General features: G+C 51.2%; 218 protein-coding genes, 1 pseudogene, 3 riboswitches and 1 other annotated feature (2 of these 223 cut by a window edge). Of the genes and pseudogenes, 36 read left to right on the top strand and 183 right to left on the bottom strand.

Going from position 1 to position 230,686, the window contains the following annotated elements; translation table 11 throughout:
- The 9 genes from der to MKZ24_RS16570 all read right to left on the bottom strand — a co-directional run.
- A protein-coding gene (der, locus tag MKZ24_RS16610) for a ribosome biogenesis GTPase Der (RefSeq protein WP_042237654.1) crosses the window boundary here: on the bottom strand, positions 1-420 show its 5' portion. The gene continues 906 nt to the left of window position 1, outside the view; only the first 420 of its 1,326 coding nucleotides appear in the window; it begins with the start codon at positions 418-420; its stop codon lies beyond the left edge, outside the window.
- Between the two features lie 173 nt (positions 421-593).
- Positions 594-1,907 (bottom strand): 30S ribosomal protein S1, encoded by a 1,314-nt coding sequence (gene rpsA / locus MKZ24_RS16605; RefSeq protein WP_081956592.1) that lies wholly within the window; start codon positions 1,905-1,907, stop codon positions 594-596.
- A 156-nt stretch (positions 1,908-2,063) separates the two neighbouring features.
- The gene (locus MKZ24_RS16600) at positions 2,064-2,651 is read right to left on the bottom strand and encodes a lysophospholipid acyltransferase family protein (protein WP_042237655.1); all 588 of its coding nucleotides are present in this window, start codon (positions 2,649-2,651) and stop codon (positions 2,064-2,066) included.
- Positions 2,648-3,358 carry a (d)CMP kinase gene (gene cmk, locus MKZ24_RS16595; protein ID WP_039301774.1) on the bottom strand — a complete coding sequence of 237 codons (711 nt, stop codon included), beginning with the start codon at positions 3,356-3,358 and terminating at the stop codon, positions 2,648-2,650. The genes MKZ24_RS16600 and cmk overlap by 4 nt, the downstream gene beginning before the upstream one ends.
- A 214-nt stretch (positions 3,359-3,572) precedes the next feature.
- Complete coding sequence (locus MKZ24_RS16590; RefSeq protein WP_197072949.1) at positions 3,573-4,226, bottom strand: flagellar brake protein; 654 nt, start codon at positions 4,224-4,226, stop codon at positions 3,573-3,575.
- 184 nt (positions 4,227-4,410) lie between these two features.
- Entirely contained in the window at positions 4,411-5,769 is a 1,359-nt protein-coding gene (ypeB, locus tag MKZ24_RS16585) for a germination protein YpeB (protein ID WP_042237658.1), read from the bottom strand.
- A gap of 400 nt (positions 5,770-6,169) precedes the next feature.
- Positions 6,170-6,865: a glutamic-type intramembrane protease PrsW gene (prsW, locus tag MKZ24_RS16580; protein WP_042237660.1), complete on the bottom strand. Its 696-nt coding sequence runs from the start codon at positions 6,863-6,865 to the stop codon at positions 6,170-6,172.
- A gap of 150 nt (positions 6,866-7,015) precedes the next feature.
- On the bottom strand, positions 7,016-7,630 hold the full coding sequence (locus MKZ24_RS16575) for a genetic competence negative regulator (protein ID WP_039301763.1): 615 nt from the start codon (positions 7,628-7,630) through the stop codon (positions 7,016-7,018).
- 285 nt (positions 7,631-7,915) lie between these two features.
- Positions 7,916-8,287 (bottom strand): hypothetical protein, encoded by a 372-nt coding sequence (locus MKZ24_RS16570; RefSeq protein WP_039301760.1) that lies wholly within the window; start codon positions 8,285-8,287, stop codon positions 7,916-7,918.
- Between the two features lie 85 nt (positions 8,288-8,372).
- Here MKZ24_RS16570 and MKZ24_RS16565 point away from each other — a divergent pair, with 85 nt between their 5' ends.
- Complete coding sequence (locus MKZ24_RS16565) at positions 8,373-9,284, top strand: polysaccharide deacetylase family protein (protein WP_340784649.1); 912 nt, start codon at positions 8,373-8,375, stop codon at positions 9,282-9,284.
- A 147-nt stretch (positions 9,285-9,431) separates the two neighbouring features.
- On the opposite strand, the gene MKZ24_RS16560 is transcribed toward MKZ24_RS16565, so the two are convergent.
- From MKZ24_RS16560 to MKZ24_RS16550, 3 genes are read right to left on the bottom strand one after another with little or no spacing between them, the layout of a single operon-like run.
- Entirely contained in the window at positions 9,432-10,262 is an 831-nt protein-coding gene (locus MKZ24_RS16560; protein ID WP_340784646.1) for a metallophosphoesterase, read from the bottom strand.
- A complete protein-coding gene (locus MKZ24_RS16555; protein ID WP_042237664.1) occupies positions 10,259-10,636 on the bottom strand; it encodes a hypothetical protein in 378 nt (125 codons plus the stop codon). The genes MKZ24_RS16560 and MKZ24_RS16555 overlap by 4 nt, the downstream gene beginning before the upstream one ends.
- Positions 10,633-11,226, bottom strand: a complete 594-nt coding sequence (locus MKZ24_RS16550; RefSeq protein ID WP_042237666.1) for a CPBP family intramembrane glutamic endopeptidase — start codon at positions 11,224-11,226, stop codon at positions 10,633-10,635. Before MKZ24_RS16550 ends, MKZ24_RS16555 begins: the two co-directional genes overlap by 4 nt.
- 65 nt (positions 11,227-11,291) lie before the next feature.
- On the opposite strand from MKZ24_RS16550, the gene MKZ24_RS16545 reads away from it, so the two are divergent.
- Together MKZ24_RS16545 and serA are read left to right on the top strand one after the other, a co-directional pair.
- Complete coding sequence (locus MKZ24_RS16545) at positions 11,292-12,197, top strand: hypothetical protein (protein ID WP_042237668.1); 906 nt, start codon at positions 11,292-11,294, stop codon at positions 12,195-12,197.
- Between the two features lie 113 nt (positions 12,198-12,310).
- Positions 12,311-12,537, top strand: a binding site (T-box leader).
- Between the two features lie 241 nt (positions 12,538-12,778).
- A complete protein-coding gene (serA, locus tag MKZ24_RS16540) occupies positions 12,779-14,371 on the top strand; it encodes a phosphoglycerate dehydrogenase (protein WP_039301745.1) in 1,593 nt (530 codons plus the stop codon).
- 38 nt (positions 14,372-14,409) lie between these two features.
- On the opposite strand, the gene MKZ24_RS16535 is transcribed toward serA, so the two are convergent.
- A complete protein-coding gene (locus tag MKZ24_RS16535; protein ID WP_197072951.1) occupies positions 14,410-14,766 on the bottom strand; it encodes a hypothetical protein in 357 nt (118 codons plus the stop codon).
- Between the two features lie 181 nt (positions 14,767-14,947).
- On the opposite strand from MKZ24_RS16535, the gene MKZ24_RS16530 reads away from it, so the two are divergent.
- The 6 genes from MKZ24_RS16530 (at position 14,948) to MKZ24_RS16505 (ending at position 21,698) form a co-directional block, all read left to right on the top strand.
- Positions 14,948-15,907 carry a helix-turn-helix transcriptional regulator gene (locus MKZ24_RS16530; RefSeq protein WP_042237671.1) on the top strand — a complete coding sequence of 320 codons (960 nt, stop codon included), beginning with the start codon at positions 14,948-14,950 and terminating at the stop codon, positions 15,905-15,907.
- A gap of 119 nt (positions 15,908-16,026) precedes the next feature.
- A complete protein-coding gene (locus MKZ24_RS16525; protein WP_042237673.1) occupies positions 16,027-17,277 on the top strand; it encodes a methyl-accepting chemotaxis protein in 1,251 nt (416 codons plus the stop codon).
- 503 nt (positions 17,278-17,780) lie between these two features.
- Positions 17,781-17,877, top strand: a riboswitch (cyclic di-GMP riboswitch).
- A gap of 118 nt (positions 17,878-17,995) precedes the next feature.
- Positions 17,996-19,639, top strand: coding sequence for a thiamine pyrophosphate-binding protein (locus MKZ24_RS16520; RefSeq protein WP_340784638.1), 1,644 nt, complete (start codon positions 17,996-17,998; stop codon positions 19,637-19,639).
- A 51-nt stretch (positions 19,640-19,690) separates the two neighbouring features.
- On the top strand, positions 19,691-20,053 hold the full coding sequence (locus tag MKZ24_RS16515) for a carboxymuconolactone decarboxylase family protein (RefSeq protein WP_042242919.1): 363 nt from the start codon (positions 19,691-19,693) through the stop codon (positions 20,051-20,053).
- A gap of 200 nt (positions 20,054-20,253) precedes the next feature.
- Complete coding sequence (locus MKZ24_RS16510) at positions 20,254-20,604, top strand: hypothetical protein (protein ID WP_042215586.1); 351 nt, start codon at positions 20,254-20,256, stop codon at positions 20,602-20,604.
- A gap of 101 nt (positions 20,605-20,705) precedes the next feature.
- The gene (locus MKZ24_RS16505; protein ID WP_042237675.1) at positions 20,706-21,698 is read left to right on the top strand and encodes a 3-oxoacyl-[acyl-carrier-protein] synthase III C-terminal domain-containing protein; all 993 of its coding nucleotides are present in this window, start codon (positions 20,706-20,708) and stop codon (positions 21,696-21,698) included.
- A 104-nt stretch (positions 21,699-21,802) separates the two neighbouring features.
- Here the strand turns inward: MKZ24_RS16505 and MKZ24_RS16500 are convergent.
- The 24 genes from MKZ24_RS16500 to MKZ24_RS16385 all read right to left on the bottom strand — a co-directional run bounded on the left by MKZ24_RS16500 (position 21,803) and on the right by MKZ24_RS16385 (position 48,203).
- A protein-coding gene (locus MKZ24_RS16500; RefSeq protein ID WP_156123488.1) for an IS3 family transposase occupies positions 21,803-23,136 on the bottom strand; the annotation gives its coding sequence in 2 pieces (ribosomal slippage) (positions 21,803-22,755 and positions 22,755-23,136; 1,335 coding nt in all).
- Between the two features lie 241 nt (positions 23,137-23,377).
- Complete coding sequence (gene glpK / locus MKZ24_RS16495) at positions 23,378-24,871, bottom strand: glycerol kinase GlpK (protein WP_042237677.1); 1,494 nt, start codon at positions 24,869-24,871, stop codon at positions 23,378-23,380.
- A 121-nt stretch (positions 24,872-24,992) separates the two neighbouring features.
- Positions 24,993-26,432, bottom strand: a complete 1,440-nt coding sequence (locus MKZ24_RS16490; RefSeq protein ID WP_042237678.1) for a HAMP domain-containing sensor histidine kinase — start codon at positions 26,430-26,432, stop codon at positions 24,993-24,995.
- Positions 26,433-27,149, bottom strand: a complete 717-nt coding sequence (locus tag MKZ24_RS16485; protein WP_039301726.1) for a response regulator transcription factor — start codon at positions 27,147-27,149, stop codon at positions 26,433-26,435. It lies immediately after the preceding gene.
- Positions 27,150-27,224: 75 nt separating this feature from the next.
- Positions 27,225-28,487, bottom strand: coding sequence for a cytochrome c biogenesis protein CcsA (ccsA, locus tag MKZ24_RS16480; protein ID WP_042237681.1), 1,263 nt, complete (start codon positions 28,485-28,487; stop codon positions 27,225-27,227).
- Positions 28,484-30,172 (bottom strand): cytochrome c biogenesis protein ResB, encoded by a 1,689-nt coding sequence (gene resB, locus MKZ24_RS16475; protein WP_042237683.1) that lies wholly within the window; start codon positions 30,170-30,172, stop codon positions 28,484-28,486. The genes ccsA and resB overlap by 4 nt, the downstream gene beginning before the upstream one ends.
- Positions 30,169-30,693: a redoxin domain-containing protein gene (locus MKZ24_RS16470; protein ID WP_340784629.1), complete on the bottom strand. Its 525-nt coding sequence runs from the start codon at positions 30,691-30,693 to the stop codon at positions 30,169-30,171. The genes resB and MKZ24_RS16470 overlap by 4 nt, the downstream gene beginning before the upstream one ends.
- A 112-nt stretch (positions 30,694-30,805) precedes the next feature.
- Positions 30,806-31,564 (bottom strand): pseudouridine synthase, encoded by a 759-nt coding sequence (locus MKZ24_RS16465; RefSeq protein WP_039301714.1) that lies wholly within the window; start codon positions 31,562-31,564, stop codon positions 30,806-30,808.
- 20 nt (positions 31,565-31,584) lie between these two features.
- Positions 31,585-31,929, bottom strand: coding sequence for a hypothetical protein (locus MKZ24_RS16460; RefSeq protein WP_042237685.1), 345 nt, complete (start codon positions 31,927-31,929; stop codon positions 31,585-31,587).
- An 812-nt stretch (positions 31,930-32,741) separates the two neighbouring features.
- Complete coding sequence (locus MKZ24_RS16455; protein WP_042237687.1) at positions 32,742-33,230, bottom strand: hypothetical protein; 489 nt, start codon at positions 33,228-33,230, stop codon at positions 32,742-32,744.
- Positions 33,231-33,279: 49 nt separating this feature from the next.
- Positions 33,280-33,915: a hypothetical protein gene (locus MKZ24_RS16450; RefSeq protein ID WP_156123241.1), complete on the bottom strand. Its 636-nt coding sequence runs from the start codon at positions 33,913-33,915 to the stop codon at positions 33,280-33,282.
- The gene (locus MKZ24_RS16445; protein WP_156123243.1) at positions 33,894-34,427 is read right to left on the bottom strand and encodes a spore maturation protein; all 534 of its coding nucleotides are present in this window, start codon (positions 34,425-34,427) and stop codon (positions 33,894-33,896) included. The genes MKZ24_RS16450 and MKZ24_RS16445 overlap by 22 nt, the downstream gene beginning before the upstream one ends.
- Before the next feature lie 7 nt (positions 34,428-34,434).
- On the bottom strand, positions 34,435-35,106 hold the full coding sequence (locus MKZ24_RS16440) for a nucleoside recognition domain-containing protein (RefSeq protein ID WP_042237690.1): 672 nt from the start codon (positions 35,104-35,106) through the stop codon (positions 34,435-34,437).
- 294 nt (positions 35,107-35,400) lie between these two features.
- Entirely contained in the window at positions 35,401-36,639 is a 1,239-nt protein-coding gene (locus MKZ24_RS16435; protein ID WP_042237692.1) for a D-alanyl-D-alanine carboxypeptidase family protein, read from the bottom strand.
- Positions 36,640-36,812: 173 nt separating this feature from the next.
- The gene (ytfJ, locus tag MKZ24_RS16430; RefSeq protein ID WP_042237694.1) at positions 36,813-37,301 is read right to left on the bottom strand and encodes a GerW family sporulation protein; all 489 of its coding nucleotides are present in this window, start codon (positions 37,299-37,301) and stop codon (positions 36,813-36,815) included.
- A gap of 82 nt (positions 37,302-37,383) precedes the next feature.
- On the bottom strand, positions 37,384-38,079 hold the full coding sequence (locus tag MKZ24_RS16425; RefSeq protein WP_340784618.1) for a DUF2953 domain-containing protein: 696 nt from the start codon (positions 38,077-38,079) through the stop codon (positions 37,384-37,386).
- 183 nt (positions 38,080-38,262) lie between these two features.
- Positions 38,263-38,865 carry an SMC-Scp complex subunit ScpB gene (scpB, locus tag MKZ24_RS16420; RefSeq protein WP_039301691.1) on the bottom strand — a complete coding sequence of 201 codons (603 nt, stop codon included), beginning with the start codon at positions 38,863-38,865 and terminating at the stop codon, positions 38,263-38,265.
- Positions 38,834-39,625, bottom strand: coding sequence for a segregation and condensation protein A (locus MKZ24_RS16415; protein WP_042138653.1), 792 nt, complete (start codon positions 39,623-39,625; stop codon positions 38,834-38,836). Before MKZ24_RS16415 ends, scpB begins: the two co-directional genes overlap by 32 nt.
- Before the next feature lie 236 nt (positions 39,626-39,861).
- Positions 39,862-40,329, bottom strand: a complete 468-nt coding sequence (ribH, locus tag MKZ24_RS16410) for a 6,7-dimethyl-8-ribityllumazine synthase (RefSeq protein WP_042237697.1) — start codon at positions 40,327-40,329, stop codon at positions 39,862-39,864.
- Between the two features lie 42 nt (positions 40,330-40,371).
- On the bottom strand, positions 40,372-41,625 hold the full coding sequence (locus MKZ24_RS16405) for a bifunctional 3,4-dihydroxy-2-butanone-4-phosphate synthase/GTP cyclohydrolase II (RefSeq protein ID WP_042237698.1): 1,254 nt from the start codon (positions 41,623-41,625) through the stop codon (positions 40,372-40,374).
- A gap of 60 nt (positions 41,626-41,685) precedes the next feature.
- On the bottom strand, positions 41,686-42,354 hold the full coding sequence (gene ribE / locus MKZ24_RS16400) for a riboflavin synthase (protein ID WP_042237700.1): 669 nt from the start codon (positions 42,352-42,354) through the stop codon (positions 41,686-41,688).
- A 189-nt stretch (positions 42,355-42,543) separates the two neighbouring features.
- Entirely contained in the window at positions 42,544-43,644 is a 1,101-nt protein-coding gene (gene ribD / locus MKZ24_RS16395; RefSeq protein WP_042237702.1) for a bifunctional diaminohydroxyphosphoribosylaminopyrimidine deaminase/5-amino-6-(5-phosphoribosylamino)uracil reductase RibD, read from the bottom strand.
- Positions 43,645-43,867: 223 nt separating this feature from the next.
- A riboswitch (FMN riboswitch) is annotated at positions 43,868-44,040 on the bottom strand.
- Between the two features lie 106 nt (positions 44,041-44,146).
- Positions 44,147-44,548: a large conductance mechanosensitive channel protein MscL gene (gene mscL / locus MKZ24_RS16390; RefSeq protein ID WP_340790181.1), complete on the bottom strand. Its 402-nt coding sequence runs from the start codon at positions 44,546-44,548 to the stop codon at positions 44,147-44,149.
- A gap of 178 nt (positions 44,549-44,726) precedes the next feature.
- Positions 44,727-48,203: a collagen binding domain-containing protein gene (locus tag MKZ24_RS16385; protein WP_340784614.1), complete on the bottom strand. Its 3,477-nt coding sequence runs from the start codon at positions 48,201-48,203 to the stop codon at positions 44,727-44,729.
- A gap of 275 nt (positions 48,204-48,478) precedes the next feature.
- Here MKZ24_RS16385 and MKZ24_RS16380 point away from each other — a divergent pair, with 275 nt between their 5' ends.
- Positions 48,479-49,240, top strand: a complete 762-nt coding sequence (locus tag MKZ24_RS16380; protein ID WP_340784611.1) for a YwaF family protein — start codon at positions 48,479-48,481, stop codon at positions 49,238-49,240.
- A gap of 67 nt (positions 49,241-49,307) precedes the next feature.
- Here the strand turns inward: MKZ24_RS16380 and MKZ24_RS16375 are convergent, their stop codons facing one another.
- From MKZ24_RS16375 to MKZ24_RS16350, 6 genes are all read right to left on the bottom strand, one after another.
- On the bottom strand, positions 49,308-49,739 hold the full coding sequence (locus tag MKZ24_RS16375; protein WP_039301672.1) for a peptidylprolyl isomerase: 432 nt from the start codon (positions 49,737-49,739) through the stop codon (positions 49,308-49,310).
- 140 nt (positions 49,740-49,879) lie between these two features.
- The gene (gene lysA / locus MKZ24_RS16370) at positions 49,880-51,214 is read right to left on the bottom strand and encodes a diaminopimelate decarboxylase (protein WP_042237706.1); all 1,335 of its coding nucleotides are present in this window, start codon (positions 51,212-51,214) and stop codon (positions 49,880-49,882) included.
- A 193-nt stretch (positions 51,215-51,407) separates the two neighbouring features.
- Positions 51,408-53,081 (bottom strand): spore germination protein, encoded by a 1,674-nt coding sequence (locus MKZ24_RS16365; RefSeq protein WP_340790180.1) that lies wholly within the window; start codon positions 53,079-53,081, stop codon positions 51,408-51,410.
- Positions 53,082-54,325: 1,244 nt separating this feature from the next.
- Complete coding sequence (locus MKZ24_RS16360) at positions 54,326-54,751, bottom strand: stage V sporulation protein AB (protein WP_042237707.1); 426 nt, start codon at positions 54,749-54,751, stop codon at positions 54,326-54,328.
- Between the two features lie 2 nt (positions 54,752-54,753).
- Entirely contained in the window at positions 54,754-55,413 is a 660-nt protein-coding gene (locus MKZ24_RS16355; protein WP_042237709.1) for a stage V sporulation protein AA, read from the bottom strand.
- A 530-nt stretch (positions 55,414-55,943) separates the two neighbouring features.
- On the bottom strand, positions 55,944-56,915 hold the full coding sequence (locus MKZ24_RS16350; RefSeq protein WP_340790179.1) for a DMT family transporter: 972 nt from the start codon (positions 56,913-56,915) through the stop codon (positions 55,944-55,946).
- A gap of 129 nt (positions 56,916-57,044) precedes the next feature.
- Positions 57,045-57,193: riboswitch (FMN riboswitch) on the bottom strand.
- Between the two features lie 227 nt (positions 57,194-57,420).
- On the opposite strand from MKZ24_RS16350, the gene MKZ24_RS16345 reads away from it, so the two are divergent.
- The gene (locus tag MKZ24_RS16345) at positions 57,421-58,599 is read left to right on the top strand and encodes a PstS family phosphate ABC transporter substrate-binding protein (RefSeq protein ID WP_340784606.1); all 1,179 of its coding nucleotides are present in this window, start codon (positions 57,421-57,423) and stop codon (positions 58,597-58,599) included.
- A 139-nt stretch (positions 58,600-58,738) separates the two neighbouring features.
- Here MKZ24_RS16345 and MKZ24_RS16340 read toward each other — a convergent pair whose 3' ends face one another.
- The 4 genes from MKZ24_RS16340 to MKZ24_RS16325 form a co-directional block, all read right to left on the bottom strand.
- Positions 58,739-60,217, bottom strand: a complete 1,479-nt coding sequence (locus tag MKZ24_RS16340; protein ID WP_340784605.1) for a carboxylesterase/lipase family protein — start codon at positions 60,215-60,217, stop codon at positions 58,739-58,741.
- A 19-nt stretch (positions 60,218-60,236) separates the two neighbouring features.
- Complete coding sequence (locus MKZ24_RS16335; protein WP_042237718.1) at positions 60,237-61,394, bottom strand: AI-2E family transporter; 1,158 nt, start codon at positions 61,392-61,394, stop codon at positions 60,237-60,239.
- Between the two features lie 279 nt (positions 61,395-61,673).
- Complete coding sequence (locus tag MKZ24_RS16330) at positions 61,674-61,898, bottom strand: hypothetical protein (protein WP_340784602.1); 225 nt, start codon at positions 61,896-61,898, stop codon at positions 61,674-61,676.
- Positions 61,899-62,011: 113 nt separating this feature from the next.
- Positions 62,012-62,371: a (2Fe-2S) ferredoxin domain-containing protein gene (locus MKZ24_RS16325; RefSeq protein WP_039301636.1), complete on the bottom strand. Its 360-nt coding sequence runs from the start codon at positions 62,369-62,371 to the stop codon at positions 62,012-62,014.
- Between the two features lie 250 nt (positions 62,372-62,621).
- Between MKZ24_RS16325 and MKZ24_RS16320 the strand changes: the two genes are divergently transcribed.
- Positions 62,622-62,843, top strand: a complete 222-nt coding sequence (locus MKZ24_RS16320; RefSeq protein WP_042237720.1) for a hypothetical protein — start codon at positions 62,622-62,624, stop codon at positions 62,841-62,843.
- A gap of 11 nt (positions 62,844-62,854) precedes the next feature.
- On the opposite strand, the gene MKZ24_RS16315 is transcribed toward MKZ24_RS16320, so the two are convergent.
- The 10 genes from MKZ24_RS16315 to MKZ24_RS16270 form a co-directional block, all read right to left on the bottom strand.
- Entirely contained in the window at positions 62,855-63,952 is a 1,098-nt protein-coding gene (locus tag MKZ24_RS16315) for a GerAB/ArcD/ProY family transporter (RefSeq protein WP_042237722.1), read from the bottom strand.
- Positions 63,953-63,987: 35 nt separating this feature from the next.
- Positions 63,988-65,193, bottom strand: a complete 1,206-nt coding sequence (locus MKZ24_RS16310; protein WP_042237724.1) for a Ger(x)C family spore germination protein — start codon at positions 65,191-65,193, stop codon at positions 63,988-63,990.
- Complete coding sequence (locus MKZ24_RS16305; RefSeq protein WP_081956593.1) at positions 65,183-66,766, bottom strand: spore germination protein; 1,584 nt, start codon at positions 66,764-66,766, stop codon at positions 65,183-65,185. Before MKZ24_RS16305 ends, MKZ24_RS16310 begins: the two co-directional genes overlap by 11 nt.
- 157 nt (positions 66,767-66,923) lie before the next feature.
- Positions 66,924-67,964 (bottom strand): NAD(P)/FAD-dependent oxidoreductase, encoded by a 1,041-nt coding sequence (locus MKZ24_RS16300; protein WP_340784594.1) that lies wholly within the window; start codon positions 67,962-67,964, stop codon positions 66,924-66,926.
- Between the two features lie 27 nt (positions 67,965-67,991).
- Complete coding sequence (locus MKZ24_RS16295) at positions 67,992-69,026, bottom strand: FecCD family ABC transporter permease (protein ID WP_340784591.1); 1,035 nt, start codon at positions 69,024-69,026, stop codon at positions 67,992-67,994.
- Between the two features lie 2 nt (positions 69,027-69,028).
- Positions 69,029-70,087, bottom strand: a complete 1,059-nt coding sequence (locus MKZ24_RS16290; RefSeq protein WP_042237729.1) for a FecCD family ABC transporter permease — start codon at positions 70,085-70,087, stop codon at positions 69,029-69,031.
- A 250-nt stretch (positions 70,088-70,337) separates the two neighbouring features.
- Complete coding sequence (locus MKZ24_RS16285; protein ID WP_042237731.1) at positions 70,338-70,649, bottom strand: hypothetical protein; 312 nt, start codon at positions 70,647-70,649, stop codon at positions 70,338-70,340.
- Positions 70,650-70,789: 140 nt separating this feature from the next.
- Positions 70,790-71,011: a hypothetical protein gene (locus MKZ24_RS16280; protein ID WP_042237732.1), complete on the bottom strand. Its 222-nt coding sequence runs from the start codon at positions 71,009-71,011 to the stop codon at positions 70,790-70,792.
- Positions 71,012-71,147: 136 nt separating this feature from the next.
- Positions 71,148-72,842: an oleate hydratase gene (locus tag MKZ24_RS16275; protein ID WP_340784588.1), complete on the bottom strand. Its 1,695-nt coding sequence runs from the start codon at positions 72,840-72,842 to the stop codon at positions 71,148-71,150.
- Positions 72,843-72,977: 135 nt separating this feature from the next.
- A complete protein-coding gene (locus MKZ24_RS16270) occupies positions 72,978-73,592 on the bottom strand; it encodes a TetR/AcrR family transcriptional regulator (RefSeq protein WP_042237736.1) in 615 nt (204 codons plus the stop codon).
- A gap of 151 nt (positions 73,593-73,743) precedes the next feature.
- Between MKZ24_RS16270 and MKZ24_RS16265 the strand changes: the two genes are divergently transcribed.
- Positions 73,744-74,679 carry an aldo/keto reductase gene (locus tag MKZ24_RS16265; RefSeq protein WP_340784584.1) on the top strand — a complete coding sequence of 312 codons (936 nt, stop codon included), beginning with the start codon at positions 73,744-73,746 and terminating at the stop codon, positions 74,677-74,679.
- 12 nt (positions 74,680-74,691) lie between these two features.
- Here MKZ24_RS16265 and MKZ24_RS16260 read toward each other — a convergent pair whose 3' ends face one another.
- Both MKZ24_RS16260 and MKZ24_RS16255 read right to left on the bottom strand, forming a co-directional pair.
- Positions 74,692-75,420 carry a metallophosphoesterase family protein gene (locus MKZ24_RS16260; protein ID WP_231637688.1) on the bottom strand — a complete coding sequence of 243 codons (729 nt, stop codon included), beginning with the start codon at positions 75,418-75,420 and terminating at the stop codon, positions 74,692-74,694.
- Positions 75,421-75,623: 203 nt separating this feature from the next.
- Positions 75,624-77,204, bottom strand: a complete 1,581-nt coding sequence (locus tag MKZ24_RS16255; RefSeq protein WP_340784579.1) for a sigma-70 family RNA polymerase sigma factor — start codon at positions 77,202-77,204, stop codon at positions 75,624-75,626.
- Positions 77,205-77,516: 312 nt separating this feature from the next.
- On the opposite strand from MKZ24_RS16255, the gene MKZ24_RS16250 reads away from it, so the two are divergent.
- Complete coding sequence (locus MKZ24_RS16250) at positions 77,517-79,688, top strand: YDG domain-containing protein (RefSeq protein WP_340784577.1); 2,172 nt, start codon at positions 77,517-77,519, stop codon at positions 79,686-79,688.
- Positions 79,689-79,778: 90 nt separating this feature from the next.
- Here MKZ24_RS16250 and MKZ24_RS16245 read toward each other — a convergent pair whose 3' ends face one another.
- The 28 genes from MKZ24_RS16245 to MKZ24_RS16110 all read right to left on the bottom strand — a co-directional run bounded on the left by MKZ24_RS16245 (position 79,779) and on the right by MKZ24_RS16110 (position 111,352).
- Positions 79,779-80,315 (bottom strand): RNA 2'-phosphotransferase, encoded by a 537-nt coding sequence (locus MKZ24_RS16245; protein WP_340784575.1) that lies wholly within the window; start codon positions 80,313-80,315, stop codon positions 79,779-79,781.
- 603 nt (positions 80,316-80,918) lie between these two features.
- Positions 80,919-81,674 (bottom strand): RNA polymerase sporulation sigma factor SigF, encoded by a 756-nt coding sequence (gene sigF, locus MKZ24_RS16240; protein WP_036727459.1) that lies wholly within the window; start codon positions 81,672-81,674, stop codon positions 80,919-80,921.
- An 11-nt stretch (positions 81,675-81,685) separates the two neighbouring features.
- The gene (gene spoIIAB / locus MKZ24_RS16235; protein ID WP_042237747.1) at positions 81,686-82,141 is read right to left on the bottom strand and encodes an anti-sigma F factor; all 456 of its coding nucleotides are present in this window, start codon (positions 82,139-82,141) and stop codon (positions 81,686-81,688) included.
- The gene (spoIIAA, locus tag MKZ24_RS16230) at positions 82,138-82,491 is read right to left on the bottom strand and encodes an anti-sigma F factor antagonist (RefSeq protein ID WP_036727462.1); all 354 of its coding nucleotides are present in this window, start codon (positions 82,489-82,491) and stop codon (positions 82,138-82,140) included. Before spoIIAA ends, spoIIAB begins: the two co-directional genes overlap by 4 nt.
- 186 nt (positions 82,492-82,677) lie before the next feature.
- On the bottom strand, positions 82,678-83,889 hold the full coding sequence (locus MKZ24_RS16225; RefSeq protein WP_442950527.1) for a D-alanyl-D-alanine carboxypeptidase family protein: 1,212 nt from the start codon (positions 83,887-83,889) through the stop codon (positions 82,678-82,680).
- Positions 83,890-84,143: 254 nt separating this feature from the next.
- Positions 84,144-86,609, bottom strand: coding sequence for a S9 family peptidase (locus tag MKZ24_RS16220; RefSeq protein WP_340784563.1), 2,466 nt, complete (start codon positions 86,607-86,609; stop codon positions 84,144-84,146).
- Positions 86,610-86,639: 30 nt separating this feature from the next.
- On the bottom strand, positions 86,640-87,866 hold the full coding sequence (locus MKZ24_RS16215; RefSeq protein ID WP_042237748.1) for a trans-sulfuration enzyme family protein: 1,227 nt from the start codon (positions 87,864-87,866) through the stop codon (positions 86,640-86,642).
- A 15-nt stretch (positions 87,867-87,881) separates the two neighbouring features.
- Positions 87,882-88,664, bottom strand: a complete 783-nt coding sequence (locus MKZ24_RS16210) for a creatininase family protein (protein WP_052416593.1) — start codon at positions 88,662-88,664, stop codon at positions 87,882-87,884.
- Positions 88,645-89,664 (bottom strand): ABC transporter ATP-binding protein, encoded by a 1,020-nt coding sequence (locus tag MKZ24_RS16205; protein ID WP_042237750.1) that lies wholly within the window; start codon positions 89,662-89,664, stop codon positions 88,645-88,647. Before MKZ24_RS16205 ends, MKZ24_RS16210 begins: the two co-directional genes overlap by 20 nt.
- Entirely contained in the window at positions 89,664-90,635 is a 972-nt protein-coding gene (locus MKZ24_RS16200) for an ABC transporter ATP-binding protein (RefSeq protein ID WP_042237752.1), read from the bottom strand. Before MKZ24_RS16200 ends, MKZ24_RS16205 begins: the two co-directional genes overlap by 1 nt.
- 13 nt (positions 90,636-90,648) lie before the next feature.
- Positions 90,649-91,578, bottom strand: a complete 930-nt coding sequence (locus tag MKZ24_RS16195) for an ABC transporter permease (protein WP_081956595.1) — start codon at positions 91,576-91,578, stop codon at positions 90,649-90,651.
- A gap of 16 nt (positions 91,579-91,594) precedes the next feature.
- On the bottom strand, positions 91,595-92,512 hold the full coding sequence (locus tag MKZ24_RS16190) for an ABC transporter permease (protein WP_042237754.1): 918 nt from the start codon (positions 92,510-92,512) through the stop codon (positions 91,595-91,597).
- Between the two features lie 91 nt (positions 92,513-92,603).
- Positions 92,604-94,184, bottom strand: a complete 1,581-nt coding sequence (locus MKZ24_RS16185; protein WP_340784552.1) for an ABC transporter substrate-binding protein — start codon at positions 94,182-94,184, stop codon at positions 92,604-92,606.
- Between the two features lie 23 nt (positions 94,185-94,207).
- Positions 94,208-95,392: a M20 metallopeptidase family protein gene (locus MKZ24_RS16180; protein WP_340784549.1), complete on the bottom strand. Its 1,185-nt coding sequence runs from the start codon at positions 95,390-95,392 to the stop codon at positions 94,208-94,210.
- Positions 95,393-95,400: 8 nt separating this feature from the next.
- Positions 95,401-96,135 (bottom strand): FadR/GntR family transcriptional regulator, encoded by a 735-nt coding sequence (locus tag MKZ24_RS16175; protein WP_340784547.1) that lies wholly within the window; start codon positions 96,133-96,135, stop codon positions 95,401-95,403.
- Between the two features lie 298 nt (positions 96,136-96,433).
- Positions 96,434-96,859, bottom strand: a complete 426-nt coding sequence (locus MKZ24_RS16170) for a hypothetical protein (protein WP_052416594.1) — start codon at positions 96,857-96,859, stop codon at positions 96,434-96,436.
- Between the two features lie 99 nt (positions 96,860-96,958).
- A complete protein-coding gene (locus tag MKZ24_RS16165) occupies positions 96,959-97,987 on the bottom strand; it encodes an acyltransferase family protein (protein ID WP_340784544.1) in 1,029 nt (342 codons plus the stop codon).
- 273 nt (positions 97,988-98,260) lie between these two features.
- Positions 98,261-99,223 carry an ABC transporter ATP-binding protein gene (locus tag MKZ24_RS16160; RefSeq protein ID WP_340784541.1) on the bottom strand — a complete coding sequence of 321 codons (963 nt, stop codon included), beginning with the start codon at positions 99,221-99,223 and terminating at the stop codon, positions 98,261-98,263.
- Positions 99,220-100,197 (bottom strand): ABC transporter ATP-binding protein, encoded by a 978-nt coding sequence (locus MKZ24_RS16155; RefSeq protein ID WP_042215690.1) that lies wholly within the window; start codon positions 100,195-100,197, stop codon positions 99,220-99,222. Before MKZ24_RS16155 ends, MKZ24_RS16160 begins: the two co-directional genes overlap by 4 nt.
- A 26-nt stretch (positions 100,198-100,223) precedes the next feature.
- A complete protein-coding gene (locus tag MKZ24_RS16150) occupies positions 100,224-101,507 on the bottom strand; it encodes a M20 family metallopeptidase (RefSeq protein ID WP_042237766.1) in 1,284 nt (427 codons plus the stop codon).
- 145 nt (positions 101,508-101,652) lie between these two features.
- Entirely contained in the window at positions 101,653-103,257 is a 1,605-nt protein-coding gene (locus MKZ24_RS16145) for an ABC transporter substrate-binding protein (protein ID WP_197072952.1), read from the bottom strand.
- A gap of 146 nt (positions 103,258-103,403) precedes the next feature.
- Positions 103,404-104,303 carry an ABC transporter permease gene (locus MKZ24_RS16140; RefSeq protein WP_340784531.1) on the bottom strand — a complete coding sequence of 300 codons (900 nt, stop codon included), beginning with the start codon at positions 104,301-104,303 and terminating at the stop codon, positions 103,404-103,406.
- Between the two features lie 30 nt (positions 104,304-104,333).
- Entirely contained in the window at positions 104,334-105,344 is a 1,011-nt protein-coding gene (locus MKZ24_RS16135; RefSeq protein ID WP_197072953.1) for an ABC transporter permease, read from the bottom strand.
- A gap of 254 nt (positions 105,345-105,598) precedes the next feature.
- Positions 105,599-107,125, bottom strand: a complete 1,527-nt coding sequence (locus MKZ24_RS16130) for a PucR family transcriptional regulator (protein WP_340790178.1) — start codon at positions 107,123-107,125, stop codon at positions 105,599-105,601.
- Positions 107,126-107,891: 766 nt separating this feature from the next.
- Positions 107,892-108,545: an aspartate/glutamate racemase family protein gene (locus MKZ24_RS16125; RefSeq protein WP_042237771.1), complete on the bottom strand. Its 654-nt coding sequence runs from the start codon at positions 108,543-108,545 to the stop codon at positions 107,892-107,894.
- Positions 108,546-108,656: 111 nt separating this feature from the next.
- Positions 108,657-109,601, bottom strand: a complete 945-nt coding sequence (locus MKZ24_RS16120; protein ID WP_340784527.1) for an aminopeptidase — start codon at positions 109,599-109,601, stop codon at positions 108,657-108,659.
- 16 nt (positions 109,602-109,617) lie between these two features.
- Positions 109,618-110,289, bottom strand: a complete 672-nt coding sequence (locus MKZ24_RS16115) for an AroM family protein (RefSeq protein WP_340784524.1) — start codon at positions 110,287-110,289, stop codon at positions 109,618-109,620.
- 112 nt (positions 110,290-110,401) lie between these two features.
- Entirely contained in the window at positions 110,402-111,352 is a 951-nt protein-coding gene (locus MKZ24_RS16110) for a DUF1177 domain-containing protein (protein WP_340784522.1), read from the bottom strand.
- Between the two features lie 294 nt (positions 111,353-111,646).
- On the opposite strand from MKZ24_RS16110, the gene MKZ24_RS16105 reads away from it, so the two are divergent.
- Entirely contained in the window at positions 111,647-112,690 is a 1,044-nt protein-coding gene (locus tag MKZ24_RS16105; RefSeq protein WP_340784520.1) for a serine hydrolase domain-containing protein, read from the top strand.
- A gap of 173 nt (positions 112,691-112,863) precedes the next feature.
- On the opposite strand, the gene MKZ24_RS16100 is transcribed toward MKZ24_RS16105, so the two are convergent.
- From MKZ24_RS16100 to fur, 7 genes are all read right to left on the bottom strand, one after another.
- On the bottom strand, positions 112,864-114,195 hold the full coding sequence (locus MKZ24_RS16100; protein ID WP_340784517.1) for a pyrimidine-nucleoside phosphorylase: 1,332 nt from the start codon (positions 114,193-114,195) through the stop codon (positions 112,864-112,866).
- Positions 114,195-115,058 carry a purine-nucleoside phosphorylase gene (locus MKZ24_RS16095; protein ID WP_042237778.1) on the bottom strand — a complete coding sequence of 288 codons (864 nt, stop codon included), beginning with the start codon at positions 115,056-115,058 and terminating at the stop codon, positions 114,195-114,197. Before MKZ24_RS16095 ends, MKZ24_RS16100 begins: the two co-directional genes overlap by 1 nt.
- 51 nt (positions 115,059-115,109) lie before the next feature.
- Complete coding sequence (locus MKZ24_RS16090; protein ID WP_042237780.1) at positions 115,110-115,934, bottom strand: purine-nucleoside phosphorylase; 825 nt, start codon at positions 115,932-115,934, stop codon at positions 115,110-115,112.
- 238 nt (positions 115,935-116,172) lie between these two features.
- The gene (gene deoB, locus MKZ24_RS16085; protein WP_340784513.1) at positions 116,173-117,351 is read right to left on the bottom strand and encodes a phosphopentomutase; all 1,179 of its coding nucleotides are present in this window, start codon (positions 117,349-117,351) and stop codon (positions 116,173-116,175) included.
- A 199-nt stretch (positions 117,352-117,550) separates the two neighbouring features.
- The gene (gene xerD, locus MKZ24_RS16080; protein WP_042237785.1) at positions 117,551-118,444 is read right to left on the bottom strand and encodes a site-specific tyrosine recombinase XerD; all 894 of its coding nucleotides are present in this window, start codon (positions 118,442-118,444) and stop codon (positions 117,551-117,553) included.
- A gap of 145 nt (positions 118,445-118,589) precedes the next feature.
- Entirely contained in the window at positions 118,590-118,823 is a 234-nt protein-coding gene (locus tag MKZ24_RS16075; protein WP_042237787.1) for a DUF4227 family protein, read from the bottom strand.
- Positions 118,824-119,024: 201 nt separating this feature from the next.
- Positions 119,025-119,492, bottom strand: a complete 468-nt coding sequence (gene fur, locus MKZ24_RS16070) for a ferric iron uptake transcriptional regulator (protein ID WP_042237788.1) — start codon at positions 119,490-119,492, stop codon at positions 119,025-119,027.
- A gap of 612 nt (positions 119,493-120,104) precedes the next feature.
- Between fur and MKZ24_RS16065 the strand changes: the two genes are divergently transcribed.
- The gene (locus MKZ24_RS16065) at positions 120,105-120,341 is read left to right on the top strand and encodes a hypothetical protein (RefSeq protein ID WP_156123251.1); all 237 of its coding nucleotides are present in this window, start codon (positions 120,105-120,107) and stop codon (positions 120,339-120,341) included.
- A 138-nt stretch (positions 120,342-120,479) separates the two neighbouring features.
- Here the strand turns inward: MKZ24_RS16065 and spoIIM are convergent, their stop codons facing one another.
- The 3 genes from spoIIM to MKZ24_RS16050 form a co-directional block, all read right to left on the bottom strand.
- Complete coding sequence (gene spoIIM, locus MKZ24_RS16060) at positions 120,480-121,115, bottom strand: stage II sporulation protein M (RefSeq protein ID WP_340784508.1); 636 nt, start codon at positions 121,113-121,115, stop codon at positions 120,480-120,482.
- Positions 121,116-121,186: 71 nt separating this feature from the next.
- Positions 121,187-122,383 carry an endonuclease Q family protein gene (locus tag MKZ24_RS16055; RefSeq protein WP_340784505.1) on the bottom strand — a complete coding sequence of 399 codons (1,197 nt, stop codon included), beginning with the start codon at positions 122,381-122,383 and terminating at the stop codon, positions 121,187-121,189.
- Positions 122,374-122,946, bottom strand: coding sequence for an NUDIX hydrolase (locus MKZ24_RS16050; protein WP_042138703.1), 573 nt, complete (start codon positions 122,944-122,946; stop codon positions 122,374-122,376). The genes MKZ24_RS16055 and MKZ24_RS16050 overlap by 10 nt, the downstream gene beginning before the upstream one ends.
- A gap of 77 nt (positions 122,947-123,023) precedes the next feature.
- Between MKZ24_RS16050 and MKZ24_RS16045 the strand changes: the two genes are divergently transcribed.
- The gene (locus MKZ24_RS16045) at positions 123,024-123,197 is read left to right on the top strand and encodes a hypothetical protein (RefSeq protein WP_160311813.1); all 174 of its coding nucleotides are present in this window, start codon (positions 123,024-123,026) and stop codon (positions 123,195-123,197) included.
- A gap of 154 nt (positions 123,198-123,351) precedes the next feature.
- Here MKZ24_RS16045 and MKZ24_RS16040 read toward each other — a convergent pair whose 3' ends face one another.
- Complete coding sequence (locus MKZ24_RS16040; RefSeq protein WP_042237795.1) at positions 123,352-124,479, bottom strand: M20/M25/M40 family metallo-hydrolase; 1,128 nt, start codon at positions 124,477-124,479, stop codon at positions 123,352-123,354.
- Positions 124,480-124,576: 97 nt separating this feature from the next.
- On the opposite strand from MKZ24_RS16040, the gene prli42 reads away from it, so the two are divergent.
- A complete protein-coding gene (gene prli42 / locus MKZ24_RS16035; RefSeq protein ID WP_099052488.1) occupies positions 124,577-124,678 on the top strand; it encodes a stressosome-associated protein Prli42 in 102 nt (33 codons plus the stop codon).
- Between the two features lie 73 nt (positions 124,679-124,751).
- Here prli42 and lipB read toward each other — a convergent pair whose 3' ends face one another.
- The 5 genes from lipB to lpdA all read right to left on the bottom strand — a co-directional run bounded on the left by lipB (position 124,752) and on the right by lpdA (position 130,940).
- A complete protein-coding gene (gene lipB / locus MKZ24_RS16030; RefSeq protein ID WP_197073128.1) occupies positions 124,752-125,453 on the bottom strand; it encodes a lipoyl(octanoyl) transferase LipB in 702 nt (233 codons plus the stop codon).
- Positions 125,454-125,526: 73 nt separating this feature from the next.
- Positions 125,527-126,957: a dihydrolipoamide acetyltransferase family protein gene (locus MKZ24_RS16025; RefSeq protein ID WP_042237801.1), complete on the bottom strand. Its 1,431-nt coding sequence runs from the start codon at positions 126,955-126,957 to the stop codon at positions 125,527-125,529.
- A gap of 270 nt (positions 126,958-127,227) precedes the next feature.
- Positions 127,228-128,214 carry an alpha-ketoacid dehydrogenase subunit beta gene (locus tag MKZ24_RS16020; protein WP_042237803.1) on the bottom strand — a complete coding sequence of 329 codons (987 nt, stop codon included), beginning with the start codon at positions 128,212-128,214 and terminating at the stop codon, positions 127,228-127,230.
- 3 nt (positions 128,215-128,217) lie between these two features.
- On the bottom strand, positions 128,218-129,249 hold the full coding sequence (locus MKZ24_RS16015) for a thiamine pyrophosphate-dependent dehydrogenase E1 component subunit alpha (RefSeq protein ID WP_042237805.1): 1,032 nt from the start codon (positions 129,247-129,249) through the stop codon (positions 128,218-128,220).
- 269 nt (positions 129,250-129,518) lie between these two features.
- Positions 129,519-130,940, bottom strand: a complete 1,422-nt coding sequence (gene lpdA, locus MKZ24_RS16010; RefSeq protein WP_340784493.1) for a dihydrolipoyl dehydrogenase — start codon at positions 130,938-130,940, stop codon at positions 129,519-129,521.
- Positions 130,941-131,107: 167 nt separating this feature from the next.
- Between lpdA and MKZ24_RS16005 the strand changes: the two genes are divergently transcribed.
- Positions 131,108-131,413: a DUF2627 domain-containing protein gene (locus MKZ24_RS16005; protein ID WP_042237807.1), complete on the top strand. Its 306-nt coding sequence runs from the start codon at positions 131,108-131,110 to the stop codon at positions 131,411-131,413.
- Between the two features lie 466 nt (positions 131,414-131,879).
- On the opposite strand, the gene MKZ24_RS16000 is transcribed toward MKZ24_RS16005, so the two are convergent.
- The 3 genes from MKZ24_RS16000 to MKZ24_RS15990 are packed head-to-tail and all read right to left on the bottom strand — an operon-like array spanning position 131,880 to position 135,738.
- The gene (locus MKZ24_RS16000; RefSeq protein ID WP_042237810.1) at positions 131,880-133,727 is read right to left on the bottom strand and encodes an ABC transporter ATP-binding protein; all 1,848 of its coding nucleotides are present in this window, start codon (positions 133,725-133,727) and stop codon (positions 131,880-131,882) included.
- Entirely contained in the window at positions 133,708-135,486 is a 1,779-nt protein-coding gene (locus MKZ24_RS15995; protein WP_042237812.1) for an ABC transporter ATP-binding protein, read from the bottom strand. Before MKZ24_RS15995 ends, MKZ24_RS16000 begins: the two co-directional genes overlap by 20 nt.
- Before the next feature lie 18 nt (positions 135,487-135,504).
- A complete protein-coding gene (locus MKZ24_RS15990; protein WP_156123253.1) occupies positions 135,505-135,738 on the bottom strand; it encodes a hypothetical protein in 234 nt (77 codons plus the stop codon).
- 156 nt (positions 135,739-135,894) lie between these two features.
- Here MKZ24_RS15990 and MKZ24_RS15985 point away from each other — a divergent pair, with 156 nt between their 5' ends.
- Entirely contained in the window at positions 135,895-136,464 is a 570-nt protein-coding gene (locus tag MKZ24_RS15985; RefSeq protein WP_039300387.1) for a thymidine kinase, read from the top strand.
- A 119-nt stretch (positions 136,465-136,583) separates the two neighbouring features.
- Here the strand turns inward: MKZ24_RS15985 and MKZ24_RS15980 are convergent, their stop codons facing one another.
- Entirely contained in the window at positions 136,584-136,838 is a 255-nt protein-coding gene (locus MKZ24_RS15980; RefSeq protein WP_042237815.1) for a hypothetical protein, read from the bottom strand.
- Between the two features lie 15 nt (positions 136,839-136,853).
- Positions 136,854-137,372 carry a DinB family protein gene (locus tag MKZ24_RS15975; RefSeq protein ID WP_340784485.1) on the bottom strand — a complete coding sequence of 173 codons (519 nt, stop codon included), beginning with the start codon at positions 137,370-137,372 and terminating at the stop codon, positions 136,854-136,856.
- 130 nt (positions 137,373-137,502) lie between these two features.
- Here MKZ24_RS15975 and MKZ24_RS15970 point away from each other — a divergent pair, with 130 nt between their 5' ends.
- From MKZ24_RS15970 to MKZ24_RS15945, 5 genes are all read left to right on the top strand, one after another.
- Positions 137,503-138,174, top strand: coding sequence for a hypothetical protein (locus tag MKZ24_RS15970; protein WP_042237819.1), 672 nt, complete (start codon positions 137,503-137,505; stop codon positions 138,172-138,174).
- Entirely contained in the window at positions 138,155-138,673 is a 519-nt protein-coding gene (locus MKZ24_RS15965; protein ID WP_197072954.1) for an accessory gene regulator ArgB-like protein, read from the top strand. The genes MKZ24_RS15970 and MKZ24_RS15965 overlap by 20 nt, the downstream gene beginning before the upstream one ends.
- A 143-nt stretch (positions 138,674-138,816) precedes the next feature.
- A complete protein-coding gene (locus MKZ24_RS15955; RefSeq protein WP_042237821.1) occupies positions 138,817-139,155 on the top strand; it encodes a LytTR family DNA-binding domain-containing protein in 339 nt (112 codons plus the stop codon).
- Positions 139,156-139,420: 265 nt separating this feature from the next.
- Entirely contained in the window at positions 139,421-139,600 is a 180-nt protein-coding gene (gene sda, locus MKZ24_RS15950) for a sporulation histidine kinase inhibitor Sda (RefSeq protein WP_042237823.1), read from the top strand.
- 191 nt (positions 139,601-139,791) lie between these two features.
- A complete protein-coding gene (locus MKZ24_RS15945) occupies positions 139,792-142,419 on the top strand; it encodes a bifunctional 2',3'-cyclic-nucleotide 2'-phosphodiesterase/3'-nucleotidase (RefSeq protein WP_042237826.1) in 2,628 nt (875 codons plus the stop codon).
- 108 nt (positions 142,420-142,527) lie between these two features.
- Here MKZ24_RS15945 and MKZ24_RS15940 read toward each other — a convergent pair whose 3' ends face one another.
- Both MKZ24_RS15940 and MKZ24_RS15935 read right to left on the bottom strand, forming a co-directional pair.
- On the bottom strand, positions 142,528-142,836 hold the full coding sequence (locus MKZ24_RS15940; RefSeq protein ID WP_039300408.1) for a hypothetical protein: 309 nt from the start codon (positions 142,834-142,836) through the stop codon (positions 142,528-142,530).
- Positions 142,837-142,955: 119 nt separating this feature from the next.
- Positions 142,956-143,615: a helix-turn-helix domain-containing protein gene (locus MKZ24_RS15935; RefSeq protein ID WP_042237829.1), complete on the bottom strand. Its 660-nt coding sequence runs from the start codon at positions 143,613-143,615 to the stop codon at positions 142,956-142,958.
- Between the two features lie 269 nt (positions 143,616-143,884).
- Here MKZ24_RS15935 and MKZ24_RS15930 point away from each other — a divergent pair, with 269 nt between their 5' ends.
- Positions 143,885-144,256 (top strand): hypothetical protein, encoded by a 372-nt coding sequence (locus MKZ24_RS15930; RefSeq protein WP_042237833.1) that lies wholly within the window; start codon positions 143,885-143,887, stop codon positions 144,254-144,256.
- 64 nt (positions 144,257-144,320) lie between these two features.
- On the opposite strand, the gene MKZ24_RS15925 is transcribed toward MKZ24_RS15930, so the two are convergent.
- The 27 genes from MKZ24_RS15925 to MKZ24_RS15795 form a co-directional block, all read right to left on the bottom strand.
- Positions 144,321-144,602, bottom strand: coding sequence for a copper amine oxidase N-terminal domain-containing protein (locus MKZ24_RS15925; RefSeq protein ID WP_081956597.1), 282 nt, complete (start codon positions 144,600-144,602; stop codon positions 144,321-144,323).
- A gap of 188 nt (positions 144,603-144,790) precedes the next feature.
- Positions 144,791-145,609 (bottom strand): sporulation transcription factor Spo0A, encoded by an 819-nt coding sequence (gene spo0A / locus MKZ24_RS15920; RefSeq protein ID WP_042237835.1) that lies wholly within the window; start codon positions 145,607-145,609, stop codon positions 144,791-144,793.
- A gap of 170 nt (positions 145,610-145,779) precedes the next feature.
- Positions 145,780-146,913 (bottom strand): SpoIVB peptidase, encoded by a 1,134-nt coding sequence (gene spoIVB, locus MKZ24_RS15915; protein ID WP_042237836.1) that lies wholly within the window; start codon positions 146,911-146,913, stop codon positions 145,780-145,782.
- Positions 146,914-147,027: 114 nt separating this feature from the next.
- Positions 147,028-148,755, bottom strand: a complete 1,728-nt coding sequence (recN, locus tag MKZ24_RS15910) for a DNA repair protein RecN (RefSeq protein WP_340784466.1) — start codon at positions 148,753-148,755, stop codon at positions 147,028-147,030.
- A 56-nt stretch (positions 148,756-148,811) separates the two neighbouring features.
- On the bottom strand, positions 148,812-149,261 hold the full coding sequence (gene ahrC / locus MKZ24_RS15905) for a transcriptional regulator AhrC/ArgR (RefSeq protein ID WP_039300423.1): 450 nt from the start codon (positions 149,259-149,261) through the stop codon (positions 148,812-148,814).
- Positions 149,262-149,289: 28 nt separating this feature from the next.
- On the bottom strand, positions 149,290-149,760 hold the full coding sequence (locus MKZ24_RS15900) for a hypothetical protein (protein ID WP_052421957.1): 471 nt from the start codon (positions 149,758-149,760) through the stop codon (positions 149,290-149,292).
- Between the two features lie 220 nt (positions 149,761-149,980).
- Positions 149,981-150,880 carry a TlyA family RNA methyltransferase gene (locus MKZ24_RS15895; RefSeq protein WP_336103061.1) on the bottom strand — a complete coding sequence of 300 codons (900 nt, stop codon included), beginning with the start codon at positions 150,878-150,880 and terminating at the stop codon, positions 149,981-149,983.
- 41 nt (positions 150,881-150,921) lie between these two features.
- A complete protein-coding gene (dxs, locus tag MKZ24_RS15890; RefSeq protein ID WP_340784453.1) occupies positions 150,922-152,835 on the bottom strand; it encodes a 1-deoxy-D-xylulose-5-phosphate synthase in 1,914 nt (637 codons plus the stop codon).
- Positions 152,836-152,929: 94 nt separating this feature from the next.
- Positions 152,930-153,877, bottom strand: a complete 948-nt coding sequence (locus tag MKZ24_RS15885) for a polyprenyl synthetase family protein (protein WP_042138730.1) — start codon at positions 153,875-153,877, stop codon at positions 152,930-152,932.
- The gene (gene xseB / locus MKZ24_RS15880; RefSeq protein WP_039300434.1) at positions 153,864-154,121 is read right to left on the bottom strand and encodes an exodeoxyribonuclease VII small subunit; all 258 of its coding nucleotides are present in this window, start codon (positions 154,119-154,121) and stop codon (positions 153,864-153,866) included. Before xseB ends, MKZ24_RS15885 begins: the two co-directional genes overlap by 14 nt.
- Complete coding sequence (gene xseA / locus MKZ24_RS15875) at positions 154,093-155,478, bottom strand: exodeoxyribonuclease VII large subunit (RefSeq protein ID WP_340784450.1); 1,386 nt, start codon at positions 155,476-155,478, stop codon at positions 154,093-154,095. Before xseA ends, xseB begins: the two co-directional genes overlap by 29 nt.
- Positions 155,479-155,487: 9 nt before the next feature.
- Positions 155,488-156,345 carry a bifunctional methylenetetrahydrofolate dehydrogenase/methenyltetrahydrofolate cyclohydrolase FolD gene (folD, locus tag MKZ24_RS15870; RefSeq protein ID WP_042237848.1) on the bottom strand — a complete coding sequence of 286 codons (858 nt, stop codon included), beginning with the start codon at positions 156,343-156,345 and terminating at the stop codon, positions 155,488-155,490.
- A 31-nt stretch (positions 156,346-156,376) separates the two neighbouring features.
- Positions 156,377-156,826 carry a transcription antitermination factor NusB gene (gene nusB / locus MKZ24_RS15865; RefSeq protein WP_039295510.1) on the bottom strand — a complete coding sequence of 150 codons (450 nt, stop codon included), beginning with the start codon at positions 156,824-156,826 and terminating at the stop codon, positions 156,377-156,379.
- Between the two features lie 143 nt (positions 156,827-156,969).
- On the bottom strand, positions 156,970-157,203 hold the full coding sequence (locus MKZ24_RS15860; RefSeq protein WP_042138734.1) for a DUF2273 domain-containing protein: 234 nt from the start codon (positions 157,201-157,203) through the stop codon (positions 156,970-156,972).
- A gap of 15 nt (positions 157,204-157,218) precedes the next feature.
- A complete protein-coding gene (gene amaP / locus MKZ24_RS15855) occupies positions 157,219-157,758 on the bottom strand; it encodes an alkaline shock response membrane anchor protein AmaP (RefSeq protein ID WP_042237850.1) in 540 nt (179 codons plus the stop codon).
- A 72-nt stretch (positions 157,759-157,830) separates the two neighbouring features.
- Positions 157,831-158,247, bottom strand: a complete 417-nt coding sequence (locus MKZ24_RS15850; RefSeq protein ID WP_039295505.1) for an Asp23/Gls24 family envelope stress response protein — start codon at positions 158,245-158,247, stop codon at positions 157,831-157,833.
- A gap of 119 nt (positions 158,248-158,366) precedes the next feature.
- A complete protein-coding gene (accC, locus tag MKZ24_RS15845) occupies positions 158,367-159,710 on the bottom strand; it encodes an acetyl-CoA carboxylase biotin carboxylase subunit (protein WP_039295502.1) in 1,344 nt (447 codons plus the stop codon).
- A 56-nt stretch (positions 159,711-159,766) separates the two neighbouring features.
- On the bottom strand, positions 159,767-160,276 hold the full coding sequence (gene accB, locus MKZ24_RS15840) for an acetyl-CoA carboxylase biotin carboxyl carrier protein (RefSeq protein WP_042237852.1): 510 nt from the start codon (positions 160,274-160,276) through the stop codon (positions 159,767-159,769).
- Positions 160,277-160,547: 271 nt separating this feature from the next.
- Positions 160,548-161,438, bottom strand: a complete 891-nt coding sequence (locus MKZ24_RS15835) for a SpoIIIAH-like family protein (RefSeq protein WP_042237853.1) — start codon at positions 161,436-161,438, stop codon at positions 160,548-160,550.
- Positions 161,439-161,516: 78 nt separating this feature from the next.
- Complete coding sequence (gene spoIIIAG, locus MKZ24_RS15830; RefSeq protein WP_039295496.1) at positions 161,517-162,155, bottom strand: stage III sporulation protein AG; 639 nt, start codon at positions 162,153-162,155, stop codon at positions 161,517-161,519.
- Positions 162,156-162,209: 54 nt separating this feature from the next.
- Entirely contained in the window at positions 162,210-163,013 is an 804-nt protein-coding gene (locus tag MKZ24_RS15825) for a stage III sporulation protein AF (RefSeq protein WP_052416601.1), read from the bottom strand.
- A 73-nt stretch (positions 163,014-163,086) separates the two neighbouring features.
- Positions 163,087-164,340, bottom strand: a complete 1,254-nt coding sequence (spoIIIAE, locus tag MKZ24_RS15820) for a stage III sporulation protein AE (protein ID WP_340784440.1) — start codon at positions 164,338-164,340, stop codon at positions 163,087-163,089.
- 46 nt (positions 164,341-164,386) lie between these two features.
- Positions 164,387-164,776 carry a stage III sporulation protein AD gene (gene spoIIIAD, locus MKZ24_RS15815; protein WP_039295491.1) on the bottom strand — a complete coding sequence of 130 codons (390 nt, stop codon included), beginning with the start codon at positions 164,774-164,776 and terminating at the stop codon, positions 164,387-164,389.
- A gap of 9 nt (positions 164,777-164,785) precedes the next feature.
- Positions 164,786-164,989, bottom strand: coding sequence for a stage III sporulation protein AC (gene spoIIIAC, locus MKZ24_RS15810; protein WP_020426549.1), 204 nt, complete (start codon positions 164,987-164,989; stop codon positions 164,786-164,788).
- Positions 164,990-165,002: 13 nt separating this feature from the next.
- Positions 165,003-165,521: a stage III sporulation protein SpoIIIAB gene (gene spoIIIAB, locus MKZ24_RS15805; RefSeq protein WP_042237859.1), complete on the bottom strand. Its 519-nt coding sequence runs from the start codon at positions 165,519-165,521 to the stop codon at positions 165,003-165,005.
- Positions 165,514-166,515, bottom strand: a complete 1,002-nt coding sequence (spoIIIAA, locus tag MKZ24_RS15800; protein WP_340784435.1) for a stage III sporulation protein AA — start codon at positions 166,513-166,515, stop codon at positions 165,514-165,516. The genes spoIIIAB and spoIIIAA overlap by 8 nt, the downstream gene beginning before the upstream one ends.
- A gap of 82 nt (positions 166,516-166,597) precedes the next feature.
- Positions 166,598-166,861, bottom strand: a complete 264-nt coding sequence (locus MKZ24_RS15795; protein WP_445323668.1) for a YqhV family protein — start codon at positions 166,859-166,861, stop codon at positions 166,598-166,600.
- A 340-nt stretch (positions 166,862-167,201) separates the two neighbouring features.
- Between MKZ24_RS15795 and MKZ24_RS15790 the strand changes: the two genes are divergently transcribed.
- On the top strand, positions 167,202-168,068 hold the full coding sequence (locus MKZ24_RS15790; protein WP_042237864.1) for a YitT family protein: 867 nt from the start codon (positions 167,202-167,204) through the stop codon (positions 168,066-168,068).
- A 441-nt stretch (positions 168,069-168,509) separates the two neighbouring features.
- Here MKZ24_RS15790 and MKZ24_RS15785 read toward each other — a convergent pair whose 3' ends face one another.
- The 4 genes from MKZ24_RS15785 to MKZ24_RS15770 all read right to left on the bottom strand — a co-directional run bounded on the left by MKZ24_RS15785 (position 168,510) and on the right by MKZ24_RS15770 (position 172,253).
- Complete coding sequence (locus MKZ24_RS15785) at positions 168,510-169,763, bottom strand: aspartate kinase (protein ID WP_340784433.1); 1,254 nt, start codon at positions 169,761-169,763, stop codon at positions 168,510-168,512.
- A 249-nt stretch (positions 169,764-170,012) separates the two neighbouring features.
- On the bottom strand, positions 170,013-170,570 hold the full coding sequence (gene efp / locus MKZ24_RS15780) for an elongation factor P (protein WP_042237868.1): 558 nt from the start codon (positions 170,568-170,570) through the stop codon (positions 170,013-170,015).
- A 45-nt stretch (positions 170,571-170,615) separates the two neighbouring features.
- Positions 170,616-171,686, bottom strand: coding sequence for a M24 family metallopeptidase (locus MKZ24_RS15775; protein ID WP_042237870.1), 1,071 nt, complete (start codon positions 171,684-171,686; stop codon positions 170,616-170,618).
- Positions 171,687-171,761: 75 nt separating this feature from the next.
- Positions 171,762-172,253 carry a YqhR family membrane protein gene (locus MKZ24_RS15770; RefSeq protein ID WP_042237871.1) on the bottom strand — a complete coding sequence of 164 codons (492 nt, stop codon included), beginning with the start codon at positions 172,251-172,253 and terminating at the stop codon, positions 171,762-171,764.
- A 207-nt stretch (positions 172,254-172,460) separates the two neighbouring features.
- On the opposite strand from MKZ24_RS15770, the gene MKZ24_RS15765 reads away from it, so the two are divergent.
- Together MKZ24_RS15765 and MKZ24_RS15760 are read left to right on the top strand one after the other, a co-directional pair.
- Positions 172,461-173,414, top strand: a complete 954-nt coding sequence (locus MKZ24_RS15765) for a DUF1385 domain-containing protein (protein WP_152679709.1) — start codon at positions 172,461-172,463, stop codon at positions 173,412-173,414.
- Between the two features lie 7 nt (positions 173,415-173,421).
- Positions 173,422-173,763 carry a hypothetical protein gene (locus tag MKZ24_RS15760; protein ID WP_340784425.1) on the top strand — a complete coding sequence of 114 codons (342 nt, stop codon included), beginning with the start codon at positions 173,422-173,424 and terminating at the stop codon, positions 173,761-173,763.
- 101 nt (positions 173,764-173,864) lie between these two features.
- On the opposite strand, the gene MKZ24_RS15755 is transcribed toward MKZ24_RS15760, so the two are convergent.
- From MKZ24_RS15755 to mntR, 3 genes are all read right to left on the bottom strand, one after another.
- The gene (locus MKZ24_RS15755; RefSeq protein ID WP_042237876.1) at positions 173,865-174,824 is read right to left on the bottom strand and encodes a patatin-like phospholipase family protein; all 960 of its coding nucleotides are present in this window, start codon (positions 174,822-174,824) and stop codon (positions 173,865-173,867) included.
- Between the two features lie 68 nt (positions 174,825-174,892).
- Positions 174,893-176,569 (bottom strand): family 10 glycosylhydrolase, encoded by a 1,677-nt coding sequence (locus MKZ24_RS15750; RefSeq protein WP_340784421.1) that lies wholly within the window; start codon positions 176,567-176,569, stop codon positions 174,893-174,895.
- Positions 176,570-176,744: 175 nt separating this feature from the next.
- Positions 176,745-177,170 (bottom strand): transcriptional regulator MntR, encoded by a 426-nt coding sequence (gene mntR, locus MKZ24_RS15745; RefSeq protein WP_039295471.1) that lies wholly within the window; start codon positions 177,168-177,170, stop codon positions 176,745-176,747.
- A gap of 192 nt (positions 177,171-177,362) precedes the next feature.
- On the opposite strand from mntR, the gene splB reads away from it, so the two are divergent.
- Complete coding sequence (gene splB / locus MKZ24_RS15740; protein ID WP_042237880.1) at positions 177,363-178,439, top strand: spore photoproduct lyase; 1,077 nt, start codon at positions 177,363-177,365, stop codon at positions 178,437-178,439.
- A 9-nt stretch (positions 178,440-178,448) separates the two neighbouring features.
- On the opposite strand, the gene MKZ24_RS15735 is transcribed toward splB, so the two are convergent.
- The 10 genes from MKZ24_RS15735 to MKZ24_RS15690 form a co-directional block, all read right to left on the bottom strand.
- Positions 178,449-179,162 (bottom strand): cytochrome c biogenesis CcdA family protein, encoded by a 714-nt coding sequence (locus tag MKZ24_RS15735; RefSeq protein ID WP_042237882.1) that lies wholly within the window; start codon positions 179,160-179,162, stop codon positions 178,449-178,451.
- 87 nt (positions 179,163-179,249) lie between these two features.
- Positions 179,250-180,053, bottom strand: coding sequence for a metal ABC transporter permease (locus tag MKZ24_RS15730; protein ID WP_042138749.1), 804 nt, complete (start codon positions 180,051-180,053; stop codon positions 179,250-179,252).
- A 625-nt stretch (positions 180,054-180,678) separates the two neighbouring features.
- Positions 180,679-181,578 (bottom strand): IS3 family transposase, encoded by a 900-nt coding sequence (locus MKZ24_RS15725; RefSeq protein WP_052416376.1) that lies wholly within the window; start codon positions 181,576-181,578, stop codon positions 180,679-180,681.
- Positions 181,579-181,613: 35 nt separating this feature from the next.
- On the bottom strand, positions 181,614-181,937 hold the full coding sequence (locus tag MKZ24_RS15720) for a transposase (protein ID WP_042236251.1): 324 nt from the start codon (positions 181,935-181,937) through the stop codon (positions 181,614-181,616).
- A gap of 148 nt (positions 181,938-182,085) precedes the next feature.
- Entirely contained in the window at positions 182,086-182,835 is a 750-nt protein-coding gene (locus MKZ24_RS15715) for a metal ABC transporter ATP-binding protein (RefSeq protein WP_042215981.1), read from the bottom strand.
- A gap of 34 nt (positions 182,836-182,869) precedes the next feature.
- Complete coding sequence (locus MKZ24_RS15710; protein WP_042237889.1) at positions 182,870-183,838, bottom strand: metal ABC transporter solute-binding protein, Zn/Mn family; 969 nt, start codon at positions 183,836-183,838, stop codon at positions 182,870-182,872.
- A gap of 225 nt (positions 183,839-184,063) precedes the next feature.
- Complete coding sequence (metG, locus tag MKZ24_RS15705) at positions 184,064-186,097, bottom strand: methionine--tRNA ligase (protein ID WP_042237891.1); 2,034 nt, start codon at positions 186,095-186,097, stop codon at positions 184,064-184,066.
- 353 nt (positions 186,098-186,450) lie between these two features.
- Positions 186,451-186,714 (bottom strand): membrane protein insertion efficiency factor YidD, encoded by a 264-nt coding sequence (yidD, locus tag MKZ24_RS15700; RefSeq protein WP_042237893.1) that lies wholly within the window; start codon positions 186,712-186,714, stop codon positions 186,451-186,453.
- A gap of 2 nt (positions 186,715-186,716) precedes the next feature.
- Positions 186,717-187,178, bottom strand: coding sequence for a Fur family transcriptional regulator (locus MKZ24_RS15695; protein ID WP_039295454.1), 462 nt, complete (start codon positions 187,176-187,178; stop codon positions 186,717-186,719).
- Positions 187,179-187,452: 274 nt separating this feature from the next.
- Positions 187,453-189,753, bottom strand: a complete 2,301-nt coding sequence (locus tag MKZ24_RS15690) for a copper amine oxidase N-terminal domain-containing protein (RefSeq protein ID WP_340784401.1) — start codon at positions 189,751-189,753, stop codon at positions 187,453-187,455.
- A gap of 551 nt (positions 189,754-190,304) precedes the next feature.
- On the opposite strand from MKZ24_RS15690, the gene MKZ24_RS15685 reads away from it, so the two are divergent.
- From MKZ24_RS15685 to MKZ24_RS15675, 3 genes are all read left to right on the top strand, one after another.
- Complete coding sequence (locus MKZ24_RS15685; protein ID WP_340784399.1) at positions 190,305-191,681, top strand: helix-turn-helix domain-containing protein; 1,377 nt, start codon at positions 190,305-190,307, stop codon at positions 191,679-191,681.
- Between the two features lie 91 nt (positions 191,682-191,772).
- Positions 191,773-192,789, top strand: coding sequence for an iron-siderophore ABC transporter substrate-binding protein (locus tag MKZ24_RS15680; RefSeq protein WP_340784396.1), 1,017 nt, complete (start codon positions 191,773-191,775; stop codon positions 192,787-192,789).
- A 10-nt stretch (positions 192,790-192,799) separates the two neighbouring features.
- Positions 192,800-193,234 (top strand): nitroreductase family protein, encoded by a 435-nt coding sequence (locus tag MKZ24_RS15675; RefSeq protein ID WP_052416604.1) that lies wholly within the window; start codon positions 192,800-192,802, stop codon positions 193,232-193,234.
- 92 nt (positions 193,235-193,326) lie between these two features.
- Here the strand turns inward: MKZ24_RS15675 and MKZ24_RS15670 are convergent, their stop codons facing one another.
- From MKZ24_RS15670 to MKZ24_RS15575, 20 genes and pseudogenes are all read right to left on the bottom strand, one after another.
- Entirely contained in the window at positions 193,327-194,118 is a 792-nt protein-coding gene (locus MKZ24_RS15670) for a response regulator transcription factor (RefSeq protein ID WP_340784393.1), read from the bottom strand.
- The gene (locus MKZ24_RS15665; protein WP_340784391.1) at positions 194,096-195,949 is read right to left on the bottom strand and encodes a cache domain-containing sensor histidine kinase; all 1,854 of its coding nucleotides are present in this window, start codon (positions 195,947-195,949) and stop codon (positions 194,096-194,098) included. The genes MKZ24_RS15670 and MKZ24_RS15665 overlap by 23 nt, the downstream gene beginning before the upstream one ends.
- A 27-nt stretch (positions 195,950-195,976) precedes the next feature.
- Positions 195,977-196,804: a carbohydrate ABC transporter permease gene (locus MKZ24_RS15660; protein ID WP_042237906.1), complete on the bottom strand. Its 828-nt coding sequence runs from the start codon at positions 196,802-196,804 to the stop codon at positions 195,977-195,979.
- The gene (locus MKZ24_RS15655; RefSeq protein ID WP_042237909.1) at positions 196,804-197,688 is read right to left on the bottom strand and encodes a carbohydrate ABC transporter permease; all 885 of its coding nucleotides are present in this window, start codon (positions 197,686-197,688) and stop codon (positions 196,804-196,806) included. The genes MKZ24_RS15660 and MKZ24_RS15655 overlap by 1 nt, the downstream gene beginning before the upstream one ends.
- Positions 197,689-197,859: 171 nt before the next feature.
- Positions 197,860-199,263 (bottom strand): ABC transporter substrate-binding protein, encoded by a 1,404-nt coding sequence (locus MKZ24_RS15650; protein ID WP_340784386.1) that lies wholly within the window; start codon positions 199,261-199,263, stop codon positions 197,860-197,862.
- A gap of 334 nt (positions 199,264-199,597) precedes the next feature.
- A complete protein-coding gene (gene pflA / locus MKZ24_RS15645) occupies positions 199,598-200,335 on the bottom strand; it encodes a pyruvate formate-lyase-activating protein (protein WP_042237913.1) in 738 nt (245 codons plus the stop codon).
- Between the two features lie 123 nt (positions 200,336-200,458).
- Positions 200,459-202,720, bottom strand: a complete 2,262-nt coding sequence (gene pflB, locus MKZ24_RS15640) for a formate C-acetyltransferase (RefSeq protein WP_042237916.1) — start codon at positions 202,718-202,720, stop codon at positions 200,459-200,461.
- Positions 202,721-202,982: 262 nt separating this feature from the next.
- Complete coding sequence (adhE, locus tag MKZ24_RS15635; RefSeq protein WP_042237918.1) at positions 202,983-205,604, bottom strand: bifunctional acetaldehyde-CoA/alcohol dehydrogenase; 2,622 nt, start codon at positions 205,602-205,604, stop codon at positions 202,983-202,985.
- A 447-nt stretch (positions 205,605-206,051) separates the two neighbouring features.
- On the bottom strand, positions 206,052-207,518 hold the full coding sequence (locus MKZ24_RS15630; protein WP_042237920.1) for an ABC transporter substrate-binding protein: 1,467 nt from the start codon (positions 207,516-207,518) through the stop codon (positions 206,052-206,054).
- A gap of 133 nt (positions 207,519-207,651) precedes the next feature.
- Positions 207,652-208,524 (bottom strand): carbohydrate ABC transporter permease, encoded by an 873-nt coding sequence (locus tag MKZ24_RS15625; RefSeq protein WP_042237922.1) that lies wholly within the window; start codon positions 208,522-208,524, stop codon positions 207,652-207,654.
- Between the two features lies 1 nt (position 208,525).
- A complete protein-coding gene (locus MKZ24_RS15620) occupies positions 208,526-209,449 on the bottom strand; it encodes a carbohydrate ABC transporter permease (RefSeq protein WP_042242960.1) in 924 nt (307 codons plus the stop codon).
- A 116-nt stretch (positions 209,450-209,565) separates the two neighbouring features.
- Positions 209,566-210,894, bottom strand: coding sequence for a response regulator (locus MKZ24_RS15615; RefSeq protein ID WP_340784378.1), 1,329 nt, complete (start codon positions 210,892-210,894; stop codon positions 209,566-209,568).
- A gap of 13 nt (positions 210,895-210,907) precedes the next feature.
- Positions 210,908-212,701 carry a cache domain-containing sensor histidine kinase gene (locus MKZ24_RS15610; protein ID WP_340784376.1) on the bottom strand — a complete coding sequence of 598 codons (1,794 nt, stop codon included), beginning with the start codon at positions 212,699-212,701 and terminating at the stop codon, positions 210,908-210,910.
- A 164-nt stretch (positions 212,702-212,865) separates the two neighbouring features.
- On the bottom strand, positions 212,866-213,828 hold the full coding sequence (locus MKZ24_RS15605) for an alpha/beta hydrolase (RefSeq protein WP_340784373.1): 963 nt from the start codon (positions 213,826-213,828) through the stop codon (positions 212,866-212,868).
- 18 nt (positions 213,829-213,846) lie between these two features.
- Positions 213,847-214,356, bottom strand: a complete 510-nt coding sequence (locus MKZ24_RS15600; RefSeq protein WP_340784370.1) for a GNAT family N-acetyltransferase — start codon at positions 214,354-214,356, stop codon at positions 213,847-213,849.
- Positions 214,357-214,396: 40 nt separating this feature from the next.
- Complete coding sequence (locus MKZ24_RS15595; protein ID WP_340790176.1) at positions 214,397-215,197, bottom strand: alpha/beta hydrolase; 801 nt, start codon at positions 215,195-215,197, stop codon at positions 214,397-214,399.
- A gap of 79 nt (positions 215,198-215,276) precedes the next feature.
- Complete coding sequence (pgmB, locus tag MKZ24_RS15590; RefSeq protein WP_340784367.1) at positions 215,277-215,906, bottom strand: beta-phosphoglucomutase; 630 nt, start codon at positions 215,904-215,906, stop codon at positions 215,277-215,279.
- Between the two features lie 98 nt (positions 215,907-216,004).
- On the bottom strand, positions 216,005-218,341 hold the full coding sequence (locus tag MKZ24_RS15585) for a glycosyl hydrolase family 65 protein (protein ID WP_340784365.1): 2,337 nt from the start codon (positions 218,339-218,341) through the stop codon (positions 216,005-216,007).
- Entirely contained in the window at positions 218,341-218,574 is a 234-nt protein-coding gene (locus tag MKZ24_RS15580; RefSeq protein ID WP_340790175.1) for a glycosyl hydrolase family 65 protein, read from the bottom strand. Before MKZ24_RS15580 ends, MKZ24_RS15585 begins: the two co-directional genes overlap by 1 nt.
- A gap of 36 nt (positions 218,575-218,610) precedes the next feature.
- Positions 218,611-220,644, bottom strand: a pseudogene (locus tag MKZ24_RS15575) (glycoside hydrolase family 65 protein); the annotation flags it as partial.
- Between the two features lie 411 nt (positions 220,645-221,055).
- Between MKZ24_RS15575 and MKZ24_RS15570 the strand changes: the two are divergent.
- Positions 221,056-221,775: a Crp/Fnr family transcriptional regulator gene (locus MKZ24_RS15570; RefSeq protein ID WP_216626496.1), complete on the top strand. Its 720-nt coding sequence runs from the start codon at positions 221,056-221,058 to the stop codon at positions 221,773-221,775.
- A 134-nt stretch (positions 221,776-221,909) separates the two neighbouring features.
- Here MKZ24_RS15570 and MKZ24_RS15565 read toward each other — a convergent pair whose 3' ends face one another.
- The 6 genes from MKZ24_RS15565 to ric all read right to left on the bottom strand — a co-directional run bounded on the left by MKZ24_RS15565 (position 221,910) and on the right by ric (position 227,861).
- Positions 221,910-222,392, bottom strand: coding sequence for an NUDIX hydrolase (locus MKZ24_RS15565; protein WP_042237937.1), 483 nt, complete (start codon positions 222,390-222,392; stop codon positions 221,910-221,912).
- A 103-nt stretch (positions 222,393-222,495) separates the two neighbouring features.
- Entirely contained in the window at positions 222,496-223,314 is an 819-nt protein-coding gene (locus MKZ24_RS15560) for a formate/nitrite transporter family protein (RefSeq protein ID WP_042237939.1), read from the bottom strand.
- A 24-nt stretch (positions 223,315-223,338) separates the two neighbouring features.
- Entirely contained in the window at positions 223,339-223,680 is a 342-nt protein-coding gene (nirD, locus tag MKZ24_RS15555) for a nitrite reductase small subunit NirD (RefSeq protein WP_042237941.1), read from the bottom strand.
- 25 nt (positions 223,681-223,705) lie between these two features.
- Positions 223,706-226,132: a nitrite reductase large subunit NirB gene (gene nirB, locus MKZ24_RS15550; RefSeq protein WP_081956599.1), complete on the bottom strand. Its 2,427-nt coding sequence runs from the start codon at positions 226,130-226,132 to the stop codon at positions 223,706-223,708.
- 202 nt (positions 226,133-226,334) lie between these two features.
- Positions 226,335-227,021: a hypothetical protein gene (locus tag MKZ24_RS15545; RefSeq protein WP_042237943.1), complete on the bottom strand. Its 687-nt coding sequence runs from the start codon at positions 227,019-227,021 to the stop codon at positions 226,335-226,337.
- Between the two features lie 144 nt (positions 227,022-227,165).
- Positions 227,166-227,861, bottom strand: a complete 696-nt coding sequence (ric, locus tag MKZ24_RS15540; RefSeq protein WP_042242967.1) for an iron-sulfur cluster repair di-iron protein — start codon at positions 227,859-227,861, stop codon at positions 227,166-227,168.
- A gap of 232 nt (positions 227,862-228,093) precedes the next feature.
- Here ric and MKZ24_RS15535 point away from each other — a divergent pair, with 232 nt between their 5' ends.
- Both MKZ24_RS15535 and MKZ24_RS15530 read left to right on the top strand, forming a co-directional pair.
- Positions 228,094-228,309: a helix-turn-helix transcriptional regulator gene (locus MKZ24_RS15535; protein ID WP_042237945.1), complete on the top strand. Its 216-nt coding sequence runs from the start codon at positions 228,094-228,096 to the stop codon at positions 228,307-228,309.
- Positions 228,296-228,739 (top strand): hypothetical protein, encoded by a 444-nt coding sequence (locus MKZ24_RS15530; protein WP_340784355.1) that lies wholly within the window; start codon positions 228,296-228,298, stop codon positions 228,737-228,739. Before MKZ24_RS15535 ends, MKZ24_RS15530 begins: the two co-directional genes overlap by 14 nt.
- 157 nt (positions 228,740-228,896) lie before the next feature.
- Here MKZ24_RS15530 and MKZ24_RS15525 read toward each other — a convergent pair whose 3' ends face one another.
- The 3 genes from MKZ24_RS15525 to MKZ24_RS15515 all read right to left on the bottom strand — a co-directional run.
- Positions 228,897-229,619 (bottom strand): hypothetical protein, encoded by a 723-nt coding sequence (locus MKZ24_RS15525; protein ID WP_340784351.1) that lies wholly within the window; start codon positions 229,617-229,619, stop codon positions 228,897-228,899.
- A gap of 356 nt (positions 229,620-229,975) precedes the next feature.
- A complete protein-coding gene (locus tag MKZ24_RS15520; protein WP_042138775.1) occupies positions 229,976-230,293 on the bottom strand; it encodes a winged helix-turn-helix transcriptional regulator in 318 nt (105 codons plus the stop codon).
- Positions 230,294-230,419: 126 nt separating this feature from the next.
- On the bottom strand, positions 230,420-230,686 hold the 3' portion of the coding sequence (locus MKZ24_RS15515) for a hypothetical protein (RefSeq protein ID WP_042138776.1). The gene runs 63 nt beyond the window's last position; 267 of the gene's 330 nt are visible here — the last part of the coding sequence; its start codon lies off the right edge, out of view; the stop codon is at positions 230,420-230,422.

Raw genomic sequence — 230,686 nt, 5'->3', positions numbered from 1 at the left:
GCCAATTCCAAGGCTGTAGAATTCATAAATATCTTCGGTACGCTTCATGTTATCCACTTTATTAATAGCCAGAACGATCGGCTTGCCGGAACGGAAAAGAATCTGTGCAACTTCTTCATCCGAACTCGTAAGTCCGCTCTTCGCCTCGCACATAAAGACGATGACATCCGCTTCTTCAATTGCCAGCTCCGCCTGAACGCGGATCGACTTCAGAATGGCGTCTTCACCGTCAATTTCAATCCCCCCGGTATCAATCACACTGAAGGATTTGCCGTTCCAATCTGAAACTCCGTATATCCGGTCACGTGTAATCCCCGGTTTATCTTCAACAATGGCCAGTCTATCGCCAATAAGCCTGTTAAAAATCGTCGATTTACCGACGTTAGGCCTGCCAACGATGGCCACAACGGGTCTTGCCATATTCATTCCTCCTGTCTTCCTTACGTTACTCATCATAGCAAAAAACAATGCAATTGGCTAACAGTCTTACAACTGTTCTGCCGCTCCGCATTCACCTGTAAAACACAATCGGCGAACCCTCTTATCGAGGGCTCGCCGATTACTTTACCCGTTATGATGAAATAACAAAGGGATTAGTTGTTACCCTTGAATTTGTCCAGCTTGTCGCCGAAACGTTCAGCCAGTGTGAAGCTGAGGCCTTCATTGCTGAGCGATACGTTAGGATTGTTCAGCACTTCTTTAGGCGCTCTGTCTCTGCTGTTGCTGCGTTCAGGTCTAGCCGTAGGAGCCGGAGCTTCTTCGGTTTCCTTGATGCTGAGGCTTACGCGCTTCTCCGATGGATTGAAGTCAAGCACTTTCACTTGTACTTCCTGTCCTTCTTTGAGCACTTCATGCGGTGTGCCAATGTGCTTGTGGGAGATCTGGGAAATGTGCACAAGGCCTTCAACGCCTGGAAGCAGTTCAACGAATGCTCCGAAGTTCACAAGGCGTTTAACTTCGCCTGTAACTACATCGCCAATGTTGATCTGGCCGGCTGCGGAATCCCAAGGACCTGGAGCAGCGGCTTTGATGCTGAGGCTGATTTTGCCTTTTTCAGGATCAACCTTAAGTACTTTTACGCGAACCTTATCACCTTCGGATACTACATCGGACGGCTTCTCCACGTGGTTCCAGGCGATCTCGGATACGTGAACCAGGCCGTCAACGCCGCCAACATCCACAAATGCGCCGAATTGGGTCAGACGTTGTACAGTACCTTCGATGATTTGTCCTTCAGACAGCTCGGACATGATCTTCTGCTTGTTAGCTTCGAATTCTTCTTCCAGAACTTCTTTGGCGGAAAGAATAACCTTGCTGTTCTCACGGTCTAGTTCTTTCACTTTCACACGCAATGTGCGGCCTTTGTAGTCGCTGAAATCTTCAACGAAGTGACGCTCAACCATGGAAGCCGGAATGAATCCACGCGCGCCAACATCAGCCACGAGGCCGCCTTTGACAACGTCAGCCACAGTAACTTCGAACGATTCCTGGGAAGCGAAGTATTTCTCAAGATCTTCCCATGATTTTTCGCTGTCAATTGCACGTTTGGAAAGAACCAGGCTTTCCTTGTTGTCGTTGATGCTGACAACCTTGCATTCCACTTCTTGTCCTACTTCTACCGCTGCTGCGGCATTGTCCAGTTGTACGGAAGACAATTCGCGAATAGGAATGACGCCGTCGTATTTATATCCAATGCTTACATAAGCTTGGTTATCTTCGATTTTGACGATCGTTCCTTTCACGGTATCGCCTTTTTTCAAAGAAATGATTTCCAGGCCTTCTTGGCTTGTCACTTCTTCTTCAGTACCAGTAACAGCTTCTGCGGATTCCACAGCTTCTGCCCCTTCCACGGTTTCGTTGTTCTCAACGTTATCCGCAGCTTCTTGATTTTTGATTTCTTCAGACATGTGATTACCCTCCTCGATTCAAAACCCCATTTATTTAAACCCGCGTATAGCAGAGTTCAAAACAATCATCAATTGCACTTTGTACGTTAGTATGTTCCAAAAAATAGCGGTTATGCTATTAATCATCTGCGTTTCGCAGATGCAGGGAGCCCGGGCTTAATGCGTACTGGGCTTGCCTGTTTGGATCATCTCGTGGATACGCCCCATAATAACATCGGTTACCGCTTCCAGAGATTCACTTCCTGCTCCTTCAAACGAACTGAGATCTATGGGAGCCCCGTAAACAACAGTCATCCGGCGAAAGGGCTTGTAAGATCCGATAATAGCTGCAGGTACAACGGCTGCGCCGCTGCGAAGGGCAAAACTTGCCGCGCCTTTCTTAGCTACACCGGAGTCAGAGTTGCGCGTGCCTTCCGGAAAGATGCCCATAACATTTCCGCTGCGAAGCGTATTAAGGGCCGTTTTTATGGATTCTTTGCTTACGCCGCCACGTTTGACAGGAAAAGCGCCCAGTTGCTTAATGAGCCAGCCTAATACAGGAACATTAAAGAGCTCCGCCTTGGCCATGTATTTCACCTGTCGTTTCAGCTTGATCCCAATCGTCATCGGATCGAGCAGGCTGATGTGATTTGCGCAGAGCAGTACTCCGCCCTCCTTTGGCACATTTTCCCTTCCCACAATCTTAAGCGGGAACAGTATGGCATAAATAAAGCGAAGCAATCCACAGCAAATTGCATAAATCATAGATGATTTCTCTCCCCGTCAACATAAGTTCTGCAGTGGGAGACGATGGCTTCCACGGCCTGACTGATATCCATATGGGTCGTATCCAGAAGAACAGCGTCTTCGGCACGGCGCAGCGGTGAAATCTCACGACCCTCGTCAAGACGGTCCCGTGCTGCAATATCATGTTCAAGCTGTTGGAGAGTCACTGTTTCCGTATCCTTCAGTTCCTTGTAACGACGGAGAGCACGCTCCTCCACACTTGCCGTCATGAAAATCTTCACTTCGGCATCCGGCAGTACGGTTGTCCCGATATCCCTGCCATCCATTACGACTCCCTTGCGGAGTGCCATCTGGCGCTGCAGCTGGCTGAGTCTGGATCTTACACCCTCGATCTTCGAATACTGCGACACTTGGCCGCTGACCTGAAGACTCCGGATATGCGGGGTCATGTCTTCCCCATTAATCAACACTTTCTGCACGTCTTTCTCCGGAAGAAGGTCAATATTCATGTCCTGGACCCTCTGATCCACCAGTTCATGCTCCTCCGCAGATATGCCTTCACGAATCATATACCAGGTGATTGCCCGGTACATTGCACCCGTGTCTACATAAATGTAAGACAGCTCCCGTGCTACCAATCGGGCTACAGTACTCTTGCCTGCCCCGGCAGGTCCGTCGATGGCGACGTTAATTCTGTCGTAAGTATGTGTCCCCTGCCTGTCCAACGGGGCATTCCTCCTCAAACACTCTTCCGCAGGAAATATGCCTATCGACATATCTCTCTAGGGACTTGCTCATATTATCAAGAAAAAAGCAGGCATTGCCTGCGACTTATAAAATTATACCACAGTTTAACCCTCAGTGCAAAATGACTCGGAGGTTTTTGAGGAGAAAAAAGCTTATATTGATGCCTTTTGGGGAATCTCCCGCACTGCACCGTCACCGGTTACGGAAATCAAATTGGCGTTCAAAACAGTAACGGATTATTTTTTGGCGTTCCGAATCAGAAATGGACGAAAATTTCAGCATGACCAGATTGCGTCCGGTTTCGAGCTTTTTGATCCGTACAATTTCACCTTCGAAATTAACATGCTCCGTGCTGCCGTTACGGTATGCTACCAGCAGCCAGCAGGCCAGCTTATCTCCAACTTTCAAAGTAATTTTGGCATCGCTTAAGAATGAGGTCCCTCCACCGCCGATATCCTCAGTCCGCACCAGAAAGCGGCTGCCCAAAGAATCTTTAACGGCGAGCTCCAGCTCGGCATTCACGCGGAAAAAGCTGCGGCGCTGGATCTTGAAGATGGATTCCACTGCCGGCTTGCGCAGCCGCACCATCCGGATGACCTCTTCCTTGAAGCCAATTACATGGGTGTTGAAATAATTTTTAATTCCGCCTTCTGTAAGAAAATAAACAGACAGCTCATCTCCGACAAACAATTTTTTCAGCCGCCCGTTACTCTCCTGCATGGGAATTTCTATCAGAAAAGTATCTTCCTCCATGTCAGCAATTCTTGCCCGGTATTCGACCTCTGACTCCGCTGCATCGCTGGAAGCAACCTGCAGGTATAAATATTCGTTGATTTTGGGATACAAACCTGTCACCGCCGCTTGAGTTAGTAATTAATGCTAACCCGATTATAGCATGGCCTTTCATGCCCGGTCAGAAATATTATTGGGCTAAGAGGTTAAATCCCGCTATACATCCAGCAAAAAAGGCGCTTTCCGGTTTTGGAAATGCGCCTTTCTTAAGATTAAGCTTACACTGCGGAATGTCCGGTTATTTGTCCTGTGCTCCGGAAGACGTACGGATCTGCTCTACCGCTTCCTCATTACCGTCAGCAGCATTGAGATAGATCCGGAACTGAGATCCGTTGATTTTGCCTCCGAATTCATAGGTCAGCAGTTCTTCAGCATCTTCATTCTCAATCCAGGCAAGCCTGTTATACAGCTCCTCGAACTCCGGGTTCAGCATCGCTCTGACTTCGGCCAGTGACAGCTTCGGCTTAGGAATTACGCGCTTCTCCTTATGCTCTTGCACATAATCGCTGGCCTGGAAACCCGTGGCTTCTCCCGTGTCCAGTCCGACCCGTACCGTCATCTTCTCTGGATAGATCAGGACACCATCCTGGCTGGTAACAAAGGTTAAATTGCCCAGATTATCATATCTGTCTGCACTGACTGCGGTCATGCCGGGATAACCCTTCTTCTCCAGAAACCTGCCTGCCTTCTCCACGGCCTGCTTCATGGACACCTTGGCCGGGCCTACCTCACGGTTGTCGTTGTAGGAGATCAACAGCCCGCCTTCTGCGGTGAAATCCATTGTGACCGGCTCTTTGTGTTCCTTAGATGTGATTGTAGCCGTATAGGATGCCCATTCGGTTCCTTTGCCATTCTCCTGCATCTTCACATTGGCATTCCCGCCCAAATCGGCGAATTTCAAAGCCTTGGCTTTGATCTGCTCTGCTGTGACGGGCTTACCGCCCAGCTTCTTGACTGAACGCTTATCATAGATGCTTGCTACCGATGGCCCATAGTCCAGCTCAGGATAGGCAGCAACCCGCTTATCAACAGTTTTGAACCCGTCGATGATCGTGTTGTCTTCCGCTTTCTCCTCTGTAGCAAGTGCCGTTTCGACGTCCATCCAGCGCAGCCTGTTGCTGATGACTTTGTTCTGGACATCCTGCAGATCCTTGGAGATCTCCGCCGAGTTCGCATAAAGTGTCTTCAAGTTAGCCATTTCACCTTCGGTCAGCGGCTTCTTGGTGAAATCACGTACCGCTGCCTTGTAAGAGAAATTAGAGATTTTCGAGAGGAACTCCTCCGTCTCACTGAACGGCAGCAGCGTAAGTGGCAGCTGATTGATCTCGTTCTGCGCCTCGCTCGTAATGCGCCATACATTCACAAGGCCCTTGCGGTGCATTCCGTTGGAGGTTGTGTTGACTGCCAGCGTGTTACCCAGCTCTCCATGAAGCTGCTCCACATGATAGGACAGATCATGGAACGCACGCTGATATTGGTTCTCCGCTTTGATCAGAATCGAATTCTTTTCCTGGTTCTCCTGATACCCCCAGACCAGTGCTCCAAGCAGCAAGAGTGCGGTCAGCGGGAACATTATAGCGCTTAATCTTTTGTACATAGGTGAGCCAAACTCCTTTCAGTAGCTTATTGCCGTTAGTTTGACAATAACTGAGAAGTCTTATGCACCCATGCGGAAACAGCAGCGCCTTCCTTTAAAGGAGGGGCGTTCTGGCGAGAAATAGAAGGATAAGTATCATGCGAAGCATATAAATTCTTCTATCTCTATTAACAGTTGTCAGGCGCGCTCTTCAATATCGAAACCGCTGACACTGCTGCATAAGCATTGCTTGAAGCCAGTTTGAATGACTCCTTGCTCCTTGTTACCTCTTAATATGTAGGTTTCGCCGCACTGTTTGCAGATAATCCGAACTTTTACACGCAAAAAAAGACACCCCTCTCCTCTCTGGAATTCCTAGCCTTACGGAACTGCCCTATAGGATTAAGTGTGTCCATCTCTATTATAGGTTAACCTCTTCCTCCCGCTTCAAAAAACGAAACGGGGAGCGGCTGTTGGCCCGCGCCACCTTGCCCATGCCTCCGTACCATAAAACAGCCATCAGGGGCACGATGAACCAGATCCAATAGTTAGCCGTAGTCGTCAGTATAAAATCATAAATCCCGTGCCAGAGCCATGGCAGCAGCAGGGAAATAAGCAGAATTCCTCTGGTCTTGACTCCGTTTGAAAACTTGGCCCTCCCCATATGGTATCCCATAATGACACCAAACATGGCATGGCCGGATACCGGGAGCAGCGCCCTCATGATCATTGAACCGATTGAAGCATGGCTGTACCAGGCATACATTACGTTCTCTATCGTTGCGAAGCCGAGCGAAATCGCTACGGCGTATAGTATTCCATCATAGGGCTCGTCAAATTCGGTATGATTGTAAATCATATGGTACAGCACAAACCACTTCAGACCTTCCTCCACGCCGGAGGAGATCAGAAACGAATCCACATAAGGGCCGCCGTCCAGACCGAGCACAAGACCCCTCTGGATGATCATAACCGGGAAAACAATAAGTAGGCCGAGCAGGAACACCTTCAGCACCATGTGGAGCGGCTCCTGATCATACTTATCTTTCAGATAGAAAAAAGTCAGCAGCGCAAGACCCGGTGCCACTGCTGACGAAATAACCGATAACAAAAGCACCGAATAGCCTCCCCCGCGCCTAAAAACTAGTATCCTTCTGAATTTCAATCCTGGGCTGAACTACTGCCCGTCCTTAAATACGATCGTCTTCCGTCAGCAAAACCTCAGGGAAGGGCAGTTAAGCCGATGCTTCCTTGCCCTTCTCCGTCTTTATTCCTGGCGTTTAAAATGAGTGCACAAGGTCTCGATTGCATTCTCCGCCATCACTGTCTTGCCGTATTCAGCCAGAACAGCCTGAGTAACCGGAGATGAATCTCCAAACTCCGCAAGCACGCCTACAAGACCCGATAATGCCGCTTCTTCAAATTCCTTCGGATCAAAGTAGAGATACCATTTATCATTATAAGAATACAGCTGTCCTTGAGAAGTAATATTGCCGATGAGCACATGGGCCGCTTCAACCAGAACCTCAAAATCGCGGAATGCATACACAATGGAGTCGCTTTGTTCAAGAGTAACTTCCATCTCGTAAATCTCTTCAGGCAATTCATCTTCCCCGGGACCACCGTACGAATGGTGATCATATTTCCCCCGGGTCACAATAACGACCATGCCTTGCGCGGGCAATGCGAACACTTCCACGGCAAGCGGACCGGTAGCGTCAAAACCAAGTTCACTATACGCCTGATCCATCATTTCCGTAAAGAGGTCGTGCACCTTGGGAACTTCCTGCCACATGTCTTCCTTCTGGATGCCCCGCTCGCTCAGGTCGTCAAAAGTGAGGAAAATCCGTATCTTATCTTGACTTAATCGCTCTATTCTCATGACAGGATCCTCCTTTTGCAAGCTCATTTAGTATTAATGTATGATGAGTCCCGAGTAATGAGCCAAAAATGGTTACTATGTATGTATGTTATCATTTTGACGCTACAAATGCACGTAAATAAATATAGAAAAGGCCCAATTTACTGCCCAATATCTGCAAAGACCGGCTTCACCGCCTTTTCATTGTATGCACATGCATGTATTCAAAACCTCTTCGCGGACAAAAAAAGAATCATTCTGGCGACTTTGGTGTCTCCAAAATGATTCTGCAGCGGCCAAATCCGGTTACAATCCCGGTATGGCTGTATGTGTATCCTTGAGAATCTGTTCTACTTCATGCTTCACGTCGGGATTGCTGCGGATGAAGTCTTTGAGCATATTCAAGTTGGATTCTTTGGACTTCACCGGTGAATCCTCTTTCTTGTGTTCACTGCTGCCGGATGCATGAGAGCCGTTATCATGACTGCTGCCCTCAGCGGTACTTCCAAAGCCGGTCATGGCCATTCCCATAATTTTGTCCTTGGCCTTCTCACCGGCACTTTCTGAAGAACCGCCCGTGTGAAGCAGTGAAGACATCATGGCGCTGCGTTTTTTGGACATAATCATACTAGCGGCCGCACCCATCAGCACTCCGCACAGAAATGACGAAGTATTCATATCTCTAACCTCCTTGTATGGTAAAATCATGCTTAGTGTTCGCGGAAAGATTCCGGCTCATACAGCCAAACAACAAGAAAGCGAGATGAAAAAAGTGGGTAAAGCAACAACACTGCTGCTCCTGGCTGCTTTTCTGCTGTCAGCTTGCAGCAACAACGTCGGGAATTCAGGCAACACCGCTGCGGGGAATGCGACCCAGACTCCGGCATCAGCTCAGCCTGCCTCTGCTCCGGCTCAGGCGGACCCTCCTGCCGGTGAATCCCCCGCTGCGCAGGCAACGCCTGCCACAACAGCGGAAGCGGCAGTTACGCCAACCGATCAGCCAACCGGGGCAGCAGCTTCAGAGGAAGTACCGCTGCTGTACCATATGAACAAAAACTACGACATCATCCCGAACGATGCCGCAACCAACAAAAAGATCGTCCTGCTGACCTTCGATGACGGGCCTAAGGATGCGGAATTAATCAATCCGCTGATGGATACACTGGACAAGCACAAGGCCAAAGCTATTTTCTTCGTCAACGGGTACCGGGTGAAGGAGCATCCTGAGCTGCTTGAGCTGATTCATAACCGCGGCGGCATTATCGGGAATCACAGCTGGGATCATATTGTGCTGAAGGATAAATCCGAGGCGGAAGTAAAGAAACAGATTGAAGATGTGCAGAATATTGTCAAAGAGGTCACTGGTGAGACCCCCGTGTTCTTCCGCCCGCCGCACGGTGCAGGCGGGGACGTCGGCAAAAAAATCGCCGCTGTCAACGGGCTGCTCTATATGACCTGGTCTGTCGGCTCGCTGGACTGGGAGATGAAGGAAAAGGACACGGATAAAACGGAAAAGCTGATTACGAATGTTACCAGCCAGCTGCATTCCGGCAGCAATATTCTGATGCACGAGCTTCCGTGGACTGTGGAAGCGCTGGATACACTGCTGACTACGCTTGAAGGCAAAGGCTACAGCTTTGTCGATCCGCGCAGCATTGAACTGAAAATGCGTTAGAATCCATACTGCTTTACAACAAAAATAATCGCTCAAGCCGAATGAAGGTATCCGCCATCCTTCCGGCTTGAGCGATTTTTTGTTTATAACTATAGATAGAGGACCGGTTCTAAAATCACAGGAATAAGCAAAACGGCTCCCGGCAAGTTAATCCGGCCGGCAGCGGAGTGTAAGTACATGCATCTCGGCCGGGCTGCCCCAGCGCAGCGGCAAGTGCGCAGTCCCGAAACCCCGGCTGATCAGCAGCTTCAGCGGGTGATCTACATTCCCGTACCCGGGAATGTCGTACATGCCGGCATTATAGTGACGGTAGAATTCATCACCATGCCTGCTTCCGATAAAGGGAAGCACGACTTGTCCGCCATGTGTGTGTCCAGCCAATATTAGATCAGCGGGCACTTCCTGCTGCTGGGACAGCCACAGCGGATCATGCACCAGGATGATCCGCAGGAGCTCTGTATCTGCGGCAGCCACGGGCGGCAGTGCTGAATATGCCTTCTTACCGCCTTTTCTCGGGAAATCCATGCCGGTGAGTATAACTCTTGAACCGGACCGTTCTATAGTTACATTCTCATCCAGCAGCAGTCTGGCTCCGCTGCCGCGGATGATATTATCGACAAGCGAGGTATTCGCCCGGTAATCATGATTGCCATGAACTGCGTAGACAGGCGCCAGAGATGCTATAAATGTCATATTATCCAGCAGGCGGTCTGCCGGACTGCCCTTCTCCGTCAGATCGCCGCCCAGGAAGACCGCATCTACCTTCCCGCGGAGCGGTGCCAGCATCACAGCTGGAAGACGCCGGCGGTGAATATCCGTAATGAACAGAATACGGAAGCCGTCAAAAGCAGCCGGCAGTCTGTCCAGCACTATTTCCTCGGCAATAATGCGTTTTTTGAAGGCTGCGGCAACCATGACTATACCCGCAGTCCCCGCCGTTCCAGCACATACGCTCAAGAGAATCAGCAGCCACATCATTGCCATAGCTCATGCAGCGGAGGTGCTCCTTTTATTCCCCAGAACAAAAGAAAGGCGAGCAGCATTAAAAATATGACGATTAGCGAGTTAATAAACATTTTGCTGAAACGGATTCGTTCTGACGGATAACTCTGCGTCCGGGAGGGGGTTGCCTCTCCTTCCTGCTGCTCCACTTCACGCTTCGGTTTCCTAGAGGTCTGCTTCTCAGCATGTCGGACCTTTCTCGATAAAGTTCCTGGAGCAAGGACTGGAGTATCCAGCTGTCTGGCAGCTGATTCGGAAGAACCATTTCCATTATTTTCTTTGACAGGAGACTGTCCTGCGCCCTTATACTGTTTCTGGCGGGACCTTACCCGGCTTAGTTCTTCGCTCATGATGCCCTCCTGTATCGAATCACCATTCCTGAGAACAAATCTATGAGGAAGTGGCACAGGATCGGTGCCCATAGACTGCCGGAATGAATATAGATGTAGCCGAGGCCGTAGCTGCTGAGAAATACCCAGCCTGTTGGAATCCAGTGGCGCAGATAACGCACATGAATAACAGCGAAGAGAATGCTCGTCCAGTACGGCCCCAGTGAATGCTGTATGGCGCCACGGAACAATAGCTCTTCGCATACTGCGACAATCGCTGCAATGACAATAATATGCCACAAAGGACGGTTACCGAACAGCAGCTCATTAATTCCCCCGTCATCCATGCTGTCCTCAGGCACAATATGGGTCAGCAGGAAATCAACAACCAGCATAACAGCAGCAAGTCCAAGGCCCCAATACACAAAATGTGCATTCTCCGGAAAATTTAATATGTGAATAGGATTTCTTTTCTGTAATAATATCCATATCAAACCGATAAATAGAGTAAGGCCCTGAGTTATATACAGATTAATTAACAGCAGCTTGTCTGTTAACTGCTGAGGATCGGCTTTCTTAATTTTGATTTCACCCAATTTGAATTTTTTCATTGTAACCTGCCTGTTCTTTAATATTTTTACATAAGATAATTTCCCTATAAGAAGGAGCACTAATTATGAACAGCCGTACCTCCCGCACTCAAATGTTGTACACACTAGGTTTTATATTGTTTCTAATATCCGCATTCGCCTCATTTTTTACGGGAGTAAAGGTTGGAGCAGACAAAACGGAGGCCAAATATGCACAGCTGGCCGGACATGAAGTTACGGAGGAGTTCTCCGGTTCCTACCAGCAGCAGGATCTTGTTACGTTCTATCATAACGTATTTTTGCCCTATCGGGAATTCAAGCGCAACTGGAACGATCAGGTGGACAGCCTTGCACGGAGCACAGATGCACGGCAGAACGCGGCAACGTTGAAGAACCTTAGCATTCTGGCGGACAAGCAGTATGATAAGGTCACGCAGGATTCCATCTTCACCAATTCGCCGCTGCTGTATGAGTCACAGCTTAACGTCCTTAAGAGCCTGACTCTATTCTCACAGGCTTCAGGGAAGGTCTCTGCTGGATCTTCAGGAGCAGAAGCCGCCAAGCTGCTGAGAAGTGATAATTTTACCGCCAGCGCTGTGAAATTCGGACTGATGGCCCAGAAGAATTTCTATGATTCTATGCTGAAGTGGGGAGCCAAGGCCAACTCTGCTATACCCGATGTATCCGGGGAGCTGAAGACACTGACTTTCATTCAGTGGAAAAAGATGCCTTTGCTCCTCAAGAATGCTTCTATCGCAAACATAATGCTGAACCGCGGAATTTATGCCGGTTATGACCCGCAGGATATTACAGCCAAGATCGACGATATGATCTATTCCGGAACCGCCAATTCCCTGAAGCTTGGGGATATCCAGTCGTCAGTCACCCTGCTCATTTCTACCGGTGCTGTGCAGGAGCAGGACTTCATTAAATGGCGGGAGCAATATTACGGCAAGGAAACGATGCCGCAGCTCCCTTTCTTCTATGAGTAGAACCAGTTATTGCATCATAACGAAAAACAGGGCTCACTTCAAGGCGGCACACTGTAGAAGAAGACTATTGACACACTTGGCATCACCATGTTACATTATGAAAAATTAATCAAGCAAAAGCGATGATGGAACAAAGATTACTGATGTCTTCAGAGAGCCGGTGGGTGGTGCAAACCGGTGGCAGACGGAAATCTTTAGCGCTCCTGAGATATTGTATTGAACCTTGAGTAGATACAATCGGATCACCTCCGTTACCAGTGTGGCCTATTCAGGCCAATGAGGCTGCTTCTTGACCGTTGCAGTGAATTAGGGTGGTACCACGAGAACTCTCGTCCCTTACTACGGCAGTAGTATGGGGTAGGGAGTTTTTTTTGTACCCGGATTCTCTAAATCCGCCCACCCTGCCCATACGCTGCCTGAATCAGTACTTCTGCACGCCTTTTCTTTTATGCGACAACGCGTTGCCCCGTTGTTCCGACAAATTTCATTCCTTTTTTATGAATCTGGTACTGCGGATTACCCCACCAGGGAATCCTTGGCATATATAATAGGCTTTCCAATTTGAAGGAGGACAAGAGACCATGTTTAAAGTATTAGTATCGGATCCGATCAGTGATTTGGGCATTCAGCAATTGATGGACGCAAGCGATGTGACTGTGGACAAAAAAACAGGACTTAGTGAAGACGAGCTTATTGCAATCATCGGCGAATACGACGGCTTACTCGTTCGCAGCCAGACAACCGTGACTGAGAAAATTATCGCAGCCGGTACTAATCTTAAAGTGATTGGCCGTGCCGGGGTCGGTGTGGACAATATTAAGCTGGAGGCAGCCACACAACGCGGTGTGGTGGTCATTAATGCTCCGGACGGAAATACGATCACCACCTGTGAGCATGCCTTTGCCATGATGATGGCTCTGGCCCGTCACATTCCTCAAGCCTATGCCAAGACCATTTCCGGCGTATGGGACAAAAAGACTTTCCTCGGCGTAGAGCTGCGCGGCAAAACCCTGGGTGTGCTCGGCATGGGACGGATCGGCAGCGAAGTAGCCAAACGGGCCAAGGCTTTTGGAATGGATATTCTGGCCTACGACCCCTTCCTGACTGCAGACCGTGCAGAGAAACTGGAAGTAAAGCTTGCTTCGGTAGATGACATCGTCCGGGGAGCAGACTTCATTACTGTTCACACACCGTTGACACCGGAAACCCGCCACATGATCTCCCGTCCGCAATTTGAAGTCATGAAAAAAGGAATGCGCATCATCAACTGTGCCCGAGGCGGTGTAATTGATGAAATGGCACTGGTTGAAGCTATCGACAGCGGTATTGTTGCCGGTGCTGCGTTTGACGTCTTTGAGAAAGAGCCGCCGGAAGCGGATCACCCGTTCCTCTCGCATCCAAAGATTATCGTGACCCCGCATCTGGGCGCTTCGACCGTTGAAGCCCAGGAGAATGTTGCGATCGATGTATCGGAGCAAGTGCTGCATATTCTGCGTAACGAGCCGTTCATTAACGCCGTGAACATCCCTCCGGTTGCTCCTAGTGTAATGAACAAGCTGCAGCCTTACTTCACCCTCGGCGAGAAGCTCGGCAGTTTCGTGACTCAGATTACGGATGGAGCGATCCGTGAGATTCATGTGGAATATGCCGGTGACCTCTCCGACGTCGATACACAGCCGCTGACCCGCTATATTGTCAAAGGCGTGCTCTCCCGCCATTTTGCCGGGGATGTTAATATTGTCAACTCCATGCACCTGGCAAAGACGCGTGATGTTAACGTAGTAGTAACCAAAGCTTCCAAAACCAAAGGCTTCACTAACCTCATTACCGTTACACTCAAGGCTGAGCATGACGAAGAACGCCTGGTTGCCGGAACCCTGCTGCAAGGCTATGGCGAACGGATTGTGCAGGTTAACAAATTCCCGGTAGATATCGCTCCGGAAGGTCATCAGATCGTCATTTCCCACAACGATAAGCCGGGTATCATCGGACTCGTCGGTACACTGCTCGGTCAGAACGACGTCAACATCGCCTCCATGCAGGTTGGCCGTAAAATTGTCGGCGGAGCTGCAATTATGCTGCTGACCGCTGACAAGGCTGTTCCGCAGGATGTACTAGTCAAGCTCGCCGGATTGCCGGAGATCAATACTGCGGAAGAAATCACTCTGCTGTAGCTGAAGAACGCAGGCTTATGTTCTTGGAATACCTGAGTTCAATATAAGCGCACCAAAAAACACTCTTGAGGAATGCCGGCACGTGCCGGCATTTCAAAAGAGTGTTTTTTACATCTTGCGGCTTCGGGGTTATTCCGGAATATTAAATATGGGGCCCCCCCGCCCCTCTGTGTCTGTATACACATATTTCTCAACCCAGACATCCCCACCTGCTGAGGTCTGCCTGTCAGCTGCATCACCTCAGGATCAGCAGCGAGCGCTGCGGCAGCCCGGCCGGTGTACGCCGTAGTCTCACTGGCCTGCAGCTCCTCTACCTCCTGCCAGTGCTCTTCATGCGTCTTCATGCTCTCCAGCACCAGTTCTGTACGCATCCAGCCAGGCGATAAGGGAATCACAGCGATCCCAGCCGCAGCTCCCCTTGCACCAACGGCTCACTTTATTAATATCAACTCTTATATATGACATCAACTGACATATATATATGATAAACTTAAAATATGTTCTGCTTAAGTGGAAACGGCTTTGCCGTTCCTGAATAATCAGAAAAATCTCTTTATAACCAGGAGGTCTTCATCCATGAGAGCAGACCGTTTATTATCCATTCTGCTGCTGCTGCAAAGCCGCGGTAAAATAAGCTCCCGCGAGCTGGCACAAACGCTGGAGGTTTCCGAACGTACCATCTTCCGGGATATGGAGTCACTGAGCATCTCCGGCATTCCCGTGCTGGCAGAACGCGGCCGGGAGGGAGGCTGGAGGCTGGCTGAGGGCTACCGGACCTCCCTGACAGGTATGAACCCTAAAGAGATTGGTGCGCTGCTGCTGCCGGCAGACCCGGCCATTCTGCAGGCGCTGGGAATTCAGGCGGAGTTCTCTTCCGCTGTCCGTAAGCTGCAGGCCGCTGGTGCAAGACAACCCGCTGCAGCTTTCAGCCTTCTTAATGAGCGTATTCATATTGATGGTGCGGGCTGGCATCCGTCGGGCGAAACCTATCCCAGTCTCACTGCATTGCAGGAGGCTATATGGGAGGACCGAAAAGTGATAATCAGTTACATGCGCGGGGAGGAGAGATCAGAGCGGCTGATTTCACCCTTTGGACTCGTAGCCAAACGTGGTGTCTGGTATACCGTGGCCGAAACAGGCGGTGAAATGCGGACCTACCGGGTATCCAGAATAAGTAGTGCTGAAGTCACGGATGAATATTTTAGCAGACCCCATGATTTCAATCTGGCTCATTTCTGGGAAGCTTCTACTATGGCATTCAAATCTGCATTGCCCCGCTATCCTGCCAAGCTGCTCGTGAAGGACAATATAATGAAGGATCTCAAACAAGAACGTTATGTTTCCGTACTACTCAAGGAGCATTCACCCTTACCCGGCTGGTACACAGTCGAAGCCGAATTCAATACGCTGGAGTCTGCCTGCAGGATCATCTTATCCCTAAGCCCGGGCATTAGAGTTACCGCTCCGGCAGAGCTTGCTGACAATGTTGCGACCACTCTGCGCGAAGCGGCTGCATTATATGCAGACAATGTGTAAACATACTCTTTTTGAACAGCCGGAAAGAATTATGTCAGTTCTTACAATAGACCGATTACGCTTTAATCCCCTATAATATTACAATACACAATATTTATTTCTAGGGGGAACTATAGTCTATGGACTGGATGAACAAGCTGCCGTTAAAACAAAGAATCGTTGCCGGATGTTACCTGGTCGCCGCTTTATTCGCTGTCCCTGTATTAATTACGCTCATCGCAATGGGCAAGGTAATTATCGGTATTATTCTGATTGCGGTATTGGCTGCACTGACCTACCCGCTTGCGCGCTTCATTGAGAGAACGCTTACATCTTCATTTGAGGATATCTCCAATGTGACGCATACGATCGCCAAAGGCGACTTCACCAGCCGTGCAGACGAGAACGGATCAATGGGCGACATCAGCCGCTCCTTCAACACTATGATCGATAAATTGAAGAAGATCCTAACCGATGTTTCACAGCTTACCCGCCAGGTTATGGATGCCAGCCGGGGTATTGAGGACAAGAACCAGAACCTTAAGATCGTAATGACACAGGTAGCCTCCTCCTCCAACGAACTTGCCCTGGGTGCGAATGAAATCTCGGTAGATATTGCCGACATGACGGAATCGATCAAAGATATCGAAACTAAAGTCTCCAATTATACGAACTCCACCAAAGAAATGAATAAACGCTCCACCCATACGCTGGAGCTGGTTGAAAAGGGACGCCAGTCCGTGGACACTCAAGCCGAAGGCATGCGGAAGAATATCCAGGCTACGCAAAAAGTAGCAGATACGATCGAAGCACTCTCACAGAATGCCCGCGGGATTACCATGATCACCAAGACCATCACGGAAATTGCCGAACAAACCAATCTTTTGTCACTTAACGCCTCTATTGAGGCTGCACGCGCAGGTGAACACGGACGTGGTTTCGCAGTAGTAGCCCAGGAGGTCCGCAAGCTTGCCGAAGAATCAACCGCCTCCACCAAGGAAGTATTCGGGCTGGTCCGTAGCATCGAGGCCGATATCAAGCAGGCTATCGATAATATCGCTATTAATGAAGAGGTTGTTCAGGTGCAGAACGAGATGATTACGGAGACCGCACATATTTTCGCGCAAATCGTACATAGTGTGCAATACATAACCGAGCAGATCTCCTCCTTCTCCGCAGAGAGTGATCTGATGCTGGAGAGCGCGCTCAAGATCTCTGGAGCGATAGAGAATATCTCAGCCATTACCCAGGAGACAGCAGCAGGTACCCAGGAGGTATCCGCAGCGATGAACGAACAAATTCATGCCCTGCAGTCCGTAGCGGAAGAGACCGATAAAATGACACAATCTGTCTTCCAGCTGCAAAAAACAATCCATATTTTCAAATTCTAGCAGCAGCCCAAAGAGACCTTTTCCACAGAGCAGTCTGAGGGAAAGGTCTCTTTTTGGCATGAAAAAAAAGATTGTGATGTAATATTCACAAAGTGTTAAAATAGTGCATAACGTAAAAAAACCGCCTTTGCACTTCTTTACTGCTAATTCTTTATTACTAATAAACTAACATAATTTCAAATTTTAATTACCCATTTCTTAAGACCTATTCCGGGGTTCTACCAGCCTATAATTTTAATACATCCGCATGGTTTCATGAGGTTCCTATAATGTTATGAGGCTTATGGCTTATGCAGATTAACCCCTGCTCTTTTTCCGCATTTGCATTATAAGACTTTGGCCTTCCAGACGCATCCATTTTCAAAAGTTTGAATATCTATTATTTCATCTCCTATTACTTCTGAATATTCGCCAAATTTCGCGTTTTGTTGCACAAGGCTTATTGACAAAAGGCGAGCGAGGAATATATTGTAAAGGAAAATTATCCTTCGCTGTATTGATAACAACATAAGAGGCAAAATTCACCGAAAGGGAATGACGCAAAGCCATGGATCTACAGTCTCACTTTTCCGGTGAGATCATGACAGCCAGGTTGCTGAAAAACTATGAACCCCCCGGGAATCCGGTTCAGTAATGGTGATTCGTGCAACAGGCCTGTGCTCCTATTTCGAGTACAGGTTTTCTATTGCTAGCATACAATCAAAAAACAACTTGTGGGGTGGATGTTCTGAAGACAGTTGCAGATTATATGGCGGAAGCATTACGCGATCTTGGGGTAACACATTCTTTTGGTATTATTGGCAAGTCCATTTGTCCTATAGCCCTCAAGCTTGTTGACTATGGCATTGAGTTTATTCCCGGCCGACATGAGTCCAGCTCCGGCTTTGCAGCAGGCGGCTATGCACTGAAAACAGGCAGTCTCGGGGTAGCCTTCGGCACCTCCGGTCCAGGCGGAACGAACCTGCTAACCGCAGCAGCACACGCCAAAGCCAACAATCTCCCGGTACTATTCATTACAGGCCATCAGTCCATTAAAGAGCTGGGTATTCCCCAGTGTCAGGATTCTACATCCTATCTCTCTGATTTGGCGGACATGTTCAGACCAGCCACTCTTTTCAGCAAGCTGGTTGAACGCGGCGACCATTTCAGTACAATTTTCAATCATGCCCTGTCTATCGCCCTTGGTGACAAGAAAGGACCTGTTCATTTATGTATTCCGTTTGATGTTCAGACCGAGCGCCTTGAAGAATGCCGGATTGTCCTGCCGCAGCGGGAAAAGCTCGTCAGCTACGCCAACTACGAACGGTTCATTTCAGCGATCAATGCTTCCAGCAGACCTCTGATCATTGCGGGTAAAGGGGTTAACCGCTCCGGTGCGCACAAGGAACTGGTTCAATTGGCCGAGACGTTCAACATACCTGTAGTAACCTCTCCCGGCGGTAAAGGAGCCATTGCTGCGGATCATCCGCTCTATCACGGTCCTGTGGGCGTTGGGGGATGTACGCACGGGGATGAGATGTTGAACAACAGTGATCTGTTTATCGTGCTTGGTTCGCGTCTGAGTGATATGACCATATGCAATCTGAAGAGGGAGAATCATCCGGATCAGCTGATCCAGTTCGATGTTGATCCTACTTTTGTTGGTAAAATACTGACTTCCCGCACTCTTTCCGTCGGCGGCGATTTGCGTGACAACCTGGAGCTGTATCTCAGCAAGGTTGATCCGTCCACCATAACCAGACGTGAAACAGAGATCTCCAATCATTATACTGAAGAGCTGCCAGTGCTGCCCAAGCTCTCGCTGGCTTCGGTAATGAGCACGATGAGCGATTTGATTCCATACAACAGCAGTGTGTTTGTTGATGACGGCAGCCACGGCTTCAATGCGGTCAAATGGTTCAACGTGAAGAAACCGGGGAGCTTTGTATTTGATGCCTACTTTGCCTGCATGGGGAATTCAATCGGCATGGCCATCGGTGCCAAAACTGCTTCGCCGGAAGAGACGGTCTTCTGCATTACCGGTGACGGCTGTTTCATGATGCTCGGAACTGAAATTAACACAGCGGTTTGCAAGAATATCCCGGTTATTTTCATCGTTGTGAACAATATGCAGCTGGATATGGCACTTAAGGGTATGGAAAAAACAACAGGACGTATCGATGGAACCATTTTCGAAGTCCCTATGGATGCAGTGAAATTTGCTGAGTCCCTGGGAGCCGCCGGCTTCCGCGCAGAGACGCAAGAGGAGTTTGCCTCTGCAATCAGCCAAGCAGTTGAACTTAACCGCGTAGCCGTTATTGAGCTGTTGACCGACCGTGACGAAATGCCTCCTACGGCCCACCGTACACTGGATCTCAACTAGGCTGTAATTTACTGATTCTCTAACTTACTATCAGGAGGCAAACAAGTGAATATGAACGTAGACAGTGGACTGGATCATTTCACCAATCTTTCCGGGGACTATGGGGCCAAAGCCCTAGCTCCTATTAAAGAGCATTTTCCCGAATTAGCCGAGTATATCATGGGCAATGCATACGGTGATATTTTTCAGCGGACCACCATCGGCTCTGACTGGAAAGAAATTGCTGTCATCTCTTCTTTGATCACCATGGGACAATTTGAGCAGTTGGGTGTTCACTATGTAATGGCGCTTCGCGTGGGGATGACCGTAGATCAAATCAAAGGTATCCTGCTTCATCTGACACCTTGTATCGGCGCACCCAGAGTGATCTCGGCGTTCAATGTTCTGCTGCAGACGCTGGAAGATATTCGTTAATTAATAGCATAATATTACATCATTCGACTTATGTATTGCGTAATCAAGAAAGTTCTGGTTATAATGAAGGCAAAATATCCCAAAACCAAGTTCACTTTGTCGAATATCGTCGCAGGAACGTAGTTTTTCGGGATATCAACATGATGAATCATCAGGTCACTCTGAATAGTCATGCAATTTAAATTACGGGAGAGATGAACATGGGACAATTTATTTTGAAAACGGACACTGCGAAGAAAGTAATTAACATCGAGCTGGAAGGAACCTTCTCGAACGAGGACGGTCTTAAATCGATACAAGCCTATCAGCAGACCATCAATCCGATCAACCCATCCGAATATGCACTGGATATCGATTGCCGCAAGCTTAATGTAACCGCTCCAGATGTGGTGCCGTTGCTCGAAGGCTGCTTCATCATGTTCAAGGCAGACGGCTTCCAAAAAGTGAGCCTTACCCTTGAGAATAACCCTATTCTCAAAATGCAGCTGGCGCGTCTGGGCCGCAAAGCAGGACTCGAAAACCTGGAAATTACGTCTACCGTACAAGCTTAAGTTAACTTATTGTTAAACCATTATTAGCGGTTTGAAACGCAAGATTCGCTCACGAAACGAAGTGTATGCTTACGGGCTACAAAACTTTTAGGAGGTTTACTATGGCAGGGATTCGCATTAAGGACATTGATATCTATCATCCAAGCAAAAGAATCGGCAATGACTTCTTCATTCAGCACTTCGATGAGAAGGGAATTGATATCCGTGGCCTGCTGGCTGCTCTTGGCCGTGAAAACCGCTACAGTATCGACAGCAAGGATGAGAACTCCCTGACAATGGCTTTTGAAGCCGCAAGCAATGTACTGGACAAGACCGGCCTGACCGGTGCAGACATTGACCTGATCGCTTATGCAAGCCAGACTCCTGAATATATTTTCCCAACGAACTCATTGATGATTCACCGCCTGATTAATGGTGCATCGCACACGATCTGTATCGACAGTAATGCCAACTGTGCAGGAATGACTGCCTCGGTTGAACAGGTCAGCCGTCAAATGATGGCGAACCCGAGAATCCGCCGTGCACTTGTCATCGGTTCTGACTACGTTGCCCCGCATGCGGACAAGAATGACCCGGTATATTACGCCAACTTCGGCGATGCAGCTGCTGCGCTCATTCTGGAGCGTGACGAGAATTCGGTAGGCTTCATCGATTCGATCTATCAGACCGACACCTGCGTCTACGGTAACTCGCTGTTCCCGGCGGAAGGTTTAGCTAATCTCGGACGTACAGGTGTGGCTGCAGGAGAATTCAATGTGAAGTTCATCCCGTTCGATGATTCCATCTGTGTGGATGCTGCTTCAGAATCAATCAACACTCTGCTCAGCAATAACGGAATCGCACCTGAATCCATCAAGGCCGCCTGCTTCTCCCAGTTGTCACTTCCGAACATCAAGGCCGTTTCCGGCAAAACCGGAATTGACGCTGATGCAGCCGTCTACATCGGGGATGAATTCGGCTATACCTCCACCAGCAGTCCGTTTATCGCCCTGCACAAAGCAGTGACTACCGGACAGCTTGAACGCGGAGACAAGGTCCTGTTCTGGACAGTAGGCGCCGGATGGCAGAACGTCGCTCTTGTAATGGAGTATTAATCTTAGCTGTTGAACTTATAGTTTCTCGTTGATATCCAAACAGCCCGCAGCAGAACTTGAACTGTGACCCGATTTGAGGACGGTTTAAAAGAAATACCCTAGAGCTAGCTCGCAAGGAGATGACTTCTGAATTCGTCAGGAGTCATCTTCTTTAATGTCCATTGGTATCGCTCGGAGTTATAGTAGGCAATATATTCCGAAACACGAGCCCTGACTTCTGTGAGATTCTGACAATCTCGAACGCTCATTTCATCTTTCATATGCCCAAAGAACGACTCCATCGATGCATTGTCCCAACAGTTCCCTTTACGGGACATAGACTGTTGAAAACCTGCCTGCTCAATTTGGAGACGAGTTTTAGGATGTGTGTAGTGCATGCCCTGATCGGAGTGGAAAATGGCTTCTGGATGAAGATTTCCATCAAGCCGTTCCAGCAGACGCCGAATGGTTTTTTCAACGAGTGGTAACTCTAGTGTCCCTGCTACACAGTCAGCAAGAATTTGCCGGGTTGCTCCATCTTTTATGCACGAAAGATAAGCCCACTGTCCGTTTCCGTACCGCAGATAGGTGATATCGGTTAGAAAGACTTTCTCCGGCTCTTTCTGGTCAAATTGGCGTTTCAGTAAGTTTGCGCAGGTCTGATGCTCCTGCGTTGCCTTTGCCATCTTACGGTACGGATTAGCTTGCCGTAAGGCTGCGACAAGGTTAAATTTACGCATTAATCGGCGAATCTTCTTGTGATTCATGGTGACACCGCTGAGATGCTCCAAACGCATCTTAATCACCAAAGCGCCAGCTCTTCCTTGTAATGCGTTGAAGTGTTGCTTAATAAGAACAAGGTCGCGCTCGTCGTCGGCTGCACGAAGTTGACGCCTTTGCTCGGCGCCCAGCCATCTGTAATAGCCACTGGTGCTCACAGCGGCGACTCCACATAGATAACGAGTCATACGGCTTAATCCATGGGCTCTCAGGGTGTGATAAATGATTTCGTAGCGCTCCGAAGGTGTTAAGGTTTTCCTTGGTTCCGTTCGAGCGCTTCGAGCTTTTTTAGAAAGTCGACCTCAGCTTCTAGTAATTTAATCTTCGCCTTTGCGCGCTTCAGTTCTTCGTCAGCAGACAAGGCACATGCAGGCTTTCGTCCAGCGCTGCCTTTGCCACGCCGTTCTTCCAGTAGTCCTAGTTCACCATATTTAGCAAAGCTATCTCTCCAGCGTTTCAAACTATGCTTTGGTTTTTTAGAACCGATGAGATTTAGGTCAAAGCCCGCCTTAAGAAATATTTCTGACGGGGGTGTCCCCTCGTTGTAGGCCTTCACTGCCGCCAACTTAAACTCAGCAGTATACGAAATATTCGTCTCGGATACTCGCTGAACATTTGGATTCTTCTCTAATCTTCTAATGATATCTTCCGTAAATAGGGTTCGATTTAAATTTCCCACAGTCTTATCCCGCTCCTTTTCCAATATTCTGATTAAAACACAAAAGACCCACAAGAAGGTCACTTTTTTCAAAGTGTCTTTCTTGTGGGTCACAGTTCAACTTCTGCCAGCGGGCTGTTTCTTTATGTATACTTCAGGTTTCGACTCACCTCAGACAGAACCTGCAGCGTTCATCCTGCCTAAGGTGAATCTATCCGGTTCATTCGGTAAGCGCAGGCTGCCATATCAGCAGCTGTTCTCGTTACCTCTGTCCTTCATGCTTCTCCCAGCCCATTGTCCGGGACACCGCGTCCTGCCAGGCGTTGTAACGGCGCTCACGCTCTTCCGTCCCCATCTGCGGCGAGAATACCTTCTCGGCCTTATTGAAGCTCTCCAGCTGCTCCCGGGTCCATATGCCGGAGGTAAGGCCTGCCAGCAGCGCAGCACCGAGCGCTGTGGTCTCCGCATACGTTGTACGGGTTACGTCGCTCCCAAGAATGTCCGCCTGGAACTGCATCAGCAGATTATTACGCACGGCGCCTCCATCCACTCTCAAGCCGCTGAGCGGCATGCCAGCGTCTTTTTCCATCGCCCCGATGACATCGCGGGACTGAAAGGCCAGCGACTCCAGTGTTGCGCGGACCAGATGTCCGGCAGTCGTTCCCCGGGTCAGTCCGAACACGGCACCCCTGGCATACATATCCCAGTAGGGTGCACCAAGGCCGGTAAAGGCCGGTACGACCACAACCCCCTCACTGTCCTCCACCTCACTCGCCTTCTCTTCCGAGTCGGCTGGGGCTACGATCAGCCCCAGGCCCTCCTGCAACCATTGTACCGCTGCTCCAGCCACGAACACACTACCCTCAAGGGCATAATAGAGTTCGTCTCCCATGCCCCAGGCTACCGTGGTCAACAGGCCATGACTCGAAGTCACTGCCTCAGTCCCTGTGTTCATCAGAATGAAACAGCCTGTGCCGTAGGTGTTCTTGGCGCTGCCTGCCTCCAAGCAGGTATGACCGAACAATGCCGCCTGCTGGTCCCCAAGCACAGAACGGATGGGGATGTCTACACCGAACCACTGCTTGTCTGCAGCCCCGAAGTCCCCGCCGGACATCCTCACTTCAGGCAGAATCGAAGACGGAATACGCAGCGCTTCGATCAGGCCGTCATCCCATTTGCGCTCATGCAGGTTGTAGAGCATGGTACGTGAAGCATTGGTAACATCCGTAGCGTGCACAGCGCCTCCTGTAAGCTTCCAGATCAGCCAGGTGTCTACGGTTCCGGCCAGCAGTTCCCCCCGGTCCGCCCGCTCTCTCGCCCCCGGCACATGGTCCAGAATCCAGGCCAACTTCGTTGCCGAGAAATAAGCATCGATGACAAGACCCGTCTTCTCAGCGATCTCTCCGGCCATTCCCTGCGCCTTAAGCGCCTCACACTGCTCCGCAGTCCGGCGGTCCTGCCAGACGATCGCCGGATAGACCGGCGTTCCGGTAGTCTTGTCCCAGATCAGTGCAGTCTCGCGCTGGTTGGTAATGCCGATGGCCGTAATACTATCAGCAGGGGCGGAGCTTGCCGCAATAGCGTCTCTGGCCGCAGCAAGCTGACTCTCCCAGATTTGCTCCGGATCATGCTCTACCCAACCCGGCCGGGGAAAGGATTGTCTAATCTCATATTGCCCTTGCGCGATCATTCCCGCCTCCTCATCAAAGAGAATCGCGCGTGAACTGGTGGTACCTTGGTCCAAGGATAAGATCATTATGCACAGCCTCCTGCAAGCCTCAGCTTCTATGATATGTTCCACGTTGAACAAGATTAATGTGGTGGTTTCAACAAAAAGCACCTCTGCTGTCAGAGGCGCTGTCATGCATTGTCCGGATTTACTGTTTTTCGACAGGAAGCCGCAGGGTAAAAGCGGTGCCTTCTCCAAGCTTGCTCGAGGCATGGATACTCCCATGATGCGACTCGACGATGTTCTTCACAATCGCTAGTCCCAGACCGGTCCCTCCCGATTCTCCCCTTACACGTGCTTTGTCGGCTTTGTAAAAGCGCTCAAAGATATACGGCAGATCCTCAGGCGTTATGCCCACCCCTTGGTCCCGTATCTCAATCTCCAGAACCCTCCGGCCTTCCAGCACGGTGGAATCCGCCCGAATGCATATCCGTTTATCGGCCGGCGTGTGGCGGAACGCATTATCAAGCAGATTGGTGAGCACCTGCTCCAGCTTGTCTTCATCGGCAGCCTTAAGGAGCAATTCGGTATCCGGTCTCTTCAGCTCAAGAATAATATCCCGCTCCTTGGCTCTAACCGAAAACTTGCGGTACACCCGTTCCAGCAGTTCCCCTGCATCCACTTGCACTTTCAGCATATCTGTATGCCCCGCTTCCATGCGGGCCAGATCGAGCAGATCCTTCACCAGCCGGCCCATACGGAGCGACTCATCGTGGATCACCTGGACCAGCTCACTGCTCTCCTCCGGGGAGGAGGCCATTCCATCCAGCAGCGCCTCGCTGTAGCCTTGCATCATCGAGAGTGGTGTGCGGATCTCATGCGAGACATTGGCGACGAAATCGCGGCGCATCTTCTCCAGCCGCACTTCCTCCGTCACATCGCGCAGCACCGCCACCGCCCCGCGGAGATTATCCTCGGAATATAAGGGTGCCATATGCACAGACCATACACCCTGCCGGACATGGATATTGGAGCGTTTATCGCCTCCTACGCTGAGGGTACTGAAGAACAACGGCCGCAGCGGCGGAGGCACATCACGGGCAGGTCCAGCCTGTGGATACAGCCCGCTATCCTCTTCCTGCTCCCAGGTAAGATCACTCCAGGTTTCCAGCAGCGCCTGGCCATGCGGATTGGTGAGGATAATCTGCCCCTCAATATCGAAGGTGATCACCGCATCACTCATACTGCGCAGGACGCTGGACAAATGCCCTTTTTCATTATTCAGACTGCGTATATTCTCTTCCAGCTCTTCTGCCATGTGATTGAAGGATGTCGCCAATTGGCCGATCTCATCGCTGGTGACCAGCGTCAGTCTCGTCCCGTATTCGCCGCGGCGGATATCATTGGCCGCCTCAATCACCTGCTGCATCGGCTGGGTAATCTTCGTAAACAGGAATAAGGCAAAGAATGTCGTTAAGGAAAACCCGATCATACAGGTATACATAAATAAACGCTTGATCGCCCCGGAATTGGCGAAATTACTGTCGATGTAGGGTAACAGAAACAGCCCTAGCGTAATGAGCACGACAGCAACCAGACAGATGATCGTGATCCACAGCTTACCGACAAGACTTCTCCAGAAATTCACTTATTTAGGCACCTCAAGCTTATAGCCGACTCCCCATACGGTAGTGATCATAGCCGCCGATTCCGGGGACACCTTATTCAATTTCTCGCGAAGACGCTTGACATGGGTATCCACGGTACGCAGATCTCCAAAGAACTCGTAATTCCACACATCCTTGAGCAGTTCCTCACGCGAGAACACCTTATCCGGGGAGATCGCCAAATAATGCAGCAGCTCATATTCCTTAGGGGTCAGACTTACCTCCTGGCCGCCGGCGGTTACGCGGTGTGCATCATGCTCAATAATAAGAAAAGGAAACACGATATTGTTGCTTGAATTGCTCTCTTTGGACAAAAAAGCAGTTGCGGAAGAACGGCGCATTATCGCCTTCACCCGGTAAATCACTTCACGCGGGCTAAACGGCTTAACGACATAGTCATCTGCGCCCATTTCAAACCCTTGAACCCGGTTAATCTCTTCACCCTTGGCAGTAAGCATCAGGACCGGCGTAGACTTGACTCCTCTGAGTCTGGTCAGCACTTCAATCCCGTCGATGCCCGGCAGCATGACATCCAGCAATATCAGACCGTAGTCATTGGCTGTTGCTTTGCGCAGAGCAATTTCTCCATCTTCTGCCTCGTCAATTTCATAACCTTCTTTTTCAAGATACATTTTGAGCAGGCGGCGGATGCGTTCTTCGTCATCCACCACCAGAATTCTATTCAAGTGCTCTGCCATTTACACAACAACCCCTTCATCAAATACAGTAGAACGTTACCCTAAATCTTGTGCGTGCCAGAGAATATAGTCTACTCAGTCTGTCCCCGCATAAGAGTGAAGTCCGGCGATCACAAGATTAACGCCAACCAGGGTAAACATTACGATCAGAAAGCCGAGTACAGCGAGCCAAGCGGACTTGCGTCCCTGCCATCCGCGGGCCAGCCGCAAATGGAGATAAGCACTGTAGAACAACCAGGTGACGAGTGCCCACACTTCCTTAGGGTCCCATCCCCAGAACCTGCCCCAGGCCACTTGAGCCCATATCATCGCAAAAATCAAAGCCCCCAGTGTAAAGATCGGGAAACCGATGGCGATTGCCCTGTACGTTATTTCATCAAGATCATTCTCATCAATTCCGTCGAGAACCGGATGTATCGCCTTACCCAGCGGTTTGCGGACAGCCAGGCGGAGAATTCCATATAGAATCAGCCCGGACAGCAGTGACCAGATAACGGTATTGAACTTGCGCCCGGCATTGACACCATTCATCCAGGATGGAGCTTCGAAGAGCGGTTCTTTTATGCCAAGAAACGACTGGAAGCTCTCAATTTCGCTATGGTAAGGTGCCACAATCGGCGGCATTTTATAACTCACTTTCTCTATTGTACTATCTCCCTGCCCCGGGCTGTCAATCGTAACGTTCGAACGGACAAAAACAGATTCATAGCCGGCACCGCGGAATGCAAATACAGATCCAAGAAAACCAATTATAACAATGATTGAGAAGAGAGTAAATTCGACAAGTCTCTGCTGCTTGCGGTCACCGCGTTCCCTGCTGTTAAAATTCACCGTACGCAGGAGATACATCAGTCCGGCCGCGAAGCCTACGGCAAAAAATGATTCCCCGAGTGCCGCCAGTGTGACATGAATATTCAGGTAGATGGATTTCAGCGAGGGGATCAGCGGCTGTACTTCCTGCGGAAATACCGCTGCATACGCCATCACAATAATCGAGATCGGAACCGCGAAGACACCGAGAATAATTTTGCGGTAAATCGCGAAGATCACAGTAAACGCAACCATTACCATCATCGATAAAAAAGTCATGAACTCGTACATATTACTTACCGGAATATGACCCGATCCCATCCAGCGTGTAATGAAGTATGCCAGATGGCACAGCAGCCCGAGCGAGGAGGCGATAAAAGCGATTCTCCCCCAGCGTGCGGTATGCTCCTCCGGCTTCCTGCCGGACCATCTGCGCCCCATAATGGCGATGGTGAACAACATGAATGCTCCGCTGTATAAAAAGAATGCGGCAATAAAGACGTCACTGCTGAAATCGAGCAAGCTCATGCCAGGCCTCCTCCGTTGTCCAATGATTTTTCATCGACTGTCATGTCTATCTTCTGGAGAATAGAAACGATCTCACGGCGGAAGCCGAACCAGTTCTTGTTCGTATGGCCTCCTAGCACCAGTTCCCCGCCGTCGACAGTCAACCAGATGCGTCTATGCTGCCAGTAGAAGCCGAGTATCAGCCCCAGCATGATAATGCCCGCACCAACCCAGACAAATGGCATTGCCCGGTCGACCCGTACATTGAGATAGGTGGTGGATTCCGAGAAGTCAACATCACTCATACTGCCGACCTCAAGCTCCAAGAACCGCCCGCTGCCGCCAAGCTTGTCGTTGATGGCTGACTGCTGGAATTGCTCCTTGTCAATCTGTTTCGGAAAATAGAAATACTGCTGCCCCCCGGCCGGAAGCTCCGGCCCTTTAATAAGGAAGAGGAATGCAGGGGCATTCGGATACGGCGACTTGGACACTGGCTGGCCTTGATCGCTCAGTCCGAAATCCATATATTTCTCTTTGAGCTCCAGCGTATATGGACCTGCCTGGAAGCTGCGCTGCGGATTCTTCATATCCAGTTCAAGCTTGCCGTAAATCTCGCCAGTGGAGGAATTCGTCAGACCGGGCTGCACAGAACGCAGCACAGGAGTCAGGTCATAATCAAACTGATACGCTTTCAATCCTTGGTAGCTGAGCGGTGAATTCACCTGAATGTCATGCCGGGCCACTTCCGTAAGCTCCGGCTCCTTAGACGGGTCCGTGCAACCGGCAGTACATTCATAGAGAACCGCCCGGGTCTCGTAGAGCTTGGGAAGCACCTTGATTCCGCGGAACTCCTCAGGCATCTCTTCTTCCGTGTAGAATTCTACGGTGAACTTCTCATTCTTAAGATAGAGGCTGGTGTCCGGTATTTTGACGGTCTCCCCTTGCGGAAAAGCAAGATGCTGGTCCATATTCAGCCCCGGAAGTCCTCTCGCCAGCACGGCGAGCAAAAAAATAATCAGGCCGATATGTATTACATAAGGTCCCCAGCGGCTGAAACGGTGTTTCTCGGCCAATAAAGCGCCGCCCTCCGTCCGGACGCGGTAACCTTTCTTCCTGAGCGGCTGGACGATGCGCGCCACCCACACCTCCGGTTCCTCTTCCACTTGCGTTACGAGCGTCAGCTTCTGACGGGTCAGAAACTGGCGATGCTTGCGGATCTTTTGCCGGGTTAATGCCTTGTACAGCGGAAGCACACGGTCCAGGCTGCAAATGACCAGAGAAGCTCCGATCATTACGAGCAGCGTCACAAACCACCAGGATTCATAGGTATGCGAAAGGCCGAGTCTATAATATATATTCCCGGCTGTTCCGTACGTTTCTTGATAATATGTTGAAGCGTCAATATTCAGAAAAGTGCTCTCTTGCGGAAAAATGGTACCCAGCATAGCGCCTAGCAGTGTCAGCACAATCAGATAGATGGCGATTTTGACTGAGGAAAAAAAGTTCCAGACCCTGTCGATCACTCCGGGACCTACACGCTGTGAACGGCGGGCTACCCCATCGTAACGCATCTCCAGATTCTCGGAAGAGTTCCATTCCTTCTCATCCAGCGGCTTGCCGCAGGCTTCGCAGAGAACAGTGCCCACAGGATTCTGGTGACCGCATTCACATTTGGTATTGCTGATTAGCGGCATGTGCTCCTTCATTCTCCCACCAGATTCCCGATTTGCTCGTCAAGCGAGCTCAAATCCAGCTGGCCGATATGAATGCTGTCTACCTTGCCCTTCGTATTAATGAAGAAGGTGGTAGGCAGCGGGGAAACCCCGTAACTGCGGACGGCATCACGCCCCGTATCCATCACAACCGGGAAATCGATATCCACGAGCTTCACGAAATTGTCCACTGTCATCTGATCCTCGCCTACATTAACGCCTACGACCACTACGCCCTGGTCTTTCCACTTCTCCCACTGTGCCTGCAGGGCAGGCATCTCCTTGACACAAGGGGCGCACCAGGAGCCCCAGAAGTTAAGCACAACCGACTTTCCTTTGTACTCCTCCAGCGTATGGGTCACGCCGTCCAGCCCAAGCAGTTCAAAGTCCGGCGCTCTCCCGCCTTCCGTGGGTTTGCCGTCCCCTCCGAACACGGAGGAACCGATTGCATAACCCCCGAGCAGAAGGATTAGAAATAGTATCACGATTTGTATTGGCTTTCTGGCCTTGCCCATACGAGGGTGCCCCCTTCTGTGACGCAACTCATTACTTTAGTTGTTAGGTGTGAACATCCTATGAACATTATAACGAATATTGTCACAGTTTTAGGAGGGGGAATTGTGAACTTTATGTGTCTTTGCGTGTCGTATTCTCTCTTAGCGCGCCGGCCTTGGCTATTTGCTGCAGATGATTGATTTCATCCTTGGTCAAATGACGGTAAGAACCGCGTTTGAGATTCTGGAGCAGGATATCTCCGAACGAAATCCGTTTCAGTCGGATCACCGGGTGGGCAATTGCCTCAAACATCCGCCGTACCTGACGGTTGCGGCCTTCATGGATGGTAATGCTGATGACCGTTTCTTTATTGGCTTCATCGACGTCTTTGTATTCAACTTCTGCCGGAGCCGTCATGCCGTCTTCCAGCTTAATTCCGGCCTTCAGCTTGTCCAGCGCCGTGCCGTGCGGCACACCCTTGACCGTCGCCAGATACGTCTTCGGCACGTGATGCTTCGGATGCGTGAGCAGGTTCGCAAACTCACCATCATTCGTCAGCAGCAGCAGCCCCTCCGTATCATAATCCAGACGGCCTACAGGGTATACGCGCTCTGTAATGCCTTTCAGGTAATCGGTTACCACCTTGCGGCCCTTGTCATCGGATGCGCTTGTAATTACACCCTTGGGCTTATTGAACATGATGTAGATTTTGTTCTCGCCCCGGATCAGTCTACCGGAGACCTTAATAATATCTGTTGCGGGGTCCACCTTCGTGCCAAGCGTAGTTACGAGTTCCCCGTTGACTTCCACTTTACCGGCCAAAATCATTTCTTCACATTTGCGTCTGGACGCAACACCTGCTTGCGCCAAAATTTTCTGTAATCTTTCCATTTTCGACTACTCACCTCAGGTTAATGATAACCATCGGAGGGATAAATCACAAGATCATTCCATGGAAAAAATGCTCCCGGACAAGTTTGGCTATGCGGTTCAACGAGTAATGGCGCAATTTGATAGCGCCCTGCCAGCTCCAAAATGAGTTTGCCTGCCGCAAATAGCTGCTGCTGGCGTTCCGGTAAGCCGGGAAGCTCATCCTCTTCACCGTAGTTCCCTTCCAGGCAGATATGAATATGTTCGGGATCTGTCAGCAGCGGCGCAGCGTAGATCCCCCCTTCCAGCCCGACCCAGAAGTCAAAGCCCTTGCCGTTAATGGACGGACAGCGGGAATGATGAAGAATAAAGCCTTTGTATTCCATCCCTTGCCCTCCTTCCTCCGTATTGCTGAAATAGCATATGAAGTGAAAAGGTGCGAGGTGATGGCCGATTGTTAAAATCTTTGGGGTTAGGCGTGGCCTGAGGTTGCGGGGAACGTGAGGGCAAAAGCGGGCGGGAGCGCGGGGGCAAAAGCGGGGCGCGGGGGCAAAGCCGGCGCGGACTACTCGTAACTCCGGGGAATGTTTGGACTTCCGGCCGCTGTTAAAGTAGGATTCCCTTGATCCAACTGCCATGCGGCAGTTGAAATCCAATTTTAAAGGTGGCCGCTAACGCTCCTCCAGTTCCAAACTCCCTCTCCGTTACACCGCCAGCCCAGTACGCCAACTATTTCAAAGAATGAAACAAACAGTCCTCACCCTGGGGTAGTGGGTGAAGACTGCAGGGGCAAGCTGCTGCTGCGCATTGCTTGGAACATGCGCTAAGAAAGCAGAGAAGCAGAGAAGCAGAGATAAGCTGAACTTAAAGTATCAGCTTAGAGCCAGCCTTCGATGATTATTTGAGCTTCCGGGTGGCCGCGGTGCCCGTACCATTATCTCGCAGTCTAAATCCTGCACGAAATACAACATTTCCTTCGAGATATAGGCCTTAATCGAAGATTGTTGTATAAAAGGCATCATTTCCCCTCCTTTTTGGAGAAAAAACGGAAAAATTCTTCTACTACATACAACAATCCTCCCGCAAACCGGTTTATCGCTGTATGTGAGTTGTATTCCTTACAACATTCTGCATGTACCCGGTTGCTCAGCGGTGTACAACCCCATATAAACATACAGCTTCAAATCCTTATGTAACCTTAAGCCTTGGTTCTCCGCTGGACTAGCTGGACTATATGATCTATAAAAACAGCTGCGGCAAAACCAGCCAGATTTATGAACAAAGTAAAGAGATATCCGTAACCGATACCGCTGTCCTTTGAAGAGTCTCCGGTAACGGCGGCAAGGAATTGATGAAACTGAACGAGATCAAACACATACAAAATAGATATAATTCCTGCGAAAACATACCGGCCGGCAAAGATGCCCAGCAGGATGGCAAGTACAATAGCTCCGCAAAAAATATTCAAAAATAAAATCGAGTCCCCTCCCGCAAGCTTCCGGTTCACATTCAAAACGAGAAAGCCAATAACGAGAAGCAGGCAAAACACTCCAAAGAACAGCAGTAAATTGCGGATCAGAACGCGGTGGTTCAAATTCCACGCTGTCTCAAAAACATCTGTCCCGAAATGGAGCAGATACAGTAAAACGGGTATGTAACAGGCCAACAAAAAAACAATAGGTTCCACTTTGCTCCATGCTCCCTTTAACTTATCGATGTGCAGCAGTGCCCATTCACTATACTATCGTATCGTCCGGCTCTTCCAGCGGAACAGCTCGGTCTAATAAAAGTGCCGCTACAGCAACAATCAGATTCATGAATGAACTGAACATGCTGTTTAAGCCAAGTCCGAAATCATCCAGACCATTACCTGTAATGTTGGCTCCGTAATAATGGAACATAATCAGATCATATATGTACAAGCATCCCATGAAGGCAGCTAGAATCTTCCTTCGGGCAAAAAGCGCTAAGAGTCCTGAGAACACGATGACCCCAAGCACTGCGTTGTATTGCAGGACGCCACTTCCTGCGTGTTCCCGGCCTACATTCAGGACCAAAAAATCAATCAGGAGAAGCAGGATAAACCCTCCACATAAAATCAGCAGTTTGCGGGCCAGATCTTTCCGGTCCTGCTCCTGCTTCCACTCTTCCCGTAAAACATCAGCCGCATGCCGGATCAAATGAATGAAAACAAATGCATAAAGAAACAGTAAAATAACAATCATTTCTCCCACTGGCGTTACTCCTTCTGGAAGTTCAATGCTACGGCAGAAACTATCCATTGAAATCCTTGCCAGTGAACAATTCTTTCCAGAGCTGCAATACTCCTTCTTGCTCCAAAAAAATTCTCTTACCCGAATACCAGCAGACAAACTGCAATAGCTGCGATAAAGCCGACGACATCCGAGAACAGACCCACCTTAAGGGCATAACGGCCGTTGCGGATCCCCACAGCGCCGAAATAAACAGTCAACACATATAAGGTTGTATCCGTGCTGCCCTGTATAGTAGAAGCAATCATGCCTATCAATGAGTCCGGGCCGTGGACCCGGATCAGATCTGTCGTATAGGCAAGCGATCCAGTGCCCGTCAGAGGGCGCAGGAGACCGAGCGGGAGGACTTCAGCAGGAATCCCAAGACTTTGTACAAGAGGGCTTACAAAGCCCATCAGGAAGTCCAGCGCACCCGAAGCGCGGAAGACACTGATCGCCACCAGCATGCCGACAAGATGGGGGATGATCGCAATGGCTGTGCCGAAGCCGTCTTTCGCACCTTCCACAAAAGATTCGTAGACCGGAACCTTGCGGGAGAACGCATATAGCGGAATAAAGGTGACCATTACCGGAATCGCCCAGGCGGATATTAGACTGATGAACTGGAACAAGACAGGCTCACCCTTTCACTGAAGAATGTGGGAGCGCCGCGCTCCCTTTCGCTGCAGCGGTGCCGGATCTTATCGCAGGCGGCGGTCCGGGCGGCCTGCGCAGCAGTGTTAGGCGCCGGCACAGCCTGTCCGCAGCAATGGCGGCAAGAGTAGCCACGGCCGTTGCCGCCAGCGTGGTACCGACGATTGCCGCCGGGTCAGCCGATCCGTAATTCAGCCGGATCGCAATTAGAGTTGCCGGAATCAGCGTGATACTGGCAGTGTTCAGTGCTAGCAGGGTACACATGGCAGGCGTTGCGGTTTCCTTATCCGGGTTGAGTGTCTGCAGCTCCTGCATTGCCTTAATGCCCATGGGTGTAGCGGCATTTCCGAGTCCCAGCAGGTTGGCGCTCATATTGGAGAGAATATAACCAATCGCAGGATGGCCTTTGGGCACATCCGGAAACAGAAAAGATACTACCGGTCCCAATACTCTGGAGATCTTCTTCAGCAGGTCTGCATCCTCCGCAATCCGCATAATCCCCAGCCAGAACACCAGCACACTGATCAGCCCGAAGCTTACGGTGACCCCGCTTTTGGCTCCGTCAAACACGGCAGCTGTGAATTCGTTCATCCGTCCGGTTACCGCCGCAAATACAAACCCGATCAGGATCATCCCCAGCCAGATACCATTTAACATGCTTATCCCCTCCTCCAGCGCTATTCTTCTTATCTGCTGCCCTAGCCCTCTGCATAACTACACTTTGAAAAGCTGCTTTGCAATGACAATATTACGGTATATGCTTTTGGCTTAATTGCACTTTGTACAACTAAAACGTCTGATTCTCAACCTATTATCCGTTTAGTTGTATTTCGTACAATTAAACTGCCAGGTGTAGATGATTTCCAGCGATTCGGGCAGATTTAGTTGTACAGACTACACTTATAAGTTGCAAGCAACCCTTTTCGCTGTTTTTAATTGCACATTATGCAACTATCTCTGATCTTCGCCGCTCTGGAACATGGCACGCAGCGCGCTGCCGAATGCCTGCAGCCAGTTGTCCGCCGGATAAGCAGTACCTCCCGCAGGACTGTATTTTTTCTCATAGGGTGATGTTTCCGGCGGCAGCTGGCTTGGCGTATACACCGGAACCCGGCCGATTTCCTTGCCGCCCAGCTGCATTATAATCACACCCTTCAGCCCGAAGCTGCTGGTGTTTTTGCTTGTCTTAGTGCCGTCACTGGCACGCGCCTCTGTCCCTGCGGTACTCTTCTCTTCGCTTAATACCAGCTTGCTAATAAGCCTTGCCTCTTCCCCTTGTCCGAGCGGATAGGCGAAATCCTTGCCGGTAACCAGCGTGTAGCCGCTGACGGTTTCTCCGCGTTCCACTAATGTCTTGAGCGGATAGTGGTTGAAGCCGAAATCCAGCAGCGCCGAATGGTCATTCCAGTCATTGCCGTCATTCAGCGTAACAGCGACAAGCTGCTGGCCGTTTCGGGTAGCGGAGCTGACCAGGCAGCGGAGTGCTTTTTTGGTATAACCCGTCTTCACACCGTCCGCCCCTTCGTAGAGGCGCAGCATTTTATTTTTATTGCTCCACTTGTAATCCCATTTCTCATACGGATTGTCCGCCGTCTTCTCTTTGGTAGCCACAATCTCCTTGAACACAGGATTATGCATCGCGTAAGCAGTCAATACAGCCAGATCATTTGCGCTGGAGTAGTGCCCTTCGGCATCGAGCCCGTGCGGATTGGCAAAATGCGTATGGGTTAAGTTAAGCGCCTCCGCCTTGGCATTCATCAGGTAGACGAAGCCCTGCTCGGAGCCTCCGACATGCTCGGCAATTGCGGTTGCCGCATCATTTCCTGAACGCAGCATTAATCCGTACAGCATATCCTCCAGCGTCATTTCTTCGCCCTGCTTCAGATACAGCGAAGAACCTTCCTTGGCAAAAGCATTTTTGCCGACCTTGACCTTTGAGGTCAAATCACCGTGCTCTATCGCTACAAGTGCTGTCATTATTTTGGTCAAACTGGCAATCAGCATCGGCTCATCCCCGCGGCTGCTGTATAGAAGTCTTCCCGACTCCACATCGATCAGCGCCGCCGCTCTGGCATGAGTAGATATAGAACTATTCTCAGCCCGGATAGAAGACAACGGAACCAGTGCAAGCAGCAGTAAACACAATATTAAGGAAATCAACGATTTTCGGGTTAATGTCTTCATGTTCATCCTCCGGCTTCTCAGGTCTAGGGCAGCGGTTCTTCCGTCTTGCCTGGTTGTACAAGTGTATGCGGTTCGGGGGACTGGTATGTCCCATCCGCTGCTGTCCGTCAAAAAAGGGATATCACCATTGAAAGGTGATACCCCCGATTATTCTTATCCCGCCGCGTTCAACAGATGTGTTAGTGTGCTGCTGAATGCGTATCCGGCTCAGTCTTCACTACGGTTTTGGTCACCGTGGTACCTGGTGCGTCTGCCCCCAACGGCATGCCGTTCGGCTGGAACATATTCTGGATTTTATCAATCAGGTTAGGTGTGGCATCAATAATTTTCTCGAACAGATGGGTTTGATTGTCAAGCGGCACAATATGTACCCCATCCCTGCCCACTACCAGAAAAGCGATTGGCCGTATAGATACACCGCCCCCGCTACCGCCCCCGAAGGGAAGCATTTTGACTCCGGTTCCGCTGCCGTTCACGCCCGGAGCATCGTCTTCTACCCGGAAGTCACTGCCGCCTGCGGCAAAACCGAACGCGACCTTACTGATCGGCAGAATGATACTGCCATCTGGTGTTTCTACTGGATCTCCGACAATGGTATTTACATCCACCATGCCTTTGATATTTTCCATAGCCGTCTGCATGAGACCTTGAATAGGATGATCTGACATTGTTTTTCTCCTCCTCGTGTGTATATAAGTGTACCTGCAGTCTTATCTTGCCCACTATGGAAGGGAGTATGTAGTCTTTTTATCACTGGCCCCGGCTAAGCAGTTTCTTCCATCTCCCGAGGCCGCCTTCCACCTTCGATACACGCCGCAATAATAACAGTGCCGCATAAAAAGCATAGCCCACAGAAAGCTTGCCAGTGCAGACCGCTTCCGTTGAGAAACAAGGCTCGTCCCGGAACACCGGGGCTACGAACATCCGCGGATTCCGCTGCAATCTGACGAAACGCGATACCCAGCCGACCATGGTCCACTTCATGCCCCATAAAGCGCCAGCCGCGGTTGCCGTATCTGCCGCATCGCCCAGCGAGAAATCCGTGGACCAGTCCAGCTTGGTAATCCGGACATGCGATAACGTGCCAACCAGCCATTTTTTGAGACCGCGGGTTGACTTGATCGCTGTACGGATGTTCTTTAACCATTCCGCCACGGACTCCCGGTCGATTTTTTCTTCTTTGTCGCTGTCCATTTTCACAGGGGCGATTCCGCTTTTTTCGAGCTTAACCTTAATGCCTTGTTCTAGGCTGTCAAAGACCAGCGCAGGGAGCTCATAATGGAATTTGACCAGCCCGTATACAGCTTTAATATCAAATTCAATACGGTCATCCTTTCCCAGCCTGCATAGACGGAAATGAAAATGAATCGATGAAGCCAGAACCAGCAGGCACAGCAGAATAACCAGCAGCAGCAGGGATAAGGGTATCACAAGCCATAACGTCACAATCGTAACCTCCAAGCAGCCTCAGGTAATGTGAATAGTGGAGCCTCTGGTTTAGTATGGCAAATCCTGCTGGATAAAATTCGGCATTTCAGCAAACATCTCCAAAAGATTCTGCCGCCAAAAAAAATGCCGCTGTCCCGGCGGGGACAACGGCATTGCTGGAACAGCGTATATCCGCTGCGTTTATTCTGTCTCTACCTCTTCAAAGGTCATCTGGCTGTCCAGCTTGCTGAACAGCAGCTGCGTCTCTTCTTCCAGGCCCTCTGAAGTATCGAAGCTCGACGGCTCCGGAAGCTCCTTCAGGCTGGCCAGGCCAAAGCTGTCCAGGAAGGACTTGGTCGTTCCGTACAGGATCGGACGGCCGACAGCCTCTGCCCGGCCTACCTCATGAATCAGATCCTTATTTCCCAGCGTATGAATAGCCCGTTCTGACTTCACCCCGCGGATTTCTTCGATCTCCACTCTGGTAATAGGCTGGCGGTACGCCACAATCGCAAGTGTCTCCAGCGCTGCCTGGGACAGGGATGATCTGGAAGGGGAATACGCCAGACGCTCGAAATATTGCGCATGCTCCGGCAGTGTCGCCAGACGGTAATTCCCGGCGATCTGCACTACCTGCAGGCCCCGGCCCTGCGAGCTGTAATCGTCTTTCAAATCCTCCAGCGCCCGTGTAGCCAGATCGGGCCGCTGCTCGGTAATCTCGGCAATCTGGCGCACGGATAAACCTTCATCCCCTGAGAGAAACAGCAGGCCTTCAATAATTGATTTCAGCGTGTTGTAGTCCACTGACTTCCTCTCCTCCTCTCCACTCCATCACAATATCGTCAAATAATTTCTCCTGGTAGCAGAAAATCGCCTTCATCTTCATCAGCTCCAGAATGGCCAGGAAGGTCACTACAATCTCATGCCGGGCCATCTCATCATGCAAAAGCGACGAAAAGCGCAGTCTGCCGCCCATTCCCTTACGCTGGAGTGCTTCCGACACATCTCGAATCCGGTCCTTCACCGAAATCTCATCACGGGTAATCCGTTGATAAGAGGATCTCCGGGCCGCCTTGCTCAGCGCCTTACGGAACGCCGCAATCAAATCAGCGGTGTGCAGTCCCTTCAGCGTATTATCGGTCTGCGTAGGAACAAAGGGGCCCAGATCCTCAGGTTCCTTCGTGAAAATCAGGCTGCGCTCGCTCTCCATATCCAGCAGTTGCACAGCAATGCTCTTGAATTTGCGGTATTCAATCAGCCGCTGAACCAGCTCTGCCCGCGGATCATATCCGTCGTCCTCGTAATAATCGAAATCCTCAATTTCGATCACCGGCGGCTTCGGCAGCAGCAGCTTGCTCTTGATCGACAAGAGGGTAGCAGCCATAACCAGAAATTCGCTGGTGATATCCAGCTCAAGCTCCTGCATCCCCTGCAGGTATTCCATGTACTGCTCGGTGATCTCGCTGACCGGAATGTCCTGGATGTCGATTTCCGCTTTGTCAATCAAATGCAAGAGCAGATCGAGCGGACCTTCGAACGTCTCCAGCTTGTACAATACAGTCACGCGGTTTCCTCCAGCCCAAAAAAAGTAAAGTGCAGCGCCGCACGGACGCTACACAAGTAGAAAGATCCTTGAGACTGCGACGAAATAAAGTACCGCTAATTTGTTGACATAACTCCCAAACCCATGGAGATTTGTCAACAAAAGCGGATACTAATTTCCTCGCAGCTCCTTATGTTCATGCTTTCTTCTCATACATATAAATAAGCACGACTTACGCTGATTCGTCAAGAGGGGCGTTATTTAAACAGCTTGTTCAGGTTCGCCATTTCGATGGCAGCAGTCGCCGCATCCCAGCCTTTATTGCCCGCTTTGGTTCCGGAACGCTCAATGGCCTGTTCGATATTCTCAGTCGTTACCACGCCGAAAATCGTCGGAATGCCTGTCTTGAGATTAATGGCCGCTACGCCCTTGGCTACTTCATTGCACACATAATCATAGTGTGTTGTAGATCCGCGAATAACTGTACCCAGTGTGATTACTGCATCGTACTTGCCGCTTTCGGCCATTTTTTGCGCGATCAGAGGAATTTCGAATACTCCCGGTACCCAGGCAACATCCACTTCATCGTCAGCTACGCCATGGCGTTTGAAGGCATCGAGCGCTCCGGAGAGCAGCTTGCTTGTAATAAATTCGTTGAAACGTCCTACGACAACCCCGTATTTCAATCCTTCAGATACTAAATGTCCTTCAAAATAATTTGGCATTATACTCATCAACCCTTCATGTATAAGTTAGTGATTCTATAATTAAATTTTGGAATCCTCGTTTTGTTCTATCTTGTCAAAAGTCAGCAGATGGCCAAGCTTGGCCTGCTTTGTATGAAGATATTTAGTGTTGTCCTTGTTCTCCGGCATCTGGATGGCTACACGCTCCACAACTTCAAGGCCGTAGCCTTCCAGCCCTTTGATCTTGCGCGGATTGTTGGTCAGCAGTCTGATCTGGCGGACGCCCAGGTCCTTGAGAATCTGTGCACCGATGCCGTAATCACGCAGATCTGCGGCGAAGCCCAGCTTCAGGTTGGCATCTACCGTATCCAGTCCTTCCTCCTGCAGCTTGTAGGCACGCAGCTTGTTGATCAGGCCAATCCCCCGGCCTTCCTGGCGCATATAGAGCAGCACCCCTCGGCCTGCTTCTTCAATCTGGCGCAGCGCCGCTTCAAATTGCGGGCCGCAGTCGCAGCGGTGGGAATGGAATACATCGCCGGTCAGGCACTCGGAATGCACACGCACCAGCACAGGCTCGTCACCGGAGATATCACCTTTTACCAGGGCCACATGCTCTTTGTCATCCACTTCATTCGTGTAGGCAATCGTCTGGAAATCACCGAAGTCGGTCGGCAGATTCACGGCTACCTCGCGGGTAACCAGATGTTCTTTCTCATTACGGTAGTGAATGAGGTCCTTGATGCTGATCAGCTTGAGATCATGTTTCTTGGCAATCTCAATCAGGTCAGGCAGGCGGGCCATGGTACCGTCCACCTTCACCACTTCACAAATGACGCTAGCCGGATAAGCGCCGCACATGCGGGCCAGATCAACAGCGGCTTCCGTGTGCCCTGAACGCCGTAATACCCCGCCCTTCTTCGCGATCAGCGGGAACATGTGGCCCGGTCTGCGGAAGTCGGAAGGCTTCGCATTCGGGTCCAGCATTGCCTTGATAGTCATGGATCTTTCCCCGGCGGAAATACCGGTGGTCGTATCCTTGTGGTCAATCGATACGGTAAAAGCGGTACCGTGATTGTCGGTATTCTGGGCCACCATTGGCTGCAGATCCAGTTCCTCTGCACGTTCCGCGGTAATCGGCACGCAGACCAGGCCGCGTCCCTCGGTAATCATGAAGTTGATAACTTCAGGGGTTGCCCGTTCGGCAAGGGCGATGAAGTCTCCTTCATTCTCGCGGTCCTCATCATCAACAACGATGATTACCTTCCCGCGCATCAAATCATATATGGCATCCTCAATCGGGTCCAGGACGCTGTCCTTCTTGTCTTGCTCGCTCATGTTACTGTCCTCCTGATGGCTGTACGCTGCCTTACCGGCCGCCGTATGCCTAATCTTTAATTATACAAACCCGTTGGCCGCCAGAAAATCGTGGCTGATCTTCGAGCTCTTCTCATCTTCTTCATTGCCGGAACGCGAACCATAATGCAGCAGATGATCCACATACTTGCCCAGCACATCACATTCGATATTGATACTGTCACCCGGCCGTTTATGGGCCAGCACCGTTTCTCCAAGGGTGTGGGGAATGATAGAGACAGTAAACGTGGACGACTCTGTATCCACTACGGTGAGGCTGATGCCGTCAATCGTAATGGAGCCTTTGGGAATGATGTACTTAAACAGCGATTTGCGGTCCGGTGCAATTTCGAATACCACCGCATTCTGATCGCGCTTCACGCTGCGGATCTCACCGGTTCCATCCACATGCCCCTGGACAATATGCCCGCCGAAACGTCCGCCTGCTGCCATCGCGCGCTCCAGGTTCATTTTGCCCCCGGTCCGTAAGTTTTTGAGATTGCTGTTGCGGTAGGTCTGAGGCATCACATCAACCGTGAAATAATGGTCACCTATGGATGTGGCTGTAAGACAGACCCCATTGACGGAGACGCTGTCGCCAATCTTCAGATCTCCCATAATGAGGGAGGCGCCGATATTCAGCACCATCATCTCCCCTCCGCTGGTGACGCTGCGGAGGATACCCACCTCTTCAATCAGGCCGGTGAACATACTATCCCTCCTTCAAAATTACAACTTAAAGCTCAGGTGTTACTACAGTGGATATTTGGACTTCCGGTCGCTGTTGTCCCCAGAGTTCTTGATTCAAACCGCTCTTAGCGGTAGAAATCCGGTGACAAGGCGGTCGCTACCGCTCCTACAGTTCCAAAATCCCTTTGTCCAAAACTCACTACGCTTCTATTAGCGTGCCGGGGTGCCGCTGATACAGACATTATCCCCGAGCACTTCCACTTCCAATCCTTCGAGTGTAATGGCATCCCGCATCAGTTCCACACCCGGGAAGTCAAAGGCACCTGCCGCAGCAGCCCCGCCTCCGACAATCTTAGGAGCGAAGAAGAGAACTACGCGGTCAACCAGTCCCTGCTCCAGCATCGCTCCGTTCAGCGTGCCGCCGCCTTCGAGCAGGATGGAGCCGATCTCCATTCCGCCCAATGCTATCATTGCGGCCTGCAGATCGACACGCGGTCCGCTGCCAGCGGCAACAACCTGAACACCCGCAGCGAGCAGTGCTGCCTTCCGGGCCGGATCACCCGCTTCAGTGGTAACGACCACCGTAGGTGCCAGTCCGTCAGTGACAACGGCGCTCTCCAGAGGCAGCCTCAGTGTAGAGTCGATGATAATCCTGATTGGATTGAGCCCGGGCACATTCAGCCTGGTCGTCAGCGAAGGATTATCGGCAATCACCGTATTCACCCCGACCATGATTCCCTGATGGCGATGGCGCAGCGTATGTACTAGCTCCCGGGATTCAGCATTGGATATCCATTTGCTGTCCCCTGTACGGGTGGCAATTTTGCCGTCCAAGGTGCTGGCGCTCTTCAGTGTAATGAAAGGCTGCTTTGTCAGAATGTATTTGATAAACTTCTCATTCAGCCGGATAGCGCGGCTCCGGAGCAGACCTACCTCAACCTCTATGCCCTGCTCACGCAGCATTTCAATTCCGCGGCCTGCAACCTGCGGATTAGGATCTTCACAGGCAACGACAACCCTTGCGACCCCTTCATCGATTAGGCGCTGGCTGCAGGGAGGCGTGATGCCATAATGGCTGCAGGGCTCGAGCGTAACATACGCTGTGCTTCCCTGAGCCTTACCAGCAGCCATGTTGAGCGCATGGACCTCGGCATGCCCGGTACCGCGCTGCAGATGCGTGCCGATCCCGATCATGGCACCATCCTTCACAACTACACATCCGACCACGGGATTAATTCCGGTCTGTCCTTGAGCCCTTTCCGCCATATCCAGCGCAAGAGACATATAAAACTCATCATTCATCTTATCCATGTGACTTCCCTCCAATCAGCCGGCTATATTCATAATGTGCACAGTTTAAACAGAAAAACCCGTCTCAATCTCCAGGAGGAGTTCAAGACGGGATATACGAGAGGTATCAGCAGCTCAAAAAATAGGTGCGTAAATAAACGCCGGACTTATGGCATTGTGAAAATTCGCACGTAATGTTCGAAAATACTGCAGCACGGCCACCTATATAAGCACAGCACGTCAATCTCTCCTTCTTCCATCCAGACTATACTGTCGGTCCCGGAATTGCACCAGGTCCACCGTCCGTACCACCAGCATACGGATCGGGTAGCGGACTGAGCAGCAGAACTGGCCAGAAACAGCCAATCTAACAGCATCACCGCCGGTAGGGAATTACACCCTGCCCTGAAGGATTGATATATTCAGTTGAATAATAAGTTTTGCCTACAACAAAATTATCACTTACGTGCGGGAAATGCAAGTGTGTTTCGGAAATTTACTTTATTTATGTAACTTAGTTCCCTTAATTCTCTGACTCCCGCTGCTTGTCCGCTCTCAGCAAATCACGAATTTCGATCAGCAGCGCAACCTCCGGTGCCGGAGCAGGGGGCTCGACAACTTCGACTTTAACAGTTTCCTTGCGTCTGAATCTGCTTGTCAGCTTAACCACCATAAAGATCGAGAAGGAAATAATGAAGAAGTCCAGTACGGACTGTAAGAATAGGCCGTATTTCACGGCGGCTTCTCCGCTGCCCAGATGAAGCTCCTTCAGATTGGTATCTCCACTTATTAAGCCGATAAGCGGCATTATGATGTCACTAACCAAAGAAGTAACAATTTTGCCGAAAGCCGCCCCGATTACAACTGCCACTGCCAGATCAAGCACATTTCCCTTCATGGCGAAGCTTTTGAATTCCTTCCACATGGACATTGCTGCATCCCTCCGAAACTTTGAATTTTAGTAATTATAGCATTTCCGCCGCGGATGACCAATCTATTCTTAGCCTTTCTTAAGTCACGGCAAAAAGAGCAGGCAGCTATAATCTGCCGCCTGCTCTTGGTGAAGGCTGATCATATAATCAGCTGTCCTGATCCACTACCGTTTATTCCTGATTCCGGTTCCGTCTGAACACCCGGTGTAATACGAACCCGATCAGGATCAAACCGAGTCCTGCCATATAGATCGGCAGCGGGCTGTTCTCTCCAGTCTGCGGCAGTGTTCCGCCGGAGTCTGTTGCCGTGACCGTCCCTTGCGGGATGTCTTCATCTTCAATATCAACACCGCCGAGCGGAATGTCCTCATCAACCGGCACTTCCGGTGCCGGCGTGGCTGGTGCCGGTGTAACCACCGCTACCGGCGCAGAAGGCTGCGCTGTTGCGGGTAAGCCTGGACCTGCCGGAATTTCCAGATCATCAATAATGATCCCCGGAACCACCGTGCCCGCCGGTGTTGGTACCGGCGAAATATCTGGTGTGACAGGCGGTGCTGTAGGATTCGGCGTTACCTCCGGTCCATTCGTTGCCGTTGGAGCAGCCGTTGGCCCAGCTGTCTCTACAGGCGGTACCGTTGGAAGCGGTGTGGCTGTCGGTGCTTCTGTCGGCGCAATGGTGGCTGTCGGCTGCTCCGCAGGGGTATTCGCTAAGGTCAGATTCACTGCTGCGGATGAACCGATAGTCACCGCATGCTCACTTGTATCGAGCACATAACCTGCCGGTGCTGCAGTTTCAATCAGTACATAGCTGCCCAGCCAGATATTGTTGAATACTGCATTGCCCGCTGCATCCGTAGTCCGGGTATTCACAAGCACACGATCGCTGCCGTTCAGGCGGTACAATTCAAAGGTGGCACCGGCAAGTGCTTTGGTGCTGTCACCTGCATCAATTTTGTGGACATTCAGCGTTCCTCTGACCCCGCTGCCCGTTCCCGAGCCGCTGGATACGCCGACTATAATTTCTTTGCTGGTCTCCTTGGTGACCTGTACGACATTATTCCCGCTGAAGTTAACGGTATTGACCAGCTTATCCCCCGTATTCGCTACGATCAGGGATTGATATTCAAGCACATATGCGGAATGGATATCCTGGAGGAAGCTAAGCACAAATGTCTGCTTACCCTCTGCATCAGCACTGATATTCAAGGTGTAGTCCGTATCCTTTACAAGCTCAGGTCCGCTCTTCGTTACATCACCATTCACGGCTGTAACTGTCCGGTACAGATGGAACGTGTCCGGCAGCAGAATCTGATTGGTACTTGGCACATCTGTAATTAAGGCATCCTTCACATGGGACTGCGTCCGGTTAATAGCGATCGTCCACTGCAGCTTATCACCGATCTGAACGCCGTCTTTGAACACATATTCATCGCCATGCGGAATATTCACCGAGGCCTTCAGATCTTTGGAGACCTTCTTGGTACCATCCAGCAGATTGGCTGTGTTAGCAACGTTAGTACCAATCAACTGCCCTGCAAGGCTTGTTTTGAATACAACATAATAAGGTGAATTGATCGCATTGTCAAAATCCACCAGAAGCTCATTCCCGCTTCCGACAGTGTAGCTATAGGAGCTGGCGGCAAGTTCGGTGCCGAAGCTGTGAGCCCCTCCGGGAGCAATATTCATCCGGTACACTTTTAGTGAACCCGGCACCAGTGACTGTCCCGCGTTCAGTATGTCCGTTACCCGGGGATCAGCAATAGCCTTACTGTTGTAATTGACGCCCACTGTCCAGGTGATCTCTTTGGCAGACGCATCATATACCCCGGATTTGAAGCCGTTGTTCTTCACCTCAGGACCCGGAATGAACTGCCCTCTGGCTTCTGTCCATTGAGCGTTATTCGCGCTGTCCTTCCAGTCAATCCGCGCTACGTTAATGAAATTATCTGTAGTACCTGTAAGCCAGTCATTACTGAATTCAGTCCGATAACTAATTGTGTATGTGCCGCTGATCGGCGAATTGAATTTCACCTTGAAGCCTTCGTTAGGCTGTGCAGGTGAACCGGCAATCAGTGAATACGCTGAAGCATTAAGCACGGTGCCGGCTTCATTGCGAACGACCAGTGAACCCGCGATAAACTTCTGGCCGCCGTAAGGGAAACTATCCGTAACCACTACCTGGCTCATCGGATAATTATCGCCGTTCAGCGTAATCTTCCAATCCGTTACATGGGTGGCGTAGTTGACTCCTGACAAATTCTTATAAATGATGGCCGGCCGGATAAGCTGTGTAGCCTTATCGCTATAAGTACTGTCTGAGACAGTGTTGGTAATAGTGGTGTCGCTGAATACGCGGTCTACTGCTTTGGTCTTATATTCGATCAGATATGCAGAGGTCACAGCATCTGCAAACTCCAGTTTGAATCCGTCGTTTGTGCCTTCAACAACCGGCGTTACTGTATAGTCTGCACCTGCGGTTAGAGCCGTCCCTTTCGTAGCTCCTCCTGCAGAATCCAGCGTCACCGGATAAATCCGCAGCGAGTCTGCAACCAGCTGCTGGGAATGATTGAATACATCTGTCAACACCGCATTCTCTGCAGAGATCGTGCGTTTATTGTAGTTGTATTCAATAGCCCAGGTGATGGTCTGCTTCCCCCACTCATAGCTGGCTGCCTTCTTCTTGATGCTTCCTCCGCGTTCAATAACGACTGTAGCCGAGCTGCTTACCGGATCACGTCCATCACCGGTGAAGGTAGCGGTATTCGTGAAGCTGGTCAGACTGTCGCTGACTACCTGGGTTGTATAGGCAATGCGGTACGCACCTGTGATTACAGGGTCCGCGAAGCGGAGAACAAGTGCACTGCCGGAAACGTCAGCGGTATAATTGCTGCTGTCTACAAGCTGGCCTTGAGTCACTGTACCGTCAAGCAGAACATTCAGCTGGTACACCGCAAGGGTTACCGTGCTGTCCAGCGACAACCCGGCAGGAACAGGGTCTGTCACCACCGCATTGCTGACCGGTTCCAGCTTCTTATTGACATCCACCGTCCAGAAGATATGATCAGCATTGAAGCCGCTGGACACACCTTTTTTCTCAATCGTCGAACCTACGGATGGCTTAAATGCCACACTAATGGTCTGTACCCCGCCGTTTACGGGGAATAGAATCTGCTGAACCGTACTGCCGCTTATCACCTGTTTATCGAATTTGGTATTAATCCGCAGGGTACCCTGTACGTTGTCATGACTCTCGATGTAGTCGTTGAAAGTCATGACTATCTGATGTGTCGACTGGCTCACTGTGAACGTCCCGACATCTCCATCGTCGGACACGAGTCCGCCCTGGATATCATTGAACAGCTCAAACTGCTCAGGAAGCTGGAAGGTGAAGCTATCTCCCTGGATATACCCGTGCCCGTTTGGAAGCGACCAGGTATAATCCAGCGTAACAGTAGAGTCCACATCATATACACTTCCGGTTACGGTCTGTCCGTCCGGCCCATACACGGCCATCGATACACTGGTAATAATATCTCTGTCCTGCTCGATTCCCTCCGCTTTAACCTGCTGGGTGAACCCCAGTCCGTAGGCATACTGCACAAACAGCATGATTATTACAATTGCCAGACTTGTTCTTTTTTTCACCATTTCCCAGAAGCCCCCGTTCTTAAGTTTGATATGAAACGAGCATACAGAAAAGATGGCTGCCGAACGCACCGGTAAAAACACTCCGCCTTATGGGTCGTTATGTATACGGGCATATGCGTCCATCTTATGTAAATAAACCGATACTCCTGTCTTTTCTGTCTAGCCCGAACGATATATACTTATATCACCTAAGAGTAGATCTTTAGAATCAGTTATATTCAAATTCTGAACTTTTATTTTCTTTTATTTATTTCTGGATTCAAGGAGAGAGCACAGTGAACCTTAATCTTTTTTGGGACCGCCATCGTAATCACGATTTCTTAATGTTCTCAACCCCGCATCTCATGGCAATGTCCATCGTCGCCCTATGCTGTCTGCTGCTCTACGGATCGCGTTTCGTCCTGCGTACACACTCCGGTCTGAGGCGCAGTGTCCGCCTGCTGCTGGTACTGCTGCTGATCGCCTGCGAGGGTGGGCTCCATGTCTGGTATGTCTCCCAGGATATCTGGAGCCGCAGTTCCTCCCTGCCGCTTGAACTATGCGGTATTACCCTGCTCTTGTCGGTGATCATGCTACTTACACGCAGCAGGCTGCTGTATTCTTTTCTCTACTTTGCCGGGATCGGCGGTGCATTCATCGCCCTGCTTACGCCTAATCTGGTCTACCCGTTTCCGCATTTCCGCTTCCTGCTGTTCTTCATCGCCCACGGGTCGATTATTCTGGCATCCCTGTACATGACCTGGATTGAAGGCTATAAGCCTACCTGGCGCTCGCTCTTCTTCACCATGCTCTGCCTGAATGTTATCGCCGTATGTGTCTATGCCGCCGATATGCTGCTGGATTCCAACTATATGTTTCTGGCTCACAAGCCCGGCACGTTCTCCGTACTTGATTATTTCGGCCCCTATCCGTATTATCTGCTCGTCGAAGAGGCCTTTGCCTTTGTCATCTTCCTGCTGATGTTCCTGATCTTCTTCAAGCTACCCGAGCTGTATGCCTCCCGGCGCAGCCGCAGAGGCTGGACCGGAACGAGGTAAAGGCTAATATGGGCAAAAAAAAGCACCCGGCTGGATAATCCAGCCGGGTGCTTTGACGATGCTTGTATTATACTTCTACTACTTCAACGGTAGCCATTTTGTCGCGGCCTTTGAAAGCATCGACTTGGTCCATACCTTCAACCACTTTACCGAATACAGTGTGTACCCCGTCAAGGTGAGGCTGTGGAGCATAAGCGATGTAGAACTGGCTTCCGCCTGTGTTCTTACCCGCATGGGCCATAGCCAGGGAGCCGCGCTCATGCTTGTTCGGGTTAATCTCGCAGTTGATGGTGTAACCTGGGCCGCCGGAGCCTGTACCATTAGGACAGCCGCCTTGAGCTACGAAACCTGGAATTACACGGTGGAACAACAGTCCGTTGTAGAATCCGTCTTTAGCCAGTTTCTCAAAGTTCGCTACAGTATTAGGCGCATCCTGTTCGAACAAGTCAATCAGCACGACACCGCCGTTTTCGAGTGTAATTTTCGCTTGCTTAGCCATATGTAAATGACCCCTTTCGAAATGACAAATATTGAACACTTTTATTAGTTTACTATGAAACGGGGTACAAAGCAAAGCAAGCGGGAACGATTCCCGCCTGCCCTCATGGAGTGCCCTGCAGCTTATGCAGCAGGTATGGTTTAATTCGTAACGGTCTGTTTGGCAATACGTGCCGGCACAATATCATTGGCCACGATATCCTGATGCGATTCACGGCGAACCACCAGATCGCTCTGGCCGTTCTGCACGAAGACAACCGCCGGACGGCGGATACGGTTATAGTTGCTGGCCATGGAGTAATTGTAGGCTCCTGTGCAGGCAACAGCGAGCAGATCTCCGCTCTCCACCTTCGGAAGCTCTACATCCCAGATCAGCATATCCCCGCTCTCGCAGCATTTGCCGGCGATGGATACGGTCTCCTCGTTAGGCTCAGTCGCGCGGCTTGCGAGCACGGCTTCGTACTTGGATTCATACAGCGCCGGACGCGGATTGTCCGTCATACCGCCGTCAACGGCAACATATTTGCGCACACCCGGAATTTCTTTGCTTGTTCCTACGGTGTACAAGGTCGTACCGGCATCGCCTACGATACTGCGGCCCGGCTCAACCCAGATCTGCGGCAGCCCCTCGCCGATACCGGCAAAATGCGTCTTCACCGCATCCGTAATGGCCGCAACATATTCCGAAACCTGCAGCGGAGTATCACCATCCACATAACGGATGCCGAAGCCGCCGCCAAGATTGACGACCGGGAAGCCGATGGCAAGCTCTTCTTTCACTTTGCGGGTGAATTCGGCAATCCGTTCAACCGCCAGCTGGAAGCCTTCTGTCTCAAAAATCTGCGAACCGATATGGGAGTGAACCCCAAGCAGCTTCAGATTAGCTTTGCTGTCTGCCTGCTTAACCGCTTCCTGCGCCGAACCGTTGCCGATATCGAAACCGAATTTGGAGTCCGTCTGTCCGGTGGATGCGTAAGCATGGTGGGCATGCGCCTCAACGCCCGGTGTGACACGCAGCAGAATGTTAACCGTTACTTCCTTACGGCCAGCAATCGCCTGCAGCAGGCTGAGTTCAACCAGGTTATCGACTACAAAGCAGCCGATGCCTGCATCAATCGCCATTTCAATCTCATCCGGAGTCTTGTTATTGCCGTGGAAATGAATTCGTTCAGCCGGAAAACCCGCTTGCAGCGCGGTATACAGCTCTCCGTCGGAAACGACGTCCAGCGACAGTCCTTCCTCATCCGCCAATCGGCACATGGCCATCGTTGAGAAAGCCTTACTGGCGTAGGCAACCTGGAAACCGAGTCCTGAAGCTGTAAAAGCGTCCATGTACTCGCGGCAGCGGCGCCGGACCAATTGCTCGTCCACTATATATAGCGGGGTACCATACTCCGCTTTCAATTCTGTCACATCACATCCGCCGATTTCCAAATGCCCTGCATCGTTAATTCGGCTCGTCCCGTGTAAAAACATTGCGCAGTCCTCCAATTTCTGTGGAATATCTGTTCCACCCTGTCTAGTATATGTTACAGAACCCCGCAGCGTTCCTTAAAGTGTGGCCTCAGGAGAGGAATTTCACTTTATTGCGTGGCTGTTTAGTGTATTCAGTATAGCAGACAGAGGGAACTCCATAGAATGGACTAATTTGCAGTTGATTTGTATTTTCCTACGACTTGTGTTCCTTCTCCTGCTTAGGCGGCATCCGGGTATTATCCCGTGTTTTGTTGAAGGAAGGCCTTGTTTTGGAGCTGAGCACCGGCTGGCGCAGGAGGATTTCACCCATCGCTTTTGCATTAAACGGTATAAACGGCCACAAATACGAAGAATTGTAGGACCGGTGTGTAGTCAAGAGCACCACCAGCAGCGTTGTCCCGATCATGAAGCCTGGAATCTGGAACGCGGCCACCGCCAGCAGAAGTGCAAGCCTGACAATCCGGTTGGCCAGCCCCAGCTCATAGCTTGGCGTTGCAAACATTCCGATGGAGGCCACTGCCATGTAGAGCACCACCTCGTTGACAAAAAGACCGGTCTGCACGGCGATGTCACCTACCAGTATCGCAGCAATCAGCCCCATCGCCGAGCCGAGCGGTGTAGGTGTATGGACAGCGGCCATCCGCAGAAGATCCACCCCTAATTCAACGATTAAGAATTGGGCGATAAGCGGGATTTTCGCCGTCTTTTGCGGACCGATAAATTCCAGCATGGCCGGCTTCAGCTCCGGATGAATAACCAGCAGCATCCACAGCGGCAGCAGGAACATCGAGGCAAAGATACCGATGAAGCGGACCCATCGCAGATAGCTTCCCATAAAAGGCGTCTGGCGGTTCTCTTCCGCATGCTGGCAGAGATCAAAGAACGTCGTCGGCAGAACCATGACACTCGGCGAGGTATCCACGAAGACTACCACTCTGCCCTCCAGCAGATGGGAAGCCACAATATCCGGCCGCTCCGAGTACCGCACCAGCGGATACGGATTCCATCCGCCGCCGACAATCGCCTCCTCGAGCTGTTTGTCAGCAAGGGGAATTCCGTCGATATCGACGCTTTTCAGCTTATCGGTAACGGCCTGCACCTGAGTCTTGTCGACGATATCGTCAATATAGGCTACGCAGACATCGGTCCGGGTCCGGCGTCCGATCTGATGCATCTCGTATTTCAGCCCCGGGTCGCGTATCCGTCTTCTGACCAGAGCCACGTTGCTCAGGAGCGTCTCTGTGAAGCCGTCGCGCGCTCCGCGGACCACCCGTTCAATTGAAGGCTCGTCCGGACTGCGCGAAGGATACGAACGGGTATCCATGATAATAACCTGGCTTTCGCCCTCGATGAAGAACACGCTCATGCCTGATAAGACTTTATTGATGCTCTCGCTGAGCAGCTCACCCTTCTCTACCTGGACATGGGGAATATACTCGCTCATGAAGCTGGCGAACACATCGGTAGATATATTATCCGGGGTCAGATAGGTCAGACGCTTCAGAATCTCGTCAATAATGGTATCCTTGGCGAACCCGCTGATGCAGAGCAACGCAACGCGCCGCCCCCCAAAGGACATTTCCCTGAAGACGATATCAAAAGATGAACCCAAACCCATGACTTCAGTCAGGGTTTTTTTGGTATCCTCCAGGTTACTCGATACCTTATCATTGCCCTGCCAGTACTTAATAGACTCCTCCAGAGAGTCGGAACGTTCATTGTCGCGTTTCTGCTGCCGCAGATCTTTGGGCTTACCGGCGGAGTCTACCTTTTGACTGGCCTTGGCTTTCTTAGTCTTGGTGCCGGACTGATCCCCGGCCTTCTGCGGAGCTCCAGATTTATCTGGATCATTACTTGCGGAACCCACTCTCTGTGCCTGCCTGGACGATCCCTCTTCACCTTCATCTTCACCAGAAGCGTCCCGATCTTCTTCCTCAGGCTCTTCATCATCTCCGAACAATCTGGCAAAAAATCCTTTATGGCTCTTCTCCGTTGTCTCGGAACCCAGTTCGTCTGATGTCTCCGTATCCTGTGATTGGATGCCGGAGGCTGGAGCTGGCGGGTTGTCTTCGCCGGATGCTGAAGCTGTGCCAGCATCATCGTCAGCAGCGGATACCTCGGCTTCCTGCTTGTCCTCATCTTCCCCACTTGTACCCTGGGCGGTAGTCTTCTCTGTAGCCGGACGGCCTTGATCAGGTTTGTCCGGGCCCTCCTGATCCGGTGTACCCGCCCCATCGGAAACCTGCAAGTCGTGGTCCCCGTAACCGGTTGCTCCGGAATCCACTCCGATATCCGCACCGGACTCCGCTCCGCGATCTCCACCAGATTCCTCTTCACTTGCAGCTTTATCTACTTGTTCAACTGAGGCGGAACCTCCCTGCGGCCGGCCGGGCTGGCCAAGCTCGTCCGCAGCCTCAGTATCCTGATTCTGTGCGTCACCGGAGTTCGCCCCGTCTCCCTGTCCCGGTCCGGCATCATCTCCAAACAAGCTGCTCAAAAATCCTTTGACGCCACCACCGGACTCCTGGCTATCCGAATCGTCTCCGGCTGCGTTGCCGTCCTTCGGTGTGCTGCCGGAAGCCCCGTTATCCGCTGCGTCTCCTGTTTCATGGCTGTCCTCCGCTGTGCTGCCTGCAGCCGCGTTATCTGCTGCGTCTCCAGCTTCACGGCCTTCCGCTGCATTACTATCAGCAGGCTCTGCCTCAGAGGACCTGCCTTCTGCACGCGAACCGGCATCCATGCCAGAGCGGATTTCCGCACCGCCCTCTATCGGCCGGGTAACAGCTCCCAGCTCACCTGAAACCTCCGTCTCCTGCGGTTGTCGTCCGCCTACACCATCCTGATCTACAACTTGTCCTTCTTGCCACGTCTGAACTCTATCAGCACCATCCCGCTGTGCAGCCTTCGCTTCACCCTGCGGTTGGACTCCGTCTACCCCCTCCTGCTGCGCAGCTAAGCGTTCATCTTGCCATTGGCCCCCGTCTGCAACACTTTGCTGTGCAGCCTGCGCTTCATGCTGCGGCGGCTTTTGCTGTTCCGGCTTGCCATGCTTTTTATCCGCTTCCACCTGATCACCGCTGTGAATATACCTAACCACCCCGTAGCCTCCTTTTACTGTCGGTATACAAACCAGTCGAACAATGAACCTGCCACTTTGCCGCATACCATAGCCATCAGTAGTCCAAACAACATATGTGTCATATGCAGTCTTTTGGCCAGAATCGGCAGTACATTCAGTACCTCCGTCAATGCAGCGGCCAGCATACCGATGAATACTCCGTCAAACAGTCCAACCCCCAGCTCTATCAGCGGGCCTGCATTTATTTTCCAGTTCCAGAAATCACTCATCGTTCCCAGCAGTGAGCCCCCGACCATGGCCCCTTCATACCAGTGCACTTTATCGTAGGAGGAGGTCAGCTGCGCCAGCCGGGGCACCATATCAAGCACTATAAAAAGAGCGATTACCCCGCCGCCGACAGCGATTCCTCCGGCAATGCCGAGCAGCAGGTTAAGCCCGAGTGATACTTGTGCAGTCATGCTCACTCCCCCCTGCGCACCGATGCATCATCTCCGCGGCGTTTCATTTTGCTATATTCCTCGTTGACGACATAGTGGTCGATATTTTTCTGATACAGGAACATCTCCACTTCGAGCGGTGTCGGCTCCTCGTTCCATTTCTTTTTGAACAAATGGTTGAAAAAAATAACCATCCCCAGTCCAATGCCCAGCGAATAGGCGATCTGAAATACGTATGGATGCTCATCCCTGCGGCCGGTCAGCATCTCCACAATCCGGATCTGCACCTCCTGCATGCTGACATCAGCATGGAAATTCATGATCGTCAGCGCCGAGCCGAAGAACAGCAGCAGCCATACCAGTACAAACAAAGCTATGGAAGGTTTGTTTGCCGTTGCCGGACCTTCAATCTGCACAATCGTCCGCCCTTCGCCAATCGGCTGGATTTCCGCATGCGGAAGCAGCTCATGGATCCGGGGAATCACCGTCAGCAGATCAATCAGAATCAGATTGCCGTCACTTTGCTCCGGCTGCAGCAGCAGCAGTGAATACAGCGGCTCCCGCCACTCCGGCTCGGTAATCAGAAAGGCTACATCGCGCAGCATCACATCCTTGCCTTTGGGCACGGTTACCCGGTTTTTGAGCTGTATATAAATGGCGGGAGCCGGGTGAGGATTGTCCATTGGCGGTGCCTCCTAAGGTTTGTAGTGTGAAGCAGCTGAAGATGCAAGAATAACGGTAGTATGGGAGAAAAGGTTTATTTTTACTCTTTAACCCTGTAATTCATATTTATTGTTATTTACATAGAGGGATGGAAGGTTATGAAAAGAGGAAACAGGCTGTACATCTCGCAGACACAGCTGAAGCAGTTGGGATATAACAAACTCCATACCTGCAGCAGTAATAACAGCAGCAGGACGAGAACACAAACCGGATGTCTGGCAGACTGAGCCGGCCGGTTATTCATTCTCATAACTGGAGCTTGGCCTGCTCTTCATGACCCCACCGCTAGCCAGGGAGGACTGAAAATCCTCTATTCGGGCAGATCCGTCGGATTCGCCGGCCAAACGGACTCAGAATCACTAGCAGATTCGGGTCATCATACCTATAAAAAAACAAGAGGATGTCCCGGGCCATTGCGGCTCGCGGGAACATCCTCTTTTGGTGATACCGTAACCCTGGGGTCGTCCCCTCAGGCTGCGGCTATCCGTTGTTAATTCTGTTTGATAACCTCAGCCTGATGTCCCTGACGGCTCTGCTGGCTCGAAATAAAGAACAGCGCCGTCCAGATCAGCGCAAAGCCAATAATTTGCGGCAGAGTCACAAGCTGGTGATATACAATCCAGTTAATCAGAATCCCCGTCATCGGGAAGCTGAGTTCAGCCAGAGTGGCTACAGAAGCCTTGGTTGTGTTCAGGCCTTTGTAATAAAGCAGCATGCTGAGCAATCCGGGCAGCAGAGCCTGCAGCAGGAGATTAATGGCAACAGCGGCCGAACCGCTGATTCCGCCGGTAATCTGCCACGGAGCTCCCTCCATGCTGGTAATCACGAATAAAAGCGGCAACGCCAGAATAAAGCGAAGGGAAGTTACAGTTTCATATTTCATGGAACCCAGCAGATAGCGGCCCATGACAGTCGACCCGCCCCATAATGCGGCGGCGCCCAGCGCCATAAGACTGCCTACACCCATGAAGCTGTTCACATGGCCGAACGGAATCGTCCAGCCAAAGGTAAGCAGGTAAGTGCCTAATAGTGCAACAATGATAAGCGGTGCGAAATTCTTAGGTAAGCGTTCTTTAAGGATAACAGCGGCCAGACCAATGGCGAAGAGCGGCTGCAGCTTTTGCAGCAGCAGTACAGCATTGAAATCTCCGCTGGATAATGCTTTGGTGAACAGAATCGTTGCTACAGCTGAACCGCCCCACGATACAACCAGCAATGCACCGGCCTGGCGAAGGCGAATCCCCTTCAGTTCGGCGCGCTGGCGCCACATTACAGGTGCAGCAACCAGGAAGAGCACTACATGCTCCAGCAGGACGATCTGTGAAGAGGTCAGGGATTTCAGCAGGATAATACGGAACAGCGGGTCAACACCCCATAGGGCTGCCCCCAGAACTACCAGCCAGAATCCGCTGCGCAGCGGTGCGGTACGGACGCCTTGAGATGAAGCAGATACATTACTCATCATTCATTCTCCTTGTCGATACAAACCCTCGATAAGAGACCAAAAGCCCCCGAGTCACCTGTAAACAGGGCAAACAACGGGGGCCATTATCAATAAAGACATCAGGGAATACACCCGCTGCCTTTACCTTATGATCCTCTCCCATCCGGACTTTACCGTCGGCTCTGGATTGTCACCAGATCAGTCGCTTTCTCTTGTAAAAGAGTAACGAGTCGCGGGCTTAGTTCACTTGGAACATCACCGCCGGTCAGGAATTTCACCTTACCCCGAGAATCTTGTATTCTGTTATTTTTTTCACAATCTCAGGATAACTCCGTTTCATGAATTCGTCTAGCCTTTTTATGAAAATATCCGCATTTTTTTCATCGTACAATCATTTTTCTGAGAAAATGCTTCATTTCGCAATTACACGAACTGCATAGTTTGGCAGAAACGGAGCCTTGTTATAGAATAAGATACGAATAAACTATTTATCCATATTATAGTAACTATAACGGAGGGCGCTGTGAAAAGATCATTTGAAACCAAGCTGTTATTCTCCATCCTTGCCTTGGCCGTCATCACAATCATAGGCTTCATTGCTTATATCATGGCTACATTTACCGGAGGTATGCTGTTCTATGCACCGCTCGTCCTCGCCGCTTCGGGCGGGCTTGCAGTATTCGCTGTAATCTCTATCTTTGAACTCTTCAGCAAACGCTTCCGCCTGACCGCGCTCGCGGCTTTTGCCGGAATCTGCCTGCTGAGCGCAGCTGGTCATGAGATAAGGCAGGCTTATGTGAACAGTCTTGCCGAAGTAAGGGAACAGGAGGTCAATCTGCTCCAGTACGCACCTTTTGAAGTAAATACCAAAGCCGCCAGCCTGGATCATAAGGCTGCCTATCATATTCAGGAACAAATGCCACGGTTGGACGGTGCAACTGCACTCTATCCGCTATATTCAGCTTTTGTTCAAGCGGTGTATCCGCCCGATACTTATAACCATAGTATTTATGAGACCGGGAATGATCTTGCCGTATGCACCACCACTTCCGAAGCCTATAAGCGGCTGATCAAAGGGGATGCCGATATTATATTTGCCGCAGCGCCCTCACTCGCCCAGACCAAACAGGCGAAGCTGGCAGGCACTGAACTGAAGCTCACTCCGATCGGGCGCGAAGCTTTTGTCTTCTTTGTTAATAAGCGCAATCCGATCAGTAGCTTAACCACTGAACAAGTGAAGGATATCTACTCCGGCACAGTAACAAACTGGAAAGAGGTCGGTGGCAAGAAGGCGTCCATCCGGGCTTTTCAGCGGGACGAGAACAGCGGCAGCCAGACCATGCTTGAGAAAATCATGGAGGACCGGACGCTGATGAGCCCACCGAAGGAGAATGTTGCAGACGTCATGAGCGGGATTATTAGCCTGACCGCCAGCTACCGCAATTACAATAATGCGCTCGGCTTCAGCTTCCTGTTCTACGCCTCGGAGATGAACGTCAGCGATGAGATTAAGCTGCTGGAGATCGAGGGTGTGCCTCCCACCAAGGAGAGCATCCGCAGCGGGGCGTACCCCTTCGCAGCAGAATTCTACGCGGTAACTGCGGGAAGCACCAATCCCAATATTGAGCCATTTCTAGACTGGATTCTGTCCCCGGAAGGACAGGAGCTGGTCGGGAAGACGGGGTATACACCGGTGAAATAATGATTTCGGACCGCATGTTCCTGATTCGTGGCGTGCGCTGAGACTAACCTTAAAAAGCAGCAGTCCTCTGGCCGGGAAATTAGTCTCTCCGGTAAGGGCTGCTGCTTTTTTCAGCGCTTCTTGAAATCAAGAGCCGCTTTCACCCTGGGTAATGCTCAAAAATCCGTCTGCGCTTCTCTCCGTCCGGATCGTTCACTACACGCGAGACCTGATCGAACAGCAGCGTAGCACGCTGCTCCGCAGTGTACTGCGGCCATGCAAGTTCCGGTGCAGACGGATCACCGTAGCGGGCAAAGGCGGTCCAGGCTCTCTGCATCGCTTCGGCCACCGCTGCCATCTCAGGGGTTACCTTCAGGCCGTACTCCTTCAGCAGCGGCAGGTTGTTGAATACGTAAAGAATCTCCGCTCCGTGTATAGCCTTCTCCAGCAGCGGATGGCCGGTGACGGTCCAGTCGAACCGGTACATCCAGACCGGAGCGTGATCCAGCTGCTTCTCCGCGAACGAAATGGAGCTGGCCCAGAAGAAAAGGTCGGTCAGCACCTCGGCTTGCCCTTCCCAGGTTTTGCTGTAATCGGAGGTCAGCTCTGAGAGGTCTTCGATGCCCATCAGCAGCTCCAGCGACTTGAGTGAACGGTCGAAGCTTTCGCTTGCCTGCCCTTCACGGAAGAACAGATTGCCTTCGTGGAGATTCGTCCCGATCAGCAGCGGGATGCCGCTTGCCGCTCCTTCGCGTACCGCCTGCGCTGGTTCCACCGGCAAGGTCAACGGCTCAATAACCGGCTGGAAATACATACTCAGCGAATTCCCGGACAGCTTGTACGCCATCCTTCCGGCCGCTTCCATGATCTGCTGCGCAGGCAGTGTATGCAGCAGCTGCGTGTCACCGCCGGGCTGAAGACCGAGCTCTGCCAGGAAGGCTGCCGCAATCTGTTCCCCCTGCTGACCGCTCAGGCTCTGCCCCGCACCACTCTCCATAATCGCACGCGAGAACAGCCCCTTGGCCGCCGGCATCGCCAGCAGCGCAGCAATACTCATGCTGCCTGCTGATTCCCCAAACACTGTAACATTCCCGGGATCACCGCCAAATACGGCGATATTCTCCCGCACCCATTCCAGAGCGGCAATCTGGTCCAGCAGTCCAAGATTGGAGCCAAGTCCCGTACCCATCGGGGACAGATGCATGAATCCGAGCGGACCGAGCCGGTAATTCACCGTAACAAGTACAACCCGGCCGCTTGCCGCCATATGGGCACCGTCAAACATCGGTTGGCTGCCCGCACCGGTTACAAAGGTGCCCCCATGAATCCAGACCATGACCGGCAGGGCATCCTCCTGCGCTGCTGCCGGTGACCAGACATTCAGGTACAGGCAATCTTCAGAGTACACCGGATTGCTGCCGCCGAAGCGCGTACCGCTGGTACTTACCGGCTGAAGGCTGACCGGGCCGAATTCCTTCGCCTCCCTTACAGCATTCCAGGGCTCCGGCGGCTGCGGTGCACGAAAGCGCAGCTCTCCGACAGGAGGAACAGCAAACGGGATTCCGCGCCAGACATTCACTCCGCCGCTCTGTTCTCCCTGCAGCTGCCCATAGGCTGTTGTCACTAGTTGTCCTGTCATTACACTCATCCTTTTCGCTTTATTCCTCAGCTTTTTCTTCAATTACTTTATAGAGTCCTGAGCGGAAACGGAACCACTGAAAGATATGGGTAACCACTACTTTGAGTACGGCATAACCCGGTACCGCGAGAATGATGCCGAGTACCCCGAACATTTTGCCGGCAAAAATAATTACAAAAATAATCGTGATCGGATGAATCTTCAGCGATTTACCCATGATCTGCGGAGAGATAAACTTCCCTTCGATCAGCTGAACGGCAGTCCAGACAATCACCATCTTAAGCAGCATAAAAGGCGAGGTTACCATGGCTACCACCAGTGCTGGCGTAATCGCGATCGCCGGTCCCAGATAAGGGACTACCGCAGTACAAGCGGCAACGATAGCAAGTACCAGGGAATACTCCAGCCCGATGATCAGATAACCAATATAGAGCAATGCGCCGATACAGCAGCTGACAATAATCTGCCCGCGGATGTAGGATGCCACCTGGCTGTTCATTTCCTGCATGACCATCCGGGACTGCGGCTGCAGTGCAGTAGGAATGAACCGCATCAGGTAGTCGGGCAGTCTTTTGCCATCGCGCAGCAGATAGAACAGAATGAACGGCGTAGTCACCACTGCCAGGACAATCTCTGTCAAAGTGCCTACAAAGCTGCCTACGCCACTGGCGGCATTATTGATGAACGAGGTGCCCCAGGTAGTCACCTTGCCGGTGATATCACTGAGATCCGTACCCACACTTTCCTGAAGCTTTCCGAAAAACTCACTGCCTGTCAGATGTAGGAATTCCTCCTGAATCTGCGCGCTGTATATCGGGAAGTTGTCGATCAGCCCCATCAGCTGGGTACGGATAATCGGAATAACCATGAGCAGGATCAGTGTAATAATTCCGGCTATTACGAGGTACATCGTAACAATTCCGTAAGCGCGCTTCACCTTGCTTCTCCGCTCCAGGCGGTCAACCAGCGGATTCAGCAGGTAATAAGCAACTCCCGAGAGAAGCAGCGGCGCTGCCACTGTATGCAGAAGCACTGACAACGGTTTGAATATAAACGGAATCTTTGAGAATACGAGCACGGTAACACCAATCAGCAACGCAATTAATAGCCCCACCACAAACTTGTTATTCAGAAAAAACTTTTTGAATTTATCCGGCCAGACCTGACGTCTATCCATATACTGCCGCCCCTTTGCTACAACACTTACAATATAAGTGTGATTAATTGCACTTTGTATTAGCATAGTCAACACGGAGGCTGCAAGTCAAATTTTCTGCCCCCCCAAAAAAGCTCTAGTGCAGTGAAGACTGCAGGCCGTCCAGCAGACCTTCCACCAAAGCCAGGGAGTTCAGCCAAACCGCCTACTGAAACCGCAAATCCACAACACTGCCGGTCCGTTCAAAACCGATCGACTGATAGACCTTGTTGGAACGCGGCCCTTCAGCCGCTCCACAAGCTAGCGAACCATGGCTCTGCGCTGATCAGCGCCTACCTCGGGTGCAATCCATAACCAGGGGTTATGACCCTCCGTCTGCGCAAAGATCAGATGATCCTCGGCTGTCTTGATCCGGAGCGATTCCGGGTTTCCGGCGATAAGGTGAAGAAGATTATATTCCACCTCTTCCTGCAAGAACGCCTTACTGTGCAGCACACGGTCATCCGGCCCGAAATCCACAAACATCCCGCTTCCCCCTTACACTATCTTTTCTATCCATCATAATCCTCCATCTTACAAAAATAAACAATCCTCCACCGAATACTTTCCAGTGGAGGACTGCATTGTTCTTTGATGTTTTATTTCTTCTTTTTACCCTTTGCCCCTTTTTCAATTGCGGCTTTCAGGCCTTCATCATAAGTGTAGAGTACATTCTCTTCCAGCCGTTCACCCTTCAGTACCTTGCGTACCAGGCTTTTGGCTGATTTGGGGGTGATATCCCTGTACCATACGCCTTCCGGATAGGAGATGACTACACACGCATCCGAACATCTTCCGTTGCAGCGGGTTACGGTAGTATGAATCAGGCTGTCTGCCCCCTGCTTCCCGATTTCATCCTCTATCGCGTCAGCGACCTCTTCACCCTTATGCTTCTTGCAGTCGCTTCCGTTACAGATCAGCAGATGGCTGACCGTCCCTTGCAGATTCCAGGTCGTCATGGAATTCCCGCCCCCTCTAGTACAACAGTACCCTGTTTGTCTGTCTCCCTAAACTCTACTTACCATTCAGAGGATCGTCAATAGCTGACTTCGGGGCAGTCACAGAATGTTCATGAAGCTGTCTGGGCAACCTTAACCGGCTCCCGGCAGCTTTTTTTGCTGATTACTCCGTCCATAAATGGAGATAATATCTGTAGCCCGCCTGCCTGGAATAGGCAAATTACTTGCGGTGCATTAAGGAGCAATCCCCATGAAGATTCTCAGCATCTATTTCCTGTTTGCCGCCCTTACCCTGATTTTGATCACATTGGTTGATGTATTATCCGGAACCAGCGTGGCTGAGTCCGTTCATTCTCTTTCCGTAGTCTTTGCCACAACGACATTGTATGAAATGATATGCATACTGATCTTCCTGACACTCCCTTTGATTCAGGTTATCGCAAGCGCTGTTAAACGCAGCCGCACCCGCTGAAGACAGCCTCCTTAACGGTACAGGCCGAACCTGCGCCGGATCCGGTGAATGACAAGCAGCAGAATAGGTATAACCGCACAGAAAATTGGCAGAATATTCTCCAGAAAAGCCTTCCCGTCATTCATATGCACCGGATAATTCTCCGCACTGACGAAAGAGCTGAACAGCATTACCACTCCTGCCGGGATCACCAGCTTGTGTGAATTACGGACCTTGAAAAGATCCGCAGCAATGGCCACAGCGGCATAGCAATAGACAGTCATCTTGAAGAACACCCCAATGATCAATGTAAGCATGACAAATGCATCCAGACGCTGGATGAAATTAGCCACATTTACAAGTGTAATGGTTGTAAACATCGGAAAGGTTATCCTGCTGTAGAGGTTCTCTCCAAGTACTGCCATCTCAACAGCATGCGTGAAGCTGAGCAGACAGGCGCTTACAGTGATGGCTATCATTCCGGTTTTTTTTATTTTCCATGATTTGTTAAAGTGCGGCAGAATGGTCGTGAAACAAACCAGTTCTCCAAAGGGGAAAATCCAAATATTCGGATAGGCTGAACCCAGAGCTTCCCAGAGGTCTTTGGCATGAAGCGGAAACAGATTCTTAAGCTCCACCAGTCCGGAAACGATCACAATAAAATTACAGATTAACCCCATAATGACAATGATCCAGAAGAAAATCTCCGCTGTTCTGGAGAATACCTCAATCCCCTTAATCAGGATGTACATCACCGCAATAATCATTATGGAATTAATAATTAGTATCGGAGTTTTGTCGTAGGAGGCTGAAATTAGCAAATCACCTGCTTCACGCAGATTTCTGGAGCCGTTATACAGCATTACCGGGATAAACAGCAGACTCACCGGCCAGCCTATCCAAGGTCCAAGGATTATACGTGCATAACCGCTGATGATCTGGTCCGGGAACTGCAGGTACAGATGTGCAAACACCCAATAGAGCAGAATACCTCCGGGAAGTGCCATCAGGATAGAGAGCCAGACAGCATGTCCGCTCTCAAGCCCCACGGGTACAACCAGCGCCGTTCCAAGCTCAAACAAAACTATCATCGCAAAAAGCTGACTCGGACCAATAACTTCTTTTCTCATATACCATTCACCTTATTTCTGCATTAAAAGCCGGATTATTCAGGTGCGGGGTGATAGGGCTTCAGGCTCATTCCTGTACTGCGGATGTATGCTTCCACATGCAGATCCAGCTTCCCTTGGGCGAACAAACGGCCCCAATGCTTATCCAGTGCAGCCCATCCCTGCGGATCACTGCGCTTCAGTTCATTACCAAAATTAAAAATATCACTTTCCGTTTGCTGTGCTATCTGCAAAGCCTGCCTCACTTCATTTCCGGTCTGCTCCTGCAGCTGCTTTTCAAGCTTCATAATGTCTTCCCGCTTGCTCAGATCGACGAAACCGTCCGCTTCATTCACAATCCCTTCTTCATGGATATTGACATGAAACACCGGCAGTCCGTCCTGGATATCGACCTTCACCTTCGTTCTTGAATAATTGATATTGACTGCAACAGATTCTTTCTTATATACAGAATCGATATTGAGAATGGTTTCTTCTATCCGGTTAAGCAGCCACTGTGTACCTCTTGCTTCAGGCCCCTTCATCCAGCTGACCAGCTTGCCCTCCCTGAATACACCAAGTCCGTTCATTACGGTCCCCGCCTGTGTGACGGTTTGCTCCAGACTGGATTTCTTCATGCCTTCAGAAGTGTCTCCTTGGACGGATATTCCATTTATTGTCAAATCTCCTTCGCCCGTAATACCGTTAATGATATCAAACACCCTGATCACCCGGTTTTCTCCCCACACGCTGGAGGTATTCTGAGTCTTCTTGACCATTCCCATGGAGGGCAGGCTTTCTATAGGTGTCAGTATCTTCAAGACTGATGCAGCATCACTGTTATATGCGACAAGCACTGCTGAATTCAGCCTCAACTCATGCGATCGTTCAAAGATGTCAAACACATCGTTAATTCCGCTGCGCGCCAAGGACTCTCCCAGAACAACGAGCTGAGTATGGGCAAAAAAGAGCTGCCGCGTTACCCGCTTGGACGCCCGGCGCAAAGCCGCGAACAAGGTCTTATCCGTGGTGGAAACCACCATAACTGAGGGCTGTCCGGTGCTGGCGCTAAAGCTCGAAGCCGTTGAGGATGGATTGACCAGCTGAAACGTAACGCGAAAATCACCGGTTTCCGGAACCAGATCAACCCCGATACCACTCACAATAGCAAGTTCATTCAATTCCCTGCTATTCCAGCAGCCGCTAAGCATCAGTGTAATTAATGCAATAGCCGTAAAGCGGAAAATGCCCTTAATGTTCATAGGATTTCCTCTTTGATGCCTGCTTTCCGGAGCCCCTGGGATCTTCAGCGTTATTCAACAGACGTTTCCGTATCTTCATGAAGGTTCCGGGAGAACGGATGATAGTGTCCTTCTGGTTCTCCGGCACAAACGGCCCCATAGGTGACATATACGGCACTCCGAGTGAACGCAGGCTGCACATATGGGCAATAAGCATAATTGTAAAAATCGCGATGCCATACAGCCCAATAAACGCAGCAACGACCATAATTATAAACCGCAGCATCCGGATCGAGAGTGCCATATTAAATGCCGGAGTAGCGAAGCTGGAAATCCCTGTAAGAGATACGACAATAACCATGGCCGGAGAGACAATTCCCGCCTGAACCGCCGCTGTTCCGAGCACCAGACCGCCGATAATCGAGACTGTCTGGCCGATAGGCGAAGGCATGCGGACTCCTGCTTCACGGATAATCTCGAATGTGATCTCCATCATCATCGCTTCGACAAAGGCGGGAAATGGCACACCTTCCCGCTGTGACGCCAAATTGATCAGCAGCGGTGTCGGGATCATCTCCTGATGGAAGTTGAGCGCCGCCACGAACAATGCAGGTCCATACAATGAGATAAGCAGGCACAGGAACCTCAGCAGTCTAATCAGTGTTGAGATATCATAACGCTGATAGTAATCCTCTACCGTATGGAAGAACATAAAGAAGGTTGTCGGGGCAATCAGCACAAACGGAGTGCCGTCCACAAAGATGGCAATACGCCCGTCGAGCAGATTTCCCGCCACATTGTCCGGCCGTTCCGTGTTGTAGAGTGTCGGAAATGGAGAATACTTGTTATCTTCAATAATCTGCTCTATATATCCCGATTCCAGAATGGAATCTACCCTTATCTCCTTAAGTTTTTTTTTGAACACTTGAATCGTTTCCGGGTCGGCAATACCATTGATATACATAATCGTGATATCCGTATGAGTGACATCCCCAAGCTTCATCGTTTCGGTCCAGAGATCGGGATTCTTGATGATTTTGCGGACCAGGGCGATATTGGTGCTGATGGTCTCCGTAAAGCTTTCCTTCGAGCCACGGATCGCCACCTGGGTCGAAGCTTCACTTACCGCTCTAACCTCGCCGCCGCAGGTACTTCCGCTGACCGCTTCAGTGAGTCCGTTGACCAGAATAACCGTATCCCCGGACAGAAGTGCTTCAAGAAGTCCATTGATATCTTTAACGAGCTTCTCCTTCCCGATACTAAGAGCATTGTCTTTGATATAGGAATATACCTCGTCTGCGGTCGCTGCAAGCTGCATATCATCGTTCAGAGATTCGAACGACATCACATGTGAAATGAAATGGTCAACCATCACTCTGTCCGTAATGCCAATCATGTATACCGCAGCTACCTGAGCCGTTCTATTGATCAAGTCATAGGTCCGTATAATAAGATCCGGGCTGTTCCCCAGCCTGGCCTTGATTTGAGTAATATTCTCATCCAGATTAGTGGAGATAGGCGGATTGTGGGGCTGTCCGCCGGCGCTGTTCACCGCCTGTACGGCTCTGCCGGGTTCTTTGGTTGTCTTATCCATGATCAGCACCTCCTTACCGTTACTATTCGCCCGCTATCCTCTTTTTATGCAGCTTATGGAATGTTTGAGGAACGCGGGACTGAGCAAAGCTTACGCCAAAAAAGGCCGCTCCCCGCACGGAATCTCCCGTGTAAGGAACAGCCTTTATGTGTTAAAACTAGTGATCATCAACTACGCCAAGCGCCTTGTTCTTCTCCTTAAACCGGTCGTTATGCGATGAGACATAGGCCACCTTATCCGCTTCAGGGTCCATGTACAGCTTCGCGCTGTTGAGGGCAAGCACCGCATCCGTGAATGTTCCGGCGATCAGTCTTACCTTGCTGTCATAATCCACAAAATCTCCTGCAGCAAAGATACCGGGCAGATTCGTTTCGAGCTTGCCGCTGACCTTGGCCCACCATTCCCCCATGTCCAGCCCCCAGTCCTTCAACGGACCGTAATCGCTCTTGAGCCCGTGGTTGACAATAACGGCATCCACCTCAAGCTGCTCACTCTCGCCGGATTCGATATGGCTGATCGTAACCTGGTCAATCTGCTCGCCATTGCTGCTGTGCAGCTGGTTTACTGCATAGGGTACACGTACATTCACAGAGGATTCCTTCATGCGGACAATATTCTTCTCATGGCCGCCGAACTGTTCCCGGCGGTGCACAATTGTCACGCTGGAGGCAATTCCCTCCAGTTCATTCGCCCAGTCCACCGCTGAATTGCCGCCGCCCGAGATCAATACCCGTTTGCCGCGGAACGGTTCGAGCTCCTGCACCGTATAATGCAGGTTCGTCACTTCATAGCGGTCAGCACCTTCAATCTCCAGCTTCGCCATCTGCAGAATGCCGTACCCGATGGTGAGGATAACGGTCCGGGTCCAATGCTGCTCACCAGTCGCCGAGGTCAGAATATAAGTCCCGTCCTCCTGGCGCGCCTGATGCACAATCTGCTGCCCGAACACAATGGTCGGATCGAAGGTCCGCGCCTGCTCTGCCAGCTGGTCAATCAGCTTACGGCAGAGCGTCGGTGTAACACCTCCGACATCCCAGATCATTTTCTCGGGATAGATCAGCATCCGTCCGCCCAGCTCTTCCTTCGCTTCAATCAGCTTCGTCTTCAAATCTCTCATTCCGCTGTAAAAAGCCGTATACATCCCTGCGGGGCCGCCGCCAATAATCGTTACATCATATAATTCCATGGATTCGTTCATCTGTTTCCCTCCAGCTTCTAGGTGTATTTAAGATTTGGTCCGGGCCAGCAAATACAGAAAGTAAGGAGCGCCTATAACGGCAACAACAATGCCGGTGGGGATCTCTGACGGCTGCAGAATCCGGCGGCCGATCGTATCTGCAGTGATGACGAGCAGTGCGCCTAGCAGTGCGGAGGCTGGAAGCATCAGCTGATGCTTCGGTCCCACCAACCGTCTGGCCAAATGCGGGCCGACCAGTCCGACGAAGCCAATCCCGCCGCTTACGGCTACACTTGAAGCCGCAAGTCCGACTGCCGCTGCTAGGAGCCGGAACTGCTCTCTGGTGACATGAGCACCAAGACCGGTAGCCGTCTGCTCGCCCAGATTCAGCACATTCATAACCCTTGCCTTATAGATGACGTAGGGCAGGAGAATCACAATCCAGGGAAGCAGGGACAATACAAATTTCCAGCTGGTGCCCCAGATGCTGCCCGCAAGCCACGTGGCGACGAATTGATATTTGTCCGGATCTAAGCGAAGCGTCAGCACAATCATCGCTGCACTCATCCCTGCCGCAACTGCGACACCGGTGAGCAGCAGACGGATCGGCGCAATTCCCTGATGCCGCTTATAGGCCAGGCTGTAGATCAATGCGGCAGTAAATGCCGCCCCGACAAATGCAACTACCGGCAGCAGATAGACAGGTGCCGCAGAGGTCGTTGGATAGAAGGATACCATCAGCATAACCATCAATCCGGCTCCGGCATTAATGCCCAGGATCCCCGGATCGGCCAGATCATTGCGGAAAACCCCCTGCATCACCGCTCCGGAAACTGCCAATGCAGCTCCAATCAGGATGGAAATTACAATACGCGGCAAGCGGAATTGAAACAGAATTAATTCCTGCTTATCCGTCCCCTTGCCGAACAGCGTATTCAACAGCTCAAGCGGAGTTAAACGTATGTATCCTGTATTCATACTTATAATGAACATGATAATAATCAGTACGGCCAGCACACTAAGTACAGTCAGACCATGCTTAAGCCTTGCTTCTTCGAAGGAAACTACCCTGGTTCTCAGCATCTTTACAGCTCCCTTCTTTCTTTGCGGGCCAGATACAGGAAGAATGGCACCCCGATCAGCGCTATAATTGCTCCTACTGGCGTTTCATGCGGCGGGTTGATCATCCGCGCGGTCAGATCCGCCCCTACCACAAGCAATGCACCCAGCACGGCGGAGCAGGGAATAATCCATCTGTAATCCACACCTACAAGATAACGTGTCAGATGTGGAATAATCAGCCCGACAAACCCTACCGCTCCTACTATAGCTACGGAAGCGCCAGCCAGAATCAGGACGACTAAGGCCCCGGCCAATTTGACCAGACCGGTACGCTGTCCCAGTCCTCTGGCGATATCTTCCCCCAGACTGAGCATCGTAATGGAACGGGACAGAATAATCGCCCCGATGATTGCCGCAATCACCCAGGGAGACATGACCTGAAGCTGGAACCATTTCGTTCCGGCCAAGCCGCCTGCATACCAGAAGGCGAGGTCCTGTCCGATTTTGAAGTACAGCGCCACGCCCTCACTGAGCGCCGAGAGCAGCGCACTGAAGGCGGCTCCGGCCAGTACCAGCCGGGCCGGGGTAAGTCCTCCTTTGGCCAGTGAACCTATGCCATAGACGATACCGGCTCCGGCTCCGGCCCCGATGAAGGAATATAGAATAAGATACATAAACGACAAATTCGGAAAAAAAGCAAAGCAGACGGCCAGCGCAAAACCCGCCCCCGAGTTAATGCCCATCAGTCCCGAATCCGCTAGCGGATTGCGGGTCATCCCCTGCATGATGGCTCCCGCCACTGCGAAGCTGGCTCCGACCATCACTCCGCCGAGAACCCGCGGCAGCCTCAGCTCCCGGATAATCTGATGCTCTGTAAGTTCCGGATTGAAGTGGAACACTGCTGTCCAAACGACAGAAAGCTTAATATCTGCTGCCCCAAACGATACTGAAACAGCGATGCCCAGCGCCAGCGCAATCAAACCGCCAATTAGGATCAGCGTTGCCGCCCAAGGGCGCGAACGTAGTTTGAGCGGTTCTGCTCTCTGATCAAGCCCATTCCTGGACACTGCCTGTTGATTCATGAATGTCACCCGTTTTCTGTGAAATTGATTCTCATTATCATTGTAATATTGTAATTGAATTTGTCACTGTTTGGCAATGGACAAATCTAACCCTTGTACATAGAAAGTCTCTAATCATCCATTTCGCGCAGGATATCCGCATGAAAAAAGACAACCTGTATCCCGATTACATCCTCAGGGGATGTATCTGGGAGTCAGGTTGCCTTGTTCAATAGCTGCTGAATAGACAGGAATGTCCGGGGGTTTCGTACTATACATTCTGAAGCGTACCGCCGAATAGTCTGCGGATATATCCCTCCAGCTTGCCGATATGCGGAACGAAGGTGCTTTTGTCATACACATAATTAGACTGGCTGACCAGCTGTGAATAGATCAGAAACAGAATAGCTGCGAGCTCCCGGTCAATCTGCTTCTCATGCTCGATCAGCAGATACGTTTCATCCAGCGCCTCATATAACTGAAGCAGGGCGGCTTCATTAATGATTTTGCGGCGCAGCGGTACAATGATATCCGTGGCAATAACGTCAATCCGCAGAATTAAAGCTGCCAGTCTCTCGTTCACGCGGTCTCCCTCCTGCTGTGACTGAATGGTTAAAGCGCTTGCTTAATACCATCCTATGTTAGCCGGACCTTGAGCATGCCTTGAGCGGCCGGAACACATTCTGCTTATCTATGTAATTCTGCTTATCTATGTAATTCTTCTTACCTTGTGTATTCCTCATACTCATCTTTCTGGTTATGCCTCGAATACATGTACTCATCATTCTTCAGCTTATACATCTGCCCCATCCCGCCAAATATGAACAGCAGCACTACAAGCAGTGTGTAGGCATAAGTGAATTGATTGAAATAGAAGCACAGCACAACTGCCACTATAATCAGCAGCAGCAGTCCAAGACCTATACGGCTTAAGATTTTTCTCATCAGGGGTTCCTCCGCAGAAATTTTAGTCTTACTGTACCATGTTCTGCGGGAGAAATATGTCGAAACAGGAGATATCCCTGGCAGCCGCTTCCTGGATCCGGGACATCCCCTGCTATATGTTATGCTTCTTCACCTTTTATATTAATTTGGAGATCACCGTTCCGGCCAGCAGCTGGCCGAGCGTCATATCCAGCGGCAGCGGCTTGTTGCCAAGGCAGGTTCTGAGCGCTGTCAGCAGCACCCGAACATCATATTTACTCGGATGGACAGGAATCACTTCTTTTTCGAGCGCCAAAAGATTGTACACTGCCATCATCGCGGAGCGGACCGAATATTCTACGGTAAAGACGCAGTCGTCCGGAACTTCGGCAAACTGGCCGAGGAAGGCCAGATTGGTGCTGCCCTGCGGAATCACCTGCGGGCGGTCTCCTGCGACACGCGGCATGAACTGTGAAGTGATATAAGGCATCATACAAGGAATAACATTGGTCGTATGCTCCAGAATCTCCGGAATGCGGTTCTTCAGACCGATATGGTACATCAGCTCCTCCAGAAGCTCGCGTCCACTGCAGTCACTCATTTTCTTCTTGATATAATCGCCTTCGGCATCCGGGAATAATCCATAGGCCCAGAGCACCTTCACATTCTCCGGCTGGTTAATGAAATGCGGCTGCTTCGGTGCGGTCCAGGACATCATCCAGCTGGAGTCTTTGATGGTCACAACGCCGCCCATACCGGGAGCATCCCCGGTCAGCTCAAGCAGATACGGGAATACAATATCGTCGTCGGTAAAGGTCATCGTAAACGACAGCCACTTGGACTTGTCGATATCCCCGCAGAACACTTCCGGGTGGCCGAAATCCGGAGATTTCGCGGCAAGCTTCTCCCATAGGCTCCAGCAGCCGCGTTCCGTAACAGAGCGGTTCAAGATCGCCGGATGGTCCAGATCACCCAGGGTAGAATTCTCTGTCATCGAGCCATTGGTGACCATGACCAGATCTCCGCGTGCTGTTGAGAGGGTCTTCGGTGTTCCGTTTACGAGCAGCTGAATAGCGGTTACGGTCTTCTCCCCGCCGGTGAAATCAAGCTCCAGATCTGTTACCTGATGTCCTTTGTCAAAATGGACCCCCTGGCTTTCCAGCCATTTCATCAAGGGAAGAATCAGTGAATCGAACTGGTTGTATTCGGTATGCAGGATTCCCTTCAGCTGGTTCATCCCGGAGATCAGGTGCATGAAACGTTCCATGTAACGCTTCACCTCAACTACGCTATGCCAATTCTCGAAGGCGAACATTGAGCGCCAGAAATACCAGAAATTCGTCTCCAGGAAGGTCGGGTCAAAAAACTGCTCGATCGTCACCGCTCCGAGTCTTTCTTCCGTCGCCAGAGTGAGCTTGCCCAATTGCAGCGCATGTGCAGTGGAGAGCCCCAGCGTTGAGAAATCGGCGGGCTGCCCTTCCTTTTCTACCAGACGGCAGTGGGATTCGATCGGTTCTGCCAGATTCAGCTCACGGAATTCATCCAGCACCGTCCGGTCCGGATTCGTTAATGAGGGAATGAAGCCGAACAGCTCCATGAAGCATTCAAAATGCTCTTCGATCTCGCGTCCGCCGCGGGCGCTGTAGCCGTCCTTCGCATTCCCTGCCCCGTCCATCGAGCCGCCATAGACCGCTGATTGCTCAAGGATATGAATATTGCGCCCCGGCATATGGCCGTCACGGATCAGGAAAGCGGCTGCCGACAACGAGCCGATCCCCCCTCCTACGAGATATGCCTTACGTGAAGCGATGCCTTCCTGTACCAGCGGATGAATTCTTTGATAGGTACCCATATGTCCTCTTCCTTCCATGATCTGGGGATAAGTGCCTGCTAACTGCCTTCACTATACCCACCGTGAACAATGAATTCTATGGACAGCTTGGCGTGACTGTACAGGGATTACACATCTGCCGTAGATTGTGTCATTTCACTGGGCCGGGTGGGCGGCGGCAGCCTGGTAGTGTTCCAGGCCCCGGGCGATGCTTCCTTCCATAATCCGCGCTACCTTCTCCACCATTTCGGCCGGGTCGGTATTTGCCCCTGCTTTGAGCCAGTGGATCACCTGTTCAAGGATAGCCAGTGTGTAGAAATCGGCAATGTCCTGTCTGGCCTGGCTTCTCCCCTGTTCCGGTATCTGTTTTTGTCCTTCACGATCCTGCTCCTGCCCGTCCAGTTCTTCCACTACCCTGATCATGACACCATAAATAACTCCGTACAGAAACTGTTCCAAATGCTCGCGTCCAAGCGAATGAAAGGTGTTCAGACAGATGGTTTTGTTACTCACGATGTACCGCAGGACGCTTAAAAATCCCTGCTTCCAGCCGGCGCAGCAGCGGTAGGGTTCCAGCCCTTCAATTACCTCTGACCTGTAGACCCAGCCGAGCAGCTCGTAGATATCCTGAAAATGATTATAAAACGTATGCCGGGTCACGCCGCAATCCGCTGTAAGCTGCTGGATCGTAATTTTGTTCAGGGGCTTTGCGAGCATGAGTTTTTTGAGTGACCGGGCTAAAGCGTTCTTGGTTAACAGTGAATTGGACATTTCTTCCCCCTTACTGCAGTAGAACTTAACCAGACTTCTGCATTTACTGCATTGCTTATTAGGCTTCAAGGTTCTACAATACGGTATAGATGTTCCAATTATAACCAATTAAGAGCAGGTTTTCATAATAACCTTACGGGAGTGGATACGCTTGAATAGAAGAAGGTACGGCAATACGGGAAAGACTGTATCGGAGATTGGCTTCGGTGCCTGGCAGCTTGGGAACAAGCAGGATTGGGAGGCTATGGAGGATCGTGCAGCGGTCTCTCTGGTGCATGAAGCGCTGGAGCTCGGCATGAATTTCTTCGATACCGCCCCGGGTTACGGGCACGGTGCCAGTGAAACCCTGCTCGGAGCAGCCCTATCCGGCAGACGCACAGGTGCTGTGATCAACACCAAATTCGGTCACAGGGCAGATGGCAGCACCAGCTTTGATGCGGACCACATTCGGGCCTCCGTCGAAGGCAGCTTACAGCGTCTGCAGACGGATTATGTGGATTCCGTGCTGATTCATAATCCGCCTTTTGAGCAGCTGGACGGCAAATACGGTCACTACGACGAGCTGGACAAGCTAAAGGCCGAAGGAAAAATTCTCGCTTACGGAGTTTCGGTCGATTCCGTGCCGGAAATGCTGGAGGTCATCCGCCATACGGATATCGGCGTTATGGAGGTGATGTTCAATATCTTTTACCAGGAAACGGCGGAAGCTTTCGAGCTGGCCCATGAGAGAAACATAGCGATTATCGTCAAGGTCCCTCTGGACTCCGGCTGGCTCTCCGGCAAATATGACAGCAGCAGCACCTTCGAAGGGGTAAGAAGCCGCTGGTCTCCGGAGGTGATCGCGAAACGCGCGGCCCTGGTGGATCGCATCCGGTTCATAACGGACGAAGAGACGACCATGACTATGGCTGCGCTGCGCTTCATCCTTGCTCACCCTCAGGTCACCACCGTTATTCCCGGAGTACGCAGCAGCACACAGCTGGCCGAGAATATATCCGCAAGCCATGAGGTGATGCCGGCGGAGCATGTGGTGAGGCTCAAGGAGCTGTGGGACAAGGAGATCCGGAATCAGCAGCTGGGCTGGTAATCGCGGCTGCAGTTATTCCTTTTCGCCAAACCGGATTGAATAGGTCTTATACCCGTCTTCATTAATCTCCAGACAGTTCAGCTGCTCTCCATATACACAGCCGCCGTCAATGCCAATCTTGTCTCCATGCGGGCTGAACCAGATTCCTGCCCCGTCCTGCAAATCTACCGTGGAGGTATGGCCGAATACGACCGTCTTTGCGGTAGAGGTTACCGGATGATTGTAGAACGGCTCGCGAATCCAGATGAAATCATACTCCCGCTGGCTTGTCCAGTCGGCAAGAGAAGGATCAATTCCTGCGTGGACGAATACATGGGTGTCCGTTTCATAATAGAAAGGCAGCGTACCCAGAAAATCCAGATGCTCCTGATACTCGCGGCGCATATATTCCTTCATCTCCGCATACTCCTTCCAGCCTGAATCCGGGCGCAGCAGGACCGAATCGCGGCCTCCGCAATAACTCAGCAAGGTATGAAATCCTCCACCTGTAATCCAGTGTGTATCGCGCTTGTCATCTTCACCGGCCAGCGCATCACACGCCATCTGGTCATGATTGCCCCGCAGCACGATAACACCGTGCTCTTCCGCAAGACGTTTCACCTGCTCAACCACCGCCCTGCTGTCCGGCCCCCGGTCCACATAATCACCAAGCAGAATTAACTGGTCTTCGGAGGGGATATAGTTGGCTCTGCGGAGCAGCAGGTTGAATTCCTCCACGCATCCATGAATGTCACTAATCACTAAAGTTCTGATACTCGTTCCTCCTCTTCTTTTCATAAGAAGCCTTACACTCAGAATATTAATTATACTGATAAACCCGGATTTCCGCACGGCCCTGCTGCTGAAAACCGGTTGTAAGCGGTTATGCGGACAGCAGCCTGCAGAAAAAAGAGGTTAGCCCGCTCAGCCGGGAAACCTCTTCATCCAATACTATTCGCTCTGTGTTACGTTCCGACCTGCACTGGTAATTCAGCAGCGCTGTCCCAGCGCCAAGGCACCTCATGCCCCTGCAGATGCAGCCCGCCGTACCATTCATCTATACCTTGTATCCTCACTCTATCCGCTGTTCCGGCCAATACCCTCTCCCCCAGCTCTGACATAATAACTGTGCGGTTCAGGAATTCCGGTACTTCTCTGTAGTCTGTAATTTCTGCCGTACCCTCAATAATAAGTAGAGGATGCTCTCCAGCCGTCAGCGTGCGAAGAACCTTCCAGTATTCCACGTCTCCCATTCCCAGTCGGTGCAGTGCATCTGTAACTTGACGGAACAGCTTCAGGGGCGTATCCGCTCCGCCAGCCACAGCCTCAAGCGTCGTCTGTTCGGCAATACCAAGACCGTTATCAATTGAAGGCAGACGTGAGAGATGAAGCTTAAAGGCATCATAGGCAAAAGAAAACGCGGATTTGGCCAGCTCGGGCTTGCTCTCTTCCAGGAGCTGTGCCAGCTGCCGGGGGTTTGGAGATGCATATGCCTGCCATAGCCTGCTCCCAAGCTTCAGCTCCTCCGTGCCGATATTCTGCCAGGTTCCGGACAAGGTCTGAAGCTGGTCTGCCGTAAGCTGGCCCAGACCATGGAACAGCTCAATTCCGGGAAATTCCCCGATGCAGAGCAGACTCAGCTTCGTGCTGCCCAGCTTCCGGTTGCTGAACCAGTGCAGCAGGTAGGCCAGCATACTCTGGTCGAACAGATCATGCTCAAACCACAGGACCACTTCATCATAACGCTGAAATCCGCTGAGCATGCGCTCCTGCTCCTCACAGCCCTTCATATATTCTTCTGCCGGAATTCCCAGTGTGGCCTGCAGAACCTCCGCCCGCAGCCGCCGCTCCTGCACTGACGACGGATCCATGAATATCGGCCCCGCCGTGTAGATTTCTCTCCATACGAGCACATCTCCTTGGACAATCCCCTGCTTCAGCTTATCTCCAACGAAATCACCGTTCACAATATGCAGCATACGCTGTCCTCCCTCTTGTAACAGATTCAATGCGGCCGCAAGATCGGCTACGGGAAAAGCCCCCTTCAGCTTGCGTCTGCCGTCATACAGCCTTTTCTTCAGCGTTCCGGCCGGAATTCCCAAATAAACGGAAATCTCCTGTAGCGAATAGCCATAGAAGTAGAACAGCTGCAGCGGTACCCGCAGCCTGGCGGACAATTCTGCCACCGAGCTATGCAGCACCTGTGCCCATTCTCTGCGTTCGGCAATTTCCTCAACGCCTGGAGAAGACCCGGCGACATGTACTGCTGCCTCTAGCGGCAGCAGTGTTTGGTGTCTGCGCCGCAGCAACCGGTGGCACTGCCTGACCACAATGGTTCTGAACCAGCCCGGAAACGCCGCCGGCTCCTGCAGACTCCCAAGGTTCATATACGCCTCAATAAATGCCTCCTGCACCGCGTCTTCCGCCAGCTGAACATCTCCCAGCATATGGTAAGACACTACGTAAGCCATACCCCGGACATGCTCTGTCAGCTGCCTGAATGCTCCGGCGTCCCCTTTCTGTGCTTCTTCAATCCACTGCAGCATAAGCCTGCGAACCTCATTTCTGTATTTTCATCTGTTCTAAGGATAAGTGCCATTCCAAGAGGAAAAGGTTACAAATCATTGTTCAAGATCCGCGTTAGCCTATCTATGCTACATGCCCTTAGTTTATTGACCAGTGTCAGGTTTATATTTTGATAAATTAAATTTATACAAACTAATTTTATTCTAATTAATTTTTAATAATGTGTGTTACTATTATTTCATTTAGCAAATCTTGGAGCCTGGGAGGATATTTAACGCGAATAACAACAGCTTATTTCATCGGAGACAATACAAATTTCAGGAGGCATAACATTGAACCCTAAACCCGGCAGACTTTTTCTCTCCACACTAATGATTGTTACCGCACTTTATTCTTCTTCGGTTGGAACAGCTTTTGGCGCGGCAGCACCTTCATTAACAGGCATCACAGGCCACTGGGCTCAGAACGAAGTGACGGAATGGGTTGAAAACGGGTTCATTCAGGGATACGCCGACGGCAGCTTCAAGCCGGATAACAGTCTGAAAAGAACCGAATTCATGGCGCTGATTAATCGTGCGTTTGGGTTCACTGAAACTGCGGCTGTCTCCTATACGGACCTCTCTTCAAGCAACTGGGCCTACGCCGAGGTTGCCAAAGCAGTCAAAGCCGGATATGTCAACGGATATTCAGATGGGACCATCGGTACAGGCAAGACCATCAGCAGACAGGAAGCCGCAGTAATCATCAACCGGTTATTGAAGCTGGATGCAGCGCAGACCAGCGCTATTTTCAGCGATTCCAAGGATATTGCCGCCTGGGCACTGGGTTCTGTAAATGCAGTAGCCTCCGCAGGGATCATGAAAGGGTATTCCGAAGATAACAGCTTCAAGCCCGGCAGGGATATTACACGCGCGGAAGCAGTAGTATCATTAACTAGGACTAAGGCCATTGAGGCTGCACCGGCCAGTACACCGGATAATACAGGCACGGTCACCCCTTCGGCAACTGCCTCTCCGGCAGCCAGTCCAACAGCTTCACCGACGGCTACACCTTCACCTCCCCGGAACCCCGATATTCCTTCAGTTCCAACGTCCACACCTGTCTCCACACCTACAGCAGCACCAGAACCGGAAGCTACAGCAACATCAGAACCTACAGCGGCTCCGACTGTGACTCCTGATCCGGCAGATACGACAGCCCCGATCCTTACAAGTGTAACTCTTGGAGCCGTTACTGTAGGAGACAATGTATACGGGACAAGTAACGAAGCGGGTTATTTGTATCTGGTCCCTTCTACAGTAATTGTCAGCCCAACCGGTCTGGAGAATTCTGTCCAAGCTGACCACGGGATAAAGCTGGCGGTAACTGCCTCCGTCTATTCCCAGCTGAACACGCAGGGCCTGCCTGCAGATCATTATGTTGTATATGCTGTAGATAGCTCCGGCAATATTTCAATCCCTTCAAGCACGATTGAGGTTATAGCCATTGAGCTGTCCCTAGATGCTCCGGCCTCACTGACGGAGTCCAGAACCTATGATGGCACTGCCACCGCAGCGGTAACCGCAAGTCCTCTGCAAGGCGTGCTGAGCGGTGACGTAGTAGAAGTGCATGCATCCGCTTCTTACAGCAGCGCGGTGCCCGGGATCAGCAAGACTATAACAGTTATCTACACCTTAAGCGGAGCCCAGGCAGCCAGTTATATTGCTCCAGCCCCATACACCGTACATACGGGGATCATCTCGCTGAATCCATTGACCGTCGGGGCTCCGGATCTGACCTTGGCGAAGTTCAAGGACGGAACAACCACGGCAGCTGTTATCCCTGGTCAGCTCGTTGGAGTAATCCCCGGCGAAGATGTCAGTGTGAGCGCCGTTGCCAACTATGATACCTCTGCAGTGGGTACGGGCAAGACCATAACTGTAGTCTATACACTTAGCGGTGCTGATGCCGGAAATTATATTGCACCTGTGAACTACATCGCTACGAATGGAGAAGTTGATAAGGACCAGATTACACGGTCCAGAGTCTATGATGGAACTACTGCGGCGGCAGTGGTTGCCGGGGCTGTGACCGGAATCGAACCTGGTGATATCGTCACAGTAGAAGGTATTGGTGAATACAGCGATGTCAATGTAGGAATGAATAAAATCATAACTATTTCGTACATTTTGACAGGTCCAGACGCTGGCAATTATCTCCCGCCTGTTAGCTACACCATAAGCACGGGGATTATCACTGCCTTGCAGTTAGACATTACCCCACCAGCCATCACGGAGTCCAAGCTCTTTGACGGAACGCTATCAGCGCAAGTTACTCCAGGCACTCTGATTGGAGTCCTTCCGGGAGATGATGTAACGGTCAGCGCAACGGCGGCTTACAGCGACGCTGCTGTGGGCAGCGGCAAAATCATCACCGTAGTCTACACCTTATCCGGGGACGATGCCGCGAACTATTTGGCACCAGGGAATTATATGATTTCCATAGGTGTAATTGTAGCGCCTTAGGCAGAGATATGTGAACACTTGTTAAAAGATAAAAGCGTCCCGCGAGCCGTAAACCGGCTGGCTGGGGCGCTTTTTGATGATGGAGCGGTACTAGTCAGAAATGAATTCAGGCGGGATGTAGTCCGCTAACCAGATATTATGATTGCCTTGGTAAAACTTGATTCCTTCGTTCGCTGCCCGCCCGGCGTCAATTATTAAGATCACAGGATTAGAATCTTTACGGCCTCCAACCAGCTTTGCTGTTTCGGTATCAACCGAGAAATGCACATACTGTCTCTTCATTGGTTTAAGGCCCTCGTGCAGAATCGTCTCCACCCATTGCCTGGCTGTCCCATGGTACAGAACGGGGGGTGGGGTTTCATTCTGCTTAATTATCTTTTGAGGCACAGAGTGACCATATAGCGCCCTTATCCTGCCCTCCACAATCTCATGCCGCTGTTTAGCCGATACCTCTATCATCTTAGCCAGATCATCTGCAGTTACTGAATTCCATTGTTGCTCAAGGCGCAGTGCGCTTAATAGCTGCTGTATCTCTACAAAGCCCTCATCATCTAATTCCAGTTCATACTCCCAAGGCGCGTGACGCAGTGCATATGAAACCTCTTTACTGACCTTCGAATAATCCATATCAGACCTCCTCACTAAAATGCCGCATTGGCGTCAAAAATAACATATCTGATTACGAGTTTATCATAGGTAACGCTGCCCAACATAATACGGCATAGGCTATATATAATCCTTCGGCTGGGGAGAGGAGGACTGAAATTCCGCTATTTCAGCTAATCAGACGGATTTGCGGAGCACGCGGACTCAGAATCCGATATGTGTTAGCTCTAAACAACATTTTGGGCGGTGGAGGCGGAAGTTGGCTGATATTGATGACGGGGGCAGCGTCTTAATAGAGAGATGGCTGTGACATCAGCGGCGAGAATGACTGGCGGTGGGCAAAGGCGAACGTATCGGCGGCGGTAACTAACGCGGTGGCGGTGCGGCAATGGTCACATTAGCGGCGGCGGTTCCATTGTCTTGGGCGTCCTGTCCACAGCAAAAAGCCGCCCCTCCCGAGGCAGCCTCTTGCATCCTGCACACATTGCCGTTCCTTGCACCCGTCACTGTACATCCTCATACCCTATTCATGCTCAACTGTACTTCCAGTCCGCCACCCTGGCGGTTAACGCCAACGACGGGGCTGTTTGACTGCTGCATCGCTGCTGAACCCTTGATTCCGGCCTACTGCGCGATCTGCTCACGGATGTTCGCGAGAATCTTCTTCTCCAGCCTCGACACCTGAACCTGCGAAATGCCGAGGCGGCTGGCGACTTCGGACTGGGTCTGGTCGCGGTAGTAGCGCAGGTAGACGATCAGGCGCTCGCGCTCGGTTAAGGCTCCGATGGCCTCATTCAAGGCAAGCTTGTCGAACCAGCGCTCTTGCGACTCGTCGGCGATCTGGTCGATCAGTGTGATCGGATCGCCGTCATTCTCGAAGACCGTCTCATGGATCGAAGTCGGCGGCTTGTTGGCTTCCTGGGCGAAGACGATTTCTTCGGGTGTCACGCCCAGCGCCTCCGCCACTTCGCCGATGGTCGGCAGGCGGTCGAGCGTTTTGGACATTTCATCCTTCATCTTACGCACCTTATTGGCCATTTCCTTGAGTGAACGGCTGACCTTGAGTGTGCCGTCATCGCGGAGGAACCGCTGGATCTCGCCGATAATCATCGGCACCGCATAGGTGGAGAACTTGACCTCATAGCTGAGGTCGAATTTATCAACGGACTTCAGAAGTCCGATACAGCCGATCTGGAACAAATCATCCGGTTCATATCCACGGTTCATAAACCGCTGCACCACCGACCAGACGAGGCGGATATTGCAATTGACCAGCGTGTCGCGGGCCGTATGATCCCCGGCTTGACTGAGTGCGATTAGACGTTTGACCTCCGCATCGTCCAAATAGGTCGGCGGAGCTTTTTTTGACTCTGCATCCATGGCTCCAACCCCTAATTGTATAAAGCTTTTTTCGAGACGATGGTTTTCTTCATTGAAATGGAGGTCCCGCGTCCCGGTTCACTGGTAACTTCGAATTCATCCATGAAATTCTCCATAATGGTAAAACCCATGCCCGACCGCTCTAGCTCCGGCTTGGAGGTATACAGTGGCTGCTGGGCCAGCTCCAAATCCTCAATGCCCTTGCCCTGATCTTCAATCGTCAAATGCACCGTCTCAACATCAATGGAAGCGGAGATGCTGACCACTCCTGCAGGATCACTGTCGTATCCGTGGATAATGCAGTTGGTGACCGCCTCCGACACAACCGTCTTCAGGTCATTCAGCTCCTCCATGGTCGGATCGAGCCTGGAGACAAAAGATGCCACTACCACACGTGCGAATGATTCATTCTCCGACAGTGCGGCAAACTGGACGCTCATGAAGTTACGAGCTTCACTATTTGTCATAACGCAACCTCCAAATCCGAGAGTGCAGCGCTCTCGTCGTCATATAGGGGCATGATCTTGAACAGGCCCGACATTTCCAGCAGGCGCTTCACGGGTGCTGTGGCATCGCAGACTGCCATTTTGCCGCCCTTGCTGCGGATCAGCTTGTACCTTCCCAGAATGACTCCGAGGCCTGAGCTATCCATGAACTGCAGCTCCTTGAGGCTGAGAATCAGATGCTCCACCTGGCCCCGCATAATCGCTTCATCCATATCCATACGTACATAATCGGCTGCGTGATGATCCAGTTCACCAGACAAACGGACAATCAGCACACCCCGGTGATGCTCCATCTCCACATGAGAATTCATCCTTGCCACTCTCCTCTTCGTTGCTTGGACAACCGCCCTGTAACACCATTCTTTCCCCTACAAGGACAAGGTTTTCTACACCGCAATTGAGGATTCCTGCCTCACGACAAAACTAGAAGAAAACCCCTAAGAACTTACATAAAGCATGGGACGAATCTACAAAATGCAAGAAATTAATCACTAGCTCTAATCAATGGTAAAAAGCGACCCCGTTGTACGCTTGAACAGCTTCCACCAGCCTGCCTTAGCCACATCTTCGCCTGCCTTCAGTTCGTATTCTTTCAGCACGTCAGTCCCTTGATATACGACCAGCTTGCCGACAGTCTGATCTGCGGCCACAGGAGCCTTCAAGTTTTCTTCCAGCACCAGCTCATGCCGGATACCCTCCTGGGTAATTCCTTTTTTGAGTAATACACTGTAAGTTTCCTTCGCCGTCAGCGGCAGCTCCGTCTTCACGCCCTTCTCAATCTTCACTGTGCCGATGGGGTCCCCCGCCTTGTGAATCGTATGCAGCTTATATTGGGAAAAGAGGTAATCGAACATCGACGACACTTCACTGTTGCGTGTTTTGGTATTCGGCTCACCCAGTACAACCGCAACGGCACGCAGTCCGTCTCTGGCCGCAGTTGCGGACAGGCAGAACTTCGCTTCAGCCGTATACCCCGTCTTCAGGCCGTCAGCGCCTGTATAGAAACGCACCAGCTTGTTCGTATTGACCAGCCAGAACGGCTTGGCCGAATCCTTGCGCAGGTAATCCTGATAGGAGCCGGTGTACTTGATAATCCGCTCATGCTTCAGCAGTTCCTGGCTGATTACGGCGATGTCATGCGCAGATGAATAATGATTCGCTGCCGGCAGTCCATTGCAGTTGGCAAAGTGGGTATCTTTCAGACCCAAGGCTTCAGCTTTCTGGTTCATCAGATCCACAAAAGCGCTCTCCGAGCCGGCGATTTTCTCCGCCATCGCTACAGAAGCGTCATTGCCGGAAGCCATGGCGATGCCCTTCAGCATTTCATCCACCGTCATTTCCTCACCCGGCTCCAGAAAAATCTGAGAACCGCCCATCGATGCAGCATACTCACTGGTGCGCACTTTGTCGGTCAGCTGCAGCCTGCCTTCATCCAGCGCCTCCACGGTCAGCAGCATAGTCATAATTTTGGTAATACTGGCCGGCGGCAGCTTGTCATGGCTGTTTTTCTCGTAGATGATCGTGCCCGTGCTGGCATCCATTAGAATGGCAGAACGTGCCCCGGGTGCGAGGTCAACTGCAGTGCTTCCGGTATTGCCAGCATTGGCAGTGCCTTTGGATTTTTCCTCAGCAAAAGCGCCGGATGCCCCTCCCAGAACCGAAACAGCGATGCACAGCGCAAGCGTTACATAACGAATTTTTCTCACAATGGTTCCCCTCCTGAACGTTAACCTTCATTTCACAGGTACTGTGTTCCAGTTTCGTCAAAAGTGCAGGAAATTATTCCATTTTTGCGCAGAAAAAAGGAGCTTAGCAAATAACACTAGAATCAGCTCCATATAATTCACGCTGCATGAAGCGTTAAAAAGCCCGCACCTTGTCAGCAAGATGTGGGCTGTAGTTATAGAATAACTTTTTTAGTTCATGTTTATTCCGAGTAAAGGCATTTGCCTGGACTGCTTCACTATACAAGTTCGCTTTTACTCTGCAGCGTATAATTCCTTGAATCTTCTCCCGCAGCCGGTCCTTCTTCTACCACATTCCACTGCCGGTAAATTAGGGTATGAAGCGTCTCCGCCTGTTCCCTGGTCAGCTCAAGCCCTTTCAGACTTGCTCCCTCTTGCACATAATCCTCATTCTCGATCAGCCGGAACCGGAACCTCAGCAGCTTCTTCAGTCCATTGGTATGCAGGAATCCGAATTCATATCCTTCCCGGACCGCCTGCTTCCAATCCACATGCATGTCTTCAGCAAGCTGTGCGCGTTCCCGGGTGTCCATTCCGGGTTCAGCCAGTAAGCTCTGCACAGCTGAAAAATCCTTTGTCCTCAAACTGTCAATCACAGTCTGCTCCGGCATTCCGCTGCTCCGGACGTTCTCAAGCAGCAGAGCAAGGGGCAGCGGAAGCTGCATTCTCTGCTTCATCTCATCACCTCCGGTCAAATATTGCTTGAACCAGGAATTAACCTCTTGCAGGGCCTGTACACGGTAAGAAGGCTTGCCCAGCTTAAGGAACATGTGGCCTGAGCCGGGATAACGGAGCAGACGGGCCGGGTTCCCGAGACGCTTCAGTGCGGTATACCATTCGTCCGACTGTCCGACAGGACAGCGGAGATCCTGCTCCCCATGCATGATCAGCATTGGAATTCTCACCTGATTCACATAGGCCAGAGGAGATCTGGACCACAGCAGCTCCGCATGGTCCCATGGATTGCCGCCGGCAATTCCTTCTGTGTAGGTGATCCCAATGTCGCTGAGCCCATAGAAGGATAACCAGTTGGAGATGCCCCGCTGCGAGACGGCAGCGCGGAAACGGGTGGTATGTCCAGCTATCCAATTGGTCATCAGGCCGCCGTAGCTCCCGCCCATTACGCCCAGCCGATTCTCGTCAATGAAGCTATAATTCGCAACAGCCGCATCCACGATATCCATCAGGTCCTGATAGTCGCCATTTCCGAAATCCCCGCGGCAGGCCTTGGCGAAATCCTGACCGTAACCGAAGCTGCCCCGGGGATTGGCGAACAATACCGCATAGCCTTCTGCAGCCAGCACCTGAAGCTCATGACTGTAGGCTGGTGCATACATGGCATGCGGGCCGCCGTGAATGACCAGAATCAGCGGCACCTTCTGCCCTTCTGCCAGCTTCTGCGGCTTCATGATCCATCCATGGATCTTATAGCCATCTGCTGTATCTGCAGCAACCGGCTCCGGAAGAATCACGTGTAACTTGCCCATCAGCGTCTTGTTCATGTTCGTTAATCCAAACACTTCGCCCGTCCGGGTATCAACACGGATCAACTCTGCAGGTCCGCTCTTATCCATGGCGGCAGCCACCACATAGGGGCCATCTGCAGCAGCGGAGATCTGATGAATATCCAGCTCACCAGCTGTAAGAGCCACCGGAGCTTCATTCCGGACGAACCGGTATAGATGAACCCCGCCCTGTGAAGTTCCCAGTGCATACAGATCAGTCCCGCCATTCAAATACAGAGGGCCCGGAGCCGCCATGCCTGACTTCACATCATTCAACACAAAATTACCGAGCTGCATTTCCGTCTCGGCATGGAAGGCCTCCGGCGTGCCTCCTTCAGCGGGCAAAGCATACAGACGGTTATGGGTTCCGCTCCCATAGGTGCGGTCATCTCCGATAAGTGCAAACGCGCTGCCGTCTGGAGAATAAGTGAATTGGCTGATATTCAGAGTCGAAGATGATCTCTTTCTAACCCTCATGTCGGTCAGATCCATCGTATACAGATCATTGAAGGGCAGCAGATCAGGGTCCTGCACCTCCTCGTCCACAATCTTCGTCAGAAAAGCAAGCTCCCGGCCATTCGGCGACCATGCCGGCTGCGCGGCATTATACTTCCCAGAGGTCAGTTGGACAACCTTGCCGCTGCCGGTGTAGAGCAGGAATAGATGGGAATACAAGCCGTCCCACCAGCCCGCGCCTTCAGCCTTCGGAATCGTCCGCTCATAAGCTCGGCCAAGGCTGTTCTCCAGCGACTTGGCTTGCTCGGGGGGAAGCGATTCTATATGATTGTCATTGCTGACCTTAGCCGTATATGCAATCATCCGGCTGTCCGGTGACCAGGAGAAGCTGAGGACCCCGCGCTTGGCATGTGTCAGTTGTACTGGCTCCTTGCCCGAGGGTGATACCGCCCATACCTGCCGTCCATCCCCGGCATCACGCATAAAGCCCAGGCGGCTTCCATCCGGCGACCACTGCGGAGCGCTGTCCTTGTCGCCCTCCGTTAGGAGCGTATCTGAATCTCCATCCAGGGACACCCCCCGAATATAGGTCCGGTACTCATTGTTTACCGGGTGAATCTCCTTTACCAGGTAGGCTGCCATGTGACCGGCTGGATGTACCGCCGGGTCACTGACCAGTCGGTATTGCCTCAAAGTCTCGGGTTCAACCCGTTTTGCTCCCATAAGCAGATCCTCCTTAGATTGAACGCGAACTCAGGAACCAGTTCCTACAACATTGCTGCACTTATAATCCGGCTGCAATGCAGCAAGCGCCTGCGTCAGATCGGCAATGATATCCTCCGCATCCTCCAGCCCGACAGACATGCGGATCAAACCGTCGGTAATGCCGAATTTCAGCCGCTCTGCAGCAGGGATGGAACAGTGGGTCATACTGGCCGGATGCTGAACCAGCGTCTCCGGATCACCAAGGCTGAAGGATATCATCGCCAGCTTCAGGCTGTCCATGAACCTCTTGCCTGCAGCCATTCCCCCTTCCACCTCAAAGGAGACAATGCCGCCCATGCCCCTCATCTGCACTTGTGCCAATTGATGCTGCGGATGCCCGGCCAGACCCGGATAATGGACCTTGCTGATTAAGGGATGCCCCTGCAAGTATTCAGCGACCCTCTGCGCATTCTCACAATGAGTGCGGACCCGCAGGCCCATAGTTTTCAATCCTCTCAGGATCAGGAAGGACTCCCATGCGTTAAGGTTCTGTCCCAGATCCCCCGTAATGCGCTTGCGGATGAATTCAATAACCGGCTTGCGGCCAATCACCAGCCCGGCCACGACATCGCCATGTCCGTTGATATATTTGGTTGCGCTGTGTACGACAATATCTGCCCCAAGCTCCAGCGGCTTCTGCAGATATGGCGTCATAAACGTGCTGTCCACAATCAGCGGAAGCTCGCGGGAATGAGCCAGATCAGCCAAAGCACTTAAATCCAGCACAGTCAGCAGTGGATTGGACGGTGTCTCAACAAATATTGCCTTCGTATTCTGCTGAACAGCCGCAGACACTGCCTCTAGATCAGTACAGTCTACAAATGAATGAGTGATTCCAAAACGCGGGGCCATCAACGTAACAAAATTATAAGTGCCGCCATATACATCCTTAGTGACCAGAACATGATCTCCTGCCTGTAGATACGCCAGCAGTGCGGCAGAGATTGCCGCCATGCCGCTGCTAAGCCCAATGCATTCCTCTCCGCCCTCCAGCTCGGCCATCTTCCGCTCCAGCGTCTGCGTTGTCGGATTGCCGTATCTTCCGTAATACGTGCCTTCCCGCTGGCCCGCAACTACTTCAGCGGCAGTATCCGTATCCGGGAACGCATACGCCACAGCTGGAATAATGGGCTGTGAGACAGCTCTGGTAAGGTCATCCGGCTGGTGCCCGCCATGGACAGCCAAGGTGTCAAAACGCCAGTCTGGGTGTGCCATCGTGCAGTCCCTCCTTCATGATTCTTCTGATAGTGCTGCCAGCTGTGCGTTATCCCTGATTCCCCACTCCTCATGCAGAAACCGTACCATCCGGTCTACCGCATGATCTACGAGATGATGGCCCTTCTCTGCTGTTGCGAGCGTAGAATTGCCCATCGTCCCCCATTCACTGTTGTCTGAGAGCTTGCCATACTTCATAATCTCCGGAAAAGCATCCGGCGACTTGCGCTGTACGCTGCGTGCCAGCTCCATGTGAACCAATTCCGGGTACAGCGCCAGCATTACTGAGGTGCCCGCCTCTCCGGCATGAGAATGGGCCAGTGCCCCTGACTGCAGCACGTCCTGGTCCACGGTTTGCATGAAGCGCCAAATATCGATCTGTGCTTTGCGGATACCGGTGCGTTCCCTGAGCGAATAAGCAATCTGGCTGATAATGCCAACATTTCCCGCATGGCCGTTCAAGAACAGGAAATCCTTGAATCCCCATTTCAGCAGACTGTTCATGACATCGTTCAGATAGCCCTTGAAGCTCTCGGGAGAAATTGTAATCGTGCCCGGAAATTCATCCAGCATTGCCGAATCCCCGGCCTCCAGCACCGGACCAATGACAGCGCCGGTACGGGCAGCAACCCGCTCCGCCAGCCTGCTTGCAACCAGAGTGTCAGAGCCCATCGGCAGATGATGGCCGTAAGGCTCGATGGCCCCCACTGGAATGATGGCCAGATCCGTTTCATTTTTACGTTCCGTGAAGGCGGCCCAGCTCATCTCTTTCAAATAATTACTTGGTGTTTGCGGCATCTTCATGCTCCTTTCGATGCAGGGGGTAATGGCAAGCCGAATAATGGCCCTCCTGATGCTCCACCAGCTCCGGTGCCTGCTCCCGGCACAGCCCGGTCGCATACGGGCAGCGCGGATGAAAGGCACAGCCTCGCGGCGGATTCGCCGGATTCGGCAGCTCGCCGCTCAGCAGTGTCCGCTTCTTGCGCAGCTTCGGATCGGAGACCGGAACCGAAGCCATCAGCGCTTCGGTATACGGGTGGTCCGGCCGCTCAAACAGCGCGTCACGCTCGGCAATCTCCACAATCCGTCCCAGATACATGACTGCAATCCGGTCACTGATATGCTTGACGGATGGCAAGCCGTGAGCAATAAAGATATAGGTTAGCTGGAATTCCTCCTGCAGATCCTTCAGTAAATTGAGAATTTGCGCCTGAATGGATACATCCAGCGCGGATACCGGCTCGTCGCAGACAATCAGCTTCGGATTCAGCGCAAGCGCACGGGCTATCCCGATTCTCTGCCGTTGTCCTCCGCTGAATTCATGCGGGTAACGGGCGGCATGATTCTCGTCAAGCCCCACCGCCCGAAGCAGCCGGTAGACTTCCCTTTTTAATTCTGCTCCCTTCGCCAGACCGTGGACGATCAGCGGTTCTGCAACTACGTCAAACACCTTCATTCGCGGATTGAGTGAAGAGTAAGGATCCTGGAACACAAATTGCAGGTCCCGGCGAACCCGCCTCATCTCACCTTCGCTCAGTGCTGCAAGGTCTCTGCCTTCAAAAATAATCTCGCCTTCGGTAGGCTCCTGCAGCCTGGTAACGAGCTGGCCCATCGTAGATTTACCGCAGCCCGACTCTCCAACTACTCCCAGTGTTTCACCCGGAAATACATGGAAATCCAGCCCGTCTACAGCACGAACCGCGCCTGACTCTCTTCCCAGCCAGCCCTTCTTGACTGGATAATACTTCTTCAGCCCCCTTACTTCCAGCAAGGGTACCTCTTTCCGGTGACTTCTCATCAGTGCACCTCCTCTGCTTTCAGACAGCTGACCCGGTGTCCCGCCGCTTTCTCCTCAAGCCGGGGTTTGATCTGTCTGCAGCGCTCATCCGCATAAGTACATCTCGGGTGGAAGGGGCAGCCTGAGGGCATGGAAAGCATATTCGGCACAGAGCCGGGAATGGAATCCAGACGCTCACGCTGCTCGTTTATCTTGGGCAGTGAGCCCAAAAGGCCTATTGTATAGGGGTGCTTCGGATGCTCAAACAATTCGAAGACCGAGGCCTCCTCCACAATTTCACCGGCATACATCACAGCCACCTTGTCCGCCATTTCAGCCACAACACCAAGATCATGTGTAATAAGAATAACTCCGGTGTTCTCCTCTATACTAAGGGTTTCAATCAAATCAAGAATTTGCGCCTGAATAGTCACATCAAGGGCGGTGGTCGGCTCATCCGCAATCAGCAGCTTGGGACGGCAGGCCAGCGCAATGGCAATCATAACCCGCTGTCGCATGCCTCCGGAGAGCTGATGGGGGAAGCTTCGTGCAATCTTCCTGCCGTTCGAAATGCCGACCTTTTCCAGCATTTCAATGCTTTTCTGTGCTGCTGCCTGTTTGCCAAGTCCCTGATGCTTGCGCAGTACTTCGCTGATCTGATTGCCAATCGTGAATACAGGGTTCAGAGAGGTCATGGGCTCTTGAAAAATAATAGAGATGTCGTTGCCCCGCAGCCTCCGCATCTCGCTCCGGGACAGCTTCAGCAGATCCCTGCCTTCAAAAGAAATCTCTCCACCCACTATTCGTCCCGGTGAAGCCACCAGCCCCATAATGGACATGGAGGTCACACTCTTCCCGCTGCCCGATTCCCCGACAATCGCCAGGGTTTCCCCGCGGTCCACCGAGAAGCTGACGCCGTCCACCGAAGGGAGCAGCCCTCCTTCAGTTTGAAAATAAGTTTGTAAGCCGCGAACCTCCAGCAAATGGGTCATGTCCGATTCCCCCTTATCCTTTCGCCTTCATATGCGGGTCCAGCACATCACGAAGCCAGTCGCCCAGAAAAATTACACCGAGCACGGTTATGGTAATCGCTATTCCCGGAAATGTTGCAACCCACCAGCTTGTTGCTATATATTGTCTGCCGTCACTCAGCATGCCGCCCCAGGAGACAGCCGGAGGCTTGATGCCGAGCCCCAGAAAGCTTAGAGAGGCTTCCATAATAATGGTCGTCGCCACATTCATCCCGGAGAGGACAATGAACGAAGAGAGAATATTGGGCAAAATATGCTTAAGCACGATCCGCCCGTTCTTCGCCCCTACCGATCTCGCCGCTTTGACGAAGTCCCGTTCTTTGATGCTAAGCACCTCTCCGCGCACGACACGGGTGTAGGACACCCAATTTGTCACCCCGATGACGAAGATCAGCGTAGTCAGTCCGGGACCGACTACAGCCAGCACAACGAGCATGAACAGAATTGTCGGAATAGCCATAAAAGAGTCAGCTACCCGCATAATCACCGCATCCACCCATTTACCGTAGAAGCCTGACAGCAAGCCGAGTGCCGCGCCGATCAGCCCTGAGACGAGTACAGCCCCGATGCCTACGATCAGCGAGACGCGCGAACCATAGACGATCCGGCTCCACATATCCCGGCCGAGATTATCTGTGCCCAGCCAGTGGGCTGCAGAGCCGCCATCCATCCACATCGGCGGCTTCAGCCGGTTAAGCGGGTCAATCGCAGCCGGGTCCTGCCCGGCGAGCAGCGGTGCAAGCAGCGCTGTCAGTGTAACGAGCAGCACCAGAACAGCGCCGAAGGTTCCGGTCTTGCTGCGCAGCAGCCTTTTCCAGCCCAGTCCGAACCCGGACGGCTTACCTTCTGCAACGAGCCCGTCGATGGCTCCATCCAGTGATCCACTCAGAGTAGACCCTGTCATAGCACATTCCTCCCTTCTAGTTGTATTTAATCCGCGGATCGAGCAGACGGTAGGCTACATCGGTCAGAATATTCGTAACTACCACAATAAAAGCAATCACAAAAACAGCTGCCTGTACTATCGCCATATCATGCGTATTCACTGCAACGACCAGCAGCTGTCCAAGGCCCGGCCAGGCGAATACCGTCTCTGTAATCAAGGTTCCGCCGATCAGGCTGGTGAACTGCAGGCTCATAATCGTCACCACAGGAATCATTCCATTGCGAAAAGCATGCTTGCCTACAACCAGCAGCTCCTGTATGCCCTTGCTGCGCGCGGTGCGGATGTAGTCCTGGTTCAGAATGTCCAGCATGCTCGAACGGATCAGCCGGGTCATCTGTGCCGCGAGCCCCACGCCCAGTGTGAACGCAGGCAGCACCAGATGGGTAAATCCTCCCCGCCCGGATACCGGCAGTACCCCGAGAATAACCGAGAACAGCAGAATCAGCATGATGCCCATCCAGAAGTTCGGCATCGCCTTGCCAATAACCGAGACCCCGGAAATCATCAGATCGGTGAACGTATTGCGCTTCACCGCAGAAGCTATACCGAGCGGGATCGCCATCAGAACAGCGAACAGCATCGCAGCGGCAGCCAGCTCGAAGCTGGCCGGCAGCCGCTCAAGGACAAGCGGCAGCGCGGATTCCCCATAGCGGAACGAATTGCCGAAATCCCCTTGCAGTGCACTGCCCAGGAATTTGATGTATTGGGCCGCGAGCGGCTGATCCAGCCCCAGCGCCTGGGTCAATGCCGCCCGGTCCGCGGCAGTTGCCGTCTCCGGCAGCATCAGCGCTACGGGATCACCTGTAACCCGGACCAGCACGAACACGATCAGAGAGACTATCAGTAAGGTCGGGATGACCTGCAACAGAGATTTGACGATATATTTTAGCAAGTTGATTCACCTCCAGCCTCAGCCAAGCTTGACTTCTTCATGAAAGAACTGCAGGAACCTGAAGTCCAGGTTCCCGCCGCTCTTATCGCATCTATTCATTAGCAGGCGTGATTTCCTCTGCGAAGAACATTTCGTCGCTTCTCGGTGTGAAGGTCACACGGTCATTAGTCCCGTAGATTCCTTCCATCTGGAACAAATATACAGCTGGGCGGTCATCCGCCAGAATCTGCTGCACCTGCTTGTATTGTTCTTCACGCGAGGCGGGGTCCATGTTCACCAGTGCTTGCTGCAGGAGCTTCTCGACCTCCGGATTATTGTAATCCGTCTCACCCTTCGCCTCTTCCGCCAGGAAACGATTGTAGTTGTTGGAGGCATCGAACAGGGAGTTGCCGATCCCGATCATGAAGATTTCTTTAAAGGACTTCGAGCTGTAACGCTCGCTGAATGCACTCGGCTCCAGCACATCCAGATTGACCTTGAATCCTGTCTGCTCCAGCATGGCGGCCACGACTTCGGAGTACTCTTTGTACTGCGAGGATACGGAGATCGTCAGCTCCGGACTGCCCTCAGCATAACCGGCTTCCTTCAACAATTCCTTGGCTTTGGCCTGATCATACAAACTTTGCTTGTAGAGAGAGGCATCCGCTCCGAAGTTACCTGGAGTTACAGAGGTACGGGTGACAATACCGGCTCCGCCGGCAATACTGTCTACAATCCCTTGCTTGTCAATCGACAGATCAATTGCTTCTCTAACTTTCGGATCGGCGGTTGGGCTGCCTTCAGTCTGACGAAGGATCAACTGCAGTACCCGCTGGATAGGCGCTTTAACAATTTGTTTACGATCAGCATCTTCCACACGGGCTACATCGGTAGATGGAATTCCGGCAGCAATGTCGATTCCTCCGGCGAGCAGTTCAGAGACACGGGTAGAAGCTTCCGGAATGGAACGGAACACAACTTCATCCCATTTTGGCGCCCCATCGAAATAATTATCGTTCTTCACCAGCTCTACACGATCATCCTTGGTCCATTTGCTGAACTTGTAAGGACCTGTACCTACCGGCTGTTTCAGAAAGGCATCAATGCCGTTCTCTTCAATGTACTTGGAAGGCAGAATGCCTGCGCCCATCTTCGAGAGACGGTTCAGGAGCAGCGGGTCCGGCCCGGTAGTAATAATGTCGGCGGTCAGATCATCAACTGCCTTTACTTCAACAATGTTTTTAAAATATGAGTTCTGCTTGAGCGCACTGTCCTTGGCTACACGTTCAATCGTATATTTCACGTCTGCGGCCGTAAACGGATCTCCGTTATGAAAGGTCACGCCTTCACGCAAGTGGAAACGCCAGGTGGTATCATCCACCTGCTCCCAGGAGGTGGCCAGTCCAGGCACCTTCTTCTGTTCGCTGTCATTCTTGAGCAGGTAGTCGAACACATTGACCAGCACCGATTCACTGACCGTATTGTTGTTGTTGTGCGGATCAAAGCTCTCAATATCGGTGATATTAGCAATCGTCAGCACTTTACTGCCCTGTTCTGCAGTATTGCTGCCTGCTGCAGGTGCCGCGCTCTGTGCCGTATTCCCGCCAGTCGCATTGTTACCTCCGCAGCCGGATAACACCACTGCCGCTACCAGAAACGTTAACAAGCCTGAAGTCCATTTACGCTTTGTCATCTCTTCCACTCCTCGTATCTGTTCTAGGTTCGGTTCACAAAATTCAAGGCGATCGCCGACAACATCGCAACCCCGTACGGAAGGGCCGTTTCATCAAGGTCAAACTTCGGATGGTGCAGCGGGTAACGTGTGCTCTCGTCAGCATTCCCGGACCCCAGCCGGAAGAATACTCCAGGAACCTGTTCGCAATAAAAGGCAAAATCTTCGCCGCCTGTGGATGGCTTAATGTAATTCCATACCTTTCTGCCCAGCAGCTGCTCACTGGTCTCTGTCATCAGATCTACCATATCCTCATCGTTCAGCACGATCGGATAGCCTTCGCCATAGCTCAGCTCGTAGCCCGCTCCAAAGGAGCTGCACACTCCGGAAACCACTTGCTCAATAAGGCTCGGCAATTGCGAACGAACGCCTGCGGACAACGTACGCACCGTCCCTACCATCTCGACTTCCGGGGCCAGAGCTGCCCCCATGTAGCCGCCGCTGATTGTGCCGATGGTAATTACGACCGGTTCCAGCGGATCAACCATCCGGCTCGGAATGTTCTGGAGCGCCGAGATTACTTGGGCGGATACAGCTATTGCATCTATCCCTTCTTGCGGACGGGCGGCATGTCCTCCCTTGCCGATGATCTTGAGCTTAAGACTGTCCGTCGAAGCAAAGGCTACCCCCTTGGAAACGCCGAAGGTGCCTGTGTCCAGACCCGGGAACATGTGAATGCCGGCAATGGCATCGACCTTGGGGTTCTCAAGCACCCCGTCGTCAATCATCGCTTTGGCACCCGCCAGTCCTTCTTCCGCCGGCTGAAAGATGAATTTAATATTCCCATGCTGCGGCTTCCCCAGACCGGTAAGCAGCTCTGCAGCGCCCATCAGCATACTGGTATGCGCATCGTGTCCGCATAAGTGGGCCACACCCGCATTTTGTGAGCGGTATTCGGTTTCCTTGAGGTCTTGAATCGGCAGAGCATCCATATCAGCCCGAAGGGCAATGGTCGGTCCATCCTGTTCTCCCCGCAGCAGTCCGACAACACCTGTACCGCCAACCTGTGTGGTGATTTCAAGCCCAAGATTCCTCAAATGCTCTGTTACTATTGCTGCTGTCCGCGTTTCCTGGTACCCCAGTTCGGGATGCCGGTGTAAATCGCGCCGCCAGCCGGTAAGCCGACTGCCCAGCTCTTGTGCCAGGCTCAGAATATGATCCATGGACATTGCTCGCGCTACCCCCTCTCTCCTCCGTCAAAAACCCTTGCATAAATAGCTTCCGCCGATTTGGCAATGTGCTGACGCATAATTTCTTTGGACAGCCCGGCATCCCTGGCCTGAATAGCTTCAAGCAGAAGACTGTGGTTTTCACAGTTTACTGAGCGGATTTCATGGTTATACGGCATCAGATCGAGTGCAGGATTAATCTGCGTCCGGATTTGGCGAACCGCTTTTTCAAAATACAGATTATTGGAAGACTTCGCGATATTCAGATGGAACTTCACATCCAGCGCCCGGAACAATTCCCGCGGACAATCCTCAGCTCTGCTCATATCCAAAAGCTCCTGAAGCTGTTCCACTTCCTCCGGTGTAATCCGCCCGGCTGCAAGAAAGGCTGCCTCCGGTTCAATCAGCATTCGGAACTCGAATACCTTGAGCATCTTGTCCCATTCCCGCTCAATTTCTTTTTTCGTGCGGCGGTGGGAGTTCATCGTAACCGGGAGGACAAAGGTTCCGCCTTTGGCACCCACACGCTTCTCAATCAGCCCATTGGCTTCAAGCTGCCCGAGCGCTTCACGTACTGCCAGCCGGCTGGCATTAAAGATTGTCGCAAGCTCCCTCTCCGTTGGCAGCTGCTCCTCAGAGAGCAGCTCCTTCAGAATAATAGCCTCCTCTAATTGTTCGAGGATAAAATCACTTACCTTTTTGGAGTTCACTTTCTCGAATTGCAATGGAAATTGAAGCTGCATTCATTCACACTCCATTTCATCAGCACTAATGTTATATGGTTCAAACCTTAGACCTTTAAAAAGATCAAAAAAAAGATATTTATTAGGGTAATAATACGATCCGCCCAGCCCCGTGTCAATATATATAACGCAAATTTAAATAAAAATATAAGTTTTAACCGGAATGTGATAAAAGATAACATTGAAGAGTAAAGCAAATGAGCGAAATAAAAAGGTGTCTCAGCAGCCTACATCGGCTCTGGACACCTTGTTTGTTCGTAGGTTTCATTCAACATCAGCATCTATAATAGCTGCCGGCTTAGCCTCCAATGGCCATTGCGCTGAAAATAACGGGTCCAACCACAACAGCCGTAGAGTTGGCATCCTGATTCTCAACAATCAGCTGATAGTTCTGGACACCGGCCGGAACGTTGATATCTACCATATGCAACGAGATAATGCCGTCGTCATTGAAGAAATCCTCGTACTCTGCCCGTGCATAAAAGATTTCGAAGCCTGCACGCCAGATGCGCACCAGGATATTCGGGGTATCCAGCGTAACGTTTACGCCGATTGTTGCTTTGAGCTCTACCTTATTCGGGAAATGGGCAGGAACCGCCGGATCGATATAAACCGACGTTCCTGCAATCTGCACGCCAGCCGGAGAAATCGGAACCGGAATGGAAACCCCGTTAGTAATCGGTGTAACTACCGATGCATTATAATCCAAAAGCGTTTTAACCATGCTGTATCACTCCTTATCATGTTCTACTAAAGTATATGAACATTATGAAAAAGAGCTTGTGCACTTCTATCAATAGCTTTGCCTATTTATGCAGCAGATTCATCCATTACTAGAGACAGATGCAGCCTTGCCGTGCCGGTTTGCCGGAGTATTGCCTGTACCTTTTCCAAGATAGAGCTTCGACAATACCGGGTAGCGCTCAGTCCACTTGGCGATAAGCAGCGGCAGAACCACTCCAATCAGTGTGAAGGGTACCAGCCCGTAATCCGCACCAAGCAGATATTTAAGGCTGTAATTCAAAGGCAGATGCAGATACATAATGGTGATGGTATTCCTTCCAAGGCTGCCCATCCAGCCCAGCGGAATCAGCCTTGCAAGCTGGTACACCGCCGCACAGATCGACAAGGAAATCAGCAGCGGAACAGCCAGATCCAGCACCAGCGACTCATATTCTTTGTATTTCATATTCAGACTGTAATGAATGACACCTGTCCGTTCCAGCAGCAGCACAAGTGTAGACAAAGGAAGCAGTACCAGCAAGGCCGAATAGCGGCTGATTAGCGTAGGAATGGCTTGTTTGCCATAGAACCCGAGTGCATAATAAGTAACCGCAAGCAGTGCAACATCGATGTTCCAGGGAAGATTGAAGTTCTTAAGCGCGGTCAGGGAGATCAAATGGGAGACAAGGTAGGCGGAGGTGATCAGGAGAAGTTGTGTTCTGCGGGAATATCTGACGATGTATCCAAAGAGCAATTGCGTAAACAGCAGGCAGGTGATGAACCAGAACACCCCGTAAGGACCGGTCAGCGACAGCCCCCCGTACAGCAGCCTCGCTATATTTTCCGCGAATCCCCGTATATTGAAGCTGAACAGCAGCAGTACCACCGCAATCAGGAGACCGTAGGCAAAATAGGGAGTCATCAGTCCCTTGGTCCGTTTCGCCGCCCAACCCAGATAACGTCCGGGATCGACCGGTTTGAACACCAGCCCGCTTAGCAGAAAGAACAACGGCATCCGGAACCAGGACAAATAATGATTCGTTGCCGCATCGCCGGAATGGCCCATCACTACAAAAATAATACTGAAGCCCTTGGCCGCATCAATCCATAATTCACGTCTTTTTTTCACTTTCCCCTTCCATCTCCTCCCATTTCAGATGTTATTTAATTATAATTATAGGTTGGTTAATTATTTATTTCAATTTTAAATGAAATATTTCAGTGTTGTTTCTGAAAAGAATGGCACTTAACAACGGACGAACAACGTAGAAAATAAGGCGCTGCTCCTAGATGACACTCGTATCTGTTTCGGCTTGCCATACTAGGGCTAAAGTCTGACTCTCACCCGCGCACAGCAAGGGCCACCCGCTGCCGGATGGCCCTTAACTCTACATTATATGCATTAATACAAATGGCAGGAGACCTGGTGGCCAGAGTCCAGCTCGCGCAGCACCGGAGCCTCACTCTTGCAGCGGTCCATGGCATAGGGGCAACGCGGATGGAAGGCGCAGCCGCTCGGCGGCGTCTCCGGATTCGGAACGTCACCGGTCAGGACAATCCGCTGCTTCTTCACTCCCGGACTCGGCACTGGGACTGCCGACATCAGCGCCTGCGTATAGGGATGCAGCGGCTTCGCGAACAGTGACCCCGTCGGTGCCAGCTCGACGATCCGTCCGAGGTACATCACTGCCACGCGGTCACTGATAAATTTCACAACGGACAGGTCATGGGAAATGAACATATAGGTAAGGCCGTATTGCTCCTGCAGATCCTGCATCAGATTCAGCACCTGGGCCTGGATAGAGACATCCAGTGCAGATACCGGCTCGTCACAGACAATGAACTTAGGATTCAGTGCAAGCGCCCGGGCAATCCCGATCCGCTGCCGCTGGCCGCCGGAGAATTCATGGGGAAAGCGGTGGGCTTGATAGGGGGACAAGCCCACCACCTCCATCAGCTGCTCTACCCGGCTTTTGAGCTCACTGGCCGGAGCGGACTCGTGTGTACGAAGCGGCTCCTCCAGTATACGCTGGACGGTCCAGCGCGGGTCGAGTGAAGCATAAGGGTCCTGGAACACCATTTGCATATCGGTACGGAACCTGCGCAGCTGTTCAGTACTCAGAGCGCGCACATCGGTGCCGTTAAACATAATCTCGCCTTCCGTCGGCTCAATCAGCCGCAGGATGGCCCGGCCGGTGGTGGATTTGCCGCAGCCGGATTCACCGACCACCGCAAGCGTCTCCCCCTGCTGTACGGATAACGTAATTCCATCTACGGCTTTTACAGCACCGACCTGCTTGGAGAAGAAGCCTTTGCGGATCGGATAATGCTTCTTCAGGTTGCGGACTTCAAGGATTGTGCTCATATGACTCCCTCCTGCTGCAGAATACAGCGGCATGTGTGGCCCGGCTGCACCTCAAGCAGCTCCGGAAGCTTCTCACTGCAGCGCTCTACAGCAACCGGACAGCGCGGCGCGAACCGGCACCCGGACGGCAGGTTAGCCGGATTCGGCACCTGGCCCGGGATGGAGCTGAGCCGGTCCTCATCACCCGCAAGCTGAGGCAGGGAAGCCAGCAGCCCCCGGGTATACGGATGCAGCGGATTGCTGTACAAGGTAGCTACATCCGTCTCTTCCACGATCTGACCGGCATACATAATGACGACCCGGTCACACATCTCGGCCACTACGCCAAGATCATGCGTAATCATCAGAATGGACATGCCCTCCTTCTCCTGCAGCTCGCGCATCAGATCAAGGATCTGTGCCTGAATGGTTACGTCCAGTGCCGTTGTAGGCTCATCCGCAATCAGCAGCTGGGGATTGCAGACCATCGCCATCGCGATCATTACCCGCTGGCGCATGCCTCCGGAGAGCTGATGGGCATACTGCTGCGCGATCTTTTCCGGCCGGGGAATCCCAACCTTGCGCAGCATCTCCACCGCCCGCTCCGCCGCTTCCTTCTTGCTCAGCTTCAAATGGTAGCGCGCAGATTCAGAAATCTGGCGGCCGATCTTAAATACCGGATTCAGCGAGGTCATCGGCTCCTGAAAAATCATCGCAATCCGGTTGCCCCGGATACCCCGCACCTCCTTCATCGACATCTCCAGCATATCCTTGCCCTCAAACCTGATGTGGCCGGAGGCAATCCGGCTAATCCGTTTGGGCAGAAGCTGCATGATCGACAGGGAGGTGATACTTTTGCCGCAGCCGGATTCGCCGACAATCCCCAGCGTCTCACCTTTGCGCACTGACAGACTGATGCCGTCCACCGCGCGGATCGTGCCTGCCGCTGTCTGAAATTCGGTGCATAGCCCTGATACTTCCAGCAGTTCTGTCATAATTGCCCCTCCCACAAATTAATCATTCAGTTCTCTGTATCTTCCACGCCCAGATATTTAAGTGCCGTCAGGGCATATACTTTCGCACATTGGATGATCTGCCAGACCGGTGCCTTCTCGTTAAAGTTATGAATCGTTGACAGCTCAGCCGGGCCGTATTGCAGTACAGGTATGTTATGCGTCCGGAAATGGCGGGCATCACTGGACGCCCATTGTAGCACCCCGTAAGCTTCTTCCCCGCTGACTTCACAGATGCTCTCCACCAGGTCACTGACGACCGGCTCCTCATTCGAGGTCCAGTTGGCATTGCCCTGGAAGCCGAAGCCCTTCACTTCGGACTCAATGCCTGCCTCCAGCAGCAGGGAACGGGCACGGTCAAGCACATCACGGTAGTCTACGCCGAACGGTACACGGGAATCGACCTGGATCGTGCAGCGGTCCGCCACCACATTTACTTTGGTTCCGCCCTGGATCGTTCCGATATTCACCGTCACATGATCGAATACCTGATAGGCGATCGAGCCGTCCTGTTCGCGCTCCTTCACATAATCCTGCGAGATGCGGATGATCTCCTTCACTTCATCTGGAATATCGACTTTGATATCCCAGAGACGCTGCAAGGCCTCGATGCCCTTGGCTGCTTTGACAATCGCGCTGTCGCCGACAACCGGCGACAGGCTGCCGTGGCCCGGCGTGCCTTCGACGGTGAATTCGAACCAGCAGCTGCCCTTTTGCCCGATCGTCGGGTTCAGCGGACCGGAAGGCTCGGCGATAACTGCTGCCGTTCCGCTGATCAAGCCGCGTTCCAGCACCCAAGGCACACCCAGGTGGCCGCCGGTTTCTTCGTCCGGCACGATCAGGAGGGACAAGTCGCCTCCCAGCGGAACGCCCAGCTTCGACAGCAGCGCTGTCACATAGATCAGCCCGGCCAGGCCGGCTTTCATATCGGAGGCCCCTCTGCCCAGCAGATAGCCGTCAACGATATCTCCGCAGAACGGATCGAAATCCCAGCGCGATCGGTCTCCGGCAGGCACGACATCCGTATGTCCGCAGAAGATCAGGTTTTTGCCGGACGGCTGTTCAGCCCCTGTACCCAGTGTAGACACCAGATTCAGCATCGTATCGGTTGCCGGATGGATACTTGTATCTATGCCAGCCTGCTTCAAATAATCAATGATAAAAGCGCTGATCTCGCGCGAATCGCCCGGGGGATTCTCCGAGGGAAAACGGATGAGTTGTGAGCACAGCTCCAGCAGCTGATCCTGCTCTGCATCAATCGCCGCCAGCACTTTGCTTTTCCAGTCAGTCATGGTTGTGATTCTCCTTTACGTTCCCTGGTACCTGCCCTGCGGCTGGCGTGGGGTTGTATGAATTTGTGAAAAAGAAGAGCAAGTAGAAACGGCTGTACCGTCCTTGTTAGGACGGTACCGTTTCAGCATTTTTTGCCAAACCTGCTTATTCTGTAATCGAAAGCGGATAGAAACGGATGACTTCATCCGGATAGAAGGCGTAACCGCTGATCTTGTTGCTCATGCCGACAATGCGGTTGTACTCGTACAGATAAGCCCAAGGCGCTTCGGTTGTAATGATTTCCTGTGCCTGCTCATAGAGTGCCGTCCGTTTCGCTGCGTCTGTCTCCAGGTTCGCCTCATCCCACAGCTTGTCTACTTCAGTATTTGAATAGTTGATGTAGTTGGAAGAGCCTTTGCCGTACAGGAGGAAGCCGAGGTGGTAGCCTGGATCATTGACAAATGATGTCCATTTGGAAATATAGGAGGTAAGGTTGTTCGTCTTCTGCTGCTCCAGGAACTGGGCACGGGCCAGCTTGTTGATGTTCATGGTCACACCGATTTTGGCCAGTTCTGCCTGAATCAGGACCGCATCATCCTCCCAGTCATCGAACCCTGAACCGAGTGTGAAGTCAAAGGTAAATCCGTCCGGATAGCCGGCTTCTGTCAGCAGCTCTTTAGCTTTATCCAGGTTGTGCTCGTAAACGTAGCCTGCATCGGTGAAGCCCGGCGTGTTGCTCGCCACAGAGCTCTTCATCTGCTTGGCCTGGCCGTACATTACCCCGCTCAGCAGCTCCTCATAAGGAATCGCATAGTTGATCGCCTGACGGACTTTTACATTGTCAAACGGTTTAACCTTGTTGTTCATTGCGAAGAACAGAATCCGGTTGCTCGCATTGGAGGCGACGGTCAGATCCGTGTTGCTCTTCAGGGAGGCAACATCCTTCGGAGGAATCTCGATCGCCATATCTACATCGCCCTTATCCAGCAGCAGTACGCGGTTAGAGGCTTCTTTGGTGAATTTCAGGGTTACTTTGCTGAGGTTAGGCGCACCCTGCCAGTAGCTCTCATTAGCGGTGAAGACCGCTTCGGTCGCCGGGTCCCACTTCTCAAGCGTGAACGGGCCGGAACCGGCAGCATTCGTTTTGAGGTAGTCAGCACCCTGCGCTTCTACAGTCTTTTGATCCACGATAGAGAAGGTGTACATCGCGAGAATCTGCAGGAAATTATGATTGGCATTAGTCAGTGTGATTTCAACTGTGGAAGCGTCTTTGACTGTAACTGTCTTGATCGCCGCCATTCCGTAGAGGAAGCTGCCGGAGCTTGATTTAGCCACGCGGTCAAAAGAATACGCAACCGCCTCGGCATCCACCGGATTGCCGCTCTGGAAGCTCACGCCGGATTTCAGCTTGAAGGTGTACACCGTGTTATCGGCGTTCACTTCCCAGCTCTCTGCCAGCATGGGCTGAATGTCTTCAGTGTTGGCGATGCTTGCGCCATTTTCGGTTTTGATGCCGTAGGTGACCAGCTGATCATAAGCGGCAAGCACGAGTGTATCGGAGGTCAAATCGTTAGCTTCTGCGGGGTCGAGCGTAGTGCCGCCCTCGGAATAAGCAACCGTCAGATTTGACTTGGCAGCAGGAGCAGCCGTCCCTGTAGTTCCTGAAGCTGCCGTAGTGGCAGCAGGTGTCTGCGGATTGGCGCTGCTGGCGCATCCGGCAAGCATGACTGAAAAAGCGACGAGTGTGGACAATAGTTTAACTCTTTTCATCAGTAGTTCCTCCCTTTTCTATATCCTGCCTGCACTGGTAATACTGGTGCTGCTTGTGATCACCCTGCCGCAACAGCTCCGGCAAGCTGTGATCTATATTTACCGGGATACTGCGGAGCTTCGGAGGAGTGATCCCCTGCTCCGCCTTATTTACCCGAACGCAACCGCGGATCAAGAACGTCCCGGAAACCGTCTCCGAGCAGGTTAAAGCCTAAGATGGAAGTGGCAATGGACAACCCTGGAAAAGTAACCAGCCACCATTGCCCGGAAATAATGTATTCCCGGCCTTCAGAAATCATCGCTCCCCATTCGGCAATCGGGGGTCTGACGCCAAGCCCGAGGAAGCTGAGACTGGAAGCGGTCAAGATGGCGAAGCCCATCCCGAGCGTAGCCTGAACCATCAGTGGAGCCAGGGCGTTCGGCAGGATGTGGCGGTACAGGATGACTGTATTCTTCACGCCGATCGCCCGGCTGGCTTCTATATACTCCTTCTCACGGAGCGAGACGGTCTGCCCGAACATCAGCCGGGCAAATTCCGGGATGCCGACAATCCCCACGGCGATCATCGCACTGCTGAGACCTGCACCAATCGAAGCGGCAATCGCCATGGACAAGACCAGTGACGGGAAGGACAATAGTACATCCATCAGCCGCATGATGATGGTGCCTGTACGGCCGCCATAATATGCGGCAATTCCGCCGAGCGGCACACCGATGACAAAGGAAATCGAGACGGCGATCAGGCCGGTCCAGATACTGATCCGCGCACCGTACAGTACCCGGCTGAGAATATCACGCCCGAAGTTATCGGTTCCGAACCAGTGGCTGCTCGAAGGCGCCTGGAGTTTGTTCGCCATATCCGTTACATAAGGATCATGCGGTGCAAGCCAGGGTGCGATAATGGCTACCACGGTCCAGATCAGAATAAAGGTTAGCCCCAGGGCAGCCAGACGGTTATGCAGCAGCAGGGACAACAACGTTTTGGGTTTTACCGCCGCAGCAGGTTTGGCCGGACTGCCCTGTGCTGAATGTGCTGCAGTGCTCACAAGCAATCTCCTCCTCTCACACATGCTGTTCTATTCATAGCGGATTCTCGGGTCAATGAAGCCATAGATCAGGTCTACCGCCAGGTTAATTCCGCAGTAGAGCACTGCGCTGACCAGAGTAAAGGCTTGAATCGGCGCATAATCCGCAGCCAGAATGGAGTCAGTGACATAGCCGCCGATTCCCGGCCAGGAGAAGATCGTTTCCGTAATGACCGCGCCGCCCATCAAAAAGCCGAATTGCAGACCGAGAACGGTCAAGGTTGGTATTAGTGCATTGACGAGCGCATGCTTGTAGATGACGGCTGATTCCCGCAGCCCTTTGGCCCGGGCGGTGCGGACGAAGTCCTGATCCACGACCTCCAGCATGCTGGAACGGGTCATTCGGGCGATGATCGCCATCGTGCCGGTACTGAGGCAGATAGCCGGAAGCAGCAGATGCGAGAGGCTGCTTTTGAGTGCAGCGGTATCACCTGAGAGAATGCTGTCCAGAATATACAGCCCGGTGATATGCACCGGCGGATTCAAGTCTCCGCTGATCCGTCCCATCGGTGCCGGTGCCCAGCCGAGGATGGAATAAAAGACGTAAATGAACATCAGGCCCAGCCAGAAAATCGGCACGCATGCACCTATCAGCGAGAACACCCGTGAAATGTGATCCAGAAACGATTCTTTGCGGGTAGCTGCGACAATCCCGACGGGAATCGCCACCAGAACCGCGATCAGAATGCTGGCCAGGGTCAGCTCAATGGTGGCCGGGAACCGCGAAGCCAAATCGCTGGCTACCGTATGTCCGGTGTGATACGCATAGCCGATATTGCCTTGCAGCAATTGGCCGATGTAAGTGAAGAACTGGATATACAGCGGCTTGTCGAGCCCCATATCCTGACGGATCTTGTCCACAATCTCCTCCGGAGCCTGCTCTCCGGCCAGCATGATCGCCGGGTCACCCGGCAGCACTCTTGAGAGAATGAAGGTGATGACGATAATACCTAGCAAGGCTGGAATCATCTGCACAAGTCTTTTTAATGTGTAAGCAAACAATGAATCAACCCCCTTACGGCTTCTGTGCCATCCATGCTGTGACATTCTTGTTGACGGAAACGCGCTTCCCATGTCAGGTACTGTGCGGTTTCCTTGTCCTCTTTAGTAGTTGTGCTAATTCTACATAGAATTTGACCACCACTCTACGTCCCGTTCAGCTAAAAAAAAGCACAACCGTTTGTCGATTGTGCACTATCAACACCTCTATATGTAATCTTTCCTAACATACAATTCCATAAAAGTTCCAGTCCCGCCTATTTTTCCTGCAGGTAGTAGTAAATCAGGCACAAATGGCAGACAAACTGCTCGCGCGGATCATTCAGATCGAAGCCGGTAATATCGCGGATCCGCTCCAGCCGGTATTTGACCGAGTTGCGGTGGATGTATAGACTGTTCGCCGTCTCAATCAGGCTGCCCCGGCACTCCAGGTAATGATAGAACGTCAGCATCATATTACTGTCATGCTCCTGGTCGTATTTCAGCAGCTTACCCAGCTTACGCTCGAACAGCCGCTCGAAGCCCGGACCGCCAAGGCCCTCCAGCAAGTGGTATACCTCCATCTCTTCATAGCGGGTGACACCGCCTGTCCCTTGTCCGAGCCTTCTGGAGATAGACAAGGCTTTGCGCGCTTCGTTGTAGCTGGTGTGGATGTCCCACAGGTATTCCGAGGTGCCAATTCCGCTTCTGTAGCTGCTGAGACCTTCGCTTTTGTCCTTCAGCCAGCCCTCCAGCGTCTTCTCCCAGGGCTCCTGTGCATCTCCGCCCGGCGTGAATTTACGGCCCTCCTGCGTGGGCAGGAACAGCACGGCCCGGCTGGAGCGGTATTCTACGTGGGGTGTAACTCCGCGTTTCTTCGCTTCCCGCTCCAGCAGCCGGTTCACCGTTTCCTCACTCGGTGCTGTCTCCCCTTCGATTACAGCAACCTCCCACTTATGCTCGGGATTCATCCCGAGCTGGCGTGCCCGCCGCTCCACCTCATGCCGCGAAGGCAGCGGCGGAGTCAGCAGCTCATCGATGAAGTTGCCGCGCAGCCGGAATTCGGTATCCTCAGCGACCTTGCGCCGCATCAGCTCCAGAGCGAAGACAAGCCTGGCCTGCTCTATGCCCACTTCCTCCATATCATCCAGCTGCTCTTTATCCACCAACAGTCTGGCTACCGTCCGCCGGTCCACATGGATATTCCAGTTCAGCGGAGCATGGCTCTGTGACCAGTCGAAATCAGCCGGCGAGGATACGATGATCTTCCGATCCGTATCCACAAGCGTAACCGGTGCTTTCAGGAAATCCGCCACATTATCGCTGACCGCCTGAATGCCGCTGTTCTCCAGCACCATTGTTGTCAGCGTGCGGTAGACCTCCTCCGCACGGCGCAGCAGCATTGCCTGCCGTCCGAGCAGCAGCTCCATCACCGGCTGGGTAATATCCGTATACGGAATCTCCGGCGGGATCTCCACAATAGGCAGACCGCAGGCATTGCTGGCCTCGATCGCTCCTTGGGGAATTTCCTTCAGGAAGCGGGCCGGCTTAATCGCCAGCGCCGCTGCACCCAGATTGTCGAGTGTATAGATCAGCTCAGTCAGCAGCGAAGGATCATGGCGGATGGAATACGCCGTAGTCAGCAGCATGACGCCTTCACTGATCCAGCCCTTCAGATCCGGAACCTCCATAATATCTACGAACCGGACTACCCGGTCCAGCCCCTGCTGGCCGCTAATAACCTTCGCTTTCCCAAGAACAGAGAGCTCCATCAGCTCCCGTAGCGTAATTCCTCGTGTATTCAACATTCTGCCTCCCTCTGCTGTCTTCAGTATTTCATGATTTTTCCTGAAATATGCCAATTGTACGTACCCGTATCACCCGTAAGCCCCCGTAGCCACTCGAAGGCCACCAGCTTACATTCGCATTCCCGCTAGTTTATCAGACATTCCCGCCCAGCCACAGGAAAAATATATAAAATTGCAGATAAATATTAATTTGGCAGGGGAGAAGAGAGCAAGTGGGCTTGCAGAGGGGGGGCTTGCGGCAAGATTAGTGGAGGTTGTGGCCTGATTTCAGGCGGCGGGCTACTTCTGGCGGTTTCAGGGGCATTAGTGCCCCTCATTTCAGGCGGCGGGCTACTTTCGGCGGTTTCAGGGGCATTAGTGCCCCTCATTTCAGGCAGCGGGCGACTTTCGGCGGTTTCAGGGGCATTAGTGCCCCTCACTTCCTCACTTCCTCTCCCTCCCCACTTATCTCAATTTACACTCTCCTTCATTCAGGAACAGCTCGCTGACGTGACAAAAAATCTTGATTTAGTTACTCAATTTGTTCAACAGCTTGTTAAACAACTAGTTCAACAACCAAAAACGTTCCCCGGACCCGAAGTCTGGAGGAACGCTTAACTTTATCTGTACTTTGAACTAATAACTCTACTTTGCACTAGTAACTCTACTTTGCACTAGTAACTCTGCCTTGCACTAGTAACTCTGCCTTGCACTAGTAACTCTACTTTGAACTAGTAACTCTACTTTGCACTAGTATTCATGCTTAGCATCTTGCACAGCGCAATCAGCGCCGCACTCCCCCAGGCAAGGAAGCAGCCGCAGCGGCCGCAGCGCCAAGCGCAAGGATCGGATCAAACGCGCGGATGCCGAGCTGTTCTTCCAGCTCCGCCGCCAGGCCGATGGTGGCAAACCCGGTGCAGGCGAGGACTATGGCCTGCGCACCGCGTTCCACCAGCCGGGCTGCTCCGGCAAGTGCGCCTGCCCGTCCGGCAGGCGTACCCAAATCAAGAGTGGTCGTTACCCCATCAGGCCGGTCCATGCCGAGGTAAGCATCGCCGAGAATGCTGCGGATCAGCGGCGGCACTTCGGTCAGGATCGTCAGCACGCCAATCTTATCGCTGTATGCCAGAGACATATGGGCTGCACAAGAGCCTGCGCCCAGAACCGGTACATTTACTGCCATCCTAGCTTCCAGCAGCGCGGGATCCGCGGCACAGCTGATGCCGATGACCGTACAGCCCTGCTGCTCCAGATCCCGGGCCAGGCTGATAATCTTCGGCACTGACTCTGCTTCGGTCTCGTCATTGTATACGCCCTGAGGCTGATCAGGAATACAGCGGCTGATTACCGGCAGGCCATACCGGTGTTCAATCAATTCTCCGTGCAAATGAATTGCAGACTCCTCTTGCAGTGTGATTACACGTATAATTCCAAGCATCCTTATCTCCCCCTGGTCAGCCATTGTTCTGCGTTCTGAATATCCTCACCATATACTTTTGCTTCATTCCGTACCGCCATAACCCTGACAACAACACAGCAGCCGCGCAGCCTAGAGCAGTTCTCCTGCACGCATAATCAGCTTATCATCAATATATACATCCGGCTTCATCACAACGGCATCAATATGCACACCAGCCGCTACAACCCCGCCGAACGTATTATTGCTGCCAAAAGCGACATGGATGGTCCCGTAGACCTTCTCATCCTCCAGCACCACACCTGTAATTCTGGCCTTGTTGTTTGTACCAATGCCGAACTCGCCCAGGAGCCTGCCGTCACCGGGACCAAGCATATCCAGCAGCCTGTCACCGCTCTCGCCTTCTGCACTAACCAAACAGCCCTGCTCTACCGCCAGCACCATCGGGCTGTTCAGCGCGCCAATACCTGCAATCGAACCGTCCACCTTAATCTGGCCGGTGGCTGTACCCTCCATTGGCGCAATATAAGCCTCGCCCGAAGGCAGGTTGCCCGATTCGCCCGGATTCAGATACAATCCGGTGCTGAGCACGCCATCCCGGCCCTCAATCGAAAAGCTCAGACTCAGTCCGTCTTTAACTACACGCACCTGGCTTCCCTCAGACAGCAGCGCAGCAACCTGCTCTGTTAATGTCTTCACCTGCGCATAGTCCGCAGTGATCGCGCCATGGCTGAACATGTCATCTGTCATGCCCGGCATGGTCGCCACCCGCGTTCCCGCTGCGGCTGCCTGCTTGCGCGCCGCCGTATGTGTCATCGAATGTGTCGTAATGCATATCGCCACATCGGCTTTGGCCATAGCTTCGGCAATCGGAGCCGGCGGCTCCTCGCCGGATTTGCTCCGTGCCTGCATAATCAATAGCATCGATTCGGCCCCGAGCCGCTTCCCTGCTTCATAGACGGATTCGGCAAGCTCCCGCTTGTCGTCATCGGCCACTACAGCCAGCAATTCACCGCTGCCAAGCCCCAGACAGTCCTTAAGGACATTCATGCTAATCAGTATTCGTTGCTCACTCATTCTCGTTTCCTCCCGGTTACACCATTTCTGCTACCAGCTTGCCCATCAGGGCATTGGACAGCACGGCAGGCACTCCTGCGGAGGCCGCCCACTGTCTATGCTGCTCCACATATCCCATACAGTCAAGCACAATCACATCCGCCAAGTCCCGCAGGCGCTCAGCAGCCGCTCGGAAATCCGCTTCCGTACCGGTATACGGAGAAGCAGCTGCAAACGGCAGCCGCGCTCCGGCTCCCGCGAATTTCTCATTCATGCTCTCTTCCTGCTCGGGCAGAGGACCAATCAGCCCCAGCCGGCGTCCGTCAAGCATCGCCATAACAACCGGAGGGATAATCCGGTCCGGTTCAATCAGATGGGCCTTGGCCGTATGAAGTCCCGGAAAAACACCGGTACAGGCCAGCAGAATCGTCTGAATTCCAGCAGCTTCCATAGCATCAACCTTCCCCTGCAAAACGGACTTTATCCGCTCACGGGAGATTACCGCAGCTGATCCGTCCGCCATGCGGGTAGTCAGCACATACTCCCCCGGTCCAGGACTATAGAATTCGCGTACCTGGTCAGCAGTGAATCCGTCAAGTACCCCGGACTGAACCAGTCCGGCCTTACCTTCCAGATACTTCTCAATAATCGGCGCAACATCGTTCCTGGGAGCTTGTCCGATCGTGATTAACCCTATATTATTACTCATCTTGCTCCCTCCCGCTTCTCTATACGGATTGAAATCGTGGCAAACCCATGCCTGTATACATTTAGCAGGCGCTGAACCTTGCTCAGCGCCTGCTAATTATTCCGTTCTATTCCTAGTGAGAGGTTACAGCCGGTTTACCCAGCGTCTGCAGCACTTTCATCGAACCGTACAGCTCGGTAATCTGTGCGAATTCAGCTTCGTTGTAGAGAGAGCATATGCCTTGAGTGTACTCTTTGGCTGTCTCAATGGCAAAACGCACCGCCTGGGCAATATCAATCTCATGGCTAGCCCCTGTACCGCAGCCGGGCACCATGGACTGGGCAGTAATCGCCAACCCTACAACGGGAGCCGAGGTCGCTACTGCCGGCTGCAGGATGGAATTGATATGATATAGTCCGTTACCGTAAGGAGTAATATCCTGCGTAGTTACCGGAAAAGTAACCGGATACTGTCCTGTCGTCATTTCCATGATGCGCAGCAGATCCTCACTGACCCGCAGAATGTACCCTTCTTTGACCGTAGGTGAGATTGCAATGCCTTTATGATTCACCACACGGTTGCCCTTGGTCGTATCAATAGAAATAATCGCTTCCATCTCCGGCAATACCTCGTGCTCATTCATCTGCAGGATATCCACCGGGGAATCCATGAAATCAACGGGCTCATGCGGCAGTGTCGGAGCATCCGGGCAAATATGCGTCGTAACCAGGACGTCACCCTGCAGTACGTCTCCTTTGGTCTGCATGTTTGCCAGCTTCAGTGCCGCAGCGATTGCCGCCACTGCGCCGTCTGCATCAGAGACAATGCCGATCCGGCTGGGGCGCGCTCCTATTCCGCCAAGTCTGCCGACAATTCCGAAGGTTGGCGCGCTGCCGCCTCCAAGCTTGCCTTGACTGCCCGGAATGGTGATTTTGACGAATTCCGTACTGCCTTTTTCACCTTCCACTTTCTGAACCTCAACCTTAACCGCAGGATATGCTGCGAATAACTGCCTGACCTGCTCACCATTAACATAAGCGCTGTCCAGTGCGTTCAAAACTGTAATTGTCTGATGAAGTGCCATTATAATTCCTCCCCGGATGCATGCTCATGATTGTGATGTTTGAATTCATACTATCTTAAAATTCGAAACGTCCACAATGTACCGCCCTGCCAAAACTAAGTTGTTTTTCTTGTCCTTTGCACATAAACCTTACGCGCAAGGTACACTCTTCGGCCTTTAAGCAGCATCCGGCATCCATTAAACCCCTAAATACCCCGTTTCATCACATAAAGAAATATAAATAAAGGTTAATTATTCCATATGGCGAATTACAAGAAGGTTACACATCATCAAATTATGGAAGAGGGTTACTACATGAAGCTGGAACAGACTGAGCCTCAAAAAGAGCTCCAACAAACCATCGATCAGGAGGTTCTGCTCTCCGGATTTTCGGGTACGGTACTGGTTACGCAACACGATCAGACCCTCGCAGCGGCTGCTTGCGGACACTCCAATGTAGCGGAGGAACGGATTAATCAGCTTAACACCTGCTTCGGGATTGCTTCCGGCAGCAAACTGTTCACAGCAGTAGCCATCTGCCAGCTGGTGGAGCAGGGCAAGCTTTCTTTTGACGGCAAGGTACTGGAAGTTTTACATGAGCAGAAGTTCCCCTTGTTCAGCCCGGAGATCACGGTTCATCAGCTGCTGACGCATAGCTCGGGCATTCCGGATTATTTCGATGAGGAGGTTATGGACGACTTCTCAGCACTTTGGGAGGATATACCGATGTATACGCTCAGGCGACCCGGTGATTTCCTGGCACTATTTGCAGCCCTGCCGATGAAATTCACTCCCGGCGATCGTTTCCACTATAACAATGCGGGTTATATCTTGCTTAGCCTGGTAGTCGAAGCGGTCAGCGGAATGAATTTCACGGATTATGTGGAGCAGCATATTTTCCAGCCTTGCGGGATGAAGGATTCCGGTTATTTCGCCCTGGATGCCCTCCCGGCCAATACAGCTCTCGGTTATATCGACAATGAGACCGGAGAGAATATCAGCAACATCTATTCCATTCCGGTGGTGGGCGGCGGCGATGGCGGTGCTTTTGTCACGGCAGCGGATATGCAGAAGCTGTGGACATGCCTGCTCGGGCACAAGCTGCTGCAGCCAGAGACGACTGCCCTGCTGCTCACACCGCATATTCTTGAGGATGAGGATACTTACTACGGCTATGGAGTGTGGATTACGATCCGAAACGGCGGGGTGTTAAAATACCATCTCATGGGCTCCGATCCCGGGGTCTCCTTTCGCTCGGCAGTCTATCCGGCAAGCGGCGTAACCTTCACCGCTCTCTGCAACCGGAGTAGAGGGACTTACCGGATGATGCTGGCCGTGGAGGAGAATCTGCAGCTGTAACAGCAGGCCTTCCGCGCACTATAGGCTTTCACGCTTATGGAGAAGGAACCATTCTATTGCGAAGCCTGTAAATTCCATATTACAAAAAGCCCTACGCCAGCAATTCACTGGTCGTAGGGCTTCTTTGGCTATTCATTATTCATTGCTAAGCAATCAGGAATCGGTAACCCGGTTTAGTAGCGCGTTACGCCATCCTTAGTCACCAGCGCGAATACCAGTGGCTGCGGCGGAACCGGCTGAGCGGAGATGCGGTAAGCTTCCAGCACCTTGGCTTCGGCTTCCTGCACTTTGCTCTCACTGGCATCATTCACATGCAGCACGGCAAGCGTATCGCCTGCGGCTACGGCATCGCCGACCTTAATCGCCAGCTGAATGCCAACGGCCAGGTCGATGACGGATTCCTTCGTTTCGCGTCCGGCGCCGAGCAGCATTGCCGCTACGCCGATCTCTTCGGCCTGAATGCTCTCCACATACCCTGCGGCTTCCGCCTTCACTTCGATGAACTTGCGCGCTGCCGGCAAAGTATCCGGCGACTCAATCTGCGTGGCATCGCCGCCTTGGGCAGACACCATCTGCTTGAACTTGTCCAGCGCACTGCCGTCTTTGATATGGGACAGCAGAATGGAGCGCGCTTCTTCTTCGTCCTTCGCCTTGCCGCCGAGCACCAGCATCTGGCTGCCCAGAATGAGGCAGACCTCCTGCAGATCCTTCGGCCCGTGACCGTTCAAGGTCTCAATGCCTTCTTTGATCTCCAGCGCATTACCGATGCCGAAGCCCAGCGGCTGGTCCATGTCGCTGATCACTGCGACCGTGTTGCGGCCGAGATGCGTGCCGATATCCACCATTGCCTGTGCGAGTGCGATGGAATCCTCCAGCGTCTTCATGAACGCGCCGCTGCCGGTCTTCACATCAAGGACGATGGCATCCGCACCTGCGGCGATCTTCTTGCTCATTACGGAGCTGGCAATCAGCGGAATGGATTCCACGGTTGCAGTCACGTCACGTAGCGCGTACAACTTCTTGTCCGCAGGCGTAATGTTACCGGACTGGCCGATGACAGCTGCGCCGATCTCCCCTACCTGGGTGAAGAATCGCTCCCGGTCCATCTCCACGGAGAATCCGGTGATTGACTCCAGCTTGTCGAGTGTGCCGCCAGTGTGGCCGAGGCCGCGTCCGGACATTTTGGCCACCGGAACTCCGGCTGCGGCTACAAGCGGGGCCAAAACAACCGTCGTTTTGTCGCCAACACCACCGGTAGAATGCTTGTCTACCTTGATGCCGGCTATCGGACTGAGATCCACCTGGTCACCGGACATCGCCATTTCCAGGGTCAGATCACCGGTCTCCCGTGCGTTCATTCCGCGGAAATAGACAGCCATCGCCCAGGCGGAAATCTGGTAATCAGGAATTTCACCTTTGCTGTAGCCTTGAATCAGAAAAGCTATTTCTTCACGGCTGAGCTCTCCGCCGTCTCTTTTTTTCTGAATAAGATCAACTGCACGCATTATACCTGTACCTCACGGACAAAGGCGCGCACAAGGCCGATGAATTTCGGCTTGGTCAGGTTAGCGACTTTTACCACCTGCTCATGAGTCAGCGGCTCCAGCTCGTCCCCGATCGCCATATCCGTGATACAGGTAATGCCGAGCACGCGAAGCTTGCTGTGGCTGGCTACGATCACTTCCGGCACGGTGGACATCCCAACGGCATCGCCGCCGAGGTAGGCCAGCATTTTGAGTTCAGCCGGAGTTTCATAGGTAGGGCCGCTGATGCCGGCATATACGCCTTCCTGCAGCACTAGCGCTTCGCCGTCCACACCTTTAACTTCACCCGCAAGCTTCTTGGCCAGCGCAATATATTCAGGGTCATAGGCACGGGACATATCAGGGAAACGCACACCCAGCTCCGGATCATTCGGTCCGATCAGCGGATTGTCGCCAGTCATATTCAGATGGTCGGTAATCAGCATAAGGTCGCCGGCTTTGAACGCTCTGTTCATTCCGCCGCCTGCATTGGTAATTACGAGTGTGCCTACGCCAAGCTTAGCCATTACGTATACCGGCAGCACCACTTTGCGCATTTCATAACCTTCATAGTAGTGGAAACGGCCCTGCATGATCATAACATCCTTGCCTTCCAGCTTACCGATCACGAACCGTCCGGCATGACCTTCTACCGTGGAACGCGGGAAATGCGGAATTTCTTCATAAGGCAGATATACCGCATCTTCGATCTGATCGCCCAGATCCCCAAGGCCGGAGCCTAGAATAAGTCCGATGCCCGGTGTGTAAGAACCGAATTTGGATTGAATATATTCAGCAGCTTCTTGAACCTGAGTGCCGTATGGGACTGTTGATGGTGTTGTCATAGGTTGATCCTCCCGGATATGAATTGTCTTGTAAATAGCTTGAAGCAGGAACTACATCTTCGGAATAAAAGCCAGCACCAGCTTCAGGAATTGCTCGCGCACACGTTCCGCTGTCTCCATCACTTCTGCATGGTTCAGCGGCTGTTCCAGAATTCCGGCAGCCATGTTGGTGATGCAGGAAATACCAAGCACTTCAATACCGGCATGACGGGCCACAATCGTCTCAGATACCGTGGACATCCCTACTGCATCTGCCCCTTGGCGGCGCAGCATAACGATTTCAGCAGGAGTCTCATAGTTGGGTCCGAGCAGACCGGCGTATACGCCTTCCTTGAACTCGAAGTTCAGCGCTGCAGCAGCTTCTTTGGCGGCTGCGATCAGGCGCGGGCTGTAAGCCGAAGACATATCCGGGAAACGTACGCCCAGCGCATTATCATTCGGTCCGGTCAGCGGATTGCGGCCTGTCAGGTTCAGATGGTCAGTAATCAGCATCAGATCACCCGGTGTGAAATCGGTGTTGACCCCCCCGGCAGCGTTAGTAACCAGCAGGCTGGTTACGCCCAGCTCTTTCATTACGCGCACCGGGAATGCCGTAGTTTCTGGTCCGTACCCTTCGTACATGTGGAAGCGGCCTTTCATCATGACCACGCGGCGGCCTTCGATCATACCGATCAGCAGTTCACCTTCATGTCCTTCAACAGTGGATACGGGGAAATGGGGAATTTCATGATAAGGAATGACTACCTCGTCTGTGATCAGATCGGCCAGAACACCGAGACCGGAGCCGAGAATCAGCCCGATCTCGGGGGCGACGGTACATTTGTCTTTGATATATATTGCTGCTTCTTGAATATTGCTTTGGGTAACTGCGGTCATGGTTGGTTCCTCCTTGAGGTGGGTGTACAGATTGAGCTAAATTCCAGGAAAAGATTCAGTCGCCACTACGGTGGATATTTGGACTTCCGGCCACTGTTGTCACCAGATTTCTTGATTTATCTGCTGTCCGCAGTTGAAATCCGGTGACAAAGGCGTACGCTATCGCTCCTACAGTTCCAAAATCCCCCTTCGTCACTCCTTCTCCTTTTCCAAAATCCAGTTCAATCTGTAGTGTGATTTATTGTAATTCAGACAAAAAGCTCGTCCCGTACTGCGGTGCCTTCGCTCCAAAGTTATCGGCGATGGTAGCGGCAACGTCAGAGAAAGTCTGGCGGATACCCAGGCTACCCGGAGTCTTGAATCGCGGGCTGTAGATCAGGAGCGGCACATATTCACGGGTATGATCCGTTCCGGCATGGATCGGGTCATTGCCGTGGTCAGCCGAGATGATCAGCAGATCATCTTCTCCAAGGGTGGACAGCAGCTCAGGCAGCGCCTGATCGAACACTTCCAGCGCCCGGCCGTAGCCTTCCGGATCACGGCGGTGGCCATACAGGGAATCGAAATCAACGAGATTGGTGAACAGGAATCCGTTGAACGGCTTGCGCAGCTCATCAATCGTAATCTGGATGCCGTGCTCATTGCTCTTCGTCGGGTAGGAAGCTGTTACACCTTCGCCAGTGAAGATATCATTGATTTTACCCACGGCGATTACATCCTTGCCGATGTCCTCCAGAGCGTTCATAACGGTCGGCTCCGGCGGCTTCACCGCGTAGTCATGACGGTTCGGGGTACGCACGAAATTCCCCGGTTCGCCGATATAAGGACGGGCGATGACACGGCCTACGGAGAATTCGGGAGCCATCGTCAGCTCGCGGGCGATCCGGCAGGCGCTGTACAGCTCTTCCAGAGGAATGATATCTTCATGCGCGGCAAGCTGGAAAACGCTGTCTGCCGAAGTATACACAATCCATGCGCCGGTCTTCATCTGCTCTTCGCCGTATTCTACGAGAATCTCCGTGCCGGAAGCCGGTTTGTTGCCAATCACCTTACGTCCGGTTGCCGCTTCGAACTTCGCAATCAGCTCTGCGGGGAATCCGTCAAAATAAGTATTAAAAGGAACCTCAATCTTGAGGCCCATCAGCTCCCAGTGGCCGGTCATCGTATCCTTGCCTACGGAAACCTCCTGCATTTTGCCGTAATAGCCTGTTGGGGCAGCTACCGGTCCAAGCGGCGGCAGCGGAGCAATATTCGCCAGTCCCAGCTGCTGCAGGTTCGGAAGCTTTAGACCCGGAACCCGCTCCAGAATATGGCCCAGTGTATGGGAGCCTGTATCTCCAAAATTAGCGGCATCCGGCGCTTCACCGATACCTACACTATCCAGAACAATAAATCCGATGCGTTTAAATGAGGACATTGCCGTCTTCACTCCTTCGTAGTTTGCATAATCGTAAGGTCTGCTCAAAACAGGAAGAAACTCCGGGAGAACCTCTCCCGGGAGCTATCCTTTCAGTATGATTCCATCATAACTTTCTTACTCACAAAAAGCATCTTTTCGGGCTAATCCAACCCATTACCCGTTCTATCTCTGGTTACACCAGCGTAATACAGTGTGGCTACCTCGCCCGGGGATGGTGATTCTCATAGACTTCCTTCATATTCTTGCGGGCGATTCCGCTATAAATCTGAGTGGTCGAAATATCGGAATGGCCCAGCATCTGCTGCACAGAGCGCAGGTCTGCCCCGCCTTCCAGCAGATGAGCGGCGAAGGAATGCCGCAGGGTATGCGGTGTGATGTCCTGCTGGATGTCGGCTTCACGCGCATATTTCTTGATTATTTTCCAAAATCCCTGACGGGTCAGCCGCCCGCCCAGACTGTTAAGGAACAGTGCCGGCTCCTCCTGGTTCACCCGGAGCAGCTTGTCCCGCATTCCGGCGGTATAACGGGCCACGCAATCCGCAGCAAGCGTACCCAGCGGCACCACTCTTTCCTTGCCGGAAGCGCCGCTGCAGCGGACGAACTTCAGCCCGGTGTTCACGTCCTCCACATTCAGCGAGATTAGCTCCGTAACACGGATACCCGTTGCATAGAGCAGCTCAAGCATCGCCTTATCGCGCATCCCCTGTGGAGCAGATTCATCAGGGACGGCCAGCAGGCGTTCAATATCTTCAATACTAAGAATCATCGGCGGTTTCTTACTCGGTTTAATCGTTTCCATATCCACTGTCGGGTCTTGCCCGATCAGCCGTTCTTTCAGTAAAAAATGAAAATAGGCGCGCAGCGATACCGTATTCCGGTTGACTGTTGCCGTTGCCTTGCCCGCTCCGCGCAGAGCGCCGAGGTAAAGCATAATATGTGATCTTTTGATTTCTTCCATCGCAGCCGTGCCACGTTCTTCGGTAAACTCCAGAAACTGTGAAATATCCCGTCCATAGGATTCCAGCGTACTAGGAGACAATCCCTTGTCCCCGGACAAATACTGCATAAACGGCTGCAAGTGTGACTTCATCTATTCACGCTCCTGTCATACTCAGGCTGCTTCATGCCACTCTGCAGCGGTTGGGGTCCGGCAGCAGTCAGAACGCGGGGCGTCCCTTACATGCTCTAGATTCATTCGACAGGCTTCTAGCTTTTTCCTGCAACCGGCGGAGCACTCACTCCCCGTACCAATAGTAGAACCGCAGGCGCTGACCTGCGCTCAGCCCATCATCGCTTTGCTTCACATCATGAAATGCCCGGATGGCTGTGCCCTCCGGAATATCATAATTCTGAGCGGGGCTGATCCAGGCACTAATCCAGCTTAGGACATAATACAGCACACAGCTGATCGCAACGAGTAAGGTCATGAAATACAGCCGGCGTACGGTTTTGGGAATGGAGACAATCATCCGGATAACCTCCTAAAAGTTATGGCAGCATCTGCTTCACTATTCTACTTTGCAGAACTCGTCCTTCACTTTATGCGCCGGAGGGCGGTGTTATGTATTGCTCTTTGAATAATCAGTTAAAAAGCCCCCTCCGGCCATTCAGCCGGGGAGAGCTTGTGCGGTAATTCCTCATTTGTATAAGAGTTCATGCTCTATATAAGCTTATTCGGGAGTATTGCCGTCTGCATTATTCTTATCCTTGCAGCGGTGGCAAATTCCGTGAAAATCAAGTCTATGATCAAGCACCGTAAAATTATAATCCTTCTCAAGACGCTCTTCCAGCGGGCCCAGCCAATCCTCACGAATCTCATCCATGGTTCCGCATTGTACACAAATCAGATGATGATGATGATGTTTCGCTGTATCCGTCCGCAGATCATAACGGGCAACACCGTCTCCGAAATTAATCTTCTCCACGACATGAAGCTCGCTGAGCAGTTCCAGGGTACGATATACGGTGGCGAGACCGATCTCCGGAGCCTTTTCTTTCACCAGCATGAATACATCTTCAGCGCTTAAATGATCATCCTCGTTCTCCAGGAGAACTCTTAAGGTCGCTTCCCGTTGAGGTGTAAGCTTGTATCCTTGGGATTGTAGTTGTTGCTTAATCTTGTCTATCCGGGCTTCCATTGTCTGCCTCCCCCTTGGAAAATTACCGCACCGGGCTTCAAGCCACTTCTTCCATTATAGGGGGAGTTAGTTTGAGAAGTCAAACGGTTTTAGGATGTATGCAGACTTAAATAGGCTTAATTGGTATGACATTAATACCTATGTGAATCCCCTCTTTAAAAAGTAGCCCCTTAAGGCGGATTCGTAATATATCCAAAAATTATTGGGATCAAATCCGAAAAACAATAACAATCACCTATAAACAGTGTCTGCCTTTCAAGAGCTCTATTTGAACTTAAACTTAGGATCACATAAATCAACGTAAACATGCCTTTCCATCAAAACGCCTTTTTTATAGAAAGGACGATCTATGAGAAATTCGTGTGAGGATCTGCATATGCTATTGAATAAACAGAAAGGAGGTGCTTTATGACTCTTTTACTAGATTCTCGCACATCACAAAATGCAAGCTTTGCCTCTTCTCTTGGCGTTCCTTTCCCAGCTATACTATCCCCCCAATTATACGGACAAGTCGGATTGAACATTGTGATACCCACAGGGAATATCAGGGTAGAGTTTTTCACTACCGTATCTATCTTACTACCTGCCGGTACTCCTCCAACTGGAATCTTCGTGATCATCGTTAGAGGAACCACTACGAACGATTCTATCATCTATTCCGCACTCGAAGTGTCTCTGCCATCCAATACGAATGAACAGGTGCTGCCCATCACGGTCATAGGTTCTGATTTCAATGTCCCTGCTCCTGAGAATAATCAATTGATCTATTCAGCATTTGTTAGCACAACGACCCTCGGACCGGTCCGGATCGGACCCGAAAGCTTTACCGTTACAGCTTACTCTGATTAATAAGAGTATACGAATTAAACCAGCAGTATGGGATATCCTGTACTGCTGGTTTTCTTGTTTCTTTTATTGCAGTGGGAGACCTTGTTTTGAAGGTTTTTTGTTGCATCCATTTGATCATTTTGAAAAACACTACTATATTCAATTAATACTTACCAGCATCGGCGTCACCCATCTCATCATCACCGGGGTCACCCAAGCCTCAAATCCGGAGATTCCCATAACCAGCAGGGCCATGCCGAGTGACAGCAGGGTGTACATTACAAAAGGCCGGGTCACCTTGGTACGCCGCTGTTGTCCCAGCACCCGGCTGCGGATCATCAGCAGGGAGAAGGCGATCGCTGCCGCGCTGCATACAAGCAGTACCGGAATCAGCACCAGATTATGCGGGGCTACAGAAACCAGGGCAAACAGCATGCCATGCCAGGAATACTGGCTGACCAGACAGCCGACGGTGAAGCCGATCAGCACGCCTTTGAGGAAATCCAGAATTAGAATCCCCGGAAGTCCGATAACCGACAAGCCGAGGATCCAGATCAGTCCGACCCACTTCAGATTGAATGCGGCAATCCCCCAATACGAATCCTGCGCGGCAGGCAGTCCCTGTTGATCCACGGTCATGAAGAAATTGCCCAAATAATCCCCCAGCTCCTGCTGCTGATCCAGCGTTAACGCACTGACAATGAGCGCTCCAAATACGACCCCGACCAGGAATAATACCGCGACAAAAATATAAAGAGGCGTCTGTTCCTTCATCATCAGCCTTAAACTGCGCATCAGGACATTCTCCTTTCCGGTCACATGTTACACCATATGAAGGAATGTCCCGCTCTATGACTTGTCCTTGGTTACTTCCCCTTAATGACCTTGCCGTACGTTCCTCCGCCTCCTGAAGAGAGCGCAAGCCTGCCGGTACGGGCCAGTACGATCAGCTCTGCAAGCTCTTGTCCGGCTACAGCCGCAAGCTCGGCTTCACCCGCCTTGTGCAGTATATTCATTTCTGTGCCAAACGCCAGCAGCAGGTCATTCAGCTTGCGCTTGCCAAGTCCCGGAATAAACTCCAGAGGCACCTGGTAATGGTACGGCGGACGGTACTCCGGAACCAGCGGCTGCTCACGGTCGGCAATATCGAGAATACGGTCCAGCACACCCTGTACGAGCTTCGGGCTGCCGCAATACGGACAGTGCTCTGAAGTCGCGTACGCCTCATCGATAATGCTGCCGCAGCCGCCGCAATATGTGCGGTGGTATTTCCCCAGCTTGGGGTTCAGCCCGAAGTTGGCACTGATCCGGCGTCCCTCCGAGCGTTTCAGCGCCAGCTCCAGCTCATGGAAAGAGGGCTGCTGCATCTCAATCACATTATACTCACGGCCGATTTTGCCCAGGGAATGAGCGTCAGAATTGGTCAGGAAGCTGTATGGGTCAAGCTCTGAAATATATCCGGCCATTTCCGAATCCGCACTGAGTCCAAGCTCCACCGCAGCAATCCGTTCCAGGTCGAATAATTCAACCATCCGCTCCGCTGCACAGCCATATAGCCCTTTGTGCGGAGTGAAAATATGTGCCGGAATCAGCAATCCTCCCCGTCCGGTAATCTCGTCCTGCAGCACCCGGGAGGGTGCATACAGGCGCTGGGAGCTTAGATTCACGTTCCGCATATGGGCGCTCATCCAGCTGCTGAACTCTTCCATGGTCCCAAGGTCCGGCATGAAGGCCAGGACATGGCACTCTTTTCGCCCGGGCTCACGGATCTCAATCTCGGTTCCCAGGATGATCGTAGTCCCCCTGTAGGCAATTCCGCCGCCTTCTGCTATCGTCATCTCGCCGGAATCCAGCGCCGCATGAATATCCCGCAGCACCCCCGGGGAGTGGCTGTCGATGATGCCGATCAGACCGATCCCCTTGCGCTCCGCCGCCTCTTTGGCAATCCCGGCGAAGGTGAGCTCGCGGCTGCCGCTGATTTTGACCGCCTGTCCCTCTGAAGTCCGCCCGATATGCACATGCAGGTCGCAGTAAACGCTCTGCAGCGTGGACTCTAGTGCCATTGTCCCGTCAGCGTATACAGATGCCAGGCGTAGACAGCCATCATGGTCTTGGCATCCGCAATACGTCCATCCGCGATATACTGGTACGCTTCCTCCAGCGTCAGCTCGGAAACCTCCAGGAATTCATCCTCATCCAGCGCCATCTCACCCGGCTGGGCATCTTCTGTCACATAGAGGTGAATGATCTCATCGGCGAAGCCGGGAGAGGTGTAGAACGACTTCAACAGCTTCAGCCCGCCGCTGTGGAATCCGGTCTCCTCCTGAAGCTCACGGCCCGCAGCCGCCAGCGGATCCTCGCCTTTGTCCAGCTTGCCTGCAGGTATCTCCACTTCAGTACGGTGCATCGGCTGGCGGTACTGTTCCACTACAAGCATTTTACCGTTATTCAGTGCCAGTACAGCTACGGCCCCCGGATGCTTCACCACCTCACGGGTTGCTGTATTGCCGTCAGGCAGCTTCACCGTGTCCACCTGCAGCGAAATAATGTTGCCAGTAAAGATCGGCTTCGTCGACAATGTTTCTTCATCCAATGCGGGGTTGCGGTTGATTTCATCGTTTTTCATAGATTTGTGGTCTCCTTTGGCATGGTTATGCATAGGGTGTATTATAGCAAACTTAAAAGGAAAGAAGGAATGCAGGCATGAATGATTGTCTTGTCCGAGCAAGCTCATCCGCAGTTACAATGGTAGGTAAACCGGAGCAGATCAAGGCTGTAATGGCCGGATGGATGAAGCAGTACGGGCGTGATATGCCCCTATCCTACATCCTGCTGCTCCAGGCGGAAACGCGGATCACAGCTTCCAAGGCAGGATAATGCCGCTTCGTTCTTCCGGATATCCGTGAGGAAGATTAGCTTCACCTAGTAACAAGAAGGAGCTGTCTCCCGGTGAATTCCGGAACAGCTCCTTCTTGTTACATTTAAGCGCAGCCGGCCTCAATACCGGCAGGCATCTGCGCAGTTTTTGATATCAGCCCTTTTGGCTCTCAGCCACAATGGCAACAACCAGGCTGGCTACTTTGACAATATCTTCGGCTTTGATCCTTTCCTTCGTTGTGTGGATATCCTCATAGCCGACAGCCAGATTCACAGTAGGAACCTTCAGGCCATTGAACACATTGGCATCACTGCCGCCTCCGGAAGCGAACAGCCGGGTAGTCAGTCCCAGTGAAGTAATCGCGCGGTCTGCCAGCTGTACCACCGGATCATGTTCATTAAAGCTGAACGCCGGATAAATGATTTCGCTGCGGAATTCACTCTGTGCGCCGTTGTCACGTGCGGTTGTCTCCAAGGCTTCACGCATAGAGGCAATCTGCAGTTCTACCTTCTCCTGCACAATACTGCGGGCTTCCGCATCCAGCTGCACATGGTCGCAGACCACATTGGTCGGGCCGCCGCCGGCAAATTTGCCGATATTCGCTGTCGTTTCATTATCGATCCGTCCAAGCTTCATCGCCGAAATCGCTTTGCTCGCCACTTGAATCGCACTGATTCCATCCTCCGGATTAACTCCGGCATGAGCGGATTTGCCGAAGATCTGCATCGTTACGCGCGCCTGTGTCGGCGCAGCAATGGCGATCGCTCCTACTTCACCATTGGAATCAAGCGCGAAGCCAAGATCGGCATCCAGATGCGCCGGGTCCATTGCGCGTGCGCCCATCAGCCCGGACTCTTCGCCTGCCGTAATGACAAACTGAATCTGCCCGTGCGGAAGCTTCTGCTCCTGAATCACCCGGATCGCTTCGAACAATGCGGCAAGTCCCGCTTTGTCATCCGCTCCGAGAATTGTACTGCCATCGCTGGTAATCCAGCCGTCTTCCCCAAGGGAAGGCTTAATATTCTGCCCGGGAACCACTGTATCCATGTGGCAGGTGAAGAGCAGCTTAGGCGCGCTCACGCCACTGTCCCCAGGCCAGGTTACGAACAGATTGCCCGCCCCGTGTCCCGTTCTCTCCTGGGAATCATCTTCAACAGCTGTCAGTCCCAGATTGCTGAATTTTTCCTTAAGTACATCGGCAATCGGCCGTTCATTTCTGGTCTCACTATCAATACGGACAAGCTCCATGAATTCATTAATCAACCGGTCTTGTGATATCACTTGGACTTCCCTCTCTTTCGCGGATACGTTACAATGGTTGTACTGCGTTGTCTAACGCCTACGTTCTTAACTTAAACTAATCTCAAAGGAGTCACTCATGCAACAGAAAAAATGGTTCCGCATCATTATCTACATTATGCTAATCGCTATGATCGCCTCTACGGTGCTCTTTGTCATCGAGCCGTTTATGGCCGGTTAGTCACGTTTAGTACTTGAATAACAGCGTCCGGATTCTCCGGGCGCTGTTTGACGTTGCCTGGATTCAGCATTCCTTATTCTGCAGCACTTGCAGCCCCGGCAACCGCTTCATACGGAAACTGCTGCAAGAAATAAGGCACCAGCTCGGAAGCAACGCTCTCCAGGCCAAAGGAGCGCCCGGTGCATTCCTCAAGTGAAGTGACCCCATACTCAGCGATGCCGCAGGGGATGATTCCCGAGAAGCCGCTTTGGCTGATTCCGGCTGAGATGTTGAAGGCGAAGCCGTGGCTGGTAATAAAACCTCTGCGGAATTTACTCTTGTTGAATTTGACGCCGATCGCACAAATTTTCTCATCGCCGACCCACACGCCCGTATATCCCTGCTTGCGGGTTCCTGATATCCCGTGTGAAGCCAGAAAGGCAATAATAACGGCCTCCAGCCTGCGCAGATATCCGTGCAGATCGACCTTGCCGTCTTCGCCAAGCTTCAGGAGAGGATAACCTACAAGCTGGCCCGGCCCGTGATATGTAATATCTCCTCCGCGGTCGATTTCAAACAGCGCAATCCCTTGTTTCCTAAGCTGTTCCACGCTAAGGAGCAGATGCTCCGGATGATTCTGTGAACCGATGGTATAGGTTGGCGGATGCTGCAGAAGGATCAGCCGCTCGGAAGCTATGCCTGCGTCAATCCCCTGCACCGCTTCCTTTTGCAGCTCCCAGGCCGCGCCGTATTCCATCAGCGGGAGATAGGAAACTTCCAGTTTGCTTAAGTTCAGGTTGTCCATGGTCATAAGGTCCCCTTTGCTTCATATTCTCCCTGTCACAGGGTTCCGCAGTTGCCTTAAAGCATTAGTACAGCTTGGTGTCCGGCGTATAACCTTCCACATTATCCTTCACACGCTGCAGGAAACGCCCGCTGATGACTCCATCCAGAATCCGGTGATCCAGAGACAGGCAGATATTGGCCATCGAGCGGACGGCGATCATATCATTGATGACCACTGGTTTTTTCACGATAGATTCAAAGGTTAGAATCGCCGCCTGCGGATAGTTAATGATCGGATAGGACAGAATCGAGCCGAACGAGCCGGTGTTGTTAACCGTGAACGTGCCGCCCTGCATATCTTCCAGCCGCAGCTTGCCTTCACGGGTCTTCAGCGCCAGTTCGTCGATCTCGCGGGCCAAGCCGGCAACGTTCTTCTGGTCGGCCTTTTTGATGACCGGTGTCATTACGGAATCCTCCGTGCCTACGGCAAGCGAGATATTGATATCGCGTTTAACGATGATTTTGTCAACGGCCCAGACCGAGTTCATGATCGGGTAATCCTTGATTGCACTGACAACTGCCTTCATCAGAAAAGCCAGATAGGTCAGGTTAATGCCCTCTTTGCGCTTGAATTCATCCTTAAGCTTGTTGCGCAGCACGACAAGATTGGTCACATCCACCTCAATCATCGTCCAGGCATGCGGAATCTCCGAGACGCTCTGCCGCATACGGGTAGCGATCGTATTACGGATCGGCGTAACGTCGATCAGGTATTCCGAGCTGCTGCCCCGCCCGCCTTCCACTTCGATCGTCGGAATCTTCGGCGACTCGCTTAAGTGCAGGCCGGAGTGACGCAAATGCTGAAGCTCTTCGCGCACTTCTTCCTGAATAGGCTGGAATACAGGCTGCTGCGGCGCAGGAGCAGCAGCAGTTGGGGCTGTAGTTGCTGGCTGAGCCGCAGCTGCACCGCTCTCCAGGAACGCGAGCACATCCTTGCGTGTGATGCGTCCGCCCAGGCCGGTGCCCGGCACGGCCGCAAGGTTGATGCCGTGCTCGGCGGCCAGCGTCTGCACAGCCGGAGAGTAACGGGAACGCATCGGAGCATCCGCGTCAAAAGCCGCAGCCGGCACAGACTGCCGGAAGGAGGCGTGGGCAGGCTGCGGCGCTGCGCCGGGTGCCGCCGGGGTTGCGGCATTGGCAGTTCCCGCAGCGGCAGCTGCCTGTGACGGGGCCGCAGCGGATGCCGCAGGGGCTGCTGCACCGGCTACTGCGATGCGCGCGATGATCTCGCCGACGCTGACCGTCTGGCCTTCTTCGGCGAGCAGCTCCACCAGCGTACCGTCTACGGTAGCCGGCAGCTCAGCATTTACCTTATCCGTAATCAGCTCACAGATTGGCTCATATTGCTCGATCGTATCGCCCGGCTGCTTCAGCCATTTCCCGATCGTTGCCGATACCAGCGATTCTGCCAGCTGCGGCATGATTACATCCGTCAGCTTTGTATTGTCAGACATAATGTCACTCCTTAAAATTTTGTAAGCATTTACTTCCTGAGTTAGCTTCGACAAAACTGGCTTCGGAAGCATATCGGTCAAAAATCAAAAAAGTTGTACAAAAGGCAGCATTTCTCTTTATCCAAGCCGAGAAGCGTGCAAATTGTTGTATTTCATACAGCAATCTGCCCAACCCACCGCTAATTTCGAATCTAAACTGCAATAATTGCAACATTCATACCCAATGTACATACTGGGTGAGCTTAAATATCCATCTGTTGTTCCGATATGTTAGTACTGCGCCAAACGCAGCATCTCCACCTTTAATTTGTCCTTGCTCAGCATAAAGAACTTCTCCATCGGCGGAGAGATGGGCATCGCCGGCACATCAGGTCCGCACAGGCGGAAGATTGGCGCATCCAGATCAAACAGGCAGTGCTCAGCGATAATCGCTGCCACTTCCCCGCCAATGCCTCCGGTCTTGTTGTCCTCGTGGACAATCAGCACCTTGCCGGTCTGGCGGACAGCGGCAATAATCGCCTCGCGGTCCAGCGGCTGCAGGGTGCGCAGATCCAGAATATGCGCGGTGATGCCCTGCTCGCGTTCCAGCTCTTCCGCTGCCTGCATCGCAAAATGCAGCGGCAGGCTATACCCGATCACCGTAATATCGCTGCCTTCACGCAGCAGATTCGCTTCACCGATCGGCACAATATAGTCGCCCTCCGGCACATCTTCCTTGATCAGCTTGTAGCATTTCTTGTTCTCGAAGAACAGCACCGGATCAGGGTCACGGACAGCAGCCTTCAGCAGTCCCTTGGCATCTGCGGCTGAATACGGGGCTACAATCTTCAGTCCCGGAGTCCCGAAGAAGATCGATTCCGGACACTGGGAGTGGTATAATCCGCCGAAGATCCCGCCGCCGATAGGCGCGCGGATCACTACCGGACAATTCCAGTCGTTATTGGAGCGGTAGCGGATTTTGGCCGCCTCGCTGATAATCTGGTTCGTAGCCGGCAGCATGAAATCCGAGTACTGCATTTCGGCAATCGGCTTCATGCCGTACATTGCTGCGCCGATCGCAACACCGGCAATGGCTGACTCTGCAAGCGGAGTGTCAAGCACACGCTCTGCACCGAACTGCTCCTGCAGTCCTTTGGTGGTCGTGAACACGCCGCCCTTCACGCCGACGTCCTCACCCAGCACGAACACCGAATCATCGCGCTCCATCTCTTCCTTCATTGCCAGCCGGATTGCATCGATATATTCCATCATCGCCATTGTTTATGCTCCTCCCTTGAGGCCGGATTCATCGTACACATGCAGCAGCGTATCTTCCGGTTTCGGGAACGGTGCATTTTCGGCGTAGGTTATGGCCTCTTTCAATTCAAGATTATATTCGGCAACCAGATCACGCTCCTGCTCGTCACTCCACAGACCCAGTCCGGTCAGGTATGTGCGGAACGCGGCGATACCGTCCTTTTTCCAGTTCTCGTCAACCTCTTCCTTGGTCCGGTAAGCCAGATCATTGTCCGAGGTGGAATGCGGGGACAGGCGGTACATCATCGCTTCAATCAGGGTGGGTCCTTCTCCGGCGAGCGCACGCTCCCTCGCCTCTTTGACCACACGGTAGACCTCAAGCGGATCATTGCCATCCACCCGGACACCCGGGAATCCATAGCCGAGGGCGCGGTCACTTACCTTGCCTCCAAGCTGCTTGTGGGCCGGAATGGAGATCGCATACTGGTTGTTCTGGCAGAAAATGATGACCGGCAGCTTATTCACACCGGCGAAGTTACACGCTTCATGAAAATCACCCTGGTTACTGGAGCCTTCACCGAACGTAACAAAGGAAACGAACTTTTTCTTCTGCATCTTGGCCGCCAGCGCGAAGCCTACAGCATGCGGAACCTGGGTCGTAACCGGACTTGATCCAGTTACGATGCGCAGGCGTTTGCTTCCGAAGTGGCCCGGCATTTGCCGGCCGCCGCTATTGGGATCTTCCGCCTTGGCGAATACGGACAGCATCAGCTCACGCGTGGTCATTCCTACCGACAGCACGAACGCATAATCACGGTAATACGGAAGGAAATAATCATTCTCCCGGTCCAGCGCAAAAGCCGCCGCGACCTGTGCCGATTCCTGTCCGATGCCGGACACATGGAAGTTGATCTTGCCTGCGCGCTGAAGCAGCAGACTGCGCTCATCGTATTTGCGCCCGAGCTGCATGAATCTGTACATATCGATAACCTGGCCGTCGCTGAGTCCAAGCTGTTTATGTCGGTTAACGGTTTCTACAGTACCTTGGGATTCCATATAAGAGGTACCTCCTAAAAGTTTTGTAAGCATAACTTCCTGAATTCAGGTCGTACAACCCGGCTCCGGAAGCGTTCGCTAGCTTTGCTAAGTATGACTCAACAAAGTATATGCCCTGATCTTAAAACCAGGTACTAAATTCAATCTATGTTCATTATAATCCCTTTCCATACAAAAAGAAAAGCCAAGAAATACCGCTATGGAGCTGTTTAGGCGAATCAAGCGCCCTCAGCTCCGTCCGGCATTCACTTTAGCCCCTTCAACGTATCTTAGAATCCAATTGCTCTTCCATCCACCGCCAGCATCGCTTCCCCGATGATCTCCGAGAGTGTCGGATGGGCATGGACCGCCTCTCCAACCTCCCAGGGTGTTGCATCCAGAATCTGTGCCAATGCCGCTTCACCGATCAGGTCCGTCACATGCGGGCCAATCATCTGCACGCCGAGGATATCCCCGCTCTTCGAGTCGGCGACCACTTTTACGAAGCCGTCCTTCATGCCGTAGACAATCGCTTTGCCGATAGCCGAGAACGGGAATTTGCCGGTTACAGTCTCATGTCCCAGCGCCTTCGCTTCCTTCTCGGTATAACCGACACTTGCCACCTCCGGCCGCGTATAGACACAGCGGGGAACAAGATGTGCTTCATACGGATGGAGCGTTTCGCCCGCCAGGTGATTCACAGCACGGATGCCTTCATGGCTGGCCGCATGTGCCAGCTGCAGTCCGCCGATGCAGTCGCCAATAGCGTAGATATGAGGCTCCCCCGTCTGCATGCTGGCATTCACTCCGATGACACCTTTGTCGAAGCGGATATCTGTATTTTCCAGGCCGATATTCTCGATATTCGCTACTCGCCCTACGGATACCAGCAGCTTCTCCGCCGACAGGCTCTGACTCTGCTCACCCTTGCGGGCTTCTATCGTAATTCCGGACTCCGATAGCGTACATGTCTCCGCATCCACGGTAGTCCCCGTCAACACTTTGACACCGCGTTTCTTAAGCAGACGCAGCAGTTCACGGGCGATCTCTTCATCTTCCTGCGGCAGCAACTGGCCGGCGGCCTCGACAATAGTTACCTGCACACCGAAATCAGCCAGCATCGAGGCCCATTCCACGCCGATAACCCCGCCGCCGACAATGATGATAGAAGCCGGAAGCTCTTCGAGCGTCAGCGCTTCTTCACTGCTCAGTATCACCTTGCCGTCAGGCGTAAGGCCAGGCAGTATACGTGGACGTGATCCGGTAGCAATGATGAGATTGGTGGAGACCACCGTCTCCATCTCGCCATCCTCCATCTCCACGGCAACTGCACCGCTGCGCGGAGAGAAGATAGACGGACCGATGATCCGGCCTTTGCCTTTGAGAATCTGAATTTTATTCTTACGCATCAGATACTGCACTCCCTGATGGAGCTGCTCCACTACCGCTTCCTTGCGCAGCTGCACTTTGGGAAACACCAGCTCTACGCCAGTTGTCTCTATACCGTAGCTTTCGCTCTCCTTGATTTCAGCAAATACCTCGGCACTGCGCAGCAGTGATTTGCTGGGAATACAGCCGCGGTGCAGGCAGGTTCCGCCCAGCTTGTCCATTTCGATGACGACGACGGATTTGCCGAGCTGCGCGGCGCGGATCGCCGCCACATAACCGCCGGTACCTCCACCAAGTATTGCCACATCGCAGGTAATTGTCATGATATGTATCCTCCAGTCATTCCTCTAAAGTTCAGTTTAACCTATTATATTGTACTCTCTTTTGATTCTATTACAAAACTTATAAACGTCATGTATCCATGGACTTTTACTAATTGAAGCGTTATCATAGGGGTGAATTCAAACGGCTGCGAAGAGGAGGGACGATTATGAAACTGCTCATTTCACGCTTCATTGCCATCCTTATCCTGGTGATCCCCGGCCTTCTGGCCATGAAGGGCTTCCTGATGATGAAAGATGATATTTTCAACTTTATCTCCATGCATGGCGACGACTCCGTCACTCCGGATTTCGCCTGGTCGCATTTTGGCGGCGGATTGCTCTTATTTCTGGCCGGAATGAGCTTTCTGGGCGGCTGGATTCTGACCCGGGACCGCAAGAAGAACTACGTAGGACCTCGGTTCAGAGAGAAACAGAAAGCGCAGCAGCCCCCACCCACCAATGCCACACCCTAACAATAATCAATAACACTAATAAGCAGGGGATGTCCCAAGCCAGGATTGAAATGGCTGCTGAGGCATCCCCTTTTGCAGTTCGAATGTTCTGAAATCAAATGCAATGTAGCTTGAGCTGGAGAAAATTCTGATCCGCACCCGGAATACGACAACCTCTTATACTTGATTCATTGCCGGCTTAGGAAGCATTTTCTATTCGGCCGCTGTAGACAACAATGTTGTACGTCTTGCAACTTTGATACCCAGATATCCAGGTGTTCAGATAGATTGTTGTATGAAATACAACAATAATCCGGCTAAGCCGCTTAAATATGGTGAACTCCTGCATTTTCTACAACAATTTTGGTTTTAGGCCGGTAGGAAGAGGGGAATGTTGTATTTTGCAGGATTTCATTAAATTCGCCCGATCTCTGCACCGCCTATTTCAGCAATGGATCTTCCCAATCCCATCCTTGCCTGCAGCAACTTACTGCGCTGCAGCCCCCTTGCTCCCCTGTACCAGTTCGCTATAGAGACCGCCCTGCCGCAATAGCTCCTCATGAGAACCCTGCTGAATCAGGCGCCCGCCCTGGAGCACCAGTATGCGGTCAGCAGCCCGGATCGTGCCCAGCCTGTGGGCGATCACGAAGCTTGTCCGCCCTTTCATCAGCGCCTGAAGGCCTTCCTGAATCTTGATCTCGGTCACCGTATCAATACTGCTCGTAGCTTCATCCAGCACCAGCATAGAGGGATTCGCGAGAATTGCCCGGGCAATAGCAAGCAGCTGCTTCTGCCCCTGGCTGATGCCGCTGCCGTCTACGGACAACATCCGGTCATAACCGCCCTGCAGCCTCATAATGAAGGCGTGGGCGTTGGCAAGCTTAGCAGCCTCCTCAACCTCTTCGTCGGATGCGTCCAGTCTTCCGTAACGGATATTATCGCGGATCGTACCTTTGAACAGAAAGGAATCCTGCAATACGAAGGCCATATGGCTGCGCAGACTTTCCCGGGTAATCGTGGAGAGCTCTCTTCCGTCCAGCGTAATACTTCCTTTACTCGGATCGTAGAAGCGGGACAGCAGGCCGATTAGGGTGGTTTTGCCGGCTCCAGTAGGTCCAACCAGCGCAATCATCTCTCCGGGCTTAGCTTCAAAAGAAATATCCTGCAGCGTAGCTGCACCTCCATCATAGGAGAATGACACGCCTGAGAACTTCACCGCGCCCTCCACATGCTGCAGCTTTACCGCTGCCCCCTCATCCTTGGCTTCGGTTTCTTCATCGAGTACTTCGAATACCCGCTCTGCTCCGGCAATTGCCGATAGAAGCGTGTTCCACTGGTTCGCCAGATCATTCAGCGGGCGTGTGAATTGACGTGCATATTCGGCAAAAGCAATAATTATCCCTACTGTTACGAGTCCGCGGATGGCGAGCAGCCCCCCGACTCCGGCAACGATTGCAAAGCTTAGGTTGTTCAGACCATTCATCAGCTTGGGGATGAAGCCTGAGATGGACTGGGCCCAATACCCCGACAGCATAATCCGCATATTGCGCTCTCTGAAGCCGGTAATGACCCGCTCCTCCTGCGAGAAGGCTTTGATAATCCGCTGCCCCGACAAGGTTTCTTCTATATAGCCGTTCAGCTCGCCCATATTGCGCTGCCGCTCCTTGAACAGCGGGCCTGTCCGCCGGGTAATCCAGCGCATACCCAGCATCATCAACGGCACAACAATGAAGGTCAGCAGCGTCAGCAAGGGACTGAGCCACAGCATCACGCCCACTGTGCCCACCAGTGTCAGGATACTGGAGAAAATCTGAATCGCCGAGCTGTTCAGCGTCGAGCTGATATTCTCAATATCATTGGTTAGCCGGCTCATAATCTCCCCCTGCTGCCTGCGGTTGAAGAAGGAGATCGGCAGACGGTGCAGATGAGAGAACAGCTCCGTACGCATCCGGTATACGGTCTCCTGGGCAATCTCGATCATCCAGATATTCTGCAGCCAGGAGATCAGAGAATTAAGCAGATAGACAAGCGCCAGTATGATTAGAAAAATTACCCAGGTCCTGCCCCCGTCCCCTTCAAGATAGCGGTCCACCGCCCGGCTGATCAGGTATGGTCCAAGCAGGGACAGCCCTGAGCTGAGCAGAACCATAAACAGTACCAATACCAGCTTAGCCCTGCGCTCCGCAAGATAACTCCATATCCGTCCAAGCGTACCGGACCAGTTCTTAGCTTTGGCCTTCGGTTTCCGGGCGCCCATCGCCCCGAAGATCTTCCCTTCTCCCAGTCCGACCTCCAGCTTCGGATGGCGGAACGGCTCAATGAGTGCTTTGAACATGCTGCGCCTCCCCTGTCTGTGACTGATAGATTTTGCGGTACAACGGGGACTCATCCATCAGTTCTGTATGCGTCCCCTGGGCAATCAATCGTCCTTCATCCAGCAGCAGAATCAGATCGGCCGACACAGTGGAACTGATCTTCTGGGTGATGAGGAACGTTGTGCAGGACATCTTCTTCAGTTCCGCCAGTAAAAGCCCCTCCGTCACCGCATCAAGCGCACTGGTGCTGTCATCCAGAATCAGAATCGCCGGTTTGCGTACCAGCGCCCGCGCGATGGTCAGACGCTGCTTCTGTCCGCCGGACAGATTAACTCCGCGTTGTCCGAGCTTAGTGTCGTAGCCCTGGGGCAGTTCAGCAACAGTCTCATGAATCTGTGCGGCTGCTGCCGCCTGTTCAATGTCCGCCTGACTCGCCTGCGCGTTCCCCCAGGCAATATTCTCACGGATCGAGCCGGTGAACAGCAGCACTTCCTGCGGTACATAACCAATCGCCCCCCGCAATGCCTGTATGTCCATCTCCATAGTCTTCATCCCGTCAATCCTGATGACACCGCTGCCACATTCATACAGACGGGGGATCAGCGTAACCAGAGAGGATTTACCGGAGCCGGTCGCGCCCATAATTGCCACGCGCTCCCCCGGCAGCACGGTGAAGGAAATGTCCTCCAGCACCTTAATTTCACTTCCGGGATAACTGAACCCGACCTTCCGGAACTCGACCTTCCCCTTAATGGCTCGCACCTGATTCTGATGCAGAGAGCCCGTTTGGGCTGGCCCCATCCCCTTCAAAGGCGCCATCCCCAATTCTCCCGGACCTTCACTGGCCGACATTACTTCATCGATGCGCACGGAAGAAGCTCTGGCACGCGAGAAGCTTACCATGATCCAAGACAGCGCAGACAGTGCACCCATGGTGCGCAGGGAGTAGTTAATGACTGCAACGGTCTGCCCGAGCGTTGCATCTCCCGAAGAAATCTCAATCCGGCCAAACCATAATACAGCTAGAATCCCAGCATTCACGATGATCATAATGAACGGTGTCGAGGTCTCTGTCAGCCGCAGTGCGGCAACGGTCGATTGCATCAGCTTCCCGCTGAACGAGGCAAACCGGCCAATCTCATGACCCATGCGCACAAATACACGAATCAGACGGATACCGGTAAGGTTCTCCTGAATAACACCATTGACATCATCCAGCCGGTTCTGCACATTGCGGAACAGAACAGAGGCTCTGCGCATCAGCCATAGGAGGAATATCACCAAAAACGGCAGCGTCACCGTAAGCAGCAGCCCCAGCCTGACATGCACCACGAGCGCCATAATTACACTGCCCACCACTACCAGCGGGATACGGGTCATGAACCGCAGACCCATGAATATCGTATCCTGCAGCTGAGACACATCACCGGTAAGCCGTGTAATCAGCGACGAAGTAGGGAAGCGGCTGAAGATCTCATAAGAGAAGGATTGCACCTTCTCATACAGCTTGTCCCGCAGGTCGAACGCGAACCCCTGGCTGGCATGCGAGGCAAAAAAGGAGCTGAGCACTCCGGCAAGAAACGCCACTGCTGCGCTTCCCACAAGCACACCGCCCCACAGCCAGACTACTGCTGTATCTTTTTCCCGGATGCCTTCATCAATGATTTTGGAGATCAGCAATGGCTGCGACAGCTCTACTGCCAGCTCGATCAGCATCATTACCAGCGCGGCAATGGCTGCGACACGGTATTTTTTAAGATAAGAGAAGGTTAGCTTCATCGGTTATACCCCATTTATTTATTCGTAGAGCGCATCCCGAAGACGGGTAGACATCGCTGTGCCTTGTCCCGATTTCAGGATCACCCGGCGCAGTGCCTTATTACTGCGGTTAAGCTCCGTCAATTCTGCCAGCATTTCGACCAGTAAAGCCTCCGACTCAGGGCTTAGTTCCCCCTTCTCCTGAAGTAGGTTCAGCCGTTCCTTGTATTGCTCCAATTTCTCTGTCACTAGGGCAACTTCCTTTCTGTTCACAGGATTCTCCTGCTGAAGACATAATTGCGTTCATTATATCACATCCCCGCTGGAGCAATCTTTCACTGGCTACCCCGGCCCCGAATATGATACTCTAATAAGGTCGCATTTTTCGGATAATATTAACCAAGCTGAACAGCGAAAGGATAGATGGACGTGGCACAGTTGTTTTTCAAGTATGGGGCAATGAATAGCGGCAAATCCATTGAGATTCTCAAGGTTGCACATAATTACGAGGAGCAGGGCAAGTCGGTACTGATCTTCACTCCATCCCTTGACGACCGGGACGAAGTCGGTTACATTTCTTCCCGGATCGGACTGCGCAAGCAGGCCATCCCTATCGACGAGAATACGGATATCTACAGCATTGTCAGCAGTAATCTGCCGAAACCCCACTGTGTGTTGATAGATGAGTGCCAGTTCCTGACTAAGGACTGCATTCTCCAGCTCGTGCGCATTGTCGATGAGCTCGGCATTCCGGTCATGGCCTTCGGCCTCAAAAATGATTTCCAGAACAATCTGTTCGAAGGCAGCAAGTACATGCTGATCTACGCCGACAAGATTGAGGAAATGAAGACCATCTGCTGGTTCTGCGCCCGGAAAGCCACCATGGCACTGCGGGTCGAAGACGGCAAGCCTGTATATAGCGGCAAACAGATTCAGATCGGCGGCAATGAAGCCTATTACCCGGTCTGCCGCAAATGCCACAAGAATCCTCCATTGTAAAAAAGAATATATTTCTATTATTTAGCCTTTTGTTATTTCCTTTACTCATTTTATAGATAGAAAACACCAAAACGCATTCCAGCCATTGTTAGGCTGAAATGCGTTTTTAGTGTTTTATTCTAATGAATGGCCGTCAGCGCCCTGTGCTCATCTTCCTTACGGACATACAGGTCATGCTGAACCGTAGCCTTTCCTCCATAATTAGCACGCTGGGTGGTTGCTTTCATTCCGCCGTTAATCCTGGAGCGGTGCCGTACTCCTGCCGCCGTCAGAAGACCTTTAACCTTAAAATATTGTCCCTGGTCAAAAGTGGTATATACTAATGTGCGTTCTCTCGGAATGAAGAAATGCCAGATGCTTCTGAGCAAGCTCACAGGCATTCCCCTCCTTTAGTTCAAGTAACGTTCATGAAGGACCCGCAGATGATGCAGCTCATGTCCGATAATCAGACAGGCCTGCGCCCGAACCGACATGGCTATACCACCGAAGCTTCCCTTACGTGTATAGGAATCCTCCGGCAGACTATCCAGCAGCGCCAGGGTGGACTCCCGGACGATCCGGTAATGCGTGATCATCTCCTGCAGGGTGAAGCGGTCGAATTCGCCAGCAGCGGCGTAATCATTCTCCTCATACCCAGGCAGCATTGCCTGCTCTCCTCTGGCAAAACAAAGCAGACGGTAGGACATAATGCGGTCATTATCCGTCAGATGCCCGATGACTTCTTTGATGCTCCACTTCCCTGGGGCGTAGCGGTATTCACCCTGCTGCTCCGTCAGCCCGCCAAGCAAAGCCAATACATGCTGAGTCTGCTCTTTTAGAATGACCTTCAAATCTCCCTCTGGCGGCACCAGTGTAATATACCTAGACTGGAATTCGGTGTATTCTCCCTGCTCTGGACGCTCAATCATGGTAAAACTCCTCTCAAAATACATTTTTTAAGAAATATTTGCCGGAAAGTGTCAAAACCTGTTGTTGCATTTTATCCTATTATGTATAATATCACCAAGAATAGCTACTTTGGTGTTTGGGAGTGTAGGCATGCTGGATTTTGTGCTCTTTATAATTCTATCCGTATTAGAAAGCTCTGCATTGTTCTATCTTGGATTCAAATTATTCAAGATTGATCTTTATTCTAAAGAGATTATCTTTGCGGGTATTATTATGGCGTTTTTTTCTTATGTCCTCCGCTACGATTACCAACTCGCAGAACTAGATGTTCTAGTACAATACACTCTTATTATTTGCTTTTTATGGTTACTTTTTCGCATTCATATATTTTATGCATTTATAATGACAGCGATTGCTTACCAATCCTATTTGTTAATACAGTCCCTTCTATATTTAATCATTGATTATACAGGGTTGTACGGGCTTAAATATCCAACGATTTCTACAGGAATCTATTTATTGCAAATCCTCACCGCAACAATTACCTTTATTATTGCTAATTACGTGGGTAAAAAAAGAAAAGGATTTGACTTTATACCGGATAAACCTGATGAAAAAATCACTATCGGAAAACGCGAGAAAATGATGTTTATTCTAACAATTCCTTCGATCATATTTGCTATGCTAATGCTATTTTTCGCAGAACATCTATTCAGATTTTTCTTTATTATACCTTTAATTTATGCTCTACTTTTATTTGGATACCTGTACCAATCGGACAAAAAAAATCGGGGTGATGATTTTGAACAGTTTGGCTCTTAAAATTTCACTTGCTATAAAGAAAACTAACCCTGAAGAAACAGTATCTGTTGAAGTTATGCAGTATTCATTAAGTATTATTTTGAATACCCTCTTAACTTTTATTGTTACCATGTCTATTGGCTTAGTATTAAACAATTTCATAGAGACCCTAATATTCTATTTAAGTCTTTCATCACTTCGTATTTTTTCAGGAGGTGTTCATCTCAAATCAGCAACAGCATGCAATATTGTGACGATCTTAATTTGCTCTATGACCCCCTATTTATTTCAGCTTACAGGTACCACTCTTTGGTACGTAACAGGTCTTTCCTTAATTCTAATGCTTCTATTTGCACCAAATCCAGATAAAAACACCCACATCCCAGTAAAATGGTTCCCTTCACTAAAATTAATTTCAGTTATTATGGTTTGTTCAAATTTTTTTATGGCTTCCTCCGTCATCGGACTGGCATTTTTAGTCCAGTCAGTTACAATAATTCCTTGGAAAAGGAGGTGCTAATCATGAAAAGACAGGTCGCAAAACATGCTTCTTCTGCCCTTAACGTATCTGCCCGCTTTTTTGCAGCTGTTATGAAGCTAGGATTCCACAGTCCAGAAGCTCCACAAGAATTACGTAAGTAACCGAACAAGGATGGGGACAACATGCGTGTTCTACTAAACGACGGCTCTTCCCGGGATATTCAGGAAGAAGAAATATTGTATTTCTCTAACTATAAGAATACAATATTCGTCCATACGAAAGAAGGCGAATTCGTTCTCCCCACCACCCTTTCCGATCTGTTGTCTGCTTACAAGGATAATGGATTTGAACGTCTGGACCGCAGCAATGTTGTTTGTCTTAGCAATATTGAAAACTATGACATTGAACGCAAAGTCGTTTTATTTAATCAAGGAGAACAATTCGCTCATGTTTCGGAGTCCAACGAGTCCCGGATCAAGAAATATTTGAATGCTCGCCAATCTAATATGTCTGAGTCCTAGTCTCCGCCTGTGATTCAGTATATAAATAATCCCGGAACTTTACAGGTTCCGGGATTATTTATATTCCAACTACAAATGTAGATACAAAGTGTTCGAACCAAAGCCAATTATTATCCCATATTACCCATCTTTTGTAAAGATGAATTCAGAGGGCGAATGACAGCAGACGGATCAGCTTCCAAATGGTACCATTTTGATAGATTCGTAATGACTTAAAACAATTCACTTATTTGCTGGCACTCTCAACTACAGATGGAGGAATGTAATGGAATATTATTTTCATCCTTCTCCGCGCCCCTCATCACTTGAGCTATTGTCTGACGAACAATTAATTAACATCTATGAATTGGCGCTTGAAGCCAAAGCTTCAGTCGATTTTATCGAAATCATCAGGAATGTCCTTTCTGGCCGAAATCTGTTAGGCTCAGATCATTATGATGCCTGATCCATATTTTCAAGCCCTCCTATACAGCCATCCTACTTATTGGTATATTGACCCGGCCTGCCGGGCAATATACTTTTTTGTCATTTTGAGATAAATTTTTTTGAATTTTTAATTTTAATTTTAATATCTTTCCTATATACTATTCTTTGTGTTTGTTATCTAACTTGACAATAGAAGGGATGAAAGATTGCATGAGGTACAATTTCCAGCACTTATTGCACAAAACTGTTCTATCTTCACTCGTAATTACTTTGTCTGTATTGCCATTCAGTGGAATGTTCGCGGCAGCTACGCCGGCTGACTCTACCATGGAGCTGCGCATTATGGAGACTACAGATATCCACACCAACCTGCTCCCGTATGACTATTATAAGAGCGCTGCGTCTCTGACCGTCGGACTGGCCCGCACAGCTAATCTAGTGAAAGCAGCCCGCCAAGAGGTTGGCAATACGTTGCTGGTAGACAACGGCGACCTGATCCAGGGTACACCTCTGGGCACATACAAAGCGCTTGTGAACCCGATTAAAGGCACCGAGATTCACCCTGTGTACAAAGCAATGAACCTGATGGGGTACGATGTGGCCACCTTCGGCAATCATGAATTCAACTATGGTCTGGAATACCTGGATCTGGCGATCAAAGGCGCCAATTTCCCTTATATTAACGCCAATGTATATGTAGCTGACAAAGACAGCAATCCGGACAACGATGTTAACAAATACAGCCCTTATCAGATCATTACCAAATCCTATAAGGATGAAGCCGGCAATATGCAGACGCTGAAGATTGGGGTGCTCGGCCTTGTCACTCCGCAGATTACCGAATGGGACAAGAGCAATCTGGAAGGCAAAATCATTACCAAGGATATCGTAGCTACAGCTGAGAAATTCATTCCACAGATGCGCGCAGCCGGTGCAGATCTGATTATGGCCATGACCCATTCCGGGTTTAACGGCAGTGCCGAAGCTTATGTGAAGGCAGAGGATGCTATTTTCCCGCTGAGTAAGGTTGCCGGTATTGATGCGATCACCTTCTCTCATACGCATAAAGTATTCCCCGCAGCAGATGAGAAGTCGCTGGATGTCCTCTTCAAGGATGCCTCCGGCAAAGTATTGCCTGGTGTCGACAATGCCAAAGGAACCATCAACGGTGTCCCGGCAGTACAGGCCGGCTACGGCGGCAGTAATCTGGGCCTGATCGATCTGACTCTGGAAAAAACAGATGGCAAGTGGAAGGTCACTTCATCGCAATCCTCCACCAAAGCCATCTATGATGCCGTTGCCAAAAAATCTACGGTAGACGTGGATCAGGCCATTGTGGATGCCGTGCAGGCCGATCATGAAGCAACGATAGCCTATGCGAACAGTCCAATTGGCACTACGACCGCTCCGATCTACAGCTACTTCGGACTGGTTCAGGATGATCCATCCGTACAGATCGTTACCACTGCGCAGAAACAGTATGTAGAGAATTACATCAAAGTTAATCTTCCGCAATATGCAGGTATCCCGGTTCTGTCCGTCGGTGCTCCATTTAAGGCCGGACGTAACGGCCCGGAAGAATATACTGATATTGCTCAGGGTCCACTGGCCATTAAGAGCGCAGGTGACCTGTACCTGTACGACAATACGCTGAAGGCGATTCTCGTGAAGGGTTCTGTGGTCAAGGAATGGCTGGAAATGTCTGCGGGCAAATTCAATCAGATCGATCCGTCCGCTACAAATGCGCAGGAACTGCTTAATTCCTCCTTCGCCGTCTATAACTTCGACGTAATTGATGGTGTAACTTATCAGGTCGATGTTACCAAACCAGCCAAGTACAAACCGGATGGTACCGTGAATGACGCCTCCTCCACCAGGATTATCAATCTGCAGTATAACGGCAAAACGATTGATCCGAATCAGGATTTCATCATGGCAACCAACAACTACCGTGCAAGCGGCGGCGGTAACTTCCCTGGTGTCAAAGGCAGCAAATACATCATCGACTCACCGGATGAGAACCGCCAGATCCTGATGGATTATATCACGGCCAGCAAGACCATTAATCCGTCCGCCGACAACAACTGGTCGATTGCACCAATCTCCGGGAATGTGAAGGTCACCTTCACCTCATCTCCCAAAGCAGAGGCCTATGCCAAATCGACGGATAACATTGCCTATACAGGTCAAGTGGATGAGAAGGGCTTTGGTGTCTTCACACTGGACGTGAGCAAGGCTGTAACGCCATCTCTACCCGCTGCCGATCCGGTTACGCAACAGCCTGCCGTTGCAGTATTCAAGGATGTTCCCGTGTCACACTGGGCGGCTGGTTACATCAATAGCCTCACTGCGGATAAGATCATTTCCGGCAAAACAGCCGATACTTTTGATCCGAACGGCCTGGTAACCCGCGCAGAATTCGCCAGCTTGCTGACCAAAGCCTTGAAGCTACAAGTCAACGTATCTCCAGCCTTTAAAGATGTACCCGCATCCGCCTGGTATGCAGGTGCCGTTGCAGCAGCTCATGAGAACAAGCTGGTAAGCGGTCTAACCGCCGATACCTTCGCACCTAATGCATCCATCACCCGTGAACAGATGGCGGTTATGGTGAAGCAGGGGCTGGATCTTCGTGCCGGTAAAATCTTGACTGCCTCCACAGCAGTCAGCTTCAGCGATTCGGCTTCCATCAGCGCTTGGGCAACATCCGCTGTAGCCGTCGCTGTCGATAAGAAGATTATCGCTGGACGCACAGACGGCAGCTTCGCCCCTAAGGCTACTGCCACACGCGCTGAAGCCGCCAAAGTAATCTCCAGCCTGCTGTCTGCTTCTGTAGAGTAACCCTCAGCTGTGAGCGCTGAAAGGCTATACTGAACAGTATGCACAGACGCAAAAAAGCCATCCTCCACATACGTGCGGGGATGGCTTTTTATGTTAGTACACAAGGGACTACTCGATGAATTCTGTCTTGAAGACATTCTCCAGCTTGCCGCCGAGTCTCTTCTTCAGTGGAACCTTGATATCACGGCCCAGCTCTTTGAAGAAAGTATCCACATCGCATTTCACATTCTGCGCCAGGGCGATGATCGTACCGTCGCCTACGATATTCTGGTTCACTTCAAGAGGCACATCCACTTCAATATCGTATTTCTTAGTAAGTGTTTTGATGTATCTTGCAAAGATCTCCAACAGCTCATCGTTATTGAAATTCTCGATTGCAGCTTTACCTTTGCTGGTAAACTTCATATTGATTCTCATGATTCGTATCCCCTTTTCTGTCTAACCATTTGTAGTTGTTTATGGATCAAGATGAATAGATGGCTGCAAGAAAGGGCAACATTATTCATTTTTGACAACAAGCTGAGCTAGGTCCTTCTTCACTTATACACGCCCTTGATCTGCTGGACTTTGAACTGAGTGAATTCCTTCAATGACTGGATAACCTGATCCTGCTCTTCTTCCTTCAGTTCATAGATGCATTCGCGGAGCCACTCTCCGAACAAATAGGCCTGACGCCCTTTGCGGGGCTGTTTGCGGAGGCTATCCAGACTTCCCTCGAATATATCGTTCAGGACGTCGGTCAGGTTGTATTTCTCGATCTTCTCTATTACCATTCCTGCCCCATATTCCGTTTCATAAACGATAACTTCGTCAGAATCAAACGAAACATATGACGTTTCTTTGTCTTCCTTAGCCCGGAACTCCTTCAGCTTGTTAAACGCCGTTTCATAGATGTAATCCTGGGACTGATTATGCTGCGGCAGCTTGTAGCCCTGCTTGAGAGTCTTAATGTATTCAATGTCAGGCATGTAATCTGCCAAATGATACATCCGGTTCTTAAGATCCCCTCCGAGCGCCTCAATGATCTTGTCCAGGTTATCTTTAAGCGGAATACTCTCTCCCCGTTCAATCTTGCTAAGCTGTGAATAGCTGATGCCGCTCTTCTCTTCAAGCCCTCGTAAGGTCAAACCTCGAGCTTTGCGGAAGTGCCGGATGAAATTCCCCAGCTCATCGGGATAGTTATCGAAATCGTTCATAGGAGCCACCTCTACCTATATCATAACACAAGATAACAATTTGTGTTTCATTATAACAATTGTTTGTGTAAATTCTTTAGGCAGAATCAATAAAAAATCCAACATTAGCACTCAAGGGCAGCTAAACTTAAGGCTAAATCCGCTTTAAATGGAGGTAATTCCCATAACTGTGAACGGATCTGATTTGATTTCCTTATTCTCTCAAATACACTGCATTATTATCCGATAAAGACTAATGTATAATCAAAATCACTACTGGGGGAATTATTATGTCTTACACCATGGAAGTAAATGTAGCGAAAAATCAGGTGATTGTTAGAGCCTATGGCCTCACCGAAGGTGATGTGCCTGCATACATAGCCGATTTCGAGAGTGCTCTGAAGAAACTGAAACCGGGATTCACCGGCGTAACCGATGTAACGGGTTCCCCTACTGTACTGTCTCCGGAAGTAGCAGCTTTGCTTGCTCCGACGGGCGACCTGGCGATTGCCTCAGGTGTTGGCGGCTGGGTCTACGTTGCAGATTCCCCGGTATGGAAAATGCAGATGAAGCGATTGTTCGGCAAATTCGCTGTCCACTACCCGACCTATGAAGAAGCAGATGCTTACCTGAACGGCTTGTCTAACCAGACGATTAACTAAAAAAACATACAAAAGGTGATTCCTAACCGGTTGAGTTGGGGATCACCTTTTTTAATTTTAACAATTATTCAGGAAAGCTAATGTAGATTGAGGCATCATCGTTTGTTTTATTCCATTGAACCGCTGCCCCTAATGCTTCAGAGATAAATCTCAGATTAACGTAAAATATATTGTTGTTCGGTTCTAAGGTCGGAACCTGAGTTAAAGCAACCTTTTCTCCATTAATAACTCCATCATGAGAATTATGCGTTAATTTAATGACCGTACCCTCTTTCGTTGCAGTTACTGTTTTCGTAACATTACCCCATTCAATGCTCATTCCATATTTCTCAAAGATCGGCCGCATAGACTACATAATATATATTCAATCTAATATTTTCCATTTATATTATTTTATTTTATAACATTACTTTAAAAAAACTCCTTCAAGGGATTTGCATACCCATGAAGGAGTGTTTTGTACATATTCTCAGCAGAAACTGATTGACTCATCAGTTCCCCGTTAAATCTTCACGTATCCTAATCCTAACCCTTTCAAGACACCTTATGCTCAATGCGCAGCTTGTCGGCTACCATGGCAATAAATTCCGAGTTAGTTGGCTTGGATTTGGAGATATTAATGGTATAGCCGAACAGTAGGGAGATGCTGTCGATGTTGCCACGGGTCCAGGCGACTTCGATCGCATGGCGGATGGCGCGCTCCACACGTGAAGGCGTTGTCTTGAATTTCTCGGCAATGGCAGGGTAGAGTGTCTTGGTGATAGCACCCAGAATCTCGATATTGTTGTAGACCATGGTAATGGCTTCACGCAGGTACTGATAACCTTTAATATGCGCAGGTACGCCGATTTCATGAATGATCGATGTAATATTGGCATCCAGATTCTTTCCTTTGGACAAAGGCACCACATTACTGGAAGATCTGGAACTCGAATAGCCGGACATGCTGGCAGAAGTGCTCATGCTGCCTTGGGCACCCACAAGCTGACGCACACGGTTCGCCAGAACCTCCATATCGAAAGGCTTCAAAATATAATAAGATGCTCCGAGCTGAACCGCTCTTTGGGTGATGTTCTCCTGGCCGAAAGCGGTCAGCATGATGATCTTCGGCTGAGGGTTCAGATCCATATCGCGCAGGCGTTCCAGAACGCCGAGGCCGTCCAGATGCGGCATAATGATATCAAGAATAAGGACATCGGGAATTTTGCGTGCTCCGCTCAGCATTTGAAGCACTTCTTCACCATTATAGGCAATGCCTGTCACGGTCATATCTTCCTGTTCGGTAATGTATTCGGCAAGCAAGTTAGTGAACTCCCTGTTATCATCGGCCAACAACACTTCAATATTCTGCACTGGCTACTTCCTCCTTATTATCTTCTCTCCCTTAAGTTTTCGACATGAAGATTGAATATCCTTCTGTCGAAAATTATTTTTCTTTATTTTTTTTCGGCGTTGATTTATAATTAAATATTTTGTTTCACGATTCGATGTTTCTCGTTGGCCTTCGACAAAAAATCTTAAGGCTAAACCGCCTTAAGATTGTAGGGAAGCAAATTCTCTTGTTGCACCACACCGGAGTCACGAAGCATCCATTCGATGAAGCAGCCGTAACCCGACTTGGGATCATTGACGAATACATGGGTCACTGCACCGATCAGCCGGCCATTCTGGACAATCGGGCTGCCGCTCATCCCCTGAACAATCCCGCCGGTCTTATCAATCAGACGGGAATCGGTGATGCGCAGCACCATTCCTTTGGTCGCCGGAGTCTGCTGGCGTGCCACATGAATGATCTCCACATTGAAACGTTCCACCTGCTGACCATCGACTACTGTAAGAATCTGTGCCGGGCCTTCCTTCACTTCTGCGCTCATTGCAACGGGTATCGGTTCCTGGTACAGGCTGTGCTCTGGATTACGGGTCATTTTGCCGAAGATTCCGAAATCCGTATTGCTCTCCACATTACCAAGAACCTGGCTTTCCTTCAGAAAATGAGCCCGTTTCTCCCCAGGATCGCCATCCTGGCTTTTGGAAATGGAGGTGACACTGGACTGGACGATATGGCCGCTGCCGACAACGATCGGTGTACCGGTGTTCATGTCGGTAATGACATGCCCCAGAGCACCGTATACGCCTTGTTTCGGAGCATAGAAAGTCAGGGTACCCACACCTGCTGCGGAATCGCGGATGTAGAGCCCCAGTCTCCATACCTTGTCATTGCGGTCATACGCGGGTTTTAGCTGAGCTTTGTGCTCTTTGCCGCTGCGTTTGTACACAATACTTAAGGAATCATTGCTTTTACCGGCACGTTCCACAAGCTTTGCTACCTTGGATACCTCATCCAGCTTGACTCCATTAATGGAGATCATCAGATCACCAGGCATCAGTCCGCTGTTCTCGCCGGGTGAAATCTTGGACTGCTCCGATACTTCAATCAGATGATGGCCCACGACCAGAACCCCTGCTGACTTCACTTTCACACCAATCGTCTGACCTCCCGGGATGACTCTAAGCTCATTGTCATTCCCCTGAACCGCTTTATGCGGCTGATGTTCTAGCGGTGCTGCAAAGCTCTGTTGAGGTCCCGTTATGCCTGTTAAACTGAGAAAGAAGGCAAATAAAAGGCCGGGCATTAACTTCCTGAGGTTCGGCTTCAATGGCTGTCACGCTCCCTTTTGCTTCTTTCGCTTGACGAAAAAGGTGGTCGCCAATTGCGTACCTATAAGATAACCTTGCCCCCAGGCTTTTATTACTGTCAATCATTGTCCCGCTTACCCAGCAGCAGCTTTGCTGGCCTCGGCCAAACCGAGCATTTCCTGTGCGTGATGCAATGTTTTTTCGGTAATTTCCACACCACCCAGCATACGGGCCAGCTCAAGGACCCGGCCCTCTGCCGAGAGGGAGTCCACTTCGGTCATCGTGCGTCCGTCTTCGACTTTTTTGACAATCAGATATTGATGATCCGCCATACAGGCCACCTGCGGCAAGTGAGTAATGGAGAACACCTGACAGGTGGAGGACAGCTTGTATAATTTATCCGCAATGGATTGAGCCGCGCGCCCGCTGACACCGGTATCCACTTCATCGAAGATCAGGACAGGAATGGCATCATGCCGGGCAAAAATGCTCTTCATCGCCAGCATGATCCGCGACAGCTCACCGCCGGAAGCGATTTTGCCCAGCGGCCGCAGGGGCTCGCCCGGGTTCGGGGAGATCATGAACTCCGCGCTGTCGATCCCCTGCCGGGTCAGACGGTAACGGCGGTCCTGATACTCAATACCACGCGGGTCTTCAAGTGTATCCATTTTGACCTGAAGCGAAGTCCGCTCCATCTGCAGATCCTTCAGCTCACCTTCCACTTGCGAAGCGAGATCCGTAGCACACTGGCGGCGTGCCGCGCTAAGTGCTCCGGCAGCTTTCATTAAAGTGCCGAGCAGGCCATCGCGTTTGGCCGTCAATTTCTCAATGTATTCGTCCTTATTCTCCAGAAGATCGGTCTCCCGGTGAATCTGCTCATAATACGCCAGAATCTGCTCTACACTATCCCCGTATTTGCGCCGCAGCCCTGTGATCAGATCCAGACGGTTCTCAATTTCCTCCAGCCTCGCCGGATTGAACTCGATCTCTTCGCGGTAGTCACGCAACTGGAAAGCCGCATCCTCCAGCTGGTAATACGACGACTGCAGCTGCTCGAACACAGCCCTCAGGCCCTTCTCGTCATAACGGATCGCATCCTCCAGCTTGGAGATGACACTCCCGATGGATTCCAGCCCTTGCCTGTCATACAGCAGCTCGTATGCGCCGGATACTGAATCCATCATTTTCTCACTGTGGGATAGTTTGACCCTTTCTTCGTTAAGTAATTCATCTTCTCCCGGTTTTAATCCTGCAGCAGAAATTTCCTCCAGCTGAAAACGGTACAAATCAAGCATTTGATACGCTTTTTGACTGGATTCCTGAAGTTCCCGGAGTTCTTTTTCCACTTTGGCGAAGGCCGTATATTTCTCCTGGTAGTCAGCTTTGAGCGGGCCAATCACAGCTTCGCCGTAAGTATCCAGCAGCCCCAGATGACGTTCAGCCTTCAGCAGGTTCTGATGCTCATGCTGCCCGTGGATATTCACCAGCTGTTCACCGATTTCCCGCAGCATGCTGAGATTGACCATCTGGCCGTTCACCCGTGAAGTGCTTTTGCCTTGAGAAGTAATCTCCCGGCGGATCACCAGATGCTCTTCGCGTTCTGCTCCAATGCCAAGCCGTTCCAGCGTATCCCAGACGGGATGGGTTCCCGGCAGGCTGAAAAGCGCTTCCATTTCTGCCTTTTCACACCCATACCGGATAGAGTCCGCAGAACCGCGGCCCCCGGCAATGAGTGCAAGCGCATCGATAATAATCGATTTCCCTGCCCCCGTCTCCCCTGTAAGAACATGAAAGCCGGGATAAAAATGCACATCCACCGCCTCAACGACGGCCAGATTGCGGATTGATAACGTGTCTAACACGAATACAGCACCTCCGAAAAGATGATCCCTTATTTAAGTGTAAAAGTGTGATGAAGTTACGAGATGTAACCCATAATTTGTGCAATAACGCCTTTGCTGTCCTCAGGCTGGCGGCAGATAATCAGAATAGTGTCATCGCCCGAGATGGTGCCCATAATTTGCGGCCAGTCAATATTATCAATCAGTGCAGCCACAGAATTGGCTGTTCCCGGAAGACATTTCATAACCACAAGGTTGGCGGAGAAATCGATCTGCACAAAATTATCCACCAGCACCCGCTTAAGCTTCTGGGTCGGATTATAGCGCTGGTCAGTCGGCAGGGAGTATTTGTAGCGCCCGTCATCCATCGGCACCTTAATCAGCAGCAGTTCCTTGATATCACGGGATACTGTGGCTTGGGTAACCTGAAATCCGGATTCACGCAGAGCCTCCACCAGATCATCCTGGGTCTCGATCTCCCTCTGCGTAATAATTTCTCTTATTTTGATGTGCCTGTGTCCCTTCATTGTTGCCTCCCGTATTAATAAGTTAATCTCAATTGGATTCACCATCGTCTTTGCCTAACTTAATCACATGAATTGCTGAATTCACCGTATCTACGTACAGCACTCCGCTGCAATCCGGATAGATCAGCAGATAAGGAAGCAAGGTGTCGCGGAGTCCGCTGCCGGTGAACTCAAGCCCTTTGCGCGGCCGGGACAGAATAACCAGATAGAAATGCTCCTCATCTTTGCTGGCCACATAATCAATGAACAGCCTGCTGTACATCGGTGCCCCGTTCACTTGAAAGGACAAAGGAATTTTCAGCTTGCCGCCAATAACCTCGTAACCGGCATCCTCTAATAATCCGATGGACGGATGAGGCTGAATAATGGTATTGATCGGCACCCGGTCCTTCATGAACGATCTTGGGGAACCTTGGAGCCAGATGTAGATCCGATAAACGATAAAGATTGCCGCCGCCAGTCCAATGAGTGCCACAACGGCCTTGTCAGAGCTCGCCACTCCCATCACCTCGGTGAATCTATTCGCGTGAAGGCAAGCGAAATCCTGCTTGAGGGGAACAACAGAGCCTGATCCGGCAGCAAAAGGTTGAAGCTGACTGCAGATGAAGCGTTGCCTGCTCAAGTTCATTAATTATAACGTATAACACCGCTTGAAGCATGTATATTGCAGGCAGAAAACGGCAGATGATTTAATTCTTTATTTTTGCAGCAAAAGAAACTCATCGTTTAGATGAGTTTCCATTGTTCGTAGCGCTAAAGGTTGCATTCGCTTCCTTAATTACGGATTCGGCAAGCGCGGCGAAAGGATTCGGCTGTGCTTCAGCCGGTAAAAGCTGCTGTTCGTGCTGTTCATCCGGAGAGTTGTCCACTATTTCAGGCAGCAGCTTCCAGTGAGCCAGGAATTCAATATTGCCTTCCCCTCCCGTAATTGGAGAGAAGGTCAGCCCTTCCAGCTTATAGCCCAGCCCGGCCGCCATAGACAGCACATTAACAAGCACCTCTTTGTGAACGGCGGATTCGCGGACTACACCGGATTTGCCCACCTTTTCCCGTCCAGCCTCGAACTGCGGCTTGATCAGCGCAGCGATATCGGCCGGGCGGTTCAGGAGCGCCATCAGCGGCGGCAGAATAATCTTCAGTGAAATAAAGGACACATCAATACTGGCAAAATCAGGTACCGGCCCCTTCAGGTCAGGCGGGGTCATGTAGCGGAAGTTGGTCTGCTCCATTACGGTTACCCGCTCGTCGTTGCGCAGGCTCCAGTCCAGCTGGTTATGGCCGACATCAATAGCATACACATGTGCTGCCCCGTTCTGGAGCGCACAATCGGTGAAGCCTCCTGTAGAGGAGCCGATATCCAGCATATTCCTCCCGTTCAGGTCAATGCCGAACTGCCGCAGTGCCTTCTCCAGCTTCAGGCCGCCCCGGCTGACGTAGGGATGCACAGCTCCTTTGACTCTTAAGACAGAGCTGCGCAGCACCTTCATTCCCGGCTTCTCAATCCGTTCTTCATTCGCCAGCACAAGACCCGCCATGATTGCTGCCTTGGCCTTCTCACGGCTGTCGTAGAAGCCTTGCTCTACTAACAGTACATCTATACGTTCTTTAGGGTGTTCCATGTTCATCTCCTGGTCACTTGGGTCCGGCTTCCACCCTGTACTCAGGAATTGGAAGTCGACTTGTAAGTATAAGTGCTCAACGCCTTCATCGCCTTGATCCGCGCACACAAGGCTTCAACGGTGAGGCCGGTTTCCTGGCGCTGCTCCTTGATCGAACCATGCTCAACGAAGATATCCGGCACGCCCATCAAATGGACACGTGCATCATAAATCTCATGTTCCGCATAGAATTCGAGCACTGCGCTGCCCAGACTGCCTGCCTGGCTGGCTTCTTCAAGCACAACCATGCTGGTTCCGGCATGAGCCAGTTCAAGCAGCATGGTATTATCCAGCGGCTTCAGGAACCGGGCGTTCACTACGCTAACCTGAATGCCTTCGCGCTTGAGCAGCTCAGCTGCCTCCTCCGCTAACTGAACCATAGGGCCGCAGGCCAGCACTGCGTAATCATCCCCGGGACGCAGACGCTCCCAGGAGCCGATAGGCAGACAACGCAGTTCGGTATCTACAGCCGCCCCGGTGCCCTCAATCCGCGGATAACGGTAAGCGATAGGTCCGTCATTGTATTCCAGTGCCGTCTTCATCATGTGGCGCAGCTCATTCTCATCCTTAGGCATCATAAGCACTATATTCGGGATGTGCCGCATGAACGCTATATCATATACCCCTTGATGGGTCTCCCCGTCTGCTCCGACAAAACCGGCACGGTCGATGGCAAACATTACATTGGCGTTATGTCTGCAGATATCATGGACAATCTGGTCATAGGCACGCTGCATAAAAGTGGAGTAGACGGCATAGACCGGCTTCATCCCCTCCATGACCAGAGCGGCGCACAGCGTGGCCGCATGCTGCTCAGCGATACCCACATCGATCATCCGGTCCGGGAATTCCTTGGCGAACGGGAACAGGCCCGAGCCGCCCGGCATTGCCGGTGTGACCGCAATCAGTCTTGAATCCTGACGGCCCAGTTCAATCAGCGTCTCCCCGAATACCTCGGTATACATCGGGTGGCTGACAGCCTTCACAGCCTTAAGGGACTGGCCGGATTCAATTTTGTAGGGTGAGATCGCATGTGATTTATAGAAGTCCGTTTCGGCCGGCTTGTAGCCTTTGCCCTTCGTCGTCAGCACATGTACCAGCACAGGACCAGACACATTATCTGCCTGATGGAAGGTGTCAATCATTTTCTCCAGATCATGACCATCCACGGGTCCCAGATACGTGAATCCGAGCTCTTCGAACAGAACACCGGGAACGAGCATGTTCTTCAGGCCGTCCTTCACATTCTGCGCCGTCTTGGCCAGCCGCCCGCCAATCGCCGGGATTTTCTTGAGCAGGCCTTCCACTTCATCCTTCGCACGCAGATAATGGCGGTCCGAGCGGATTTTGCTCAAATAATTATGCATGGCTCCTACATTCGGTGCGATAGACATCTCATTGTCATTGAGGATAACCATCAGCTTGCGGCGTTCATGTCCAATATGGTTCAGCGCCTCAAAGGCCATCCCCCCGGTAAGCGCACCGTCGCCGATCACAGCGATGACCCTATTGTCCTCGCCCTTCAAATCCCGGGCCATGGCCATACCCATTGCGGCAGACAAAGAGGTACTGCTGTGTCCGGCTTCCCAGACATCATGCTCGCTCTCCGAACGCTTCACAAAGCCGCATAAGCCGCCCTGCTTACGCAGTGTATCAAACCGGTCCTGGCGGCCAGTCAGTATCTTGTGTACATACGCCTGATGACCGACGTCATATATCATCTTGTCCCGGGGACTGTCATAGCAGTAATGCAGGGCCAGCGTGAGCTCCACTACCCCCAGGTTGGATCCGAGATGCCCTCCGGTTACTGTAAGTTTGTCTATTAAAAACCGGCGGATTTCTTCCGCAAGGGCTGCCAGCTCCTCGACTGACAAAGATTTAAGTTGGTGAGGATCATTTATTTGTGGAAGCAGCACGAGTATTCCCCGCTTTCCTAGATGTTGTAAAATATAAACCCCATTATAACACAAACGAAACGGCTGTCGAAACACAGCCGTTTCCGAAATGTACCTAATGATCGCGTGACATCAAATAATCTGCAATTTCAAGCAGCCGGGTGTGATCCTGAAATCCGCCCTCAAGGACCGCGCTGTGCGCTGCAGCGGTCAGCCGCTTCACCTCTTCACGCGAGGCTTCCAGGCCGATGAAGTAGGGATAGGTCACCTTTTGCTGCTTGATATCACTGCCGGTTTTTTTGCCCAGCTTGCTCTCATCGCCGACCAGATCAAGGATATCATCCTGAATCTGAAAAGCCAGGCCAATCTGCGTACCGAACTGGCGCAGCGCCTCCAGCTGACGCTCATCCGCACCGGCGATCCTGCCTCCCGCCAGCAGCGAGAAGATCATCAGATCGCCTGTCTTATGAAGATGGATATACTGAAGCTGATGCAGATCGGTTAAGCCCTGCTCGCCTTCCATATCGGCAACCTGCCCGCCGACCATTCCGCGCGGCCCGGCCATTTCGGCCAGATCCTCAACGATGGACAGCACATTCTCTGCCGGAACGCCAAATTTACGCGAAGCTTGTACCACGCTATAGAATGCATGCGTCAGCAGAGCATCCCCGGCCAGGATCGCCGCAGCTTCCCCGAAGACCTTGTGGTTCGTGAGCTTGCCGCGCCGGTAGTCGTCATTATCCATGGCCGGCAGATCATCATGAATCAATGAATAGGTATGCACCATTTCAATCGCTGCCGCTACGGGCAGCGCAGCCTCCCGGCTGCCGCCAAGCGCTTCACAGGCGGCGATGACCAGCAGCGGGCGCAGGCGTTTGCCTCCGGCCTGCAGCGAATAGTCCATCGCCTCCCTGAGCACCTGAGGCACAGTCCACTGCGCTGGCAGGGTTGCCGTCAGCGCATCGGCGACCCAATGGCCCACCTCTGCAATATACTGCTCAAGCGGTGCGCGCCCGTGTGCTTCCGATTCACTGCTGCCCGGTTCCAGCTCAGAACGACTCATCGCCATCGCCTTCCAGCCGGGCTCCGAATGGCTTCTTGCGCAGCTCGCCATCCTCTACCGTAATCATCTCGATCTTGCGCTCTACCTGCTCCAGCTTACTGCCGCAGAGCTGCGACAGCTTCATCCCCTGCTGGAATAAATCAATCGCCTTCTCCAGGGGAACGTCGCCATGCTCAAGCTCGCGTACGATTCCCTCCAGGCGCTCCATGGCTCCCTCAAAATCCAGTTCCGCTTCCTTTGCCATTCGTTTCAACATCCTCCTTCATTCCCCATACCTGGCAGTTTAGCTGTCCGTCATTTAGCTTTATGTTCACCTTATCGCCTACTTCAACTTCCTTCAGCGATTTGATTAAATGCTCTTCCTTCTCATCGTACACGAGGCTGTAGCCCCGTGACATCACCTTGAGCGGGCTGAGCGCATCCAGATGGCGCAGCTCAGCCACATAGTGCGCGCGCTTATCCTGGAGGCGCGCCTGCATGGCTCCCGCCAGCTCACGGGTAAGGCTATCCGTGCGCCGGCGGGCAGCGCTGATGCTGCCTTGCGGATGGAAGCGCTGCAGGCTCTGATGCAGCAGCGCGCTGCGCCCCTGCGCGCGGCTGTGCCTTGCCTCAGCTGCGCGGACCAGGGCCGCGCGCAGCATGTCCAGCCGCTGCGCGTGCTGGGCCAGCTGCCGGCGCGGGCCGGCCAGCGCCAGCGAGCGCTGCAGCGCCGCGAGGCGCTCGCCGCTGCGCTGGGAGCGGCGCAGCAGCCCTTGGCGCAGCCGCTGCTGGGCGGTGCGCAGCTGCCCGGCGAGCTCGGCTGCGCTCGGCACGGCAAGCTCCGCTGCCGCCGTAGGGGTTGCCGCACGGAGATCGGCGGCGAAGTCGGCGATCGTGAAGTCGGTCTCGTGGCCGACAGCCGAGATGACCGGAATCCTGGAGGCCGCAATCGCGCGGGCGACGGCCTCTTCATTGAAGGCCCAGAGCTCCTCCAGGGAGCCGCCGCCGCGCCCTACGATCAGCACATCGGCCTCGCCCATGGCGTTCAGGTTCTCGATGGCCTTCACAACGGAAGGGCCAGCGCCTTTACCCTGTACAAGTACAGGATAGAGCACTACCGCCACCTGCGGATAACGGCGCTGCAGGGTGATGATAATATCCCGCACCGCCGCTCCTGTCGGCGAGGTAACTACACCGATCACGCGCGGGAACCGCGGCAGCGGACGCTTGCGCGCCGCTGCGAACAGCCCCTCCTGCTCCAGCTTACTCTTCAGCTGTTCGTAAGCCAGATACAGGCTGCCGATTCCGTCCGGCTGCATGTGGGTGGCGTAGAATTGATACTGCCCGTCCCGTTCATAGACCGTCACGTTGCCTCTGGCAATGACCTTGGTGCCTTCCTTCGGTACAAAAGGCAGCCGCGAATTATGTGAAGCAAACATGATCGCCTTGATCCGGCTGCTCTCATCCTTCAGCGTGAAATACATATGCCCGCTTCCGTGGTGGGTGAAATTCGATATTTCACCGCGGATCCATACATCGGAGAGCACTACATCCGAATCCAGCTTCATGCGGATATACTTGTTAAGTTCCTTTATGGAGTAGACTTGCCGCTCTGCCGCCATAAGCTTAGCCTACTTCAGGCCGTGGCGGCGTTTGGCCGCGATCAGCGTGTTGCTCATCAGCATGGTGATCGTCATCGGCCCTACTCCGCCCGGCACAGGCGTAATAAACCCGGCGACTTCACGGGCACTCTCGTAATCAACATCACCGGCAAGCTTGCCGGTATCCAGGCGGTTCATTCCGACATCAATAACAACGGCGCCAGGCTTCACGAAGGAAGCATCGATGAAGTTAGCCCGGCCGATGGCAACAACCAGAATATCCGCCTGGCGGCTGAGTTCAGCCATGTTCGCGGTGCGTGAATGGCACATGGTTACCGTGGCATTCTCACGCTGCAGCAACAGGGACACCGGCTTGCCGACAATATTGCTGCGGCCGATAACCACAGCATGCTTGCCGGAAATATCAGTACCTGTCCGTTTGATCAATTCGATGACACCCGCAGGAGTGCAAGGGAGCAGACTGTCATCACCGATCACCAGATTCCCTACATTGACCGGATGGAACCCGTCAACATCCTTCTCCACGGAGATGGCATTAATGACTGCCTTCTCTTCAATATGCTTGGGAAGCGGCAATTGCACGAGAATGCCGTCAATATCATCACGGCCGTTCAGATCAGCCACCAGTGCCAGCAGCTCCTCCTGGCTGGTTGCCGCATCCAGCCGGTGAACCTCGGAATGGAAGCCCAGCTCAATACATGATTTCTCTTTGTTGCGCACATAGACCTGAGAAGCCGGATCTTCACCGACCAGAACGACAGCAAGACCGGGCTTAACGCCACGTTCCGTAAGCTCTGCAACCTCCCGGGCAATGCTGATCCGAATTTCGTCCGATACCTGTTTACCGCTGATAATCGCTGCTGTCATGTAAGTCTCTCCCCTTTTGTCTATTTAACGATTACAGATCCGCTCTAAGCGTATCTACATCCTGAATCATCTTGCCGAGTACGCCGTTAACGAATTTACCGGAATCATCGGTGCCGAAATGCTTGGCCAGATCAATCGCCTCATTGACAGCTACCTTGGCCGGCACATCGCTGGCAAAGATCATCTCGAACGTGGCCAGACGCAGAATCTGACGGTCAACACGGGACAGACGGCTCATCTGCCAGCCTTTGAGGTAATGCTCCAGCATATCGTCGATGGCCATTTTGTGCTCCCACACGCCGTTAACATGGGCGATCACATAAGCCTTCAGCTCGGTCTCGTCAGTGATGACGCGTTCGGTTTCGTTCTCATCTGCAGCTTCCTCAATCAGCATTTCTACAGCCTCGGTAACTTCCACATCATTCATTTCCATCTGGTACAGGCTCTGGACAATAATTTCTCTCGCTAAACGTCTTTTCATTTGTTCCTCCTACAGTCTTAACTAGCATACTTTGTATTTGAATTACTTAAATCTTCTTACCAAAAAACCGCGCAGCCGTTCTTCCGCAGGTCAGCAACTCAAAGTAACGGGTTCCAGGCTTCCGGGAGAAAGACTATCGCGGTTCATTTGAAGGGACGCCAGCGTCCGGACAGCCGGCTCACGAGCTCCTGCCACTGAAACAGGGGAGCCTGCGCGGTATCCTTTCTTTTGCCAAGCGTATATCCGATGAACACTACCAGTGCAAAGAACAGCATATCCCAAAAACCGCTAATCAGATAAATCAAACCGAGAACGACCCCGAAGGTAACTCCGGCAATTCTACCCCCGTGACTTTCCCATACTTCTCTCCAAGACATAAGGGAAACTCACCTCTATTCCACTCGACTTTTGAAGCTTGGTGACTGTGTGAGGTTAGCAATATATACAGATACATCCGCTACCGGAATTCCGGTTGTTTCCTGGACGAAATCATGCACCTGGCGCTGCACCTCAGTAGTAAGCAGAGGCAGGGAATGCTCGCCGTCCACAACTGCACGGATCATAATTTCAAGTCCGGCCTGCGAGACGCGGATTCGCGACTTCAGATCACGGATGCCCTTCACTTTGCCTGCAGCCTTGAGGCTGAGGTTCTCGATGGTTTCCATGGAGATCTGAATGTCCCCATACTCTGTACGCTGATCAACGGACGGCAGGGAAGCACGGTCGCGGCGCAGAGAGATGTAGAAGAAACGGATGCTCAGCAGGAAAAGAATAACCGCAGCTGTAATCGCAGCGATATAGGCCCCCGGCCCGTCAGGAATCTCAAACGTGTCCGGAATGACGCCGCTCAAGAGGAGGATGGCAATTACAGATAGTATTCCGATACTTAAGCTGTAAAGGAACAGCAGAAGCCTGTCCAGAATTTTGGCCACGAGTCACATAACCTCCTTAAATTAAGGTAAACCCTCGACGTACGTCGGGGGTTTATGGAAGAACAAAGGCTCTTACTTCACGCGGATAACCGCATCTGTATCTTCGCTTTTGTCAACACTTGTGGCGTTTCTGAACTGCACATCATGGATATGCACATTCACTTCTACAACAGTCAGACCGGTCATGGTTTCGATGGAACGTTTAACGTTGCGCTGAATTTCAGCAGCCACTTCAGGAAGACGGTTGCCGTACTCAATGATTACGGATACATCCACTGCAGCTTCGCGTTGTCCAACTTCAACCTTAACGCCCTTAGACAAGTTCTTGCGTCCGAGAAGCTCCACGATTCCTCCGGCGAAACCGCCGCTCATTCCGGCCACGCCTTTAACCTCTACGGTTGCCAAACCTGCGATAACCTCGATCACTTCGGGAGCAATCTGGATCTCACCAATTTCCGTACGTTCGTATTCTGTGGGCAATGTACTCATTTTGGACTTCACACCTTTCCAGTAAAAAAGTTATTCGGACATTTCAAGCAGGCAGCACGTCTCTTATTAAACATACTATATCATTTGACGAACTTTATGACAAACAATGAGAAGTCGTCCTAAATTTCATACTCTTCCAGGAATTTGATATCGAAATTCCCGTCCAAAAATACCGGATGCTCCAGCAATCTCTGATGGAAAGGTATGGTTGTATGTATGCCTTCCACAGCGAATTCGGATAAAGCCCGTTTCATCTTGGCAATGGCTTCATAGCGCGTCGGCGCCCAGACGATCAGTTTGGCGATCATCGAGTCATAAAAAGGTGAAATGGTGTAGCCCGGATAAGCCGCGCTGTCCACCCGCACTCCAAGACCGCCCGGCGGCAGGTAGAAGCCGATTTTGCCCGGAGACGGCATGAAATTACGTTCAGGGTCCTCAGCGTTAATGCGGCATTCGATTGACCAGCCGTTGATCACAATATCCTCCTGGGTGAAGGACAAGGGGTTGCCTTCCGCCACAGAGATCATTTCCTTGATCAGATCCACGCCGGTGACCATCTCCGTTACCGGATGCTCAACCTGGATACGCGTATTCATCTCCATGAAGTAGAACTGTCCGTCCGGCCCCAGCAGGAATTCAAGTGTACCCGCTCCCGAGTAATTAACCGCCTGAGCAGCCCGTACAGCCGCTTGGCCCATCGCATCACGGACCTCCGGCGTAAGTACAGAGCAAGGCGCTTCTTCAATCAGCTTCTGGCGGCGGCGCTGCACGGAGCAGTCCCGTTCGCCCAGATGGACTACATTGCCATGGTTATCGGCGATAATCTGAATCTCCACATGCTTCATGCCGGTCAGGAATTTCTCAAGATACACACCAGCGTTGCCGAACGCCTTCTGCGCTTCCTGCTGGGCAGCCGTAATCTGCTTCACCAGTGATGCTTCGTCCTCGGCGATGCGGATGCCTTTGCCTCCACCGCCTGCTGTGGCCTTGACGATGATCGGATAACCAATATCACGGCCCAGCATAACCGCTTCCTCGATGTCGCCAACAAGCCCGTCAGAGCCCGGAATAATCGGAACTCCGGCCAGCTTCATGGTTTCTTTGGCTACAGCCTTGTCACCCATCCGTGTGATCGCATCCGGAGAAGGGCCAATAAATGTAATATTGCAGGATTCACAAATCTCCGCGAAATCCGCATTCTCGGCCAGGAAGCCGTAGCCGGGATGAATGGCATCGCAGTCCGTGAGCGTGGCTACGCTCATAATATTGGTAAAGTTCAGATAGCTGTCCTTGGCGGGCATCGGACCAATACAGTACGCTTCATCAGCCAGACGGACATGCAGTGAATCCCGGTCCGGCTCCGAATAGACTGCTACGGTGGAAATGCCCAGTTCACGGCAGGCCCTGATAATGCGGACCGCGATTTCGCCGCGGTTGGCAATCAACACTTTTTGAATGTTCATGCTTTTCCTCCCAAAGTTTAGCGAAGCTTGCAGGCTCCTCATGATTCTCGCGGCAATTATTCCGCTCTCACCAGAAACAGCGGCTGGCCGTATTCCACTAACTGGCCGTTCTCGGCCAGGACGGAGACGATTTCGCCTTTCACTTCCGCTTCCAGCTCATTCATCAGCTTCATGGCTTCAATGATACAGACCGTTGATTTCTCATGAACCCGGTCTCCCACACTTACAAAGGACGGTGTTTCCGGAGAAGCAGCACTATAGAAGGTCCCTACCATCGGAGAGACGATTTTATGTAATGCGCCTTCAGCGGAGGGTGATTGCTGCTGCGTTACAGCAGGAACTTCACTGACAACCGGAGGAGCAACATGCTGCGGACTTTGCGGCTGCGATGCTGGCGTAAAGGGGTAGGCATAAGGAGTCGCCTGGATTGCTGTTCCATCAGCTTCAGGGCGATCCGGTTTGCGGATAGCCAGCTTCATACCTTCGCTTTCAATCTCCAGCTCATGTACGGAAGAGGTCTGGTCCAGCAATTTAATTAATTCCTTAATCTCGCTTAACTTGAACATTGGGTAGTTCACTCCTTCAGCTTTCTCTCAAAGCCATTTTGGACGCAGATAAGCAGGGTACGATATTCCGTTCTTCCCGGGTAACCTGTGATTCGGCCTGCTTGCGGTTCTTTAGAATCGCTTTCAGGATAACCGCTGCCTGCGTATTCTTCTTATATTTCAAGATAACTTTATGTATTATATCACAAACGCTAGAAATGGAAAGAGCCCGGGACGTGCCCGGACTCTTTCGGCATTTTATTCTATTTTCTTTCAATTAATTCAGGGGGGCTTACTGCTCCGATACGTATTGGACTTTAATCTTGTCCTGGGACACACTCAGTTCTTTCATTACAAGGTCAACGATGCCCACGGCCTGCTTCACATCCAGCTTATCGCTGAGCACTACGATCGTGTACGCATCTCCGGCTTCCTCTTTCACAATAGCTTCTCCGTATTTCTGCTGGAGCTGTTCCTCAATTCCGGTGATCTTTGATTCTTTTTCCTCCAGCTTGCTGAGTTGTTCCTGGGCAACCGCGTTCTCCGCAGGTGTCTTATCCATGTCATTAATCAGGGCCAGCAGATCATTGTGGTCCTTAAGATTCTGCTGCTCGCGTTCATACAGGTAGTTCGTGAACATGCTGCTGGCCGACACGCTCTCTGAAGCTACTTCATCCAGAATAGCCGCATCATCCTTGGCCGGAGTCTTATCTGTGGAAGCTGCTGCTGATTTGTCGGCACTTGCAGCCGGTTTGTCTGTCTTGCCCGCTGTATCTGCTGCGGCCGTTTCCTTGTCAGCGTTGGAGCTGTTAGCTGCTGCGCTGCTGTCATCTGTTACTGCTGCAGTTGCGGTATCATCCGTCACGGCAGCGGCTGCGGTATCGTCTGCAACAGCTTTGTCGGCATCCTCAGTTACAGCAGCAGTTTTGCTGTCCTCTGTCTGGGTTCCCGCATCGGCAGTAACGGAATCATCAGTTGTTACTTCGTTGATCACGAGCCCGCTGTCAAGCGTAGTAGCTGTCCCGCCGCCCGTCCCATCCTTCACGGTGTCCACCTGAATGCTGCCTGCAGTTTCTTTAGGAATGGAAGCACCTGTGTCCTCCGTGAACAGATAATAAGCCGAGAGCACCACCATTAAACTGAGCATCGAAACCAGCCAAATCGTTTGTCTTTTGCCCTTCATTTGTGATTCCTCCTAAAAGTTTTATTAAATATGCCTCTACGAATTCGCTTGCGTATGTCTGGCTTGTAAGCTGAACGCCTATTCCTGCTTGCGCGGAACGACGGAGATCCGGTAGCTCGGCACGTTCAGCCCTTTCTCGACAGCCTGCTCGATCAGGTTACGCACCACTTTATTCTCTGCCCCTTTGGCGACAACCAGCACACCGCGCACCTGGGGTTTGATCCGTTTGGTGATAATCGGGGTCTCGTCACCGGACTGGCTGTAGGTTACGATTTCGCCGTCCCTGGTGTATTGTGTGGTATGGCGTTTACCACCGCTGGCATCGGTTTCCTCACTCTGCGCCTGCGAATCATTCATATTGCGCTGCACGACTATTTCCTCTGTGGAATCCACGGTGACCATAATGTCAACCGTCCCGACCCCGACGATTTTCTCCAGAATCTCCTTCGTCCGGTTCTCCATCGCCAGCTCGATGCTGTCAAAAGAATTGGGTTGCACCGCCTCCTGCTGCAGGACCGCCTGAGAGGTCTCACTTACGGGTGGTTCACGTCCCGTATTCTCACTGTCCAGCTTCTTCACATTCACGAAGGAGTTGAACAGCATGATAGCAACGCCCAGCAAGCCAATAATGATCAGCCAGCGGAAAGTATGACTCCTCTTCGGGTTGCCGCTTCCGCCGCCGGCCCACTGCTCAAGCTTTTTCAGCCAATTGGCCATTGATTTCCCTCCTTCTGTTTATGGCATTCTGCCTTGATTTCCCTGGTCACTGTCTTATGATTTCACGGCGCTGGTGCCGCCGCTCAGCACATGTATCGAATCCGGGTCCAGGTTCCAGTTCTGCTCGAGCAGCCTTTTGACCGATTCGGCCTCTACAACCGCTGCTGCCTGTTCCTCCTGCGCCCCATTTCCTGTGGCTGAAGGCTGCGAAACACCCGTTGCGGCTCCAGAACCTTCACTTGCCGTCCCGTCCTTGTCCAGGCTGACCTGGACCGGTTCTACAGGGGTAATCAGTATCGGTTCGGATGCCGGGCTTGCAGCAGGCTGTGAGCCCTCTGCTGAACCCGGTATGCCGCTTGCAGCAACCGCTCCCGACACTGGTATATCTACCGTGACCGAGGAGATCACCGGCACCTCTTCGCCCAGAGGCGCACTCGGATTCTGCCCCATGCCCAGCGTCACCGTAACATTTGCGCCGCGGATGCCGGTGCTGCCGGCAATCTGATCACGCATCTGCCCTGCTATTTCTTCGGCGGCAAGCTTCAGGCTCTGATCGCGCGCGCCCTCTGCCAGCATCCGCCCGTCCGCCAGAATCTTCTCCAGCGAGTCCGCGCCGTCTCCTGCACCTGAGAGCAGCCCGCCGCTCCGCTCCTGCTGCTCCATGGCCAGACTAAGCTCCTTGCTGGCGTCACCCTTTAGCATAGAGACGATCGGACTCAGCATGGTCAGCAGAACCAGCAGACTGAGCACCAGTCTGGCATAACGTTCCATGGATTTGCTGGGCAGCAGCATCTCGACAAACGCGGCCATCAGCACCACCAGAATCAGTTCATGGAGCCATCCGCTGAGCCAGCTCATGGCACACCTCCTGAAAGTTTCTTCACACAACCAGCCTCATACCTCATACAAACGGACCAGGATGTTATTCGCCTCACCGCATCATTACGGTGACATTTCCGGCAGTCAGCATGATGGTGACGGCCAGGAAGAACATCAGAGATACGGCAGCCAGCGCGGCGAATACGTAGATCATGCTTTTACCGATCGTCTGCAGGCAGGTCACAATGGGCGTTTCACCCAGCGGCTGCATAACGGCGGCGGCTACGTTGTAGATCAGGGCCAGCACCAGGATTTTGATCGCCGGGAAGGCGCAGAGGAAGAGGATGATGATGACCCCCGAGAGCCCGATAGCGTTCTTCACCAGCAGTGATGCCGAGATTACGGTATCAGTGGCATCAGCGAACATTTTGCCGATAACCGGCACGAAATTGCCTGTGATATATTTGGCGGCGCGGATGGTTACTCCATCAGTGACCGAGCTGGTGATTCCTCTGACCGAGATTACCCCGAGAAAGACGGTAAGCAGTACTCCGAGCAATCCGGCCCCTATATTGCGCAGCAGGTTGGCCAATTGGGTCAGCTTGTATTTCTCCGACATCGCACTCACCAGATGCAGCACCGCCGAGAAGAACAGCAGCGGGAACACTATGGTATGAATCATCGTGCCCACCGTATGGATCATGAACACGATCAGCGGATGGGTCACTGACACCGTTACGATATTGCCCATTGAAGCCAGCAACGCGAATAGCAGCGGAATCATCGCCATCATGAAATCGATCATCCGGTCAATGGCATCCTTGGCGTAGCCCATCGAGATGTTGAAGCTGTTCACGGCTATGACCAGTACCACCATGTAACAGAGCATATAAGCGATTTTACTGACGGATTTCCGTTCAAAAGCGGTCTGCAGCGTCTCCAGAATCATACTCAGCACGCTGATCATCACAATCGTAACCAGCAGCTTGCCGTTGTAGAGCACCTCATGCCACATGAAGCGGGTCAAGCCGGACAATACGCTTTTGAAGCTTAAACCGTCTTCTCCGGGCAGCAGCATATCCATCAGCGAAGGCGTTTTGCCTTCCGGGAAGAATCCCCCGTAGTCCTTCATCAGCTGATCCCAGTACGTCTCCACCCCGTCTGTCGGAAGGTTCTCGACCTGCCCCTTCACCCACTGGTCTACAGGGGATGAGGACCCTCCGCTGCCTCCCGTTTGCGTCTGTGTCTGCGCTTGAGAAGCCGGAGCTGCATAAGCGGTTCCTGCACACAGCAGAAGCAGCAGACAGGGGAGCAGAACGAGCAGCCTGTTTAATTTTGGCGGACGAAAAATACTGCGCTCCTGCATACCCTCACCCCGCTTTCCTGTGGCCTTCCGCTACTCCTTCTGAATCTCAAGCAGGCAGCAGCTTCATCACCGTTTCAATAATGATGCTGATAATCGGTACGGCCAGCACCATGATCAGCACTTTGCCGGCCAGCTCGATTTTGGAAGCGATCGATTCCTGTCCGGCATCGCGCACGATCTGTGCCCCGAACTCCGCGATATACGAAATGCCGATGATTTTAAACACGGTTTTGATGTAGATCATTTCCATCCCGGAGGATTCTGCCACCCGCTCCAGCGTGCCAAGAATCGTTCCGATCTTGCCGATCAGAAACAGAAAAATCAGTATGCCTGCCGCAGTAGTCAGCAGAAAAGCGAACATCGGCTTTTGTTCCTTCAGGACAAGGATGAGGACGGTCGACAGAATCCCTATTCCCACTACTTGAATGATTTCCATAACCCCAGCCTATTGAAAAAGAAAGATCGTTTTGATTTCCTGAAGCAGTCCGTCCAGCATGCGGATCACCATGAACAGCACGATGATAAAACCGACAATCGTTACCCAATGGGCGATGTCCTCTTTGCCCATCTGCTTAAGCACCGTGTGGATCATGGCGATAATGATGCCGATGCCGGCAATCTGAAAGATCGCGTTAACTTCAATATTCATTCCTGGCACCTCGCTAAAAGATCAAAATGACGATCAATGCTCCAAGCAGCAGACCCAGGCTTTTGCTCACCTTTTCATATTTGCCCTGATCTTCTCTGGCCGCTGTCTCTTCCTGCTTCAATTGCTGCAGAGCCAGTGCAATATGCGTGCTCTGATTCGATCTGTCACTGGTTCCGAGTGTGCAGCTGAGCTGCCGGAAAATTTCCTTCTCTGTTCCTTTCAGGGAGGCGCTGCTCCAGTGAATCTCCATGGACCGCTGCACAGCTTCCTCGGCGCTGTAGTTATGCGGCGGGCTCATCTCTTCCGCTGCCGTGAGGAAGAATGCTCTCAGCGGCTCCTTGCTCTGCATCCCGATCCGGCGCAGCGCCTCCGGCAGCGGGGTATAGCCATACTGGATCTCCGTCTCCAGCCGCTGCAACGCTGCGATCAGGCCTCTGATATGCCGGGGCCGCTCAGCATACTGGGCAGCCCGCTTGAAGCCGGCCAGCGTGCCCGCAAGCACGATGAGCACTGCCCCGAGCAGCTTAAGCATGCCGGTCACCGCCTATCCGCTCTTCTGGAGAGATCAGCAGCAGCCCGCGCTTCTGGGCGTCCAGGATGCGGAAGGACAGGCCAACCTCCGAACGGTGCAGGATTACGTACCGCTCGAACATCCGGTGCTCCAGCAGACCGCCAAGGCCGGGCCGGCGGGCCAGCTCGGACACTTCCTTGCCATGGGCGGAAGCGACTACCGAGATGCCGGCGTGCAGCGCCTCGGTTACTGCATCCGCATCCTCCAGGCGGCCGATCTCATCGGCAATCAGCACATCGGGTGAAAGTGAGCGGATCATCATCATCATGCCTTCCGCTTTGGGACAGCCATCCAGGATGTCCGTGCGCGGGCCGACATCGAAGGCTGGAATCCCGCGGCGGCTGCCGGCGATCTCGGAGCGTTCATCGACGATGCCGACCTTAAGGCCGGGGCGGCTGCCCTCGCGTCCGCCCTGCCCTCCGGACGAGATCTGCCTGGCGAGGTCACGCAGCAGCGTGGTCTTGCCATGCTGCGGCGGCGAGAGGATCAGCGTATGCATAATGCGCTGCCGTCCCCGGTCCAGCAGATAAGGCAGCACGCCGTCTGCCAGCCCGTGCACTTCGCGGGCAATCCGCACATTGAAGCCGGTAATATCGCGGAGATGCTCAACCCCCCCGCCGCTTAAGACCGTCCGGCCGGATAAGCCGATCCGGTGCCCGCCGGGAATCGTGATGAAGCCCTTGCGCAGCTCCTCTTCCATCGTATACAGCGAATGATTGCTGATCAGGTCCAGCAGCCGGTGCGTATCCTCCCGGTCCGGCTTGTAGGCTTCAACGGGAAGCTGTGTCAGACTGCCGTTCACGCCGACAAAATGATATTTGCCGGAGTAATTAATCTCTAGCGGCCGTCCTTCACGGACGCGCACTTCCTCCACCTTGTCCAGGAGCGCAGCGGGGAGGCCGCCGAGCAGCGCTCTTACTTTTTCGGGAAACAATAGAAGCCAATCATTTGCCATACAAAGTACCCCCAAGTTGTCCTCTACTTAATAGCTTTATTCCATATTTATGCTTGTACTTGTACTTTATGACTATCATCTATCATTTCTTCAGAATGCCGATTAAGAGAAAGGCCACACCGCAGCCGATCCAGCCGAGCTTGCCCCACGACAGCTGCTGGGCCATCCCCGTCAGGCCGATTGCTGTGGTCAGAATCAGGATTGTCGGGCCGACCAGTGCCAGCCCGGAATTAACCGCGAGCGCCTTATCCACCTGGTTCAGCCTCAGCATAATCAGTGCAGCAGCAATCTCCACACTGCCTGACAGCAGCCGAAGTCCCGCCATCCAGCTCACATACTTGTCCAATCTGTTCAACTCCCTTGTACAAATCTATGGATACCAAAGAATCCGCTGCGAATAAACAAGCTGTTATCCATGGATATGCAGAAGAGGTCCACTTTAGACAAGAAGAAATGCAGGAAGCTAGCAGAGATTTAAGCAGATGTGAAAGAAATCATAGTGCTCTCCTCTATAAAAAAATATCATCGGTATGATAAAATTAATTTTGCGCGTGCAAAAAAATGGAGCTCTGGAAAATAGAAGGGCAGGCCGCTGGAGAAACTAAGCCTTCCTAAACGCTTCTGGAGTGGGTTCGAGCGCCGCAGAAATACAGATAAAGACATCGGAAAAAGAGGGGATCACAGTCATGCAAGTTCGTAATTTCGTAGTACCGCTCGTATCGGGAACAGTAGCCAGACAGGTCAAAGAAGTAGCCATCATTATATTCTCGGCACTATTGTTAGCGAGCGGGCTCAGGCTGTTCCTGATTCCGCATCAGCTGCTCAGCGGCGGCGTAGCCGGAACGGCCTCCATCATCGGTTATGTAACGAATCCGAAGTACATCTCGCTGTATTATTTCGCCATTAACCTGCCGATCCTGATCTGGGGTTTCGTAGCCGTGGGAAAGAAATACATCTGTTATAGCCTGCTGTCCGTCGTATCGACCACATGGTTTCTGAATGTGATTCCGCTGGTCAAGCTGACGAAGGACCCGATTCTGGCCAGTATTTTTGGCGGTGTGATCATTGCCGGCGGTGTCGGCTTCTCGCTGCGGGCGGGAGGCTCTTCCGGGGGATTCGATATTCTGGGCTCCATCATTACGCGCAAGCGGGATATTCCGATGGGTACTGTGCTGTTCGTGATGGACGGTCTGGTCATTCTAAGCCTGGGCTTCTTCAGAAGCTGGGATTCGGCGCTGTACGCGATGCTATGTATTTTCGTCAAAAGCCGTGTGGTCGATATGATCCATATCCGCCATGTCAAGCTGACCTGCTTCATCGTTACGAAGGAGCGGGAGAAGATGCTGAACCGCCTGACCTGTCTGCCGCACGGCATCACCGTCGTGAATGCGGAGGGCGGATACAGCCATGAGGGTAATACGATGCTGATGACGGTAACGACCCGCTACGAGCTGGCTGACCTGCGCAAGACGATTCTTGAGACCGATCCGAAATCCTTCGTCAACGTGCTGGAGACAGTGGAGATTATGGGCCGGTTCAGACGATTGAGTTAAACGAGGATAGAGGATAGTTGTATAATGTGCAATTAAAACCAGCGAAAAGAGATGCGAACATTTTAAGCATATCGCCTATACCGTTGCTAGCCACATTTACTATACAAAAAGAGTGCTGCTCTCCGCTCGCGCAGGGAACAGCACTCTTTTTGACTAATGATTGTTGGTTCTAATAGATCTTTGTCTCTTTGTCTTATACATTATCCGCTTTACATCCACGTCAGCACAATGTATTCGGTTTTCCGCATACATTTGGCTCATCTACCCAATCACAGGCACATGTATTCGGTTTTTCGCATACACAATGTATCCGGTTTTTCGCTCAAGTTCCAACTCAATTTAGGGTTCACCTGCCACATGGCGCCAAACAGGGATGTCCTCCAGCCTTCCGGCTGAAGAAACATCCCCAATGGTCATGCTGTAGAATTACAGTCCAGAAGCTTACCGGCGGTCCTGCGGGCCTCCCACGAAGGCCTGCTCTGCGGTGTCGAGATTATAAGCGGTATGCAACGCCTGAATAATCTGCTGCAGATTGCCGGATTCAATGACGCAGGAAACCTTGATCTCGGAGGTGCTGACCATCTTGATGCTCACACCTTCGTTCGAGATCACCTCGAACATTTGGGCCGCAACCCCCGGATGGCTGACCATGCCGGCGCCGACAATCGACACCTTGACCAGACTATCCTCGGAAGTCACTTCACGGTACGGCAAGTCACTGTGCAATCCTTCAATTACCTGCTTAGCCTTTTCCAGATCGCTAAGGGCTACGGTAAAGGAGAAGTCTGCGGTCTGATTCTGAACGCCGCTCTGTACGATAATATCAACGTCCACACCCTCTTCGGCCAGCTTGCCGAAGACCTGGGCAAGTACACCCGGAACATCCGGAACTCCCAGAATACTGATCCGGGCCACATTCTTGTCATACGCAATGCCGCTAACTACTACACCCTGCTCCATACTTGCTTCCTCCTTCACAACAGTTCCCTCATTATGGTTAAAGCTCGATCTGACGACCAGCTTCACTTGATATCGTTTGGCATACTCCACCGCGCGCGGATGCAGTACGGCTGCACCGAGATTAGCCAGCTCCAGCATCTCGTCATATGAAATTTCCTTCAGCTTCCGCGCAGTCTTCACAATACGCGGGTCTGTGGAATAGATGCCGTCCACATCGGTATAGATTTCGCAGACATCCGCTTTGATCGCAGCAGCCAGCGCAACCGCCGTTGTATCCGAACCTCCGCGGCCCAGCGTGGTAATCTCACCGTCCAGTGTCATTCCCTGGAACCCGGCAACGATAACAATCTGCTCACGCTCCAGCGACTCCAGAACACGGCGTGGAACGATTTCACTAATCCGCGCACGGCCATGGGTCTCATCGGTACGGAACCCGGCCTGCCAGCCTGTATAGGATACAGCATTCCGCCCGATTCCATGAAGAGCGATGGACAGAAGCGCTACAGAGATCTGTTCCCCCGTAGTCATCAGCATATCCATTTCCCGTGCGGGAGGCTGCCCGTTCAGCTGTTTCGCCTGATCGATCAGTTCATCTGTCGTATCCCCCATAGCGGATACAACCACAACGCAGCGATGTCCCTCATCCTGCTTATCTGCGATGCGCTTGGCGACACGCTTCATACGTTCAATATCGCCGACGGAGCTGCCTCCGAATTTCATAACATAAAGTGACAAAGTCCCATTCACTCCCTATTTCGCTGTAAGTAGTAGCTTTTATTTGGTTTTCGCTTTAACACAGTATAATACGAAAATCATGACATGCGTTAATAGTTTCACAAAAAAAGCGCCCAATTTTCCGAACATGTCCATTCCTCTAAGCCTGGCAGGGCAAATTATATTCAGCTGAAGCTGTACAAAAAACCTCCGCCGCATAGTGCGGGGAGGCCGTCTTAAATAACGTTGAACCCGGAGCTAAGACAGCTCCTACGCGCGGGAGATGTATTTACCTTCGCGGGTATCGATCAGGAGAACGTCTCCTTCATTAATGAACAATGGAACCTGTACCGTATGGCCGGTTTCCAGAACAGCCGCTTTAGTTGCACCCTGAGCGGTGTTGCCTTTAACGCCCGGTTCTGTTTCGGTAACCTTCAGCTCAACGCTTGTAGGAAGGTTGATTCCGAGGATTTCGCCCTGGTAGCTGACGATATTGACAGTCATATTCTCTCTCAGGAAGTTAAGCTCCCATTCCAGCTGCTTCGCAGTCAACTCGAACTGGTCATAAGTTTCGTTGTCCATGAATACATGCTCTGAACCGCTGGCATACAGGTACTGTACTCCACGGTTCTCGATGATCGCACGGCCGATCGTTTCGCCTGCACGGAATGTACGTTCAACGGTATTGCCGTTACGCAGGTTCTTCAGCTTGGAGCGGACAAATGCCGCGCCCTTACCCGGCTTCACGTGCTGGAAATCGATAACGGTGAAGATATCCCCTTCTACTTCTACGGTCAAGCCTGTCTTGAAATCATTAACTGAAATCACAAAAAATCCCTCCTGGAATCGATGAATTAACTGAATAAGTGTGTCTTACAGTACCGTGTATTCCTTAGACGAATGTGTCAGCAGCGCGATGCCGCTTTCGGTAATGACAATATCATCTTCAATCCGCACGCCGCCGAGGCCGGAGAGATAAATTCCCGGTTCTACGGTAACTACCATGCCCGGCTCCATAATTTCATCGGCAAGCTTGGACAGACGCGGGGATTCATGAACCTCCATGCCCAGACCATGGCCTGTGCTGTGGCCGAAATACTCACCATACCCGTAACGGGTGATGATGTCGCGGGCCAGGGCATCACATTCGCGGCCGGTCATGCCGGGCTTGATATGTGCCAGTGTGTGAAGCTGCGCTTCAAGCACAATATCATAGATTTCCTTCAGCTTGGGATCTGGCGATCCCGTAGCAATCGTACGTGTTACATCTGAGCAGTAACCGTCCAGCAGAGCGCCGAAATCGAGGGTTACGAATTCGTTGTTCTGGATGATCTTGCTGCTGGCTACGCCATGCGGCATGGCCGAGCGTTCGCCGGAAGCAACGATTGTATCGAACGAAGACGAGGTTGCACCATGCGTACGCATGTAGAATTCCATTTCCAGATCGACATCACGTTCAGTCATGCCTGGTTTGATCACATTCAGGATATGACTGAACGTGGCGTCGGCCAGATCGGCCGCCCGCTGCATGACAGCCAGCTCTTCTTCGTCCTTGAACATGCGCAGATTCTCCACGGCTTTGGATACCGGCACCATGACAGCCGGCTGCAGAGCCGCCGCATAGGCAGTGTACGCGCTGAAGGTTACATCATCCTGCTCGAATCCAACCCGGACTTGTCCGCCATGCGGCAGCAGCTCGCGTACGGTGTCAATGAATTTCGAAGCATGCTGAACTACCTGGAGGCCGTTTACCTGTTCCGAGGCCTGTGTCATATACCTGAAGTCAGTCAGCAGATAACTGTCATCACCGGTAACCAGCACATACCCGGAGGAGCCGGTGAATCCGCTCAAATAGCGGCGGTTATAGCCGCTGGTAATTAACATCGCATCCAGTCCCTGTTCCTGCAAAACCTTACGCAGCTTGGAGACGCGCTTGTTGCTCATTTTCATTCTCCTCTCGAAATAGCCACATTGTATTTTAACATAGTGGCATGCCACCTGAGAAGTTTTTTCGGACGCTTAGGCCAGCTTTGTCTGCTGCTCCCGTTTCCGCTCATCCGTATACTCCATCGCCGCAGTATATCCGATGAATAATCCCCAGAGTAAAAAGAGGCAGAATTCACTGATCACAGAGTTCCATGGCAGCTTGAAAGGCGGCTGCATCAGGAACTGCCAGGAGCCGGCAAGGAACAGGGCCGACCACCAGAGCACACCGTAAATCATACCCGGCCAAGGCCCCTTTAGCTTGCGGAAAATAAGCACATAGATCAGGGAAACGATCACCGAGAAGACGATAAAGGATAAATATCCGAGCAGATGCCCGGCAGGCGACACCAAAAATTCATGTTTAAAGAAGGGCTCCGCCAAAAATCCCGGAATCACCTTGGTAAAATGCAGGACGTACATCAGCCAGCGGGCTCCTCCCCAAATGATGCCGGCGAAAAAACCCAGTTCAATGGCAAAATAAAACGGATTCGTATGGACTGACTTTTGCTTGTTAGAAGAACTCATAGAGCAGCCTCACTTTCAATATAGGGTTAATCCGGTTTCCACTCCGCTCTCTATAGACTAGTATGTACAGCAAACGGCAATCCAACTAGTAATGTGCTTAAAAATTAGTTACAATGTATTATATAAATCACATTAAAATACGGGAAGGTGAATTGGTTGTCCCAGGAAACTCCCAGTTACGGCGGCCAAGCCGTCATTGAAGGCGTCATGTTCGGCGGCAAGCATATCAACGTAACAGCCGTAAGAAGGAAGAATCAGGAAATTACATTTTTGGAGGTGCCGAAGAGCGATAAGAGCTGGGTCCTTAAACTGCGCAAGATTCCGCTGCTTCGCGGCATTGTCAGTATTATAGATTCCAGCGCCAAAGGCTCGAAGCACCTGAATTATTCGGCGGAATCCTATGCCGAGGATGAGACAGAGCCTGAAGAGCTTGCTAAGCAGAAAGAGAAAGATAAAGACAAGAAGAAAGATGAGGGCTGGAGCCTCGGTATGATTTTCGGGGTAGCTGTCATGGGTATTCTTTCTTTCCTTTTCGGCAAGATTATTTTTACTCTGGTGCCGGTTTTCGTAGAAGATTTTTTATTCAAGAATGCATTTGATAACTATATTCTGCACAACCTTGTTGAAGGCGGCATTAAGCTGATTCTCCTGCTCGTTTATCTGTTTGCGATTTCACAGACTCCGGTGATCAAACGGCTGTTCCAGTATCATGGTGCCGAGCATAAGGTAATCAGTGCTTTTGAAGCCGGCGAAGAACTGACTGTTAAGAATGTACAGAAATACAGCCGTCTGCATTACCGCTGCGGAAGCAGCTTCATGATGCTGACCATTATCCTCGGTGTGATTATCTACTCTGTTGTCCCATGGGATAATCTTATGGAACGGGTACTGCAGCGGATTATTCTCCTGCCGGTAGTCATCGGGATCTCCTTTGAGGTGCTGAAGGGCACCAATGCCGTGAGAGATATTCCCGGGCTCAAGTATCTGGGGTATCCGGGTCTGTGGCTGCAGCTGCTGACGACCAAAGAGCCTAAAGACGACATGGTTGAGGTGTCCATCGCCTCGTTCAACCGGATGCGGGAGCTGGATGCCGCAATTGAAGCAAGAGGATATTCGGAGGCAAGTGTGTCAGGCGGCATTTTGGATCCTGCGAAAGGATGATTAGCCCATGATCAGACATACTTTGATTGTTTGGATTTCAATAGCTCTCGCAGCATGGGGGCTGGTAACGGAATTTATGATACGCGGCCTTGCTGCACTATCTGTCTTTATTCTTCCGCTAGTTCTGCTGGCGCTGCTGTATTATGCGTACAAGATCGTTCCCGGAAGAACAAACGACGGTCCCGGCCGGCCGCGCACCAAAGTCAAGCCATCGGCCAAGACGATGTCCAAGGTTGCGGGTATCCGCAAAACCCAGGCCGCCTCACCCGGCAAGCGTAAAACCTATCCATTCCAGGTGATTGAAGGCAGCAAAGGTAAGAACGACGACCAGCTTCCCAAATATCATTGAACTCCCGGCTATCCGCTAAGATTCAAGCAACAAAAGGCATCTCCGCATTGTCGTTACGACATGCGGGATGCCTTTTTGGTTATAATTCAGATCCGGCGCGCTTAGGCCGGGTGAATGTATGGACGCGTTCTAAGCGACGGCCGCCAATTTTTGAAAAAATCCGCTCCAGCCGTCAGCCCCGCAGTATAGATCGCCTCACTCTGTTCCGGGGAGATATGAAACTGGGTGGTGGAAATGCCCAGCGTGGGAATTTTGACAGTGCGTACGAATTTATCCGTCTCGATATAACGTTCATCATGGGCGGAGAGCATCGTCCCTACCATGGCCTGAAGCATGCTGAACGGCCCGGTAATGCGGTAAGGCTGCGGCTGTGTCTTACCGATTAACTGGTAGCCTACTGTGGGCGTACGGCGCTCAGGGGACTGGAAGCCATCCTTCTTCTCATCAAACAGCCACAGCGGAAAATTGCTGAGCATCCCCCCGTCCACCATATACACAAACTGCTCGGCAAAAGACTTTCTCCGGGCTGCCTCCCCATTCAGCCGCAGCATCACCGGATCGAAGAAGTAGGGAATGCTGCAGCTCATCCGCACAGCCTTGGCCACTTCAAAGGAGTACGGTGAAATCCCGTACAGCTCCAGATCATCCGGCAAGACGACAATTCTCCCGTTAGTAATATCTGATGCGATAACGGTCAGCCTGCCGCGCGGCAGATCGCTGAATGTAACCACACCCTTCTCCAGCAGAATGCCGCGGATCCAGGATTCCAGAGCCTGGCCCGAGTAAAGGCCTTTTTTGATCAGCACACGGATTGCCGGTCCTATTACAGCGGTGTTATATAGCGCTCCGCGCTTGAGAAAGGATGTGAAGGGCGTCTCCCTGATGATCCGGCTCATCGCCTCCCCGTCATATCCGGCGGCCAGCAACGAAGCAATAATGGAGCCTGAAGAGGTTCCGGCTACTCTCCCGAAGGTCCGGCCCGCCCGCTCCGTTGCCTCCACCGCACCTGCGAGCGCAATCCCCTTCACTCCACCGCCTTCAAAAACTGCGTTAATCTCCATACATAAGAGTCCCCCGTTCCATAGATCTTATTGCTTATCTATGAGCACGGGGGACTATTCATGACTGACTATGATTTGAAATAAAAGCTGAGCAGGCTGGCCAGGCCAAATGGATCACGGACCACAATATCATTGGCCCGGAACAAAATACTGCCGGAAACCTCATCGTATTTCTCATTATATTTCAGCTGGTTGATAATCTGATCGCCGCTCTGCCATTCCGCGGTTTGTTTGGTGTCCCCTACTTTGTAGGAGGCCAAGCCGATATACAGCTTGACACCCGTGCCACTGACCTCATTCACCCACCAATCGACCAGCTTGTCATAACGGGCGGCGCTGAAAGAGAGGCTCCAGTATATCTGCGGAGCTACATAGTCGACCCAGCCGCTCTTAATCCATGTGCGTACATCCGCATACATATCATCATACGCAGACACGCCTGCCGTGGTATCCGAGCCGGTGCTGTCAGCTTTTTTATTGCGCCATACCCCAAAGGGGCTAACGCCAAACGAAACTGCCGGTTTCACCGCATGAATCTCTGCACCCAGCTGCCGGATGAACTGATTGATATTATCCCGGCGCCAGTCTCCCTTGGTGGCAATTGCCTGAGCGTTGTAGGTCTTGAATGCCGTGTCATCGGTAAAAGTTACGTTGGAAGGATAGAAATAATCATCCAGATGCACACCGTCGATGTCATACCCTCTGACCACTTCCATTACGGTGTCAATGATATGCTGCCGCGCTTCCGGAATACCCGGATTTATGTACAGCTTACTGTCAGCTTTGACAATCCACTCCGGATGCAGCTTGGCAACATGATTGGCGGCAAGCCCTGTAGTGGAGGCATCGGTAGTTGCCCGGAACGGATTGAACCAGGCATGCAGCTGCATGCCGCGTGAATGGGCGCTGCTAACCATATACTGGAGCGGATCATAGCCGGGCTCCTTCCCTTGGGTACCGCTAAGCACCTTGGACCAGGGGACGAGCTGTGAGGAATACAGGGCATCTCCGGCGGGTCTGACCTGTACGAATACACTATTGAAACCGGCAGCCTGCAGCTTGTCCAGCATGCTGTCGAACTCTTTCTTCTGCTTGTCTCCATTACCGGCCGAAGCTGTTGACGGCCAGTCCAGATTAAATACGGTGGACACCCACGCGCCCTTCATCTCCTTTCCGGTCTTAGCCCCGGGAATGGAAGGTACGGTTGGCGTTGGCACGGTCGGTGCCGGCACCACAGGCGTTGGTACGGATGGTGTAGGCACTGTCGGAACAGACGGTGTCGAAGGTGTAGACGGCCCGCCAATCTCTACATTTGAATATAAGGCAATATGCTTCGCAGCCTGATTCCAGACCACCTGCAGCCCGAGCTGCTCGCTGACGAACCGCAGCGGCACCATCACTCTGCCCTGTGTAATCTGCACAGAGGTATCCAGAGGGACTGAATCACCGTTAACGATTGCACTTTTGCTTCCGCTAGTCAGCTTCAGCACATTATTCCCCTTGCTGATTGTAGCCGTCTTACTGGCCTGATCCCAGACCACGCCGGCACCTATTCCTTTACTGACTACCCCGACAGGGACCATAGTAACATTGGTCCGCGTAATATAAGGCGGAACATCCGTGCTTAAGCTCTCTCCATCCAGTTCAATGGTAATCTGCACCGAAGCAGCGCGTGCCCCTGTTGTCCACACAGGCAGACATAGCATAACTACCAGCAACCCAAAAATCCATTTACGGTAATTCATAATTCCTCCCAAATGTTGTAGTGATATAACAAAGAAACGGCCTTCTCATCCTTGAATCAGGGAGAAGGCCGTTTCTTTAGTAAACGGAGTCCTTCCTTAGGTGAAAAAGGAACGGTATCCGTTTTGACGTAAACAAACTGGAAAGGTTGCGCTAATCAAACAAAAACAGCCAAAATTATGAATCACTGACCATTTCATGGTGAATATCGTATAAGGTCTGCAAACGCGCTTCATCCCGGCGGAAGTACTCCACTAGTGTCTCGATCCGGGTGATAGAATCCCAGCTCAAATGATGCTCAATGCCTTCAACATCCTTATAAATATGTTCTTGCTGAACTCCAATAAGCCCGAGGAATTCCTCCAGCAGCTGATGGCGGTCCACAAGACGTTTTCCCACTTTTTTTCCTTTGCTTGTTAGGACAAGCCCACGATATTTCTCATAGATGAGATATTCGTCCTTATCCAGTTTTTGGATCATCTTGGTCACAGAGGAGGGGTGTACTTCCAGTCCCTCGGCAATATCCGAGACCCGCGCATAACCCTTCTCATCGATGAGCTTGTATATGCGCTCCAAATAATCCTCCATGCTGGGTGTTGGCATTAACTTTACCTCTTTTCTATATTGAGCGTGGCGATGGGGCCGGGCCTTGCTCTAACAATGATACATGTTTCTGCCGCTCCTTGGCAAGTCCTACAGGTCCGCCGCTTCTCTGCTTAGCGATGTTTACCATGATTCCATTCACCCGCTTAACGGCACAATAACGGTATCCTCATCTATAAGGAGCGTGAATTCATGAACGTAGTCACCCCTGAACGCCCTCCTGCCAAAAGACCACGGAAGCCGACGGGTCTCTTCATTCCGGAGCTGGTTTTTTTCGAACCGGATGCCTTGAATTACCCCAAAGGGGAGCGGATTATGGAGTGGGTTAAGGCCCGTAACATCCCCTTCCGTATGACCACTTCGCATAACCGGATCACCAATTTGCCCGGCGAAACCGAAGTGGAGCAATACAAAATCGCTAAAAGAACACTTGTCGTCGGTCTCCGCAAAACGCTGACTTTTGACCAGTCCAAGCCGTCTGCCGATTATGCGATTCCGATTGCCACCGGCTGTATGGGCCACTGTCATTATTGTTACCTTCAGACTACATTGGGTTCCAAGCCTTACATTCGCGTATATGTAAACACTGGAGACATCATCGATGCGGCCAAAAGATATATCGGCGAGCGCGCCCCGGAGATTACTACATTTGAAGCTGCCTGTACCTCTGACCCGCTGGGGTTGGAGCATATTACCGGCTCACTGACCGAGCTGATCGAATTCATGGCCGAAGAGCCGCTCGGACGGCTGCGCTTCGTGACGAAGTACCAGCATGTGGAGCCTCTGCTTGGACTGAAGCATAACGGCCATACCCGCGTACGCTTCAGCGTGAACGCCGATTATGTAATTAAGAATTTCGAGCCAGCCACCTCGCGGTTTGAGGAGCGGATTGAGGCTGCCGGTCAGATTGCCCGTGCCGGTTATCCGCTCGGCTTCATCATTGCTCCGATCATCTGGCATGACGGCTGGGAAGAAGGCTATGCCGAGCTGCTGGAGAAGCTGGCCCATACACTGCCGACGGGAATTGGCAAGGGTCTAACTTTTGAAATGATCCAGCACAGGTTCACCAAAACGGCCAAGACTGTGATCGAGAAACGTTATCCGAAATCCAAGCTGGAGATGGATATCGAGAAGCGCAAGAAGAAATGGGGCAAATGGGGCCAGAACAAATATGTCTACCCTGATGAACAGCAAACCGCCCTGCGCGAATTCATCACAGAGCGGATTTTTGAACATTTTCCGGAAGCGGCTATTGATTATTTCACTTAACCTTTAGGCTTAGAAAATCAGCCACTCCGGCGTAATCCCCTGCAGCCAGATCGTTATCCGGAACATCTGGTCGGTGAACAGGAGAATGCCCATGAACACCATCAGTGTGCCGCCAAGCTTCATCAGCAGATTGGAATACTTCAGGATCTTCCGCGCGCCGCCCAGGAAAAAAGCAAGTCCGAAGAACGGGAGCGCGAACCCGATACTGTATGCCGTAATCAAAGTAAACCAGGTTCCCGGATCACTGGCAGAAAGCGCAATAATCGCCGTCAAAATGGGACCAATGCACGGTGACCAGCCCGCTGAGAAGCCGATGCCGAAGATAAACGAGCCCAGATATCCCGCAGGCTTCCATTTCAGCTCCAGCTTGCGCTCCCGGAGCAGAAACTGCGGCTGAAAAATACCGAGCAGGAACAGCCCCATCACAATAATCAGAATAGCCGACAACTGGCGGATCAGATCCCGCTGGCCGTTGAAGAATTCACCAAACAGTCCGGCCCCGAAACCAAGGGTATAGAACACCGCCGAGAAGCCCAAGATAAAAGCCAGCGTATGCGAGAGGGTCCGGAAACGGACCTCTTTGCTGTTGCCTCCACTCTTCAGCTCCTGTACCGATAAGCCGGTAATATAAGATAGATAGGAAGGGTAGAGCGGCAGACAGCAAGGCGATATGAACGACGCCACTCCGGCGGCAAAAGCGATTCCTGCATTCAGGTTGGACACTGGCGCATCTCTCCTTCCCTAATCGGGTTCAGTTCACGAAGGCAGCATTCAAGCATATGTAGTTTAGGCCACTGGGCGCTTCAGGCTTTAGGCTGGCAAGCCTTTTTTGCCGATCAGTGTTAACGTCAGCAGTGCAATCAGCAGTAGAACAATGGTGGCTCCGGGAGCCAGATTCCACACCCCGGCAATGACAAGGCCGCCGACTACGGCGATCTCAGCGATAATCACGGATAGAATGACTGAAGACTTGAAGCTTCGGGACAGCAGCAAGCTGATCGCCACGGGAATGGTCAGGAGTGCAGATACCAGCAGGGAGCCGACAATTTTGATCGCCGTGCTGATTACAAGTGCGGTCAACACGGTAATCAGCATATTAAGCAGCTTCACCGGCAATCCGCTGACACTGGCTGCATCCTCCTCAAAGCTGAGCAGGAAGAACTCTTTGAAGAACAGCGAAACTACAACCACAACCGCAATGGTAACAATACCTACTACAATCAGATCGGTGTTATTCAGCGTGTAAATGCTGCCGAACAGGTAACTCATCACATCCGCATTATAGCCTTTGCCCAGGGTGAAAAAAAGCGAAGCCAGCGCTACCCCGCCCGACATGATGATGGCAATGGAGAGTTCGGCATAGCTTTTGTACGCCTTGCGCAGCTTCTCAATCGCAAACGAGGCCACTACGGCAAAGATCAGCCCCGCTCCGAGCGGGTAGAAGCCGGTCAGGAAGCCAAGCGCCACCCCGGCAATGGTCACATGGGCCAGCGTGTCTCCGATCATGGACAGGCGCCGCAGCACCAGAAACACGCCTATCAGCGGCGCGGTAATCCCAATCATCAACCCGCCTGCAAGCGCCCGCTGAAAAAAGTCACTAAATAGAATTTCCAAGATATTTTTCTCCTTTTATGAATCAAACCTTTTCGAGTGAACCTTTTAGATCTAAACCTTTAGGACAAAACCTTTTAGATCAAAAACCTTTTAGATCAAAAACCTTTAGATCCAAACCTTTCGATCCCACCCAAACCCTCCCTTCCAAGGGAGGGCCCCAAAGGCTCTGCCCTCTGGACACCCGTTAAGTGCAATTGGCGTGGGACGGCAGACTTTCGCTGCTTAGAGATGTTGAAGCAGGACCGCTTTTCCTCCCTGCGGGATGCGCTTAACTTTATGCAGGATCTATCTACATTTTAAGATCAAGTACAAAAGATCAAGTACAAAAGATCAAGTGCAAAAGATCAAGTGCAAAAGATCAAGTGCAAAAGATAAGAACGAAGGCCGTCCGATGTTGTACAATGGACGACCACAAATTAACTCTATTGCAGAACATACAACAGATTCTCCAATATTGCCTGCTAAATGCGATTCTACTGTATTTCGTGCAATAGAAATTGGAAATTAGGTTGTGATAAGGGGAATTTACTCAATTCTAAAGTACAAAGTACAACAGAAGCAGAATTTCGGTTCGGCCCCTTAATTATGGAGTCATTCTCTTGAAATCTCTGGTTCTTGCAGTTTCTTAAAGTGAGATGTTTACCTCTGCCACTTGGCCTGCTCTCCATGCCGCATGGTATTGGTTAGGACTCAATCGGTTTAAACTGCCGTGAAAGCGGCGTTCGTTGTAAAATTCAATGTACTCCGTGACAGTCTCGTAGGCTTCTTCAAAGGTTTCAAAGTACATTTTGCTGTAGAGATCTCGTTCTAAAATGCTGTGGAAGGACTCAATATATGCATTCATATTCGGCGTTTTAGGCGGAATCCGTTCATGAATCAAAGGTTCATCCGGGTCCATACACATCTCTGCAAAAGCATGACTGAGAAATTGAGGACCATTGTCTGAGCGAAGAATAGGCCTAGCCCCTCCAGGCTGTATACGGGCCTTCAACGCCTGCTTAATGGTCGTGCAGATCTCCTTTGCACTGCAACTTGCACCCAAGTGGTAGCCGACAATACAGCGGTCAAACACATCAATCATGTCAAAGATAAAAAAGAAGCGGTCGTAGCCATGAATGTATCCGTACTTAATATCTATTTGCCAAAGTTGGTTGGCTCCGGTAACCACGCGGTTTTGGGCAAGCCGTCTTGGATATCTCACTTTCTTGTCAGGTTTCTTTTGGAGCAGCCCTAGCTTTTTACAAAGCCGGTAGGCCTTCTTGTGGTTCAGAATTAAGTCATGCTGGATGTAGAGGGCATGCGCTAAGTTACGGTAACCGTAGCCGTGTTCCTCGCCTGCAACGAGTTCGCTAAGCCATTCTTCGATCTGCTCGTCGCTGACCTTCTGGCCGTCTTTCGTCAACGAATACGCTGGGATCGGTCTTCCGGCTGTCCCTAAGCTTACCGTAGATTTGGTGTTCTCCTTTTGACGCTGTTTGCGGGCATAGTAGGTCGATTCCAGCACACCCACCAGCCGAAGTACCACCGATACCGCATAGCCCCGCTTAATGCTTTCATCGGCTATTTCAAGTCTGTCTTGTAAGCGGGGTTGGTCTTTTTTAGCAGTTCACGCAGGAGTTCGATCTCCAAATCCTTTTCGCCCAGCAGTTTAATCGCAGTGTCCATTTTGGTCTCTAACTCTTGGACACGTTTGGCATCTTCAATACGTTCGTTAACTGAAGGTGTCGCTTGCTCACCAAATCGTTCTTTGTAGAACTTCACCCAGTTCGTAATCGTGCTGGGAGAAACTGAATATTTACGGGCGAGGAAAGAGAGCTTCGTCCCATTAATCGCTTCCTGGGCAACTTTAATCCGTTGTTCATCGTACAACTTGTTACTTTTCATGTCCTCATCCCCTTCTCTATTAGTGTACCTTATGCATCTTTAGGACTCCAATTCGATTAGGGGGCTTAAGAGATTTGAGCGTTTTTGCGAGCAATCTGATGTACTAAATACAATTGAAGCTTAAGTCGAGCCCGAAAGTCCCGATTACTTAAGACAGTGTATGCTGCAAATTATCAACAACGCAGTCCTGAACATCATGAGAATGGCGGCAATAGAAATTGATCTTGCCGTTCTTCTGCACTGGCTCGTTGCCGAGATAGTTCTTAATCATGTCAATGTCATGCGACACCATCAGAAAGGTCATGTGGTGATGGGCATGCATATGCATGATCAGGTCGAAGAATCCGGCCTGCGTCTCGGCATCAATGCCAACGGTAGGCTCATCGAGGATCAGCAGATCCGGATGGTTGATCAGGGCGCGGGCCAGAAAAACCCGCTGCTGCTGGCCCCCGGAAAGCTGGCCAACTCTTTTCTCCGCAATATCCTGAATCCGCATCACTTCAAGCGCATCCTCACATTGGCGGTGCTGGGCTTTGGATACGCGGCGGATCAGATTCTTGTTATTGTACAAGCCTGACAATACCACTTCACGCACGGTAGCGGGGAACAGCGGATTGAAGGCATTCTTCTGCGGAACATAACCGATCCGTTCCCAGTCCTTGAACTTCCGGACCGGCTGGCCGAATAATTTGATCTCCCCGCTGGTAGCAGGCAGCAGGCCGACTATCATCTTGAGCAGAGTAGTCTTGCCGGCACCGTTCGAACCGATGATGCCGAGAAAATCACGTTCTTTCACTGTATAATTCAAATTAGAGATTACCTTCTGTTCCCCATAGGAGAAGGACAAATCCTGTATTTCGATCATATGCTGATGGCAGTCCAGGGATACCGGTTGCATGTGAAGTACCACCTTTCAACTTATACTTTCCTTATTATTGTAAAGCCAGAATGAGATTTTGCAAATTTTTCTCCATTAGCGTGAAATAGTTGTCGCCATTCTTCTCCTGGGCTTCAGTCAAACCCTCTACCGGATTCAGCACCATCGTGGACACGCCGGTTTCACTAGCGAGTGTTTTGGCCAGCTTATCGGATACCAGTTCTTCGAAGAAAATGTAGCGGATGCCCTCTTCTTTGACCAATGCCGCCAAATCGAGCAGATCCTGTCCCCTTGGTTCAGCATCCGGTGACAGCCCCATAATAGCGTGCTGTGACAAACCATAATCACGAGCCAGATAAGAGAAGGCCTGATGAGAGACAACGATCTCTTTATTCGGCAGCTTGCCCAGTTCCTCGGTAAACTTGCTGTCGAGCGCACTCAAGCGTTCAACCAGCTTCTGATACCGTTCTTCATAACCAGCGGAATGCTCAGGATCTACGGACTGCAGGCTTTCCTTAATATTCTTCGCCATCACGAGCGCCGACTTCGGACTTACCCAAGTATGCGGGTCCGTGTGTAGGCTATCGCTGTGTTCTGCACCTTCATCCTCATGACCATGATCATGGCCATCTTCCTCGTCGGTCATAATCAGATCAACCCCTTGGCTGACTTCTACAGCCTTGGCTTCACTGTCACTGTCGAGGCTTTTGAGGAAATTGGGCACCCAGCCCTCCAATCCTGCTCCGTTGTACAGAAACAGCTGTGCCTTCGAGGTATTAATAATATCCTGGCTGCGCGGCGTCCAGTCATGCGGCTCTACCCCAACCGGAAGCAGATTGATCGCATTGATATCTTCCCCGCCGATTTCACTGGCAAATTCATATATAGGATAAAAAGTAGTAATGACATTCACTTTTCCCTCGACGATACTTCCGCTGCTCTTAGGTCCGCAAGCGGCAAGCATCATTAGCAGCAGAGCGGCAACAACGAGCAAAAGCCCTTTATGCAAGCTTCTATATAACATTTCTCAATCGACCCCTTAAATCGTAAAATTTACTATGAGAATTATAATAGTAATCGTTACGATAAGTCAACTCTGATCTTCTGGCCAGACTCCCGGTAGTCAGACTAAAGCTGCTTATGCTTAAGGCCAGCACCTGATAACGTATATTCTCTATTTACACTACAACAATCCCCGCTGCATTAAGCACACGGGGATTGTTCCTATCATTCAACTATGCAGCTTGGCTTATTTCACAATGGCTCCATTCGGCATGCTGTCCGGTACAGTTGCAATCGTCAGCTGGTCGCCCTTGGAGGCTGCCAGGATCATACCCTGCGACAGCTCGCCGCGCAGCTTCACCGGCTTCAGGTTCACGATACAGATGACCTTGCGCCCCACCAGCTCTTCCGGTGTGTAGAACTTGGCAATGCCGGATACGACCTGTCGCTGCTCGTATCCAAGATCGAGCTGCAGCTTCAGCAGCTTGTCCGCCTTCTTCACTGGCTCGCAGGCGATGACCTGGGCTACACGCAGCTCCGCTTTGGCGAAATCGTCGATGCCGATTTCTTCCTTATGCTCCTCTTCCTCCGGACCCTCCGCAGCCGCATCCGGCGTCACTGCAGCCCCTGCAGGCGCAGCTTCAGCAGCTGCTTCTGCAGGCTTGCCGGCTCCCATCGCTTCGGCGATGTACGCCACCTCCTGCGCCACGTCCAGGCGCGGGAAGATCGGATCGCCCTTGGCCAGCTTGGTTCCCGCTGGAATCAGGCCGAATGATTTGCCGCTCTCCCAGGTGGTCAGCTCGCCTGGCTGAATGCCCAGCTGCTCCCAGATCTTCGCCGGAGCACCGGTCAGGAACGGCTGCAGCAGGATGGACGCGGTGCGCAGTCCCTCTACTAGATGTCTCATCACCGAAGCCAGCTCGCCGGTTCTGCTCTCATCCTTAGCCAGCACCCACGGCTGGGTCTCGTCGATATATTTGTTCGTCCGGCTGATCAGGGCGCCAATCGCGGTCAGGGCTACGGAGAATTCCATTTTCTCCATCGCTTCTTCTACTTTGACATAGGTGCTCTGCACTACCACTTCCAGTTCCCCGTCAAATGCTGTCACCTGGCCTGCATAAGCAGGAAGCTCACCGGCGAAATATTTCTCTACCATCGCCCCGGTCCGGTTCAGCAGATTGCCCAGGTCGTTGGCCAGATCATAGTTGATGCGGTCCACGAAGCTCTCCGGTGTGAAGGTTCCGTCCGAACCGAACGGAACTTCGCGCAGCAGATAATAACGCAGAGCATCCAGACCATAGCGGTCGATTAAAGTAACCGGATCAACGACATTTCCTTTGGATTTGGACATTTTACCGTCCTTCATCAGCAGCCAGCCATGCGCGAACACCTTCTTCGGCAGCGGTTCACCGAGCGCCATCAGAATAATCGGCCAGTAGATCGTGTGGAAACGGACAATCTCCTTACCCACAATGTGCACATCCGCCGGCCAGAACTTATCATACAGGCTGCGGTCTTCCGATCCATAGCCGAGAGCCGTAATGTAGTTGGTAAGTGCATCAATCCACACGTACACTACATGCTTCTCATCGCCTTTTACCTTAACGCCCCAGTCAAAGGTCGTACGGGATACGGCCAGATCCTCAAGGCCAGGCTTGATAAAGTTGTTAATCATCTCATTCTTACGCGATTCCGGCAGGATGAATTCCGGATTTTCTTCGTAGAACTGCAGCAGGCGGTCAGCATATTTGCTCATGCGGAAGAAGTAGCTTTCTTCCTTAACCAGTTCAACTGGATGTCCGCTGTCCGGACTTTTACCGCCGGTAATATTACCGTCAGCATCCCGTTCAATGTCCACCAGCTGTGTCTCGGTGTAGAAGGTCTCATCCGAAATACAGTACCAGCCTTCGTATTCCCCCTTGTAGATATCGCCCTGCTTCAGCAGGCGGTCAAAAATATCCGCCACCACTTTCTTGTGACGCTCCTCAGTGGTACGGATGAAATCATCATTGGAGATATCAAGCTTGCGCCACAGATCCTTAATGCCTACGACAATTCCGTCAACGAACTCCTGAGGGGTCTTACCGGCCTTACCAGCCTTCTCCTCGATCTTCTGCCCATGCTCATCCGTTCCAGTCAGATAGCGGACCTCATAGCCGCGCAGACGCTTGTAGCGGGCCATCGCATCACCGGCCACCGTTGAATACGCATGACCAATATGCAGCTTATCGCTTGGATAATAGATCGGTGTAGTTAAATAAAAGGTTTTGTTCTCACTCATTACGTTGTCATCCCTTCGTATACCTTCTCATATTGACGCAAAAAACTCCCGCCCCTATATGGGGCGAGAGTAAACTCACGCGATACCACCCAAAGTTCCCCGGCTCCTCACAGAGCACAGGCTTCGCCAGTCCCTTACGGAACTGTCCATTAACGCTGGAACACGCCGTTATCTTACGCAAGCCGCAACTACCGGCTTCTGCTCGAACACAGTTCCTCCCGGACCATATTCAATCTGGCATCCCATACCGGCTTTCAGCAGCCCCGGCTCTCTGTAATGGTTGTCCACATTTACTCATCCGTTCCTCGGAATATTGCTTATTATTCAAAATATACCCATCACAGAGGCTCATGTCAAGTCGTATGAACAGGCTTATCTCCTGGTGATTGCTCTTTGCGCGGTGGCACCGGGTCCAGCCCACCCGGATGAAAAGGATGGCAACGGGCGATCCGCCTTGCAGCCAGCCATGAACCCTTCAGCGGTCCATGGACCTCAATAGCTTCAAGCGCATAGGCTGAACAAGTCGGATAGAACCTGCAGGTTGCCGGCTTAAGCGGCGATATGAACCTGCGGTAGACCCGGATTGGAGCCTGGACTGTTCTTCTTAAGATAGCCATATTCAGCGGCCTTCTTTGCCGTGAGCAGCTACGGCGGACTCTTCTTCGCGGCCCTGTTCACAGTCCTTGCAGTAACCGAACACCTCAAATTTATGCTTGACCACCCGGAATTGATCCGGTGTATCTGTTAAATTCATCGGACAGAAATGAATCGGGTAAGTCTTCATACACTGAAGACAAATCATATGATGATGATGGTGGTCCTGACTGCAGCTTGCTTTGAATTTGACACCGTCTTCAAAGACAATCTGCTCCAGCACACCAAGCTCCTCCATGACACGCAGGTTGCGGTAGACCGTATCGAAGCTGAGTCCGCTGTATTTGCGGCCCATATGCTCATATACATCCTTCGCAGACAAATATCCCGTATTCTCGCCGAATAACCTGGCAAGCGTTTTGCGCTGATCGGTGATTCGCAGTCCCTGCCCCGACATGGCTTCCAGTATTTGTTCTGTCGACAGCATTCGCTCATCTCCCATAACATAGGTCGTTTGTATTGCACTCTCTTTATAATGCCCCAAAAGTACTGCCCCGTCAATGAAGTGTACCTGTCCTGCAGCCTGCCCCACATTCCTGCGGGTGCATTGCATAAAATAAATCCCCGCAAAGCAGAAGCTTATATCCCCTGATTTCACAATTAATTACTGATTCCCGAAACATATAAATTCTTAACTTTCAAAAAAAACGGCAGCCGTCCCCTCAGGAACGCTGCCGTTTGCATTTGCATTGAAGTTATATTTATTTTTTGGCCGGAAGCGGAGTAAACACAAAGTTTACAGGGAGATTGCTGCCGGAAGCTACGGAGAAGGTGATATCTACCGGACCTTCGTATTCGCCGGTACGGAATATAACTGCATTCATGTCCGAGCTGGATAAGCTGCCCTTGTTCGGCAGATTCACAATCGTTCCGTTCACCAGTAACGAACCCAGATAATTACCTCCACGCGGGTTGAAGGTGATCAGTGTGTTCGCTGCCACACGGTTCAGCACGATTTTGTACAAGACGCCGAAGTTCCCGGAATTAGAAGCCTCCGTTCCAGTCATCGGATCAATACCAATCAGATTGAGGTCATTTTTATTATCCCCCAGGATCAGCTTGGATTGCGTTGTGCCTACTACATCAGTTACGTTGATGATGCGTGTTGAATCCGGATACGTTCCGCGGTTATGCACGCCGTCGCGGTCAAGAATTGGCAGTGTCGGCAGCACAGCTACCGGATCTTTAGTCTGCTCAACCATTACCACATTATATAGAATAGGATAATCACTAATCAGATCGGCGCTGAGTGAGAGCACCTCTTTCGGTTTCATGGCAATCTTATTCAGATCCGTCATGATCGGCACACTTTGTCCCGGCTGCAGGGTGATTTGAGATTTGCTTGAACCTGTAATCATGGAATTATAGTATTTCTGAATGGAAATTCTGCCTGTATATTCCGGAGAAGTTACCGGACCGGCAATACCTGAGTATTCCGTCGTTATCGTTGCTGGATATATGCCGTTGTTCGTGGCGATCACATACAGCTTCTGTCGTGTAGTCATATTGTTCATATGATGTACCAGGAAACGTGTCTTCCCTACGGAAGTCTCACGATACAGCACACCCTCTGTATTAACTGTTTCAGGGCTGTTACTGCGGATCAGCGTATAGCTGTCAGAAGAAAGATTGTACGGCAGGTTAGGAAGCGCCGGGATTAATCCGCCGTCAAATGTAAGAACATCCCCGGGAATAGTGAACAGCTTCGCTACCTCATCCTGGGTGTACAGTTGTTCGCTTGTAATGTTAATGGTCTTCTCAAAAGTACTGCTAAGACCATGCTTATCGGTTACCGTCAACTGGATGGACGTAGGACCGGGGTTGAAATAGGCCAGGCCACGGTTGCTCCAAGTGGTCGTCAATTCTTCGTACTCGGGGTCGTAGCTGGTATCTGTCAGAATTACCGGCTCACCCATTTTGTATTCATCTTTGTCAGTCGTGAATTGAGCCACCGGCGGCTGATTTGGCTGCAGCACTTGGATCGTTACAGAGTAAGGATCACTCCACAAATTATTCGCATCACGCACAGAATAAGTTACGGTATAGAATCCCGGCTGATCGTACATATCCAGTTTATTGCCGCCCCATTGTTCTTCAGCCATCGGTGTACCATTCGGTGAAGAATACGAAGTAACATAATTCACAGTCGTTTGACCTGCATATATCTCAGTCGGTTGGACCGTAAAGGATGCTGTCGGCTTAGTGTTCAGCGTAAGAATGACACGCTTCTGCACATTGTCCACCGTATAGGGAATATTCAGCGCATACGTAATGGAGGTTAAAGGAATCATGAAAGTGCCTTTGAACTGGTAGGCTGGACCTTTCATGGTATATTTGGTCCCATTGATCGTATATACTTTGCTGTCCGTTTTGAACCGCATAATACTGGTGCCTTTAGTAACAATAACTTCCTTGGTTTTATAGTCATAGGTATAACTTACTCCGACCATTTCCACCATTGCACGGATCGATACATACGAGACGCCGTTCTTGACAGCCATCGGCTGGTTGGCAGTATACGGTGTACCGTTTCTGTACATTTTGTTGCTGTTCATCATCAGGATGAGCTGGCCGCCGCCAGTAGCGGAGGTGGTCAGGCCTGAAGTTGTAAGCGCCTGCCCTGCCGGGGTGCTGCCGGGTAGCGGAGTAGCCGTTGGAACAGCAGCGTCTGTTGAAACAGCGCCATTAACAGGAGCCTGAGTTACTGCCGGAATGGGTGTTCCTGTTGCTGCCGGCACTGCTGGAACTTCCGTTGCTGCCGGGATCGGTGTTGGCGTTGGTGTTGGCGTAACTGTACCTGCAGGCGCCTCAGTAACCAATGGAGGCAATGGATCTGTAGCCGAGGGCTCCTCCTGCGTTACATCCGTCTGGGTGGTATTCACCGCTGCGGCAACGTTGCTTGTGGTACTTTGTGTGCTGGCAGGGATTGCAAAGGCCGGAACCGCTGCTGCGGTTTGTGAAACGGCCAATACTGCCACTAAGATCATTTTTTTCAAATTCATTGTACGACTCCTTCTGCTCCCAATTGTAGTGTATAAGGCATTATCTTTCTTCACCTTATATTCCCCGCAAAAACGCAACCGCCCTCTACAGGACGGCAGAATTTTTTGCCACGTTCATTTTACAAAACATAGTATTAGACGCACCCCACTCCGAAAAGTTTCATTTAGTGTAAAGAAAGAACAAATAAAATCCATATCTCTCCATTTTCATTGGGGTAACCAAACCAAGCTAATGTGCTCTGAATGCTCTAAGTACACTTTCGCTCATGAGAAATGTGACTGCTGTCAACGGCAGAGTATAATGGAAGCAGACCTCATGTGAAAGGAGCATTTAAGCTGACGATATGAACACAACTGACGGGTTATACAAACTTACTGACGTCCGGCGCATTAATGCAGCTCCATCTGAATCTGAAATCCATAAGTCTGATCAGCATACCCTCCTTATAGCATTTCAAGGCAACGGGGAAGTTGAAGCTGATGGTTATCACTCTGAATTTGGTTCATGCGATGTAGTGCTGCTGCTCCCTGATACACCATGGCGTATGTTCGTGAAGGAGAATCCTTCTCTGAAATATTACTCTTTCACTTTTGATGCATATGCTGTGGACGGACAGGGTACACTTCAGCGCGGAGAGCTGGAGGCCGCTATTTTCCCGCCCGCACATTGGTCTGAAGTGTCAGAAAAGGCTGGCCTGATCTACTCTTGCTGGCAGGGCAGCCACTGGGACCAGATGGAATCGGCAATCCGTTTTCAGGAACTGCTGCTTCAGTTATGGAGACCAGCCCAATCAGGAACTAGGGATAACAATGCTGCAAGCGGAGCGATTAATCAATCCAAAGCCTATATCGACAGTAATTTTGCGCAGCCCTTGACCAGAGAGAAGCTTGCCGGTTTGACAGGAATGAGCGTTGCCCATTATTCCCGGCTGTTCAAGAAATATGTGGGGCGGAGTCCGATGGAGTATCTGAATTCTATCCGCATACGCCATGCGGGTGATTTGCTGCTCCGCTCTGAACTCACCCTCCGTGATACTGCGAACCGTGTGGGCTATCAGGATGAATTCTATTTCAGCCGTAAGTTCAAATCAGTCACTGGCATTTCACCATCTGTGTATATCAAAAAACAGCGCACATCCACACAAATTGCTTCTATGGCCCATCCCTACACTTCTCATTTGCTGGCGCTCGGTTTAACACCTTATGCAGCGCTGTTGAACAATTCACGCGGGTCCGGCCACGGCTTGCATAACATAATCAGCCTGGGACATGACCAGCCCGACCTAGACAGATTGGCAGATGCCCGTCCGGAGCTGATAATCAGCTTCGAGCCTTCGGATTATGCGGAACCGGACAAAGCTTTCTTGTTCCCCCACATTGCGCCAACGTGTACTGTTCCATTCGAAGGGGAGTGGCGTGAACATTTCCGGATAATTGCGAGAGCGGTGAACCGCCTGGATATCGCGCAGCAGTGGCTGGCGGCATACGAAGAGCTCGCCGAGAGACTGCGGGTCAATGTTAGAGAGAAGCTGGCAGACGAGAACGTTGCTGTAGCACAATATGAGCAGGGCCGCTTCCGTTTGTTCGGCAACCGTAACTTGGGTACCGTCCTGTATAACGATCTGCAGCTGGCCAGACCCCGGCAATTGTTGAATGTAGCGCATTCTGCTCTTCTTACTGCAGATCAGCTGTCGGAATATAGTATTGACCATCTGATTTTATTTACATCGGGTAACACCGCACAGCGTAACATGATCCATCACTCGCTTGCTTCACAGGAAGCTTGGAAGGAATTACGCGCCGTACAGCAAGGAAATGTCTACGAGCTCGGTGATTCAAGCCTCTATTCCTGCTATACTTCGCTGGCCCATGAATTATTTCTGCGTCGTTCAAGTTCATTGCTCATGAGCGATATGTCCAGACGATGAGCATTTTTATCCATGGCACCCAGGTAGGCAGCTCCTTATAATTAGGTGGTGATAATGATTATCAAACTCAATTATGAAAGGTGTGTGGCTTGTGTTTCCTAGTACTCAAAAGTTCAGTCACAAATTTAACCTGGGGGTCATCGGCCTGCTTGGAGTACTCATGCTGGGATTAATCGTTGGATGCAGCAACAGCGGAAATAAAGGAAGTTCAGCGGTTGCCGCCACTCCTTCACCAGCAGCTGCCAACTTGGCAGAGAATACAGAAACCCGGATTATCTCAACCATTAAAGGGGATATAGAAATTCCGGCTCATCCAAAAAAGGTTGCGGGCATGCTATATGTTTTTGCAGACCATCTGCTGGCACTCGGAATTGAACCGCATGCCATGGTTACATACAATGACCTGGGATTCCCCGAATACTTGGCGGACCAGATGAAGGATACTATCGCTATCGGCTCAGGAGAAGCCCCTAACTTGGAAGCACTGCTCGAGTCGGAGCCGGATCTCATTCTCGCTTCAAAGACACTTAATGAGGAAAACTATGAGCAGTTGTCCAGGATAGCACCAACGATACTTTTCGATAATGAGAACGAAGAAGATTGGACAAGATTCCGGCAAACGGCAGAGATCTTCGGCAAAGAAGCCGAGGCTCACCAGATCCATGCCGATTATGAAGCGAAGATAGCCAAGGTAAGAGACAAATTGGCTGCTGCTGCTCCTAATGAAACTGTCGCTTATATGCGGATACAGGACAAGCAGCTGCAGCTGATCCAACCGGGTGATAACTTCACGCTGTTCGGTCCTCTCGGACGAACCCCTGCTTCCACAGAGCGCATAGATTTCAAGGACTCATGGAATGTAGCCATCTCTGAAGAAGTACTCCCCGAGCTGAATCCTGACCGTATGTTCATCATTCTCCGTCCCGGTGACAGTAATCAGACGGCTCTGGATAACATTATGAACACTTCAATCTGGGCTAACCTTACAGCAGTCAAGAATAACCATGTATATATCGGAGATGCAAATCTGTGGTTTGCAGGCTATGGCCCCATTGGACTCAGCAAGGTCATTGACGAAATCTCGGGTGCCTACGTACCGGAAATGTGAGGGACAAGCTATGACCTCTCCTGACAGCCAGCTCATACAGACGATACGCGGCAGAAGAACCATACAGGAATTCAATGGCGTTCCCATTGCCCGGAACACACTTCTCGGCTTGCTGAACAACGCGGTTTGGGCACCCTTTCACTCCAAAAAAGAGCCTTGGCGCTTCATCCTGCTCGCCGGGTCCGGCCGGAAGAAATTTGCCGACGCCGTTCTGAAAACACGTCCAGAAGCCTTCATTCAACAATACGGAGCACAGATCTATGATACGTATTGCAGGCGGATTCCAGCCCACCTCCTCGTGATTATGAATAGCGCCCTTCCCCAAAAGGCTTGGGAGGAGGCCTTGGCAGCAACTGCCGCTCTGATTCAGAATGTTCAATTGCTGGCCTGGGAACAGGAAATCGGCGTGGTATGGAAGAGAACAGCCTTTAATGAAGAAGACTGATGAATTCCCCCGACAGATGAACATACTTAAGCCAGCGGTTGCTTAGCCGCTGGCTTCTTTTTTCCGCAAGCTCAAATGATATGAAGGCAGACTTACCGTGCCTCAGCTGTCCTGTATTTATCGCGGTATTCCTTAGGGGACATCCCCGTCTGTTTCTGGAATACCTTGGTGAAATAACGCCGCTCCTGATAACCCACTCCCGAGCTGATCGCAGTAATGCTTTTGTCACTGCTGGCCAGCATGAATTTGGCGGCTTCAATCCTCTGCAAAGTTACATACTCCACAAAGGTCATCGCAAAGCGGTTCTTGAAGAGCAGGCAGAAATAGCTGCTGCTAATGCCGATCCGGTTCGCTACCTCTTCAATGCCAAGGTCATAGCTCAGCCGCTCGGTAATATAATTCGCCGCCTGGCTCATCAATTGATCCGGAGTTTTTTTGGCGGAATCCTCGGGTACAGGCATCTCCTGAAACAAGGGAATACTGTTATACAGTTTATCCTTATACTGTTTGCTGCGGATTAGGGCTCCAATCTCCCGCACCTTGTTGCCAAGCTCCTCATAATGTATCGGCTTGCAGATATATTCCTTCACACCAAGGCGGATGGCCTCACGCGCATAATCAAACTCCTGATACCCGCTTAGTAGCAGAACCTCACTCTCCAGCCCCATCTCACGCAGCTTGCCGATGAATGTAAGTCCGTCCATCACCGGCATACGGATGTCACAGAGCACCAGATCGGGCGTCGCCTCTTCAGCGATACGCAGAGCTTCCATTCCGCTGCGGGCCATCCCCGTAACCTCCATCCCCATGTCATGCCAAGGCAGCACTTTGTTGAGATTGTTCAGGATAGGCGCCTCATCGTCAACCAATAATACCTTTAGCATAATGATCTTCCCCCTGCCCGTATTTAGGTATGACGCACTGGATAATTGTCCCCTCACCAGGACTCGCACAGATGAAAATCCCATATCTGTCGCCGTACTCTATGCGGATGCGGTCTGCTACACTGCGAACGCCAAGCCCCCTCCGTTCCAGGTGAATTCCGTGTTCCGGTTTACCTTCAGGCTTCTGCTCCGCCGGATCGTTAACCATATACTGAAACATGGACAGCTGGGACGGAGTCATGCCGATCCCGTTATCCTGAATCCGCAGAATCAGATTCCCCCGTTCTTCCCAGACCCTGACACTTACCAGTCCTTTGTAGCTGATCCCTTCAAAGCCATGCTGAATGCTGTTCTCGACCAGCGGCTGCAGTGTAAGCTTCAGAACCCCGCAGCCCAGCAGTTCCTCCGGAACCTCAAGCTGGTAATCGAACAAGTCCTCGAACCGGAATTTTTGAATATCCAGATAGTTGCGCAGATGCTTAACCTCTTCTTCCAGCGTGATTTCATCTCTGTCCTGGATACTGATCCGCAGAATACTGGCCAGCCTGTAGACCATCTCACTGACTTTGCGCCCTTCATTCTGCACAGCCAGCACATTGATGGATTCCAGCGTATTGAACAGAAAATGCGGTTTGATCTGCGCCTGCAGCACGCGCATTTCCGCCTGATTTTTGCGCCGCTGCTCTTCATTGACCCTGTTGAATAATGAATTGATTTTGTCCATAAGATCATTGAAGCCTCTGGCAAGCAGCGTCATTTCGTCACTGCCCTTCTCCTCGACCCGGGTTGTCAGGTCTCCATCCTCCACCCGCCGCATGAAGCGGACGATCACAGCAATCCCCCCTGTAATCCGGTTCATGAAGAACAGATTGAAGATCACTGCACCGAGCAGGCACAGGAATATAACCACCACAAACCAACGGGCAAACACAGTTACTTCATGGGACAACGAGCCCCAGGAGGTCACAGAAACCAGGCTCCAGGGATAGTCCTTCAGGTGGTAGACTGACAGAATGCTCTTTTCGCCGTCAAATTGGGTTTTGTAGCTCTGGAAGCCCGGGTTAAAGGTAATATCCTTCGTAGTAAAGTCGCGGAAATCCTGTCCGTCCAGCTGCCTGTCGGGGTCAAGCAGGATCATCCCGTCATCGTTGACCAGCATAAAAGATACCTTCTGGCTGCTGTCCCCGATCTTGAGATTGCGGAATATCGATTCGAACTCCCAGTTCTTGATCTGGACTACCAGAATACCGATGTTCTGAAAAAAGCTTAGCTCCTTGATCAGCCGGATCTGGGTAAACACAGCCTCCGTTCCCGTCAGTTCGGGATACTCATGCGGAGCCAGCCATTTCGGAACCCCGTTTAGCTTCATAACCTCCTGGTAGAGATCACTTCCTTTGAACTTATCGTAAGGGAGTGTGCGGAAATTTTCTTTGGTGAATACCGATACGATCTCCGAGCTGCCTTTTCCATTAAAATTATACAGAAACGCATAGCTGATCGACGGATGATTATAGAGCAGACTACGGAAATTGCGTTGGCTGGCATTCAGGCTGAGCTGCTCGGCGTCGGTCAAATCCTGTTTGGAGGGATCATCCGCACTGAGCGCCATGTGAAACACCGAGGTGGCAATTCCGTTATCTGTCACGTTGTCCATATCTTTAAATACATTCGAAATGCTGTAACTGATCGCCTTAAGTGAATATTCAGATTGCTGGCTGTACTTCTTCTCTATCGAATTATAGGTGACGAAGAACATAATCATGCCAAGAATGAATAAGGGAATGATAATCAGGCCCAGAAATGCCGTAAATAATTTGTAGCGCAAATTCATCGGCCCATGCTCCTGACATGAATAGGGTTATCCTTTTACACTGCCTGCCGTTACGCCTTCAATAATCTTCTCCTGCAAAATAGCATAAATGATGATAACCGGGACCACGCTGTAGACAATACCCGCCGACATTTGCGCGTAGTTCATCTGATATTGATCACGGAATTGAACCATGCCCACCGGAAGGGTGCGCAGCTCGTCATTAGAGAGGAAATAGTTAGCCAGCAGGAACTCGTTCCAATTTCCCAGGAAATTAACAATGAAGACCGTAACCATGGCGGGAACTGTCAAAGGTACAATAATTCTAGCAAAGATACCTGGAGCCTTCAAGCCATCCATGACCGCCGCCTCTTCAATTTCACTGGGAAGTGAGCGCATGAATGCAGCCAGGATAATAATCGTGAATGGAATTGCATTGGCGATATAAGGAATAATCAGTGCCCAGTGTGTATTGAGAATATGAAGCTTGCGGACAATCGTGTAGATAGGCAGCATCAGTGCATTGTTCGGAATAAGCATGCCGATCAGGACCAGCGAAAAAAGAATCTTGTTCCATTTCCCCTGGCGCATCCGCGTAACCGCGAAGGCAAACATAGAAGCCAGCAGAATGGATACCACCGATGACAGGATCGAAATATATAAGCTGTTAAAAAAGTATGTGCTGATCTTAGCGTTCACCCATGCTTCAACGTAGTTCGAGAATTCGAATGTCTTCGGAATCCCGAACGGATTCAGGGCGATCGCATTGTTATCCTTCTTCACCGAGGAGAACAGGACAAAGAGAAACGGAAAGAGTACAACGATCAGGTATCCCAGCAGAGCAACATGAGGTAAGCTTTTCTTCAGGCGCGGCATCAGTATTCAATCCTTTCATTACGACGGGCAAACAGCAGCTGATAGAGAGCTGTAACCACGAGCGTGAACATAAAGATCAGAACTGCAATCGTATTGCCGTACCCATACTTGAAATTAGTGATCGCATATTTAATCATATATGTGGCCATAACCTCAGTTGAACCTGCCGGGCCGCCTTTGGTCATAACAATGACGATATCTGCGGCCTTCATCGCTCCGGCAATAGAGAGCATGATTACTACCGAGATAATGGGAACGATCAGCGGCAAAGTGATGCGTGTAGCACGCTGGAAGCCCGTAGCACCGTCGATGGCCGCAGCCTCATCCAGTTCACCGGGGATGGAGAGAATAGCCGCCAGCACCATTACAATGTAGAATCCGGTCCATTGCCAGGCATTCGTAATCAGAATCGACAGCATGGCGAAGCGTTCATCCGACAGCCAGTAGACAGGCTCAATGCCGGCAAGACCAAGCACTTTGTTGAACAAGCCGATATTCGGCTCATAAATGAAGCCCCACAGAATACCGATAACTGCAGTAGACATAATGGATGGCATGAATACTGCTGTCTTGTAAAGGCCCTTCAGCTTCTTCACATTAGCAATTAATAAGGAGAAGAAGACAATCAGCGGCACCTGAATGCATACGGAGAACAGAATGAACCAGCCGTTATTTTTAACAGAAACCCAGAAGCGTTCATCTCCCAGGGCTTTTTTGAAGTTGTCCAGTCCGGCGTATTTCACTGTATCGGATACACCGTTCCAACTGGTGAAGCTATAGTAGAGTGAACTGAAAATGGGGTAAATGAAGAACATAATAAACAGAACCAGTGCCGGTATAACGAACAGAATGAACACCAGAGGATTTCTTAGTGCCTTATTCATGACTACCTCCAAGTTGCTTAGACATCTCTCACTTTAAAATAACCCCACAAAGTGGGGCTTTGGCTTCGAAGCTTACTCAGGTACTTTGCGGGGACCCCGAAACATATAAAGTCTTGTCTTTTAAAAATGTACCCTGGAGCAAGCACCAGGGTACATTCAATTTACCGCCTCTTATTCTACTGCTGCGTTCGCTTCTTCCTGAATCTTCTGCAGTGCATCTCCCATCTTCTCAGGAGTGGTCTGTCCGCCAATCAAGCTTTGAATCTGGATATTACTGATCTCGGTAGTCACATCTGCCTGCACCAGAGAGTCAAATGCCGGGAAGGAGGACTGTGAGCTGTTGAGTACTGCTACAATCTCACTCATCAGATCATCGGTAATATTCTCATTTAGTACCGCCTGATCAATCTTCATAGCCGGCAGTACTCCATCTTCCACCAGACCGCGCAGCTGCATTTCTTCATTGAACATATTCTTAATGAATGATTTGACTGCAGCGAGTTGACGTTCATCTTCACCTGCAGATGCCGAGAAGCCATAGCCGTTGTTCACATCACGCATGAGTGCCGTCTGATCGCCCACTCCGCCGTCTACCGCCGGAATATTGAAGAATCCGACTTTACCAATCAGACCTTCACCGGATTGTCCGGCTTTGAATACAGAGGACTTCCATGTGCCGTCATACATCAGGATTGCTTCGCCGCTGGTGAACTGGGTTGTATATTCAGCATACTCGAAGCCGAGTTCGCCTTTTTTGAAGTAGCCTTTGTCTACCCATTCCTTGTATTTCGCAAAGCCTTTGACTACATTCGGATCATTCCATTTAGCTTCACCCGTAGCGAACTTCGCTGTAACATCCGGTCCGGCATAACGTGACCAGAGATGGTTGGCAAGCATTAGCGGTACCCAGCCAGCCTTGGAAGCCCCGGCAAGCGGCACTTTGCCGTCAGCCTTGATATCAGCCAGCTGCTGTTCCAGCTCAGCGAAGGTGGCCGGAGCCTTCCAGCCCTTGCTGTCATAGTATTCTTTATTGTAGAAGAACCCTTCACCTGAACCGCCGATTGGCAGACCGTAGATTTTACCTTCGTAAGTAAATGGATCCAGATTGGAGAATTTGTCTTTAATGCCTAGTTCATCGAGGATCGGGGTCAGATCGAGAAGCTTACCTTCTTTGGCATAGATCTTGGAATCCGGACTGCCGAACAGGTCGAAGATCTCCGGAGGATTCCCGGCCGCCATTTCCCCGCGCAGCTTCTCTTTACGGTTCACATCCGAATCGACTCCATCCAGCTTGAAGGTCAATCCCGGTACTTCTTCCTGCACCTTGCCGACTACATCCTCCAGGATCGCCAGGCGTTTCTGTTTATCTGCACCTACCTGAGTATGACGGACCGTCATTTCAAAAGGTTCAGCGCTAACCGGTTCTTCGGTTTCGACAGCATTGGTTGCAGCAGGCTCATTCGTTGCAGCCGGTTCTTCCGTTGCAGCAGCATTGTTATTGTTGCCTCCACAACCTGCCAGCAGCGCTGAGGTAACGAACATCAGGGACAACAGCATAGTTAAGCTTTTTCTCATTACGGGTGACCCTCCCTATTTAATGGTTTCCCTTACAACTCTTATTATAGAAAACCCTGATTGTAATCGTAAGGTTAAGATTCATCTACAATAGGGATAAAATACTCTAATGTAAGCGAATTCAGTTGTGTTTAGTGACATCATTAAGTTATATTTCATCACACAAAAGCTTCAAAAAAGAAATTCCAATACTTTCACGTCAGAATACCTATACATATAAATTACAATTATCAATTTCACACGTTGCTATGTATGTTGAACTCACTACACCGTACATCAAAAAAGCGAAACTCCTCAAATTGGAAGCTCCGCTTTCGTTATATCGTGTATGAATTTATACCAAAGCAGACTGTTTACGGCCCTCTTCAATCAGCCGGTATGCACGCTGCACTTCTTCTTCGTCCGGTGACTCCACCCCTTCAAGCTCGTAGGGACGGCCAAGCTCTTTCCATTTATAAATTCCCATTACGTGATAAGGCAGAATTTCAAACTTCTCTACTCCATTAAGCGTACCAATGAATCGGCCGAGATTCCGCAAATCCTCTTCCTTATTATGAATGCCGGGAACGTATACGTGGCGAATCCACATTTTACGGTTATTATCTGACAACCAGCGGGCAAGCTTTAAGGTACGGTCGTTGGATTTGCCAGTCAGCTTAATATGAGCTTCATCATCGATGTGCTTCAGATCCAGCAACACAAGATCGGTAACATCCAGCAAGTCGCTGATTTTCGAACCATCATTATAGCCGTTAGTATCAAGCGTAGTATGCAAATTCCAGCGTTTCTTCACTTCGGTGAATAGCTGTTTGACGAAATGTGCCTGCAGTGTGGGTTCACCGCCGGATACGGTAAGCCCGCCGCCGGAAGTTTTATAATAATTCAGGTAAGGTTCAATTTCCGCAAGCACTTCTTCAACGGTCATTTCCTTGCCTTCATTCAGTCCCCAGGTATCCGGGTTGTGGCAATACTGACACTTAAGTAGGCAGCCCTGCATAAAAAGCACGAAGCGGATACCGGGGCCATCCACCGTCCCAAATGTTTCTAAGGAGTGGATATGTCCTTTAAGCATGAGATGTCATCCTTTCGAAAAAAATCTTAAAATTTTAATTACTTTTAAACAAGAGTGTACCGCCCTCTTGCAAGGGCGGCAGCTCTTTGATTTATTTCAATTCTTGATCTGCAAGAACAATTCTTACATGGAATCGTGGAACGTACGGTTGATAACATCCAACTGTTGTTCGCGGGTCAGCTTGATGAAGTTAACAGCATAGCCGGATACACGAATGGTCAATTGCGGGTAGTTCTCAGGGTGATCCATTGCATCAATCAGCTGCTCACGGTTAAATACGTTAACGTTCAAGTGCTGAGCGTTGTTGTGGAAGTATCCGTCCATCATGAATACCAGGTTGGACTTACGGGATTCTTCGTCTTTACCCAGAGCCTTAGGAACGATCGAGAATGTGTTGGAGATACCATCCTGTGCATCGGAGTAAGGCAGTTTAGCAACAGAGTTCAGGGAAGCAAGTGCACCCTTCTTGTCGCGTCCGTGCATTGGGTTAGCACCAGGTGCGAATGGTTCGCCTTTTTTACGTCCATCAGGAGTAGTACCAGTCTTCTTGCCATATACCACGTTCGAAGTGATTGTCAATACCGATTGAGTCGGCACAGCATCACGGTAAGTTTTGTTTTTGCGGATCATCGACATGAAGGTTTCAACCAGTTCAACTGCGATATTGTCAACAGCATCATCGTTGTTGCCGTAGCAAGGGAATTCGCCTTCTGTTTCGAAGTCGATTGCAATACCTTGTTCGTTGCGGATCGGTTTAACCTTGGCATATTTAATTGCGCTCAGGGAGTCAGCAGCAACGGACAAGCCAGCAATACCGCAAGCCATTGTACGCAGAATGTCGCGGTCATGCAGCGCCATTTCAATACGTTCATAGGAATATTTGTCATGCATATAGTGGATGATATTCAGGGTATTGACATAAGTCTTAGCCAGCCATTCCATCATCGGTTTGAAGCGTTTCATTACTTCGTTGTAATCAAGATATTCGGAAGTAATAGCAGGATATTCAGGACCTACCTGGGCACCGGACTTCTCGTCTACACCACCATTGATCGCATACAGCAAGGCTTTTGCAAGGTTGGCGCGGGCGCCGAAGAACTGCATTTGTTTACCGATACGCATTGGGGATACACAGCAAGCAATCGCGTAGTCTTCACCCCAGTATGGACGCATTACATCATCGTTCTCATATTGGATAGCACTGGTTTCAATGGAAACCTTGGCACAATATTTTTTGAAGCCTTCAGGCAGCTTTTCAGACCACAGTACAGTCAGGTTTGGTTCTGGTGCAGGACCCAGATTGTACAGGGTATGCAGGAAGCGGAAGCTGTTCTTGGTTACGCGAGTTGTTCCGTCTTCAGCCATACCACCGATGGATTCAGTTACCCAAGTAGGGTCGCCAGAGAACAGATCGTTATAGTCAGGCGTACGCAGGAATTTCACGATACGCAGCTTCATTACGAAATGGTCAACGATTTCTTGCGCTTGTTCTTCAGTAAGAGTACCTTCTTCAAAATCGCGTTGTACATAGATATCAAGGAAAGAGGATACGCGTCCCAAGGACATTGCGGCACCGTTTTGCTCTTTAACTGCTGCAAGATAACCGAAGTATACCCATTGAGTAGCTTCTTTGAAGTTATTAGCAGGTTTGGAAATATCAAGACCATGAGCAGCAGCCATTTGCTTCAATTCGCCCAGAGCGCGCATTTGCTCGGACAGCTCTTCACGCAGACGAATTACATCTTCAGTCATGGAATCCACTTCAAGCTCGGTTAGTTGTTGCTTCTTGTCTTTAATCAGGAAATCGATACCGTACAGGGCAATACGGCGATAGTCGCCGATAATGCGTCCGCGGCCGTATGCATCAGGAAGACCTGTGATTACGCCGGATTTACGCACAGCTCTCATATCTGGTGTATATGCATCAAAAACGCCTTGGTTATGCGTTTTGCGGATGTTCGTGAACATGTCAACGATATTTTGCGGAAGTTCGAAGCCGTAAGCCTTAGTAGCATCGATCATCATTTTGATACCGCCGAACGGTTGAATGGAACGTCTGAAAGGGGCGTCAGTCTGAACGCCGACAATTTGTTCCTTGTCCTTGTCAATATAACCTGGGTTATGGGAAGTGATGGTGGAGACAGTATCGAGGGAAACATCCCATACGCCGCCTCTTTCTCTTTCTTCCTTACTCAGTTGGGAGATAATCTTCCACAATTCAGTAGTATTGCTGGTAGGACCTACAAGGAATTCTTCGTTTCCTTCATAAGGATTGATGTTCTTGGCAATAAAGTTATTAACGTCAACTTTCTTGGCCCATGTACCTTTAGTAAAACTTCTCCAACTCGACTTAACCTCTTGTACTTCTTTTTCAATCACCGACATGCTAAATCCCTCCATTTATATTTAGTATATTTGTAGAGATCGCGGGCTTGAAGGTTAATCCCGTGTCTCGTGATCCCATAGCTACTCGGTTGTTATAAAATTCACAATCGCGACTTCATAACTGGGATCGTTGTTTATATAAACATTTTAGTTTATTTTCTGAAAAAGGACTGTGACAAATATCACTCTTTCAGTGATATTTGTCACTTCCATCCAGTTCCATATTAACCTTTAACCTTATACTTTACCAGGCAATCTTAGATTAGTTGTCGAATTTTCCGTAGAATGCGTTGCGGTATACATCAGCAAGCTCAGATACCAGCGGCATTTTTGGATTGGCAGTTGTACATTGGTCTTCAAATGCACGGTCAGCCAGGTAATCTACACGGGATTCGAAGTCCTTAGGATCAAAACCAAGAGCCGAGAAGGATTCTTCGATGCCGAGTTTTTTGTTCATGTCGCGGATTGCATTGATCAGGCTGGTTACGCCTTCTTCAGTAGTGCGTGCTGGCAATCCCAGGATACGGGCGATTTCAGCATACCGTTCGTCAGCTACAAAGTGCGAATATTTAGGGAACGAAGCGAACTTCGTAGGTTTCTTAGCATTGTAACGGATAACGTGCGGCATCAGGATCGCATTAGTACGGCCATGCGCTGTGTGGTACTGGCCGCCCCATTTGTGCGCCAAGCTGTGATTGATACCCAGGAATGCATTTGCAAAGGCCATACCGGCAAGTGTAGATGCGTTGTGCATTTTTTCGCGGGCAAGCTTGTCGCCAGTCAGTGCGGATTTCTCCAGCCACTGGAACACCAGTTGAATCGCTTTGATTGCCAGACCATCTGAATAGTCACTAGCCATTACAGATACATAAGCTTCGATTGCATGTGTCAATACATCCATACCTGTATCGGCAACAGCAGTTCTAGGCAAGCTATATACAAACTCAGGATCGATAATCGCTACGTCTGGAGTCAGCTCATAATCGGCCAGCGGATACTTTGTATTATTACCCGTTGTCTTGTCTGTGATTACTGCGAACGATGTTACTTCGGAACCCGTACCGGAAGTTGTTGGAATTGCAACGAATTTCGCTTTGTTGCCGAGCTTAGGGAATTTGTATACCCGTTTGCGGATATCCATGAACTTCTGTTTCAGGCCGTTGAAGTCTGCATCCGGATGTTCGTAGAACAACCACATTCCTTTTGCTGCGTCCATTGGGGAACCGCCGCCGAGTGCGATGATGCAGTCAGGCTGGAATCTGTTCATCATGGCAGTACCTTTTTCTACAGTAGTTGTCGATGGATCCGGTTCAACTTCCGAGAACACTTCGATAGCTACAGGAGTCTGGCGTTGACGCAGATAGTGCTCAACTCTTTCTACATAACCCAGTTTAACCATCATAGGGTCGGTGATAATTGCTACACGAGTGATGTCAGGCATTTTGGCCAGATACTGTGTGGATCCCTTTTCGAAGTAAATCTTGTCAGGTACTTTAAACCATTGCATATTCACGGTACGACGGTTCACCCTTTTCACGTTGATCAGATTGATTGCAGTCACGTTTTGCGATACAGAGTTGCGTCCATAAGATCCGCAGCCCAGTGTCAGTGAAGGGATATTGGTGTTGTAAATATCGCCGATTGCGCCGTGTGTAGATGGCGAGTTGACGAGAATACGTCCGGTTTGCAGACGGTTGGAGAACTTCATGATTACTTCTTCGTTGTTGGAGTGGATGGCCGAGCTGTGGCCCATGCCGCCAAATTCAACGATTTCAGCTGCGCGTTCAATACCCTGGTCAGCATTCTTCACTTTGTAGCAAGCCAGAACCGGGCTCAGCTTCTCAGCAGACAGCGGATATTTAGTACCTACGCCTTCAAGCTCAGCTACCAGGATCTTCGTTCCGGCAGGAACCTGAATACCGCACATTTCAGCGATCTTCACAGCGGATTGGCCTACGATAGCAGGGTTAACCGCACATTTCTCTACGTTCATTGCGCCGCTTGTCAGCTTGCCAGCTTCTTCTTTGTTTACAAAGTAGCAGCCGTTCGCAATCATTTTTTTCTTCACTTGGTCAAAAATCGCTTCTTCAATAATAACCGCTTGCTCAGAAGCACAGATCATACCGTTATCAAAAGTCTTGGAAAGGATAAGGTCAGTTACTGCCTGATCAATGTCAGCACTCTTCTCAATGAAGGCAGGTACGTTACCAGGACCTACGCCGAGTGCCGGTTTGCCGCAGCTGTAAGCTGCTTTAACCATTGCCGATCCGCCGGTTGCCAGAATCAGTGCAACGTCAGGATTGTTCATCAGTGCATTTGTTTTGTCCATGGTCGGAAGCTCGATCCATTGGATGAAGTTCTCAGGAGCGCCGGCTTTTACGCCTGCATCATGTAGAATTTTGGCTGCTGCCGCACTACACTCTTGCGCTGACGGATGGAAACCGAATATAATAGGATTACGTGTCTTGGCGGAAATCAACGCTTTAAACATCGTGGTGGATGTTGGGTTGGTTACCGGTGTGATACCCATAATGATTCCGACTGGTTCAGCAATCTTCTGGAAGTTGTCATAAGCGTTATCCTCAATAACGCCTACTGTCTTGTCGTACTTAATTCCGTGCCAGATATATTCAGTTGAGAAGATATTCTTCGTAATTTTGTCTTCATAGACACCGCGGCCTGTTTCTTCAACAGCCAGCTTAGCCAAGTACATGTGCTTGTCGAGTCCGGCCAACGCCATTGCATGAACGATTGTGTTTGTCTGCTCTTGATCCAGCCCCATAAACTCTGCATGAGCTTTCTTTGCTTTATCCACCAAAGTCTGAATATATTCTTCAGCGGTGGTTTGTTTCACTTGGGCGGCGACTTCGTTTTTAACTGCCATCTCCCTCGTCCTCCTGTCAATTTTTAGGTTGTTTTTCTCTACACATTTATCTTATCATATTCTCTACGCATTGTATAGTGAAATCTTTCACAAAGTATAAAGTTTTTTTGATTTGTTTTCAAAGCGCTTTCATTCGATCATAATCAGGTTATTTTACCATTTTATGTGTTATAATTGCTCGAATTTTGTCTTTTCTGCTAACGGGGTACTGCCTAGATCATCTGTTTTAGCCGCATTCATCCTTGGAGGCCTTCTTATCGGCTCTAAATTTCTGAACAGGATCTCCTCTGTCATATGCTCCACTCGGCTCTGGACCCCCAAATTCCATTCCTGCATTTAGTTATAATATAAATAATATAGCAAAAAGACAGGAGACTAAGGCCCCCTGCCTTTAAGTAATATTGCTCAGTTCAATACTCCTGAACCGTTCATTTATGAAACCCGCTGCTACTCCACTTTAATAGTATCGAAGAATTTCTCCTGCACAGTTTTGGCTGCAGCGTCGAGCTGGGCCTTGGAATCTGTACCCTCTTTCGAGAATAGCTCCTGGATTACATTAGACATGGTGGCGTAGTAATCCTGAGTATTGTATTGCGCTTCAGGTTTACCATCAAGCAGCGCCATGATTTCAGGGCTATATTGATAGACGATGTCGTACTTGTCATAGACAGCTTTGGTCTTCTTGCCGAAGTCGGAATCGGCAGCATAGTAATCAAGGAGCGGCGGGATGTAGTATTTGCCGTCCGTTTTGCGCTGGCTGATAATCGCGTCAAGAGCTTCAAGACCTTTGTCAGAGAAGTAATCGAAAGTAATATAGCGGAAGGCCATTTCCTGCTCGTCTTTGCTGGCGTTCGGATTGATAACCAGATAGTCCCCGCCGAGTACGCCGGTATGCTTGCCGCCTTTTTCAGCAGCAGGCATCGGGTAAGTAAGTACATCTTCAGGTTTGAGTCCGCCCTGGTTGAGCGCCTGCTCGATAACACCGTCAGATCCGGCCATTACCATAGCAGTACGTCCCTGCTGGAACGCGCCTACAGCATCGCCCCAGCCAAGCGCCCAGTCCTGAGGAACAGCTTTTGCTTCCCATCTTAGCTTCTTATAGAAATCCAGCGCCTTCACACCGGCATCCGAATTGAATGTAGCTACAACCTTGCCGCCTTCAATCTTCTGGATTTCACCACCTGCTTCGAACAGGAAGTTGGTCCAGTTCCAGCCTGCTTCGTTGCCTTTACCCATTGGAGCAATACCGGAGATCCCTTTCTTGGTATCTGCTACGCCTTTGGCTGTATTCAGCATGTCATCCCAGGTCCAGTCCATTGGAGGGACAGCTACACCTTTTTCATCGAGCATCTTCTTATTGATCATCGTCGTGGTGACATAGCCCTTCTGCGTTACACCGTACACTTTGCCGTCAATAATGAACTGGTTCTGCAGTACAGGGTTGATCTGATCCTTGAATTCATAGTTATTCCACAGATCCGTAACATCAGCGACCCAGCCCTTCTCGACCAGGAATTTCGCTTCTGTTGCGTACGTATTGAAGAAGGTTGGCGCTTCGTTCGCAGCCATCTTCACACCGATTTCACTTACATTGTACTGCCAGTCATCCTTGACAATCTCCACATTCGGATAGACTTCCTGGAACCGTTTGATCTTGTCATCCTCCTGTGCTCTTACTTCGGTAAGGTCAGGAGTTGGATAGTGAATTTTGATCGTTACTTTTCTCTGGGTGATATCATCTACCGGTGCTTCTGTAGGAGCCGTGGTCTCTTCTGCTGCATTAGTAGCTGCTGGTGCTGGTGTCGCCTCTCCTCCATTTGCCGCCGGTTTGTTCCCGTTATTATTGCCGCCGCAAGCGGACAATAACGATCCCGTCACCAGGAGACATGCTAATACACTGGAAAATTTACGCATTGAAACTCCCCTTTTCAATTCATAATTAGCTTACAAATTCATCATAAAAGAGAAACTGTTTACAAACGAGGTGTATTTATATTCCTTTCATGTGCAGGTTTACGATCCATATCCTTCTGCAGCATAATTCTGATCACCCTTTAACAGCCGACAACGAGACACCGCGCATAATAAACTTCTGGAAGATCAGGAAAACCAGGATCGGCGGCAGCGAGACAATGAACAGAATGGCAAATTTGATATTCGTATTCAGTGCTTTTACATTAATAACGTATTTATAGATCGCTGTTGCGAGAGTGTACTTCTCCTCACTGTGCATGACAAGCGACGGCCAGAACCAGTCGTTCCAGGCTGTGGAGAAGATAAAGATCGCGAGTGTCGCAAAAATCGGAATGGACAGCGGAACAGCAATGGTAAAGAAGCTTCTCGGCTCCGAGGCCCCGTCAATCCGTGCGGCTTCAAGAATCTCAGGATGAATTCCGTCGAAGAAGTTCTTGAGCAGCAGGAAGAAGAAGGTATTCGCACCTGCCGGCAGCCAGAAAGCAGCATACTGGTTCAAGAGTCCGAGTTCCTTGAGATTGACAAAGTTCGGAATCATATAGCTCGTGGCCGGTATAAACAGCGTCATCAGGAAGAAGAAGTAGAAGGCCTTGCGGTAAGGCACATTCATCCGCGAGATGCTGAAGGAGGCCAGGCCCAGTACAACCAGGGTAGCTACCATGTTCCCGGCGAAAATGTACAGCGTGTTTCTTAGAAACATCGGCAGATTGATATAATCCAGCGCATCCTTAAGATTGCTGAAATGCCATTCCTGCGGGAAAAAATGCGGCGGGAATGAGTTAACCTCAACATTGGACTTAAGTCCGTTGAACATGGTCATCAATATAGGATATAGCATGCTAAAAATCATTAACAGAATGAAAAACACCATGATTCCATATACGATTTTATTGCCGGTCTTCTTAAGATCATGTTCGGAGAGAATCCCTCTGTCTGCGCTCTTCATCCTAGTTGTCCTCCTTGTTAAGCTTGAACTGTAAAATGCCCAAACCGCCCAGAACAACAAACATCAGCATTCCCAGCGCAGTCGCCGTACCATAATCCAGTCTTGTAAAAGCATATTTCACAATGAGCAGCGCATAGGTCAGCGTAGCATTGTTCGGTCCTCCGTCGAGCAGGGCCATCTGCGACTGGTACCCTTGAGAGGTAGCAATGATCTGCAGAATCAGCATGAGCAGAATCAGATTGCGCAGCGAAGGCAGTGTAATATGGCGGATGCGTGCCCAGACTCCGGCTCCGTCAATCTCGGCGGCCTCATACCAGTCCCTGGGAATACTGAGCACGGCAGCCAGATAGATGAGCATCCCCGAGCCGAATTGCTGCCAGGTCTCCATGAAGACAAGCGAGATCATCGACCACCTGGTATCGGTCAGGAAGGCGATCTGGTCCGCCCCCGTGCTGCCAATCAGGGCATTAATCGGTCCGACGGGATCATACAGCCATCTCCACAGTCCGTACAAGACAACCGCAGGCATGACATAAGGCAAATACGCTGCTACACGTACGAATCCGCCGAATTTTCTCAGCTCCGAAATCGCGATCGCAAACGCAATCGGAACCCAGAAACCGATTACAAGACACAGCAGCATGTAGTACAGGGTGTTCTTCACAGCGATAAGCACATCCGAATCCGTGAGCGCTCTGGCATAATTGTCCATGCCTACGAATGTATTTCCTTTGACGAAATCCACCGTGTAGAAGCTGTACAGAAATCCTTTGAAAATGGGCACCCACATAAACATGATAAAGATGATGATTGCGGGGACGAGGAACATAAAGCCCCAAAAGTTCTTTTTCCAGCGGTTCTGTTTATACGGCTTGCTCTCTAGTTCCGCTGGAAGTTGATCGTGTAACGCAGCAGACTGGTTCATTCTGGCTCCCTCATTCCTTTCGTCTTTCAGCACTTTCGCAAAGCGCCTCCTACCTTAATTGTAGGAAATGGGGGAGGGACTGAACATGTCTATATCTATGGCAATCGTAAGCGTTTTTACTTCTTCAATTCGCTGGGGCTGATTCCATAGTATTTTTTGAAAATCTTGCTGAAATGCTCCGGCGACTCATACCCCACCCGCTCGGCAATCTCATAACGGCGCAGATCGGTATTCAGAATCATCTCCCGGCTGTCCTCCATCCGCAGCTTGATGACATATTCCCACAGGTTATGGCCTGTATTTTTCTTAAAGAGATAACTCAGGTAATTGGGGCTGACATGATTCTTCTTGGCTACTTCATGGATGGTCAAGCCCTTCTGGGCGTAATTCTCATCGATATATTCCTTCGCCTTCTGCACAATCAGATTGCTGTGCGTATGCAGCTCCTCGGCGGAAGGATCGGCAGCATAGTTGTTCCAGTTGAAATCCCCGTAGTAGAACACATAATGGTCCGCATGCTCCTTGTTCCAGAGAATGGCCTTCGAAGCCTGCCGGTTCAGCACATCCATGAAACTGATTCCCTTCAGAATCTGGCTGATCCCTATTACAGCATTCAGATGCAGATAACGGTGAATATTGAAATGCAGACTGCGGCCCAGCGCATCCAGCCTGCTCACTTGGCCTGTCGCCGATTCCTCGTAGCTCTTCTCATCCCACTGAATAATGACCGTAATCTCTTCATCGGGGGAATAGAATGCTGTGGAATTCCACTCCTGATTCAGCAGCTCCTTGGCAATATTAAGAACAGCGTAACGCAGCAGTCCGTGGTCACGGGAGGTATATTTCTGTGCATGGTGCTCCTCCAGGAAGGGGAGCTTGATCTTGATTACAGCAAAGAACGGCCCCTGCAGCTTCAGTTCGTCCAGCTTGCGCAGCTCTTCCTCCGTTCCCAGCACCGCAGCCGTTTCGGCCAGCAGTACATTCAGCAGCTTGCTGTATTCCGGAAGCGGCTCCTCCAGACGGAAGCTTTCACTGATATCGGCCATATAGGTGACCAGCTCGGGGGAAGGTTTATCCATTTTGAGCACAACACTCCGCACCGAGTCCAGAAACTGCTCGCTGTTCAGCGGCTTGATCAGGTAATCCTTGGCTCCCAGCCGGACGGCCATCTGGGCATATTGAAAGGTCTCGTGCGCAGAGATGACAATCGTCTGCACCCAGGGCTTGGTCATTTTGGCATGCTGCATCAATTCGATCCCGCTCATTGCACCCATTTGAATATCCGTGACGAGCAGATCGATCTCTTCCATCCGGATACAATCCAGTGCCTCAAACCCGCTGTTCGCGGTGAAAATATGATCGATATCCAGCCCGGAGGCAGCCAGCAGATTGCTGAGTCCTTTACAAATGAGCGGCTCATCATCAACAACTAATATATTGAACATCAGGATATCTCCTCTACTCTATAGTCTCTGATTTCGGAAGGGTTACTGTCACGACGGTTCCTCCGGCGGCACGCGGGCCATAGCTGATTCCGTAGTCCGGGCCAAAATGCAGATGAACCCGCTGATTAATATTACGGATGCCATATCCGCTGACAGGATTGGGACTCTCATCATTCAGCACCAGATCAATTGCCTTGTAGTCGACCTGCTTATAGCCGTTATCCTCAATGGTAATCAGAATCCTGTCATTCTGCAGAACGGAGGTGATGATGATTTCGCCGTCCTCATCCATATTTTTGACACCGTGAATAATGGCATTTTCGATTAACGGCTGCAGGGTGATCTTGGGAATCAGATTGCTTTTGGTCTCAGGAGCGATATTCCAAATCACAGCAAATACATAGTCATACCGGTGCTGCTGCAGCTTGATATAAGCACTGGCATGTTCAAGCTCCTCTTCAAGCGTGATCAGCTCCCTGCCCCGGCTTAAGCTGATCTTCATCAGCTTGGATAATTCCTTGATCATTTCCGCGGATTCCATATTGCCTTCCAGCGAGCTTTTCCAATAAATACTCTCCAGGGTGTTGTATAGTAAATGCGGATTGATCTGCTGATAGAGCAGCTGCAGCTGAGATTCCTTCTGCTTGATCTCCATCTGGTATTTGTACATGATCAGGCTGTTGAGCCTGCGGGCCATATCATAGGTGGAAGCGATCAGCACACTGACCTCATCATTGCTGCCTCTCCGGGGAGTCTCGGGAACGCGGTTGCCAGGCTCATACTTGCGCACAAAAAAAGCCAGCTTCTGCAAAGGAGTCATCAGCGAACGCCAGAAGTAGGTGATGATGATCAGCCCAAACAGTGCGTACGCAACGGTTATGTATTGAATGACACGTTTCATTTCGTTCTGCTGCTGCAGCAGCGCCTTGACCGGAACCTTATACACCAGCTTCTGCTCGAAGGCGTGATTGTTGTTGACTACATATATGAAGTCATCCGTGATGATATCCTCGGTCCCCTCCGGGTCACCGGCTTCAGATCCCTCAGGCAGAGCAATAACTTCCCCCGTTGAATTCGTAGTAGAGGCAAGCACACGGTTACTCATGTCGGTCAGATAAATTTCCCCGTCCGGCAGGGAGATGGATTTCAGCGATTCACCGATCTTCGATTCCATCTTGGTCACAACGAGCACACCGATCGTCCCAGCACCTCTATAGATATTATTAACTGCCCGGACATAAGTGAGTGTCTTCAGATCCTCGGCCTGCGGGCTCAGCTTCTCGGTGAACATCAGATAACCGTGGCCCTTCTGCTGCACCACCTGCTCGAACCAATACGGCATTTCACCCTTGGAGAAAAAATAAACCCCCGCCTTCTTCACCTGAGGAAAATTGGGAGCGAAAAAGTAATAGTTATCCGGATCATACACATACAGCGAGTAATAGATCCCGTCGCCCCGCTCGGCTCCCTGGGAGTAGCTGCCCAGCAGCTTCTCAATGGTTTCGTACCGCTCAACGCGTTCAAGCACTGGATCATCCCCGCTCATATTGAGCTGCTGCAGGATCGGATTCTGGATGACGGTCGTTGTTATTTTGTTAACCGTATCAATATCTCTGTTAATGATGGCGAAATTCTGCTTGTTCAGCTCCACATAAGCATTGGTGACGTGGCGCTTAAGAATCTCTTCTGCCTTATAGTTGCCGTAGCTGTTCAGAATCAGGATGGGCGAGATCATAATCAGGAACAGCAGAATCAGCTGCTGCTTGACGTTCAGCTTCACGATAGGTTTAATAAGCATCGACAACATCTGGATACACCTCCAGTTTCAATAATATAACAAACCTACAAGCGCTTACATATGTTTATTTCAAAGTTCTTTATGTTCATTTGTATGGAGTTTCACCATTATTATATTTAAACAAAAACCAGCCATAACACGAAGCTACCGTGTCAGACTGGTTATTATCACAATCATTCTCTCTCGAGTTCGTTCTCTATCGTTCTCAAAAAAGCAAGCACAGCAACAATCATCTGCTCCAGCCCCCGTTGTTCAATCGGAAAATGACCCGCACCCTCTAAACTCACATACTCTTTTCTGCTTTTGAGATTATCATAAAACGGTTTACTGAAGCGGTAAGGAGTCATAGGGTCTAAATGAGGATGAACGAGCAATACCGGGCAAACCTCAAAGTTCTCAGGTTTAATCACAGGTTTCATATTTAAGAACGTTCTTAGTAAGCGTATGGGAATAGATGTGCCTGCCGCAAGAGGATCATTCATAATGAGTCTGGTCAGTTCAGCGTTGTTCGTGATCCATTTCATCCGGGATACTTTATTGACAGAGATCTGCAAGGAGTCTAATAGGGAAGGAAATTGATCCATACACCATCCCCCTAACCGGCTAATAAGCTTGTTAGGAGCTAACTGATCACGAACTTTTGAATCACTCGTATCCACAAATGTTGTTGCAATTAACCCTTTGACCCGTTTACTTTGTACAGCCGTGTGATAAGCTAACATGCCTCCAATACTTGAGCCCAGCAGAATGACAGGCTTGTCGTCCCGTTTCAGCTCCTGTTCGATCAATTCATTAAGGATGTCAATCCAGAGCTGATAATCCAATGATTCCGCTGAATCGGTATAGCTTAGACCATAAGGCGGCAGATCCGGCGACACTACTTCATAACCGTAGGTTTGCAGCATTCGTGCATAAGGAGCGAGCAACCTGCCATTGCCGCCAGCTCCATGAATGAAAATAATTTTCAATTGTGCATCAGGAACAGGCATACGATCCAGGTGAATATGAGCATTGTTCCAGGTCATCCACTCTTCTGTGGGTAAGTGACTTTCATTGATCTGCATGTCATCAGGGAAAAACTTTTGATATTGTTTCCAATAGGTCACCGATTGATTATAGGAAGAATCCTTGTTCATAAATATGCCGTTCCTCTCTCAGGGGACCGGAATTTCTTTTTCCATAATAAAATCATCCATGACGAATCCATTCCCGATATCCGCCATTTGTTCCCTTAGGGTCCGGAAGCCTTTTCTCTTATAGACTGCAATGCTGGATGCATTATCACGATTGACCGTTAGCCAAACATGAGTCAGGTTCCGCTCTTGGCACAGCTTCTCCAGGAAGGCCAACGCTTGGCTGGCATAGCTGCGCCCCCTGTACTCCTTGCCTATATAGAACTTGCTCAAGAAGAGCTTTCCTTCCTCTTGTCTCGCCGACATATACCCCACCGTGGCGCCTTCCCCGTTATGGATTAAGTAATATTCATAACCCTGATGATGGATCTGCTGCGTAATTGCAGGAACCGACTGGTACTTATCAAGCATATACTCGATCTGCTCGGCGGTAATAATGGAGACATAATATTCGCGCCATATTTCTGCCGCCAATCGGGCAACTTCAGCGGTTTCTTCCGCTGTATGCACATGTGGAAATCTAAGTTTCATAATATGTACCTCCTTTGGGCGCGGACATCGAAGCAGACGCTCATGCTTTGGTATAGCCGTTCAATTCCAGCCAGGAGGCACAGGCATCGGTCCACGTCCGTGTATGCGGCTCATCGGCTCCTAAACCAATCCCGTGTATCCCATGTGCATAAATGTGCAGATCGAACGGAACACGGTGACGGCTCAGCCCTGCGGCGAACAGCAGGCTGTTCTCTACGGGAACGGAAGCGTCATCTGAGGTATGCCAGAGGAACGCTGGCGGAGTCTCCGCCGTCACCTGCTGCTCGCTGCTTAGCCGCTGAGTCAATTGCTCACCGGGACTATCCCCCAGCAGGTTGGTCTTCGAGCCCTGATGTGTTACCCCTTCGGTCATGGAAATGACCGGGTAGCATAGAATCAGCCGGTCCGGCCGGCTGGACAGCCTCTCCAGCGGCTCCGGATGATCGGGATTTCCCAGATCATATAACACCCCGGCCGTCGAAGCCAGATGTCCACCGGCGGAGAAGCCCAGAATGGCCAGTCGGTCCGGGTCAATTCCGAATTCATCCGCCCGGAAGCGTATCGTCCGCAGCGCTCTTTGCGCATCCTGCAGCGCACTCGGGTATTTATAAGGTGCAACACGGTAGCGCAGCACAAACGCTGAAATCCCGAGTGTGTTCAACCATTCTGCAACCGGCCCTCCCTCGTGATCGGCACGCATCGCATAGCCGCCTCCCGGACAAATCACAACAGCGGCATTCTGCTTGCCTTCAACTAAATAAGGTGTAATCGCGGGCCGGTCCTCATCACTGTTTCCCAGCGCTCCGGGCGCACCCTCAGGCCATAGCAATAACGTTTCCATCATCATCCCTCAAGCTTTCCTTCTATAATAGAATAGGTAGTAGAGGAAATAAGTTCCTCTAGGCAATTCTATCAAGGTCTTACAGATCATGCAATCCGGATACTACCAGATCTGCCTCCTTCAGCACTTCCCGTTTCCCGATGCCAACGACCTGCATTCCCGCAGCTTTCCCGGCGGCTACACCGGCCTCGGCATCCTCGAATACCACGCAGTCCTGCGGCTGCAGGCCCAGTTCCCGGCAGGCAGTCTGAAACACTTCCGGGTCCGGTTTTGCCCGGGATACCTTATTGCCGTCAACAACGGCATCGAACAGCCCAGCAATATTCAGCTTATCCAGTATAAATACGGCATTCTTACTGGCTGAACCGAGGGCAACCCCTACACCGCGCATTCTAAGACCGCTGAGGTATGTCTTGACACCAGGCAGCAGCTCCGATTCATCCAGTCCGGAGATGTATTCCACGTAAAGGCGGTTTTTCTTATCTGCCATGACAAGCTTCTCAGCTTCACTGAATTCCAGCCTGCCAATCTCCAGCAGGATATCCAGTGACCTCATCCGGCTGACACCCTTGAGCCGTTCATTATGCTCTACCGTGAACTGGAATCCAAGCTCTTCTGCCAGCGAGCGCCACGCAAGATAGTGATATTTGGCGGTATCTACAATTACACCGTCCAGATCAAAAATCGCACCTTTCATTTGCTCCAGCATCTGTTATATGTCCTCCTTATTGCTTCTTGTTTGCTTGATTATTTTGTAGTGAAGATCCGGTAAATTATCTAATTCCTGCCCAGCATACAACATTAATTCTAATGTTGCCGAATTGTCGTGACTCCGGAGTCCGCATTCTCCTCTGCAGCCCCTTCCACTCTACCCTGAGCCCGCAGCCGCAGCTGTATGCCCGGACGGCACAGCTCCGGTTCGCCGCCGAAGCCGGCGAATGCTACAGCTTCACTGTTGTCCGGCGCCGCGGTGACGGTGATCTCTTCCCGGCTGATCTGCAGCCGGAAGCTGCCTCCTCGCAGCACAACCGGCAGCTCCACAGCTGTCCACGCCTTAGGCAGCGCCGGATTCATCACAGCGGTCACACCATCAAACTGAAGACCTCCGAAGCCGAGCACCGCTGCCATCCATGCGCCGCCGTTCGCAGCCGGATGGGTCCCGCCGATATAGAGATCGCCAACATACTGCTTCGATTCTCCGGTGAGATCTACAGTGGCTGTACGCATAAAGTACGGATATCCCCAGTCAGGTAAGCCGATATCGGCAGCGACAAGTGCGTAAATGCACGGACTAAGGCTGGAACCATGCTCGGTTCGCGGCTCATAGAATTCCCAGTTGGCCCGCTTCACTTCCTTACTGAATTTCTCTTTGAACAGGTTCAGCATCAGCACGATATCAGCCTGCTTCAATATTCTTGTGGAGGTGGCCAGCCCGTTGCCTCCACCCCAGTATTCATGTTTGTTGATCACCCGTGATTTCAGCTCAGCCAGTGCAACCTCTTCCAGCTTCAGATAGCGGTCGAACTGTTCAATAACCAGGGTGTCCGGGTCCGGCTGCGGAACATAGAAATGCTCCAGCATATCTGTGAACTCAGCCAGGAACGGCCCCTCAGCAAACCGCCCTGCCAGCTCCGCATACACAGCCGGGTATTTGTCCTGCAGCAGACCCGCTGTCCGCAGTGCAATTTCCAGTGTCTCCTGCACCAGAGCATTGGTGAACGCATTATTGTTGACCCGCTCATGATATTCATCCGGTCCGGTAACATCCAGAATCTCATAACGTTTCTTCACCGGATTATAATAAGCATACGAGTACAAGAAACGTGCACACTCCCAGATGACTTCAGCTCCGCCGTCCGCAAGCATACTGTCATCTCCGGTGAACTGGATATACTGCCAGATCCCGTGCACGACATCTGCACTGATATGCACCTGCTTATCCCGGAAATAGGTCCGCATTGGCCGTCCGGTAAACACATCATTCACATTGAACAGTGTACAGGCATCATCTCCCGAATCCTGGCTCTCCCAGGCATAAAAAGCACCCAGATACCCATACTCTGCTGCCTTACGGCGGGCACCGTCCAGTGTATGGATGCGGTACATCATCAGATTGCGGGCAATGCCGGGATCACTATGCAGGAAGAACGGCAGCATGAACATTTCCGTATCCCAGAACACAGCTCCTTTATAGACTTGGCCGGATAGGCCGCGTGCAGGAATGGATACTTTCTCAGACAACGTTGGCGCAATAATCAGCAGCTGATAAATGCTGTACCGGAGAGCGAACTGCGCATCATTATCTCCTTCGATCACCACATCGCTGCTTAACCACCGCTCTTCCCATTTCCGGCAATGGGCTGCCAGCAGCTCTGCATAACCTGCCGCAGCCGCAGTCCTGACTGTTCGTACCGCCTGTACAGCAGCTTCCCCCTCCATGTCCAGCCCGGTGAAGACGGCCACATATTTGTACCATTCATAGATCTCTCCAGCCTTGGCGTCAAAAGAAACCGTCCGGAGCGCTGCCTCCCCATGGATACGCTGCTCCGCAAACGCGAAATCCGCCTGCTCAGCAACCGCGACCGGCAGCTGTAATTCACCCGTAACAGCCGTTGCCAGGAGCACGCCTTCCTTCAGCTGATTCCGCTGCTCAAACAGATGGGGGCCGTTGATATCCCAGACCTCACCGTCAATCCCTGTTTCAATCTCTATCCGGCAATCCACCGTACTATGAATTGTCCATTTACCGGCCAGCACATGCAGCTGATCCATGCTGACGAACCGCTCCGCTGTGAGGGTCAACTGTCCACCGTCCCGGACACTGAACACCGTCTCCCGCCGGTGGACTGCTGCGCGGAGTTCCAGGCTCTGTATATGAGCCTGCGGCTCCGTCTCCAGAACGCTAAGCACTTTCCCGTCACAGCTGATTACGGTGAACATACCGTTCGGGGCATTCACCGGCTCGCGCCATTTATCTCCCGCTCTGTCGTATACCCCGGCCAAAGTAACCGCCGTGAGCTGCTCCTTGCCGAACTCCTCGAGCACACCCCGGAAGCCCATATACCCGTTACCGGTCATATATTTATTCCCGTTGGTTGTAATCCTGCCAGGTTCGAAGCTGCTTTCGCTTACGGTCCAGTTCATTATGCCATCATCCCTTCACCCAGCGGAAGCTTCGTACCTGCAACATCCACCTTCACCAGCCGTCCGTAAATCATAACCTCAGTGCTTCCACCCTCTATGGCTCTGAAGCTAACCGAATCCTTGTTCACAATAATTCCGAGCAGCACGCCCTCAACCCTCACCTGGAAGCTATAGGAGGTCCAGCGCTGCGGCAGTGTAGGCTGGAAGGACAGACGGGTACCATCAGAACGCATGCCGCCGAAGCCGTACACAATGTTCATCCAGGCTGCTGCAATCGAAGTTGTATGCAATCCTTCTCTGGTATTTCGGTTGTAGTTATCCAGATCCAGCCGGGTAGCGAATTCGAAGAAATGATACGCTTCCTCATGTTTGCCGACTTCACTGGCCAGAATGGAATGAATGGACGGCGAGAGTGAAGATTCATGGATACATCTGGATTCGTAGTATTCATAATTCGCAAGCTTGGCTTCTCTGGAGAACTGTCCGTTATATAAGAACATGAACATCAGCACATCCGGCTACTTGATCATGTCATAGCGGTACAGGCGGTCATAAGACCAATTCGAGTAGAGCGGGAATTCGGATACCGGAATCGAGTGAATATCAATATGAGGCATATCAAAAAATCCGTCATGCTCCTCATACACCCCGCTCTCCGTATCCAGCGGAATCTTCATATGCTCGTGTTTGTTGTCCCAATCCGCCAATTCCTCTTCGCGGAGCTCCGTTTTGGCAACAACGGCTGCATATGCTTCAGGCGTCTTCACCTTCATCTCGGCAATGGTTTCGAGTGTGAATTCAAATAATTTCTTAGCCATCAGATTGATATAGCAGTTATTGTTGACCATCAGCTGAAATTCGTCAGGTCCCATTACTCCGAAATAACCGTATTCTCCGCTGCGCTGACCCCACTGGCCGCGGGTTGCATAGAAGCGGCTGATCTGAATCAGCATCTCAGCACCTTTGCTGTAGAGGAATTCCCGGTCACCTGTATTCTTCACATAATGCCAGATGCCGTAGGAAACAGCTGTTCCAACATGCAGCTGAAGGTTAGAGTGCTGCCACAGATCACAGCTCTCAGTCCCGTCAATCGTGGCAATGGGATAAAAAGCACCTTCGCAATCCACATCCTTCCCGCGCTGCATGGCTTCCGGCAGTGACTTATAGCGGAACTCCAGCAGGCTGCGGGCCGCCTTCGGATTATTGAACATATAGAACGGCAGACAGTAGGATTCCGTATCCCAGAAGGCCAGACCGCGGTATGCTTCTCCCGTCAGCCCTTTGGCACCGATGTTATAGCCCGGATGATCTCCATGATAGGTCTGATACAGCTGGAAAATGCAGAACCTTATCCCCTGTTGATTCTCGGGATCGCCTTCAATAGTGATATCACTGGTTGCCCAGATACCACTCCAGTAAGAGGCTTGGTCAGCAAACACCTGTTGCTTTTCCAGCCCGCTTACCCCGGCCGCAAGCTCCATACCTTCAGCCCAGAGGCTATCCTCCGTACGGGAGGCTTTGTTGTCCGCCGCATTCACGACGAGCTTGGTGAAGGAAGCCGGTTCTCCTTGAGACAGTTCAAGAGAGAACTTCCGTCCGATGAACCGGTCACGCTCCACAAGCTCTGTATTTAGTGGCTGGGAGGACTGAAGTATAAACCCGGAGAAAAGCTTGTTCCCGGTTGTCAGCGTACTTCCCAGGATAGCTGTAACTGCCTCTACGTCTCCGCTGCGCAGCTGCTTCCACATGCTCTGGCCGTGTTCTTCGTGGATCATGTTGAAATCAAGACCCGTACAGATATCTACACTCCCCGTGAAGTTAAGCGGCTCAAAGGTGATCTGCTGCAGACCCAGATGAGACATTGTCATACTTACCAGGCGCGCGAAGCTGATCTGCAGCTGTTTGCCGTCCGGCAGATGCCAGATGAATTCCCTCCGGAATGTCCCGGTACGGAAATCCAGTCTGCGGGAGTAATTCGTAACCTTGCTATGAGCCAGATCGAGCTGTAAGCCATCAACGGATATTCGCGTATACAGCCAGTCCACCGCATTCACCATATAACGGAGTGTCCGGATAATGCCCTTATAATGGTTGCCGACATTCATCTGCTCGTTTAGCCCATTCAAGTAGCTGCCAGGCAGTGAATCTCCGCTGTACCCTTCTTCGGCATACCCCCGCACGCCCATATACTCATTGCCCAGTGAAAAAATCGATTCCGAGGTCCGGTTACGCTCCGGATCAAAGCCCTCTTCTATTATCGCCCACGGATCGACCTTCAGATATTTGTCCGCCACTTTTGCCATATTTGATTTCTCCTTCTCTAAGGGAATGTTCCGCCCTTCCCGCAGTTGTCCACGGAGGTACGGACGCTCAGTTCCAGAGTATCTCTAAGTACCTTCAGGACCAAGGTCTGCTTATAACGGAGTTATGTGCATTTTTACGGAAATGGGGAGATCCAGCAAAAACAAAAAAAGCCGCAAGCTCCCAGGATCTATCCAGAATAGGAGACAGCTGCTATAATATCCTGTAATACAGGTTATGGACCCACTTTTGGTGCGAAAACATATCATATTTCACACAAACGAAGTGAAAATTATCACAATGTAAAAAAATCGACACTTTTTCGCGAAATTTTTTAACCATAAAGAGGAATTAACATGTATAATTAATTTAAAATTTACTGAAAAACTGAGGGAATAAAGGGGATGTCGATTATGATAAAGGAACATTATAATGTTATCGAAGCCCGCGGCAATACAAACTGTTTCTCCGAACAGAACTTTAACCGGCTATTGGTCACAATGAAGGAGCGCATGGTCCCTGAAGGCTCTCACCTATTCTGGGAAGGCGACTATTCGGATAAATTGTTTTATATCAAACGTGGACGTGTGAAACTAACCAAATCAACTGACGAAGGCAAGGAACTAATCCTGTATATGTATCAGGCCGGTGACATGGTTGGTCAGGCAGACCCCTTCTTCAGCACGAAGCATAGCTTTACTGCCGAAGTAATTGAAGAAAGTGAAGTCGGCGTCATCGAGCAGAAGGATCTGGAGATTCTGATCTGCCAGCACTGTGATTTCGCGATTGACTTCATGAAATGGATGGGGATTCATCACCGTCTCACGCAGACGAAATTCCGCGATCTGATGATGTACGGCAAACCAGGTGCACTCTGCTCTACGCTGATCCGTCTGGGCAACACCTATGGCGAGAAGACAGGCGACAGCATTCTGATCAACAAAAAAATCACGCATACAGACCTGTCCAACATGATCGGCGCTACCCGTGAGAGTGTTAACCGCATGCTGAGTGATCTGCGTAAAAAAGACGCTGTAGAGTATGAGAACGGCATGATTGTCATTAAGGATCTGTCGATGCTTCAAGACATCTGCCATTGTGAATTGTGCCCTAACGAAATCTGCCGAATTTAATTCCTAATAATAATACCCTCTATTCACCTCAATGAAACATATATGACCCAATAAATTAATAGAGTGGTCGAAGGCGCCTTGTCCGGCGTCTTTTTTTCTTGTCTGCTGAAGAGATTCCCGCGCTGCCAGCAATTCTACAAGGTCTTTATTTCCCAAGAATCATAGTATTCCGTCCCCATAGTCAGCACATCCCCGCTAAGCCATTTCGCTGCCAGTACAGCTGCCGGTGAAGCCGAATCCAGCGTGATCCGTGCTAATTCCACCCATTCCATTCCGCTCGAATCCTGTTCCGCAAAAGCTGAAATAACTGCTGGCGTCTGCTCCCCGTCCAATTCAACCTGGTACAACGCTGCCAAATGATGCATATGCGTGAATTCTTCCTCCTGATAACGGACAAAAAAATCGAATATGCCCAGGTTTCGTTCTACCTTGACTGTGAATCCGGTCTCTTCCTTGAATTCTCTGACCAGGCCGTCAAGCAGTGATTCGTTCTCTTCGAGTCTTCCACCAGGCAGATCGTATCTTCCCGTGTATGGCCCTCTTCCCTTATGAATTACCAGCAGCTTGCGGTCACACTGGCAAATTCCATATACGCCAAAATGGTTAAAGCTCTTCATGACTGTCCACTCCCTGATTCGAGTCCTAAACAGCTTACCACAGATAGATGCTCCTTTCAGTGACAAAAAAGCCCCGCAGTAATTAAACTGCGGGGCTTCTAAATTAACTTATTTTCTTAGTCTGCATGGCAGTTGATACTTTACGGGGACTACGCACAGGTGAGATCAGCCAGTATGCCATGCCGACGAATACACCGCCGCCGATGATATTGCCGAGCGTAACAGGAATCATGTTATGCAGCCAGCCGGCAATGCTCACGGTCTCAGGGTGATTCGGCAGCAGCACTGCCACGCTGAGCAGCGTCATGTTCGCTACACTGTGTTCGTAGCCGCTTGCGATGAAGGCGAACAGGCACCACCAGATCAGCACCAGCTTCGCCGCTTCACTCTTGGCACGGGAGGACATCCACAGTGCGAGACAGACAAGCCAGTTACACAGAATACCGCGGAAGAACAGCTCCGAGAACGGCAGGCTCATCTTCTTGGCTGCTGCAGTGAAGATCAGATGATCCACCGGAGCTGCCTTGAACAGTCCCGAACCCTGAATGAGCAGGGCCAAGATTATTGCTCCGGCTACATTGCCAAAGAAGACGAGAACCCAGTTCTTCACGGTATCCCAGACCGTAGTTCTCCCGGCAAGCGTGCTTACCGTGAAGAACATATTATTTCCTGTGAACAACTCCGAGCCAGCGAATACAACCAGGGTCAAGGCAATCCCGAAGGATGCACCCATAATCAGCGGCTGGAACGGTGACTTGATCGCTGCCAGCGGCGCCCCCAGCGAGAAGATCAGAATAATACCAATACCTACATAAGCTCCTGCCAGGAGTGCCGCCAAGAAATATTTGGGCAGGCTCTCATTCATCTTGTCGCGTTTGCCTACGGCTGTCTCAACGATATTCTCTACGCTCTGCGTAAACATATCTACACCTGCTCTTCTTTTAATTTATAGCCTTGCCACTGCCGCAGGCAGACTAACCTTGACGACTCCGTCCTCCACAACAACCGGATGGACTACTGCCTGACCGCGGTCCGGAGCCTGAACTTCTCCGGTCCGCAGATCGATTTTCCAGTCATGAAGCGGGTCATACAAATAATAGCCGGATACAATCCCCTCAGCGAGCGGACCGCCCTTGGGGTGGGGACTGTGGTTCTCCACGGCATAGAAAGCGCCATCCGATGTGCGGAATATCGCTAACTCCACCTCGCCTGCATTTACTACCCGGCCAATCTGCAGCATGAAATCGTCTGCGGCTCCTACTGCATACTCTCGATTACTGAGTTCCATAATTTTCTCTCCCTCTCCCTTCAGGCTAGACCCGTGTCTGTTCGAACAGTGCTGTGCGGGTACTGTTGTCATCCAGCATCTTTTTCCATGGATCGCTGACTTGTGCCAGGGCGAAGTCGATCCGTGCAGCGAGTTCTTTCCGGTTGTCATCACTGCCCAGAATAACGTTCTGGATATGCTCAAGGCCCATACGTTCTACCCATTCTGAAGTTCTCTCCAGGTAATTTCCGGTTTCACGGTAATACTGCATTACGGCGGAGCAGACCTCGACCAGCTCTTCATCGGTTCTTACCTTGCAGAAGGCATCTGCGATCCGTGGCTTAATCCCGCCGTTGCCGCCGATGAATACTTCCCAGCCGCCGTCGTTGCCAACAATGCCGATATCCTTCGTGCAGGATTCTGCGCAGTTGCGCGGACAGCCGTTAACCGCCATTTTGAACTTGGCTGGCATATCCAGGCGCTCATACTTGCGCTCAAGCATAGCGCCCATGCCCATGGAATCCTGTGTGCCAAAGCGGCAGAACTGTGAACCAACGCAGGTCTTGACCGTACGTAAGGATTTCGCATAGGCATAGCCGGATGGCATATCCAGCTCCTCCCACACCTTCGGCACATCCTCTTTTTTGACACCGATCAGGTCCAGACGCTGCCCGCCGGTCACCTTCACAACCTTCACATCATACTTCAGGGAAACATCGGCGATGCGTTTCAAATCCTCTGGAGTGGTAACCCCGCCGTACATCCGCGGAACAACCGTATAAGTTCCGTCCTTCTGAATATTGGCGCTCATCCGTTCATTCACGAAGCGCGATTCCTTCTCGTCCTCATGGGTGTCCGGATAGATCATACCCAGATAATAGTTCACAGCAGGACGGCATTTAGAACAGCCTTCTGATTGCTTCCAGTCCAGCACATGCATAACTTCTTTGGTGGTTTTGAGGCCTTTAGCCGTAATTTCGGCTACAATCTCATCCCGGCTAAGCGGGGTACAGCTGCAGATCCCCTGCTTGGCGCTTTGCTGGAAGCTATCTCCCAGAACGAACTGCAGAATCTGCTCAACTACAGGCTTACAGCCGCCGCATGAGCGGGTTGCGCCTGTACAAGCCTTGATCTCATCCACTGTAGTGAATCCATTCTCCGTAACGGCATCAACAATCGCCTTTTTGGTTACCCCGTTGCAGCCGCAGACAATTTCTTCATCGGCCATCGCTTCAACCGATAGCCCTTTCTTGGCTCCGCCTCCGCCGCAGCAGCCTGTGCCCATGACCTCTCCATAGATCTCATCGGTCATTTCTGTTCCCTGCTTCACCAGCTTCTGCAGGCTCGCTGCTTCCGTTACATCACCGAACAGAACCGCGCCGACAATAATGTTGTTTTTGAGCAGAATCTTCTTATAGGTTCTCTTCCACTCATCCTTGGCGGATATGACGGTATGCTCCGCTGTTTCGGTGAACTCTCCGGCCGAGAAAACATCAACACCGGAAATCTTGAGCTTCGTCGCGACAACCGAACCTTCGTATCCCGGAGTCTGCACACCAGACAAATGCTTGGCCAGTACCATCCCCTGCTCGAAGAGAGGCGCTACCAGACCATAGCAGGTGCCCCGGTGCTCCGTACATTCACCGACAGAATACACATTAGCCATGGAGGTCTGCAGATAGTCATTGACGACAATCCCGCGGTTAACCTCGATGCCGCTATCCTTGGCAAGCTGAACATTAGGTTTAATTCCGACTGCCATTACCACAAATTCTGCGGGCAACTCACTGCCGTCACTGAAGCGCAGCCCCGTAACCCGCTTTTCTCCAGTCAATTCGACCGTCTGCTTACCCATGGCGAATTTCACACCTTGACGCGCAAGCTCCGCCTGCAGCATAGAAGATGCCGTACGGTCCAGTTGCCGTTCCATCAGATCCTCAAGCAGATGCACAACGGTAACGTCCATCCCCAGATTCACGAGGCCTTTGGCTGCTTCAAGACCAAGCAGACCTCCGCCGATCACAGCTGCCGTGCGGTACTGCTTCGCTGCAGCCAGCATGGCATCGCAATCTGCGATATCACGGAAGCCGACTACCCCGTCTTTTAAACTGCCAGGAACAGGTAATATAAACGAATTAGAACCCGTAGCAATGATAACCTTGTCGTAATGAACCGCCTGTCCGTTATCAGTAATCACCTGCCTGGTTTGTTCATCAATCCGGATCACAGTCGTTCCAGTATGCAGGGTAATATTGTTATCTTCATACCACTGGCGGTCATTCAGAATAATATCTTCAATGGTTTTACTGCCTTCGAGAACATAGGACAGCATAATCCGGTTGTAATTGGGATGCGGCTCACTGCCGATAATCGTGATATCATAAGCCCCGCCCAGCTTTAAAATCTGCTCAATAGTGCCTACACCCGCCATGCCATTGCCAATCAGCACTAACTTTTCTCTGTTCGCTGTCACTGGTAGAACCCTCCTTCGAAACTCAGATTTCTTCACAAACTTGCTTGATATTGAAATTATACTGTCCAAAATTCCCCGGCATTTGTGATTCCAGTCACATTAAATGTGAAACATTTCACATAAAGTAAAATACAAAAAAAGGACCCCTGCGCACTCGGCACAGAAATCCTTGTATCCGATAAAACGGATTCCGCTATCGTAATTACCTCAGAACCAGTGATATCTCCAGCTTGTCCTGCGGTCTGAGCTTCATATCCACACCATTTCCCAGCAGCGCTTTGTCATTAACCTTCAGTTTCCACTCCTCACTGCTGAGTGGTGTGTAATCCATTACGGTAAGAACCGTCTTGTTATTCTCTGCCAGCTTAATCATTCCGCTGTTCTTCATAAGTCCCTTCACTGACAAATCTTCCGTATAGGACAGCACATGCGAATGTGTCAGCTCAGGCTGTTCACTCCCGCCATTCACCATAAGGATAACCGGTTGAAATAACGCCCCGGCTGCGGCCGGCTGCGCTGAGAAGACAATCGCTGCTCCAGCCTCGATTTTACTGTTCCAGTCCGTAAGCTTCTTGCTGTTCACTTGTACTTCCCACATCATATCCTGACTGAGCGCAACCCTATTGACCTCAAGAATACTATAGCCGTCTGCTGCAAAAGTAACGATCCCGCTCTTTCTCAGCAGTTCTATAATGGAATTACCTTCAATATAAGCTTCGTTAAGCAGTCTGCCGGAGGTTCCGGCCATTTCACGTTCACCCACCAGAATTGAAAAAGATAGTCCTGTGCTGCCGCCCGTATTTCCCGGTCCCAGATCCGAGCTGCAGCCGCTGGCTGTGAGTATAAAAACAAGGCACAGTAGTAAGCGCCCCATCCATTTCGTGGACATTCCACGGCACCGCCTTCTTATGTAATATCCCTGACTCCTTTAAGGATACCGCATAGAAGACCTGTTCTCAAATTATTTCTGCTCTAAACCTAACGTTCTTTATAACAAAAAAGTCCCCGGAGGGACTTTCCGTAGCACTACATTTTATTGATAACGCAGGAACAGGATATTATTCTCCAGATGCACATGCTCAAAGGTCATACCCTCCAGCTCCTCAAGGCGTGCATAGGTCAGGCGGTAAGTCGTACAGGCGTGCGCAGGCGGTGTGTAATCGTTGGTTACCCTGCGGAGCTCGCGGAGGATCTCACCGGCACCGTCATGCTCAGCTTCAAGATTATGCAGCAGGCCGCGCAGCTCCGATAGGCCTTCTTCAGTCGGGTTCTGTGTGTAGGCCAGCATTTTAGGGAATTCGCTCTCTTCTTCCTTCGCCGTATGCTGAAGCAGATCTTCGCGCAAAAGATTAAACAGGCGGTGCATCTCACCCAGATGCGGAGAATCCTCGCCATGAACGCGGAAGACCTTGGTCACATTCTGGCTGATTAACGGAAGCTCTTCACGCAGGTAGCGGTGATGCTTGTTCACGATATAATTCACCAGCTCTTCAGAGGAGGCCTCGTTCCAGGCTGTATCCTCTTCCAGCACCGGATGCTCTTCCTGCAGCTTGTTCAGATCCTGAATCATCGCTTCCGGATCAAGCCCTTTCTCGGCAGCAGCTTCAGCCAGCGGCTTCGCGCCTCCACAGCAGAAATCAATGCGCTTAGCCTTGAAATAATCCGCAGACTTAGGGAACTGCAGGACGATGTCTCTGACCATTGCTTCAGAGGTAAAACCTGATTGAATTGTTATATCGTTTAATTGATTGGACGCCATTGTGGCCCCTCCTCATGTTATGGGTATAGGTTTTTGTTGCTGATCACCTTTACACCTTAACACCGGCAGGAAGTCGGACTAGTGATTGTACGCACTGGATATATAAAATTTTATTGAACGGAATGATTATGATAAAATCCACTGTGTATAATATAGTAGACATAATGTTAAATATATATTACAATCTACGCGAGGTGAGGGAATGGGGAAAAACCTGAGGCTTAAGGCCTCAAGAGCGGCAAAAGATATGTCGCAGAAGCAGCTGGCGGATGCTGTGGGGGTCACCAGACAGACGATTATTGCGATTGAGAACGGTGACTACAATCCCACAATCAGGTTATGTATTGATATTTGCCTAACACTGGGTAAGACGCTGGATCAACTTTTTTGGGAGGGAACTGAGCATGAGCAAAGCTAACCTGGACGAAAGACAACTGTTGAAGCGGAACAAAGCGGGGAATCAGTCATTTATTTTACTGGCCTTCCTGCTGTTGGCAGATATGGGCCTGCATAATTACGGAATAGACTGGCTCAAGTATCCATTGAGTAATTATGTTATTTTTATGATTGGTGTCGGCTCCTATTTGGTACGTCTGATCTGGAACGGTTCCTATGTAGGACCTGGACGGGAGGGCCTGACAGCTAATAGCAGAAGCGCAGCCGTTATCCTTCTAGCAATTCTGATTGCAGTATGCATCATTATTACCGCGCGCATGAGTCCATCCCCGATAATACCAGACGGTAGTGCAAGCGGAAACGCAATTCTGATCATATCTGCAGCAGTTGGAGTGGTGATCTTAAGTTTGGTTTATTGGATCAGAAGAAGGAATAACCGGGATGAGGCGTAAAAAGTACCTGGCGGATTCCTAATGATACTCAATCATTCCCAAAGTGCTGCCGCATCAAGGAGCTCAACAAGTTATTCAGCAGCACTTTCATTCTTGTTTTTCCTCTAGAATCATTCTCAAAGCCACCTTTAACTCTTCAATGTATGCATAATATGATTTATTGAACAGTCGCCTGCATATACGTCCGCTTACCCTGTGCATCCTTCAGATAGGGTCCGAGTCCGGCAAAGCGCGAATGGTCCACGTACACACCCGTCATCCATCTGCCTTCAGTCAGACCTCCATTCCACTCCAGCACCAGATCGGGGGCGGAGATCCATTCCTGATAGACTCTAATATTCTTGTCCTTATATTCTTTAGCAGGCTTGTTCCTCTCCATAAGCGGGGTCTGTGTCAGATAGGTAGGCACGAAATAGGCAGCTATAAGTTCCAAATCGTCCTCGCTTAGAAAAGCCTCTCCGCCCAGGTAGGGCTGGAGGAGCAGTGTATTCTCATACATCGACCAGATGACCGCCTGCAGCACCATGCTCTGGCTAATTCCGTTATGAAATGTGAATCGGCGCTTCGGGCCGGACAGATCGCCAGCCTCAGCCGCGACAGGCTCCAGACAATGCCGTTCACAACCGATGCATTTCCAGCCGGAGGGGCTTTGAATCCACTTCTGAAACACACTGCCGCCATCATTGTCCCCTTTATATAGAGAGGATATGATCTCATAAGGCACGCCAATCCAGGCATCCCATAATGAAGCGGGAAGATGGCTATGAAGCATAAACAACACCTTGTCATAAATCAGCTGCACTCTAATTGAAGCAGTCTCCAGTTCAGCGACATCCTTTTTTCCATAGGCTATTTCGCGGGAAAACAAGGTGATGGTCATGATCCTCGCCTCCTAAAAGTTTTGTGAGCTTAAACATCCCTGAATCAGACATCGTTCAAAACTTGCATCGAAAGCATACGCTTGGTTTTGTGAGCCTAAACATCCCTGAATCAGACATCGTTCAAAACTTGCCCCGAAAGCCTCGTCTTAGTTTGCTTGCCTTAACTTTGGCTTATTCACATCCTCCTTAGGCTTTTCCCAGTTTTGTCAGCGCTTCCACACATCCGTAACTTTAGTTTGTTCTATTATATTACACAGGTTTGGACACAGTGCAAGTTTTATTTAGCAGAACCGAAGCAAAAACCCCTTAAACCGGAGACCGGGTAAGGGGCTGTCATTAGGAATATGAAACGTAACTACTCAACCCAGCTCTCGGCCCAGAACTGAATTTGCTGCATAACCGGCTCAAGCGCCCGGCCTTTGACCGTTAATTCATACTCAATGCGCACAGGTGTTTCCGGGTACACATGCCGTACCAGAATGCCTTCACATTCCAGATCCTTCATACGCTCGGACAGCATCTTGTCGCTCATTGTCGGAATCAGTCCGGAAATATCCTTGAACCGCTTAGGGCCGCTCATCAATGTCTGAATAATAAGTCCATTCCAACGTTTGCCTAAAAAAGAAAAGGCCGTCTCGAATCTCGGGCACATCGTCAGTTGATGTTCTTCCATTGTTTTTCACCTCTCACTTGTGAAGCTTACTATTAGTTAGTATATATAATTTTACCACATTTATTCTGTAATGAACATCGTTTACCAAAAAAAAGTTCATTAACCATAACTATTATATCTTCGTTGTCAATCCCTTGTGTCTGCTTTCTGCTCCCGCTGATGAATCGCTTCAGTTACCACGTAAGCGAGGTCATCATTGCTATATAGCGACAGTACACCAAGTACGGTGTCATCGGAGATAAAACCGGCCTCTTCCTCGGATACAGTCAGTGCCAGGGCATTGCTCAGCGCCTGATTGCCTTCCTGCTGCGGATATGCCTGTAAATACAGTGCGTGCGGGTCCAACTTGTTATTCACACACCACTGGGCAAAAACAAGAATCATCATTTCCTC

The sequence above is a fragment of the Paenibacillus sp. FSL R7-0297 genome, from assembly GCF_038009025.1.
Lineage (GTDB): Bacteria > Bacillota > Bacilli > Paenibacillales > Paenibacillaceae > Paenibacillus_AQ.
This window is presented reverse-complemented; position numbering and strand designations above follow the sequence as displayed.

Excerpts from the sequence above, each read along its gene's own strand:
- MKZ24_RS16505 (WP_042237675.1), top strand. The coding sequence starts at position 20,706 with ATGGCAGGGATTCGCATTAAGGACATTGATATCTATCATCCAAGCAAA.
- MKZ24_RS16180 (WP_340784549.1), bottom strand. The coding sequence starts at position 95,392 with ATGTCCATGGATCATATTCTGAGCCTGGCACAAGAGCTGGGCAGTCGG.
- MKZ24_RS15720 (WP_042236251.1), bottom strand. The coding sequence starts at position 181,937 with ATGAAAAGTAACAAGTTGTACGATGAACAACGGATTAAAGTTGCCCAG.
- MKZ24_RS16575 (WP_039301763.1), bottom strand. The coding sequence starts at position 7,630 with ATGAGAATAGAGCGATTAAGTCAAGATAAGATACGGATTTTCCTCACT.
- sigF (WP_036727459.1), bottom strand. The coding sequence starts at position 81,674 with ATGGATGCAGAGTCAAAAAAAGCTCCGCCGACCTATTTGGACGATGCG.
- ribD (WP_042237702.1), bottom strand. The coding sequence starts at position 43,644 with ATGGATAAGATGAATGATGAGTTTTATATGTCTCTTGCGCTGGATATG.
- MKZ24_RS15850 (WP_039295505.1), bottom strand. The coding sequence starts at position 158,247 with ATGAGTACATTGCCCACAGAATACGAACGTACGGAAATTGGTGAGATC.
- MKZ24_RS16155 (WP_042215690.1), bottom strand. The coding sequence starts at position 100,197 with ATGACAGAACTGCTGGAAGTATCAGGGCTATGCACCGAATTTCAGACA.
- yidD (WP_042237893.1), bottom strand. The coding sequence starts at position 186,714 with ATGGCTATCTTAAGAAGAACAGTCCAGGCTCCAATCCGGGTCTACCGC.
- MKZ24_RS16290 (WP_042237729.1), bottom strand. The coding sequence starts at position 70,087 with ATGAATCAACAGGCAGTGTCCAGGAATGGGCTTGATCAGAGAGCAGAA.
- MKZ24_RS15925 (WP_081956597.1), bottom strand. The coding sequence starts at position 144,602 with ATGCGGCCGATCTTTGAGAAATATGGAATGAGCATTGAATGGGGTAAT.
- MKZ24_RS16120 (WP_340784527.1), bottom strand. The coding sequence starts at position 109,601 with ATGAGTGAGCAACGAATACTGATTAGCATGAATGTCCTTAAGGACTGT.
- MKZ24_RS16115 (WP_340784524.1), bottom strand. The coding sequence starts at position 110,289 with ATGAGTAATAATATAGGGTTAATCACGATCGGACAAGCTCCCAGGAAC.
- MKZ24_RS16220 (WP_340784563.1), bottom strand. The coding sequence starts at position 86,609 with ATGGGAGCAAAACGGGTTGAACCCGAGACTTTGAGGCAATACCGACTG.
- MKZ24_RS15660 (WP_042237906.1), bottom strand. The coding sequence starts at position 196,804 with ATGCCGCGCCTGAAGAAAAGCTTACCTCATGTTGCTCTGCTGGGATAC.
- MKZ24_RS16510 (WP_042215586.1), top strand. The coding sequence starts at position 20,254 with ATGGGACAATTTATTTTGAAAACGGACACTGCGAAGAAAGTAATTAAC.
- metG (WP_042237891.1), bottom strand. The coding sequence starts at position 186,097 with ATGAGTGAGAACAAAACCTTTTATTTAACTACACCGATCTATTATCCA.
- MKZ24_RS16200 (WP_042237752.1), bottom strand. The coding sequence starts at position 90,635 with ATGACCCATTTGCTGGAGGTTCGCGGCTTACAAACTTATTTTCAAACT.
- resB (WP_042237683.1), bottom strand. The coding sequence starts at position 30,172 with ATGAAGGAGCACATGCCGCTAATCAGCAATACCAAATGTGAATGCGGT.
- folD (WP_042237848.1), bottom strand. The coding sequence starts at position 156,345 with ATGACAGCAGCGATTATCAGCGGTAAACAGGTATCGGACGAAATTCGG.
- MKZ24_RS16355 (WP_042237709.1), bottom strand. The coding sequence starts at position 55,413 with ATGGACAATCCTCACCCGGCTCCCGCCATTTATATACAGCTCAAAAAC.
- spoIIIAB (WP_042237859.1), bottom strand. The coding sequence starts at position 165,521 with ATGCTTAAGCTGCTCGGGGCAGTGCTCATCGTGCTTGCGGGCACGCTG.
- MKZ24_RS15690 (WP_340784401.1), bottom strand. The coding sequence starts at position 189,753 with ATGAATTTGAAAAAAATGATCTTAGTGGCAGTATTGGCCGTTTCACAA.
- splB (WP_042237880.1), top strand. The coding sequence starts at position 177,363 with ATGAACGTAGTCACCCCTGAACGCCCTCCTGCCAAAAGACCACGGAAG.
- MKZ24_RS16295 (WP_340784591.1), bottom strand. The coding sequence starts at position 69,026 with ATGCTGAGAACCAGGGTAGTTTCCTTCGAAGAAGCAAGGCTTAAGCAT.
- MKZ24_RS16245 (WP_340784575.1), bottom strand. The coding sequence starts at position 80,315 with ATGGATTATTCGAAGGTCAGTAAAGAGGTTTCATATGCACTGCGTCAC.
- MKZ24_RS15615 (WP_340784378.1), bottom strand. The coding sequence starts at position 210,894 with ATGTTCAATATATTAGTTGTTGATGATGAGCCGCTCATTTGTAAAGGA.
- xerD (WP_042237785.1), bottom strand. The coding sequence starts at position 118,444 with ATGAAGTCACACTTGCAGCCGTTTATGCAGTATTTGTCCGGGGACAAG.
- pflB (WP_042237916.1), bottom strand. The coding sequence starts at position 202,720 with ATGTCGGTGATTGAAAAAGAAGTACAAGAGGTTAAGTCGAGTTGGAGA.
- MKZ24_RS15525 (WP_340784351.1), bottom strand. The coding sequence starts at position 229,619 with ATGACCATCACCTTGTTTTCCCGCGAAATAGCCTATGGAAAAAAGGAT.
- spoIIM (WP_340784508.1), bottom strand. The coding sequence starts at position 121,115 with ATGCGCAGTTTAAGGCTGATGATGAAGGAACAGACGCCTCTTTATATT.
- MKZ24_RS16175 (WP_340784547.1), bottom strand. The coding sequence starts at position 96,135 with ATGCAGCTTCAATTTCCATTGCAATTCGAGAAAGTGAACTCCAAAAAG.
- MKZ24_RS15775 (WP_042237870.1), bottom strand. The coding sequence starts at position 171,686 with ATGAGCAACAAGCGCGTCTCCAAGCTGCGTAAGGTTTTGCAGGAACAG.
- accB (WP_042237852.1), bottom strand. The coding sequence starts at position 160,276 with ATGTTCAAGTTAAGCGAGATTAAGGAATTAATTAAATTGCTGGACCAG.
- MKZ24_RS15595 (WP_340790176.1), bottom strand. The coding sequence starts at position 215,197 with ATGGAAACGTTATTGCTATGGCCTGAGGGTGCGCCCGGAGCGCTGGGA.
- MKZ24_RS16525 (WP_042237673.1), top strand. The coding sequence starts at position 16,027 with ATGGACTGGATGAACAAGCTGCCGTTAAAACAAAGAATCGTTGCCGGA.
- MKZ24_RS15935 (WP_042237829.1), bottom strand. The coding sequence starts at position 143,615 with ATGAACGATTTCGATAACTATCCCGATGAGCTGGGGAATTTCATCCGG.
- MKZ24_RS16515 (WP_042242919.1), top strand. The coding sequence starts at position 19,691 with ATGAACGTAGACAGTGGACTGGATCATTTCACCAATCTTTCCGGGGAC.
- MKZ24_RS16275 (WP_340784588.1), bottom strand. The coding sequence starts at position 72,842 with ATGGGTACCTATCAAAGAATTCATCCGCTGGTACAGGAAGGCATCGCT.
- MKZ24_RS16005 (WP_042237807.1), top strand. The coding sequence starts at position 131,108 with ATGAAACTGCTCATTTCACGCTTCATTGCCATCCTTATCCTGGTGATC.
- MKZ24_RS15610 (WP_340784376.1), bottom strand. The coding sequence starts at position 212,701 with ATGTTGTCGATGCTTATTAAACCTATCGTGAAGCTGAACGTCAAGCAG.
- MKZ24_RS15835 (WP_042237853.1), bottom strand. The coding sequence starts at position 161,438 with ATGAAGGGCAAAAGACAAACGATTTGGCTGGTTTCGATGCTCAGTTTA.
- MKZ24_RS16160 (WP_340784541.1), bottom strand. The coding sequence starts at position 99,223 with ATGAGCACAATCCTTGAAGTCCGCAACCTGAAGAAGCATTATCCGATC.
- ytfJ (WP_042237694.1), bottom strand. The coding sequence starts at position 37,301 with ATGTCAGATCATCCTATTCAAGGTCTCATGCAGACGGCTATGGAAAAT.
- MKZ24_RS15860 (WP_042138734.1), bottom strand. The coding sequence starts at position 157,203 with ATGTCTTGGAGAGAAGTATGGGAAAGTCACGGGGGTAGAATTGCCGGA.
- MKZ24_RS15975 (WP_340784485.1), bottom strand. The coding sequence starts at position 137,372 with ATGATTGAGCGTCCAGAGCAGGGAGAATACACCGAATTCCAGTCTAGG.
- MKZ24_RS15825 (WP_052416601.1), bottom strand. The coding sequence starts at position 163,013 with ATGAGCTGGCTCAGCGGATGGCTCCATGAACTGATTCTGGTGGTGCTG.
- MKZ24_RS16210 (WP_052416593.1), bottom strand. The coding sequence starts at position 88,664 with ATGCCGCAAACACCAAGTAATTATTTGAAAGAGATGAGCTGGGCCGCC.
- xseA (WP_340784450.1), bottom strand. The coding sequence starts at position 155,478 with ATGGCGGCAGAGCGGCAAGTCTACTCCATAAAGGAACTTAACAAGTAT.
- MKZ24_RS16015 (WP_042237805.1), bottom strand. The coding sequence starts at position 129,249 with ATGGAATCCCAAGGTACTGTAGAAACCGTTAACCGACATAAACAGCTT.
- MKZ24_RS15520 (WP_042138775.1), bottom strand. The coding sequence starts at position 230,293 with ATGGAAGAACATCAACTGACGATGTGCCCGAGATTCGAGACGGCCTTT.
- ccsA (WP_042237681.1), bottom strand. The coding sequence starts at position 28,487 with ATGAGCTTGCTCGATTTCAGCAGTGACGTCTTTATTGCCGCATTCTTT.
- sda (WP_042237823.1), top strand. The coding sequence starts at position 139,421 with ATGGAATATTATTTTCATCCTTCTCCGCGCCCCTCATCACTTGAGCTA.
- fur (WP_042237788.1), bottom strand. The coding sequence starts at position 119,492 with ATGGAAGCCCGGATAGACAAGATTAAGCAACAACTACAATCCCAAGGA.
- MKZ24_RS15970 (WP_042237819.1), top strand. The coding sequence starts at position 137,503 with ATGCTGGATTTTGTGCTCTTTATAATTCTATCCGTATTAGAAAGCTCT.
- MKZ24_RS16110 (WP_340784522.1), bottom strand. The coding sequence starts at position 111,352 with ATGGCACTTCATCAGACAATTACAGTTTTGAACGCACTGGACAGCGCT.
- spoIIIAE (WP_340784440.1), bottom strand. The coding sequence starts at position 164,340 with ATGCAGGAGCGCAGTATTTTTCGTCCGCCAAAATTAAACAGGCTGCTC.
- MKZ24_RS16170 (WP_052416594.1), bottom strand. The coding sequence starts at position 96,859 with ATGGTTAAAACGCTTTTGGATTATAATGCATCGGTAGTTACACCGATT.
- MKZ24_RS16470 (WP_340784629.1), bottom strand. The coding sequence starts at position 30,693 with ATGGGCAAGGCCAGAAAGCCAATACAAATCGTGATACTATTTCTAATC.
- MKZ24_RS16000 (WP_042237810.1), bottom strand. The coding sequence starts at position 133,727 with ATGTTCAAAGCACTCATTGAGCCGTTCCGCCATCCGAAGCTGGAGGTC.
- MKZ24_RS16565 (WP_340784649.1), top strand. The coding sequence starts at position 8,373 with ATGAAAAAAGTGGGTAAAGCAACAACACTGCTGCTCCTGGCTGCTTTT.
- serA (WP_039301745.1), top strand. The coding sequence starts at position 12,779 with ATGTTTAAAGTATTAGTATCGGATCCGATCAGTGATTTGGGCATTCAG.
- MKZ24_RS15665 (WP_340784391.1), bottom strand. The coding sequence starts at position 195,949 with ATGAATTTGCGCTACAAATTATTTACGGCATTTCTGGGCCTGATTATC.
- MKZ24_RS15630 (WP_042237920.1), bottom strand. The coding sequence starts at position 207,518 with ATGCGTAAATTTTCCAGTGTATTAGCATGTCTCCTGGTGACGGGATCG.
- MKZ24_RS16255 (WP_340784579.1), bottom strand. The coding sequence starts at position 77,204 with ATGCTGCAGTGGATTGAAGAAGCACAGAAAGGGGACGCCGGAGCATTC.
- pgmB (WP_340784367.1), bottom strand. The coding sequence starts at position 215,906 with ATGCTGGAGCAAATGAAAGGTGCGATTTTTGATCTGGACGGTGTAATT.
- lysA (WP_042237706.1), bottom strand. The coding sequence starts at position 51,214 with ATGTTTTTACACGGGACGAGCCGAATTAACGATGCAGGGCATTTGGAA.
- MKZ24_RS16105 (WP_340784520.1), top strand. The coding sequence starts at position 111,647 with ATGAAGCTGGAACAGACTGAGCCTCAAAAAGAGCTCCAACAAACCATC.
- MKZ24_RS15765 (WP_152679709.1), top strand. The coding sequence starts at position 172,461 with ATGTTCGGCGGCAAGCATATCAACGTAACAGCCGTAAGAAGGAAGAAT.
- MKZ24_RS16305 (WP_081956593.1), bottom strand. The coding sequence starts at position 66,766 with ATGGATAAGACAACCAAAGAACCCGGCAGAGCCGTACAGGCGGTGAAC.
- MKZ24_RS16100 (WP_340784517.1), bottom strand. The coding sequence starts at position 114,195 with ATGCGTGCAGTTGATCTTATTCAGAAAAAAAGAGACGGCGGAGAGCTC.
- MKZ24_RS15650 (WP_340784386.1), bottom strand. The coding sequence starts at position 199,263 with ATGAGAAAAAGCTTAACTATGCTGTTGTCCCTGATGTTCGTTACCTCA.
- adhE (WP_042237918.1), bottom strand. The coding sequence starts at position 205,604 with ATGGCAGTTAAAAACGAAGTCGCCGCCCAAGTGAAACAAACCACCGCT.
- MKZ24_RS16270 (WP_042237736.1), bottom strand. The coding sequence starts at position 73,592 with ATGTCCAATTCACTGTTAACCAAGAACGCTTTAGCCCGGTCACTCAAA.
- MKZ24_RS16195 (WP_081956595.1), bottom strand. The coding sequence starts at position 91,578 with ATGACAGGGTCTACTCTGAGTGGATCACTGGATGGAGCCATCGACGGG.
- MKZ24_RS15695 (WP_039295454.1), bottom strand. The coding sequence starts at position 187,178 with ATGCTGTCGACAGAACAAATACTGGAAGCCATGTCGGGGCAGGGACTG.
- MKZ24_RS16280 (WP_042237732.1), bottom strand. The coding sequence starts at position 71,011 with ATGAGAAAAATCTTAAGCCGTATAGGTCTTGGACTGCTGCTGCTGATT.
- MKZ24_RS15560 (WP_042237939.1), bottom strand. The coding sequence starts at position 223,314 with ATGTTTACGCAGAGCGTAGAGAATATCGTTGAGACAGCCGTAGGCAAA.
- MKZ24_RS15655 (WP_042237909.1), bottom strand. The coding sequence starts at position 197,688 with ATGAATAAGGCACTAAGAAATCCTCTGGTGTTCATTCTGTTCGTTATA.
- MKZ24_RS16340 (WP_340784605.1), bottom strand. The coding sequence starts at position 60,217 with ATGACAGGACAACTAGTGACAACAGCCTATGGGCAGCTGCAGGGAGAA.
- MKZ24_RS16145 (WP_197072952.1), bottom strand. The coding sequence starts at position 103,257 with ATGAAAAGAGTTAAACTATTGTCCACACTCGTCGCTTTTTCAGTCATG.
- MKZ24_RS16185 (WP_340784552.1), bottom strand. The coding sequence starts at position 94,184 with ATGACAAAGCGTAAATGGACTTCAGGCTTGTTAACGTTTCTGGTAGCG.
- MKZ24_RS16300 (WP_340784594.1), bottom strand. The coding sequence starts at position 67,964 with ATGAACGAATCCATGGAATTATATGATGTAACGATTATTGGCGGCGGC.
- ribH (WP_042237697.1), bottom strand. The coding sequence starts at position 40,329 with ATGCCAAATTATTTTGAAGGACATTTAGTATCTGAAGGATTGAAATAC.
- MKZ24_RS15770 (WP_042237871.1), bottom strand. The coding sequence starts at position 172,253 with ATGAGTTCTTCTAACAAGCAAAAGTCAGTCCATACGAATCCGTTTTAT.
- MKZ24_RS15565 (WP_042237937.1), bottom strand. The coding sequence starts at position 222,392 with ATGAAGAGCTTTAACCATTTTGGCGTATATGGAATTTGCCAGTGTGAC.
- MKZ24_RS16315 (WP_042237722.1), bottom strand. The coding sequence starts at position 63,952 with ATGAGAAAAGAAGTTATTGGTCCGAGTCAGCTTTTTGCGATGATAGTT.
- MKZ24_RS16055 (WP_340784505.1), bottom strand. The coding sequence starts at position 122,383 with ATGGCACTAGAGTCCACGCTGCAGAGCGTTTACTGCGACCTGCATGTG.
- MKZ24_RS16350 (WP_340790179.1), bottom strand. The coding sequence starts at position 56,915 with ATGAGTAATGTATCTGCTTCATCTCAAGGCGTCCGTACCGCACCGCTG.
- MKZ24_RS16310 (WP_042237724.1), bottom strand. The coding sequence starts at position 65,193 with ATGAACATTAAGGGCATTTTCCGCTTTACGGCTATTGCATTAATTACA.
- MKZ24_RS15545 (WP_042237943.1), bottom strand. The coding sequence starts at position 227,021 with ATGTCCACGAAATGGATGGGGCGCTTACTACTGTGCCTTGTTTTTATA.
- MKZ24_RS16125 (WP_042237771.1), bottom strand. The coding sequence starts at position 108,545 with ATGCTTGGAATTATACGTGTAATCACACTGCAAGAGGAGTCTGCAATT.
- MKZ24_RS16555 (WP_042237664.1), bottom strand. The coding sequence starts at position 10,636 with ATGAGCGAAGAACTAAGCCGGGTAAGGTCCCGCCAGAAACAGTATAAG.
- nirD (WP_042237941.1), bottom strand. The coding sequence starts at position 223,680 with ATGGAACTCAGTAATCGAGAGTATGCAGTAGGAGCCGCAGACGATTTC.
- MKZ24_RS16360 (WP_042237707.1), bottom strand. The coding sequence starts at position 54,751 with ATGACTGCACAAGTATCACTCGGGCTTAACCTGCTGCTCGGCATTGCC.
- MKZ24_RS15620 (WP_042242960.1), bottom strand. The coding sequence starts at position 209,449 with ATGAACCAGTCTGCTGCGTTACACGATCAACTTCCAGCGGAACTAGAG.
- MKZ24_RS16550 (WP_042237666.1), bottom strand. The coding sequence starts at position 11,226 with ATGAAAAAATTCAAATTGGGTGAAATCAAAATTAAGAAAGCCGATCCT.
- MKZ24_RS16600 (WP_042237655.1), bottom strand. The coding sequence starts at position 2,651 with ATGATTTATGCAATTTGCTGTGGATTGCTTCGCTTTATTTATGCCATA.
- accC (WP_039295502.1), bottom strand. The coding sequence starts at position 159,710 with ATGAACATTCAAAAAGTGTTGATTGCCAACCGCGGCGAAATCGCGGTC.
- MKZ24_RS16560 (WP_340784646.1), bottom strand. The coding sequence starts at position 10,262 with ATGATGTGGCTGCTGATTCTCTTGAGCGTATGTGCTGGAACGGCGGGG.
- glpK (WP_042237677.1), bottom strand. The coding sequence starts at position 24,871 with ATGATCTTATCCTTGGACCAAGGTACCACCAGTTCACGCGCGATTCTC.
- MKZ24_RS16150 (WP_042237766.1), bottom strand. The coding sequence starts at position 101,507 with ATGACTGACTGGAAAAGCAAAGTGCTGGCGGCGATTGATGCAGAGCAG.
- MKZ24_RS16485 (WP_039301726.1), bottom strand. The coding sequence starts at position 27,149 with ATGGCAGAGCACTTGAATAGAATTCTGGTGGTGGATGACGAAGAACGC.
- MKZ24_RS16095 (WP_042237778.1), bottom strand. The coding sequence starts at position 115,058 with ATGACAACACCATCAACAGTCCCATACGGCACTCAGGTTCAAGAAGCT.
- MKZ24_RS15535 (WP_042237945.1), top strand. The coding sequence starts at position 228,094 with ATGGGGAAAAACCTGAGGCTTAAGGCCTCAAGAGCGGCAAAAGATATG.
- MKZ24_RS16075 (WP_042237787.1), bottom strand. The coding sequence starts at position 118,823 with ATGATTGTCTCCATTCCCAAAACCGTACGCCGGCTGTATTTCATGACC.
- spoIIIAA (WP_340784435.1), bottom strand. The coding sequence starts at position 166,515 with ATGGCAAATGATTGGCTTCTATTGTTTCCCGAAAAAGTAAGAGCGCTG.
- MKZ24_RS16020 (WP_042237803.1), bottom strand. The coding sequence starts at position 128,214 with ATGGCGATGATGGAATATATCGATGCAATCCGGCTGGCAATGAAGGAA.
- MKZ24_RS15530 (WP_340784355.1), top strand. The coding sequence starts at position 228,296 with ATGAGCAAAGCTAACCTGGACGAAAGACAACTGTTGAAGCGGAACAAA.
- ahrC (WP_039300423.1), bottom strand. The coding sequence starts at position 149,261 with ATGAAGGGACACAGGCACATCAAAATAAGAGAAATTATTACGCAGAGG.
- deoB (WP_340784513.1), bottom strand. The coding sequence starts at position 117,351 with ATGTCCTCATTTAAACGCATCGGATTTATTGTTCTGGATAGTGTAGGT.
- MKZ24_RS16050 (WP_042138703.1), bottom strand. The coding sequence starts at position 122,946 with ATGAAAAACGATGAAATCAACCGCAACCCCGCATTGGATGAAGAAACA.
- rpsA (WP_081956592.1), bottom strand. The coding sequence starts at position 1,907 with ATGTCTGAAGAAATCAAAAATCAAGAAGCTGCGGATAACGTTGAGAAC.
- MKZ24_RS16545 (WP_042237668.1), top strand. The coding sequence starts at position 11,292 with ATGAACAGCCGTACCTCCCGCACTCAAATGTTGTACACACTAGGTTTT.
- MKZ24_RS16335 (WP_042237718.1), bottom strand. The coding sequence starts at position 61,394 with ATGGATAGACGTCAGGTCTGGCCGGATAAATTCAAAAAGTTTTTTCTG.
- MKZ24_RS15760 (WP_340784425.1), top strand. The coding sequence starts at position 173,422 with ATGATCAGACATACTTTGATTGTTTGGATTTCAATAGCTCTCGCAGCA.
- MKZ24_RS15605 (WP_340784373.1), bottom strand. The coding sequence starts at position 213,828 with ATGAACAAGGATTCTTCCTATAATCAATCGGTGACCTATTGGAAACAA.
- MKZ24_RS15755 (WP_042237876.1), bottom strand. The coding sequence starts at position 174,824 with ATGGAGATTAACGCAGTTTTTGAAGGCGGTGGAGTGAAGGGGATTGCG.
- MKZ24_RS16440 (WP_042237690.1), bottom strand. The coding sequence starts at position 35,106 with ATGTTAAATGGTATCTGGCTGGGGATGATCCTGATCGGGTTTGTATTT.
- MKZ24_RS15750 (WP_340784421.1), bottom strand. The coding sequence starts at position 176,569 with ATGAATTACCGTAAATGGATTTTTGGGTTGCTGGTAGTTATGCTATGT.
- MKZ24_RS16460 (WP_042237685.1), bottom strand. The coding sequence starts at position 31,929 with ATGGAATACAAAGGCTTTATTCTTCATCATTCCCGCTGTCCGTCCATT.
- pflA (WP_042237913.1), bottom strand. The coding sequence starts at position 200,335 with ATGCTTAAAGGACATATCCACTCCTTAGAAACATTTGGGACGGTGGAT.
- MKZ24_RS16435 (WP_042237692.1), bottom strand. The coding sequence starts at position 36,639 with ATGAACATGAAGACATTAACCCGAAAATCGTTGATTTCCTTAATATTG.
- MKZ24_RS15625 (WP_042237922.1), bottom strand. The coding sequence starts at position 208,524 with ATGAAGAGCGCAGACAGAGGGATTCTCTCCGAACATGATCTTAAGAAG.
- MKZ24_RS16320 (WP_042237720.1), top strand. The coding sequence starts at position 62,622 with ATGAAGATTCTCAGCATCTATTTCCTGTTTGCCGCCCTTACCCTGATT.
- xseB (WP_039300434.1), bottom strand. The coding sequence starts at position 154,121 with ATGGCAAAGGAAGCGGAACTGGATTTTGAGGGAGCCATGGAGCGCCTG.
- MKZ24_RS16465 (WP_039301714.1), bottom strand. The coding sequence starts at position 31,564 with ATGGAAAGATTACAGAAAATTTTGGCGCAAGCAGGTGTTGCGTCCAGA.
- MKZ24_RS15600 (WP_340784370.1), bottom strand. The coding sequence starts at position 214,356 with ATGAAACTTAGATTTCCACATGTGCATACAGCGGAAGAAACCGCTGAA.
- MKZ24_RS15710 (WP_042237889.1), bottom strand. The coding sequence starts at position 183,838 with ATGTTATATAGAAGCTTGCATAAAGGGCTTTTGCTCGTTGTTGCCGCT.
- MKZ24_RS16045 (WP_160311813.1), top strand. The coding sequence starts at position 123,024 with ATGAATGATTGTCTTGTCCGAGCAAGCTCATCCGCAGTTACAATGGTA.
- MKZ24_RS16570 (WP_039301760.1), bottom strand. The coding sequence starts at position 8,287 with ATGAATACTTCGTCATTTCTGTGCGGAGTGCTGATGGGTGCGGCCGCT.
- spoIIAA (WP_036727462.1), bottom strand. The coding sequence starts at position 82,491 with ATGAATTCTCATGTGGAGATGGAGCATCACCGGGGTGTGCTGATTGTC.
- MKZ24_RS15955 (WP_042237821.1), top strand. The coding sequence starts at position 138,817 with ATGCGTGTTCTACTAAACGACGGCTCTTCCCGGGATATTCAGGAAGAA.
- spoIIIAC (WP_020426549.1), bottom strand. The coding sequence starts at position 164,989 with ATGAATATTGAAGTTAACGCGATCTTTCAGATTGCCGGCATCGGCATC.
- ypeB (WP_042237658.1), bottom strand. The coding sequence starts at position 5,769 with ATGTACAAAAGATTAAGCGCTATAATGTTCCCGCTGACCGCACTCTTG.
- MKZ24_RS15790 (WP_042237864.1), top strand. The coding sequence starts at position 167,202 with ATGCAAGTTCGTAATTTCGTAGTACCGCTCGTATCGGGAACAGTAGCC.
- MKZ24_RS16330 (WP_340784602.1), bottom strand. The coding sequence starts at position 61,898 with ATGTTTGTGGATTTCGGGCCGGATGACCGTGTGCTGCACAGTAAGGCG.
- MKZ24_RS16405 (WP_042237698.1), bottom strand. The coding sequence starts at position 41,625 with ATGAGCGAGCAAGACAAGAAGGACAGCGTCCTGGACCCGATTGAGGAT.
- MKZ24_RS16530 (WP_042237671.1), top strand. The coding sequence starts at position 14,948 with ATGAGAGCAGACCGTTTATTATCCATTCTGCTGCTGCTGCAAAGCCGC.
- spoIIIAD (WP_039295491.1), bottom strand. The coding sequence starts at position 164,776 with ATGGAAATCATTCAAGTAGTGGGAATAGGGATTCTGTCGACCGTCCTC.
- MKZ24_RS15940 (WP_039300408.1), bottom strand. The coding sequence starts at position 142,836 with ATGAGAATCAATATGAAGTTTACCAGCAAAGGTAAAGCTGCAATCGAG.
- MKZ24_RS16205 (WP_042237750.1), bottom strand. The coding sequence starts at position 89,664 with ATGAGAAGTCACCGGAAAGAGGTACCCTTGCTGGAAGTAAGGGGGCTG.
- MKZ24_RS16375 (WP_039301672.1), bottom strand. The coding sequence starts at position 49,739 with ATGGCTAAGCAAGCGAAAATTACACTCGAAAACGGCGGTGTCGTGCTG.
- MKZ24_RS15580 (WP_340790175.1), bottom strand. The coding sequence starts at position 218,574 with ATGCGTTCTGATGGTACCCGTCTGTCCTTCCAGCCTACACTGCCGCAG.
- MKZ24_RS15570 (WP_216626496.1), top strand. The coding sequence starts at position 221,056 with ATGATAAAGGAACATTATAATGTTATCGAAGCCCGCGGCAATACAAAC.
- MKZ24_RS15670 (WP_340784393.1), bottom strand. The coding sequence starts at position 194,118 with ATGCTAAAGGTATTATTGGTTGACGATGAGGCGCCTATCCTGAACAAT.
- MKZ24_RS15715 (WP_042215981.1), bottom strand. The coding sequence starts at position 182,835 with ATGCAACCGGTATCCCTGGACTGCCATCAGCATATGATCGAAATACAG.
- MKZ24_RS15945 (WP_042237826.1), top strand. The coding sequence starts at position 139,792 with ATGAGGTACAATTTCCAGCACTTATTGCACAAAACTGTTCTATCTTCA.
- nusB (WP_039295510.1), bottom strand. The coding sequence starts at position 156,826 with ATGAAAAGACGTTTAGCGAGAGAAATTATTGTCCAGAGCCTGTACCAG.
- MKZ24_RS15995 (WP_042237812.1), bottom strand. The coding sequence starts at position 135,486 with ATGAAGCTAACCTTCTCTTATCTTAAAAAATACCGTGTCGCAGCCATT.
- lpdA (WP_340784493.1), bottom strand. The coding sequence starts at position 130,940 with ATGACAATTACCTGCGATGTGGCAATACTTGGTGGAGGTACCGGCGGT.
- MKZ24_RS15585 (WP_340784365.1), bottom strand. The coding sequence starts at position 218,341 with ATGAACTGGACCGTAAGCGAAAGCAGCTTCGAACCTGGCAGGATTACA.
- spoIIIAG (WP_039295496.1), bottom strand. The coding sequence starts at position 162,155 with ATGGCCAATTGGCTGAAAAAGCTTGAGCAGTGGGCCGGCGGCGGAAGC.
- MKZ24_RS15895 (WP_336103061.1), bottom strand. The coding sequence starts at position 150,880 with ATGGAACACCCTAAAGAACGTATAGATGTACTGTTAGTAGAGCAAGGC.
- MKZ24_RS15885 (WP_042138730.1), bottom strand. The coding sequence starts at position 153,877 with ATGAGTCGTTCTGAGCTGGAACCGGGCAGCAGTGAATCGGAAGCACAC.
- MKZ24_RS16215 (WP_042237748.1), bottom strand. The coding sequence starts at position 87,866 with ATGGCACACCCAGACTGGCGTTTTGACACCTTGGCTGTCCATGGCGGG.
- MKZ24_RS15930 (WP_042237833.1), top strand. The coding sequence starts at position 143,885 with ATGTCTTACACCATGGAAGTAAATGTAGCGAAAAATCAGGTGATTGTT.
- mntR (WP_039295471.1), bottom strand. The coding sequence starts at position 177,170 with ATGCCAACACCCAGCATGGAGGATTATTTGGAGCGCATATACAAGCTC.
- MKZ24_RS16385 (WP_340784614.1), bottom strand. The coding sequence starts at position 48,203 with ATGGTGAAAAAAAGAACAAGTCTGGCAATTGTAATAATCATGCTGTTT.
- MKZ24_RS16090 (WP_042237780.1), bottom strand. The coding sequence starts at position 115,934 with ATGACCGCAGTTACCCAAAGCAATATTCAAGAAGCAGCAATATATATC.
- ribE (WP_042237700.1), bottom strand. The coding sequence starts at position 42,354 with ATGTTCACCGGCCTGATTGAAGAGGTGGGTATCCTCCGCAGCGTCACC.
- mscL (WP_340790181.1), bottom strand. The coding sequence starts at position 44,548 with ATGTGGAAGGAATTCAAAAGCTTCGCCATGAAGGGAAATGTGCTTGAT.
- prli42 (WP_099052488.1), top strand. The coding sequence starts at position 124,577 with ATGCAACAGAAAAAATGGTTCCGCATCATTATCTACATTATGCTAATC.
- MKZ24_RS16325 (WP_039301636.1), bottom strand. The coding sequence starts at position 62,371 with ATGACGACCTGGAATCTGCAAGGGACGGTCAGCCATCTGCTGATCTGT.
- MKZ24_RS16025 (WP_042237801.1), bottom strand. The coding sequence starts at position 126,957 with ATGTCTGACAATACAAAGCTGACGGATGTAATCATGCCGCAGCTGGCA.
- MKZ24_RS15675 (WP_052416604.1), top strand. The coding sequence starts at position 192,800 with ATGACCTCTCCTGACAGCCAGCTCATACAGACGATACGCGGCAGAAGA.
- spoIIAB (WP_042237747.1), bottom strand. The coding sequence starts at position 82,141 with ATGACAAATAGTGAAGCTCGTAACTTCATGAGCGTCCAGTTTGCCGCA.